The sequence below is a fragment of the Sporolactobacillus sp. PKPK-6 genome, assembly GCF_056678885.1.
This window is the reverse complement of the sequence record NZ_JBWXPA010000001.1, coordinates 1,728,323-1,959,008: the sequence shown is the minus strand read 5'-3', so window position 1 is coordinate 1,959,008 and position 230,686 is coordinate 1,728,323. Positions and strand designations below refer to the sequence as shown.

Annotated in this window: 224 protein-coding genes, 12 tRNA genes, 9 rRNA genes, 1 other RNA gene and 3 other annotated features (1 of these 249 only partly in view); of the genes, 207 read left to right on the top strand and 39 right to left on the bottom strand. The window is 44.5% G+C overall.

The features are described from left to right. The 4 genes from AC1MBV_RS09650 to AC1MBV_RS09635 form a co-directional block, all read left to right on the top strand. Positions 1 to 157 carry the end of a chemotaxis protein CheW gene (locus AC1MBV_RS09650; RefSeq protein WP_255748703.1) on the top strand. It extends 320 nt beyond the left edge of the window, so only the last 157 of its 477 coding nucleotides appear in the window; its start codon lies off the left edge, out of view; its stop codon occupies positions 155 to 157. A 53-nt stretch (positions 158 to 210) separates the two neighbouring features. Continuing rightward, entirely contained in the window at positions 211 to 870 is a 660-nt protein-coding gene (locus tag AC1MBV_RS09645; RefSeq protein ID WP_255748702.1) for an HD domain-containing protein, read from the top strand. 110 nt (positions 871 to 980) lie between these two features. Next, positions 981 to 1,538: a DUF420 domain-containing protein gene (locus AC1MBV_RS09640; protein WP_255748740.1), complete on the top strand. Its 558-nt coding sequence runs from the start codon at positions 981 to 983 to the stop codon at positions 1,536 to 1,538. Positions 1,539 to 1,723: 185 nt separating this feature from the next. Beyond that, entirely contained in the window at positions 1,724 to 2,413 is a 690-nt protein-coding gene (locus AC1MBV_RS09635; protein ID WP_255748701.1) for a glutamine amidotransferase-related protein, read from the top strand. A gap of 128 nt (positions 2,414 to 2,541) precedes the next feature. Here the strand turns inward: AC1MBV_RS09635 and rpsR are convergent, their stop codons facing one another. From rpsR to AC1MBV_RS09605, 6 genes are all read right to left on the bottom strand, one after another. Then, entirely contained in the window at positions 2,542 to 2,772 is a 231-nt protein-coding gene (gene rpsR, locus AC1MBV_RS09630) for a 30S ribosomal protein S18 (protein ID WP_255748700.1), read from the bottom strand. Between the two features lie 37 nt (positions 2,773 to 2,809). After that, complete coding sequence (gene ssb / locus AC1MBV_RS09625) at positions 2,810 to 3,334, bottom strand: single-stranded DNA-binding protein (protein ID WP_255748699.1); 525 nt, start codon at positions 3,332 to 3,334, stop codon at positions 2,810 to 2,812. A 31-nt stretch (positions 3,335 to 3,365) separates the two neighbouring features. Beyond that, a complete protein-coding gene (rpsF, locus tag AC1MBV_RS09620; protein WP_255748698.1) occupies positions 3,366 to 3,671 on the bottom strand; it encodes a 30S ribosomal protein S6 in 306 nt (101 codons plus the stop codon). A 122-nt stretch (positions 3,672 to 3,793) separates the two neighbouring features. Next, positions 3,794 to 4,894 carry a redox-regulated ATPase YchF gene (gene ychF, locus AC1MBV_RS09615; RefSeq protein ID WP_255748697.1) on the bottom strand — a complete coding sequence of 367 codons (1,101 nt, stop codon included), beginning with the start codon at positions 4,892 to 4,894 and terminating at the stop codon, positions 3,794 to 3,796. Between the two features lie 81 nt (positions 4,895 to 4,975). Next, positions 4,976 to 5,182: a DUF951 domain-containing protein gene (locus AC1MBV_RS09610; protein WP_255748696.1), complete on the bottom strand. Its 207-nt coding sequence runs from the start codon at positions 5,180 to 5,182 to the stop codon at positions 4,976 to 4,978. Between the two features lie 87 nt (positions 5,183 to 5,269). Beyond that, on the bottom strand, positions 5,270 to 6,652 hold the full coding sequence (locus AC1MBV_RS09605) for a glycine--tRNA ligase (RefSeq protein ID WP_255748739.1): 1,383 nt from the start codon (positions 6,650 to 6,652) through the stop codon (positions 5,270 to 5,272). Between the two features lie 506 nt (positions 6,653 to 7,158). Here AC1MBV_RS09605 and yyaC point away from each other — a divergent pair. After that, the gene (gene yyaC, locus AC1MBV_RS09600; protein ID WP_255748695.1) at positions 7,159 to 7,764 is read left to right on the top strand and encodes a spore protease YyaC; all 606 of its coding nucleotides are present in this window, start codon (positions 7,159 to 7,161) and stop codon (positions 7,762 to 7,764) included. A gap of 276 nt (positions 7,765 to 8,040) precedes the next feature. Here the strand turns inward: yyaC and AC1MBV_RS09595 are convergent, their stop codons facing one another. From AC1MBV_RS09595 to rpmH, 11 genes are all read right to left on the bottom strand, one after another. Then, positions 8,041 to 8,901: a ParB/RepB/Spo0J family partition protein gene (locus AC1MBV_RS09595; RefSeq protein ID WP_255748694.1), complete on the bottom strand. Its 861-nt coding sequence runs from the start codon at positions 8,899 to 8,901 to the stop codon at positions 8,041 to 8,043. Next, the gene (locus AC1MBV_RS09590; protein ID WP_255748692.1) at positions 8,894 to 9,655 is read right to left on the bottom strand and encodes a ParA family protein; all 762 of its coding nucleotides are present in this window, start codon (positions 9,653 to 9,655) and stop codon (positions 8,894 to 8,896) included. Before AC1MBV_RS09590 ends, AC1MBV_RS09595 begins: the two co-directional genes overlap by 8 nt. Positions 9,656 to 10,581: 926 nt before the next feature. Beyond that, complete coding sequence (noc, locus tag AC1MBV_RS09585) at positions 10,582 to 11,454, bottom strand: nucleoid occlusion protein (protein ID WP_255748691.1); 873 nt, start codon at positions 11,452 to 11,454, stop codon at positions 10,582 to 10,584. A gap of 84 nt (positions 11,455 to 11,538) precedes the next feature. Next, a complete protein-coding gene (rsmG, locus tag AC1MBV_RS09580) occupies positions 11,539 to 12,246 on the bottom strand; it encodes a 16S rRNA (guanine(527)-N(7))-methyltransferase RsmG (protein ID WP_255748690.1) in 708 nt (235 codons plus the stop codon). 19 nt (positions 12,247 to 12,265) lie between these two features. Further along, the gene (mnmG, locus tag AC1MBV_RS09575; protein ID WP_255748689.1) at positions 12,266 to 14,155 is read right to left on the bottom strand and encodes a tRNA uridine-5-carboxymethylaminomethyl(34) synthesis enzyme MnmG; all 1,890 of its coding nucleotides are present in this window, start codon (positions 14,153 to 14,155) and stop codon (positions 12,266 to 12,268) included. Between the two features lie 62 nt (positions 14,156 to 14,217). Then, positions 14,218 to 15,597, bottom strand: a complete 1,380-nt coding sequence (gene mnmE, locus AC1MBV_RS09570) for a tRNA uridine-5-carboxymethylaminomethyl(34) synthesis GTPase MnmE (protein WP_255748688.1) — start codon at positions 15,595 to 15,597, stop codon at positions 14,218 to 14,220. A gap of 550 nt (positions 15,598 to 16,147) precedes the next feature. Next, entirely contained in the window at positions 16,148 to 16,768 is a 621-nt protein-coding gene (jag, locus tag AC1MBV_RS09565; RefSeq protein ID WP_255748687.1) for an RNA-binding cell elongation regulator Jag/EloR, read from the bottom strand. Beyond that, positions 16,765 to 17,547, bottom strand: a complete 783-nt coding sequence (yidC, locus tag AC1MBV_RS09560; RefSeq protein ID WP_255748686.1) for a membrane protein insertase YidC — start codon at positions 17,545 to 17,547, stop codon at positions 16,765 to 16,767. Before yidC ends, jag begins: the two co-directional genes overlap by 4 nt. 4 nt (positions 17,548 to 17,551) lie before the next feature. Further along, complete coding sequence (gene yidD / locus AC1MBV_RS09555; protein WP_255748685.1) at positions 17,552 to 17,821, bottom strand: membrane protein insertion efficiency factor YidD; 270 nt, start codon at positions 17,819 to 17,821, stop codon at positions 17,552 to 17,554. After that, positions 17,818 to 18,180 carry a ribonuclease P protein component gene (gene rnpA / locus AC1MBV_RS09550; protein WP_255748684.1) on the bottom strand — a complete coding sequence of 121 codons (363 nt, stop codon included), beginning with the start codon at positions 18,178 to 18,180 and terminating at the stop codon, positions 17,818 to 17,820. The genes yidD and rnpA overlap by 4 nt, the downstream gene beginning before the upstream one ends. Before the next feature lie 376 nt (positions 18,181 to 18,556). After that, complete coding sequence (rpmH, locus tag AC1MBV_RS09545; RefSeq protein ID WP_010025605.1) at positions 18,557 to 18,691, bottom strand: 50S ribosomal protein L34; 135 nt, start codon at positions 18,689 to 18,691, stop codon at positions 18,557 to 18,559. Between the two features lie 881 nt (positions 18,692 to 19,572). Between rpmH and dnaA the strand changes: the two genes are divergently transcribed. The 13 genes from dnaA to AC1MBV_RS09480 all read left to right on the top strand — a co-directional run bounded on the left by dnaA (position 19,573) and on the right by AC1MBV_RS09480 (position 36,546). Continuing rightward, positions 19,573 to 20,991 (top strand): chromosomal replication initiator protein DnaA, encoded by a 1,419-nt coding sequence (gene dnaA, locus AC1MBV_RS09540; RefSeq protein ID WP_255748683.1) that lies wholly within the window; start codon positions 19,573 to 19,575, stop codon positions 20,989 to 20,991. Between the two features lie 209 nt (positions 20,992 to 21,200). Continuing rightward, a complete protein-coding gene (dnaN, locus tag AC1MBV_RS09535) occupies positions 21,201 to 22,382 on the top strand; it encodes a DNA polymerase III subunit beta (protein ID WP_370646084.1) in 1,182 nt (393 codons plus the stop codon). Between the two features lie 172 nt (positions 22,383 to 22,554). Then, on the top strand, positions 22,555 to 22,776 hold the full coding sequence (gene yaaA / locus AC1MBV_RS09530) for a S4 domain-containing protein YaaA (RefSeq protein WP_255748682.1): 222 nt from the start codon (positions 22,555 to 22,557) through the stop codon (positions 22,774 to 22,776). 17 nt (positions 22,777 to 22,793) lie between these two features. Beyond that, positions 22,794 to 23,918 (top strand): DNA replication/repair protein RecF, encoded by a 1,125-nt coding sequence (gene recF / locus AC1MBV_RS09525; protein ID WP_255748681.1) that lies wholly within the window; start codon positions 22,794 to 22,796, stop codon positions 23,916 to 23,918. Positions 23,919 to 24,056: 138 nt separating this feature from the next. Next, the gene (gyrB, locus tag AC1MBV_RS09520; RefSeq protein WP_255748680.1) at positions 24,057 to 25,976 is read left to right on the top strand and encodes a DNA topoisomerase (ATP-hydrolyzing) subunit B; all 1,920 of its coding nucleotides are present in this window, start codon (positions 24,057 to 24,059) and stop codon (positions 25,974 to 25,976) included. A 54-nt stretch (positions 25,977 to 26,030) separates the two neighbouring features. Then, positions 26,031 to 28,496, top strand: coding sequence for a DNA gyrase subunit A (gene gyrA, locus AC1MBV_RS09515; RefSeq protein WP_255748679.1), 2,466 nt, complete (start codon positions 26,031 to 26,033; stop codon positions 28,494 to 28,496). Positions 28,497 to 28,530: 34 nt separating this feature from the next. Continuing rightward, positions 28,531 to 29,613, top strand: coding sequence for an HD-GYP domain-containing protein (locus AC1MBV_RS09510; protein ID WP_255748678.1), 1,083 nt, complete (start codon positions 28,531 to 28,533; stop codon positions 29,611 to 29,613). Between the two features lie 320 nt (positions 29,614 to 29,933). After that, positions 29,934 to 31,400: an IMP dehydrogenase gene (guaB, locus tag AC1MBV_RS09505; RefSeq protein WP_255748676.1), complete on the top strand. Its 1,467-nt coding sequence runs from the start codon at positions 29,934 to 29,936 to the stop codon at positions 31,398 to 31,400. Positions 31,401 to 31,592: 192 nt separating this feature from the next. Next, a complete protein-coding gene (locus AC1MBV_RS09500; protein ID WP_255748675.1) occupies positions 31,593 to 32,939 on the top strand; it encodes a serine hydrolase in 1,347 nt (448 codons plus the stop codon). Positions 32,940 to 33,233: 294 nt separating this feature from the next. Further along, complete coding sequence (pdxS, locus tag AC1MBV_RS09495; RefSeq protein WP_255748674.1) at positions 33,234 to 34,118, top strand: pyridoxal 5'-phosphate synthase lyase subunit PdxS; 885 nt, start codon at positions 33,234 to 33,236, stop codon at positions 34,116 to 34,118. Between the two features lie 13 nt (positions 34,119 to 34,131). Beyond that, the gene (pdxT, locus tag AC1MBV_RS09490) at positions 34,132 to 34,707 is read left to right on the top strand and encodes a pyridoxal 5'-phosphate synthase glutaminase subunit PdxT (protein ID WP_480948147.1); all 576 of its coding nucleotides are present in this window, start codon (positions 34,132 to 34,134) and stop codon (positions 34,705 to 34,707) included. Between the two features lie 50 nt (positions 34,708 to 34,757). After that, positions 34,758 to 34,982: a binding site (T-box leader), on the top strand. Positions 34,983 to 35,073: 91 nt separating this feature from the next. Then, positions 35,074 to 36,360 carry a serine--tRNA ligase gene (gene serS / locus AC1MBV_RS09485; protein WP_255748671.1) on the top strand — a complete coding sequence of 429 codons (1,287 nt, stop codon included), beginning with the start codon at positions 35,074 to 35,076 and terminating at the stop codon, positions 36,358 to 36,360. Positions 36,361 to 36,393: 33 nt separating this feature from the next. Continuing rightward, positions 36,394 to 36,546: a hypothetical protein gene (locus AC1MBV_RS09480; RefSeq protein ID WP_255748670.1), complete on the top strand. Its 153-nt coding sequence runs from the start codon at positions 36,394 to 36,396 to the stop codon at positions 36,544 to 36,546. Between the two features lie 124 nt (positions 36,547 to 36,670). Here the strand turns inward: AC1MBV_RS09480 and AC1MBV_RS09475 are convergent, their stop codons facing one another. Then, a complete protein-coding gene (locus AC1MBV_RS09475) occupies positions 36,671 to 37,330 on the bottom strand; it encodes a deoxynucleoside kinase (RefSeq protein ID WP_480948146.1) in 660 nt (219 codons plus the stop codon). 421 nt (positions 37,331 to 37,751) lie between these two features. On the opposite strand from AC1MBV_RS09475, the gene cspD reads away from it, so the two are divergent. The 3 genes from cspD (at position 37,752) to AC1MBV_RS09460 (ending at position 38,852) form a co-directional block, all read left to right on the top strand. After that, a complete protein-coding gene (gene cspD / locus AC1MBV_RS09470) occupies positions 37,752 to 37,952 on the top strand; it encodes a cold-shock protein CspD (RefSeq protein WP_253061756.1) in 201 nt (66 codons plus the stop codon). A gap of 255 nt (positions 37,953 to 38,207) precedes the next feature. Beyond that, positions 38,208 to 38,280: transfer RNA gene (locus AC1MBV_RS09465), tRNA-Arg, on the top strand. A 212-nt stretch (positions 38,281 to 38,492) separates the two neighbouring features. After that, positions 38,493 to 38,852, top strand: a complete 360-nt coding sequence (locus tag AC1MBV_RS09460) for a hypothetical protein (RefSeq protein ID WP_480948145.1) — start codon at positions 38,493 to 38,495, stop codon at positions 38,850 to 38,852. Between the two features lie 135 nt (positions 38,853 to 38,987). On the opposite strand, the gene istB is transcribed toward AC1MBV_RS09460, so the two are convergent. Continuing rightward, entirely contained in the window at positions 38,988 to 39,746 is a 759-nt protein-coding gene (gene istB / locus AC1MBV_RS09455) for an IS21-like element helper ATPase IstB (protein ID WP_480948144.1), read from the bottom strand. Further along, on the bottom strand, positions 39,743 to 41,260 hold the full coding sequence (gene istA / locus AC1MBV_RS09450) for an IS21 family transposase (protein ID WP_480948143.1): 1,518 nt from the start codon (positions 41,258 to 41,260) through the stop codon (positions 39,743 to 39,745). Before istA ends, istB begins: the two co-directional genes overlap by 4 nt. A 79-nt stretch (positions 41,261 to 41,339) precedes the next feature. Here istA and AC1MBV_RS09445 point away from each other — a divergent pair, with 79 nt between their 5' ends. Beyond that, positions 41,340 to 41,828: a hypothetical protein gene (locus AC1MBV_RS09445; RefSeq protein WP_480948142.1), complete on the top strand. Its 489-nt coding sequence runs from the start codon at positions 41,340 to 41,342 to the stop codon at positions 41,826 to 41,828. A gap of 22 nt (positions 41,829 to 41,850) precedes the next feature. Here the strand turns inward: AC1MBV_RS09445 and AC1MBV_RS09440 are convergent, their stop codons facing one another. Both AC1MBV_RS09440 and AC1MBV_RS09435 read right to left on the bottom strand, forming a co-directional pair. Further along, positions 41,851 to 43,047 carry a tyrosine-type recombinase/integrase gene (locus AC1MBV_RS09440; protein WP_480948141.1) on the bottom strand — a complete coding sequence of 399 codons (1,197 nt, stop codon included), beginning with the start codon at positions 43,045 to 43,047 and terminating at the stop codon, positions 41,851 to 41,853. Then, entirely contained in the window at positions 43,047 to 44,147 is a 1,101-nt protein-coding gene (locus AC1MBV_RS09435) for a hypothetical protein (RefSeq protein WP_480948140.1), read from the bottom strand. Before AC1MBV_RS09435 ends, AC1MBV_RS09440 begins: the two co-directional genes overlap by 1 nt. Before the next feature lie 176 nt (positions 44,148 to 44,323). On the opposite strand from AC1MBV_RS09435, the gene AC1MBV_RS09430 reads away from it, so the two are divergent. From AC1MBV_RS09430 to AC1MBV_RS09405, 6 genes are all read left to right on the top strand, one after another. Next, positions 44,324 to 44,521, top strand: coding sequence for a hypothetical protein (locus tag AC1MBV_RS09430; RefSeq protein ID WP_480948139.1), 198 nt, complete (start codon positions 44,324 to 44,326; stop codon positions 44,519 to 44,521). Further along, positions 44,518 to 44,700 carry a helix-turn-helix transcriptional regulator gene (locus AC1MBV_RS09425; RefSeq protein WP_480948138.1) on the top strand — a complete coding sequence of 61 codons (183 nt, stop codon included), beginning with the start codon at positions 44,518 to 44,520 and terminating at the stop codon, positions 44,698 to 44,700. The genes AC1MBV_RS09430 and AC1MBV_RS09425 overlap by 4 nt, the downstream gene beginning before the upstream one ends. A gap of 114 nt (positions 44,701 to 44,814) precedes the next feature. Beyond that, positions 44,815 to 45,705, top strand: coding sequence for a hypothetical protein (locus tag AC1MBV_RS09420; protein ID WP_480948137.1), 891 nt, complete (start codon positions 44,815 to 44,817; stop codon positions 45,703 to 45,705). Further along, positions 45,689 to 46,465: an ATP-binding protein gene (locus AC1MBV_RS09415; RefSeq protein WP_480948136.1), complete on the top strand. Its 777-nt coding sequence runs from the start codon at positions 45,689 to 45,691 to the stop codon at positions 46,463 to 46,465. The genes AC1MBV_RS09420 and AC1MBV_RS09415 overlap by 17 nt, the downstream gene beginning before the upstream one ends. 231 nt (positions 46,466 to 46,696) lie before the next feature. Beyond that, a complete protein-coding gene (gene mobQ, locus AC1MBV_RS09410; protein WP_480948135.1) occupies positions 46,697 to 49,147 on the top strand; it encodes a MobQ family relaxase in 2,451 nt (816 codons plus the stop codon). A gap of 68 nt (positions 49,148 to 49,215) precedes the next feature. Then, positions 49,216 to 49,560: a hypothetical protein gene (locus tag AC1MBV_RS09405; protein WP_480948134.1), complete on the top strand. Its 345-nt coding sequence runs from the start codon at positions 49,216 to 49,218 to the stop codon at positions 49,558 to 49,560. 250 nt (positions 49,561 to 49,810) lie between these two features. On the opposite strand, the gene AC1MBV_RS09400 is transcribed toward AC1MBV_RS09405, so the two are convergent. Next, positions 49,811 to 51,169, bottom strand: coding sequence for an IS4 family transposase (locus AC1MBV_RS09400; protein ID WP_255749780.1), 1,359 nt, complete (start codon positions 51,167 to 51,169; stop codon positions 49,811 to 49,813). A gap of 287 nt (positions 51,170 to 51,456) precedes the next feature. On the opposite strand from AC1MBV_RS09400, the gene AC1MBV_RS09395 reads away from it, so the two are divergent. Further along, complete coding sequence (locus AC1MBV_RS09395; RefSeq protein ID WP_480948133.1) at positions 51,457 to 51,642, top strand: hypothetical protein; 186 nt, start codon at positions 51,457 to 51,459, stop codon at positions 51,640 to 51,642. A 29-nt stretch (positions 51,643 to 51,671) separates the two neighbouring features. Beyond that, a complete protein-coding gene (locus AC1MBV_RS09390) occupies positions 51,672 to 51,806 on the top strand; it encodes an antitoxin VbhA family protein (RefSeq protein WP_480948132.1) in 135 nt (44 codons plus the stop codon). Positions 51,807 to 51,904: 98 nt separating this feature from the next. Here AC1MBV_RS09390 and AC1MBV_RS09385 read toward each other — a convergent pair whose 3' ends face one another. Next, positions 51,905 to 52,600 carry a hypothetical protein gene (locus tag AC1MBV_RS09385; protein WP_480948131.1) on the bottom strand — a complete coding sequence of 232 codons (696 nt, stop codon included), beginning with the start codon at positions 52,598 to 52,600 and terminating at the stop codon, positions 51,905 to 51,907. A gap of 730 nt (positions 52,601 to 53,330) precedes the next feature. Here AC1MBV_RS09385 and AC1MBV_RS09380 point away from each other — a divergent pair. Genes AC1MBV_RS09380 through AC1MBV_RS09370 form a run of 3 tightly spaced genes read left to right on the top strand, consistent with a single transcriptional unit; the run spans position 53,331 to position 59,061 of the window. Then, on the top strand, positions 53,331 to 55,997 hold the full coding sequence (locus tag AC1MBV_RS09380) for a class I SAM-dependent DNA methyltransferase (protein ID WP_480948130.1): 2,667 nt from the start codon (positions 53,331 to 53,333) through the stop codon (positions 55,995 to 55,997). Between the two features lie 9 nt (positions 55,998 to 56,006). Then, positions 56,007 to 57,932: a DEAD/DEAH box helicase gene (locus AC1MBV_RS09375; RefSeq protein WP_480948129.1), complete on the top strand. Its 1,926-nt coding sequence runs from the start codon at positions 56,007 to 56,009 to the stop codon at positions 57,930 to 57,932. Positions 57,933 to 57,954: 22 nt separating this feature from the next. Continuing rightward, positions 57,955 to 59,061, top strand: a complete 1,107-nt coding sequence (locus AC1MBV_RS09370) for a GIY-YIG nuclease family protein (RefSeq protein WP_480948278.1) — start codon at positions 57,955 to 57,957, stop codon at positions 59,059 to 59,061. A 519-nt stretch (positions 59,062 to 59,580) separates the two neighbouring features. On the opposite strand, the gene AC1MBV_RS09365 is transcribed toward AC1MBV_RS09370, so the two are convergent. Beyond that, positions 59,581 to 61,104 (bottom strand): P-loop ATPase, Sll1717 family, encoded by a 1,524-nt coding sequence (locus AC1MBV_RS09365; RefSeq protein ID WP_480948128.1) that lies wholly within the window; start codon positions 61,102 to 61,104, stop codon positions 59,581 to 59,583. Between the two features lie 116 nt (positions 61,105 to 61,220). On the opposite strand from AC1MBV_RS09365, the gene AC1MBV_RS09360 reads away from it, so the two are divergent. From AC1MBV_RS09360 to AC1MBV_RS09350, 3 genes are all read left to right on the top strand, one after another. After that, positions 61,221 to 61,346: a hypothetical protein gene (locus tag AC1MBV_RS09360; protein WP_480948127.1), complete on the top strand. Its 126-nt coding sequence runs from the start codon at positions 61,221 to 61,223 to the stop codon at positions 61,344 to 61,346. 569 nt (positions 61,347 to 61,915) lie between these two features. After that, positions 61,916 to 63,202, top strand: a complete 1,287-nt coding sequence (locus AC1MBV_RS09355; protein WP_255748668.1) for a GntP family permease — start codon at positions 61,916 to 61,918, stop codon at positions 63,200 to 63,202. Between the two features lie 13 nt (positions 63,203 to 63,215). After that, on the top strand, positions 63,216 to 64,364 hold the full coding sequence (locus tag AC1MBV_RS09350; RefSeq protein WP_255748667.1) for a glycerate kinase: 1,149 nt from the start codon (positions 63,216 to 63,218) through the stop codon (positions 64,362 to 64,364). Between the two features lie 105 nt (positions 64,365 to 64,469). Here the strand turns inward: AC1MBV_RS09350 and AC1MBV_RS09345 are convergent, their stop codons facing one another. Continuing rightward, a complete protein-coding gene (locus AC1MBV_RS09345) occupies positions 64,470 to 64,907 on the bottom strand; it encodes a hypothetical protein (RefSeq protein ID WP_255748666.1) in 438 nt (145 codons plus the stop codon). A 146-nt stretch (positions 64,908 to 65,053) separates the two neighbouring features. After that, positions 65,054 to 65,491 carry an NUDIX hydrolase gene (locus AC1MBV_RS09340; protein WP_255748665.1) on the bottom strand — a complete coding sequence of 146 codons (438 nt, stop codon included), beginning with the start codon at positions 65,489 to 65,491 and terminating at the stop codon, positions 65,054 to 65,056. Positions 65,492 to 65,643: 152 nt separating this feature from the next. Between AC1MBV_RS09340 and AC1MBV_RS09335 the strand changes: the two genes are divergently transcribed. The 9 genes from AC1MBV_RS09335 to tadA all read left to right on the top strand — a co-directional run bounded on the left by AC1MBV_RS09335 (position 65,644) and on the right by tadA (position 71,245). Then, positions 65,644 to 65,955 carry a DUF6054 family protein gene (locus tag AC1MBV_RS09335; RefSeq protein WP_255748664.1) on the top strand — a complete coding sequence of 104 codons (312 nt, stop codon included), beginning with the start codon at positions 65,644 to 65,646 and terminating at the stop codon, positions 65,953 to 65,955. A gap of 90 nt (positions 65,956 to 66,045) precedes the next feature. After that, a complete protein-coding gene (locus AC1MBV_RS09330; RefSeq protein WP_255748663.1) occupies positions 66,046 to 66,714 on the top strand; it encodes an RNA polymerase sigma factor in 669 nt (222 codons plus the stop codon). Positions 66,715 to 66,753: 39 nt separating this feature from the next. Further along, positions 66,754 to 67,341 carry an ATP-dependent Clp endopeptidase proteolytic subunit ClpP gene (gene clpP / locus AC1MBV_RS09325; RefSeq protein ID WP_370646081.1) on the top strand — a complete coding sequence of 196 codons (588 nt, stop codon included), beginning with the start codon at positions 66,754 to 66,756 and terminating at the stop codon, positions 67,339 to 67,341. A 117-nt stretch (positions 67,342 to 67,458) separates the two neighbouring features. Next, entirely contained in the window at positions 67,459 to 67,971 is a 513-nt protein-coding gene (locus AC1MBV_RS09320) for a DUF6241 domain-containing protein (protein WP_255748662.1), read from the top strand. A gap of 74 nt (positions 67,972 to 68,045) precedes the next feature. Further along, complete coding sequence (gene sspK, locus AC1MBV_RS09315) at positions 68,046 to 68,216, top strand: small, acid-soluble spore protein K (protein WP_255748661.1); 171 nt, start codon at positions 68,046 to 68,048, stop codon at positions 68,214 to 68,216. Positions 68,217 to 68,219: 3 nt separating this feature from the next. After that, positions 68,220 to 68,366, top strand: coding sequence for a YpzG family protein (locus tag AC1MBV_RS09310; protein WP_255748660.1), 147 nt, complete (start codon positions 68,220 to 68,222; stop codon positions 68,364 to 68,366). A 204-nt stretch (positions 68,367 to 68,570) separates the two neighbouring features. Beyond that, complete coding sequence (locus AC1MBV_RS09305) at positions 68,571 to 69,212, top strand: Bax inhibitor-1/YccA family protein (RefSeq protein ID WP_255748659.1); 642 nt, start codon at positions 68,571 to 68,573, stop codon at positions 69,210 to 69,212. Positions 69,213 to 69,359: 147 nt separating this feature from the next. Continuing rightward, on the top strand, positions 69,360 to 70,631 hold the full coding sequence (uraA, locus tag AC1MBV_RS09300; RefSeq protein ID WP_255748658.1) for a uracil permease: 1,272 nt from the start codon (positions 69,360 to 69,362) through the stop codon (positions 70,629 to 70,631). Positions 70,632 to 70,744: 113 nt separating this feature from the next. After that, complete coding sequence (tadA, locus tag AC1MBV_RS09295; protein WP_255748657.1) at positions 70,745 to 71,245, top strand: tRNA adenosine(34) deaminase TadA; 501 nt, start codon at positions 70,745 to 70,747, stop codon at positions 71,243 to 71,245. A 112-nt stretch (positions 71,246 to 71,357) separates the two neighbouring features. Here the strand turns inward: tadA and AC1MBV_RS09290 are convergent, their stop codons facing one another. Further along, the gene (locus AC1MBV_RS09290; protein WP_480948126.1) at positions 71,358 to 71,951 is read right to left on the bottom strand and encodes a flavin reductase family protein; all 594 of its coding nucleotides are present in this window, start codon (positions 71,949 to 71,951) and stop codon (positions 71,358 to 71,360) included. Between the two features lie 84 nt (positions 71,952 to 72,035). Here AC1MBV_RS09290 and AC1MBV_RS09285 point away from each other — a divergent pair, with 84 nt between their 5' ends. The 14 genes from AC1MBV_RS09285 to AC1MBV_RS09220 all read left to right on the top strand — a co-directional run bounded on the left by AC1MBV_RS09285 (position 72,036) and on the right by AC1MBV_RS09220 (position 87,456). After that, entirely contained in the window at positions 72,036 to 72,713 is a 678-nt protein-coding gene (locus tag AC1MBV_RS09285) for an ArsR/SmtB family transcription factor (protein WP_255748655.1), read from the top strand. Positions 72,714 to 72,924: 211 nt separating this feature from the next. Continuing rightward, positions 72,925 to 73,017, top strand: a tRNA-Ser gene (locus AC1MBV_RS09280). 20 nt (positions 73,018 to 73,037) lie between these two features. Next, positions 73,038 to 73,304, top strand: an RNA gene (gene ffs, locus AC1MBV_RS09275) — signal recognition particle sRNA large type. Positions 73,305 to 73,463: 159 nt separating this feature from the next. Continuing rightward, a complete protein-coding gene (dnaX, locus tag AC1MBV_RS09270; protein WP_255748654.1) occupies positions 73,464 to 75,164 on the top strand; it encodes a DNA polymerase III subunit gamma/tau in 1,701 nt (566 codons plus the stop codon). A 21-nt stretch (positions 75,165 to 75,185) separates the two neighbouring features. Further along, entirely contained in the window at positions 75,186 to 75,500 is a 315-nt protein-coding gene (locus tag AC1MBV_RS09265) for a YbaB/EbfC family nucleoid-associated protein (RefSeq protein WP_370646080.1), read from the top strand. A 102-nt stretch (positions 75,501 to 75,602) separates the two neighbouring features. Then, the gene (gene recR / locus AC1MBV_RS09260; protein ID WP_255748653.1) at positions 75,603 to 76,199 is read left to right on the top strand and encodes a recombination mediator RecR; all 597 of its coding nucleotides are present in this window, start codon (positions 75,603 to 75,605) and stop codon (positions 76,197 to 76,199) included. 68 nt (positions 76,200 to 76,267) lie between these two features. After that, complete coding sequence (locus tag AC1MBV_RS09255) at positions 76,268 to 76,486, top strand: YaaL family protein (RefSeq protein ID WP_255748652.1); 219 nt, start codon at positions 76,268 to 76,270, stop codon at positions 76,484 to 76,486. Between the two features lie 97 nt (positions 76,487 to 76,583). Beyond that, positions 76,584 to 76,853 carry a pro-sigmaK processing inhibitor BofA family protein gene (locus tag AC1MBV_RS09250; protein WP_255748651.1) on the top strand — a complete coding sequence of 90 codons (270 nt, stop codon included), beginning with the start codon at positions 76,584 to 76,586 and terminating at the stop codon, positions 76,851 to 76,853. Between the two features lie 507 nt (positions 76,854 to 77,360). After that, positions 77,361 to 78,909: ribosomal RNA gene (locus AC1MBV_RS09245) — 16S ribosomal RNA — on the top strand. 221 nt (positions 78,910 to 79,130) lie between these two features. Then, positions 79,131 to 82,058 (top strand): 23S ribosomal RNA (locus AC1MBV_RS09240). Positions 82,059 to 82,131: 73 nt separating this feature from the next. Then, a 5S ribosomal RNA gene (gene rrf / locus AC1MBV_RS09235) occupies positions 82,132 to 82,248 on the top strand. Together the 16S, 23S and 5S rRNA genes form the textbook arrangement of a ribosomal RNA operon. 412 nt (positions 82,249 to 82,660) lie before the next feature. Beyond that, positions 82,661 to 84,394, top strand: a complete 1,734-nt coding sequence (locus tag AC1MBV_RS09230; protein ID WP_480948125.1) for an ABC transporter ATP-binding protein — start codon at positions 82,661 to 82,663, stop codon at positions 84,392 to 84,394. Next, positions 84,391 to 86,256, top strand: coding sequence for an ABC transporter ATP-binding protein (locus tag AC1MBV_RS09225; protein WP_480948124.1), 1,866 nt, complete (start codon positions 84,391 to 84,393; stop codon positions 86,254 to 86,256). Before AC1MBV_RS09230 ends, AC1MBV_RS09225 begins: the two co-directional genes overlap by 4 nt. 141 nt (positions 86,257 to 86,397) lie before the next feature. Then, entirely contained in the window at positions 86,398 to 87,456 is a 1,059-nt protein-coding gene (locus AC1MBV_RS09220; RefSeq protein ID WP_255749762.1) for an undecaprenyldiphospho-muramoylpentapeptide beta-N-acetylglucosaminyltransferase, read from the top strand. 33 nt (positions 87,457 to 87,489) lie between these two features. On the opposite strand, the gene AC1MBV_RS09215 is transcribed toward AC1MBV_RS09220, so the two are convergent. From AC1MBV_RS09215 to AC1MBV_RS09205, 3 genes are all read right to left on the bottom strand, one after another. Further along, a complete protein-coding gene (locus AC1MBV_RS09215; protein WP_480948123.1) occupies positions 87,490 to 88,362 on the bottom strand; it encodes a transglutaminase family protein in 873 nt (290 codons plus the stop codon). Between the two features lie 33 nt (positions 88,363 to 88,395). Next, on the bottom strand, positions 88,396 to 89,343 hold the full coding sequence (locus tag AC1MBV_RS09210) for an alpha-E domain-containing protein (RefSeq protein WP_255749765.1): 948 nt from the start codon (positions 89,341 to 89,343) through the stop codon (positions 88,396 to 88,398). Positions 89,344 to 89,848: 505 nt separating this feature from the next. Continuing rightward, on the bottom strand, positions 89,849 to 91,276 hold the full coding sequence (locus tag AC1MBV_RS09205; protein ID WP_480948122.1) for a circularly permuted type 2 ATP-grasp protein: 1,428 nt from the start codon (positions 91,274 to 91,276) through the stop codon (positions 89,849 to 89,851). Positions 91,277 to 91,851: 575 nt separating this feature from the next. Between AC1MBV_RS09205 and AC1MBV_RS09200 the strand changes: the two genes are divergently transcribed. The 54 genes from AC1MBV_RS09200 to lysS all read left to right on the top strand — a co-directional run bounded on the left by AC1MBV_RS09200 (position 91,852) and on the right by lysS (position 145,997). Then, a complete protein-coding gene (locus tag AC1MBV_RS09200; protein ID WP_480948121.1) occupies positions 91,852 to 92,103 on the top strand; it encodes a sigma factor G inhibitor Gin in 252 nt (83 codons plus the stop codon). 332 nt (positions 92,104 to 92,435) lie between these two features. Further along, positions 92,436 to 94,502 carry a sensor histidine kinase gene (locus AC1MBV_RS09195; RefSeq protein WP_480948120.1) on the top strand — a complete coding sequence of 689 codons (2,067 nt, stop codon included), beginning with the start codon at positions 92,436 to 92,438 and terminating at the stop codon, positions 94,500 to 94,502. A gap of 20 nt (positions 94,503 to 94,522) precedes the next feature. Continuing rightward, positions 94,523 to 96,832: an ATP-binding protein gene (locus AC1MBV_RS09190; RefSeq protein ID WP_255749237.1), complete on the top strand. Its 2,310-nt coding sequence runs from the start codon at positions 94,523 to 94,525 to the stop codon at positions 96,830 to 96,832. Positions 96,833 to 96,961: 129 nt separating this feature from the next. After that, positions 96,962 to 97,636, top strand: coding sequence for a response regulator transcription factor (locus AC1MBV_RS09185; RefSeq protein WP_255749238.1), 675 nt, complete (start codon positions 96,962 to 96,964; stop codon positions 97,634 to 97,636). Positions 97,637 to 97,778: 142 nt separating this feature from the next. Continuing rightward, on the top strand, positions 97,779 to 98,354 hold the full coding sequence (locus AC1MBV_RS09180) for a VanZ family protein (RefSeq protein WP_255749239.1): 576 nt from the start codon (positions 97,779 to 97,781) through the stop codon (positions 98,352 to 98,354). A 115-nt stretch (positions 98,355 to 98,469) separates the two neighbouring features. Then, on the top strand, positions 98,470 to 98,634 hold the full coding sequence (locus AC1MBV_RS09175; RefSeq protein WP_255749240.1) for a hypothetical protein: 165 nt from the start codon (positions 98,470 to 98,472) through the stop codon (positions 98,632 to 98,634). Positions 98,635 to 98,762: 128 nt separating this feature from the next. Continuing rightward, the gene (locus AC1MBV_RS09170) at positions 98,763 to 100,220 is read left to right on the top strand and encodes an aminotransferase class I/II-fold pyridoxal phosphate-dependent enzyme (protein WP_255749241.1); all 1,458 of its coding nucleotides are present in this window, start codon (positions 98,763 to 98,765) and stop codon (positions 100,218 to 100,220) included. Further along, a complete protein-coding gene (tmk, locus tag AC1MBV_RS09165) occupies positions 100,210 to 100,878 on the top strand; it encodes a dTMP kinase (protein WP_255749242.1) in 669 nt (222 codons plus the stop codon). Before AC1MBV_RS09170 ends, tmk begins: the two co-directional genes overlap by 11 nt. An 82-nt stretch (positions 100,879 to 100,960) precedes the next feature. Beyond that, positions 100,961 to 101,290, top strand: a complete 330-nt coding sequence (locus tag AC1MBV_RS09160) for a cyclic-di-AMP receptor (RefSeq protein WP_255749244.1) — start codon at positions 100,961 to 100,963, stop codon at positions 101,288 to 101,290. Between the two features lie 36 nt (positions 101,291 to 101,326). Continuing rightward, positions 101,327 to 101,764: a YaaR family protein gene (locus tag AC1MBV_RS09155; protein ID WP_480948119.1), complete on the top strand. Its 438-nt coding sequence runs from the start codon at positions 101,327 to 101,329 to the stop codon at positions 101,762 to 101,764. 31 nt (positions 101,765 to 101,795) lie between these two features. Continuing rightward, a complete protein-coding gene (holB, locus tag AC1MBV_RS09150; RefSeq protein ID WP_255749247.1) occupies positions 101,796 to 102,800 on the top strand; it encodes a DNA polymerase III subunit delta' in 1,005 nt (334 codons plus the stop codon). After that, on the top strand, positions 102,790 to 103,620 hold the full coding sequence (locus tag AC1MBV_RS09145) for a PSP1 domain-containing protein (protein WP_255749248.1): 831 nt from the start codon (positions 102,790 to 102,792) through the stop codon (positions 103,618 to 103,620). Before holB ends, AC1MBV_RS09145 begins: the two co-directional genes overlap by 11 nt. Positions 103,621 to 103,633: 13 nt before the next feature. Beyond that, positions 103,634 to 103,993 (top strand): DNA replication initiation control protein YabA, encoded by a 360-nt coding sequence (yabA, locus tag AC1MBV_RS09140; RefSeq protein ID WP_255749249.1) that lies wholly within the window; start codon positions 103,634 to 103,636, stop codon positions 103,991 to 103,993. A gap of 48 nt (positions 103,994 to 104,041) precedes the next feature. Further along, on the top strand, positions 104,042 to 104,779 hold the full coding sequence (locus AC1MBV_RS09135) for a tRNA1(Val) (adenine(37)-N6)-methyltransferase (RefSeq protein ID WP_255749250.1): 738 nt from the start codon (positions 104,042 to 104,044) through the stop codon (positions 104,777 to 104,779). Beyond that, positions 104,776 to 105,063, top strand: a complete 288-nt coding sequence (locus AC1MBV_RS09130; RefSeq protein ID WP_255749251.1) for a GIY-YIG nuclease family protein — start codon at positions 104,776 to 104,778, stop codon at positions 105,061 to 105,063. The genes AC1MBV_RS09135 and AC1MBV_RS09130 overlap by 4 nt, the downstream gene beginning before the upstream one ends. Continuing rightward, positions 105,029 to 105,916 carry a 16S rRNA (cytidine(1402)-2'-O)-methyltransferase gene (gene rsmI / locus AC1MBV_RS09125; protein ID WP_255749252.1) on the top strand — a complete coding sequence of 296 codons (888 nt, stop codon included), beginning with the start codon at positions 105,029 to 105,031 and terminating at the stop codon, positions 105,914 to 105,916. The genes AC1MBV_RS09130 and rsmI overlap by 35 nt, the downstream gene beginning before the upstream one ends. A gap of 210 nt (positions 105,917 to 106,126) precedes the next feature. Continuing rightward, the gene (gene metG / locus AC1MBV_RS09120) at positions 106,127 to 108,130 is read left to right on the top strand and encodes a methionine--tRNA ligase (protein WP_255749253.1); all 2,004 of its coding nucleotides are present in this window, start codon (positions 106,127 to 106,129) and stop codon (positions 108,128 to 108,130) included. A gap of 100 nt (positions 108,131 to 108,230) precedes the next feature. After that, positions 108,231 to 109,007: a TatD family hydrolase gene (locus AC1MBV_RS09115; RefSeq protein ID WP_255749284.1), complete on the top strand. Its 777-nt coding sequence runs from the start codon at positions 108,231 to 108,233 to the stop codon at positions 109,005 to 109,007. 15 nt (positions 109,008 to 109,022) lie between these two features. Continuing rightward, on the top strand, positions 109,023 to 109,574 hold the full coding sequence (rnmV, locus tag AC1MBV_RS09110; protein ID WP_480948118.1) for a ribonuclease M5: 552 nt from the start codon (positions 109,023 to 109,025) through the stop codon (positions 109,572 to 109,574). A 5-nt stretch (positions 109,575 to 109,579) separates the two neighbouring features. Continuing rightward, a complete protein-coding gene (gene rsmA, locus AC1MBV_RS09105; RefSeq protein ID WP_255749255.1) occupies positions 109,580 to 110,449 on the top strand; it encodes a 16S rRNA (adenine(1518)-N(6)/adenine(1519)-N(6))-dimethyltransferase RsmA in 870 nt (289 codons plus the stop codon). 252 nt (positions 110,450 to 110,701) lie between these two features. Beyond that, on the top strand, positions 110,702 to 111,259 hold the full coding sequence (locus tag AC1MBV_RS09100) for a GNAT family N-acetyltransferase (RefSeq protein ID WP_480948117.1): 558 nt from the start codon (positions 110,702 to 110,704) through the stop codon (positions 111,257 to 111,259). Between the two features lie 315 nt (positions 111,260 to 111,574). Beyond that, positions 111,575 to 112,438, top strand: a complete 864-nt coding sequence (yabG, locus tag AC1MBV_RS09095; protein WP_255749256.1) for a sporulation peptidase YabG — start codon at positions 111,575 to 111,577, stop codon at positions 112,436 to 112,438. Between the two features lie 164 nt (positions 112,439 to 112,602). Beyond that, positions 112,603 to 112,857 (top strand): Veg family protein, encoded by a 255-nt coding sequence (locus tag AC1MBV_RS09090; protein ID WP_253064440.1) that lies wholly within the window; start codon positions 112,603 to 112,605, stop codon positions 112,855 to 112,857. A 217-nt stretch (positions 112,858 to 113,074) separates the two neighbouring features. Then, positions 113,075 to 113,266, top strand: a complete 192-nt coding sequence (locus AC1MBV_RS09085) for a small, acid-soluble spore protein, alpha/beta type (protein ID WP_255749257.1) — start codon at positions 113,075 to 113,077, stop codon at positions 113,264 to 113,266. 298 nt (positions 113,267 to 113,564) lie between these two features. After that, complete coding sequence (ispE, locus tag AC1MBV_RS09080; RefSeq protein ID WP_480948116.1) at positions 113,565 to 114,443, top strand: 4-(cytidine 5'-diphospho)-2-C-methyl-D-erythritol kinase; 879 nt, start codon at positions 113,565 to 113,567, stop codon at positions 114,441 to 114,443. A 43-nt stretch (positions 114,444 to 114,486) separates the two neighbouring features. After that, positions 114,487 to 115,335 (top strand): pur operon repressor, encoded by an 849-nt coding sequence (gene purR / locus AC1MBV_RS09075; protein ID WP_255749259.1) that lies wholly within the window; start codon positions 114,487 to 114,489, stop codon positions 115,333 to 115,335. 162 nt (positions 115,336 to 115,497) lie between these two features. Further along, positions 115,498 to 115,788 (top strand): septation regulator SpoVG, encoded by a 291-nt coding sequence (spoVG, locus tag AC1MBV_RS09070; RefSeq protein WP_023511710.1) that lies wholly within the window; start codon positions 115,498 to 115,500, stop codon positions 115,786 to 115,788. Between the two features lie 340 nt (positions 115,789 to 116,128). After that, positions 116,129 to 117,220: a bifunctional UDP-N-acetylglucosamine diphosphorylase/glucosamine-1-phosphate N-acetyltransferase GlmU gene (glmU, locus tag AC1MBV_RS09065; RefSeq protein ID WP_255749260.1), complete on the top strand. Its 1,092-nt coding sequence runs from the start codon at positions 116,129 to 116,131 to the stop codon at positions 117,218 to 117,220. An 82-nt stretch (positions 117,221 to 117,302) separates the two neighbouring features. Further along, complete coding sequence (locus tag AC1MBV_RS09060) at positions 117,303 to 118,253, top strand: ribose-phosphate diphosphokinase (RefSeq protein ID WP_255749261.1); 951 nt, start codon at positions 117,303 to 117,305, stop codon at positions 118,251 to 118,253. 94 nt (positions 118,254 to 118,347) lie between these two features. Then, entirely contained in the window at positions 118,348 to 118,980 is a 633-nt protein-coding gene (locus tag AC1MBV_RS09055) for a 50S ribosomal protein L25/general stress protein Ctc (RefSeq protein ID WP_255749262.1), read from the top strand. Positions 118,981 to 119,152: 172 nt separating this feature from the next. Further along, positions 119,153 to 119,722 carry an aminoacyl-tRNA hydrolase gene (gene pth / locus AC1MBV_RS09050; protein WP_480948115.1) on the top strand — a complete coding sequence of 190 codons (570 nt, stop codon included), beginning with the start codon at positions 119,153 to 119,155 and terminating at the stop codon, positions 119,720 to 119,722. Positions 119,723 to 119,841: 119 nt separating this feature from the next. Beyond that, positions 119,842 to 123,396: a transcription-repair coupling factor gene (gene mfd / locus AC1MBV_RS09045; protein ID WP_480948114.1), complete on the top strand. Its 3,555-nt coding sequence runs from the start codon at positions 119,842 to 119,844 to the stop codon at positions 123,394 to 123,396. Positions 123,397 to 123,490: 94 nt separating this feature from the next. After that, on the top strand, positions 123,491 to 124,027 hold the full coding sequence (gene spoVT / locus AC1MBV_RS09040) for a stage V sporulation protein T (RefSeq protein WP_255749265.1): 537 nt from the start codon (positions 123,491 to 123,493) through the stop codon (positions 124,025 to 124,027). 799 nt (positions 124,028 to 124,826) lie between these two features. Continuing rightward, positions 124,827 to 126,446 (top strand): putative polysaccharide biosynthesis protein, encoded by a 1,620-nt coding sequence (locus AC1MBV_RS09035; protein ID WP_480948113.1) that lies wholly within the window; start codon positions 124,827 to 124,829, stop codon positions 126,444 to 126,446. A gap of 147 nt (positions 126,447 to 126,593) precedes the next feature. Continuing rightward, a complete protein-coding gene (locus AC1MBV_RS09030; protein ID WP_255749266.1) occupies positions 126,594 to 126,869 on the top strand; it encodes an HU family DNA-binding protein in 276 nt (91 codons plus the stop codon). Beyond that, positions 126,866 to 127,126, top strand: coding sequence for an RNA-binding S4 domain-containing protein (locus tag AC1MBV_RS09025; protein WP_255749267.1), 261 nt, complete (start codon positions 126,866 to 126,868; stop codon positions 127,124 to 127,126). The genes AC1MBV_RS09030 and AC1MBV_RS09025 overlap by 4 nt, the downstream gene beginning before the upstream one ends. Positions 127,127 to 127,221: 95 nt before the next feature. After that, positions 127,222 to 127,530 (top strand): sporulation protein YabP, encoded by a 309-nt coding sequence (gene yabP, locus AC1MBV_RS09020; RefSeq protein WP_255749268.1) that lies wholly within the window; start codon positions 127,222 to 127,224, stop codon positions 127,528 to 127,530. Continuing rightward, on the top strand, positions 127,527 to 128,105 hold the full coding sequence (gene yabQ / locus AC1MBV_RS09015) for a spore cortex biosynthesis protein YabQ (RefSeq protein WP_255749269.1): 579 nt from the start codon (positions 127,527 to 127,529) through the stop codon (positions 128,103 to 128,105). The genes yabP and yabQ overlap by 4 nt, the downstream gene beginning before the upstream one ends. Further along, on the top strand, positions 128,075 to 128,500 hold the full coding sequence (locus AC1MBV_RS09010; protein ID WP_480948112.1) for an FtsB family cell division protein: 426 nt from the start codon (positions 128,075 to 128,077) through the stop codon (positions 128,498 to 128,500). Before yabQ ends, AC1MBV_RS09010 begins: the two co-directional genes overlap by 31 nt. Positions 128,501 to 128,567: 67 nt before the next feature. Then, entirely contained in the window at positions 128,568 to 128,993 is a 426-nt protein-coding gene (locus AC1MBV_RS09005; protein WP_255749271.1) for a S1 domain-containing RNA-binding protein, read from the top strand. 201 nt (positions 128,994 to 129,194) lie between these two features. Beyond that, positions 129,195 to 131,903 (top strand): stage II sporulation protein E, encoded by a 2,709-nt coding sequence (gene spoIIE, locus AC1MBV_RS09000; RefSeq protein WP_480948111.1) that lies wholly within the window; start codon positions 129,195 to 129,197, stop codon positions 131,901 to 131,903. 166 nt (positions 131,904 to 132,069) lie between these two features. Then, positions 132,070 to 132,807 carry a VWA domain-containing protein gene (locus AC1MBV_RS08995; protein ID WP_255749273.1) on the top strand — a complete coding sequence of 246 codons (738 nt, stop codon included), beginning with the start codon at positions 132,070 to 132,072 and terminating at the stop codon, positions 132,805 to 132,807. After that, positions 132,794 to 133,732: a protein kinase domain-containing protein gene (locus tag AC1MBV_RS08990; protein ID WP_480948110.1), complete on the top strand. Its 939-nt coding sequence runs from the start codon at positions 132,794 to 132,796 to the stop codon at positions 133,730 to 133,732. The genes AC1MBV_RS08995 and AC1MBV_RS08990 overlap by 14 nt, the downstream gene beginning before the upstream one ends. A gap of 59 nt (positions 133,733 to 133,791) precedes the next feature. Beyond that, on the top strand, positions 133,792 to 135,228 hold the full coding sequence (gene tilS / locus AC1MBV_RS08985; RefSeq protein WP_480948109.1) for a tRNA lysidine(34) synthetase TilS: 1,437 nt from the start codon (positions 133,792 to 133,794) through the stop codon (positions 135,226 to 135,228). Further along, complete coding sequence (gene hpt, locus AC1MBV_RS08980; RefSeq protein ID WP_255749276.1) at positions 135,225 to 135,764, top strand: hypoxanthine phosphoribosyltransferase; 540 nt, start codon at positions 135,225 to 135,227, stop codon at positions 135,762 to 135,764. Before tilS ends, hpt begins: the two co-directional genes overlap by 4 nt. A gap of 129 nt (positions 135,765 to 135,893) precedes the next feature. Next, a complete protein-coding gene (gene ftsH, locus AC1MBV_RS08975) occupies positions 135,894 to 137,918 on the top strand; it encodes an ATP-dependent zinc metalloprotease FtsH (protein WP_255749277.1) in 2,025 nt (674 codons plus the stop codon). 120 nt (positions 137,919 to 138,038) lie between these two features. Further along, a complete protein-coding gene (locus AC1MBV_RS08970; RefSeq protein ID WP_255749278.1) occupies positions 138,039 to 138,803 on the top strand; it encodes a type III pantothenate kinase in 765 nt (254 codons plus the stop codon). A gap of 19 nt (positions 138,804 to 138,822) precedes the next feature. After that, positions 138,823 to 139,698 (top strand): Hsp33 family molecular chaperone HslO, encoded by an 876-nt coding sequence (gene hslO, locus AC1MBV_RS08965; protein ID WP_304654921.1) that lies wholly within the window; start codon positions 138,823 to 138,825, stop codon positions 139,696 to 139,698. Positions 139,699 to 139,981: 283 nt separating this feature from the next. Beyond that, complete coding sequence (cysK, locus tag AC1MBV_RS08960) at positions 139,982 to 140,905, top strand: cysteine synthase A (protein ID WP_255749280.1); 924 nt, start codon at positions 139,982 to 139,984, stop codon at positions 140,903 to 140,905. A gap of 454 nt (positions 140,906 to 141,359) precedes the next feature. Next, positions 141,360 to 142,178 carry a dihydropteroate synthase gene (folP, locus tag AC1MBV_RS08955; RefSeq protein WP_255749286.1) on the top strand — a complete coding sequence of 273 codons (819 nt, stop codon included), beginning with the start codon at positions 141,360 to 141,362 and terminating at the stop codon, positions 142,176 to 142,178. After that, on the top strand, positions 142,171 to 143,052 hold the full coding sequence (gene folK, locus AC1MBV_RS08950) for a 2-amino-4-hydroxy-6-hydroxymethyldihydropteridine diphosphokinase (RefSeq protein WP_370646150.1): 882 nt from the start codon (positions 142,171 to 142,173) through the stop codon (positions 143,050 to 143,052). The genes folP and folK overlap by 8 nt, the downstream gene beginning before the upstream one ends. Next, positions 143,004 to 143,207: a helix-turn-helix domain-containing protein gene (locus AC1MBV_RS08945; RefSeq protein ID WP_255749281.1), complete on the top strand. Its 204-nt coding sequence runs from the start codon at positions 143,004 to 143,006 to the stop codon at positions 143,205 to 143,207. Before folK ends, AC1MBV_RS08945 begins: the two co-directional genes overlap by 49 nt. Before the next feature lie 19 nt (positions 143,208 to 143,226). Then, positions 143,227 to 144,219, top strand: a complete 993-nt coding sequence (gene dusB, locus AC1MBV_RS08940) for a tRNA dihydrouridine synthase DusB (protein WP_480948108.1) — start codon at positions 143,227 to 143,229, stop codon at positions 144,217 to 144,219. 284 nt (positions 144,220 to 144,503) lie between these two features. Then, positions 144,504 to 145,997 (top strand): lysine--tRNA ligase, encoded by a 1,494-nt coding sequence (gene lysS, locus AC1MBV_RS08935; protein ID WP_255749283.1) that lies wholly within the window; start codon positions 144,504 to 144,506, stop codon positions 145,995 to 145,997. 265 nt (positions 145,998 to 146,262) lie between these two features. Here the strand turns inward: lysS and AC1MBV_RS08930 are convergent, their stop codons facing one another. Further along, entirely contained in the window at positions 146,263 to 146,430 is a 168-nt protein-coding gene (locus AC1MBV_RS08930) for a hypothetical protein (protein ID WP_480948107.1), read from the bottom strand. Between the two features lie 309 nt (positions 146,431 to 146,739). Between AC1MBV_RS08930 and AC1MBV_RS08925 the strand changes: the two genes are divergently transcribed. The 78 genes from AC1MBV_RS08925 to AC1MBV_RS08540 all read left to right on the top strand — a co-directional run bounded on the left by AC1MBV_RS08925 (position 146,740) and on the right by AC1MBV_RS08540 (position 205,962). Then, positions 146,740 to 148,288: ribosomal RNA gene (locus tag AC1MBV_RS08925) — 16S ribosomal RNA — on the top strand. Between the two features lie 221 nt (positions 148,289 to 148,509). After that, a 23S ribosomal RNA gene (locus AC1MBV_RS08920) occupies positions 148,510 to 151,437 on the top strand. 73 nt (positions 151,438 to 151,510) lie between these two features. Next, a 5S ribosomal RNA gene (rrf, locus tag AC1MBV_RS08915) occupies positions 151,511 to 151,627 on the top strand. A gap of 5 nt (positions 151,628 to 151,632) precedes the next feature. Then, a tRNA-Val gene (locus AC1MBV_RS08910) sits at positions 151,633 to 151,705 on the top strand. Between the two features lie 7 nt (positions 151,706 to 151,712). Then, positions 151,713 to 151,785 (top strand) — tRNA-Thr (locus tag AC1MBV_RS08905). A 9-nt stretch (positions 151,786 to 151,794) separates the two neighbouring features. Then, positions 151,795 to 151,869: transfer RNA gene (locus AC1MBV_RS08900), tRNA-Lys, on the top strand. 15 nt (positions 151,870 to 151,884) lie between these two features. After that, positions 151,885 to 151,959: transfer RNA gene (locus AC1MBV_RS08895), tRNA-Gly, on the top strand. 10 nt (positions 151,960 to 151,969) lie between these two features. Then, a tRNA-Leu gene (locus AC1MBV_RS08890) sits at positions 151,970 to 152,058 on the top strand. Positions 152,059 to 152,071: 13 nt separating this feature from the next. Further along, positions 152,072 to 152,148, top strand: a tRNA-Arg gene (locus AC1MBV_RS08885). A gap of 4 nt (positions 152,149 to 152,152) precedes the next feature. Then, positions 152,153 to 152,226, top strand: a tRNA-Pro gene (locus AC1MBV_RS08880). Between the two features lie 85 nt (positions 152,227 to 152,311). Continuing rightward, positions 152,312 to 152,384, top strand: a tRNA-Ala gene (locus AC1MBV_RS08875). A gap of 498 nt (positions 152,385 to 152,882) precedes the next feature. Then, a complete protein-coding gene (locus AC1MBV_RS08870) occupies positions 152,883 to 153,341 on the top strand; it encodes a CtsR family transcriptional regulator (RefSeq protein ID WP_255748645.1) in 459 nt (152 codons plus the stop codon). A 362-nt stretch (positions 153,342 to 153,703) separates the two neighbouring features. Continuing rightward, complete coding sequence (gene clpC / locus AC1MBV_RS08865) at positions 153,704 to 156,154, top strand: ATP-dependent protease ATP-binding subunit ClpC (protein WP_255748644.1); 2,451 nt, start codon at positions 153,704 to 153,706, stop codon at positions 156,152 to 156,154. 117 nt (positions 156,155 to 156,271) lie between these two features. Continuing rightward, on the top strand, positions 156,272 to 157,681 hold the full coding sequence (radA, locus tag AC1MBV_RS08860; RefSeq protein ID WP_255748643.1) for a DNA repair protein RadA: 1,410 nt from the start codon (positions 156,272 to 156,274) through the stop codon (positions 157,679 to 157,681). A 115-nt stretch (positions 157,682 to 157,796) separates the two neighbouring features. Beyond that, positions 157,797 to 158,897, top strand: coding sequence for a PIN/TRAM domain-containing protein (locus AC1MBV_RS08855; protein ID WP_255748642.1), 1,101 nt, complete (start codon positions 157,797 to 157,799; stop codon positions 158,895 to 158,897). 42 nt (positions 158,898 to 158,939) lie between these two features. Then, positions 158,940 to 159,629: a 2-C-methyl-D-erythritol 4-phosphate cytidylyltransferase gene (ispD, locus tag AC1MBV_RS08850; RefSeq protein WP_255748641.1), complete on the top strand. Its 690-nt coding sequence runs from the start codon at positions 158,940 to 158,942 to the stop codon at positions 159,627 to 159,629. 3 nt (positions 159,630 to 159,632) lie between these two features. After that, a complete protein-coding gene (gene ispF, locus AC1MBV_RS08845; RefSeq protein ID WP_255748640.1) occupies positions 159,633 to 160,124 on the top strand; it encodes a 2-C-methyl-D-erythritol 2,4-cyclodiphosphate synthase in 492 nt (163 codons plus the stop codon). 103 nt (positions 160,125 to 160,227) lie between these two features. Beyond that, positions 160,228 to 161,709 (top strand): glutamate--tRNA ligase, encoded by a 1,482-nt coding sequence (gene gltX, locus AC1MBV_RS08840; RefSeq protein ID WP_255748638.1) that lies wholly within the window; start codon positions 160,228 to 160,230, stop codon positions 161,707 to 161,709. A gap of 66 nt (positions 161,710 to 161,775) precedes the next feature. After that, positions 161,776 to 161,992 (top strand) — a binding site (T-box leader). A gap of 120 nt (positions 161,993 to 162,112) precedes the next feature. Beyond that, positions 162,113 to 162,769: a serine O-acetyltransferase EpsC gene (gene epsC, locus AC1MBV_RS08835; RefSeq protein ID WP_255748637.1), complete on the top strand. Its 657-nt coding sequence runs from the start codon at positions 162,113 to 162,115 to the stop codon at positions 162,767 to 162,769. 7 nt (positions 162,770 to 162,776) lie between these two features. Further along, positions 162,777 to 164,177, top strand: a complete 1,401-nt coding sequence (gene cysS, locus AC1MBV_RS08830; protein WP_255748636.1) for a cysteine--tRNA ligase — start codon at positions 162,777 to 162,779, stop codon at positions 164,175 to 164,177. Further along, on the top strand, positions 164,174 to 164,596 hold the full coding sequence (locus AC1MBV_RS08825; protein WP_255748635.1) for a Mini-ribonuclease 3: 423 nt from the start codon (positions 164,174 to 164,176) through the stop codon (positions 164,594 to 164,596). Before cysS ends, AC1MBV_RS08825 begins: the two co-directional genes overlap by 4 nt. Then, complete coding sequence (gene rlmB / locus AC1MBV_RS08820) at positions 164,596 to 165,333, top strand: 23S rRNA (guanosine(2251)-2'-O)-methyltransferase RlmB (protein WP_255748633.1); 738 nt, start codon at positions 164,596 to 164,598, stop codon at positions 165,331 to 165,333. The genes AC1MBV_RS08825 and rlmB overlap by 1 nt, the downstream gene beginning before the upstream one ends. Positions 165,334 to 165,339: 6 nt before the next feature. Next, positions 165,340 to 165,849, top strand: a complete 510-nt coding sequence (locus tag AC1MBV_RS08815; RefSeq protein ID WP_255748632.1) for an NYN domain-containing protein — start codon at positions 165,340 to 165,342, stop codon at positions 165,847 to 165,849. 76 nt (positions 165,850 to 165,925) lie between these two features. Continuing rightward, positions 165,926 to 166,573 carry an RNA polymerase sporulation sigma factor SigH gene (sigH, locus tag AC1MBV_RS08810; protein ID WP_255748631.1) on the top strand — a complete coding sequence of 216 codons (648 nt, stop codon included), beginning with the start codon at positions 165,926 to 165,928 and terminating at the stop codon, positions 166,571 to 166,573. 325 nt (positions 166,574 to 166,898) lie between these two features. Beyond that, the gene (gene secE / locus AC1MBV_RS08805; RefSeq protein ID WP_480948277.1) at positions 166,899 to 167,084 is read left to right on the top strand and encodes a preprotein translocase subunit SecE; all 186 of its coding nucleotides are present in this window, start codon (positions 166,899 to 166,901) and stop codon (positions 167,082 to 167,084) included. Between the two features lie 62 nt (positions 167,085 to 167,146). Then, positions 167,147 to 167,683: a transcription termination/antitermination protein NusG gene (gene nusG / locus AC1MBV_RS08800; RefSeq protein ID WP_255748630.1), complete on the top strand. Its 537-nt coding sequence runs from the start codon at positions 167,147 to 167,149 to the stop codon at positions 167,681 to 167,683. A gap of 199 nt (positions 167,684 to 167,882) precedes the next feature. Then, positions 167,883 to 168,308: a 50S ribosomal protein L11 gene (rplK, locus tag AC1MBV_RS08795; RefSeq protein ID WP_253063948.1), complete on the top strand. Its 426-nt coding sequence runs from the start codon at positions 167,883 to 167,885 to the stop codon at positions 168,306 to 168,308. Positions 168,309 to 168,408: 100 nt separating this feature from the next. Next, on the top strand, positions 168,409 to 169,101 hold the full coding sequence (gene rplA / locus AC1MBV_RS08790; protein ID WP_255748629.1) for a 50S ribosomal protein L1: 693 nt from the start codon (positions 168,409 to 168,411) through the stop codon (positions 169,099 to 169,101). 63 nt (positions 169,102 to 169,164) lie between these two features. Then, positions 169,165 to 169,310 (top strand) — a sequence feature (ribosomal protein L10 leader region). 55 nt (positions 169,311 to 169,365) lie between these two features. Further along, a complete protein-coding gene (rplJ, locus tag AC1MBV_RS08785) occupies positions 169,366 to 169,869 on the top strand; it encodes a 50S ribosomal protein L10 (protein ID WP_255748628.1) in 504 nt (167 codons plus the stop codon). Positions 169,870 to 169,917: 48 nt separating this feature from the next. Further along, positions 169,918 to 170,280, top strand: coding sequence for a 50S ribosomal protein L7/L12 (rplL, locus tag AC1MBV_RS08780; RefSeq protein ID WP_255748627.1), 363 nt, complete (start codon positions 169,918 to 169,920; stop codon positions 170,278 to 170,280). Positions 170,281 to 170,401: 121 nt separating this feature from the next. After that, positions 170,402 to 170,998: a class I SAM-dependent methyltransferase gene (locus AC1MBV_RS08775; protein ID WP_255748626.1), complete on the top strand. Its 597-nt coding sequence runs from the start codon at positions 170,402 to 170,404 to the stop codon at positions 170,996 to 170,998. 169 nt (positions 170,999 to 171,167) lie between these two features. After that, positions 171,168 to 174,689 (top strand): DNA-directed RNA polymerase subunit beta, encoded by a 3,522-nt coding sequence (rpoB, locus tag AC1MBV_RS08770; RefSeq protein ID WP_255748625.1) that lies wholly within the window; start codon positions 171,168 to 171,170, stop codon positions 174,687 to 174,689. A gap of 163 nt (positions 174,690 to 174,852) precedes the next feature. Then, positions 174,853 to 178,479, top strand: a complete 3,627-nt coding sequence (rpoC, locus tag AC1MBV_RS08765; protein WP_255748624.1) for a DNA-directed RNA polymerase subunit beta' — start codon at positions 174,853 to 174,855, stop codon at positions 178,477 to 178,479. Between the two features lie 84 nt (positions 178,480 to 178,563). Further along, entirely contained in the window at positions 178,564 to 178,815 is a 252-nt protein-coding gene (locus tag AC1MBV_RS08760; RefSeq protein WP_255748650.1) for a 50S ribosomal protein L7ae-like protein, read from the top strand. 97 nt (positions 178,816 to 178,912) lie between these two features. Then, a complete protein-coding gene (gene rpsL / locus AC1MBV_RS08755; protein WP_253063936.1) occupies positions 178,913 to 179,326 on the top strand; it encodes a 30S ribosomal protein S12 in 414 nt (137 codons plus the stop codon). 28 nt (positions 179,327 to 179,354) lie between these two features. After that, positions 179,355 to 179,825, top strand: coding sequence for a 30S ribosomal protein S7 (rpsG, locus tag AC1MBV_RS08750; RefSeq protein WP_023511460.1), 471 nt, complete (start codon positions 179,355 to 179,357; stop codon positions 179,823 to 179,825). A gap of 105 nt (positions 179,826 to 179,930) precedes the next feature. Continuing rightward, positions 179,931 to 182,009, top strand: coding sequence for an elongation factor G (gene fusA, locus AC1MBV_RS08745; protein WP_255748623.1), 2,079 nt, complete (start codon positions 179,931 to 179,933; stop codon positions 182,007 to 182,009). Between the two features lie 146 nt (positions 182,010 to 182,155). Beyond that, on the top strand, positions 182,156 to 183,343 hold the full coding sequence (gene tuf / locus AC1MBV_RS08740; RefSeq protein WP_255748622.1) for an elongation factor Tu: 1,188 nt from the start codon (positions 182,156 to 182,158) through the stop codon (positions 183,341 to 183,343). Between the two features lie 324 nt (positions 183,344 to 183,667). Next, positions 183,668 to 183,976 (top strand): 30S ribosomal protein S10, encoded by a 309-nt coding sequence (gene rpsJ, locus AC1MBV_RS08735; protein WP_010024543.1) that lies wholly within the window; start codon positions 183,668 to 183,670, stop codon positions 183,974 to 183,976. Positions 183,977 to 184,006: 30 nt separating this feature from the next. Then, positions 184,007 to 184,645, top strand: coding sequence for a 50S ribosomal protein L3 (gene rplC / locus AC1MBV_RS08730; RefSeq protein WP_255748621.1), 639 nt, complete (start codon positions 184,007 to 184,009; stop codon positions 184,643 to 184,645). Positions 184,646 to 184,662: 17 nt separating this feature from the next. Continuing rightward, on the top strand, positions 184,663 to 185,286 hold the full coding sequence (gene rplD, locus AC1MBV_RS08725) for a 50S ribosomal protein L4 (protein ID WP_255748620.1): 624 nt from the start codon (positions 184,663 to 184,665) through the stop codon (positions 185,284 to 185,286). Beyond that, positions 185,286 to 185,576 (top strand): 50S ribosomal protein L23, encoded by a 291-nt coding sequence (gene rplW, locus AC1MBV_RS08720; RefSeq protein WP_255748619.1) that lies wholly within the window; start codon positions 185,286 to 185,288, stop codon positions 185,574 to 185,576. Before rplD ends, rplW begins: the two co-directional genes overlap by 1 nt. 28 nt (positions 185,577 to 185,604) lie before the next feature. After that, on the top strand, positions 185,605 to 186,438 hold the full coding sequence (gene rplB / locus AC1MBV_RS08715; protein ID WP_255748618.1) for a 50S ribosomal protein L2: 834 nt from the start codon (positions 185,605 to 185,607) through the stop codon (positions 186,436 to 186,438). A gap of 37 nt (positions 186,439 to 186,475) precedes the next feature. Then, a complete protein-coding gene (gene rpsS / locus AC1MBV_RS08710) occupies positions 186,476 to 186,757 on the top strand; it encodes a 30S ribosomal protein S19 (RefSeq protein WP_255748617.1) in 282 nt (93 codons plus the stop codon). A gap of 18 nt (positions 186,758 to 186,775) precedes the next feature. Then, entirely contained in the window at positions 186,776 to 187,117 is a 342-nt protein-coding gene (gene rplV, locus AC1MBV_RS08705; RefSeq protein ID WP_255748616.1) for a 50S ribosomal protein L22, read from the top strand. 3 nt (positions 187,118 to 187,120) lie between these two features. Then, entirely contained in the window at positions 187,121 to 187,780 is a 660-nt protein-coding gene (gene rpsC, locus AC1MBV_RS08700; protein WP_255748615.1) for a 30S ribosomal protein S3, read from the top strand. Positions 187,781 to 187,782: 2 nt separating this feature from the next. Then, complete coding sequence (gene rplP, locus AC1MBV_RS08695; protein WP_255748614.1) at positions 187,783 to 188,217, top strand: 50S ribosomal protein L16; 435 nt, start codon at positions 187,783 to 187,785, stop codon at positions 188,215 to 188,217. Next, positions 188,207 to 188,410 (top strand): 50S ribosomal protein L29, encoded by a 204-nt coding sequence (gene rpmC / locus AC1MBV_RS08690; RefSeq protein ID WP_253063912.1) that lies wholly within the window; start codon positions 188,207 to 188,209, stop codon positions 188,408 to 188,410. Before rplP ends, rpmC begins: the two co-directional genes overlap by 11 nt. 16 nt (positions 188,411 to 188,426) lie before the next feature. Continuing rightward, on the top strand, positions 188,427 to 188,699 hold the full coding sequence (gene rpsQ / locus AC1MBV_RS08685) for a 30S ribosomal protein S17 (protein WP_255748613.1): 273 nt from the start codon (positions 188,427 to 188,429) through the stop codon (positions 188,697 to 188,699). Positions 188,700 to 188,740: 41 nt separating this feature from the next. Next, positions 188,741 to 189,109 carry a 50S ribosomal protein L14 gene (gene rplN / locus AC1MBV_RS08680; RefSeq protein WP_253063908.1) on the top strand — a complete coding sequence of 123 codons (369 nt, stop codon included), beginning with the start codon at positions 188,741 to 188,743 and terminating at the stop codon, positions 189,107 to 189,109. 44 nt (positions 189,110 to 189,153) lie between these two features. Beyond that, the gene (rplX, locus tag AC1MBV_RS08675; protein WP_255748649.1) at positions 189,154 to 189,462 is read left to right on the top strand and encodes a 50S ribosomal protein L24; all 309 of its coding nucleotides are present in this window, start codon (positions 189,154 to 189,156) and stop codon (positions 189,460 to 189,462) included. Positions 189,463 to 189,491: 29 nt separating this feature from the next. Further along, positions 189,492 to 190,034, top strand: a complete 543-nt coding sequence (gene rplE, locus AC1MBV_RS08670) for a 50S ribosomal protein L5 (RefSeq protein WP_255748612.1) — start codon at positions 189,492 to 189,494, stop codon at positions 190,032 to 190,034. Positions 190,035 to 190,054: 20 nt separating this feature from the next. Beyond that, positions 190,055 to 190,240, top strand: coding sequence for a type Z 30S ribosomal protein S14 (locus AC1MBV_RS08665; RefSeq protein ID WP_093674131.1), 186 nt, complete (start codon positions 190,055 to 190,057; stop codon positions 190,238 to 190,240). A gap of 33 nt (positions 190,241 to 190,273) precedes the next feature. Further along, complete coding sequence (rpsH, locus tag AC1MBV_RS08660; protein ID WP_253063904.1) at positions 190,274 to 190,672, top strand: 30S ribosomal protein S8; 399 nt, start codon at positions 190,274 to 190,276, stop codon at positions 190,670 to 190,672. Positions 190,673 to 190,699: 27 nt separating this feature from the next. Next, positions 190,700 to 191,236 carry a 50S ribosomal protein L6 gene (gene rplF / locus AC1MBV_RS08655; protein WP_255748611.1) on the top strand — a complete coding sequence of 179 codons (537 nt, stop codon included), beginning with the start codon at positions 190,700 to 190,702 and terminating at the stop codon, positions 191,234 to 191,236. A gap of 38 nt (positions 191,237 to 191,274) precedes the next feature. Beyond that, a complete protein-coding gene (gene rplR / locus AC1MBV_RS08650) occupies positions 191,275 to 191,637 on the top strand; it encodes a 50S ribosomal protein L18 (protein ID WP_255748610.1) in 363 nt (120 codons plus the stop codon). An 18-nt stretch (positions 191,638 to 191,655) separates the two neighbouring features. Continuing rightward, complete coding sequence (gene rpsE / locus AC1MBV_RS08645; RefSeq protein ID WP_253063898.1) at positions 191,656 to 192,156, top strand: 30S ribosomal protein S5; 501 nt, start codon at positions 191,656 to 191,658, stop codon at positions 192,154 to 192,156. Positions 192,157 to 192,169: 13 nt separating this feature from the next. Further along, complete coding sequence (gene rpmD / locus AC1MBV_RS08640; RefSeq protein WP_255748609.1) at positions 192,170 to 192,358, top strand: 50S ribosomal protein L30; 189 nt, start codon at positions 192,170 to 192,172, stop codon at positions 192,356 to 192,358. Between the two features lie 35 nt (positions 192,359 to 192,393). Next, a complete protein-coding gene (gene rplO / locus AC1MBV_RS08635) occupies positions 192,394 to 192,834 on the top strand; it encodes a 50S ribosomal protein L15 (protein ID WP_253063894.1) in 441 nt (146 codons plus the stop codon). Continuing rightward, positions 192,834 to 194,123 (top strand): preprotein translocase subunit SecY, encoded by a 1,290-nt coding sequence (secY, locus tag AC1MBV_RS08630; RefSeq protein WP_255748608.1) that lies wholly within the window; start codon positions 192,834 to 192,836, stop codon positions 194,121 to 194,123. The genes rplO and secY overlap by 1 nt, the downstream gene beginning before the upstream one ends. A gap of 33 nt (positions 194,124 to 194,156) precedes the next feature. Next, a complete protein-coding gene (locus AC1MBV_RS08625; RefSeq protein WP_255748607.1) occupies positions 194,157 to 194,810 on the top strand; it encodes an adenylate kinase in 654 nt (217 codons plus the stop codon). Further along, a complete protein-coding gene (gene map, locus AC1MBV_RS08620) occupies positions 194,807 to 195,556 on the top strand; it encodes a type I methionyl aminopeptidase (RefSeq protein WP_255748606.1) in 750 nt (249 codons plus the stop codon). The genes AC1MBV_RS08625 and map overlap by 4 nt, the downstream gene beginning before the upstream one ends. 16 nt (positions 195,557 to 195,572) lie before the next feature. Next, the gene (locus tag AC1MBV_RS08615) at positions 195,573 to 195,881 is read left to right on the top strand and encodes a KOW domain-containing RNA-binding protein (RefSeq protein WP_255748605.1); all 309 of its coding nucleotides are present in this window, start codon (positions 195,573 to 195,575) and stop codon (positions 195,879 to 195,881) included. Between the two features lie 8 nt (positions 195,882 to 195,889). Beyond that, the gene (gene infA, locus AC1MBV_RS08610) at positions 195,890 to 196,108 is read left to right on the top strand and encodes a translation initiation factor IF-1 (protein WP_010024579.1); all 219 of its coding nucleotides are present in this window, start codon (positions 195,890 to 195,892) and stop codon (positions 196,106 to 196,108) included. A gap of 31 nt (positions 196,109 to 196,139) precedes the next feature. Continuing rightward, complete coding sequence (gene rpmJ / locus AC1MBV_RS08605) at positions 196,140 to 196,253, top strand: 50S ribosomal protein L36 (protein ID WP_010024581.1); 114 nt, start codon at positions 196,140 to 196,142, stop codon at positions 196,251 to 196,253. Between the two features lie 18 nt (positions 196,254 to 196,271). Next, positions 196,272 to 196,637: a 30S ribosomal protein S13 gene (gene rpsM, locus AC1MBV_RS08600; RefSeq protein ID WP_255748604.1), complete on the top strand. Its 366-nt coding sequence runs from the start codon at positions 196,272 to 196,274 to the stop codon at positions 196,635 to 196,637. 21 nt (positions 196,638 to 196,658) lie between these two features. After that, positions 196,659 to 197,051 (top strand): 30S ribosomal protein S11, encoded by a 393-nt coding sequence (gene rpsK, locus AC1MBV_RS08595; protein ID WP_255748603.1) that lies wholly within the window; start codon positions 196,659 to 196,661, stop codon positions 197,049 to 197,051. Positions 197,052 to 197,208: 157 nt separating this feature from the next. Beyond that, positions 197,209 to 198,153: a DNA-directed RNA polymerase subunit alpha gene (locus AC1MBV_RS08590; protein WP_255748602.1), complete on the top strand. Its 945-nt coding sequence runs from the start codon at positions 197,209 to 197,211 to the stop codon at positions 198,151 to 198,153. Positions 198,154 to 198,235: 82 nt separating this feature from the next. Continuing rightward, positions 198,236 to 198,601: a 50S ribosomal protein L17 gene (gene rplQ, locus AC1MBV_RS08585; protein WP_255748601.1), complete on the top strand. Its 366-nt coding sequence runs from the start codon at positions 198,236 to 198,238 to the stop codon at positions 198,599 to 198,601. A 241-nt stretch (positions 198,602 to 198,842) separates the two neighbouring features. After that, entirely contained in the window at positions 198,843 to 199,682 is an 840-nt protein-coding gene (locus AC1MBV_RS08580; RefSeq protein ID WP_255748600.1) for an energy-coupling factor ABC transporter ATP-binding protein, read from the top strand. Further along, positions 199,658 to 200,530 (top strand): energy-coupling factor ABC transporter ATP-binding protein, encoded by an 873-nt coding sequence (locus AC1MBV_RS08575; RefSeq protein ID WP_480948106.1) that lies wholly within the window; start codon positions 199,658 to 199,660, stop codon positions 200,528 to 200,530. Before AC1MBV_RS08580 ends, AC1MBV_RS08575 begins: the two co-directional genes overlap by 25 nt. Continuing rightward, the gene (locus AC1MBV_RS08570; RefSeq protein ID WP_255748648.1) at positions 200,520 to 201,317 is read left to right on the top strand and encodes an energy-coupling factor transporter transmembrane component T family protein; all 798 of its coding nucleotides are present in this window, start codon (positions 200,520 to 200,522) and stop codon (positions 201,315 to 201,317) included. Before AC1MBV_RS08575 ends, AC1MBV_RS08570 begins: the two co-directional genes overlap by 11 nt. An 18-nt stretch (positions 201,318 to 201,335) precedes the next feature. Beyond that, positions 201,336 to 202,076, top strand: a complete 741-nt coding sequence (gene truA / locus AC1MBV_RS08565) for a tRNA pseudouridine(38-40) synthase TruA (RefSeq protein WP_255748598.1) — start codon at positions 201,336 to 201,338, stop codon at positions 202,074 to 202,076. A gap of 248 nt (positions 202,077 to 202,324) precedes the next feature. Continuing rightward, positions 202,325 to 202,762 carry a 50S ribosomal protein L13 gene (gene rplM / locus AC1MBV_RS08560; RefSeq protein WP_255748597.1) on the top strand — a complete coding sequence of 146 codons (438 nt, stop codon included), beginning with the start codon at positions 202,325 to 202,327 and terminating at the stop codon, positions 202,760 to 202,762. A 20-nt stretch (positions 202,763 to 202,782) separates the two neighbouring features. Continuing rightward, positions 202,783 to 203,175, top strand: coding sequence for a 30S ribosomal protein S9 (rpsI, locus tag AC1MBV_RS08555; protein WP_255748596.1), 393 nt, complete (start codon positions 202,783 to 202,785; stop codon positions 203,173 to 203,175). 316 nt (positions 203,176 to 203,491) lie between these two features. Further along, entirely contained in the window at positions 203,492 to 204,046 is a 555-nt protein-coding gene (locus tag AC1MBV_RS08550; protein WP_480948105.1) for a biotin transporter BioY, read from the top strand. A 17-nt stretch (positions 204,047 to 204,063) separates the two neighbouring features. Beyond that, entirely contained in the window at positions 204,064 to 205,056 is a 993-nt protein-coding gene (gene bioB / locus AC1MBV_RS08545; protein ID WP_480948104.1) for a biotin synthase BioB, read from the top strand. Positions 205,057 to 205,530: 474 nt separating this feature from the next. Then, positions 205,531 to 205,962 (top strand): DUF2383 domain-containing protein, encoded by a 432-nt coding sequence (locus tag AC1MBV_RS08540; protein ID WP_255748525.1) that lies wholly within the window; start codon positions 205,531 to 205,533, stop codon positions 205,960 to 205,962. A 68-nt stretch (positions 205,963 to 206,030) separates the two neighbouring features. Here the strand turns inward: AC1MBV_RS08540 and AC1MBV_RS08535 are convergent, their stop codons facing one another. The 3 genes from AC1MBV_RS08535 to AC1MBV_RS08525 all read right to left on the bottom strand — a co-directional run bounded on the left by AC1MBV_RS08535 (position 206,031) and on the right by AC1MBV_RS08525 (position 212,503). Further along, positions 206,031 to 209,744 carry a hypothetical protein gene (locus tag AC1MBV_RS08535; protein WP_480948103.1) on the bottom strand — a complete coding sequence of 1,238 codons (3,714 nt, stop codon included), beginning with the start codon at positions 209,742 to 209,744 and terminating at the stop codon, positions 206,031 to 206,033. A 215-nt stretch (positions 209,745 to 209,959) separates the two neighbouring features. After that, on the bottom strand, positions 209,960 to 211,084 hold the full coding sequence (locus AC1MBV_RS08530) for an IS4 family transposase (protein ID WP_480947824.1): 1,125 nt from the start codon (positions 211,082 to 211,084) through the stop codon (positions 209,960 to 209,962). A gap of 291 nt (positions 211,085 to 211,375) precedes the next feature. Continuing rightward, positions 211,376 to 212,503, bottom strand: a complete 1,128-nt coding sequence (locus AC1MBV_RS08525) for an IS4 family transposase (RefSeq protein WP_480947342.1) — start codon at positions 212,501 to 212,503, stop codon at positions 211,376 to 211,378. Between the two features lie 289 nt (positions 212,504 to 212,792). Here AC1MBV_RS08525 and AC1MBV_RS08520 point away from each other — a divergent pair, with 289 nt between their 5' ends. The 4 genes from AC1MBV_RS08520 to gerD all read left to right on the top strand — a co-directional run bounded on the left by AC1MBV_RS08520 (position 212,793) and on the right by gerD (position 216,372). Next, positions 212,793 to 213,254 (top strand): DUF2521 family protein, encoded by a 462-nt coding sequence (locus AC1MBV_RS08520; RefSeq protein WP_480948102.1) that lies wholly within the window; start codon positions 212,793 to 212,795, stop codon positions 213,252 to 213,254. 71 nt (positions 213,255 to 213,325) lie between these two features. Then, on the top strand, positions 213,326 to 214,036 hold the full coding sequence (gene cwlD / locus AC1MBV_RS08515; protein ID WP_255748521.1) for an N-acetylmuramoyl-L-alanine amidase CwlD: 711 nt from the start codon (positions 213,326 to 213,328) through the stop codon (positions 214,034 to 214,036). An 84-nt stretch (positions 214,037 to 214,120) separates the two neighbouring features. After that, on the top strand, positions 214,121 to 215,164 hold the full coding sequence (locus tag AC1MBV_RS08510) for an Mrp/NBP35 family ATP-binding protein (protein WP_480948101.1): 1,044 nt from the start codon (positions 214,121 to 214,123) through the stop codon (positions 215,162 to 215,164). A 623-nt stretch (positions 215,165 to 215,787) separates the two neighbouring features. Then, the gene (gene gerD / locus AC1MBV_RS08505; RefSeq protein ID WP_255748519.1) at positions 215,788 to 216,372 is read left to right on the top strand and encodes a spore germination lipoprotein GerD; all 585 of its coding nucleotides are present in this window, start codon (positions 215,788 to 215,790) and stop codon (positions 216,370 to 216,372) included. Here the strand turns inward: gerD and AC1MBV_RS08500 are convergent. Next, positions 216,369 to 217,121 carry a polysaccharide deacetylase family protein gene (locus tag AC1MBV_RS08500; RefSeq protein ID WP_255748518.1) on the bottom strand — a complete coding sequence of 251 codons (753 nt, stop codon included), beginning with the start codon at positions 217,119 to 217,121 and terminating at the stop codon, positions 216,369 to 216,371. The genes gerD and AC1MBV_RS08500 overlap by 4 nt on opposite strands. A 384-nt stretch (positions 217,122 to 217,505) precedes the next feature. Between AC1MBV_RS08500 and AC1MBV_RS08495 the strand changes: the two genes are divergently transcribed. The 8 genes from AC1MBV_RS08495 to AC1MBV_RS08460 all read left to right on the top strand — a co-directional run bounded on the left by AC1MBV_RS08495 (position 217,506) and on the right by AC1MBV_RS08460 (position 225,889). Then, positions 217,506 to 219,054: ribosomal RNA gene (locus AC1MBV_RS08495) — 16S ribosomal RNA — on the top strand. A gap of 221 nt (positions 219,055 to 219,275) precedes the next feature. Next, positions 219,276 to 222,203 (top strand): 23S ribosomal RNA (locus tag AC1MBV_RS08490). Between the two features lie 73 nt (positions 222,204 to 222,276). Further along, positions 222,277 to 222,393 (top strand): 5S ribosomal RNA (gene rrf / locus AC1MBV_RS08485). Positions 222,394 to 222,515: 122 nt separating this feature from the next. After that, positions 222,516 to 222,590: transfer RNA gene (locus tag AC1MBV_RS08480), tRNA-Asn, on the top strand. 2 nt (positions 222,591 to 222,592) lie between these two features. Then, positions 222,593 to 222,666: transfer RNA gene (locus AC1MBV_RS08475), tRNA-Thr, on the top strand. Positions 222,667 to 223,204: 538 nt separating this feature from the next. Next, positions 223,205 to 224,326, top strand: coding sequence for a M24 family metallopeptidase (locus AC1MBV_RS08470; protein WP_255749288.1), 1,122 nt, complete (start codon positions 223,205 to 223,207; stop codon positions 224,324 to 224,326). Between the two features lie 116 nt (positions 224,327 to 224,442). After that, positions 224,443 to 225,291, top strand: coding sequence for a YitT family protein (locus AC1MBV_RS08465; protein ID WP_480948100.1), 849 nt, complete (start codon positions 224,443 to 224,445; stop codon positions 225,289 to 225,291). Between the two features lie 22 nt (positions 225,292 to 225,313). Further along, the gene (locus AC1MBV_RS08460; RefSeq protein WP_480948099.1) at positions 225,314 to 225,889 is read left to right on the top strand and encodes a TetR/AcrR family transcriptional regulator; all 576 of its coding nucleotides are present in this window, start codon (positions 225,314 to 225,316) and stop codon (positions 225,887 to 225,889) included. A 65-nt stretch (positions 225,890 to 225,954) separates the two neighbouring features. Here AC1MBV_RS08460 and AC1MBV_RS08455 read toward each other — a convergent pair whose 3' ends face one another. The 3 genes from AC1MBV_RS08455 to AC1MBV_RS08445 all read right to left on the bottom strand — a co-directional run bounded on the left by AC1MBV_RS08455 (position 225,955) and on the right by AC1MBV_RS08445 (position 227,539). Continuing rightward, positions 225,955 to 226,275, bottom strand: coding sequence for a hypothetical protein (locus AC1MBV_RS08455; protein WP_480948098.1), 321 nt, complete (start codon positions 226,273 to 226,275; stop codon positions 225,955 to 225,957). Between the two features lie 20 nt (positions 226,276 to 226,295). Beyond that, positions 226,296 to 226,628, bottom strand: coding sequence for a hypothetical protein (locus AC1MBV_RS08450; RefSeq protein ID WP_480948097.1), 333 nt, complete (start codon positions 226,626 to 226,628; stop codon positions 226,296 to 226,298). Positions 226,629 to 226,942: 314 nt separating this feature from the next. Further along, on the bottom strand, positions 226,943 to 227,539 hold the full coding sequence (locus AC1MBV_RS08445) for a TetR/AcrR family transcriptional regulator (protein WP_480948096.1): 597 nt from the start codon (positions 227,537 to 227,539) through the stop codon (positions 226,943 to 226,945). 100 nt (positions 227,540 to 227,639) lie between these two features. Here AC1MBV_RS08445 and AC1MBV_RS08440 point away from each other — a divergent pair, with 100 nt between their 5' ends. The 4 genes from AC1MBV_RS08440 (at position 227,640) to AC1MBV_RS08425 (ending at position 230,611) form a co-directional block, all read left to right on the top strand. Continuing rightward, a complete protein-coding gene (locus AC1MBV_RS08440) occupies positions 227,640 to 229,097 on the top strand; it encodes an MDR family MFS transporter (RefSeq protein ID WP_255749293.1) in 1,458 nt (485 codons plus the stop codon). A gap of 298 nt (positions 229,098 to 229,395) precedes the next feature. After that, the gene (locus AC1MBV_RS08435; RefSeq protein WP_255749294.1) at positions 229,396 to 229,530 is read left to right on the top strand and encodes an FbpB family small basic protein; all 135 of its coding nucleotides are present in this window, start codon (positions 229,396 to 229,398) and stop codon (positions 229,528 to 229,530) included. A gap of 70 nt (positions 229,531 to 229,600) precedes the next feature. Continuing rightward, positions 229,601 to 230,233, top strand: coding sequence for a LysE family translocator (locus AC1MBV_RS08430; RefSeq protein ID WP_255749295.1), 633 nt, complete (start codon positions 229,601 to 229,603; stop codon positions 230,231 to 230,233). 237 nt (positions 230,234 to 230,470) lie between these two features. Then, the gene (locus tag AC1MBV_RS08425) at positions 230,471 to 230,611 is read left to right on the top strand and encodes a hypothetical protein (protein ID WP_480948095.1); all 141 of its coding nucleotides are present in this window, start codon (positions 230,471 to 230,473) and stop codon (positions 230,609 to 230,611) included. Positions 230,612 to 230,686: the final 75 nt, after the last annotated feature.

Genomic DNA, 230,686 nt, shown 5'->3' with positions numbered 1-230,686 from the left:
ATTGGCCGATGCGACAAAAGATGCGACAAATCCCTACGGTCTGATCACGAAGACTGTTGCATTTCAGGATAAAGAAATGCCGCTGCTCAGCATCAAGGAATTGATACGGTTTACCACCGGTTTGAATGCAAAAGAACGGGAAGTTGTCGGATACTAAGCAGTTAACCAGAGCTTACAAATCAAATAGTTACTAAGCGGGAGGAGACATTTATGGGCATTCATAAATACTTTCAAAGCTTATCTGACCTGGAAGGCATTTACCGCTGTCCAGGCGTTTTTAAATACCAAGAACACTCCGTTGCCAGTCACTCATTTAAAGTAGCCACCATTGTGCAGTTCCTAGCAACAGTTGAAGCCGAGGACGGACAAGATGTGGATTGGAAAACGGTCTATGAAAAGGCAATCAACCATGATTATTCTGAATTGTTTACTGGCGATATTAAAACACCGGTAAAGTATGCATTGCCCAAACTTCGAGAGCTCTTCTCTCAAGTTGAAGGGTCCATGACACAGGAATATCTGGATAAAGAATTTCCCAAGCAATTCCGCCAAGTTTACGAGGCACGATTTAAGGAAGGCAAGGACCGGTCTTTGGAAGGACGAATCCTTGCAGTAGCAGATAAAATAGATTTGCTGTATGAAGCTTATGGAGAAATTCAAAAAGGAAATCCTGAGCCCTTATTTTTCCAAATTTACAAAGAAGCACTCACTTCAATCATTCAGTTCAGCGATATGGCATCGGTTCGTTATTTCATCCATGTAATTCTTAAAGAAATGATTGAAGAAGAAATCACCTCGCACACGCGAATTAAATCAATCACAGAACATTTGCTACGTGCTGACAAAAATGCATCACCATCGGAAGATTAAGGTTTTGCTTCATCTGAACTTTTTCCTTGATTCCTCTTTGCTTCTCTCCTATGATTAAGTAAATGTGTCTGTTTTATGACAAAAGGAGTTGCCTAGCTATGCAGAAATCAATGGAATCGCAGAATAGCAAAGACAAGGCGAAGAGCAACAGACGCTATGTCGTATCAATTCTTGCTTTTTCCGTGGTCGCTGACGTATTAATCCTCTTGCTTTTCTTTGCACCGTTTATCGGATACAAGGGGCACATCGGATTTGATGTCTATCTGCTTCCACGATTTAACGCGATTTTTAACAGTTTTACTTTTATTTTTCTCATCGCTGCACTTGTAGCAATTAAGAATAAGAAGATCAACGTGCATCGTGGGTTCATTCTCGCGGCCTTTACTTCAACATTGCTCTTCTTAGTATCCTATTTATCTTTTCACTATCTTGCGCCGCCTCCTCACTACGGCGCTTCGGGTATCATTCGTCCCATCTATTTTTTCATACTGATTACACATAGCGCGCTGGCTGCATTTGTTGTACCGCTCGCCTTGCTCTCACTCGTGTGGGGTTGGACCATGCAGATCGGGAAGCATAAGCGAATTGTCCGTTGGACGATGCCAATCTGGCTTTATGTAAGCTTAACAGGAGTCATTGTCTATGTGATGATGGCACCATACTATTAATCATCAAGATGAGGATGTCTCAAAGTCAAAACCGGACTTTTGAGACATCCTCTTTTTTTATTAAAAAAAGGGGGCAAAGGTCAACGAATATCACGCATCTTAGCTATAAGGTAGTGAAAAATTGCTATACAACAGGGATACGTTTGTTTATAATAACTTTTTATATTAACGAGGGGGGATTTTATATGTCTGAAAGAATTGGAATCATTGGAGATTTCAATGAAAACTTAAAAAATCACACTGCAATTAATGAAGCTCTGACGGCCAGTAGACAAGAACTATATCCAAATTTGGAGTTTGAATGGTTATCCACTAAAAATCTACATAACAGTGAACTAAGTCTATATAATGGGCTTTGGTTAGCACCCGGCGGACCTTATCAATCAGATGGAAATGTGTTAGCTGCTCTGAAATGGATTAGGGAATCAAAAAACGTGCCCTTCCTCGGAAATTGCAGTGGTTTTCAATATGGGATTATTGAATTCATGAAAAATGTAATAGGATTAATCGATGTAAACACTGAAGAAGTTGATGCCCACGCAGAAAATAAAGTTGTGTCTCAATTATCCTGTTCACTCCATGGAAATATTAGACAATCTGTATTTATAAATGAAGGCACCGAGGCTTATAAACTCTTTCAAAAGAATAAAATTACTGAGACCTACAATTGTAATTATGGATTGAACCTTAACTATCAAAAAATTCTAAACGATAGTGGATTCATTGTCGCGGGTGTCAATGAGGATGGAGAAGCCAGAATTCTTGAGCTGCCTGATCATGATTTTTATTTCTTAACATTATTTCAACCTGCAATGAATACAAGCAAAGAGCAACCGCATCCACTAATTACTCATTTTCTACAAACATGCCTATAAATAATGAACAGATAGGCGACTTTCCAGCTTTCCCTCTTCATATTCATAGGTACAAATTGCGGAACGCAAAAAAGAGGCCGTCTCAGAACTTCATCAAGCTCTTGAGACAGCCTCTTTAGTTTATATCATCATTCCGTAGTGTACGGAAGTAAAGCCATTTGACGTGCGCGTTTGATCGCTCTTGTCAGTTGACGTTGGTATTTCGCGCTTGTTCCGGTTACACGACGAGGCAAAATTTTTCCTCGTTCAGAAATGAATCGTCTGAGCAAATCAACATCCTTATAATCAATGTAAGTAATGTGATTAACGGTAAAGAAACATACCTTACGGCGCTTACCACGTGAGCGGCGTTCTGCCATATTCGGCACCTCCTTAGTTTTCAATTGAATTCAGCAATTAGAACGGCAGATCGTCATCCGATATATCAATCGGCTTACTGTCGCCTGCGAAAGGATCTTCAAAAGAAGGAGCGCCCTGGTTCTGACCTGAGCTGTTATTTTGGTTACTGGACGGTGAAGGCGCATAGCCGCCTCGCTGCTGACTTGAAGATGCTGCCGATGCACCGCTCGGGGCATAATTGCCGCCGTCTGCATGTCTAGTGCTTTTCGGTTCAAGGAACTGCACACTATCAGCTACCACTTCCGTCACATAAACCCGTCGACCTTCGTTATTCTCATAACTGCGTGTCTGAATGCGACCGTCTACGCCTGCCAAACTTCCTTTTTGCAGGAAATTGGCTGCGTTCTCAGCTTGTCTTCTCCAGACAACGACCGGTATAAAATCAGCCTCTCGTTCTCCTTGCTGATTCGAGAACGGGCGATTCACAGCGATCGTGAAGCTAGTCACAGCAACACCATTCGGCGTATACCGCAGTTCCGGATTTTTCGTCAGCCGGCCAACCAGAACAACACGATTGATCATCAGGATCTAACCCCTTTCTTTTTTAAATCAATTATTTCGCTTCTTCAGGTTTGCGTTCGTCTTTAATCGTCATGAAGCGGAGTACATCTTCATTGATTTTGACCAGACGATCAAATTCATTGATGGCTTCGCTGCCGGCGGTTACATACAGAACAACATAGGCACCGGTATTCACGTCATTAATTTCATAGGCTAAACGTCGTTTGCCCATTTCCTTAACTTCGTTGATTTCGGCGCCGTTATCCGTCAGAATGGAAGCCAGTTTTTCCTTAACGGCTTTTTCCTGTTCTTCTTCCAGATCCGGACGGAGAATGTACATAATTTCGTATTTGCGCACAATCATTCACCTCCCCTTGGACTAAGCGGCTCCATTAAAGGAGCAGAGAGCAAGTTTACTCACTCATAGATCAATATGATAGCATAGTTCGCCCGTCGATTCAAGTTATTTTCAAAATTTCGTTATACGTTGAAACGGAAGTTAACGATGTCCCCATCCTGCATCACATAATCTTTTCCTTCAAGACGCAGACGTCCCATTTCTTTTGCTGCAGATTCCGAACCGGCCGCAATAAGATCTTCATAAGAAACAATTTCAGCACGGATAAAACCGCGTTCGAAATCTGAATGAATAATACCCGCTGCCTGCGGTGCCTTCGTTCCTTTTCGGAACGTCCAAGCCCGTACTTCCTTTTCTCCTGCTGTAAAGTACGTTGCGAGGCCAAGCAGATCATAGGCTTTGGCAATTAAGCGATCAAGACCGGAGGAATCCAAACCTAATTCCTCAAGAAATACTTTCTTTTCTTCTCCATCAAGTTCGGCAATTTCAGATTCAATGCGGGCTGAAATGACGACAACCTCTGCCCCATCTTTTTCAGCAAATGCTTTAACCGCCTGTACATATGGGTTTTCATCAGGGGCAGATACATCGTCTTCTGAAGTATTGGCCACATAAAGGACAGGCTTCTTCGTCAGAAAGTTAAAAGCCTTGATTGCTGCTTCCTCATCCTCGGTTAGTGCGACATGCCTTGCCGGTATGCCCGCTTCAAACGCATCTTTTAACTTTTTCAAGGCAGCATACTCAACGATTGATGCCTTATCTTTCTGCTTTGCCAATTTTTCTACACGGTCAATCCGTTTATTCACCTGTTCCATATCTGATAGAACCAGTTCGAGATTAATCGTTTCAATATCATCGATTGGATCAATTTTTCCGGATACATGAGTGATGTTCTTGTCTTCGAAGCAGCGTACAACATGAGAAATCGCATCAACTTGGCGAATATTTGCCAAAAATTGATTACCAAGTCCTTCTCCTTTACTTGCACCTTTAACCAATCCGGCGATATCAGTGAATTCAAATGTCGTCGAGATGGTTTTCTTCGGATGGTACATCTCAGTTAATTGATCAAGTCGTTCATCGGGTACACTAACGATCCCGACATTGGGCTCAATCGTGCAGAATGGATAGTTAGCCATTTCTGCTCCAGCCTGTGTAATTGCGTTAAACAACGTTGATTTGCCGACATTCGGCAAACCGACAATACCTGTAGTCAAGCTCATTTACCTTCAACCCCCTGGGTTTTTCTTACCACTTCAACAAAGATGCCGCTTACCGCAGCCTTATCCCTTTATAGGCGCCCTTTAGGCTTCGGAACCATGCTCAAGAATCTTCTTAACCTTACGTTGAAATTCACTTCTCGGCATCATGACGCTGTGTCCGCAGCCGAGACACTTGATACGAATATCCGCACCCATGCGTATAACTTTCCATTGATTTTCACCGCATGGATGAGACTTTTTCATCTCTACAACATCATTCAGATCGAAACTGATACGAGGATTCGGCATAGTCCTTCCTCCAATATTGGGAAATTTCTTCAATGCTATAAAAAAGGTTACTGGTTTACCATAAATCAAAGAGCACGATCTGTGTCGTTAAAATGCAATCTTTTCTTTAAGAAAGGCTGATAATTCGTCGATTGGCAACCGAACTTGCTCCATCGTATCGCGGTCACGTACGGTTACCTTGCCGTCTTCTTTTGAATCAAAGTCATAAGTGATACAGAACGGCGTACCGATTTCGTCCTGGCGACGGTAACGTTTGCCGATCGAGCCGGTTTCATCATAATCAACCATATAATCTTTTGCCAGTTCCTGATAAACAGCCATCGCTTCTTCGCCTAGTTTCTTAGAAAGCGGCAAAATTGCTGCTTTATATGGTGCCAAAGCCGGATGGAAGTGAAGCACAGTTCGCGTATCCTTTTCACTAATCTTCTCTTCTTCATAAGCTTCGGCCAGAAATGCTAGTGTCACGCGGTCGGCGCCGAGTGACGGCTCAATGACATAAGGAATGTACCGTTCATTATTGTTTTGATCAATATACTGGAGATCCTGACCCGAAACCTCCATATGACGGCGAAGATCATAATCAGTACGTGAGGAAAGACTGGATAATTCGCCCCATCCGAATGGGAACAAGTATTCAATATCCGTTGTCGCGTTGCTGTAGTGCGGTAATTCTTCTTTTTCGTGATCACGCAGACGCAGATTTTCTGCCTTTACATTTAATGATTTCAACCATTCATAGCCAAAAGTTCGCCAGTATTGAAACCATTTTCCATCTTCTCCCGGTTTGCAGAAGAATTCTAGTTCAAGCTGTTCGAATTCTCTTGTTCTGAATGTAAAGTTTCCTGGCGTTATTTCATTTCTAAATGATTTTCCTACCTGGCCGATACCGAATGGTATTTTTTTACGCATCGTCCGCTGCACATTTTTGAAATTGACGAAAATCCCCTGTGCTGTTTCGGGACGAAGAAAAATTTCATCTTTCGCTGTTTCTGTCACGCCCTGATACGTTTTGAACATGAGATTGAACTGGCGAATTGACGTGAAATCATGCTCGCCACATTCCGGGCAAGGAATATGATGCTCCTCGATAAGCTGTTGCATCGTTTCGAAAGTCAGACCATCTACCGGTCCAGGAAGCTCTGCCTGTGGAATATTGCTTTCAATAAGCTTATCTGCACGGAAACGTGATTTGCACTTTTTGCAGTCGATCATTGGATCGTTGAAATTCGTGATATGTCCGGATGCTTCCCATGTTTTCGGATTCATCAGGATGGCAGCATCGAGTCCTACATTATAAGGCGATTCCTGCACAAATTTTTTCCACCATGCTTTTTTGACATTGTTTTTCAATTCAACACCGATTGGACCATAATCCCACGTATTAGCCAATCCGCCGTATATTTCCGATCCTGGGAAGATAATGCCCCTTTGCTTAGCCAAGTTCACAACCTGTTCCATTGTTTTACTCATGTCTTTTGCTCCTTTGACAAAATAAAATAAGCTTCCATCCACTAGGCTCCTGCCTAGGGACGAAAGCTTTTGTTTGCTCACGCGGTTCCACCCTAATTGGTGCGAATACTTCGCACCCGCTCGATCATGCAATGGCTCAAGAACGCCTTCCTCATCTGCCGCAATCAGGCTTGCACTTTTCCTGAATCGCTTAATACGGCTGCAATGAGTACTTCTTTCCTTCATCGCCTTCTTATTACATTGTAAAGCTTGCTTTTCTGATACATAGTATATCCTATTTCTTATGAAAAAGACAGATTTTTAGCATACTCAACAGTAAAATTTATCTTATTATGTGGTCCAGCATATCACTTTTTTTCTGAGTATTTTGCATTTCCGAACAACTGATCAGGCGAATGGAATTGAAATGCAACTTAACGTAAAAACTATCTGCCTTTTCATCCTGTTTTCAGATGTATAAATGTCTTCCCTTTTTCATATACTGTTGATACTTGGGAGGCGAATCTATGAATCTGAAATTCGATCAAGGATCAGGGCAAAAGCTCACAGCGCAAGTTCATTATCAGGATCTAGGCAATCACCATGCGCTTATCCAAGCCATACGTCATTTGTTGCCGGCAATCGGAACGTCGTCAATCGTTATTGTTTGCATCGGCACGGACCGTTCAACAGGCGATGCGCTCGGTCCTCTTGTCGGCTCTTATCTTGAACGACGTCATCTGCCAGATGCCTCTATTTACGGAACCTTGGAAAAACCGGTACACGCTATGAATCTGCAGGAAACACTTGCCCTGATCACAGCCACCCATAAAAATCCATTTATTATTGGTATTGACGCTTGTCTTGGAAAGCAAAAGAACATTGGTAAAATTAACATAGCAGAGGGCCCGGTTCTTCCTGGCGCGGGGGTTAAAAAAGAGCTTGTGCCTGTCGGTGACATGAACATCACCGGTGTTGTCAACATCAGCGGCTTCATGGAATACTCAGTTCTTCAAAATACACGTCTTCATATCGTTATGAGTTTATCTCAAGTAATCGGACAATGCCTTAGTGTCGCTCTCCTTTCAAATAGGAAGGGACGACTATTATCAAAGCTACTTTTAATGGATTAAAACGATGAGAACGTTGAAGAATACGTATACTTGCAAATCGGTTGTGGGAACATAATGTCATCAGATTATAGTAGATAACTGGGGACCATCTCAATTTTACAGATTACCATATTTAAAATAGTGTTTTGTTACAGTTATAGGCAGCTCATGTCATTCCTTATAATGGGCTTATTTGTAAAAATCCCGTACCTCCGTACTTTTAGCTTACTAAAGATGCACCGCTTACTGAAATGAGAATGGAAGTCCACGATAAATAAAAAAAGAAGAAGCGACTGCTCAGAGTCGTCCTTCCATAATATCAATTAAACGATATAAATCCTCTGCAGAATAGTAATCCAGTTCAATTTTACCCTTTCCCTTTTTCAAACTAGGTTTTACTTTTACTGCAGTACCGTATTTTTCTCTTAATCCATAGACCCGATCCTTTAACTCAGCGGGCATTGCCCATTGTTTCTTTTTCGATGTTTCACGTGGAACATGATGGTTGAGCTGCTGGATAAGTGCTTCGAGCTGACGGACATTCATCTGCTCCTTGATGACTTTGTCAACAACCGGCGCCATTTGTTTTTTATCCTTCAAACCAGCAAGCGCACGGCCATGACCCATTGAAAGTTTTCCCTGTTCAATCAATGCTGCAACTGCCGAATCCAGTTGCAACAGTCGTAAATGGTTCGTAATATGAGGTCTGCTTTTCCCAAGTTTTTTTGCCAATTCGTCTTGAGTCAAGTGCAGACCATCCATCAATTTTCTGTAGGCCTCTGCTTCCTCAATCGGATTAAGATTCTCACGCTGCAGATTTTCAATCAACGCGATCTGCATCATTGCTTCATCGGACAGTTCCTTGACCACAACGGGTACAGTCGTCATTTGGGCTTGTTTTGCAGCTCGAAAGCGCCGTTCGCCGACGACAATATCATAGCCTTTTATACTTTTTCGAACAACGAGAGGCTGAATAATCCCATGTTCTTTGATCGAGCTTGCAAGTTCATCCAATGCCTGTTGATCAAACTTTTTCCGTGGCTGATATGGATTCGGACGCAGTTCGTTTAGCTTAACATGCTCCACCGCATTATCTAATTCTTCATTAAACGCCGTGGGAAAGAAAGCATCTAAGCCTTTTCCTAATGCTTTAGGCATTCGTGATCACTTCCTTAGCGAAGTCTAAATACACTTCGGCCCCTTTTGACCTGGAGTCATACATAATAATTGGCTGTCCGTGGCTTGGCGCTTCACTCAATCGTACATTACGTGGAATAATTGTTTTAAACACTCGATCTTGGAAGTATTTTTTTACTTCTTGAATGACTTGCAGTCCAAGATTTGTTCGCGCATCAAGCATTGTCAGCAAAACGCCTTCAATCGCAAGATGATGATTCAAATGCTTCTGGACAAGGCGGACCGTGTTCAATAGCTGACTCAGTCCCTCCAGTGCATAATACTCGCATTGTACCGGAATAATTACGGCATCAGCAGCTGTCAATGCATTAATGGTTAGCAGTCCAAGCGACGGCGGACAATCAATGACTATGTAGTCATATGAGTCCTTCACCTTTTCTATGGCATGCTTTAGGCGAATCTCTCTTGATATTGTTGATACCAATTCAATCTCCGCACCTGCCAGTTGAATAGCCGAAGGAACAACGTCAAGATTTTCAATTGCGGAACTATGGATCACTTTTGAAATTTCAACCTCATCTACGAGAACATCGTATATACATTCATCGACATCGCCTTTGTCTACACCTGAGCCGCTTGTTGCATTTCCTTGAGGATCAATATCAATCATTAATACCTTGCAGCCTAATGTAGCCATGCAGGCACTGAGATTAACCGCTGTCGTTGTTTTGCCGACACCGCCTTTTTGGTTGGCAATTGCCAATGTTTTACTCACACTTCCACCTACTCTCAATCTTCAATCGCTACACTTCATTTTATCATGAATTGATTCAATCAGGGCAGTGTTACACGAATTTAACCATAAGAAACCTCGGTTTGAGCAAGATTTTGACGAAAGAAAGGGGGAAATTTATGCAGCAGCGGCGTTTTTTCTAAAAACAGTGCTAAATTGTGCTAAAGCTCAGTGCATATTTAGTCATCTATACTTGAATTTTCAGCACCTAACAATGAATAATTTTAAATCATTTACACTTACTAAGAAAAACCGGGCAAAAAACGCCCGGTCTTTAATCTCCAGCCATGTGTGATTGGTTTGTGTCTTTACAGTGTTGAATCATCGCTTCGGTTGCTCGCATCAACTGAGCACGACCGCGGGCGCACCGCGAGCCTCCTCAGACAAGCAGAAATCTGCGGGGTCTCGCTGGCACGCTGATCCCGCAGGCGTCTCGCACCTCCGCTTTGATTCTCGGTCAAGACACTGGTTTATTCGTTTAAATATGGGGTAAAATCTTATACTTTCTTTACTTGTAAGAAAAACCGGGCAAAAAACGCTCGGTCCTTACTTTCACAGGACGTGATGGCTTTCGCGTTGCATACAGGACGTATGCGTAGTTAGCGAAAGCTCCTTTACACTTGCGAAAGTTCCCTTTTTTTAGCATTGATTTGTGTCTTTATGGTGCTGAATCATCACTTCGGTTGCTCGCATCAACTGAGCGCGACCGCGGGCGCACCACGAGCCTCCTCAGACAAGCAGAAATTAGCGAGGTTTCGCTGGCACCTGATCCCGCAGGCGTCTCGCACCTCCGCTTTGATTCTCGGTCAAGACACTGGTTTATTCGTTTAAATATGGGGCAAAATCTTATACTTTCTTAATTTGTAAAAAAAGAACCATCATCATTGATGGCCCTCCTTAAATCATCTTTATTTTTTCTTTGGAATACGTATGGTAAATTGATAATAATCGCCCATATCTTGTTCTTGTGTGTCAATATCCAGTCCGGAGTCAGTGACCATATGAACGGATTGTCTAATTGTATTGACTGCAATTCTCGAGTCTCTGCTCAGTGAAAATCGTCTATTCTTTTTTTCATCGTCCGCTTTATTAACAGCACTTTTCTCCAGGTAGTGCTTCACTTTCGCTTCGGTCTGCTTCACGTTTAGCTGCTTTGATATGATCTCATTAAGCATTTTTTCCTGCATACCTGGATCCTTAAGAATAATTAACGCACGTGCATGACGTTCAGAAATCTTCTTTTCGAGTATGGCACTTTGAACAGATGATGGTAATTTCAACAATCGCAGTTTGTTTGCAATTGTTGACTGTCCCCTGCCCAGTTTAGTCGCTAGGCTTTCTTGAGTCAGTCCGTGTATATCAATGAGCCGTGCATAAGCCATTGCCTCTTCAATCGCCGTTAATTCTTCTCTCTGCAAGTTTTCAATTAACGCAATTGAAGCCGATTGATCATCATTTAAAGGTTTAATAATTGCGGGTATTGTTTCCCAACCGAGAGATGAAACAGCCCTCCAACGACGCTCGCCGGCAATAATTTCATATTTATCTCCGGTTGGTCGAAGCACAATCGGTTGAATCACTCCATGTTCTTCAATTGTAGCCGCTAGTTCATGAATTTTTTCTGGATCAAAGACAGAGCGCGGCTGATACTGATTCGGTGTTATTAATGCAACCTTGATCTCCTGGACCCTTGCTTGCTCAAGTTCCTGCTCCGCATCTAAAGCAGCTGCTGTTTCTTCCTGTTCGTTATGATTGAAAATCTTTGAAAAATGATTTTTCATGCTCGCACCACCACCTTAGCTCTCTGACTTTACTATTCTTCTCGCAAACAACAATTCCTGCTGTGAATGTTCCACGTGGAACAATTAAAGTGGACTTTTCATTGGAATACCCGGTTTTCTAGGGTATTTTTTTGCAGTTGGTGAAATTTTATCAATGCGCACCAGTGATCTTTTTCCATTATTTTCTGGAAGATCAAGTGTTACGACACGAATTAATTTTCCACCTAGTTGCTTCATTGCATTCTCCGCCTGTTGAACCTCATCCTCCGCACTGCTTCCTTTAAGCGCAATAAAACTCCCGCCAAGGCAAACCAGCGGCAAGCAGTACTCTGAAAGTACGGACAATTTAGCAACCGCCCGCGCAGTCACGAGGTCAAAACTTTCACGTATGCCCGGCTTCCGCGCAAAATCCTCAGCGCGATCATGGCAAAGTGTTACATAGTCCAATCCAAGTTTGTCAACTACTGCCTGCAGAAAGGTTAATCTTTTTTGCAGCGAATCAACAATGGTCAGCTTAAGCCTAGGAAACAGGATTTTCATAGGAATTCCGGGAAAACCGGCACCGGATCCAACATCGCAGAGCGTTTGCACCTCTTGAATCGAAAAGTAAAAACAAGGGGTCAGTGAGTCGAAAAAATGTTTAATCATAACTTCATTCGGATCCGTTATTGCTGTTAAATTCATTTTCTTATTCCATTCAATCAGCATTTCATAATAGAGTTGAAATTGATCAATTTGCAACTCAGATAATTGAATGTTTTTTTCACTCAACAGTTTTTCTAAACCGTCCATAGCATCCTCCTGCAAACGATCAGCCTGTTCTTCTCGCTAATTTGCCCTCTTCCAGATAAACAAGCAAAATGGCAACATCACTCGGATTGACACCGGACACACGTGATGCCTGTCCCACAGATATCGGCCGCACTTTCGCTAATTTCTGCCGAGCTTCTGTAGCAATACCGTCAATCTTCTCGTAATCCAGATTCTGAGGAATTTTCTTCTTTTCCATTCGTTTCATCTTTTCAACCTGCTGCAATTGCTTACTGATGTACCCTTCATACTTCACTTGAATTTCAACCTGTTCGCCAACATCTGCAGGAATTTCACCATGTTCGGGAAGGAGTGAAGCCACATCTTGATAAGATAACTCAGGCCGTTTCAGCAATCGATCGGCTTTCATCGGTTCTCTTAGTGAAGCAGCTCCCTTATCCTTAAGCAGTTCGTCCACTTGCTCTGATGGCTTAATGGTTGTTGCAGAAAAATAATGCCGCTCCTGCTCGATCAACTTCCTCTTGACAGTAAAACGTTCATAGCGTTCTTCAGGGATTAAGCCAATATCATGTCCAATTTCCGTCAAACGCAGATCTGCATTATCATGTCGGAGCAGTAAACGATATTCAGCACGTGAAGTGAGCAAACGATAAGGTTCTTTTGTTCCCTTTGTTACCAAGTCATCAATCAGTACACCAATATAAGCCTCAGAGCGATCAAGAATCAAAGGCTCTTTGCCGAGTGCTTTTCTTGCTGCATTAATTCCGCCCATCAGGCCTTGTCCGGCCGCTTCCTCATATCCGGAAGTACCGTTAATCTGTCCGGCAGTAAACAGACCGCTGATTTTCTTCGTTTCCAGCGATGGCCAAAGCTGGGTCGGCACAATTGCATCATATTCAATTGCATAGCCTGGCCGCATCATTTCGGCTTTTTCAAGTCCTGGAATGGTTGCAAGCATTTTTCGCTGAATTTCTTCCGGCATGCTTGTCGATAAGCCGTCCACATAAACCTCTTTTGTTGCTTTTCCTTCTGGTTCAAGAAACAGCTGATGCCGGTTTTTATCATTAAATCGAACAATTTTGGTTTCGATTGACGGGCAGTACCGGGGACCCGTTCCAACAATTGCTCCGGAGAAAATCGGTGAACGATCTAGGTTCTCTTGTATAATTCTATGTGTCTCCAAATTCGTGTACGTCAGCCAGCAAGGAATTTGTTCTTTAATAAATTCCTTCGTGTCAAAGGAAAAAGCGAGCGGTGCTTCGTCACCCGGCTGAATTTCCGTCTTGGAATAATCTACTGTACGCCCATTCACCCGAGGCGGCGTCCCAGTTTTAAAGCGTACAAGATCAAAACCAAGCTCCTTTAGGTGATCGGACAATTTAACGGAAGCCTGCATATTATTCGGTCCGCTCTCATACTGCAGCTCGCCGATTATAATTTTTCCTTTTAGATAGACGCCTGTTGTTAGGACAACAGCCTTCGCGCGATAGGCTGCTCCCGTTGCAACAACCACACCTTTGCAGACGCCGTCTTCAACAAGCAGATGATCGACCATACCTTGCCTCAAGGTAAGATTCTCTGTTTCTTCGATCGTTTCTTTCATGGCGCGTTGATAAAGTTGTTTATCTGCCTGTGCTCTGAGTGCACGAACTGCAGGGCCCTTTCTTGTATTCAGCATTCTCATCTGAATATAGGTCTTATCAATATTGTGCCCCATCTCACCGCCGAGCGCATCAATCTCGCGAACAACAACACCCTTTGCCGGGCCTCCGACTGACGGATTGCATGGCATAAAAGCCACACCTTCCAAACTGATCGTCAACATCAGCGTTTTCGCACCGATTCGTGCCGACGCAAGTCCAGCTTCAACTCCGGCATGTCCGGCACCGACAACAATCACATCATAAGTACCGGCCTCATATGATTTCATTTCTGATCCTCCATTCTCTTTCATACACAATAGTATCGTTCTATTTAAAACTGCAGAGCAGTTTATTTCCCTAAGCAAAATTTCGAGAACAACTCATTGATCAGACTGTCCGACACCGTGTCGCCAACAATTTCGCCAAGCAGATCCCATGTCCGCTTAATATCAATTTGAGTCATATCAACTGGTATACCTTGTTGGGCCGCATCAATCGCGTCCGTAATCGCTGAACGTGCTTGTTTCAATAATGCAATATGACGTGTATTCGAAACATATGCCTCACCGTTTGACGTTACACTATTACTGAAGAACAAGGAAGCGATCGCTTGTTCCAACTCTTCCAGTCCTTTATCATCGATCATTGACGTTCGGAGTACCGGGTTGCTCCCGGCGAGTTCCCTGACCTCATCAATGGAAACATTCATTGTCAAGTCAGCCTTATTTAACAAAATAATTGCAGGCGTTGTCCCGATCAGTTGAAACAGCATGCGGTCCTCATCTGTAAGTGCTTCATGACTATTAATCAATAACAGAACAAGTTCTGCGGTTTTCAATAGTTCCTTTGAACGTGACACACCGATTTTCTCAACCAAATCTTCGGTATCGCGGATTCCCGCAGTATCCACCAGCTTTAACGGAACACCGCGGACATTGACATACTCCTCAATCACATCACGTGTTGTCCCCGGCACATTAGTGACAATGGCTTTAGACTCATGGACCAACTGATTCAGCAAAGAAGACTTGCCGACATTCGGTCTTCCGATGATTACCGTAGATAATCCTTCGCGTAAAATCTTGCCCTGTCTTGCTGTTGAAAGCACACGATCAAGCTGATGACGAACTGCAGATGCTTTTTCAAAAAGAATATTATTCGTCATCACTTCTGCATCATCATATTCCGGATAGTCAATATTCACTTCTACAGCAGCTAATATATCAAGCAATTGCTGCCTAAGCTTTCGAATCAAGATCGACAGCTTTCCTTCCATCTGATTCAACGCAACATTCATGGCTTGATCGGTCTTTGCACGAATCAGATCCATAACTGCCTCAGCCTGTGACAGATCAATACGCCCATTTAAAAATGCGCGTTTTGTAAACTCTCCCGGCTCCGCAAGACGGACGTTCTGGTCCAACACGAGTTCAAGAACACGGTTGACACTTGTCAGACCTCCATGGCAATTAATTTCGACCACGTCTTCACGAGTAAAGGTTTTCGGTTTTCTCATCACTGAAACCATAACTTCCTCAACCGTCTTCTTCGTCTCCGGATCCACAATCTTGCCATAATGAATTGTGTGACTGCCTACATCGCGTAACGCTTTCCCACCTTGAAAAAGCCGATCGGCTGCGGCAACGGCTTCAGAACCGCTCAGTCTCACAATGCTAATCGCTCCCTCGCCAGTCGGAGTCGAAATAGCGGCAATCGTATCATAATCCAATTTTATCACTCCTTTCTCATTCCGTCTTTCATTAATCGCTTCCTATAATTCATCCGTGAATCATGAAACAAACCATTTTTATATTATTAACGTTCCCCTGATCCGAGTCGAGGAACGATTTATTACAAGGGAAACTTTTTCAAAGACTATCATACATTATTTACCCAATAAATGAAAAATCTTAGAGAATTCTTGTTTATTTTCAACTAAAACTCCTTAATACGAAGCACCACTAATCTCTTATCTATTAGTTACTTCCTCTTGTATAAGAAAAACCGGGCAAAAAGCGCCCGGTCCTTAAATCATGCCGGATTTTGATTACGCTCCGGTTGCTCGCATCAACTGAGCGCGACCGCGGGCAGTCCGGGAGCCTCCTCAAGCAAACTAATACCTGCGGGGTCTCCCCTGGCCTGCGATCAACAGAGCCGCTCCGCAGGAGTCTCGCACCTGCGCGTTTGGCTCACAACCTTTGGCTTTGGCGAAAATCATATACTTTCTTTGCTTGCAAAAAAAGCGCACAATTTGCGCGCTTTTTCAATTGATTTGTCATTTATGAACGCGGAGCAACTGTTAAGTAACGTCTTGGTTCCTCACCGTTTGAAAAGGTCCGTACCTTGTTGCACTTAGCCAAAGCATTGTGCACGATCTTTCGTTCAAACGCAGGCATCGGTTCCAAACGATGTGGAAGACCTGTTTTCACTGTCTTTTCCGCAATACGCTTGGCAAGCGTAATGAGTGCTTTTTTGCGCGTGTCTCGATAATTTTCAGCATCAAGTATAATGTTCATTCGGTGCTCAGCATCGCTGTTCACAACACGATCAACTAAAAATTGGAGTGCGTTCAATGTCTTACCGTGCTTACCAATGAATTGAGCCGCATCTTTCCCAGAAAGTGTACAACGGCAAACACGTCTGCTGCGTTCCTCAACCTGAACATGAACTGTCAAACCGCTTTTCTTAATGATCTCGTTTAAATAGTCAATACCGTAATCAAAAGGTGTCTTAGTCATAGTAACCTTGACAAGCGCTTTCCGCGCACCAATTCCGAAAAAACCAGGTCTCGGTTTCTCAAGAATTTGAACATCTGTTTGATCTGAAGTCGCGTTTAATTCATTAAGGGCGCTGGAAACCGCTTCTGCAACCGTCTTTCCATACTTGGTTACTTCCCTCACTTCTGCTTGGCGCCTCCTGCAGGCTTTTGATCCTTTTGGTCATCGTCTTTCTTTTCATAGATAATGTAAGTCTGGAAAATCATGAAAATATTACCGACAACCCAGTAAAGTGCCAGTGCCGATGGAAAATAGAACGCCGGAACGGCAATCATAATTGGGAACACATACATCATCATCGCCATCTGAGGATTCGTATTCCCCATTCTGCCCATCATAATCTTCTGCTGCAGGAATGTCGTCGCCGCAGCAATGACCGGCAAAATGTAGAACGGATCTGCAGAACCGAGCTGGAACCACAGGAACGATTGTGTCTTGATTTCCGACGTTCTCATGATTGCCTGGTAAAAAGCAAACAAAATCGGCATCTGAATCAAGATTGGCAAACAGCCTGCAAGTGGATTCACATGATTTTGTTGGAAAAGCTTCATCTGCTCTTCTTGAAGCTTCTTCTGTGTATTCTGGTCTTTCGAACTATACTTTTTCTGCAATTCTTTAATTTTAGGTTGCAATTCTTGCATCGCACGCGAACTTTTAACCTGCTTGGCCATCAACGGCATCAAAACCAGACGGACGATAAGCGTTGTTACAATAATGGCAAGTCCGTAACTGTTCCATAAAAGGTGTGCAACTTCAATGATAAATTTTGAAAGCGGCAAAACAAACCACTGACTCCAAAAACCTGTACTTTCATCATTAATTGGTTTGTTAAGATCGGTACATCCTGCAAGCAGTAATGCCATAAAAATCAATGAACTGACAGCAAAAACCTTTTTTTTCAAAACACTACCTCCTCGATCGATCCGAACGATGTCTCAACATGCCCGTCTGTTTATGGGAGCACTTTTCGGGGACAGGATCAATCCCTCCCGGATGAAAAGGCTGACATTTTAATAAACGTTTGATCGACAGCCATCCCCCTTTAAATACTCCAAACCTCGTTAATGCCTCAACTGCATAGTTTGAGCAGGTGGGGTAAAAACGACAGGTTGGCGGTGTATAAGGAGAAATAAACCGTTGATACAAACGAATAATAAAAATAAATACGTGTTTCATACTTGCGACACCTTGCCAGAATTTGAAAGGACACGTGCTTTCTTCAGCACATGTTCCAAGCTTTTCTGCATTTCATCGTGAGACATGGTACTGACAGGTTTTCGTGAGATAATAATATAATCATTTTCTACCTCAAGCCTGTCCGCAAATTCGCGAAAAATTGCTTTTATATAGCGTTTAATATGGTTTCTCATAACGGCATTGCCCATCTTTTTACTCACCGACAGACCCAGTCTTGAATAAGGCTTGCCGTTATGTTTAAGCACATAGACGACAAACTGCCGGTTTGCAAAAGATTTGCCCTCTTTAAATACCACTTGAAAATCTTGATTCTTTTTTAATCGTTTTAATGTTTTCATGTTGTCCCTCCATGTGGGACGCCTCAACTTATGAGTTAATCGCAAATGTTATGAGAGCGGCCATGAACATTGCATTTGGTCTATTCAAAAACCGTTCTTATCCTTTTATACTACCTTCAGTATAAAGAAAAAGATCGGAATGACAAGGCTGTTTAAAGGAAAATGCAGACGCAAATTGATTGATCGAATCACAGCGCGAACACAATCCTCTTTAATCCCCCACCCGACCCATGATACTCAATTCTGCCGACGTTTAATCATCTATTAAATAGCAAGCTTTTTTTAACAAGCATAATGCCCTCTGTCCTATACACGAGATCAGTCCATCTTTTCCCTTTCTTCGTGTAAAAAAACCACTGCTCTTCACACAGTGGCTTTATGCAGACAGAACTTTTCTTCCCTTGCGGCGGCGAGCTGCTAAAACCTTGCGGCCGTTAGCTGTTGCCATACGCGCACGGAAGCCGTGAACTTTTTTCCTCTTACGGTTATTCGGTTGAAAAGTACGTTTCAATGGATACACCTCCTGTATTAATTTTAGATTGCCGACAAATCAAATGTTTGATCGCGAATTAATCACTCGCTCATTTTATCCATTCAGCCGACCTGTCAAAAGTCACCATGACGAGAATGAGATCCAGTAGGTTGTGGTTTTTCCGCCGCCCATGCATCTTCGACTGGATTCGCCATGTCTCTTTTCTCTCATTCTTCAGCCTCAATCGTTCATCGGCTTATTTGTAAAACCAGTCTGACTCATTATAAATAGTTCATGCCAAAAAGTCAATAAATAGCCGTTTCTGATTTATCCATCGCAATCTGTGGATTATTTTTTGACAAATTATTTTTTCCACACCATTTATCGACATTTTTTTCACATATCAGCCCCCTGTGCATAACCTTATTGTGCGTAAAGATATCCACTGTGGATAACATTTGTCGATCATTGCTTTAAAAGCAAATTTTTGATATGATCATAGTGCATTTATTTAGGCAAAACAAGGAATTCAAATAAAGTTTTCCACCAGCTGTGGATAATTTTGTGGACAGATGCTAACACCTGTGATTCACAGTTATCCACAGCATATGCACCATGTTGATAACTTTCAAACTTTCAAGTTGCTTCGAACTTTCTTCCCACTTGGGCGCTTGTGGATAAATTGGGAACTAAATGAATGAGAAAATTTTTATGATACGATTGCCTGCATGGAAATCCCTGTATGTTTTCTGCCCGAATAGTGAACTAGCCGCAAGACGCCAACTGGGCTGCTCGGCAAATTTTTTATTCCTTTTTTTCGGTTGCAGAGCCGTAACTTGCCGCAAGACTTCGGCTGGGCTGCTCTCAAGCAGGTTGGATTTTCAATGTGTTGATGCAATTTTAGGGAGGGCAGCTATACCTTGAACAACCTTCAAGAACTATGGGTTCAAACACTGGATATCATTAAAAAGAAGCTGAGCAAGCCCAGTTTTGAAACTTGGCTTAAGGAAACGCGCGCACAATCAATTAAGGGGCAGATCATGATTGTCAGCGTTCCAAATGAATTTTCACGCGATTGGCTTGAAGAGCATTATGCCAAACTCATTTCCGACATTCTTTATGAGATCACAGGCTCACGCTACAATGTCCAATTTGTCATCCCAAGTCGGCACAACAACAGTGACGCCTCGCCTGCCACACAGAATAAAGGAAAGAGTGATGAAATGAATTTCAGCCCAAATGGCCATGGCAATCCTTTCGGGGGTATGAGTCAAAGGAATCAGCATCGTATGGAAGATTTGGGCAATAGTATGCTCAATTCAAAGAATACGTTCGAAACCTTTGTCATCGGCTCAGGTAACCGATTCGCCCATGCCGCTTCTTTAGCCGTGGCCGAGGCTCCAGCCAAAGCTTATAACCCTCTGTTTATTTATGGAGGCGTTGGTCTTGGAAAAACGCATTTGATGCATGCGATCGGTCACTACGTGATCGAGCACAACCCATCGGCACGCGTTGTCTATCTTTCTTCCGAGAAATTCACGAATGAATTTATTAACTCGATTCGTGACAATAAAACCGTCGAATTTCGCAATAAATATCGAAGTGTTGACGTGCTCCTGATTGATGATATTCAATTTCTTGCGGGAAAAGAACAAACTCAGGAAGAATTTTTTCATACGTTTAATGCGCTTCACGAAGAATACAAGCAAATTGTCATTTCCAGCGATCGGCCGCCAAAAGAGATTCCAACGCTTGAAGATCGGCTTCGTTCCCGATTTGAGTGGGGTCTGATTACAGATATTACGCCGCCTGATTTAGAGACTCGAATTGCGATTCTGCGCAAAAAGGCGAAAGCGGAAGGCCTTGATATTCCGAATGAAGTCATGATCTACATTGCTAACCAAATTGATACGAACATTCGTGAACTTGAAGGCGCGCTGATCCGTGTGATCGCATTCTCTTCTTTGAACAACCAGGATATAAATGTCGATTTAGCAGCGGAAGCTCTAAAAGATATCATTCCGTCTGCTCGTCCCAAAACAATAACCATTCAAGATATCCAGGTTGCTGTAGGCGAGGAGTATCATTTGAAATTAGAGGATTTTGCTGCGAAAAAACGGACGAAATCGATTGCTTTTCCACGGCAGATCGCTATGTATTTGTCACGGGAGCTGACCGACTGTTCACTGCCCAAAATCGGCGAAGAATTTGGCGGCCGCGATCATACGACCGTTATCCATGCTCATGAAAAAATTACAAAACAGCTCTCGGTTGATCGTGACCTTCAGAAAAAAGTGAACGCGCTCATCGATCAGTTAAAAGCTCCGATTAAGGCATAACTGATTTAAAATTTAAACAATGAAATGCATTTTTTTACTGACAGGGGTGTGTATAATTATCCGGCACACCCCCAATTTTATCCACAGCTTATCAACATGTGGATAAAAAGAATCATCACAGTTTATCGGACTTACTAACATATTCACAAGCCCTACTATTATGATTACTATTTTTTAATTTCTTAATATAAGATTTGGAGGCAACAAGGATGCAAGAAATGCAAGACACAAATCCAAATGCAGCGCTCGCTATGGAATGTACCGTACAGAAGGAAAAACTTGTCGATGCAGTAAATCGCGTCATGAAAGCTATATCGTCGAAAACAACAATGCCAATACTTACCGGTGTAAAAATTACATCCGGATCAGACGGCATTACCTTGACTGGCAGCAACTCGGATATATCAATTAAATCATTCATTCCTCTTGAAGAAGATGGTAATGAAAATGCGACGATCAATACTCCGGGACAAATTGTCTTGCCATCTCGACTTTTTTCCGAACTTGTACGTAAGCTTCCTGATGACGAAGTTCATATTGAAGTAGACAGCAGACTGATCACGAAAATTATTTCAGGAGCAACGGAATTCAGCCTGAACGGACTTGATCCGGAAGAATATCCGAATCTGCCGATTATTAACGAAAACGATGTGTTCAGAATTCGAAAAGATCTGCTGAAAGATTTGGTCAAGCAAACCGTTTATGCCGTAGCAGTTACAGAAACACGTCCTGTCCTAACCGGAGTGAAATGGATCATTCAGGACGGTCGATTGAGCTGTGTCGCAACCGACAGTCATCGGCTCGCTCAGCGCTCGGTAACGATCGAAGATGCTGAAGAATCCGGTACTCATACCCTTGTCATTCCGGGTCCAAGCTTGAATGAGCTTTCTAAAATCCTTGATGATGACGATGAACAAATGGTGGACATTGTCATGACGAACAATCAAATTCTATTTAAAAGCCATAACGTACAATTCTATTCGCGTCTGCTTGATGGAAATTATCCGGATACAAGCAGATTGATTCCGAATGACAGCAAGACGACCATTGATTTGGGAACCAAGGCACTGTATCACGCAATCGAACGTGCATCTCTTCTCGCAAAAGAAGAGCGGAACAATGTGGTTAAACTGCGTGCAGAAGGTAATCAGGTAGAAATTTCATCCCAATCTCTTGAACTGGGGCGTGTCTATGAAACACTCGTTACAGAAAAATTTGAAGGTGATCCGCTGCGTATTTCTTTCAGTGCCAAATTCATGATGGACGCGCTGAGCAAGGTCGACGCTCAAACCGTTCGCATTCATTTTGCCGGACCAATGAGACCGATTATTATCCGTCCAATCGGTGATGAAAATATATTGATGCTGATTTTGCCGATCCGAACCTTCTAAAGTGAATGAGAACATCGGATGGCGGTCAGTTTCATGCCATGTCTGCATTCTATGTTCAATAAAAAAAAACGATGCTTATGCGTGGACAGAATTAAAGACTAGGTTGGCAAAGCAAAATCTTTGTTGTTTAGCCTTAGATATTTCTGATTTGAATAAGAAAAGAGGCAAAACGTTGAAGAACGTTAAATTAAATGCTGGAGAAACGTTCATTACACTCGGACAATTGCTGAAATTTGAAGGATTAATCCAAACAGGCGGAGAAGCCAAACATTTTTTAGCTGAAACAGAAATTTTTGTCAATGATGAACACGAAAACAGGCGGGGAAAGAAATTACATGAGGGAGACCGGATTAAAATTGCGGATTCGGCCGAATTCATCATCAGCCGCGATTAGAGGGGAGACGCCCCACTGTGAATCTTGAATCGATTGAACTGGCACATTATCGAAATTATGACAGCTTACAGCTGTCTTTTTCTAGCTCTGTGAATGTTTTTCTAGGTGAGAATGCACAGGGGAAAACGAATTTGCTTGAAGCGATCTATGTCCTGGCGATCGCAAAATCGCCGAGGACCTCTCATGATAAAGATTTAATCCAATGGGACCAGGATTATGGTAAAATAAAGGGTAGAATAGGCAAACATGGTCAATCAGTACCGCTCGAACTAATTATTTCCGGTAAAGGGAAAAAGGCAAAAGCTAATCATCTTGAGAAGCGCAGATTAAGCGATTATGTCGGTCTGTGCAATGTGGTGATGTTTGCTCCGGAGGATTTAAACCTGGTCAAGGGGAGCCCTGCTGTGCGCAGACGGTTTATGGACATGGAAATCGGACAGATTGCTCCTGTTTACATGCATCATTTAGCTGAGTACCAAAAAGTGCTTCAGCAGAGGAATGCACTGCTCCGCAAGGCGTTCGGCAATTCCCAAGGCGACAGCAGTTTTCTCGATATTTTGACTGACCGGTTGATCTCGCTTGCAGCGGAAATCATTAATCGCAGACTGGTTTTTGTCCGACAGCTTAATGAGTGGGCGGCACCGATCCAGCAGGAGATCAGTAACGGCAGGGAACACTTATCTATTGTCTATCAATCTTCAGTCCCTGAGGTATTAGATAGCGGTGATTCGTCAAAAATAGAAGAAGCCTATCAGAGCAGCTATCAGCGCTTGAAGAAAAGGGAAATGGACAGGGGAACAACCTTAATCGGACCGCATCGTGATGATCTGTGCTTTTTAGTGAATGAGAAGGATGTGCAGGCATTTGGATCTCAGGGGCAGCAGAGAACGGCAGCCTTGTCTGTAAAGCTAGCGGAAATTGAATTGATCAAACATGAAGTAGGTGAATATCCGATCCTCCTGCTTGATGATGTATTGAGTGAACTGGACGATATTAGAAAGACGCATTTGCTCGGCGTATTTCAGGAAAAGGTTCAAACCTTTGTCACGACTACATCGGTCGACGGATTGGATCATAGTTTGCTTGATCGGGCAACGCTTTTTGAAATACATCAAGGAAACGTAGAATGTACAAAACAGTAATTGGATTTCCGCCCTCTTCGGCGGAATGTATCTGAATGACGCAGGCAGCAGAAGCGGCTGTTTGAAAGAACTCAAAATCAAGGCTCTGTGCCATGAGACTATGAGTTTCTCAGATAACACCAAGTTAGGTGGGTTAAGATGAGCGAGAATCAGGAACAAAAACAATCTTATAATGCCAGTGAGATTCAAGTACTCGAGGGACTTGAAGCTGTTCGAAAACGTCCGGGCATGTACATAGGAACGACCAGTGAAAAGGGCCTCCATCATTTGGTTTGGGAAATTGTGGACAACTCGATTGATGAAGCACTTGCAGGTTATTGCAGCCATATTCAAGTAATCATTGAAAAAGAAGGCGGCATCACCGTTATGGATGACGGCCGCGGTATTCCGGTTGACATTCAAAAGAAAGTGGGCCGTCCCGCAGTTGAAGTTATTATGACCGTTCTTCATGCCGGAGGAAAATTCGGCGGTGGCGGATATAAGGTTTCTGGGGGACTGCACGGCGTGGGGGCATCAGTAGTTAATGCCCTTTCAACGACAATGTGGGTCAAGGTTTATCGGAACGGACATGTCTATTATCAAGAATATCATCGCGGGAAGCCGGCAGCTGATCTGAAAATCATCGGTGATTCTGACAAAACCGGAACGACGACTCATTTTGAACCGGATCCGGAAATTTTTACGGACACAACGACTTTTGATTATGACACACTTCGTGTACGTGTACGCGAACTCGCCTTCCTGAACAAGAACATACGGATCTCGATTGAAGACAGGCGTGCGGAGGACAAAAAAGAAACATTCCACTATGAAGGCGGTATCCGTTCTTACGTGGAATTTTTGAATCGTTCGAAGGAAGTCATTCACCAGCCGATTGATCTGGAAGGTGAGAAAGACGGCATTAAGGTTGAAATCGCGATGCAATACAACAGCGGTTTTTCAAGCCAGCTCTATTCCTTTGCCAACAACATCCATACACATGAAGGCGGCACACATGAATACGGCTTTAAGGTCGCCCTGACCCGTGTCATTAATGATTATGGACGCAAAAATCAATTTATAAAGGGCAGCGATTCCAATTTGACCGGGGACGACGTGCGCGAAGGCCTGACCGCGATTGTGTCGGTCAAGCACCCGGATCCGCAATTCGAGGGACAGACCAAAACCAAGCTTGGCAACTCTGAAGTACGAACGATCACGGATACACTTTTCTCAGAAGCATTTTCGCGGTTTTTACTTGAAAATCCCGATGTTGCACGAATCATCGTTGAAAAAGGTATTGTAGCTTCACGAGCAAGATCGGCGGCAAAAAAAGCGCGTGAGTTGACACGGCGAAAGAGCAGCCTGGAAGTATCTTCGCTTCCGGGCAAGCTTGCGGACTGCTCATCGAAAGACGCAAGCATCTCGGAATTATATATTGTCGAAGGAGATTCAGCCGGAGGTTCGGCAAAGCAAGGCAGAGACCGCCTGTTTCAAGCGATTCTCCCGCTGCGCGGTAAAATTCTTAATGTTGAGAAGGCCCGTCTTGACAAAATCTTGTCCAATGCGGAAATCCGAGCCATGATCACAGCGCTCGGTACCGGCATTGGCGATGAATTCAATTTGGAAAAGGCAAGATATCATAAAATTATTATTATGACCGATGCGGACGTCGATGGTGCGCATATCCGTACACTGTTGTTAACGTTCTTCTATCGCTTTATGCGGCCGCTGCTTGAGAATGGCTATGTTTATATTGCTCAGCCACCTCTCTTCCGCGTCCAATACGGGAAAACACTTCTGTATGCATATGATGATCTGGAATTAAAAAGGATTCAGAGCGAGCTGCCGCCAACTGTAAAGCCGGCATTGCAGCGCTACAAAGGTCTCGGTGAAATGAACCCGGAACAGCTGTGGGAAACGACCATGGATCCGGAAAATCGTCTTGTCCTGCAGGTAAATCTTGAGGATGCGATTGAAGCGGATCAGACGTTTGAAATGCTGATGGGCGATCGGGTTGAACCGCGTCGTGATTTTATCCAGCAAAATGCCCGTTATGCAGAAAATCTGGATGTTTGATCAGCAGCAGTATCTGCAGAGTTAATTTTTTGAGTAAAGCAAGGAGGAAACAAAATGGCAGAGCAAGATGAACGGCGAGTCAAGCCGGTCAATATAGGCAAACAGATGCGTGATTCGTTCTTGAGTTACGCGATGAGCGTTATCGTCAGCCGCGCATTGCCTGATGTGCGCGATGGCCTGAAGCCGGTGCACAGGCGAATTCTTTTCGCCATGAATGAACTCGGCATTACGTCGGATAAGGGCTATAAGAAATCAGCGAGAATTGTCGGCGAAGTCATCGGTAAGTATCATCCGCACGGTGATTCGGCTGTTTATGATACGATGGTGCGTATGGCTCAGGATTTCAGCTATCGCTATGAATTAGTAGACGGTCATGGTAACTTCGGTTCAGTCGATGGTGATCCGGCAGCTGCGATGCGTTATACGGAAGCACGCATGTCGAAAATATCCATGGAAATGGTACGCGATATTCGCAAAGATACCATTGATTTTGTTCCGAACTATGACGAGAACGAAGAAGAACCGGTTGTGCTTCCTTCACGTTTCCCTAACTTGCTGGTCAATGGCGCTTCAGGAATTGCCGTCGGTATGGCGACCAATATTCCTCCTCACCAGTTGGGTGAGGTCATTGATGCCGTTCTGGCACTCAGCAAGAATTCGGAAATTCCGGTTGAAGAATTAATGCAATGTATACCGGGACCTGATTTTCCGACCGGAGGATTGATCTTAGGACGCGAAGGTATTCGCCGCGCGTACCGTACTGGTCGGGGATCAATTATCGTTCGTGCGAAGGTTGAAATTGAAGAAAACGCGAATGGAAAACAGAGCATTATTGTGACTGAACTTCCATATCAGGTAAATAAAGCGAAACTGATCGAACGAATTGCCGAAATGGTTCGCGATAAGAAAATTGAAGGTATTACCGATCTGCGCGACGAATCGGATCGCCAAGGCATGCGTATGGTGATTGAAGTTCGCCGCGATACGAACGCGAATGTACTTCTTAACAATTTGTACAAGCATACTGGGTTGCAAACAAGCTTCGGAATTAACATGCTGGCGCTTGTAGACGGCAGACCGCGTGTTCTGACATTGAAGGAATGCTTGCACTACTACCTTGAGCATCAGGAAACGGTTATCCGCCGCCGCACAGCATTCGAACTGAAAAAGGCTGAGGCACGTGCGCATATACTTGAAGGATTGCGTATTGCTTTGGATCATTTGGATGAAGTCATTGCCTTGATCCGCGGTTCGAAAACGGCAGACATTGCGCGTCAGGGATTAATGGAGAACTTCTCACTCAGCGAGATTCAGGCTCAAGCAATTTTGGATATGCGCCTGCAGCGTTTGACCGGACTGGAACGCGAGAAAATCGAGCAGGAATATGCAGAGCTTGTCAAGAAAATTGCCGAGCTTAAGGAAATTCTTGCTGACGAGCAAAAAGTACTGCATATCATCCGCAAAGAATTACGTGAAATCAAAGAAAAATACAATGACGAGCGCCGAACAGAAATCACAGTCGGCGATGATTTAATTGAGGATGAAGATCTGATCGAGCGTGAAGACATTGTCATTACCGTCTCGCATAATGGATACGTAAAACGTATGCCGGTAAATACGTACAAGAGTCAGAATAGAGGCGGACGCGGGATTCAGGCGATGGGAACGAATGAGAACGACTTTGTGGAGCATCTGTTCCAGACCAACACGCATCATCATATCCTGTTCTTTACGAATAAAGGGCGCGTCTACCAACTGAAGGGGTATCAAATCCCTGAACTAGGCAGAACGGCAAAGGGTATTCCAATTATTAATTTAATTCAAATCGAAAAAGGCGAAAAAATTACAGCCTTCTTCCCAGTCGAAGGATTTGATGAGGAACATTACCTTGTTTTCCTGACAAAGAATGGTATCACAAAGCGCTCACCTCTTTCCGATTTCTCAAATATCCGAAAGACCGGCTTGTTCGCGATTACAGTTCGTGATGAGGATGAACTCATCGCCGTTCGCCTTACAGACGGAAGTCATGACCTAATTGTCGGAACGAAGAAAGGAATGGCCATCCGCTATCATGAAACCGATGTGCGCGCAATGGGACGCACAGCGGCAGGTGTCAAAGCAATTACCTTAGACGCAGGCGATGAAGTTGTCGGCATGGGTATTGCCGATGTCGGTATGGACGTATTAATTGTTACGGAAAATGGATTCGGCAAACGCACGGCAAGTGACGAATACCGGCTGCAGACGCGCGGCGGCAAAGGGCTTAAGACATGCAATATTACGGAGAAAAACGGTGAATTGGTTGCCCTGCGTACTGTTGAGGAAACGGAAGATCTCATGATTATTACGGCGAACGGTGTCATCATTCGTATGCCTGTATCCGGGATTTCCAAGCTCGGAAGAAATACGATGGGTGTAACCTTGATCCGAGTTGATGAAGGAGACAGCATTGCAACAATCGCCCGCATTCAAAATAATGATGATGAAGAATCGGAAGCACCCGAGGATAGTGAAGAGTAACGACACACAGACCTGAATGGCGAGGTGAGCCGGCATGATAGTAAATACCGATGAACTTAAAGCTGGGTGCATCCTGAGGAAGGATGTCTATTCCAAATCGGTTAAACCGCTGATGAAAGCAGGAACGGTGCTTAACGAAACACATATTGCGTTTCTAAGAGCCTTTTTAATTACACATGTTGATGTTGATCATTTTGTGCGGTCTTCCGTAAAGCGTTCGATCGAGAAAGAGTCAAATCATGACCCTGAGACCAGTCCTTTGACTGTTCCAGAGCCTGAAGCTGCGCTCAGCCCATTGGACAAGAAATATCAGCAGTCGGTTAGCGACTATCAGCATTTCTTTCATCAGTGGCAGTCAGGTGCAGGAGTGTCCATCGGTGATTTTAGAGCTGCCATGATGCCATTGATCACTGGCGTGTTTGATGATCCGATGTGGCTCGCTTCCCATTTTATTAAGCATAGGCGAATTCGCAATATTGCTGAACGCAGTGTTCTTTTTGGATTATTGGCTGCTTTTTTTGCCAAAAAATCAAATTTTGGTTCCGGCGAAAGTATTCAGCTTGGACTTGCAGGCATGCTTGCCGATTGCGGGCTTGCCAAACTTTCTCCATCGCTGCTTGTGAAAAAAGAACGCATCGGCAGTGAAAAAAGTGCTTTTGAAAGGCATGTAATCGACAGTTACAAGATGCTTAAAGGGATTCCGACACTTAAGGATGAGACATTGGTTGCCGTCATTCAGCACCATGAACGTGAAGATAAGAGCGGTTTTCCGCTCAATATCGACGGCTCTCAGCTGAGTATGAATGGAAAGATTCTGGCCATTTGCGACAGTTTATTAACTCAAATGACAACTGAACGCACCGGCAGCCTGCTTACTGTTCTTGACCATTTAAGAATCTCATCTTATGGAAAATTGTCTCGCTATCTTTTGGATAAATTTTGTTATGAATTAATGACCTTGTTTGTTGGCATGAATGTCCAGCTCTCGGACGGTCAGACCGGAGAGATAACTTTTATACCAGCGAAAGAACCAACACGGCCGATGATTCATCTCGCTGATAATCGTGTGTATGCTTTGACTGAATTCAACAACGTCACCATTGATCGCTTTCTGTGATTATGGTGACGATTCTTTTTAACCACTAGAGATGCCGTTCGTCGAAAAATGATTGGAAAAAGAAACTACCTGCGCATGGCTCTCATTCGGTTTATAATGAATGGGTACATTCCATTAATTAAAAATTTTTGCGGGATTTTGTGTGAACGTGAGTTGCTATGAGTGGCAATAAATAGAATTAAAACCATTATTTTATAAGATTGTTATTAGAAAAATTCAACTTTATCTCGTATTCTTGACAGGTGCAGGCGCACTTGATACGCTATCAATAAATTTTTCGGATAGTAAGACAACCATACTATGGGGGTAATCTAACATTGATGAGAGAAGATAAGTTTGTAAAAGAGTCATTGACCTTTGATGATGTATTGCTTGTTCCGGCAGCTTCTGAGGTTTTGCCAAGAGATGTTTCCGTTCAAACGGCACTGACTCGTACACTGAATCTGAACATACCGATTATCAGCGCAGGTATGGACACAGTCACTGAAGCAGCAATGGCTATTGCAATGGCTAGGCAAGGCGGCATGGGTGTTATTCATAAAAATATGTCGATTGAAGAACAAGCAGAACAAGTCGACAAGGTGAAACGCTCTGAAAGTGGCGTCATTACCAATCCGTTTTTCTTAACTCCGGAAAACCAGATTTTTGATGCGGAGCATTTGATGAATAAATACCGGATCTCCGGTGTTCCGATTGTTGACAATACAGCAGATCAGCATCTTGTAGGTATTTTGACGAACCGTGATATGCGCTTTGTCAAGGACTATTCAGCTAAAATCGGCGATATGATGACTAAGGACAACTTGGTTACGGCGCCGGTCGGCACGAGCTTAAAAGAAGCCGAAGAAATTTTGAACAAGAACAGGATTGAAAAATTGCCGCTTGTTGATAATAATGGCGTGCTTAAAGGATTAATTACAACGAAGGATATTGAAAAAGTTGTTGAATTCCCAAGTTCGGCAAAAGACGAACACGGAAGATTACTTGTGGCTGCCGCAGTCGGGGTAACAGCTGATGCGCTGTTGCGCGTTGAAAAGCTCGTTGATGCCGGTGCTGATGCCATCGTGATTGATACGGCGCACGGGCATTCTAAAGGCGTACTGCAAAAAGTTGCCGGCATTCGTACTAAATTTCCGAAGGTCAGCTTGATCGCAGGAAACGTGGCGACTGCAGAAGGCACAAAAGCATTGATTGATGCCGGTGTGGATGTTGTTAAAGTGGGGATTGGACCGGGATCCATTTGTACAACCCGTGTCGTAGCAGGCGTCGGTGTTCCGCAAATTACAGCGGTTTATGACTGTGCAAACGAAGCAGATAAACACGGTGTGGCGATTATCGCTGACGGTGGAATTAAATATTCAGGAGATATTGTTAAAGCCTTGGCAGCGGGCGGCAGTGCCGTTATGCTTGGCGGACTTCTTGCCGGTGTAGACGAAACTCCGGGAGAAAAAGAAATTTATCAAGGAAGACAGTTCAAGGTTTATCGCGGCATGGGTTCGGTAAGTGCGATGGAACACGGCAGCAAGGATCGCTATTTCCAGGAGAATGCAAAGAAATTAGTTCCGGAAGGTATTGAAGGACGTGTTCCTTACAAAGGCCGGCTGGCCGACTCGATTTATCAGTTGATCGGCGGTTTGCGTTCAGGAATGGGGTATTGTGGCGCAGCGAATTTACAAGCATTGAGAGAAAATGCGCGTTTTACAAGAATTACTAATGCAGGATTACTTGAAAGTCATCCGCATGACGTTCAGATAACCAAAGAAGCACCGAACTATTCTATTAAATAATTATAGATTGTGCTTCCGTACTGATATGTTAACGACCATTGCTTTGCAGACGGGCGGACTGCATAACCGTCTATTATCAATTATTTAGAAAAAGAGATACGTAGTAAAGAAAAGTCGAGACGGCATGTATCGCCTCGGTTTTCTATGCTTGCGCTGATTGATTTCGCATGAATACTTTCGGGGGTGTAGGGGTTGAATTTCAGAAAAAAGCTAGGTCGCTTTGCGGCGGCAAGCCTAGCATTTGTACTTGCTTTGACGCTGACCTTTCAAGGGCAGTTTGCTTCAAAGGCCGAGGCGGCATCAGATCCGCTTGGGTTAAAAGCCAAGTCAGCGATTCTCGTGGATTATAACAGCGGTCAGATTCTTTATGAGAAGGATGCAAGCAAAGTTTATCCACCAGCCAGTATGACAAAAATGATGACCGAATACTTGGTCATGCAGGCACTTCATTCGAAGAAACTGACCTGGAATACGAAAGTATCGATCAGCGATTATGTCTACCAGATTTCTCAGAACCGTGCTTACTCCAATGTGCCGCTTAAAAAAGACTATGAGTACACGGTTAGAGAATTATACGAAGCGATGGCAATCTATTCAGCAAACGGAGCGACAATTGCTCTTGCGGAAAAAGTCGGCGGAACAGAAAAGAATTTCGTAGATCTCATGAATAAAACGGCGAAGAAATTCGGCATGACCAGTGCCCACTATATTAATAGTTCTGGTCTTGAAAATGAGGATTTAGGCAAGTTTGCTCCGTATGGCGACAGCAAAGCAAGCAATCAACTCTCTGCTTTGGATCTTGCCAAGCTGGCCTATCATGTGATTAAAGATTATCCTGATGCACTTGAAATATCCAAGATTCCACTAAAGAATTTTACTGCCGGAGTGGATGCTCCAATTCAAATGGTGAACTGGAATTATATGCTTCCGGGATTCGGCGCGAATATGAGTAAATTTAAATATGACGGTGTTGACGGCCTGAAGACGGGGCATACCGATCTTGCCGGCTATTGTTTCACCGGAACAGTTAACCGCAACGGCCATCGCCTGATCAGTGTTGTGATGGGTACGAATTCAGATGCTCAGCGTTTTGAACAGACACGTGCACTCTTTGACTACGGCTACCAGCAATTTACTGATAAAACAATTGCTAAGAAGGGCCAACTCATTAAAGGCAGTAAGACAGTGCCTGTTCACAACGGTAAAAAAGGCGAAGTGAATGTTGCGTTTGGTGATTCCTATAAAACAGCTGTTGCAAGTGGCGAAAAGGTTGCCACTAACTTCAAAGTCGTATTGGATAAATCAAAGCTGAACAAGGACGGTTCCTTGGAGGCTCCGGTAAAGAAAGGCGAGAAAGTCGGTTATGTAACACTTTCTCATAAAGGAGATACACACTATGGTTATCTCTACAATACAAACAGCAAGGTTCCGGTTATTGCGGCGGAACAAGTTGATCGAAACAACTGGTTTGTTCGTATGTTAAAAGGAATTGGCAGCTTCTTTTCATCCATTTTTTCATGGATTGCAGGACTCTTTTGAGAGAGCTGATTAAATTAAAATAGAATTATAGGTAGTCGTAAAAAAGTCGGGAGAAAATCCCGGCTTTTTTTTGCTAATCATAAATGAAAATTTTCTAAGAAACGACTAGTGAGTCGCGATATAATTTGGTTGATACAGCGAAAAAAATTACTCTCCTTCCTCGCACATGTATATAATAAAAAAAGAAAAATGAACCAATTACCTTTTATACATATTTATTTACTGGGTTTTATTGTACACTATAAATAATTGAAGAAACATAACTTTTACAAAGAAACAACTGGAGGGATTATGGTGGTACAGAAAGGTACGGAGCGCGTAAAGCGCGGAATGGCTGAAATGCAAAAAGGCGGCGTGATCATGGACGTGGTCAATGCTGAGCAAGCGAAAATTGCGGAGGAAGCCGGTGCAACAGCGGTAATGGCATTGGAGCGGGTTCCTTCTGATATCCGCAAGGCGGGTGGCGTTGCCCGGATGGCTGATCCCACAATTGTAGAACAGGTTCAGAATGCAGTTTCCATTCCGGTTATGGCGAAAGCAAGAATCGGTCATATCGTGGAAGCACGTGTTCTTGAAGCAATGAAAGTCGATTATATCGATGAAAGTGAAGTGCTTACTCCGGCAGATGATGTTTTTCATATAGATAAAAAGGCATTTACCGTCCCGTTTGTTTGCGGATGCCGCGATTTGGGCGAAGCAGCACGCAGAATTGGTGAAGGTGCGGCTATGTTGCGGACAAAGGGCGAACCAGGAACCGGAAACATTGTTGAAGCCGTGCGCCATATGCGTCTCGTGAACAGTCAAGTACGTAAAGTTGTAGCGATGGCTCCGGACGAATTGATGGTGTTTGCAAAAGAACTTGGCGCTCCTTATGAAATACTTCTGCAAATTCGTGAGGCAGGACGGCTGCCGGTTGTTAATTTTGCTGCCGGCGGTGTTGCAACTCCTGCCGATGCTGCATTGATGATGGAGCTCGGCGCGGACGGAGTGTTTGTCGGCTCAGGTATATTCAAATCGGAAAATCCGGCTAAATTTGCACGTTCAATTGTAGAGGCAACCACATACTACCAGGATTATGAACGAATTGTTGAACTGTCCAAGGGACTCGGAACGCCGATGAAGGGCATTGACATGAGCAAGCTTGAACCTGCGGAACGCATGCAGGATCGCGGAATCTGAGAGGTGAGGAACAATGTCTGTTAAAATTGGCGTGCTTGCGCTTCAAGGTGCCGTCAGCGAGCATGTTCACTCGCTTGAGGTATCAGGTGCAGAAACAGCTCTAGTTAAAAATGCCCGCGACCTGGACGGCCTGGATGGACTTGTGCTTCCCGGCGGCGAAAGTACAATGATGCGCAGAATCATGGACCGCTATGATCTATTTGAAGCAGTCAAAAATTTTGCTGAACAGAAACCTGTATTCGGCACATGTGCAGGCTTGATCTTAATGGCGAAGCAAATTGAGGGCAGACGCGGTCCCCATTTGGCTTTACTGGATATTGATGTTAAGCGAAATGCTTTTGGCCGCCAAGTCGACAGCTTTGAAGCGGATTTAGAAATAAAGGGGATTAGTGAAACGTATATCGGCGTGTTTATTCGAGCACCTTATATCAAAAGTGCCGCTGAAAATGTGGACGTGCTCGCTACGTGTGAAGGCCATATTGTGGCATGCCGACAAGGCAGATTTCTTGCCTGTGCCTTTCATCCTGAATTGACTGATGATCCCGCAATGCATCGTTACTTCGTTCGAATGGTGGAGGAATACAATTAACCGCTTGCTTTTTTTTTAACAGTAGTGTAGATTTTATGTAAGTCGAATTTATTCGCTTGATGACGGGAAAAAGTAACATTTGTCTCCTTGAATAGAGAGCCGCAGTCGGTGGAAAGCGGTGAAGGAGCAGATGCGAATCCATCCCTGAGAGTTGGATCGGAGAAGGCACCGATCACACGGATCATTACCGTTATCAATGACTAAAGCGGCCGACAAACCGCAATGCGGCATGTCGGCAATTTGGGTGGCAACGCGGGTTAAGTCTCGTCCCTTTTATTACAAGGGACGAGATTTTCTATTTTTATCTAGGAAAAGAAAAACTAAGGGCTGGCAAGGTCCAAGGTTTTCTTTAGGAGGCAGAAAACGATGCTCGATATGAAACGATTGCGAGATCATTATGATGAAATCAAGGAAAAATTAAATAAGCGGGGTGAAGATCTCTCCGACTTTCAGCGTTTTCCTGAATTGGACGACAAGCGCCGTGAACTAATCAGTCAAACGGAAGTTTTGAAAGCAAAGCGCAATGAAGTATCTGCGCAGGTTGCTGCAAAAAAAAGGGCGAAGGAAGACGCACAGGAACTGATTGTATCGATGCGCGAAGTCAGTGCCAGCATCAAGGAACTAGACGGAAAGCTAAGCCAGGTTGAAGAAGATTTGAAACAAGTGATGCTGTCGATTCCGAATGTTCCACATGAAACAGTGCCAGTAGGTGAGGATGAGAATGACAACAAACCCATTCGTTTTTGGGGAGATCCTGTAAAATTTGCTTATGAACCAAAGGCGCACTGGGATCTGGCCACTAATTTAGGTATTCTCGATTTTGAGCGTGCCGCAAAAGTAACGGGCAGCCGTTTCGTCTTTTATAAGGGACTCGGCGTTCGATTGGAACGCGCACTGATCAGCTTCATGCTTGATCTGCACGAGGATCAGCATGGCTATGAAGTAATCATGCCGCCTTATATGGTCAATCGCACGAGCATGACCGGTACCGGTCAACTGCCGAAATTTGAAGAAGATGCGTTCAAGATCGCGGATGATCGAGACTACTTCTTGATCCCGACAGCCGAGGTACCTGTAACGAATTATTATCGTGATGAGATCTTAAACGGTGATCAGCTTCCGGCTGCCTTTGCTGCCTACAGCGCCTGCTTCCGTTCTGAGGCAGGATCGGCGGGACGCGATACACGCGGAATCATCCGCCAGCACCAATTTAACAAGGTTGAGCTCGTTCGGTTTGTAAAGCCTGAGGATTCTTACAATGAACTGGAGAAGCTGACAGGTCACGCGGAAGAAGTTCTGCGTCTGCTCAATCTCCCTTACCGCGTTGTCGCAATTTGTACCGGAGACCTTGGTTTCACGGCGGCGAAGAAATACGATCTTGAAGTATGGATTCCGAGTCAGAACACATATCGTGAAATTTCTTCTTGCAGCAACTTCGAAGATTTCCAGGCACGCCGTGCGAATATTCGCTTTAGACGTACGCCGAAAGCAAAGCCTGAATTCGTACACACACTGAACGGCTCTGGTCTGGCAGTTGGACGTACGGTTGCTGCAATTCTGGAGAATTACCAGCAAGAGGACGGCAGTGTTATTATACCGGAAGCGTTGCGCCCATACATGAGAAATGTGGAGAAAATCACGCCAAAAGACTAATTTTAATTTGCTCAAAATCGCAGGAGGTGCGCCATGGCTCTTCATCAGAAAGTGAACACGGACGCCAGATTAACGAAGATGATTGATGATCTTGGTATTACCCTTAATCCCAACGAACCAAAGGCTTCCAAAGATAAGAAAAGCCAGGATGAAAAAAAGAATACCACAGACGAAGATACAAAATAAAAAACGTGCAAATACGGTTTTAACCCGTACTTGCGCGTTTCATTTTTTTTTACAAACAGAAATTAGCGATATCTAGGAAAGAAAAACTAAGGGTTGGACGAGACGTCCGAACCTTGGTTTTTCTTTAAACATTGCACTCTGCTTTATCTTTCAACAAATCCTGGATATGTGCTGCAATTGCATCCGCAGATTTAGGATCATTGACGATGTCGTAGTCTTCGATATCAATTTTCAGTACCGGGCAGATTGAAAAATGGCTGATCCATTGCTCATAGCGATGAAACATTTCCTCCCAGTAACTGCGCGGCGTTTCTTTTTCCATTCCGCGTCCGCGTCGGCCAATTCGATTGATGGTCGCGTCCAATGAACCGTGGAGATAGATTAATAAGTCTGGATGGCGGAAATAAGGTGTCATCACCATGGCTTGAAAAAGGCTGGTATAAGTCTGATAATCTGCTTCAGACATTGTTCCTTTATCATGATGCATTTTCGCAAAAATACCGGTGTCTTCATAAATAGAGCGATCTTGAATATAATTGTCGGCGCTCGTCATGATCTTCTGCGTTTCCTTGAAGCGTTCCCCGAGAAAGAAGATTTGCAGATGAAATGCCCAACGTTTGAAATCCTTATAAAATAGGTCAAGATAGGGGTTTCCGTCAACTTTCTCAAAAGAGGTACGATATCCCAAACGACTTGCTATAGCAGTGGCGAAAGTTGTTTTACCGATCCCGACCATCCCGGCGACCGATATTAATTTATTCGATGATGTTTCGGAGTTGATCATTCATGACGTCCTCTCTTATACGATTTATTAAGTGTATCACCTAAAAAGTGCAAAAAAAAGTGAAAAAAGTTGAATAATGTCGATTGACGATGTATAAAAAATGCGAATTTGGTCGATTATGAGAATAGCGCAAGAACCAAATTAATGATCGAAGCACTTGACAGCAAAATGTTGATACATCAAGGTAGTATCCGCTTACAAAAATGTGATTTCATTGACACATAATGGTGATTGTGCTATATTGTAATAAACCATTTTACTACTTAATATAAGATCTGGATGTAAGAATGAAGACCCTTCCTCGAAGTGTAGTAGTTTTTACTTCTGGAAAGGTCTGTTTTTATATGCAAGCTTTTTGTTAACTGGTGGATGGTTTTAGTTCACGCGCGGGCAGCGCAACGTTTTAGGGAGGCAGTTACACATGCAAAACGGTAAGGTAAAATGGTTCAACGCAGAAAAAGGCTACGGTTTCATTGAAGTTGATGGCGGAAATGATGTATTCGTACACTATTCTGCAATCGAAGGCGACGGTTTCAAAACGCTTGAAGAAGGTCAAGAAGTTAGCTTCGACATTGTTGAAGGCAACCGCGGACCTCAGGCAGCAAACGTTACAAAACTGTGATCTTCGGCCATAACCGATGATGCGGAAGCAGTCCTCTCTAAAAAAGGGCTGCTTTTATTTGTGCCCCAAAGGCTGCGCTCGATTCAAGTCTCTTTAAATAAGTATGAGCAATCTAGAAAAACGTCATATCTGCAATTAATTTGAACACGAGACAGTCTTGATGTGTAGCAGCTAACCTCTCCTACCCTGCCTTAGGGCTTGCCATCGATCCGTTTTCTTCATATAATAGTCTATGTCGCAAAAATAGCGAGCTGCGGCTCTGTAGCTCAGTGGATAGAGCGTCGGTTTCCTAAACCGTGCGTCGGAGGTTCGATTCCTCTCAGGGCCATCATGAATAACCACGAAACCCCTTGAAACCAAGGGGTTTTTGCTTTGTATAACAAGTGATACAGATTTATCATTTTTCACTGATACAGGGATAAGGTGCAAAATGGGTGCAAATTTGATAAATACAGATGCTTGCTATCTGATGTGGCATGTAATTTCATGCAAAAATGAATTCAAACAAATCGAGTAAAATCAGTAAATGAGGTCGAGTTGATGAGTGGAGAAACAGTAAATCTTAATGTATGGGCAAGTCCATTTAAGAAACAAGATTATATTAGAATATTTGAGAATATGAAGGAAAAATACTCTGAAGCCATTAAGTCACTATTTCCCCCTTCTCCAGATGCACAGAAAATATATTATAAAAAAGTCATGGATGAAATCAATCGGACAGTTGTTTGGACAGAGGATACAGACCCAGCTGATATCTTTGAGGATGTTGGGGAAAAGGCATATGAACTATTTGCAGCAGACGAATTGATGAAACATAATCTACATCTTTCTTTACTTTCTACCATGTATCAAATCTTTGAGCAACAGCTGAGAGGCTTATTATTGTTTTTGTCAATATGAAATTGAGCCAGAGTGATCACATCAAAAGTGAGCCACTTTATGAAGCCAAAATACCATTAATGGGATAATATGGGTGTAAGGGGGCGCTGGCCCGGGGAGGGCCAGCGCCCCCTTACACCTCCGCCGATTCCAGGCTTACCCTTCGTCTTCCTTTTGCCGTTTCATACTCTGCCTGAATCGGTAGGATTCACCGTTAAGCAGATGGATGTGACAGCGATGCGTCAGCCGATCTAGGAGTGCGGCAGTCATCTTTTCATCGCCAAACAGGCTGGTCCATTCGTTAAATTCCAGATTGGTTGTCAGAATTAGACTGGCTCGCTCGTATCGGCTTGAGAAGAATTGAAACAGAAGTTCGGCCCCAGTTTTGGAGAAGGGGACATAGCCGAGTTCATCCACAATGACCACATCAAACTTCAGCCATTTTTTCTCTAGCGTATTTAATTTCTGCTCCTCATAGGCTGTAAGCAACTCTTCGACTAATTCAGAAGCCGTGATAAATTTGGTTTTAAAACCGTTTTGAATCATTTCAATACCCAGCCCAATAGCTAGATGGGTCTTTCCGGTACCGCTGTTGCCGAGAAAGATCACATTCTCTTTCTTTCGGGCGAACTCGCCTTTCGCCAGAGTAAGAAAGTGGTTTCGGTTTAAACTGGGCATCAAGCTGAAATCATAGGTGTCCAGCGTTTTATGGACGGGAAAGTGGGCCTGTTTCAATCGCCTTTGGCGCTGATTCTCTTCTCGGCTCTGAGCTTCAGCTTCAAGCAAGGCTAATAGATAATCCTCGTAACGCAGATTATGTTCTTCCGCTTCTCGTGCCAGAGACCGGTACTGCTTGGCCAGAGTCGGCATTCTAAGCTGACGCGTCAGATGATCTAATAAAAGTTCCGTAGTCATCCGTTCGCCCCCCTTACAAGTTGTCGGTATTGATTGATATCGGTCACTTTCACCTTGTAGCCCTGTAGGGCTTCCGGAGCTTGACGAGCCAGGCGAGTCACGTTGCCGGTCATCTGTTGGATGATTTCATAAACCGATTCGTAGGTGAAGCTCTGCCTTCGTTCCGCTTCGGTCAGCGCCTCAGTCAATGGGTCCATACCCAGGTCCCGGTGGAGGAGAAGAAGTCGAATAAATTTGCGGTCTCCATTCGCACCTTCAGCCTCACGCATTTTGCGATGAAATTGCCGGAAGACTTCAGGGATCTGCGGACTCTGAAAGGGAAGCGCATCCCGGATGGCACGCGGTTTTTTCAGAAGCGCCTCCAGATAGTGATCCAGACGGGTGAACAGCTGATTTCGCGCATAAGAACGAGGATACTCCGCGATCACTTGATCCTGAGCTACAATGACCAGATGATCCACGAACTTTTTGACCCAGACGGCCTGCCCCACATAAACGCAAGGAACGGAATACTGATTCGTTTCCACATGGATTAAGGAAAGCTGATTGACCTGGCAAGACACCAGCTGGCAGGCCTCAAACGGTGTTTCCGGAAGAGGATGGAGCGTCAGCTTTTCCCTGGCCCAAACCTGTGCCACCGTTTCATCGGTATGTGGAACACGGACGCGTTCAGCTTCTTTCTGGCACCACTCCAGAAGGTAGTCATTCAGTTCATCCAGGGACTGTACGTCTGGAAAAGGAACAAGTGCGTTACGCCGGACATAACCGACCGTTCCTTCAATCCGGCCTTTTTCATTTCCCCTCCGGGGATTGGCGAAAGTCGCTTTGAATCCGTAATGTGCCTGAAGCGCGATAAAAGCTTCCTGTTCCAGGCGATGTCGGCCTTCCAGAATTTTCTCTACGGCTGTCTTCAGATTGTCCAAGAGGCCTTCGACAGGCACACCCCCCAGAAATTCAAAGGCGTGTACAAAGCCATCCAAAAAGGCCTCCTGTTTTTGATGGGCATAGGCCCGGACAAAACGTAAACGGCTGGATGAAAGCTGGAGGCAAAATAAAAAGATTCTCTGCGTCTGTCCGCTTAGGATGACATCCGCCTCGCCCCAGTCGAACTGGAATTGAAGGCCCAATTGAAATTCAAGGGGGATGAACACTTCCTTGTGTTTCTGCCTTCTCCGGGCGACAAGTTTACGAATGTTAGAGGCCGATCCTTTGAAGTTGTATTCTTCTACCAATCGTTGATAAACTCTCGCCGCCGTATGTTTCTGCTTGACCCAGTGCTTTTGATCCTCAAGGAGCCACTGGTCGATGACGGGCAGAATGCGTTGGGTTTCCTCCGAGTATTCTTTCTTCCCGTACGAACGTTGCCGAACCGCAAGGGTCGGAGGCTCTTTCTGTTTGAGATACTTACTCACCGTATTTCTTGAAATTCCTAGATTTCTCGCAATCTCACGTTGAGAAAGGCCTTCAACCTCCTTCATAATTTTGATACGATCATAGAGAGCCATATCGATCATCCTTTTTTCCCTCTCCCCTATGTAGAATTGCTGGTTACTTTTCTATCATAGGAAAGATGGGCTAAAAATTGGAAATCATGTGGCTCATTTCTATGCGATCATTTTACCTGTAAATGGCTCAATTCCAAGTTATCAAAAACAATTATACAGTGAATTGAAAAAGAAATTTAATGGGGTAGATCCCGGTGAACTGAAAAACTTTGGCACAGACATGGGCAAGATTAAATTGCTGTACAAGCAGTGTGCCGGTTATGATCTAAAAAAAGATGAGCACTGGAATAGAATTGAAGAGCTAAGTTTAGTGAGCAATACGTTTAAGCATGGCGCTGGAAGAGCCTCAGAAAAACTCCGAGAAAACTATCCAGAAGTATTTGAATTGGGCTATGATCATACCCCAGTGATGGATTATACATATACCACTAATTCAGAGATCACTTTTAATCTTAAAGCGTTGAATTTTAATGATTTTGCTGATACGTTAATTAGTTTTTGGAGAAAAATTCCTGAACATTTAAATGGTTCTTATACTTTTTATGATGAAAAGCAGCCAAAAAAGAAACGAAGATGATGATGGTCAAAGATAATCCCTTTTATTTACTAATTTCATTGAAGGCCTTGTCAAGGGCCATAGCAGCTCGTCTATCAGAATCAATGAGCAGGTGGCCATATAGATCCATTGTGATGCCAATTCCTGATGTATGGCCAGCACGCTCGCTTATATCCTTCATGGGGACTTTCTCGTCAATGAGAAGTGAAATAGAAGTGTGGCGAAGCGAGTGAAATTTAATGTGCTTCAGACCTTTTCTCTTTAAAAATCTACGCCACCATTGCCCAATACTCTCAGGTCTAATTGGTTTGCCGAACCCTCCGTCAGGAGCAAATACAAAATTGCATGGCTTTCCGTTCCATTCTCTAGTCCATGTCTCCGCGCATAGCAGCTGTTCTTTTTTTCTCTCCACATTTAATTGTTTTAAATACGGGATGACGAAATTAGGAAGAACCTCAGAACGTTCATGCCCAGATTTTGTTGATTTGAGTTGGATGCCTTTTCCTTTTACACGGATAATTGCCTGTTTGATTTTTGCACTAGCTGAATCAGCTTCTAAATTTAAACTATTCCATTCCAGTCCAGCTATCTCCCCCTCTCTAGTGCTTGTGGCAATTGCAAAGAGAATGAGCGACTGCCAAAATAGAGGCTCCTCACGCAATGCATGAAAGAGTTTTGCTAGGTCAGCCTTCTCATATATCTCAACGTGCTTTTTCCCCACAGAAGGCGTTTTAACACCTTTCATAGGGCTTTCCCTGATATACTCTCTTTCAACTGCATAAGTAAAGATGCTATTTAGTACAATTTTATGATTATCTATTGTTTTTGCAGAAAGGTTATATGATCTACCTGCAAATTCGCAGTTCTTTTGTTGGAGTTTATCGAAAAAATCAAGCATGTGATATTTCTTGATTTTTCCAATGCGAAGTTTGCTGAATGTAGGTAAAATGCGTAGCCTTAAATTAGATTCATATCCTTCTTGTGTTCGTGGTGACAAATGAGAAGCGTGTTTTTGCCACCAATCTTTGACAAGTTCACTAAAAAGCATGTTCTCCCTATTATCAATTAAGCCATTTGTTAGTTCGTAAATAAATTTTGCCTTAGCCTCTTCTAATTGTCCTTTGTTTCTGATATCATCTACTCTTTTTGTTTTTCGAGGATAGTGGCCGGTTCCATCATTACCCATTGATACAATGAGTTTGTATTTATATTTACCGATCTTTTGGGCATCACATTTCATTAATTTTCACTCTCCCTTCTCTGTATGTATTCTCTAACTTCTTCAATCGGCAGATTGACTTGCATATCTATTTCCTCAAATGTTCGATGATCTTTTTTGTACAAGTTCCAAGCTTTTTTCATCCGATTATTGTATGCCATCTCGCAGCTTGAACGTCCTCTAAAAGGGAGCGGAGGACAAAACTTCATACCTTCATATGTCACTTCAAATGGATGACCACAGTATTTACAAGTTCTTAGTTCAGAATGATTAAGTATAGCTTTCATCATTTGAAAGTAAGCAAAATCGAACAAACAAGAAATATTAATTTTTGGAATTATTTCTTGTTTATTGTTCATTGACAATGCTATTTGAGGTTGATGTAGGTTGCTTATTTCAAAAGGTAAATCTTCAAAAGAGTTTGGTTTCATCATGTATTTTAAAAATACATTGAATACATTCTTATATTCAATCAAGTCGATATATAAAAAACTAAGAAAATTTGATGGATAAACAAAGCCCGTTTGATAAGAAAAATCATAAAGCGAGGTATTCTCACCAGGTAATCCAAAGTTATTAGTAAAGTTCATTAGGGATTTGCGATTAAACGGCTCTATCTTTGATAATTCGGTAAAAATATTTGGATAATCAGATAGTTTATAGAAGTTACCCCATCTTGAATGAATTATTGAAGGTGCTAAGATTTCATTTTTGTAACTGGCTGCCCCTATTATCTTTTTAGGTAGTACTTCTGTTATCCAGTTATCTATTTCGTTTATTTCACCATCGGATAGGTCTTCAGGTTTGTTAAACAACTTCTTCTCAACATTACTAGGAATCTCAATCGAATAATAGCTAAGGTATTTCTCAAAATACTCTTTACTTTTTAGTGAAGGAACTCTTTTACTTTCAATTCTTGCATGCCAATCAGATATAAGTGATTGGCATACTTTGTTTGCGAATGACTTTGATTCCTTTTCCTTATTTAAGTCACTAATATTTCTCTCGATAAGAAATTTTTCAACATATTTTTCGACAGTGTATATTTGATAATCTTTTTGAACATCACCGTTATCTTCAATAATTATTTGATTAAAAAAATTACCTGTTATTTTAGACACTGTTATGCTCCCATCTTAAAATGATTTTTAATAACTACATATTTATCGGCTTATTTACATAATATCACGTGTTGACAAAAGCGAATTTATATTATACTTTTACTATATCATACAACTACAACTACACAAAGTGATCGATTAATATGTTTATTCGTGTGTTTTAAGGAGCGATAAAAATGAAAACATCAAACATGGACATCAGAGAAGCAATTAAAAATGCTGGCGTTACACATTGGCAAGTAGCAGATGAATTGGGGAAATCGAAGGATACGTTCTCTGTTTGGCTCCGTAAACCTTTGGAGGGTAGAAGGAGGATGGAAATTTTAAAAGCAATTGAATTGGCAAAAAAAAAATATGGGGAGGATGCAGAATGATAAATGTAAATAGAACAGTCTTAACAGCAGATGAAGTAGCAGAGCTATTGGGGTTACGGCGTGATTACATATATGATCTATGCCGGAAAAACGAGATTCCCCACAAAAGAATTGGAAAACGTTATTTGCGCTTTAATATTGTAGATATAGAAAAATGGATGCATAGCGGTACTGAATAAATGACTTTTCATTAAAATTTACTTGTTTTAGAAGGTGGGAGGTGAGTTGAAATACAGGGTTATATTAAGGACTATCGTAAGGAGTTAGAAAGTGACATATGGATGATGCCCCCCTTGTATGGCCGCGTTTGGCAATATCTAAAGTATAAAACAAATTATCAGTTAAAAAGAATACCTATGCGCGATGGAAGCCATTTTGAAATACAGCCAGGTCAACATTTAACGTCAATCAGAAGCATAGCAAAAGGAGTTGGTTATATTGAACGTAATACGTTTCATGAACCAAATCCGAGAACAATTAGAAATATTTTAAACTGGTTAGAACAGCAACACATGATTTCAATAAATCATGGTTTAGGTAACAGACAATACACATTGATAACACTGTTGCAATGGGAAAAATATCAAGCTGAAGAAATGAAAGTAACAGAACATGCACAAGGTCGTGCACCAGTAGGTAAACAGTTAGTGCTTATAAACAAGAATAATAAAGAATGTATTAAGAAAATAGATAAAAAAGATATTACTACCGAACGCTCTAAAAATTTGTTCAGTGGAGAAAGTGACGGGATGTTATCTCCCGACTCATTGCGTAGTGATCGGCTATTAAAAAAGACTGCTGAAGAAATATCACAAACTCCTGAACGTGGAAGTGCCGAACTGGACAGACTATCCGATCGATATGTTGAACTAAGAAGCATGCGATCTAGTAGCAAGGTATACCCTAGAACCAACGATTATGCATTAATGACTAATTTGCTTAAACAAGTTCCGATTGTGCCTACTCTTGAACTGTTGGATCAATGTTTTGAAGATTATGACACTAGGTATGCCAAATCACCAGGTAAAAAAATCACATCGTTCAAATACTGTGAAACTTATATTTTAGGGCACTTTAATAAATTACAAACTAAGAATCTGACTAAAAAGGAAGGAGCGCTAAACAATGCAAACCATCAACGACTCTTTAAACAGGGTGGTGTCGAATATGAATTACCGTTCTGAATTAGTTCGCCAATATGTATGTCCGGGCTGTCACAACGAAGTTAATATTTTCCGATTGACTGATCTTAAAGGGAATGTTTTTGAGCGATCCTTTGGCTGTGATTGTGAGCTGTTAAACGCCATCAAAATAAAACAGCAACAGGTAAATCAGCAACGAATTGATCGCATCTTTAATCAATATAGTCTAGTTAATAAATCGTTGCTATCTGCTAGTTTTGAAAGCTTTAAAGCATATTCTCAGGATCTAGTTAAAGCGCTACAACAAGCAAAAAAATTTGCTGCCGAATTCAATCAAGAAAACGGGAAAAATTTGTTGCTTCAAAGTACAGGATTTGGAACTGGAAAGAGTCATCTATCTATGGCGATTATCAAAACTGTAAAGCAAAAAGGATATACGACAATATTTACATCAACTCCAAAATTATTAACAAAGATCAGATCGACTTACAACCGGAATACTGAAACATCAGAGGATGAAATGATTAATAATATTGCTGCAGCTGATCTAGTTGTTTTTGATGATATAGGAGCTGAAAATGCAAAGGGTTGGGGGCATGAAAAACTGTTTGAGATCATCGATCAACGCTCAGGAAAATCAAATATTTTCACCACGAATCTAAATAGCAATGATTTTCAAAATGATCGAGATCTTGGAAGATTATTTTCACGAATGATGGAGAATTGTTCCGTAATCTCTTTGAGTGATGTTCTGGATTATCGAATGAAGAATTTTACAAGAAAAATAGATCCAGGAAAGTAAGGTTCGTAATATGATTTGTTTTGAAAAATATATTCATCACTTAGTACTCTTCTATTAATTTTCAATGGCATTTTCTTGGGTAATATTTGAATTAATAGAGAGAGTCTAAGTACCAAGTGCCCATTTATACACCCTATCGAGTGAACAATGGGCTTATCCTCAAAAACAACCTTCGGATAAGTTGTTGCCTGCGGCAATCGCCCTCCGGGGGAGCAAAGGAGCTTCATCGGCATGAGCCTCTTCTACCTGAATGTAAGAATATTAAATAGATCTAAACAATCTGCCGTCGCTGCTGCTGCTTATCGAAGTGGGGAGAAGCTATATTCTGAAAGAGATATGGAAACAAAGAAGTATCGAATACGTGAGGTAGCACCAGAAAGTTTTATCATGGCTCCGGACAATGCCCAGGAGTGGGTAAATAATCGAGAAAAGCTATGGAATGAAGTTGAAAAAATAGAAAAGAATATTAATAGTCAGCTTGCACGAGAGATTAAAGTGGCACTCCCACTAGAACAAAGTAACAGTGTTCAAAAAGAGTTACTGGTCGATTTTGTACAACGGAATTTTGTTGAAAAAGGCATGGTTGCTGACTTGTCCATTCACCGAGATAAAAAAGAAAATCCTCATGCACACATTATGTTGACGATGCGACCATTTATGGATAATGGACAATGGGGAAATAAAAAGAAAAAGATTTATCTAAAAGACGATAACGGCAACAAAATATTAGATAGCAAAGGAAAACCAAAATATAGAACGTACTCTCTTACCGATTGGGACAAAAGAAATAACATTTTGATTTGGCGCAAAGATTGGGCGGATACAGTTAACAGGTACTACGAACAGGAAGGCTTAAATGAACGTATTACCGAGAAAAGTTATGTAGAACAGGGATTGGATAAGATGCCGAAACATCGGTTGACTGTCGAAGAATATCGTTTTGAAAAAGCCCAAAGGGAAAAGGCGGAGAAAGAAGGAAAAACCTACAAACCGAAGTCCTATTATGCGCAAATAAATAAAAAGATTGATACCCTAAATAAAGCAATAGAACTTAAGAAACAGAAAATCGTAGAGTTGGCAGAATATAGACAAGCCATGGACGAGCCGGATTACAAAGAACTGAACAAAATTCGGGACATTAATAACCTCTCTCCGGATGATCGGTCTGCCATACGTGCTATTGGCAAGCACATGAAAAGATTTGTTGACCTTGAAACGGCAGAGAAGAATATGGAACGTATGCAGCATTTCAAGATCACTTTGGAAAAGAAATACTATGCAGCTAATGGTTTAGATGATTTGTTAACGCGAGCCAAAAACACCTACGTAAAGAACCCCAAAAAGGTCAGAGGCTTTGGTATTAATCCAGCAACTTTTGAAAGTGAACTGTTGCCGATTCAGAGGGAAAGAGATGAAGCCATAGATAATTACTTGAAGACCAAGAATCACTTTGATCATGACTGGAAACAAGGCGAAAAAGTCTTAGAGATTCAGAAAATATTTGTAGAAAAAGAGTTTGCTTATTTGTACCCGGAGGAAAGTGATAAATTAAACAAGGTCTTCCTAGGTAATTTAAACCGGGATTATGCTGTCAAAGTAAAGGCAGACTATGTAAAGCAATTCCGCCAATCTAGGAAACTTGCTAATAAAATCGTCGAATTTGAACCACGTAACCGACAATTGCTTAAAGAGTATGCAGATCTACAAAGTATACAAACGAAACTGCAAAAAGTTCGGGTCGATCTGAAAGTCCTTAAACGAACAAAGGACAAAAGAAAAGATGAATATCTCGCAACAGTTAAAGATTCGTATGATAAAGAAAAAGTTAAGAAAGCGGCAATCAGTTACCTCACTGCTTACAATCAGTTTATCGATAAGAAAAAGGAACGTGTCAAACTTGACACTGAGATTGATCATTTAGTGACAAGTATTTATCCAGAAGATCAGGCAGGTGTGCATAGGCTGTCATCTAATGAAAATCTCTCCCTTTTACAAATGTACATTGACGGCAAGGGGAGCGGTAGCTTCAGGGTAGACAGAAAATTAGTTCGTGAACTAAATGAGAAGAAAAATGCTGAGCAAGAGGTCAAAATACAGCGCATCCGAATTCAGAAAGATACTGAATGGAAGGCCATACGGAGTAACCTAAACAATGCAGTGTATCGGTTGCTAAGCGATCAAGAGCGTCAGGCACTTGAAACTGTTGAAAAAATGATTGGAGAGAAGCCAACGATTGGAACAGTCGAACAGCAGCTAATGGCCGCTGACAAACGATTTATGAAAGCAAATTGTCAATTGACTGAATTTTATCGAAATCATCCCAATGACTATCTTAGCAATGATAATGCACCTAATTTAAGCAAATTAAATAGGCGGAGAAACAAGATAAAGGACGAGCAGATCATTTTGAACACTGCAAAGGAAGCACTTAGTAGGCTCAGAAAAGCCGATGACAAGCTAGATTTATTAGAAAGACAATTTAAGGCCGGAGAGCAACCCCAGATCACCCTGGAACAGGAACAAGCTTCAGGCAAGGGATTCATAGAGCAAGGGCTCAAAGTTCTTAATGAGGCATTTACAGCAGCATTGGATGAGCAGGAAAAGCATAAGAGGAATAAGAAAAGAAATAAGTCAGAAGTCAAGTATCGTGGTAAGGATGATCGGGATCAACTTGATATGTAATTTTCTACAACACACTTTGAGCATTGCTGTTAACTCTGATGGGTTATTTTAGTGCTGGGTGTGATTCAATGACAGAAGCGGGTGAAACACTCTATATGGAAAAGCATAAACATACACACTTTGAAATTGGTGGCATGGACAAGCAAGTGATACTGAATGAGCACGCCATTCCAACACGACAGGCCACAAGAAGGTCTGGTGATATGCAATGGGATAATGAAACTCTCCGCGTCTTTGTGGATGCGTCAGAGTTAAATGAACAGGGCATTTTCGGCCTTGCAGGCTGTTTTGTCGGTCAGGGCGAGGTTTTCACTCGAATGAAAAAGCATTATAATCTCAAGTTTAAGGGACAAAATCCCTACGCTGAGTGTATGGCAATTCTATTTGTCATACAGCTCCTTCCCCCGTTATAAAAAAGAAATATACTAAACCAAAGAAAATTTTTATTTTTAGTGACCTTGTTCAATTTGATTGGTTTGATAAAGTGGAGACCCCTTTTCACGATGTAGAAATGAACCAAATTATTATTCAGATAAGAGATAATCTGAAAGCCATTGGAAACCTGTTCCCAGATATACAATTTAATGTCAGATACTAAAACTTGAAAGTTAAAAAAGCGCACCCATCCCTTGCCTGCTCTATGATTACTATGAATAATTTAGGTCAGGCCGCCGCTTTTGTCAGCTGTTTCTGGTAGCTGGTAGGTAGCTTCTCTAGAAAATTTTCGATGATGTGATGGACTGCTTGCTCAGAAAGAACATACTCGTCTTTGAAAACTTCTTGAAATAAGTCGATCAACTGCTGAAGCGTTTCGACGAAGGTCACATCCGAAAGCTCATCGACCATCAAATAAAACAACTCACCCAAAGTGCGATCGTCCACCTGTTCACGGTGCTGAACCGCAAGAAGGGAATAACTGATAGCGACCAGGGCGGTGTGCGCAAAAATCCCGTCATAAGACAAACCCTGGTATTTAGCGAGTCGAAGATAGTGCTTGCACATCTTGAAGTACACTTCAATGGACCAGCGTTTTCCATAAAGCTGGATGATTTCATCTTCAGAAAGTTGGATATCGGTTGACGCTAAGACCAGATACTCTTTGCGTTTACGACGGTTGCGGACGTATACGAGTTTCAGGGGTAAGACCTCTCCCTCAACAACCGCTTCTACAACGGTAGAAAGTAGGTAGCGTGAGCGTCCACGACGTTTTTTCTGAGCGTTGAAGATCGCTTTCACGTCCATCATTTGACCATTGAACCGGTAATAAACCTTTTTCGACCGTTTCACCATAGCGACGGTATGAAGGCCAAGTTGACGCAGCTGCTGAAACATTTTAGGACTAGAGAACCAAGAATCAAACAAAACATAGGATGCTCGGACGCCATGCCTCAGGGCAGAAGAAAGCAGTTCTCGAACCACATCAGGCGCTTTACGCTGGGCCTGAAGCTTCCGCTTTCCAGAATGGGTGCGAGCATCAGCTTTTGTACCGCATACCTGATTCTGACCCGAAAGCAAGGAAAAGGTGACCGGCAAAAAAGTGTTGCCGTCACTCCAGCCTAGTTGAAGAAACCGAAAGCCGCGCACATGCCGATGGTTGGCGTGGTCGAATTGAAACGCCGCCAGCTCCACGCGTTTCGCATGGGCGCGTTCATACATGGAATCATCCACAATGAACACAGGCTTCCGTGCCGAATCCGTCAAGGGTTTAATGAACTGAATGATCCGGCAACAGAGCAGAATCAGAAACTTTTGCCAGTTAATCTTGCCGTTGTTGAGCAGGTTGCGAAAGGTCTTATCCGAGAAGTTCAGCTGATTTTGATGCTTCAAATAATCGCGATACGCTGACTTGTTTGAAAAGACCGTGCTAATGAGATAACAGAACAGTACCCGGAAGGGGACCCCCTTTGCCTTTGTGGCGTTTGAGGCTCTCGCAAGTTGACTCAAACGAAATCGTGTAAAAAATTCCTGGACTGAAGAAGAAATTCCAAGAGATGGATGGTCATTTCGTGATATACTTTTCATGGCATGAACACTCCTCGGTTAATTGGGATTCGACACTTCAATTATACCGAGTTATCGGTGTTCTTGCTTTTATTTTTGTGCTAATCCTTTACAGGATAAGCTGTGAAGCCCATTTTTGATGTTTCAAGTTTTAGTCAGATATATGAGCAATACGTTGAAACGGCATAATCCTTTCTACAGAGCAGCCCATAATGCTGCACGTAGAGCTATACAAATTAATAGGTAATCATTTGAACTGAGAGGGATTTTTAAGATCAATAAAGATTTTATATTGGGATGGTGATCATATGGATGACAAATTAAAGATCCTTTATGACCAGGCAGTGAAATTATTTGAACGGTCCGGCATTGAACCGCACAGAATGGAAGGGGAACGGGATGGTCAGGGGATTCGCCTCGACCTAAATAACCCACAAGACCGGGACTGGTACGAGAATGATGAGGCCTACGACAGACAGGTTGATCAGCCATGAAAATGACCGAGGAAGAGATTAGAGATGCCATGAAGTATGCAAAACATTCGTTATACCTATCAGGAATGCCATTGACAGCTGATGACGAGAAGGATTGCAATGCTGTTCTGTCAGGGAAAATGACGATCGAACAACTTATAGAAAAGTTAAAGCAGCAAGGCTGAAATAAAGGTGCTAGGCGTTACCAAATCAAGCAAAAAGACGACTTCTACCGTTAAAAGATAGATGTCGCTTTTCGCTTCAGTCTTAAATGGGCCAGGAATTAAATTTTTTTGAGGTATTCATCTAAATCCTTGTCCAAATTTGTCGTGTCAAAATAGTCTATAAGGTTGTTGTCAGTAAGCCAGCTCCATATAAAGTCTTTAGCAATAACCTTCATACAACCCTTGGAGCATGCTCGATCAGAAAAGTAATCTTCATGATTTGGAATAGGGTTGGTTGGAATTATTGTGAAATATTCATTATCTTCTCGGCTTGATACTTTTCTGGAGCAATTTCCACATGTAAATCCCCAATTTCTTTTTATATTGCTCCTAAACTTTTTTCTTCGAATGCGTAATGCATCAACTGGTATAAAAAATTTTCCTCTTTCCTTCGCGGATTCTGGGAATAGTTCTCTTAGGTACTCTATAAAATTCTCCTTTTTAATAAATTCATCGAGGTCAGGCAATTTAACTGTTTTTAACAATTCTTCAGCAATTAATTTTAATTCGTTTGTATGAAGTATTTCCCCATGATTATCAGTTAAAATTAAGTATTCTTTGTCGTTAGACGTTAAAGTGCCTATCATAAGTGCAGTCATCTTCATTCGATCTACAATATTCTCCAATTTTGTAGGAGTATATTCAGGTACGTTTTCTAGGCTGTACTTTTTAATGCAAGATGGGCAAACATGGCTATATCCAGATAAATGATGTGAATAAGGAGTTCGTATTTTAATGGTCTTGGTTTCTGTCATCATTCTACAATAAGCACACCAATGCATTGTCTCCAAACTTATTACCTTCCCTCAAAGCAGATATGTATTTTATAAATTTTCCCTCGCAATAGGATTCTATGACAATCATACTTTTTCCTTGCTTTTTTGGCGATTATAGACAATCAAATTTTTTTACAGGGAATAAAGTAACCTAACTAAAATGTATAGATGAATTATGGCTCTTAAATCGTAATCATTACGTAAACAGTTGTCATATGAAAACGATTATAGTTAATAGCTTGTAAACAACTGTATTGCTTGTAGAACGAATATTGTAAGCGCTATATAAAAATGTTGTAAACACGTTTACAGGTTTACTCGGCAAGAAATACATGAGAGGTCAATATCTTGATATATACAAAGTTTTGATTAACCCAAAAGGATCTCCAATGATTATACACACACCTCCTCTGACATTTTCAAATCATTGATAAAAATATTCGCACAAATGTTATAATCAAAATGACAATTTCACAAAAGATAAAGGCTTGGGTAATTGTTTTAATTTACTCAATACATAACAGCATTACGTAAGTAACGAAGCAAACGAGTATCTTTGAAACAACTTTGCTTTATATGTCAGAAAGTTAATTTAATAAGTGGAGTGAACTATACAACAAATAGAAATAATAATACAAATTGTGGCTAAGGATCCGTTACCAGTTCAAAGAGTTAAGAGAGATAACAAAGTATTGCTGGGGGAAATGAAATGGCGATTATTGACTTGGAAGATAAGATTGTCAAAATAGTGAATCGAGAAGATCATTCGGATTTTTTATACGAATTACTCAATGTTTATGATATTCCGCATGCTACTATTACACGACTAAGAAAAGGTAATCTGAACCTAACAAAACGAGCGGGTGAAGTTCACCTTAAAAATAAGGTGTGGTTTAAGAAAGCTTGTAAAGGAAGGCTTTTTGAGGGTTTTGATGATGTAGAAGAGCAAGTAGCTAATATTTCAGCCAAGCCACGCTACCTATTAGTTACTGATTTTGAAAGACTTTTGGCGAAAGATCTAGTGACACAGGAAGCACTCGATATTAAATTTAAGCAACTTCCTCAATATTTCAGTTTCTTCCTTGCTTGGAAAGGCATTGAAAAAGTCGAGTTTGAAAAAGAAAATCCAGCTGACATCAAAGCAGCTCAACGATTTGCACGTCTATATGATGTACTTCACAAAGAGAACAACATAAATGACGACGATAGAGAATTAGATCTGTTTCTTATTCGCTTGCTGTTCTGTTTATTTGCAGAAGATACCGATATTTTTAAAAGGAATAGTTTTACGAATTCAATAAAAACACTGACTGAAGAAGACGGATCAGATCTAAATGAATTCTTAACTGACTTGTTTGTTGTATTAGATAAGACTGAAAGAGATGATGTTCCGTCCTATCTAATTGAATTTGAATTTCCTTATGTAAACGGACATTTGTTCACCGAACCGCACGATGAATTGAGGTTTTCAGCAAAGTCAAGAAAATTAATCATTGAATGTGGTGAATTGTTAAATTGGTCAAAAATTAATCCTGATATTTTTGGTTCAATGATTCAAGCTGTGGCATCGGAAGAAAGCCGCAGTCATTTAGGTATGCATTATACGAGTGTCCCAAACATTATGAAAGTAATTAAACCATTGTTCTTAGATGACTTGTATGATGCTTTTGAAAAGGCGTATGACAGCATGGATAAACTTGACCTTCTTTATGAGCGAATTGGAAAAATGAAGTTTTTTGATCCAGCATGTGGCTCAGGAAATTTCTTGATTATTACCTATAAAGAATTAAGAAGATTAGAAATCAAAATCCTGTTAAGACAAAGGGAATTGTCAGAATATGTCATGTATCTCCCATCTGTGACACTTGATCAATTTTATGGAATTGAGATTGACGATTTTGCACACGACGTTGCAAGGTTGTCGCTGTGGATCGCTGAACATCAAATGAACATGGAGTTAGACGAAATCTTTAAAGATAAGGTTCGTCCTACTCTCCCACTTCAATCCGCTGGTGATATACGCTGTGCAAATGCATTACGAGTGAACTGGAATGAAGTTTGTCCTCATACAAAAGATGAAGAGGTTTATGTATTTGGCAACCCACCGTATTTAGGCTCTAAGAAACAAAACCCGAGTCATAAAAAAGATCTTATGAATGTCTTTGGATCAAGAAGTAATTATAAGCAAGTCGACTATATTGCTGGCTGGTTTCAATTAGCAGCGAATTATATGCAGGATAGTTTGGTTCGAGTGGCCTTCGTTTCGACTAATTCTATTTGTCAAGGTGAGCAAGTTGAATTGATATGGAAACGACTACTAATGAATACTCAAATATCTTTTGCGTATACTTCATTCAAATGGAACAATAATGCAAAAAAAAATGCTGGTGTAACTGTAATCATCGTTGGATTGGATTCAAGTGACAGAAATGTTAATACTAAGAGACTATTCATCGGAATGAATGAAAAATGTGTGAAGCATATTACCCCATATTTGACTGAGGGGGAGGATGCAATAGTATCTAAATTGGATAAAAGTATTTCTGGATTCCCAAAAATGGAATTTGGCAGTATGCCCCGTGATGGAGGGGGATTAATCTTTTCTCATGAGGAAAGAGAAAAAGCTATTGAGAGATACCCTGAGTTGAAACCATATATTTGGAAATATATCGGTGCTGATGAATTTATTAATAACACTTATAGATTTTGTTTATGGTTAAATCCTCAGACTTACGAAGAGATTAAAGACAATCCAGTTGTTTGTGAGAGAATGGAGCAAGTTAGACGAGCAAGGTTGTCATCCAAAGCAAAATCTACTCAAGGTGCAGCTAAGACTCCTTATTCATTTGTTCAAAAAGGTCCGGAATACTTTTATTCGAAGGACAACAAACAAATAAGTGTTATTGTTCCTGCGTTTAGTTCTGAAAATAGGTTTTATGTGCCAATAGGTATTGAGAAATCTTCAACCATTCTATCTAATAAAGTTTATGTAATTCCTAATGCTGATATAATTCTATTTGGAATTTTATCATCAAGAATACATATGACTTGGATGAGAGCTGTTGCTGGAAGATTAGAGACACGTTACGGATATTCATCTGGTATTGTGTACAATACTTTCCCCTTTCCAAGTATTTCGACACGAACGAAGCAAGAAATAGAAGCAGCTGCATTGGGTATTATAGATATTCGTGAAGAGCTTGGTAGTACTTTAGCAAAATTATATGATCAGAAAACAATGCCGACAGTTTTAAAACTAGCCCATGAAAAATTAGATAGAATAGTAGAAAGAGCATACCGTCAGAAAGATTTTGAATCCGATGCGGAACGTTTAGAAGTATTGCTTAAAATGTACCAAGAAATGAGAGAACGGTAAGGTGGCAGTATGGAAAATATAGTTGAAATTAATTACAACCAAACTGGAAAAAGTAAGAAAACAAATGAATATGGTATGCGTGAAATGCAGGCACGAGCGTTTGAAAAACGTAATTCGCAATATTTGTTAGTCAAAGCACCACCTGCATCAGGTAAATCTAGAGCGTTAATGTTTATTGGCTTGGATAAGCTCATGAAACAAGGTTTGAAGAAAGTGATTGTAGCTGTACCTGAACGATCCATCGGCTCTTCGTTTAAAAATACTGATCTGAAGAGTTATGGTTTCTTTGCAGATTGGGAAGTGAATCCTAGAAATAACTTAACAACTGCTGGTGTTGATAGTTCAAAAGTAAAAGCTTTTGTCCGTTTTATGGAATCGAATGATCAAGTGTTGATTTGTACCCATTCGACATTGCGATTTGCGTTTGAAAAAATTGATGATAAAGTATTTGATAATTGCTTGCTTGCGATTGACGAATTTCACCATGTTTCAGCTGATTCTAATTCTCGATTAGGTGAATTGCTTCGTAATATTATTCGCAATTCATCAGCGCACATTGTTGCGATGACTGGTTCATATTTTCGAGGAGATTCTGTACCAATTCTTTTACCTGAAGATGAGGAAATGTTTGATAAGGTAACGTATTCGTATTATGAACAGCTTGATGGTTACGAGTATCTAAAAAGTTTTGGGATTGGGTATCATTTTTATCAAGGAAAATATACATCAGCAATTAATGAAGTTTTGGATACAAATTTAAAAACAATTATTCATATTCCAAATGTGAATTCTGGTGAATCCACAAAGGATAAATACGATGAAGTGAATCAGATACTTGATTTGATCGGTGAAGTTGATTATCAAGATGAAGAAACTGGAATTATTTATGTTAAGCGCCATACTGACGGAAAAATATTAAAGATTGCCGATTTGGTGGATGACCAGGCTGAACGAGAAAAAGTCGTTTCGTATTTACGCAATATTAAAGATCTAAAAGATTTAGATCTAATTATTGCTCTTGGCATGGCAAAAGAGGGATTCGATTGGCCCTTTTGTGAACACGCTTTGACAGTTGGATATCGAGGCTCACTCACGGAAATTGTACAAATCATCGGTCGCTGTACTCGTGATAGTTATAACAAAACCCATGCTCAATTTACGAACCTTATTGCACAACCTGATGCAAAGGACGAAGTAGTGACTTATACAGTTAACACGATGCTTAAAGCTATTTCTGCTTCTCTGTTAATGGAACAGGTTCTTACACCTGACTTTAAATTTAAGCGCAGGAGAAATAATAGCGATAAATCTTCTACAACAGGGGAATTGTTCGTAAAAGGGCTGAGGGAACCGTCAACAGAAAATGTAAAAAAGATTATTGAAAATGATATTAATGACTTAAAAGCAAAAATTATACAAGATACGCAAGTCCAGAAAACATTCACTGGTGAAGTTGATCCAAAAGTTTTGAATAAAGTATTGATTCCGAAAGTAATTCAAAAAGTTTACCCGAATTTGTCAGATGATGAGATTGAGGAAGTTAGGCAGCATGTTGTATTGGATACAGTGATGAAAGGTGCTAAATCGGAAGTCGTTGGAAACAAAGAATTTATTCGTATGGCGGATAAATTTGTAAATATAGAGGACTTAGACATTAATCTCATTGATTCAATTAATCCATTCCAAAAGGCGTTTGAGGTCTTATCAAAAGATTTCAGCTCACCAGTATTGAAACTGATTCAGGAATCGATTGATGCGAAGCGGATTTCATTTGATGAAGATGAATTGGTCTTTATTTGGCCAAAAGTTGAGGAATTCTACCAATCAAAAGGAAGGCGACCAGATCCAAAATCTGAAGACCCGATGGAAATGCGTATGGGTGAAGCAGTAATTTATATGCAAGAGTTAAGGAGGAAACGTGAAAGTGGCAAATAGATACCATTCGATTAATGAAATCATGGATAGTTCACTATTTACCGAAATCACAACACCACCTAAGAATGCTTCGAAAGTTTATTATGATCCAGCCCTTGAAAAGTTCCTTGAGATTGTTGATTTTGTGAAAGAACATGGGCGTGAACCGTACAAAGTTCCTACAGATTTGGCTGAACGAAGTCTGGCGAGTCGATTAATTGGGATTCGTAAAGATCGTGATCGTATGGAACATTTGAAACAGTATGATGAACTTGGATTGCTGGATACAGAAACGCAGGAAATCAAAGCTCCTAAAATTTCTTCCATTGATGATATCCTAAACAGAGGCTCCTCTGAGTTGCTGAGGAATAATCTGATTAATGATAAAGCCTCTTCGATTTTTGATACAAGCTCACTTCAAAAGGTTACCACAATGCCTGATTATGTTGCAAAACGCAAAAAAATAAAGGATTTTGGAGAGTATGAGGAACTGTTCAAGATGTGCCATAGGGAAATAACAGAAGGAAAACGAAAAATAGTAAAGTTCGAAAATGAACAAGACATTCTTTCTAATAGTTTCTTTGTATTAAAGGGAGTGCTTCTCTATGTTAAGACTGTGGGGAAGAGGAAAAAGATAAAAAACAAAACCAATGCCCGCCTTCAGTGTGTTTTTGAAAATGGAACAGAATCGGATATGTTACTCCGTTCACTTTCTGCTGAGTTATATAAACATGGAAGACGAGTAACTGACAATGAAGATACATTATTGGATAATGTTAGGGTAGATGATATCTCGACAGGATATATCTATGTACTGAAATCATTGAGCACTGATCCACAAATTAGTTTTATTAAGGACTTATACAAGATCGGTTTTACAACAGGACTGGTAGAAAACAGAATTAGAAACGCAGAAAATGAATCAACTTATCTATATGCGCCAGTGGAAATAGTTTCAACATATCAGGTGTTGAATATGGATGCCGGTAAGTTTGAGACAGCAATTCATCATGCACTAGCAAATAAAAATTTGGACGTTTCTATTTTAGGGGCAAATGGGAAAATGCTTGTTCCTAAAGAATGGTTTGTTATTAGTCTTGAAGAGTTACAAAGAATAATTGATCGGATAGTTATGGATATTAAACTTTAAAATTCTGGCTATTCAATATTTATTTGTGTTAGATTGCAATTATAATGCCAACGGGACAACAACCGGAGGTACTAACGGGTTTGTTCTAGTTTGAAATCTTAGTAGGTTTCGGGTGGTTAAGAGCTGATCTCTCGAATGATCTGGCTATGCTTCCATATATTGCAAACTGTAAAACAGATAACAAAGAGGCGATATGTCAAAGTCAAGCCACAAGGGATTATTTTCTAAACGAATACTATTAATCTAGAGGCACCTACAAAAAATATACCTTTTAAATAAGATTAAATGGGTAGATAGTCTAAAGTATTCGTTAAATTTATTTCTTGACAAAATGGTGCATGGAGGTTTAATATAGTGAAGTCAAAAAACGAATAATTTTTATAGTTTAGAGTACACTAATAAGGGACATTTGAGCCCAGATTATAAAATATGGCCATTGAGCCATGGGGAGTTTGTATTTGTGCTCCCACTGAAAAGGATCCAGTGAGATATCTCGCTGGATCCTTTTCAGTATTTGATTTAAGAGAAGTATTTTGAAAGTCCATGATGTAATACAAACGATTCTGAAAAGTTTGGCTCGCTATACGCATCATCTCTATAGCCCCATGAGTAATGATAAATAGTAGGCTTATTTTTACGGCTTTTGTAGACCCATGAGTTTCCAATAACACCATATTTGTAAAGCTGTGCAATAGTTTGTTTGAGATTGACTATTTTAGGATAATCTTCTTTATGTTTAGCTAAAAATTCCTCTATCTGCATATAATATAAAATCGGATTTCTCATATCCGTAACTAGTCTAAGTCCGTCAAGTATTGACTCTTTATTCTTTAGAATACTTAACTCATTTTGAAGTTCTTGATAAAACCATTTTGAATATTCATTTGCAGACGTTTTAAAGAAGTTTGGTTCAAAGTATAGTGCCTTTGGGTTATTTTTTCTAATTAAATTAAGATATTGAACTATGTCTCGAGGTCTGCCAAAACTATTGTTCAGAAGAAAATCCAATATTGGCTTATTATTTAATTGTTTAGGAAATATAGTTCTGTAAAGCGTTTTTCTATCTAGACTTGAATATTCTGGAATAGAATTCTGGATTTTATATAAAATTAATTCCATTAATGGGTGATCTTCAGGATTTTTATGGTTTTTTTCAATCCAATATAAACGAACATCTCCTTCAGTTGTTAATTTATTCGAGTTACTCGAATATTTATGTATTCCTTCTATTATGTCACTTCTAAGAAGTAAGATGATTTTTGCTGATCCATTTTTTATACTGGAAAATTCAAGGTTTAATTTTTTAGCCGACTCAAGCATGCATTTTAAAAGTGCATAGTAATTTATCGTTTCAGTTACTCTTTCATCTATTTCATCTAAATCATCAAAAATAAGGACTATATTGTTTTTCTTTATTAAGCAACTGGAGACCAGCTTATGCAGCCTTGAAAGTAGTTCAAAATATTCTGCGTGCTTGTAGTTTTGGCCAGTATTGACTATGTTTGTTTGTTCTTCAGAGAATTGAGCTTGTTTCGGGCCCAAGAATGAACTGTTTTTTTGTCCAGTTGAAGTACTTTTGTTGAAATCGACTAATTTAAATATATTGTCTGGATATTGAAGTTTAAAAAAGTTTTTCAGCTTCTTCTCAGCTGAAAATGGGATAATTGATTTAATAGTTTTCCTTTTAACTAGCATCCTGCCCATTTGTAATAAAAAAAACCATTCCCAAAATATAATACGTTCATCAACATCAAAGTCTCTATGATTTAAATCTAGAAGTTTCTGAAGTTTAAAATCATTTTTCTTGTATATATGACAATAGTAATTCTTTTTTTCATTTGTTTTTTTTAATATGTAATTGGCTAGGATTGTTTTACCTGTTCCTTTCCTTCCAGAGATGATAAATTTTTCAGGTTGCATAATTTCATTATATTTACTGTTTTTAGTGTAAAATAAACGTTCAAAATTATCATTAGTCGATTCTTGTTCACCGTCAGTACTGCCGATATATAAATCTATAAGAGGTATTCTTTTCGTCGACAAAATACATCCCTCCTTAATAACATTCAGCATTATATCATAATTTTTAATCTTGGATGTTTTTAAATTTTGATGGTGAATAATGTAAGCTAACTTATTAATTAGCGAGCAGACTAGGTGTGTCAGAAGCACAAGTATCTAGAGATGAAAGAAATGAATATTACGGAGCTACAACAGAACGAATTCAGCAAGTAATAGAAGCAATGGAAGTGGTGACAAAAACAAAAATTGAAGTTGCAAGTTAACTAATTAGGTGCAAATCAGGTGCAAAAACAATGAAAAATAGTGGAAATTAGGAGGATACAATAAAAAAAACAAATAGTGGAATGCCAATTTAAAGGGGTTTGTGGCAACTGTAACAATATAATACAGCCTAAGATATCCCTTTTCCTAAACCGTGCGTCGCAGGTTCGATTCCTGCCAGGGCCATTATAGAAAATCGTGAGAACCCTTGATAATGAAGGGTTCTTTTTTTGTGCAATAAGAACGTATAGTGCATTCGGGCATGGGCATTTTAGATGTCAGGATTGGGGATTATTTTGGAACATTTCAGAAAAGGTAAGTTAGCTTTAGTGGAACTCAAAGAATTTATAGATAGAAATTAAAAAACTTAAAAATGTCAGTTGAAGGTTTATTCATCACAGCGAAAGGCATAGATAAGAGCTGGCAAGAATTCTCTGCCTAAACCGTGCACCGAAAAATAGTAAGGTTTTAAGAAAATAGTAATATTTAATTTTCTGTTATAATACAGAGCTTATCTGTGATATAGTATTGATGTTTGTTTTTATTTTATATTGGAGAGCTGGGTTTATTCATGACAGTTAGTTGGTTAGGAGCTATTATCGGATTAATTTTGGCTATTCTACTAATATTAAAGCATTTGAATCCGGTTTATGCTTTATTTACAGGGGCCATTATTGGTGCCCTGATTGGCGGTGCGAATTTTACAGAAACGGTTAATCTTGTTGTCAATGGTACGGCTAGTGTGACCGGTACGATTGTGCGTGTTCTCGCTGCCGGTGTTTTAGCCGGTGTGATGATGGATACAGGCGCTGCCGAACGGATCGCACGGACGATTGTTGATCGTTTTAGTGACCGTATGGCTTTATTTTCACTCGCTCTAGCGACAATGATTATTACGGCGGTCGGTGTGTTTATTCCTGTCGCAGTAATTATCGTTGCTCCGATTGCACTTGCGGTTGGCGAAAAATTAGGTTTTACCAGATTGAGTCTGCTTTTGGCGCTCAGCGGCGGGGGCAAGGCGGGCAATATTATTTCTCCTAATGCAAACACGATTATGGCCGCTAAAGGATTTCATGTTGATTTATCGCAAGTCATGCTTCATGGCTTGATTCCTGCCATTTTTGGCTTGATTGCAACCGTCATGATCGCCTCAATCATTAAGCATCGCGGTGTAAAAGCAGTTGCTCCTGCCCAGAAAAAATCAGATGATTCGAATGATCATCTGCCAAGTTTTGGACAAGCCATTGTAGCTCCGGCAGTGGCCATCATTGTTTTAATGCTGAATCCAATTGGTGATATTTTTCACATTGCTCTATTAAAGAGCTTTCAGATTGATGCAATGTATATTCTTCCGATTGCGGGTATTATCGGTTTAATTGCTATGAGAAAAACAGGCCGCATGATGACTTATATTTCTTCGGGTGTCGAGAAAATGACGGGTGTAGTCATGATCTTAATTGGTGCCGGAGCACTGGCCGGACTGATCGCCTCTTCGGATCTCAGCACGGTTATTGTGAATGGCGTGAACTATTTCGGAATTCCCGGCATTCTGCTTTCCCCCATTTCAGGGATTATGATGGGAGCCGCTGTTGCCTCGACATCTACAGGTGTCATTATTGCAACGCAATCGTTTGCACACTCAATTCTGAGTTTCGGTGTATCGCCAGTGGGAGCCGCTGTGATGATGCAGACCGGAGCTGTGACAATTGATCAGCTTCCTCAAGGTAATTATTTCCACGTAACACGTGCTTCGATGGGGATGAGCATTAAAGAAAGACTGACACTTGTTCCTTATGAAGCGCTCGTCGGGTTAACGATGGTTGTTGTATCAACGATTATATACGGTGTCATTCTGTAAAGAGGTGGAAACGATGAAATCAACATTTGTGCTAGCACCAGATTCATTCAAAGAAAGTATGACGGCAAAAGAAGTTTGCAAGGCTATGGAAAAAGGATTACGCAAGGTTTATCCGAATGCCCGCTATATACATGTTCCGATGGCTGATGGCGGAGAAGGAACAACACAATCGCTTGTTGATGCGACGGGTGGGCAAATCATTCATCAGGTAGTTACAGGTCCCTTGGGCAGGCCTGTAACGGCTTCGATCGGCATTTTAGGAGATCAGCCGGATACGGCAGTCATTGAAATGTCGAGCGCAAGCGGTATTCAACTTGTTCAGCAGGAAGAAAGGGATCCTGAAGTAACGACAACGTATGGAACAGGAGAACTGATTCTTGCATGCTTGGATAGAGGCATCCGTCATATTATTATCGGACTTGGCGGCAGCGCCACCAATGACGGCGGTGCGGGTATGGCTCAGGCACTTGGGGTGAAGTTGCTTGATGATAAAGGAAGAGAATTGCCTTATGGAGGAGGAGCACTGGCACGATTGGCTCGAATAGATCAATCAGGAGTTGACCCGCGCATAGAGCATTTGAAAATTGATATTGCATCCGATGTGAAGAATCCACTTTGCGGGCCGCAAGGTGCCTCCCATGTTTTCGGCAAACAAAAAGGCGGAACGCCGGATGTCTTAAAAAAGCTCGATGCCAACCTCGCTCATTATTCGACGATCATTAAGCGTGATGTGCATCGAGATATCGTTGATGTTCCAGGCAGCGGCGCAGCAGGTGGGCTAGGTGCGGGAATGCTGGCATTTACCAGTGCATCGATCGCTTCGGGTATTGAATTGGTTATAAAGTATACGCATCTGGAACACTATGTATCAGATGCTGATTATGTGTTTACTGGTGAGGGAAGTATTGATGATCAAACGCAATATGGCAAAACGCCGTTTGGTGTTGCACAGGTGGCAGTCAGACATGACAAACCGGTCATTGCACTTGCCGGTCATGTAGGTGAAAAAATTGACACACTGTACGAGAAAGGATTTACCGCGATTTTCGGCATTGTTTCCGGTAGCATGTGTTTAGAAGAAGCACTAAAATCTGGGTCTGAAGCGGTTACCAGAACCAGTGAAAACATTGGTCGTGTTATTAAGACCGTGCGCAAATTTTAATTGAGTAAATTACAGATTTTCTATTAAAAAAGTGATCCGGTATAGACTGGATCACTTTTTTAATACGATTGGACAAGTGGGCAAAAAAACATACTGCTATTCATGTTAGATGGATACAGAAACTAACTCAGAATGATTATTTTTTTGCTGGAAGGTGTTTATTGAACCATAATAATTCATCATGTCTTTATTAAAACGTTGATATTCACTTGGTGTCAATGTAAGTATATATCCTGAAGTTTTCCCAGAGGAGCTGTATCTAGAGATGCTGCCTGGAATACGACGGAATGCATTTTTCGTTCCGACAGTAACATTAAGCGGCGTAGATGTGAGATCTAATCGAATAACATAACTATTTTTCAAGTGCACCAAAACTGTTCGATTGCTTCGAAAGGAGTATGAATCAACCGCCTGCTCCGATTTAATACTCTGCGCTGCTTTATAGTCGATCACTTCTCCGTAAACAGCCAAAATCGCGATGACAAAAGCAGCTGCCACTAATAGTGCAATACCTATACGCTTGCTAAAAAATGTACTTTTCATGTTCGATGAATGCCTCACTCTGATGGATTTCAATGTCACAAACATTATCACAGAAATGACAAAAAATCTACACAAAATGTACACAATTTTATTGATGATACTTATAAGTTTTTTTCATGAGTTATTTGTGATGATAAAATTAACTATTATTTTAAAGCCTGAATGCTTCGAAGCACGCGCTCTGCTTGTACGATTTGATCTTTTAGATAGGACGGTGTTTGCGGATGAGCCAGTATTTCTTCAGTTGTCATCCAATAGAATTCGGCGACTTCATCGGCACTGACTGCGTGCGGGGTGCCGGATTTTGGGATGCACAAGAAGATTGTTTCAAGTGCGCATCGTCCATCGTGCAGAACAAAGGATGCACTTTTTACGTATGTGAGCTCGCTTACTTCAATCGCAATTTCTTCTTTAATTTCGCGGCGCAGCGCGTGCTCCAAAACATCATTCGGCTGATCGCTCAGGTCAACTTTTCCGCCGACGAGCGCAAGCAGTCCGGCAGCGTGTTCTTCCTTCTCGCTGCGCTTAATAATCAGCCAGCGCCCTCCTTGATAAATTGCAGCTTCGACAATGACGAGAAACATTATAATCCCTCCGTTCGCAGCAGATTAAGTCTTTCTTTATTATAAAGCTGTCTGCGCTTTTCTTGAATGTCGATTGTAACTTTGATAAAGTCAAAAGTAATTTACTGGTTTGTTTCAACGAGGGGGCGTGAAAATGGCTGATCGTACATTTTTTGTTTCTTTATCGGCTCAAGAGGCAGCGACTGGTTAAAAAAAAGCAGGAGAATGCCGATCAAGTGTTTGAATCGCATTCAAACGAAAATGGCGTTGAGCAATGCATCCTTGTTTACCAAAAGTATTTCTTTCGCAATAGCAATTATGCTGCATTAACTGCGGTCATTGATAACCTTTTAGGGACGACAAAGGTAACGGCTGTTGTCACAGGAGGATCAGGTTCGTTATTTACCTCCTGGGATTGGGGTGCAGCAGGCGATTGGCTGGAGGAATTCTCTGAAGGCTTCACGAAATACATTATTAAAGAATAATGGACGGTTGTCCATTAAATGAATCAACGTGTAACAATTCGAGATATTATTTCGTTTGTATAGATATAAGGGCAAAGGAGGAGGCAGACGATGAACAGCCAATTGGAAAATCAGGCTCGGGATGATGCATTTGCGCAGCGCATCCGCCCATATATGACGATGATGCACAGGCAATGCGTGAGACTGGCGGGAAATGTGTGGGACGGCGATGATCTTTTTCAGCGTTCGATGATGAAATGTTTCAAAGCATGGCAGGAACGAGCGACTCGTTCGATCACAAAGGCATATCTCTATCGCATCATTTCAAACACATGGATTGATGAGCATCGGAAAGTACGTGTGACGGAACATAGTCAAGAATCCTTTGATGATATCGCTGCGCGCAGTGAAGAAAAGAACACAAGTGAACATTTCGCTTCAGCGATGAAAATCGTGCTTGAGAAGTTAAATGCAAGGCAAAGACTGGTATACTTAATGCAGGCAGGTTTGGGACTGACTGCACCTGTGGTCGCCAAGCGATTGGGAGAAACCGAAGGCAATGTGCGTGTGATTTATCATCGAGCGAAAAGGCGCGTTGCATCTAATCAGCCTGGACCGGATGCGCATCCTGATGAACGGCGTTTGGTCCGCTATATCAATGCATTTCAAAGCGGCGATCCTGATCGGCTGCTTGCCCTCTATCATGAGGAAACACGCCTGCACCATGCGCGTAAATCCGGTTTCGGCGGCTCTGGCATTACCTGCCGACTGGCTGCTTAATAATAAAATAATTGAATCGAATTACAGGGAGGAATTACTGTGTCATCATTTTTTATTCCATATGTCATTGAACAATCAAGCCGTGGGGAGCGCTCCTATGACATTTACTCACGTTTGCTGAAGGATCGCGTTATTTTCCTTGGTTCGGAGATCAACGATGAGGTTGCAAACAGCATTGTTGCTCAGCTGCTTTTCTTAGCCTCGGAGGATTCGGAGAAGGATATCTCCATTTATGTCAACAGCCCAGGCGGCTCTGTGTCTGCCGGCTTTGCAATTCTGGATACGATGAATTTTATTAAGCCAGACATTCAGACGATTTGTGTCGGCATGGCTGCATCAATGGCTTCAATCATCCTGACATCGGGAACCAAAGGCAAACGTCTTTCGCTTCCAAACGGCGAAGTGATGATTCATCAGCCGCTTGGTGGTGCGCAAGGTCAGGCAAGTGATATCGAAATTAGCGCACGTCATATTTTGAAGACGAAAGAAAAGCTGAATAAGATTCTATCGGAGACATCGAACCGGAGCTATGAACAGATTTTGAAGGACACGGATCGTGACAACTTCTTAACTGCTGAACAAGCGAAGGAATATGGCTTTGTCGATAAAATCATCGAAAAATTATAAGTAAATGATTCAGCCTGGCACATTTTAGCGCCAGGCTTTTTATTTACCAGTATTTTCTGTTTTGTTCTTGTGCATTGTGCCGATCTCCAGTACCCTAAACATGGGGGAGGCGCGACAATGAAAAAGGTTCTTTTTACGATCTTAGGCTGTTTGATTATCTTTGCTGTAATTGGCGGAGCGGGTTACCTTTATTATCAGAAACAGCAGCATAACGAAGTACGTCAGCAGACAGCAGAGAAAATGATTGAAAAAATCAACCAAGCGGATCCTAGTGACAAGAAAAATCCCTTTGGCAAGGATAAAAAGATAAATGACTTAACCGATGATGACATGCAGCTGTTCATACATGAAATGGCACATCAGAAGGTCAAGGCAGATCAAAAATGGGGCTTTATTTTAATTTCGAAAAATCGTATTGATTGGCTGAACCGTGCACTGGATAAGAATAAATTTACCCATGAAAAGACGTACCGCACCATTTTGACCCGCTGGAAAAACGGCGATTTTTCCAAGGCAGTCCAAGATCATAATACAATTTGGAAGCTTCAAGGCGGGACGATTGGCAAGGCAACAGGATTATTATCTGCGTCAGAGGAAAAACAGTACATAGAGGAGCAGAGCAAAAAATAATCCTTTTTTAGTGAATAGAAAAAGTGATGCCGCACATAATAAAACCACCTTTTGAAAAGGAGGTTTTGACCTTGGTGGATAAGCCGGGAACACGATACAGCGTGCAGAATGAAGAGGAACTTTGGCCGGCGGCGGATCCTTCGCACGTATCGAAGCGTACGGACGGGAGCATAAATACCCGCCCCGGGCAGCGGATGTTTTCTGCACATGAAAAGCAGCGGAATAGCGATCATACGGAGGGATGACAGGTGAAAGAGCCGGGCAGTACCGATGAATTGATCAAACGTTTTGGCATGTCACATGCCAAGCATTCGCCCAATCAAGTGAACGGCGAAACGCAGCAGACACAATCAGGAAAAATTCTTGAAGTCAATGCAAGGCGACACCAAAAGTAAAACCGGGTCAAAAGGTGAGGAAGGCGGTTCTCCGAAAAGGAAACCGCCTTTTCCTTATTTTTGATTTTTCAAATTTTCTTTGTATAATGGATGTAAGCCTTTTAAAATGGTTAATAAAAGCATAAAGATATGTAGTGGACAACGGAAACTTTTGATGAAAATCAGACGTATGTATATTACAAGCTTTAAGGAGGATGACAGCTTATGGTTGAATTTGCATCGAACGCGGTTCGCAAACCGTACTCGAAATTGTTCGCAGCGTTTTTTTCCGGGTTGCTGGTGACAACAGTCGGACTCTATTTGGGACAATACGTCTCTGATGCACTGCGCTTGCCGCTGTTTATTGTAGAATTTGTGATGCTCTTTATGATGATGGGTGTAAGAAAGCGTAAAGCGGTCGGCTACTCATTGATGTATGGGTTCATGTTTATCTCCGGTGTGACCTTATATACGGCAATTAATCACTACGTAAGCTTGCTCGGCGCGTCGCTCGTGATGCAGGCATTCACGGTAACAACGGTTTCGTTTGCCGCTATTGCGATTTATGCCATGGTAAGTAAACGCGATTTTTCCTTTCTCGGCGGATTCTTATTCATTGGCCTAATTGCGCTGATTGTTTTATCACTTTTCAGTGTTTTTATCCCTGTGTCTACGATGACGGCGCAGATTTATTCAGGACTTGGCATTCTTATTTTCGTCGGGTATACATTGTTTGATTTCAGCCGATTGACCGTGCATGGATTTACGGATGAAGATATCCCGATGATTGTTGTGTCGATCTATCTCGACTTTATCAACTTGTTCCTTTATATTCTGCAATTCATCGGTATCGGATCCAAAAACTAAATGTGAGTATATAAAGAAGACGTTGCGGCGTCTTCTTTTTTTGGAAAAAATTTTCGGATATTTGCTCATTTTATTCTTTTGCATGTCATGGAACATCCGTTATACTTAACAAGTTGGACAAATTATACATAGTTGGAGGAGTTGCACGTGGCAGGACGCATCGTTCAAACAGACGAGAAGCTTCCATTAATTGAAAGTATTCCTTTAAGTTTTCAGCACTTATTTGCGATGTTCGGGTCTACGGTTCTTGTACCGCTTATTTTCAAGGTTGACCCGGCAACCATTTTACTGATGAACGGAATTGGCACGCTGCTTTATTTGGCAATCTGTCGTGGGAAAATTCCGGCTTATCTAGGCTCAAGCTTCGCGTTTATCTCGCCGGTGCTTGCGGTAATCGGAACGAGCGGCTATCAAGCTGCGCTCGGCGGATTTATCGCCGTCGGCTTGGTCTTCATTATTGTTTCATTTATTATTCATCTCGTTGGTACAAAGTGGATTGATATTGTTTTTCCTCCGGTCACGATGGGATCAATTGTTGCGATCATCGGACTGCAACTGATTCCGACAGCAGCAACGAGTGCCGGATTAATTGCCCCGGCAGGAGTCGCCAAGTGGGCAATGGATCCGAAAACGGTTCTTGTCTCGCTCCTGACGATTTTAATTACCATTCTCGGATGGGTACTGTTCCGCGGATTCATGAAAATTATTCCGATTCTGATCGGTATTGTTGCCGGATATTTTATTGCTTGGGGTGTCGGTATTCTGGATTTTAAACCGGTTGCGTCGGCAAGCTGGCTTTCTCTGCCTCACTTCTATACACCGACTTGGGATATGGCAAGCATTTCCATTATTCTTCCGGCAGCACTAGTCGTCATTGCCGAACACATCGGCCACTTGATTGTTACCGGTAATATTGTCGGCAAGGATCTGATTAAGGATCCGGGACTTGATCGTTCGATGTTCGGTAACGGTATTTCAACGGTCATTTCCGGATTTGTCGGGGCGACCCCGAATACGACTTACGGCGAAAACATTGGTGTACTCGCAATTACGCGCGTTTATTCCACATGGATCATTGGCGGAGCGGCGGTTATTGCCGTTGTTCTTTCCTTTGTCGGTAAGCTTTCGGCACTGATTTCATCCATTCCTTCGGCTGTTATCGGCGGCATTTCGCTGATCCTTTACGGTGTCATTGCATCCAACGGCTTCCGTATTTTTGTCGAATCGAAGGTTGATTTTGCCAAAGCGCAAAACATCATTCTCGCAACGGTAATCTTTGCGACCGGGCTTAGTGGTGTGACGATCAATGTTGGCAAGGTTCCTCTGAACGGCATGGGTCTTGCGACGATCGTTGGCGTGCTGCTCAGCTTGTTCTTTGCACTGATTAACAAGTTGCATCTTTCTAATGAAGAAGAATAATTGGTTTCCGATTTTTAATGAAGAGGCGTGCTCTTTAATGAGGCGTCTCTTTTTCCATATTTGAATTATGCCGCATCATTGGGTATACTGCTGTTCAGACAGGAGGGATATCTGTGTGCACGGATGACGAACGTTTTATGGAGCTCGCAATTAATGAAGCCGGTAAGGCGGAAGCGATCGGCGAAGTACCGATCGGCGCGGTAATTATTCAGAACGGTGAAGTGATTGCACGGTGCTATAACAAACGCGAGACGCTGCAGGAGCCGACAGCACATGCCGAACTGATGGCAATTGAAGAAGCAAGCCGAGAACTCGGAACATGGCGCCTATCAGGATGCACACTCTATGTCACTCTGGAACCGTGCCCGATGTGTGCCGGCGCCATTGTCTTATCACGCATCGACCGCTTGGTCTTTGGCGCGGCAGATCCCAAGGCGGGATGCGCAGGCACTCTGATGAATCTGGTCCAGGAGCCCCGCTTCAACCATCGTACCGAAGTCGTCGCCGGAGTGCTTAGTGATCGGTGTGGCCGGATGCTCACAGATTTCTTTCGAAAGCTGAGAGAGAAAAGGAAGAAAACAAGTAGTGAGTCCCAAAACGGTAGCTCCTCTTAATGATGGACGGAAAAATAATATATGTGTTGATTGAAACCCCTCTAGAAAAAAATAGAGAGGTTTTTTGGTAGAACCAAGCTTGATGTGCTACGTTTTTTGACGATCGGCGTCTTTAATGTTCATTGAACCTGAAATTGAATCCTAACGATTGATTATCCGTACAATACTCTCTAAATTTGTAAAAGATGGGATGCCATTTTGCATGAGCGATGTGCTGACCATCCAGCAAGCAGGAATCGACATAGCTGGTTAAAACTTGTGCTTCAATAATGGCAAAGTCTGTTCTTGAATTAATTTTATTGACTGCCAATTCAACTTGAATGCCGCATTCTTTAATTTTTTCTGGCTTGACGAACAAACTGTGGTCTGCCGTGAAACCGCCCAATTCAAATTTATTCGAGCAGTAGTGATAGCCGCGTTTTTTCTTATACTCGGGAAGACTTTTTTTACCAGTCGTTTTCGCAATAGCTTCGACCTGGGTCCACAATTGTCGGTCAGGTACATTTAAGACCAGTTCCGGTGTATTTTGCAGATTATCAAAACATTTACTGTTTTGGCTGATTCCCAAAACGACTTGATCACTTAATGACCAAACGGAAGAAACGGGTGTGATGTTGGTCGTGCCTGTTTTCTGGTCCCAACTCGTCAATAAAGCTACAGGAAATCCATAGTAAAGACTATTTAATTGTGTTTTGATATGCGCCATCGGTATGCTCCTCTTCATTTAACATGGTATGCTTTATTTTATAAAGGAAACATATCGAATGCGTTCGAGATGAGGAAATGATCAATGCAGACACCAGATAGTTCAGTAGTTACCAATCTATTAGGAAATACCCATCGTACAAAAATTTTGGTTTTTTTGATGGATAACCGTTTTCATACGGTCAATGAAATTACTAGAGCAACAACCTTAAAGGCAAATACTATTTCCTTCCATTTGGCTAAATTAACAGCTCAAAATTGGTTAGAAAGTTATGTTCAAGGACGCTGGCATTATTTTCGACTAGCCGATCGACAAATTGCAGATTTAATTGAGCAGATTTTAGTGGTTTCCCCACAAAAAAACGTACATTCTTTTAGGGAAAACCAACAGCAAGCCGCTTTGCAGAATGCTCGAACGTGTTACAGCCACCTTGCTGGAAAACTGGGTGTCGTGCTCATGCAGCAACTAGTGGAAAAGAACTGGATTACTCAAGAGCGAGCTGGACTAACCATAACCTCTAAGGGCTTTGCTTTGCTAGAAAAACACTTTGAGATTGTTTTTACTGATCATGAATGCCGGCAAAATGATTTAATTCTGCCATGCATCGATTGGAGCGAACGTAAATTTCATTTAAAAGGCTTAATGGGCAGGCGTTTGTTAGAAGCCATGTTTGATCAAGAATGGCTCTATCGCCCTAATCAAACTCGAGCTGTGGCCTTAACGAAACGGGGAAAACAGCAATTTAACGAATTATTTAAATGAATCTTCGCGAAATCAGGCATCATCAATTTCTTGGGTGGCAAATCTTTTAATAAAAGAGACGGATTGTGTTGTAAAAGTGATTTTATAATGGGGATATACAGTTGTTGTGCCTTCTTGCTCTCTCTTAATTTTTATGTTAAACTAACCATCGTCGTAACGATTTATGAAGCAAGCATGAATCTGAATTGAAGCAGTTACGGTATTTGGCTGTGGAGGCGTACCCAAGTGGCTGAAGGGGACTGACTCGAAATCAGTTAGGGCGTCGTTCGGCGCCGCGGGGGTTCAAATCCTCTCGCCTCCGCCATTAATTTGTTAGAAAATTAGCCGTGCTAGATGGGGAGGTAGCGGTGCCCTGTAACTCGCAATCCGCTGTAGCGAGGTTGAATTCCTTTCACGAGGTCTCGGCATTGTGGGGCAGCCTCAAGTACGTGGTGTTGACGCTTGGGTCCCGCGCAACGGAAACTCATGAACCCTGTCAGGTCCGGAAGGAAGCAGCAGTAAGTGAGACCTTTCGTGTGCCGCGGGGCTGCCTGGGCTGAGCCGGCGGCTTGAGAAGCGCTCATGATGTCTTGATCGACGAAAGGTGCACGGCGTTAAAAATAATTTTGCAAGAGCTGTCGAAGCTGATCTTCGGCGGCTCTTGCTTTTTCGTGCAGAAAGATTTGTGCCGCAGTTTCTTTCAATCACAGTAACCGTTATAATGAACGTATATCATTAACGCCGAGCGTATTCGGTAAAAGGGGGAAGAAGATGGCTTATCAGGCGCTTTACAGAGTCTACCGGCCTCAAACTTTTCATGATTTGGCCGGGCAGCAGCACATTGCCCAGACTCTCCAGAACGCGCTGACAAAACAGCAATTTTCTCACGCTTATCTATTCACCGGACCGCGCGGGACAGGGAAGACAAGCGCCGCTAAGATTTTTGCGAAGGCGATTAACTGCGAACATGCGCCGGCTGCCGAACCGTGCAATGAGTGCGCGGCCTGCCGGGGCATCACGAGCGGGAGCATTGCCGATGTCATTGAAATTGATGCCGCGTCGAACAATGGCGTGGATGAGATACGTGATATTCGCGACAAGGTAAAATATGCGCCGAGTGAAGTCCGTTACAAAGTTTATATCATTGACGAAGTGCATATGCTGTCAACAGGTGCCTTTAACGCGCTGCTTAAAACGCTGGAAGAACCGCCGGAACATGCTGTTTTTATCCTTGCGACAACTGAGCCTCAGAAAATACCGCTCACGATCATTTCTCGCTGCCAGCAATTTGATTTCCGCCGCATCCCTTCATCTGAAATTTTTGAGCGGCTGCGTTTTGTCGTCCAAGATCAGAAAATTGATGCGGAAGACGAAGCACTTCAACTGATTGCTAAGGCAAGTGAAGGCGGAATGCGTGACGCACTAAGTGTATTGGACCAAACTGCCGCTTACAGCGAAGCAACGGTTACCGTTCAAGATGTTCTTGATGTGACGGGCATGGTTGCCGACCAGATGGTTCGTGAATTAATTGAATTCCTTGAGGATAGCAATGCAGCAGGAGCGATTGGGAAAATCGGCGAACTTTTGGAACAGGGCAAGGATCCGCTGCGGTTGATGGAGCAAATGATCTTCTATTATCGAGATCTTCTGCTTTATAAAACGTCTCCACAGCTTGAAGACTTGTTGAGTCGTCCACGAGTTGACGATGATTTCCGCAAGCAAGCGGAAAATGTTCCGTCCGACAGGCTTTTTCAAGTCATCAATCAGTTGAACAGTGCACTTCTTGACATGAAAAGGACCAACCATCCGAGAATTTTGCTTGAGATGGCTGTTGTTCGATTGTGCGAGCATTCAGAGACAATGAGTGGGGCGGCAGCGGGTTCTTCCGACTCTTCTGCCCTGCAGAAACGGCTCAACGCGCTGGAACAACAGGTTCATCAATTGTCCGTTGCATCTCCTGCTGCGTCTCGTCAAGATCCTCAACCGGAATCAAATCATGCGCGCGCGCCGCGCAGAAACAGCAGTCTGCGCATTCCGACCGCGCATATTAATCGTGTCCTTGAGGATGCGACAAAAGAGGATTTAATTGAACTGCGATCGGTATGGGCAAAGGTGATGGCGAAGATTCGTTCGGAAAATGTGGCGGCACATGCTTGGATGCTGGAGAGTCAGCCCGTAGCAAGCTCCGCGGAAGGTTTTGTGCAAGCTTTTAAATATGATTTTCATTGTCAGATGGTCATGGAAAACAAAAGTAATATCATGGGGTTAGTCCAATCCATTGTTCAGGACGTGACAAAGAAACAGAAAACCATGTATCCTATTCCTGAGGATACATGGAAAACCCTGAAGAAAGATTTTATTGAACGTTCGAAATCAAATCCGGACAATGACGGCAAGAAAGAGGAGGAGGATCCTCTTATTGCAGAAGCAAAAAAGCTGGTCGGTCCCGATTTGCTCGATATTAAAGATTAATCAATAGTGGAGGCGATTGACATGATGCGAGGAAATATGAACAACATGATGCGTCAGGTACAGAAAATGCAAAAACAAATGGCTGAGGCTCAGGATAAATTAAAAGAAGAGATTGTAGAAGGAACAGCCGGAGGCGGCGTTGTTACGGTCAAGGCAAGCGGACAAAAGCAGATTGTTGACGTGGCAATCAATCCGGAGGCTGTAGATCCGGACGACGTGGAAATGTTGCAAGATCTCATTGTGGCTGCAGTAAACGATGCACTTGCGCATGCGGATGAACTGGCGCAAAAGCGGCTTGGCAAGTTTACTCAGGGGTTGAATCTTCCTGGAATGTAATTGAGTCAATCGATCGGGCGGCGAATTCCGTGACTAGATAAAACGGAGTTCGCTGTCCGTTCATTATGAGCTTTCTTGACAACAAGCGGAAGGAGATCGGTGATGCAGTATCCTGAACCGATTGCGAAATTGATCGACAGCTTTATGAAGCTTCCGGGAATCGGCCCGAAAACAGCGGTGCGCCTCGCGTTCTATACAGTTGATATGAACGAAGAGGATGTCATGGGCTTTGCGCGCGCGCTAGTCGATGTGAAACGAAAATTAGTCTATTGTTCGGTATGTCAGAACATTAGTGATCATGACCCGTGCCCGATCTGCGATGATTCTTCGCGAGACCATTCTACCATTTGTGTTGTACAGGATCCAAAGGACGTGGTAGCCCTTGAGAAGATGCGTGATTACCATGGCTTATATCATGTGCTGCATGGTGTTATCTCACCAATGGACGGCATTGGTCCGGAAGATATTAAGGTCGCCGAACTGATTCGCCGACTTGAAGATGAAAAAGTTAAAGAAATTATCCTTGCAACCAATCCAACGGTTGAAGGCGAAGCGACGGCGATGTATATCTCGCGTCTTGTAAAGCCGATCGGCGTCAAAACGTCACGTATTGCTCATGGACTGCCGGTAGGCGGTGATTTGGAATACGCGGATGAAGTGACACTTTCTAAAGCATTAGAAGGGCGAAGAGAACTCTGATTAAGGGTATCGTTCGCGGCTTTGATGTTTATCAGGAAGGTTAAACGGAATTATTGGAGATGTTAGCGATGTTTGGCCGAAAAAAAGGTGTATTGCGTAAGGAAATGAATGAATCACTCCTTGGACTGCTCGAACAATGCAAAACCGAGTGGATGACAAAGAAAAGAGTGATTGATGCCAGTATTGATCCATCCGATGAGGTCATGCATCAGCTGAAACTCGCGGAAGCTAAATATTTCTACTTACTAAAGGAAATTCGCGCGCAAAAACACTTCATAAATAAATAAGGTTCTAAAAGGGACATGCGTTCATACCTTTTATAAACGGGAATCATTGGGGACAACCTATGGCTTTTCTATTATATTAGGTGAGGAGGCGTGTCTTTTGACCAATTATATCTATATAATTGTCGGCATTATTATTTTGTTTCTTGTGGTCATGGCCGCAGGTGCTTCGTTCCATCCTGTAAAATGGATAGGCAAGTTGGCAGTTCGTCTTGTGGTCGGTGCATTGCTGCTCTTTCTGCTGAATGTTATCGGCGAATCATTCAGCATGCATATTCCAATTAATTTAGCGACGTCGGCAGTCAGCGGACTCCTTGGGCTACCTGGTATCGCTGCATTAGTTATTATTAAGTTCTCGCTGGGCGGATAAGTGGGGGCTTTTTATTTATAATCTATAGATTGCAGCATGCTGGCTATAAACGATTCTAAAAAAGTTTCTTCTAATGTATATGCACGCTCATGTAGCTGTTCATTGCCGTCACGACAGAGACTTTGCCAGAGGAGAAGTTATTTTTTTTATGTTTATTGTTTTTGATAAAGGGGTATTGACTTACTATACATCGAATGATATGATGTTTCTTGCCGTGTTTCGGAGGACAAAAAAAGTTGTTGACGAGATATTGAATCTATGTTAAGATATTTCTTGTCGCTGAAACGCGATGAAAATGAATTAAAAAAAGATGTTGACTTCCTGATAGAAACGTGTTATTATTTAAAAGTTGCTGTTAGGAACGATGCAACGAAGAATGTTCCTTGAAAACTGAACAAAAGCCAAGCGTGATATAAGGGTTTTAAACCCCATAATCAATTCAATTTTGCTATGGATCTTATGAACGAAAAAGTAAGGCCGGATCTAGTATCCGACATCAAGTAACACTTTTTGGAGAGTTTGATCCTGGCTCAGGACGAACGCTGGCGGCGTGCCTAATACATGCAAGTCGAGCGCATAGAAGGGAGCTTGCTCCCGGAAGTGAGCGGCGGATGGGTGAGTAACACGTGGGTAACCTGCCTGTCAGACTGGGATAACTGTGGGAAACCGCAGCTAATACCGGATAATCCCCTGCACCGCATGGTGCAGGGCTGAAAGATGGTTTCGGCCATCACTGACAGATGGGCCCGCGGTGCATTAGTTAGTTGGCGGGGTAACGGCCCACCAAGACAGCGATGCATAGCCGACCTGAGAGGGTGATCGGCCACATTGGGACTGAGACACGGCCCAAACTCCTACGGGAGGCAGCAGTAGGGAATCTTCCACAATGGACGAAAGTCTGATGGAGCAACGCCGCGTGAGCGAAGAAGGTTTTCGGATCGTAAAGCTCTGTTGCCGGAGAAGAACGTGCGGGAGAGGAAATGCTCTTGCAGTGACGGTATCCGGCCAGAAAGCCACGGCTAACTACGTGCCAGCAGCCGCGGTAATACGTAGGTGGCAAGCGTTGTCCGGAATTATTGGGCGTAAAGCGCGCGCAGGCGGCTTCTTAAGTCTGATGTGAAATCTTGCGGCTCAACCGCAAACGGTCATTGGAAACTGGGAAGCTTGAGTACAGAAGAGGAGAGTAGAATTCCACGTGTAGCGGTGAAATGCGTAGATATGTGGAGGAATACCAGTGGCGAAGGCGGCTCTCTGGTCTGTAACTGACGCTGAGGCGCGAAAGCGTGGGGAGCAAACAGGATTAGATACCCTGGTAGTCCACGCCGTAAACGATGAATGCTAGGTGTTAGGGGGTCCAACCCTTAGTGCTGAAGTTAACACATTAAGCATTCCGCCTGGGGAGTACGACCGCAAGGTTGAAACTCAAAGGAATTGACGGGGGCCCGCACAAGCAGTGGAGCATGTGGTTTAATTCGAAGCAACGCGAAGAACCTTACCAGGTCTTGACATCCTCTGACAAGTCTAGAGATAGGCCGTTCCCCTTCGGGGGACAGAGTGACAGGTGGTGCATGGTTGTCGTCAGCTCGTGTCGTGAGATGTTGGGTTAAGTCCCGCAACGAGCGCAACCCTTGATCTTAGTTGCCAGCATTCAGTTGGGCACTCTAAGGTGACTGCCGGTGACAAACCGGAGGAAGGTGGGGATGACGTCAAATCATCATGCCCCTTATGATCTGGGCTACACACGTGCTACAATGGGTGGTACAAAGGGCAGCGAAACCGCGAGGTCGAGCTAATCCCATAAAGCCACCCCCAGTTCGGATTGCAGGCTGCAACTCGCCTGCATGAAGCCGGAATTGCTAGTAATCGCGGATCAGCATGCCGCGGTGAATCCGTTCCCGGGCCTTGTACACACCGCCCGTCACACCACGAGAGTTTGTAACACCCGAAGTCGGTGCGAGAACCTTTATGGACTCAGCCGCCGAAGGTGGGACAAATGATTGGGGTGAAGTCGTAACAAGGTAGCCGTATCGGAAGGTGCGGCTGGATCACCTCCTTTCTAAGGAAACGATCAATAGCGAAGCGCTTGGACTTTTGTTTGGTTTTGAAGGAATCATTCCTTCACCGGCGTGCCGAAAGGCAGCCTTGAACCTTGAAAACTGGATAACGAAAGCAACGAAAGAAAGTCAAGAAACATCCAAGAAGATTATTGAATTGATCTTACGATCAAGAAACTAATCATGAATGTGGCGGATGAGGAGCAATATTTTCATCGTCAGTGGTTAAGTTTTAAAGAGCGCACGGTGGATGCCTTGGCACTGGGAGCCGATGAAGGACGGAACGAACGCCGATACGCTTCGGGGAGCTGTAAGTAAGCTTTGATCCGAAGATTTCCGAATGGGGGAACCCCCTATCTTGAACAGATAGGATGCTCTGCTGAATCCATAGGCAGAGTAAGGCAGACCCGGGGAACTGAAACATCTCAGTACCCGGAGGAAGAGAAAGCAAATGCGATTTCCTGAGTAGTGGCGAGCGAAAGGGAAACAGCCCAAACCAAAGAGCTTGCTCTTTGGGGTTGTAGGACACTCCACATGGAGTCAGAAATGCACGTTTCAGGCGAACGACCTGGAAGGGTCGGCCAAAGAAGGCAAACGCCCTGTAGCCGACGGAACGTGCACTCCGGAGTGGATCCTGAGTACGGCGGGACACGAGAAACCCCGTCGGAATCCGGGAGGACCGTCTCCCAAGGCTAAATACTCCCCAGTGACCGATAGTGAACCAGTACCGTGAGGGAAAGGTGAAAAGCACCCCGGAAGGGGAGTGAAAGAGATCCTGAAACCGTGTGCTTACAAGTAGTTGGAGCCCCCTTCGGGGGGTGACAGCGTACCTTTTGTAGAATGGACCGGCGAGTGACGATTCTAAGCAAGGTTAAGCTGAAGAGGCGGAGCCGCAGCGAAAGCGAGTCTGAATAGGGCGTTTTAGTTTAGGGTTGTCGACCCGAAACCGTGTGATCTACCCATGTCCAGGGTGAAGTTCAGGTAACACTGAATGGAGGCCCGAACCCACGCATGTTGAAAAATGCGGGGATGAGGTGTGGGTAGGGGTGAAATGCCAATCGAACACGGAGATAGCTGGTTCTCCCCGAAATAGCTTTAGGGCTAGCCTCGGATGAGTGAGACTTGGAGGTAGAGCACTGATTGAATAAGGGGTCCCCACAGGATTACCGAGTTCAGTCAAACTCCGAATGCCAAGCCCTTACGTCCGGGAGTCAGACGGCGAGTGATAAGATCCGTCGTCGAAAGGGAAACAGCCCAGACCGCCGACTAAGGTCCCTAAGTTTGTGCTAAGTGGGAAAGGATGTGACGTTGCCCAGACAACCAGGATGTTGGCTCAGAAGCAGCCACCATTTAAAGAGTGCGTAATAGCTCACTGGTCGAGTGGCGTCGCGCCGAAAATGTAACGGGGCTAAGCACAGCACCGAAGTCGCGGATGACCGTAAGGTCATGGTAGGGGAGCGTTCCAAGGGCATTGAAGATGTGCCGTGAGGCATGTTGGAGCGTTTGGAAGTGAGAATGCCGGTATGAGTAACGAAAAGAGAAGTGAGAATCTTCTCCGTCGAAAGCCTAAGGGTTCCTGAGGAAGGTTCGTCCGCTCAGGGTTAGTCGGGGCCTAAGCCGAGGCCGAAAGGCGTAGGCGATGGACAACAGGTTGATATTCCTGTACCAGCGTTTCACGTTTGAGTGATGGGGGGACGCAGGAAGGTAAGGCGAGCGCACGGATGGAAGTGTGCGTTCAAGCCGCGAGGCCGGCAGCGAGGCAAATCCCGCTGCTATCCGCCAAACGGTGATGAGGAGGGAACTTAAGTACCGAAGCGCCTGATCCTACACTGCCAAGAAAAGCCTCTAGCGAGTGAAACGGTGCCCGTACCCAAACCGACACAGGTGGGCAAGAAGAGAATTCTAAGACGCTCGGGAGAACTCTCGTTAAGGAACTCGGCAAAATCACCCCGTAACTTCGGGAGAAGGGGTGCTCGTCGGACCTACGGGTCCGATGAGCCGCAGTGAAAAGATCCAAGCGACTGTTTACCAAAAACACAGGTTTCTGCTAAACCGTAAGGTGATGTATAGGGGCTGACACCTGCCCGGTGCTGGAAGGTTAAAAGGAGAGGTTATCCTTCGGGAGAAGCTTTGAATTGAAGCCCCAGTAAACGGCGGCCGTAACTATAACGGTCCTAAGGTAGCGAAATTCCTTGTCGGGTAAGTTCCGACCCGCACGAAAGGTGTAACGATTTGGATACTGTCTCAACGAGAGACCCGGTGAAATTATAGTACCTGTGAAGATGCAGGTTACCCGCGACAGGACGGAAAGACCCCATGGAGCTTTACTGCAGCTTGATATTGGATGTGGGTATCGTTTGTACAGGATAGGCAGGAGCCTTGGAAACCGGACCGCTAGGTTCGGTGGAGGCATCGGTGGGATACTGCCCTGACGATATCGACATTCTAACCCTGAACCGTGATCCGGTTCGGAGACAGTGTCAGGCGGGCAGTTTGACTGGGGCGGTCGCCTCCTAAAAGGTAACGGAGGCGCCCAAAGGTTCCCTCAGAATGGTTGGAAATCATTCGCAGAGTGTAAAGGCACAAGGGAGCTTGACTGCGAGACCTACAAGTCGAGCAGGGACGAAAGTCGGGCTTAGTGATCCGGTGGCACCGCATGGAAGGGCCATCGCTCAACGGATAAAAGCTACCCTGGGGATAACAGGCTTATCTCCCCCAAGAGTTCACATCGACGGGGAGGTTTGGCACCTCGATGTCGGCTCATCGCATCCTGGGGCTGAAGTAGGTCCCAAGGGTTGGGCTGTTCGCCCATTAAAGCGGTACGCGAGCTGGGTTCAGAACGTCGTGAGACAGTTCGGTCCCTATCCGTCGCGGGCGTAGGAAATTTGAGAAGAGCTGTCCTTAGTACGAGAGGACCGGGATGGACACACCGCTGGTGTACCAGTTGTTCCGCCAGGAGCATACGCTGGGTAGCTATGTGTGGACGGGATAAGTGCTGAAAGCATCTAAGCATGAAGCCCCCTTCAAGATGAGATTTCCCATGATTTTAAATCAGTAAGACCCCTTAGAGATGATGAGGTTGATAGGTCTGAAGTGGAAGCACCGTGAGGTGTGCAGCGGACAGATACTAATCGGTCGAGGGCTTAACCCAGAAGAACTTGGATTCACTTGTTTTGTTTCGATTGCTTTCGTTACCGGTTTTGAAGGCTCATGCGAGCCGGAAGTCTGGCGGTCATAGCGAAGAGGTCACACCCGTTCCCATCCCGAACACGGTCGTTAAGCTCTTCTGTGCCGATGGTAATTGGGGGCTGTCCCCCTGTGAGAGTAGGTCACTGCCAGGCAATTGAAAAACACGCATTTCTCAATTTTGAGAGGTGCGTGTTTTTGCTTTCAAAAAAACCAATTTTTTATTTCTGAAAGGTTGAGTGCATCCCCAAGTTTGTAAACGACTTTTATGCTTGATATAAAGCCTTTACTATAGTTGTTATGTGGTGAGTCGGTAAAAATTAGGTTAAATTTATTTTTGGACTCTAAATAAAGCAGATTTTTCCCAGATCAAGATGTTTTAAAAAGCGGGTTTACCTTTGTGTACCCAGACCATTATAGTGTGAAGCGAAAAATTCAAAGGAACTAAAAAATTTTGTGCATGGATTCATAATTGGTTCACAGAGACCAGTTACACTTAGAAAGTCATCATAGTATGATTCATTTAAGTATTGAAATTATGTTTTATGAAGAATGGAGATGAAGTATATGATTCGTTTGGCTAGATATTTGCGGCCTTATCTGTGGCCGGCATTGTTTTCCGTCCTCTTTGTATTCCTGCAATCATTGGCTAACTTGTATCTGCCGACCCTAATGGCAGATATTGTTGATACGGGCATTGTCAGAGGCGATATGCCCTATATTTATAAGATGGGTGCATATATGCTGCTTGTGACGCTTGCTGCAGGGGTTCTGACCGTTCTCGCTAATTATTTGGCGTCCAAGGTAGCTTCCGGATTCGGACGCGATGTGCGAAATAAAATGTTTGCACATGTCGAGACATTTTCATTAAAAGAATTTGATCAAGTAGGTACGAGTTCACTGATCACGAGGACCACAAATGATATTGCACAGATTGAACAGGTTTATATGATGATTCTCAAGATGATGACGATGGCACCGCTGATGTGCATCGGGGGAATCATCATGGCAGTGTACAAGGATGCAAAGCTTTCGCTTGTGTTAGTGGTGACGCTGCCGCTCTTGATTGTATCAATTCTTTTGCTTGCGCAGAAGGGTCTGCCTTATTTTAAAAAAATCCAGAAAAAAATGGACCGGCTTAATTTAATCTTGCGTGAGGAATTGACAGGCATTCGTGTCATTCGTTCCTTTAACCGAACAAAACATGAGATTGATCGCTTTGATGATGCAAACAAGGATATAACGCAGACGTCTATTCGTATCAATCAAATTATGTCAGCTGCGATGCCGCTCATGATGCTAATTATGAATCTATCGATGGTTGCTATCGTCTGGTTTGGCGGGTTGCGAATCAACAGCGGGTCGATGCAGGTCGGTGATCTAATGGCATTTATCCAATATGCGATGCAAATTATGTTTTCGGTCCTCATGGGAGCGATGATGTTCATCATGATCCCCCGTGCGCAAATTTCTGCGACACGTGTCAATGAAGTACTCGATATTCGGCCGGATATTAAGGATGCAAAGAGTACTGCATTAGTGAACAATGATGATAACACACAAGGCGTGGAATTTCGAAATGTCACGTTCAGTTATCCGGGGGCGGAAAATCCGGCATTAAACGACATATCATTTATGGCACGAACCGGAGAAACAACTGCCATTATCGGTGGAACGGGTGCCGGAAAATCAACACTGCTTAATCTTATCCCAAGGTATTTTGACGCAGTGAGTGGCAGTGTGCGAGTCAACGGAGTCGATGTAAAGACCATTTCTATTGAAAAGCTTCGTCGAATGATTGGTTATGTCCCACAAAAATCAGTACTCTTCTCTGGAACCGTTGCGGAAAACATTCGCTATGGAAATGAGCGGGCTACTGATGAAGAAATTAAAGAGGCAGCGCGCATTGCCCAGGCGGACGAATTTATTCAGGAGATGAGTGACAGCTACGATTCGGTCATCGCACAAGGCGGTAAAAATGTCTCCGGAGGCCAGAAGCAGCGTCTGGCAATCGCTAGAGCATTAGCACGCCAAGCGGATATCTATCTTTTGGATGACAGCTTCTCCGCACTCGATTATCGTACCGACGCGCGGCTCAGGGCGGAGCTTGGACGGATGACGCAAACGGCAGCTTTAATTATCGTTGCGCAGCGAGTCAGCACCGTTCTGCATGCGGATAAGATTATTGTCCTCGATGACGGAAAGATTGTTGGTGAAGGCACGCATGCCGAGCTGATGGAAACATGTGCCGTATATCAGGAAATTGTCGCATCGCAATTGGAGAAGGAGGAACTGGCATGAGTGATACTAAGAATAATCGACGTGCCGGCGGATTTGGTCCCGGACATATGAGGATGCCTGTGCAAAAGCCAAAAAATTTTCGGAAGACATTTCGCCGTCTGATGGGTTATTTGAGACCGCATTATGCGGTGCTGATTGCGGTATTTATAACGGCTGTTCTCAGCACAATTTTTACCATTATTGCCCCAAAATTAATGGGGAATGCGACGACAAAGCTTTTTGAAGGCATGATGATGAAAATGAAAGGTGTACCGGGCGCCCATATTGATTTTAATTATATATGGGGGATCGTGATCACACTTGTTCTTCTCTATGTACTCAGTTCATTGTTCACGTTCATCATGCAGTACTTGATGAGTGGTGTTTCGCAAAAAATGGTCTATAAGCTGCGCAAGCAGGTCAATGAGAAGCTGGCTGGGCTGCCTGTCAGCTATTATGATGCGCATCCATACGGGGATGTGCTCAGCCGTGCAGTCAATGATTCGGAAAACATCAGCAACACATTGCAGCAAAGCCTTACGGCGTCGATTACATCGATTATCACGCTTGTCGGTGTTATCGTGATGATGCTGACGATCAGTCCGCTTTTGACCTTAGTGCTGCTTGTGACGATTCCGCTCAGCTTTATTGGGATCGCGCAGATTACGAAACGTTCACAAGGCTATTTCAAACAGCAACAGGAGCAGATTGGGAAGCTCAACGGTCATGTTGAAGAAATGTTCACCGGTCATCAAGTGATTAAGGCATTCGGAAAGGAACGCGAGTCGGTAGGGAAATTTGAATCGATTAATGGTAAGCTTTACAATTCCGCATGGAAGGCACAATTTTTGTCTGGAATTATGATGCCGATGATGATGTTTGTCGGCAACATCGGCTACGTTCTGATCTCAGTGGTCGGCGGTATTTTAGTGATCAATCGGTCTATTCAAATCGGCGATATTCAAGCGTTTATTCAGTACGCTCGTCAATTTGGCCAACCGCTCAACCAGATCGCTAATATATCCAATATTATTCAATCGACGATTGCGTCCGCAGAACGCATCTTTGAGATTCTTGATGAAGAAGAGGTATCGAAGGATGATGAGGCATCGGAGCCACTGCAGCTGCCGAAAGGGCATGTCGCTTTCGATCATGTAAACTTCAGCTACAAAGAAGATCAGCCGCTGATTGAGGATATGACGATTGACGTGAAAGCAGGTCAGTCAGTAGCCATTGTTGGACCAACTGGTGCGGGCAAGACAACGCTCGTCAATTTGCTCATGCGCTTCTATGAGGTGCGCAAAGGGAAAATTACTGTTGACGGCACAGATATCCGATCGATTAAACGGGAACGGCTGCATCAGCTCTTCGGCATGGTGCTGCAGGACACTTGGCTGTTTAAGGGGACCATTCGTGAGAATATTGCTTATGGACGCGCGGGAGCGACGGAAGAAGAGATTGTGCGCGCTTCTGAAGCAGCTCATGCCGATCATTTCATCCGTACCCTGCCGGAGGGCTACGACACTGTTTTGAATGAAGAAGGCAGCAATATTTCTCAAGGGCAGAAGCAGTTGCTGACGATTGCACGGGCAATCCTCGCTGATCCGGTCATTCTCATTCTTGATGAGGCGACCAGCAGTGTTGATACGCGTACTGAGGTTCATATCCAGAAAGCGATGAATACGCTCATGAAGAATCGCACAAGCTTCGTCATAGCACACCGTTTGTCGACCATTCGAGAGGCAGATCTGATTCTCGTGATGAATCACGGTCATGTTATTGAACAAGGCACGCATCATGAACTGCTTGAGAAACAAGGATTCTATGCTGATCTGTACAACAGTCAATTCACTGATGAAGAGAAGCATTTGGAAATCGGATAATTTCATGTAATCTAAGCAATCGGACTGCGTTCCGGTTGCTTTTTTTTCTGTCTGCAATCTTTTTTTCGTTTTTTGTTTTACTTTGCGGGCAAGTATATTAAACTCTTTACAGTGGAGTAAAGAATAAAGCGAGGCAAATCAATGGCAAAAAAAATTGTGTTTACCGGCGGCGGTTCAGCGGGACATGTGACCCCGAATCTGGCGCTTATTGATGAATTGAAGGACTGCGAGGTTACGTATATCGGTTCAAAGACCGGGATCGAAAAAAATTTAGTGCAGGCACATGGAATCGACTATCGTGCCATTTCCAGCGGCAAATTACGCAGATATTTTGATCTAAAAAATTTTAAGGATCCGTTCAAGGTGCTTGCGGGTGTAATGCAGGCATATCTGATTTTGAAAAAAATTAAACCGGATGTCATCTTCTCTAAAGGCGGTTTTGTATCGGTACCGGTAGTCATCGGCGGCTGGATGAACCGAATTCCGGTTTATATTCATGAATCGGATATAACGCCTGGACTGGCAAATCGAATTGCGATTAAATTTGCCACCAAACTTTTTGTGACGTTTGAGGAAGCCGGGGCGCATCTTCCGAAGGACAAAGTCGTGTATACCGGGGCGCCGATACGCGATGTACTGCGCAAAGGGGATCGAAGCAAGGGTTTGGAATTTCTCGGTTTTCAAGGAGAAAAACCGGTGCTGCTTATTATGGGCGGCAGTCTTGGCGCAAAGAAAATCAATGATGTAGTCCGTCAGCTGCTGCCTGAACTACTGAAAACGTATCAGATTGTACATCTGTGCGGCAAGGGGTATATAATTCCCGAACTTGGGTCCACAGAAGGATACAGGCAGTTTGAATTTATCGATAAGGAACTGCCGGATGTCATGGCAGCTGCCTCAATTATTTTATCAAGATCCGGTTCCAATGCAATTTTCGAGTTTCTGGCACTAAAAAAACCAATGATCTTAATACCGCTGCCGCTGCGCGTCAGCCGCGGTGATCAGGTCCTTAATGCTAAATCCTTTAAAGAAAAAGGATTCTGCGAAGTACTCGACAATGATTCGCTGACGCCCGATGAATTGAAACAGACCCTTTCCATGGTTTATAAAAATCGATATGACTACATTGATCGAATGGCAAAGGCGCAAAATGCGACACATGGAATTCAGAATATATTAAAAGAACTAAATCAAGATTAAAAAGCAGGCGCCGGAAAATCCGAGCGTCTGCTTTTATACAATATCAGCTAATTTTTTTACGTCCACATCAACCTTAAGATTTTGCCGCGGGGTGCCGTGGTAAACACCTTTGACGGGTACGATATCCTTGTAATCCCGTCCATAGGCAAGTATGATGTAGCGCCAGCCGACGGGCACATCGTTTGTCGGGTCAAATCCTGTCCAGCCTACATCAGGGATGTAGGCCTCGATCCAGGCATGCGAGGCTTGTTCGAAGTCCGCGTTGCCGCCGCTTAAATCCGATATGTATTGATAGCCGCTGACATACCGCGCGGGAATGCCGAGGCATCGGCAGAGCGCAAGCATCAGATGAGCGAAATCCTGGCAAACCCCTCTGCGGATTTTGATCATTTCATCGATTTTCGTTTGTACTTGTGTTGCGGCGGGATCGTAAATGTATTCCTTCTTAATTGCCGTTGTGACTTCAGCCAACAGCTGTGATAAGGATTCAACTGAACCGGACAAAAAACGATGAGCGATCTGCTGAACATCAGTTGTGTTTTGCGTGTAGTCAGTCGGTGCCAGATACTCGGCAAACTGATCCTGGAATGCATCGCTTTTCATGATTGCTTGCTCTTGTTCAAAAGGAAGAATGCTTGTTCGAGGCGTCATAGCATCGCTGGTGACGACCACTGAGCGTGCGGTAATGGTCAGTTCCGTATGCGGCTCTGAAATGGAAAAGGCATGCACACGGTTTCCAAAATAATCTTCATAGACAAAGAGCGGCGCATGGGGATAGGTCGTAATCGAGTGCTGATAGCAAGACTGACTTCCATTCGTTCGCGGAGAAAGACGAATTTCATTGACACTGTCTGCCACTTCGCCGTCGTATTGATAATGAGTTGTATGCTGAATTTGAAATTTCATTGTTTGGCGTGGCTGCTTATTGAGAAGAATGGATCAAAAAGACAGCACGCTGACCCCCTTTGCAGAAAACATTTGACCGATCGCCGCTCCGATCATGTTGCAGCGTCGAACTTCAAGGTCGAGAAAATCGGCTACTCCTGTTCGAGCGATTTCGGAAGGATCCATATAATCGAGTTGGGCGTGCATCTTACCAATTGATTTACGCACATTCTGAATAGTAGGCGAGATACCGCCGCGGAATTCGGAGAGCTTGGCAAGGTGTTCGTTCAAGTGATAGAGCGAAAAACGTGTCGATCTCGGAAATACGGGACTGAGCATTAAAAATTCGAGAATGCTGTTCGTCGAAATTTTATTGGAGAGGCACTTGCGGAAGGCTTCGTAGCCGCTGACAGATTTCAGTAGAGCGAGCGCATCGCCGTACGGCAGTTCCATTCCATTTTGGCAATAGACGACGCGCAGGATGCGCAGCGTGTTCTCGGCGCGCTCTAAATATTTTCCCACCTGAAGCATCTGCCATTCCTGACCACGCAGCATGGTTGATCCGGCTATACCTTGAAACAGTGCGGTCTGGTTCTTGATCTGCTCAAAAAATGTGTGCGGGTAGATGAGCAGATTCTCCAATTTTTGTTCATTCAACCACAGGTGAAAGCTGTTGATTGCATCCCACAGTTCGCTCGGGAGACGTTCACGAATTGCCTGCGCATTCCCGCGTGCGCTCGTCACGCAGGATCGTATTGAATTTGTATTTGCTTGATCAAAAATAATGGTGTTGAGCACGGAGGACTCGTTATAGGCAAGATTCTGCTCTTGAAAAGCGTGCACATCCGCCAGCGTTTCAATAAGTTCCTTCCACGGATATTGTTCCCGCTCAGTGTGTGTGGATTGGCGGTGGTAGTCGACATCAATGAGGCGGGCGTGATTTTCGATACGCTCCAGATAACGCCCCAGCCAGTATAATGATTCAGCGATTCTACCGATCATGCGGATCCCCTCTTATTTGCTTCTGAATTTTATTTCTTGCCCATCTATCTCCGCTTGAGTGGAAAATGGGATGGAGGTGAGCGTTCCGGTATTTCTGTTTTACACAAGATGAGAAACAATCCCTTATTTTTTACCGCTCTCCGGGACAACTAGAGTCGCGCAGAAGGGATTAAACGATCCAAGTGTCTTTGCTGCTCCTAGAACTAATGAGTCGCGCAGAAGGGATTAAACGATCCAAGTGTCTTTGCTGCTCCTAGAACTAATGAGTCGCGCAGAAGGGATTAAACGATCCAAGTGTCTTTGCTGCTCCTAGAACTAATAAGTCGCGCAGAAGCGATTAAACAATCCAAGTGTCTTTGCTGCTCCTAGAACTAATGAGTCGCGCAGAAGGGATTAAACAATCCAAGTGTCTTTGCTGCTCCTAGAACTAATGAGTCGCGCAGAAGGGACTAAACGATCTAAGTGTCTTTGCTGCTCCTAGAACTAATGAGTCGCGCAGAAGGGATTAAACAATCCAAGTGTCTTTGCTTCCTCCGCCTTGCGACGAGTTAACAACGAGCGAACCCTTCGTCATGGCGACGCGAGTCAGTCCACCGGAAATAACAGAAATTTTCTTGCCCTGGATGATAAACGGGCGAAGATCGATGTGCCGATCTTCGATGTGGCCGTCGGTAAGCGTCGGAACGGCAGAAAGATTGATGGTCGGCTGAGCAATATATCGATCCGGATGTTCCAAAATCTTTTTCCGGAACAGGGCAACCTTCTCAGGCGTGGATTGCGGACCGATCAGCATGCCGTAGCCGCCGGATAACGATGTTTCTTTGACCACCATTTTTTCCAATTGATCCAGAACGAATTCTCGGTCTTCTTTTTTCTCTAAATGATAGGTGGGAACATTTTTCAATATCGGTTCTTCATGCAAATAATAGCGGATCATGTCCGGAACCTTGGTATAAACGGCTTTGTCATCAGCAACGCCCGTTCCCGGTGCATTGGCGATGGCCACATTTCCTGCTCGATAGGCGTTCATCAAACCGGCTACGCCAAGCAGTGAATTCGGGTTGAAGGCAAGCGGATCAAGAAAATCGTCATCAAGCCGGCGATAGATCACGTCCACTTGTCTCAATCCCTCAATCGAATTAATGTACACTTTTTGGTCTACGACGCGCAGATCTGGTCCCTCGACGAGTTCGATGCCCATTTGCTGTGCCAGGAAAACATGCTCAAAGTAGGCAGAATTGTATCGACCCGGAGTCAAAAGGACAATGCAGGGATCCTGCTTATGATGCGGTGCCAGATCGTGCAACGCTGTAAGCAGATCCTGAGTACCTTGCTCGATGCTTTGAACGTTTGAGGAAAAATAGAGTTCAGGGAAATAATGCATCATAAGCGAACGATTTTTAAACACATAAGAAAGACCGGACGGTGTCCGCAGGTTATCTTCAAGTACATAGTAGGCGCCGTGTTCATCACGGATCAGATCAATGCCCGAAAGAGCGATATAGACATTCTCAGGCACTTCGACATTGGCCATTGCCGGCAAAAAATAGGGATTATTCACGATATGTTTTCTAGAGATCAAACCGTCCTTTATAATCTGCTGCTGATGATAGACATCATGAATAAAATGATTCAGTGCACGTACTCGCTGTCTGAGTCCGGCACTTAGTTTTTCCCAATCATCATGTGAAATAATTCTTGGTATGATGTCGAAAGGAATGATACGTTCACTTGCTTGATTTGCCGTGTACAGTTGAAAGGTAACGCCTTGACGCACCATCTGTTGTTTGATTTCTTTGGAGCGATCCAAAAGCTCGTTCTCTCCAAGTGTCTGCAGACAATCAAACAATTTCTGATAGTGCGTCCTGATCCGACCGTCCGGCAGAAACATTTCATTAAAGCAGGTTGTTTTCGAATGGTCGATCGTAAACATGGCAAACTCGTCTCCCTTAAGGAGGGCTGTTGCGGCAATATTAGTTGTGCCGCAATGCGAACAGACGCAAACCCAATGAATTTTATTGAATTTTTAAACACAGATATAAATAAAAGGACTTAAAGAAATTTAGGTAAGTGATCGGATAAATAAAGGATCTTCGACTAACAGTAAAGGATCTTTCGCTAAGTACGCGTACGTCCTGTACACAACGCGAAAGTCATCACCTCCTGTGAAAGTACATCCTATGAGCAACGTCGAAGCCACCGCAGCCTGCGGAAGTGCATCTTGTAGCATATCCGGCATTTGGCCATCCCCGCGGGGACAATTAAATTTTCTAATAATTTTAATAAATTATAATCATTGTTCTACCATGCTGTCAATGCTTGTTAACCAGTGTGAATGATTAATTGTGAGCTTTTGTGCCACATACACGGGGCAAGCCCAAAAAACATACATTAGATAAAGCAGAGACGCACATCATTTTATTAAAATAAGACGGGAAACTAGTTTGCTAGCTGATTGATGAATAGTTTTTGAATGAATGGAGAAACTGAGTGTGGAGGTGACGAAAGATGGCAATGCGCGAATTGAATCAGGCGAAGGAAGCATGCTTGATTTGCGGACGCGAAGATGTTAAAGGTATTCATATCTGCAATCAACTAATCTGTGACTCTTGTCAGAAAAAAATTGTGGAAACCGATGTGACGGATTGGAAATACAAATTTTATATGAATAAATTAGCAAAGCTTCAGATCGGCCAAAAGGGACAGTTGATGGAAACAGCAGTGGGTCATGCAGGATCGGGAGGAGAAGCAGGCAAATGATGATGCTTCTTTTTTTTGCAATGAAGACGCATAATTATAATTACATCTTATTAATGAAAAACCATGGACATTCCTTATATTCTAACCTCTGAAAGCCTAAGAGAACAGCCCCAGACAGTAAGCAGAGTAGCAAAAGAGGCTCGAGACCCTTTCTATTCTCTCATATCAATGATTCATCTCTTCCAGCAAAATAAATGTATATTCGTATCCGACTTTTCTTTTTTCCTGCGTGATTGCTATTTTATGAGCGGCTCATTTTTGCTACACTGAATGCAAAGGGGGCCTCCCGCATTATGGAGAAGAGGTTCTCTAGTAGTACGGAGGTGCGGGCAGTGGCTGTCAATTCAAAACTAAGAAAACAGATGATGCCTTTGGCAAGTCTGGTTTTTTCCCTGCTCGCGGCGATGGTTCTGTTAACGATTAGGCGTCAAAGCAGCGACCCGATTCTCGACAATGTCCTTCCTTTTTTCTTTTTCCTTTTTTGTTTTAGCCTTGGACTCTATTTATGGTTCATGAATAAGCGTGCGAAAGGCGAACGTACGCTGATCCTGTGTTTAGCGGATATCAGCCTGTTATGGTTTGCATGGGGTGCCGGCCGTACGCAACACGAACGTTTTTTTTGCCTTATTCTCTATCTAGTTATCTTTTATTCTGCACTTATCTTGTTCATGCAGGTGCTTCAAAACTATTTTTCCTATTGGGGCCTTAACTGGATGTCCGGAAAAGTCAAAATTGCCCTGATCGGCAGCGCTGCATCAACGTTTGTGCTCTTTGTGTTTGCAAGCATGACACATTATGCAGGTGTACGATCATTAGGTATGCTTTTTGTGGCGGCAGTGATGATTCTTGCGATTGTCTTGGCTATTCACGCTTCCAGACACTATAATGAACCCGCGCACAGGCCGATGCTGCAGACACTACTGCTGGGCTTGGTGGTTTCATTGATTCCCAATCTTGTGCTGTCGATTATTCCTTCAATTATTCAAGATGAGTTCATTTTTCGTCCGCTCGCGGGCATTTTTCTATTCATACTGCCCCTTGTCCTTTTTTATATGATCGTCTCTGATCGCTTCTTGGACCCTGCCTTTGTAACGACTAGCGTCATTTACTGTGCGATGATCGCGGCACCGTCATCTTTTTTACTTGGAACAGCCTTTTATGCACTGAACAGATGGAATTTAATTACCTATGACGGTGTTAATGATTACCGCTTCGTTATTGTTTCTTTTTTTGCCATCTTTATGATTCTTTATATAAAGCAATACCTGGATTATTCACTCAGGAAGAGACTTTATCCCAAACAGCAGGATGCGCAAACGAGTATAAACAGATTTTTGCAATGGATGAAAACGGATTATGATTTGGGAGATATCGACAGAATTATCAAACGGGAGATGGAGGCAACCCTGCCTGTGGAAGACGTCCGCATGTCACGGACCGAACATAATGAATCAATGATGGGGACGTTTGACACAGAAAACGACTCAGCAACCAATCAGACAAAGGAGGGTCTGGGCAAGCTCTTCGCGACTCAAGATGGATTCCGTATTTTGCTGTACGAGAATGTCCGTAGAAAAATTGTACTTATGGGTAAATGGAAAATGCCAAGGAGGCGGTTAAACCCCGATGAACGTGTCTGGTTGGAGACGTTAATTAATTATATACAGATCGTCATTGAAAATTTGGCAAATACAAAGGATATGCTGGAAAACCTGGAAGGTTCCTCCGTCTTAAGTACATCCGTGCCGCTCACCGTTAAAAAAATGATGCTGCGCATCTCAGAACGTGAGCGATGGAAGCTGTCGCGCAGTCTTCATGATCAGAATATGCAGGATCAGCTTGATATTGCCCGTCAGCTTGATGCATGGGGGGCAGGCGCCGATAATCCGGAGTCAAAGGCGCTGATGGTGAAGTTTCGCGAGCAGATTCTGGACAGCATCTATGTGCTACGTCAGGTGATCAATGATCTTCATCCGGAGTTTATCTATCGAACGGGTCTTAGAACAGCACTTATTGAACTCTTTAATAAAGTGAATTTGCGAGCCGATTTTACACTTCGCTGGGCGGTTGACGAACACTTGGACGGATTTCAGCGTGAATGGGAAATGGCCGTTTATCGTGTGGTTCAGGAGCTTTTAAATAATGCGCGAAAACATTCGCATGCCCGTCTTGTTACGTTAAGTCTGAAAAAAGAAGGCGGTCTGTTTACGCTGAATTATGCTGACGATGGCGTTGGCCTGGATGTCGCTAAAATCGGCAAATCCTTCGGAACAATGGGTTTTCCGGGGATGATCGGTCGAGTAGAAGGTCTTGGCGGGCGCATTAATATTCGCTCGGAAAAAGGAAAGGGCGTAGAGATTATCATGCAATGGACAAGCAAAGAGGTCTATGCCGGATGACTGTGAGAGAGGCGGGACACATGATTAATAACATTTGGAAACAATGGAGGCGCTCCATTCTGTTTCTAGCTGCGCTTATCTATGCGCTGACTCTTGCCGCTCACTTTATGTGGGTTATTCTTGATCGGCCGTATGTCGGTATCTATACCGTGCAAGAGGACAATCAGATCAAGGTCAGCGCCGTTGCTCCCTACAGTTGGGCCGAATCTGCGGGTGTGCGAACGGGTGATGTCATTTTAAACGTTGATGGCAGGCAGCCGGAAGATAACAGAAACATCACAACCTTTGGTATGGTTGGACAGGCAAAACAGGTCACTGTGGCGAGAGGTGCAGTTGTTCGCAACCTTAACATTGACAACGGTGCATCCGAATGGGCACTTCTTTTCTATTTAATTATCCCGCTCGCCTTTTTTGCAACGTGTTTTGTAGCGGTTTTGTTCCTTTATTTGCGCAAAGAAAGCAGTCCCGTGGTGCGTATCTTGATTGCACTACTGATCACGGTTAGTCCGGTGCTGTTTGAGATGTCGGCTAACGCCCGGCATGACAGCTGGAGCTTGCGGCTGACTAGTGTGGCAATCGTATTCACACTAATTTTTCTCGTACACTTTCTTCGTAATTATTTTTCGGTGTGCGGATTTCTTCTCGTGTCCAACTGGCTGCTTGGCTGTCTCTACCTGTGCGGGACGTTGATCGTCATCAACAGCTGTTTTTTTACCTCGAGAGAAGTCAGTGCCTATTATCAGCAAGAATTGGTCTTTTCCGTTTTCGTGTTCGGATTGTTGTGCATTCAGTTAACGCGGCTCTATTATCAGATTCGGGCATCTGAATACGGCCGTATCATTCATTTGCTGATGGCTGGCTTTTTTCTTGCGTTATTTCCATTTGTTGCGCTTTATGCGCTCCCAAATATGTTCATTGGGACATCATTAGTCCCTGTAGAGTGGACAACACCATGGATGATCATGCTTCCTGTTACTCTGTGCTATATCGTCTTGTCCTCAGCACTGATCGACATGTCCTTTTATATTGGGCAATTCGGCTATTACTGTGCATTGAGTTTCGCAATTACATTGCTGATTTTGATCAGCTTTCTCGGATTGGTACAGCGGCATATAACTGAGAGTCCGGCGGATGTAGCCAGGCTCGGGGCACTATGCTTTGTCGTTGGACTGATTATTTTTTATATCAAAGAGTACACCGATTACCATTTGATTCAGTTTCTTCATCCAAAGCGCAGAAGGCGACAGGAAACGCTGAATCGGTTTCTGCAGAAATCCAAGACCGAGTACACACTTCGTCATGTTGACTTAATGCTGCGGCGTGCTGTTTTGTCTCAGCTCCCGGTTGAAGAAACGGCACTTTTTCTTGTGAATTCGAAAGGCCGGATGCGTCAAGTGAATAAAAAGACAACGTTGTTGATGCGTCACATGCCGATCATTGCTGATCATGATTTTGATTTAAAGAAAAGCAATATTGGATTTACCGTTTTGCTTAAAGATGATAAAACCAATAAAGTTGTACTTGTCGGAAAGTGGATGAAGCCGGGGCGTAGTCTTAATCTTGATGAAAATATGTGGCTTGAGACATTGGTGAGCTACGCACGGGTCGTTATCGATAATCTCTATAAAACGGAAGGACTCTTGCAAGCCTTTCATCATCTCGAGAATGATCGCAAAAGAATTCCACATGCCATGAATCGATGGCTGTTCTCCATTTCAGAACAAGAAAGAGCGCATTTATCAAGGGATATGCATGATACAAATATTCAGGATCAATTGGCGATTGCCCGCGAAATCGATGCGGCGGTTAAAAAGATTCATCATCCGGAGACCGTCAGAAAGCTCAGCTATATTCGCGAACGCATTCTCGATAATACTGAAGAAATGCGCAAAATGATTCGAGAATGGTATCCGGCAGATATTTTCAACGGAAAATTGGAAAATGCGCTCGATGTGTTATTTCAACGAGTCAATCTGTCGGCAGACTTTCATTTGGAAACGCACCTTGCCGATATACCCCATGGACTCTCCAAAGAAATGGTACTCTGTCTTTATCGAGCGATTCAGGAATTGCTGCACAATGCCATGAACCATGCGCGAGCGTCCAGAGTTCGATTGGATCTTTCTTTTGAAGAGGACAGCTGTCTGCTCTGCTATCAAGATGATGGTGCCGGTTTGGCCAATACTGCTATTGATCCTTTTTTCAGTACTACAGGATTGACCGGAATAATGAGCAGGGTTGAAGGTCTGAATGGGAACGTCTTGTTCAGAGAAAGAAAAATTGAGGGAACAGATGGAGGATTATCTGTGCAAATTCATCTGCCTATTTAACAAGAAAAGAAAGTCGGATTAGGAAACCAGACACGAAAGCGCGAGACCCGGCTGATACGAGCATGTATGAGCTCGCGGTGCGTCCGCGACAGCGAGCGGCTGGAGTGTCACTTAAGGGAGTTGGAATCTATGACATCAATATTAGTAATTGACGATCATGCAGTAGTTGCAAGCGGAACAAAAGCGGTGCTGAAAAACGCAGGTTTTGAAGTCGATACGGAGCAGTCGGCAAAAATGATTCAAGCCATTTTAAAGAAAAAGAGCTACGATCTCTTCTTAGTGGATCTTAATATGCCAGATATGGACGGTATGGCAACAGCCGACTTAATTTTAGATCTGGATCCCGATGCCAAGATCATTATTTACACAGGTTATGAAACAGAAATCGAGCCACTTTTTGCATCCATGATTCAACGAGGCATTGCAGGTGTTGTCAGTAAATCAGCCTCCATCGATTCGCTCATTGCTGCACTGCATGCGGCACTCCGTGATGAGGTGCTGCTCCCGGTCTGGCTTTTCCAGCGCCTGCAGGTCGCTGATGCAGCGCGAACAGGAAGGGCAAAAGTGCATTTAAATCAAAATGAGCGAGCTATTCTTTCTGCAGTGATGCGTGGCGAGACCAATCGCGAAATCGCTCAAAATTTATTGATTGGTCAGAGAACCGTTGAAAAGCATCTGACCGGCATCTTTCAAAAACTAGGTGTCCATTCACGAATTGAAGCCGTTGAAAAAGTCAACGAGCTGGGAATCGGGAATGAACTCCATAGAACAAGAGCTGCCCAACAGACGAAAACAAACAGGTAACAGTCAAAATCCTCTCTTTTTTCAAATAATGCGTGATACCGCATCAAAAATGCGTGATCACGCATCAAAAATGCGCGTTTATGCGGCCTAATCTATATTATGATGGGTACAAAGAAAAATGTAGGCGAGAGGTGGCGACTTGGTGGACCATATACTCAATCCGACGATCTTTGACTTTTTTGTGACCTACAGTCTTTTGCTCTCTGCATGTTTGTTATTTGAGAAATATATACGACATACGCTGACTTATAATCGCGGTGTTTTCCTGTCTCTGTTCGTTGGTTACATTATGATCACCGCCCTGCTGACCGTTCAGCCGATGGGCGCTGCAGAGCAGTCGGTCGTGAAGCCGGACAGTATATTGCTCAATCTGCAGCCGTTTCAAACGATTGGTTTGCAGATTCAAAGTACTCAAGGACATTGGCTGCTTATGTGGCGGATTTGTCTGCCTGTTCCCTTTATGTTTTTTGTCGGCTTTATGACGCGAGGCCGGTTCGCTCTTCCGGGTCTCATAATGATTGGTATGTCTGCTTCTTTTGCAGTTGAACTTGCCCTTTTTCTCATGAATGGAATTCCTCAATTTCCAAAACACCTTTTTGATGTCGATGCCTTGATTCTTAATGGAATTGGTGTTTTCTTCGGCACATTGTTTTTCCGCTGGATGGAAACCAAACAATGGATGAAAGATTATATTTCAGAAACAATGTCCACTCGATAAAAACCTCAACTGTCTTATTAGCTTAGGCTGTTCCTATTTTGCAGCGGCGGCGTTAATCTACCTCATTGATCTTCCACAAGCTGCGATCACGCTGCGTCTCATGGAGTTGATTCTTATGAAACAATCAGCCGGATTCATAATCGGCGTTCTTCTCTTATTACTCAGCCTCGTAATCTTTAATGTTGGAGCGTCTGATAATACTACTGCACTTTCTCTTTTTGTTGCTGCATTGCTAATTATTGGCGTCACGGAGCTGACGATTAAGATAGGGAAAAAATAATCGATACACGCATTTATACTTCTCAGTGAGAATAAGCTCATCTCAATAAAAAACCCTCGAGTTAATAATGGTTGAAAAATCCTTGACTATGCTAAAATGAAGATATTAAACGTCAAGGAAGTTCAACAATGAATCAGCAAAGTACCCCCGTCTATGACGGATTAATCAAGTATCATCGAAAACAGGAATATTCCTTTCATGTTCCCGGACACAAAGATGGTCTGGTTTTTCCTGAAAAGGCGGAGTCTGTTTTTAAATCAATCCTGTCCATCGATGCGACGGAAGTGGCAAATCTGGATGATTTGTACCATCCGGAGGGGATATTGCGTGATGCGCAGCGGCTTCTTGCAGCCTATTACGAGACGCGTGCCAGCTATTTTCTTGTTAATGGATCAACAGTTGGGAACTTGACGATGGTTCTTGCCACGTGTGAACCGGGTGATGTTGTCTTGGTTCAGCGGGACAGTCACAAGTCTGTTTTCAATGCTTTGAAATTAGCGCAGGTTCATCCGGTGTTTCTCGCTCCGTCCGTTGATCCGTCGTCTGGACTTGCGGCGGGAATCGAACTCCAGGCGCTTGTTGAATGTATGAACCGTTATCCGCAGGCAAAAGCACTTATCTTGACGTATCCAAGTTATTATGGAATCGCGTCTCAATCAATAGGTCCATTAATTGCCTGTGCCCATCAACAGGGACTGTACGTCTTGGTGGACGAGGCTCATGGACCGCATTTCAAAATCGGTGCGCCCGTTCCACCGTCAAGTTTGGATCTGGGTGCCGATCTTGTGGTTCACTCGGCACATAAAATGCTACCGGCAATGACGATGGGTGCCTATCTGCATGTCAACTCAACACGCGTTTCACTAGAAAAAATTGAGAGCGTTCGTGCTATGCTGCAAAGCTCAAGTCCGTCTTACCCGATCATGGCCTCGCTCGATTTGGCGCGTTATTACATGGCGGCTCTTGATGACATACGAATCGACCGGATGCTTGCACGTCGCGATGCTTTCGTTCGGCGTCTGTGTTCAATTGACGGGTTAAGCGTTCTGCATGCAGATTCAAATCGCTTCATGCTTGATCCATTTAAGGTGGTGCTGCAGCTGGCTACTCGGGAGAATGGGTTTGAGGTACAGCGGCAGCTGATCGCTTCGGGAATATATCCTGAAATGGCTGATCCGCGTCACATCCTCCTGGTTCTCGGCTTAACTGAGGACATCGATTACGACGAGGCGTTTCGGTGCATCAACCAAGTCATTGGCCAATGTGCCTCGGGTACCTCTGCCGAACAAGGACAGGCGCCTTCGTTTCCAAAATTCGATTCCCTTGTCGATTCGTACCGGAATTTAGCGGTGCTGAGCAGTGAACATACAGAGCTGAATCGGTCGGTCGGACGAACTGCAGCGGAATCGGTAATTCCATATCCACCGGGGATTCCTATTGTTGTTGAAGGCGAACGTGTGACGGAGCATGGTCTGGAGCTGATCCGGTATTGGCAAGAGGCTGGGGCAGTCTTTCAGAATGAATGGATTAATCAAGGGAAAATCAAGGTTTACCAGTTGAGGGAGCATCATAAGAATGACACATAAAGGACTTTTTATTACATTTGAAGGCCCGGATGGTTCCGGAAAAACAACGCAAATTCATCGATTGGCGGGAGAGTTGGAACGCCGAGGCCTTCCCTATTTGCTTACAAGAGAGCCGGGCGGAACAGAGATCGGTGATAAAATTCGACAGCTCGTTCTGAATCCTGATCAAGAACTGGCCGAAAAGACAGAAATTCTTCTCTATGCTGCCTCAAGAAGTCAGCATGTGATAGAAAAAATTGTGCCGGCTGTTAACGCCGGACAAATCGTTCTTTGCGACCGATTTGTCGACGCATCCATTGCGTATCAGGGCTATGGCTTAGGGCAGCCCGTTAAAGTTGTAAAACAAATTAATGAATTTGCTACCGGTGGCATTTTGCCGGACAGGACGTATCTGATCGATGTTTCACCGGAGACTGGCAGAAGTAGAATGAAGAATCGAAGCGGGGCTCCGGAAGCAGGGGTCACAAAATCTGCGGATGATCTGGATCGAATTGAAATGCGTGCGCTGACCTATCATAAACGCGTTCGAGAAGGATTTCTCTCAATCTATGAAGAAAATAAATCACGTATCCGTTTAATTGACGGTGAGCAGGATCATGACCATGTTTTTCAAGATGTTATTGCTGATTTTTTCCAATTTATCAATCGTGTTCATTAATTTTTGGTCTTGTTAAAGGATTATGTTGTTGGGCACTTATTATTAGAATCATAATATGGATCGTGCGGAAGGGATGATTGCGATGAAATTGATTGTTGCTGTTGTTCAAGATAAGGATAGTAATTTTCTGCAGCAGGCACTTGTGGATGAAAATTACCACGCGACAAAGCTGGCGAGCACAGGTGGATTTCTGCGCTCAGGCAATACGACCTTTATTATCGGCACGGAGGATCACCAAGTAGACGCACTTCTTGAACTAATCAAGGAACATTGCCACAGCCGTAATCAAGTGATTTCACCTATATCTTCGCTTGACGCGAATGCAGACGGTTATATGATGCATCCGGTAGAGGTTGAAGTCGGAGGGGCGACGGTGTTCGTTCTTGATGTTGATCAATTTAAGCATTTTTAATGCACATGCTTGGGTGAGAGGGGGGCATTGTTTTTCATGGCGATTAAAATTAATCAGCATGCAAACCTGGGCGAATCTGTGTCCAAACGGGAAAGTACGGCCGTGCAGCCGCGTACCTCGTTTGAGCGCACTTTAAGCACTCAAAAGGGCGCAATGCAAGACGATGCGCTGAAGGCACTGCTCAATAAGGTCGGCGAACAGGCGAAGCGCGTATCGAGCTCGCGTACAATCCGTGATTTGCAAGTCTACAAAAAATATGTGCGCTCCTTTCTTCAGGAAGCGGTACAAACCGGACTTGGGACATCGCAATCTCGTTCGTGGCAGCAAGGCGGTGCTCAGCAGACACTGGTTAAGACCGTGGATCAGAAACTGATTACACTGACGAATGATTTATTGGATAAAAATAAAGATGAACTCAAACTGCTTGATCAGCTTGATGAAATTCGCGGCATGCTGATTAATCTTTATATATAGTTGTTAAAAATGATTGGAAAGTGAGCAAAGCATGGACTGGCAGGAATTAAGCAAGCAGCAGCAGACTGTGGCGAAGGTGCTTCGGCACGCCATCAAAAGAGATGAATTGGCGCACGCGTATTTGCTGGAAGGACCGCGGGGAACCGGAAAACACAAGGTTGCCCTGCTTGTTACGCAAACCTTATTTTGTGAATCACCTACCGATCAGGGCCCATGCATGACGTGCAGAAATTGCCGCAGAATTGCTTCGGGAAATCATCCGGATGTCATCTGGATTGCGCCTGAAGAAGGGGCGGCGTCGATAAAAAAAGAGCAAATCGCTTATTTAATGAAAGAGTTCGCCTATCGCGGCGTGGAATCTGGGCGCAAGGTATTCATCATTGAGCAGGCGGAAAAAATGACTGCTCAAGCAGAAAACAGTTTGCTGAAATTTATTGAAGAACCACATCCGGGAACGCTGGCTCTGCTTGTGACCGAACAGATTCATCAGCTTCTGGACACAATTATTTCCAGATGCCAAGTGCTTTCGTTCGTGCCGCTCTCGGATCATATGCTGTGTCAGCGTATGGTGCAGGAAGGACTGCCGGAGCCGTTGCTGAAACCGGCAGTCGCCTTAACGCATGACTATGAAGAAGCCTCTCGTTTATGCAAAGAGGAATGGTTTGCCGAGGCGCGTTCGCAAGTGTTACAATTAATGCAAAGGCTATTTAAGTCTGTAGAATCCGCACTGCCTTATATTTATGAAAAATTCTCTCCCAACTTTGATGATAATCAAAAAATGGCTATCGGCTTAGATTTGATCCTTTTTTGGTATAGAGATCTTCTGTCGCTTCATTTGAATCGTCAAGAGGAAATTGTCTTTGAGGATCAGATGGACAGGCTCAAGGAGCAGATGCTCTCGCTTTCATCTGATCAAACGATTCGGGCGATGTCACTTATTCTGGACGCCCGAGGACAGCTGGACGCTCATGTCAATGGCGTAAGTGTCATGGAGCGGCTGGTGATCAGGTTAGGAGGTAACGTAAATGAATTATGAAATTGTCGGCATTCGTTTTAAGAAAGCCGGTAAAGTCTATTATTTTGACCCGGATCAGTTGTCCATTCCGGTAAATGCACAAGTCGTTGTTGAAACAACGCGCGGGATTGAATGCGGGACAGTTGTCATCGGAAAAAAGACGGTAGACGAAGAGGACGTTGTTCTGCCTCTTAAAAAAGTCGTACGAATCGCAACAGATTCCGACGAATTGCAAGTGCGTAAGAACAAGGAAGATGCTCAGGCTGCAATGGATATTTGCCTTCAGAAAATATACAATCACCACTTGGAAATGAAGCTGGTGGATGTTGAATATACATTTGACCGCAATAAAATTATTTTTTACTTTACCGCTGATGGACGCGTCGATTTCCGCGAGTTGGTTAAGGATCTCGCCGCAGTATTCAAAACAAGAATCGAATTGCGGCAAATCGGTGTCCGCGATGAAGCTAAGATGCTTGGTGGTATCGGCCCTTGTGGACGAATGCTCTGCTGCTCGACTTTTCTCGGCGATTTTGAGCCGGTATCGATTAAAATGGCCAAAGATCAGAATTTGTCTTTGAATCCTGCAAAAATTTCAGGCGTTTGCGGACGGTTGATGTGTTGCCTGAAATATGAAAATGATCAGTATGAATCGGCGAAGAAGGCACTGCCGGATATCGGGGCACCAATTAATGTAAGCTATGGCGCGGGCCGTGTTGTCGGGCTGAATATCTTGGAACGCTTGGTTCAGATTGAGCTTAAAGAACAAAATAAAGTCGTTGAGTATACATTGGATGAGCTTATTGAAGAAGGGGTTATTTCTTCGCAAGCCACTAAATAAGAGGTGGATGAACTTGGAGAAGAAGGACATTTTCTCACAAGTCAGTCATTTAGAGGAGCAACTGGGACAAATTTATGTGGACTTCGGCAATTTGAAAGCGCAGCTTGCAGCATTGCTTGAAGAAAATCAGAATCTCACTCTAGAGAATGAGAACCTGAGAAAACGCATTGATGATGCCGGGAAGCGTGCTCAAGGTTTGAAAAGCCAGACTGCTCCGAAATCGGGGATTGTTTCCGAGCCGGATGTGGGTGAAGGCTATGACAACTTGGCGAGACTCTATAAAGAGGGCTTTCATATATGCAATCTGCACTACGGCAGTGTCCGCAATGATGGCGACTGCTTATTTTGTCTTTCGTTTCTTAATAAAAAATGATTGCTGATTCAGGCAATGCAATCGGAACGCATAATTTGGGTGAAAATAATGAACGAACAGCACATAAACAATAATGAGCGAGTCGATTATTTGTTCGATACCGATCTGAAAATTATTCAATCCAGTGACCTTTTTCCATTCTCACTGGATTCTGTTCTATTAGCCCGCTTTGTCTATGTGCCGATTCAGAGAGGCAGGCTGGTTGATTTATGTGCCGGGAACGGTGTGATTTCCTTTCTTTTATCAGCAAGGACAAAGGGGAAGCTTACCGGCGTTGAAATTCAGCCTGAAGTATGCGCTCTGGCGGAACGAGGCGCGTTGCTGAATCATTTGGAAGAACGCGTTGATTTTTTATGCGAAGATGCCAAGCATATCGATGAAAAAATAGGCCGAGGCACCTGTGACGTGGTGACCTGCAATCCGCCTTATTTCACAATTGATGCGGCGCGCGACATGAAAATCAATAGACATTTGGCGATTGCCCGTCACGAACTTCTGATTAAGCTCGCGGATGTGCTGGCAGTGAGTGCACGCCTGCTCAAACCGGGCGGAAAGCTTGCACTTGTGCATCGCCCGGAGCGGCTGGTTGATATTCTGGAAGGGATGCGTGCGGAGGGTATAGAACCGAAAAAAATGCAATTCGTGCATCCCCATCGGCACAAACCGGCAAATATGGTGTTGGTTGAAGGAACGAAAGGCGGAAGGCCGGGACTTGCCGCGCTTACACCGATCGTTGTGTATCATCCGGACGGACGCTATACAGAGGATGTGTGGCCGCACTCATGAGTCACTACAGTGTGTACATTTTAGAATGTGCGGACGGCAGTCTTTATACAGGATATGCGGCTGACGTTGCGAAACGGTTCGCGCTTCATTGCAGCGGAAAAGGCGCGAAATACACGCGCAGCCATAAGCCGGTTCGCGTTGTTTATCAGGAAGAACTTACAGACAAGTCCGCAGCGATGCGACGCGAATGGGCAATCAAGCATTTAACAAGACAGGAAAAAAAGGTATTAATTCAAGGGAGCGGCACAGATGTGGGAGCAGCGCAGTTTTCAAGGCGATCATGAAGGAAAGGGGAGTTTGTTTCTTGTTCCGACCCCGATTGGCAATCTGGATGATATCACATATCGGGCACTGGACGTGTTGAAAAGCGCTGATATTCTTGCAGCCGAGGATACCCGGCACACGATGAAACTTTGCTCGCATTTCGATATCCATGCACCGCTCTTCAGCTATCATGAGCATAACAAGAAAACAAGCGGTGCAAAGCTGATCATTGAACTTGAAAACGGCAAAAATGTGGCGTTGGTCACCGATGCCGGAACTCCGGGTATTTCCGATCCCGGCGCAGACCTCGCTGCGGCCTGCATCAAACATGAGATCCCGGTTGTGCCTCTTCCCGGAGCGAATGCGGCGCTTACCGGCTTAATTGCATCCGGCTTGTCAACCGATCATTTTTTGTTTTATGGCTTTCTGCCGCGAGTAAAAAAGGAGCGCAGCCAAGCACTTCAAGCACTTGGTACGTTTCCGTACACGATCATTTTTTATGAATCGCCGTTTCGCGTGAAGGATACCTTGAAAGATCTTTTTGAGCTCTTCGGCAATCGCCAAATGGCATTGTCACGCGAACTGACGAAACGCTACGAAACATTTATACGCGGGACAATCAGCGATATGCTTGATTTTCTGAATGATGGAGAAGCGCAAAAAGGAGAATTTTGCCTGATCGTTGATGGAAGCAGCGAATCGGAGGCGCGAGCAGATGAACTTTGGTGGTCGGTCCTTTCAGTACATGAACATGTTGAATATTACATCCGTGAAAAACAATTGAGCGTAAAGGATGCAATTAAACAGGCGGCGGTCGATCGCGCGCAGCCGAAGCGTGATATTTACCGCATTTATCATCAAATTGAATCGTAATTTAAAAGGATTCGCATAACAGGTGCGAGTCCTTTTTGAATAAGCTGATTTATTCGTGGAAATGATTGGTCTTAAAAGGAGCAATCATGTGCTTTAAATTCAACCTTTATGCGCGCTTTGCTTTCTTGACATTCAATCCGGTGAAACGTATAGTTTTTAAAGATAGGGATCTTTTGGAAACGGTATTAAATAAGGAGGCTGCACGGATTTATGACTGAGGAACGCAAATCTTTTTATCTGACAACGCCTATATACTATCCAAGCGGTAGACTACATATTGGCCACGCTTATACGACGGTGGCCGGGGACGCGATGTGCCGCTACAAACGGCTGCGCGGTTATGATGTCATGTTCTTAACAGGAACGGATGAACATGGCCAGAAAATTGAGGAAAAAGCCAAAGCCAAAGGGATTTCACCGATTGACTATGTTGACGGTATGGTCGCACAGATCAAACAGCTGTGGAAGAAACTGGACATTTCTTATGACGACTTCATCCGCACGACACAGGAACGCCATACGAAGGTCGTTCAGAAAATTTTTGCTCAGCTGGAACGCCAGGGTGATATTTATCTTGGTGAATATGAAGGCTGGTACAGTATTCCTGATGAAACGTACTATACGGAATCTCAGCTCGTTGACATTGAAAAAAACGACAAGGGCGAAGTGATCGGCGGGAAAAGTCCGGACAGCGGTCATCCTGTCGAAAAAGTTAAAGAAGAATGCTACTTCTTCAAGATGAGCAAGTATGCGGATCGCCTGCTGAAATATTATGAAGAGCATCCGGATTTTATTCAACCGGAATCGCGTAAAAACGAAATGATCAACAACTTTATTAAACCGGGACTGGAAGATCTTGCGGTATCAAGAACCTCTTTCTCTTGGGGTATCCAAGTGCCGAATAATCCGAAGCATGTGGTTTATGTATGGCTGGATGCATTGACCAACTATATTACTGCCCTCGGATATGGATCTGAAGACGATACGAATTACAAGAAATTCTGGCCGGCCGATGTGCATCTGGTAGGTAAGGAGATTGTTCGTTTCCATACCATTTATTGGCCGATCATGTTGATGGCGCTCGGTCTTCCGCTTCCAAAAAAAGTGTTCGGTCACGGTTGGCTGCTGATGAAAGACGGCAAAATGTCCAAATCAAAGGGCAACGTTGTGGATCCGGAACCACTGATTGACAGGTACGGACTGGATGCGCTGCGCTATTATCTGCTGCGCGAAGTGCCATTCGGGTCAGACGGCTTGTTCACCCCGGAGGCGTTCGTGGAACGCATCAATTTTGATTTGGCAAATGATTTGGGCAACCTGCTGAATCGTACGGTTGCGATGTGCAGCCAATATTTTGACGGTAAGGTTCCTGCTTATGACGGTCACGTGACTCATTTTGATGCAGGACTCGAAAATGCGCTCGCAGAGGCTGTATCTGTGGTCGAAGAACAGATGGAAAATCTGCAGTTCTCCGTTGCGTTATCCGCAATCTGGAAGCTGGTTGGTCAAGCCAATAAATATATTGATGACACGCAGCCTTGGGTGTTGGCAAAGAATGCAGAGAAGAAGGATGAACTGGCTTCGGTCATGGCACATTTAGTGAATACGATTCGCAGTGTGGCCATCATGATTCAGCCGTTCTTCACGTCGACTCCGACAAAAATATTCCGTCAGCTCGGTGTAGCTGAGCCAGCAGATCAGACTTGGGATTCGATCCGCGACTTGAACCTCAACAAGGGTCAATGGACGGTACGCAAGGAAGAACCGATTTTCCCGCGTCTTGATATTAAAGAAGAGGTAGCCTATATCAAGTCGCAAATGCGAGGCGCATCAGGCACGAAGCCGAACGGCAACAAGGAAAAAAAATCGAAAGCAGTTGCAGAAGCACCGGCGCAAATTCATTTGGAAGATTTTCAAAAAATTGATTTGCGTGTCGCCGAAGTACTGCAGGTAGACAAAGTCAAAGGTGCTGATAAGCTGCTTAAGCTCCAGCTGGATCTCGGCTATGAGAAGCGGCAAGTCGTATCCGGCATCGCTGAATTCTATAAACCTGAAGAATTGGTCGGTATGAAAATTATTGTTATTGCTAACCTGAAACCGGTGAAGCTGAGAGGCGAGCTCTCCCAAGGAATGTTGCTGGCGGGCGACGCAAACGGTACGTTAAAGGTGGCGACGGTCTCGGGACCGCTGCCAAACGGCACAAAGATTCGTTGATTTAGCGATATGTAAAACAAAGCAGGCGGGAGATGAGCGGGTGCGCGCAGATCTCGCCTTTTTGCTTCATGGTGACAGTGAACAGTTAGGGGGAGGCACGATGCTTTTTGATACACATACTCATATAAATGATGAGGCGTTTGACGCAGATTTTCCTGATATGCTCAATCGAGCTGAGGAAGCGGGCGTTACGCAGATGGTTGTGGTCGGCGTTGATCGTCCGACCATTGAACGCGTCTTTCCGATCATTGATCAGCATAAATATATTTATGGCGCAATCGGCTGGAATCCTGAAGATGCTATTGACATGACTGAGGATGATTTTCAACTGATCCAACGAAATTTGACCCATCCCGGGATTGTCGCACTTGGCGAGATCGGTTTGGACTATCATTGGGACAAATCGCCTAAGTCGGTGCAGCATGAGGTGTTCCGCAGACAGATTCGGTTGGCCAAAAAAGCGGGTCTGCCTCTGATTATACACAATCGCGAGGCAACCGAAGATACTTGGCGCATTCTTAAAGAAGAGCATGCCGAATCAATTGGCGGCGTCATGCATTGTTACAGTGATGATTGGGACTGGGCACAGAAATTTATTGATTTGAATTTTTACATTAGTTTTGGTGGTCCGGTTACTTTTAAAAATGCGCAGCTGCAGCGAGATACGGCCACCATGGTCCCGCTTGATCGTTTGTTAATTGAAACGGATTGCCCGTTCCTCAGTCCGCAACCGTTCCGAGGTAAACGCAACGAACCGGCGCGTGTGCGTCTGGTTGCTGAAAAAGTAGCAGAGCTTAAAGGTCTGTCTCTCGAAGAAATGGCAAAGATAACAACGGAAAACGCACGACGTTGTTTCCGAATTCACGAAAATGGCTGAGCAAGGAGAAATCTTATGATTGTTAAAGAAATAATCGTCGTTGAAGGCAGAAGCGATACGGAGGCAATTCATCGTGCGCTCGATGCCGATACGATTGAAACCAACGGATCGCGTGTCAGCAAGCGCACTATTCGCGCTATTCAAAATGCACAGGCTCGCCGCGGCGTGATTGTGTTTACAGATCCCGATTATCCTGGTGAACGAATTCGAAAGATTGTCAGCCGCGCCGTCCCCGGATGCAAACACGCATTTATTACACGTGCCGAGGGTCAGGGCGGTACAAATGAAAGCCTTGGAATTGAACATGCCTCGCCGCGTACCATTCTGCGGTCACTCGAAAAGGTCTATACGCAATTCGAGGAGCCTGAGGAGCAGATCAGCATGCAGACGTTGAGGAGCCTGGGACTGCTCGGCGATAAAACGTCGCGGTCGTTGCGTGAACAGCTTTGTGAGCTACTTAATATCGGCTATGCCAATGGTAAACAATTATATAAACGACTGCGTATGTTTCAAATTGCTGAAAGCGACCTGAGGCAGGCGCTTGATGTCATCCGATCGAAGGAGTGAACGTCATGAACAAAAGAATATCATCACCGAAGACCATGCAGGATGTCATTCGCAAACACAAATTCACTTTGAAAAAGAGTCTTGGACAGAACTTCCTCATTGACGAAAATATTTTAAATAACATCGCCTTGTCAGCCGGTATCGACGAAGAAAGTTACGTGCTGGAGATTGGACCGGGAGCGGGTGCGCTCACTCAAGTACTCGCAGGTCAGGCGAAGCAAGTGCTTGCTGTGGAAATTGATCGTAGATTGGAACCCGTATTAAATGATACACTGCACGATTTTGACAATGTGGCCATTCGTTTCGGCGACGTGCTGAAGCTTGATCTTCACCAAATAATCAGTGAGGAATTTCCTCCGGGTGCAACGGTGACTGTAGTGGCCAATCTGCCTTACTACGTGACAACTCCGATTTTGATGAAATTGCTGACCGGCGATTTGCCAATCAATACAATTGTTGTGATGATTCAAAAGGAAGTCGCGAGCCGGCTCCAAGCTGAACCGGGAGAGAAAAGTTATGGATCGCTGTCCATAGCCGTTCAGTACATTGCCGAAGCAAAGATTGTGATGACGGTCCCGAAGACGGTATTTGTACCGCAGCCGAATGTGGATTCTGCTGTGATCCGTCTAGATGTTCGCCCTGAGAAAAAAGTGCAGGTTGTCGACGAAGCGTTCTTTTTTAAACTGGTTCGCGCAAGCTTTGCGCAACGTCGAAAGACCTTAATGAACAACCTCATCAATAATTTATATGACAAAGACCAAAAAGAACATTTGCTGTCGATATTAGAAAAAGTCGGTATTGACCCCGGTCGCCGCGGCGAAACACTGTCAATCGAAGAGTTCGCTCGATTGAGTGACGCACTGAGCAATGAATAAATAGATTGTCCGAAAAGAGAGCCGATCTGCGGCTCTTTTTTCACAAGTAAAGACACCAACCATTGCCGCATAAAAAAGGTAAGTAATGTTCCATGAAACTCGGTATGCAAGTAGCCAGCGTAATTCACACCATTAATTTTACATGATAATATGTCAGTACCATAGTGAAACGGAGTGATGATATTGAACAATACAAATGTATTTGGCACAGCAGAGGTGAATTCAAACTAAGTAAGGGAGATTAGAGCAGGCATGTATGAGAATCTTTTTAAAGGTCAATTGGTAAAACTTTGCGCCCACAGAGCGGAAGATATTGAGATTATGGAAAGATGGTACGAAGATGATGTCTATCTTCGAAATGTGGATACGGAGATCGCAGTGCCAAAATCTAAAAGTCAACTAGAATCCGAAGTAAACAGTCATTCTAATACTGTTGAGTTTAAATTAAGGACGTTGGAAAATGATGAATTAATTGGCTTTGTCGCCATACACAGTATCGAATGGAATAACCAGAAAGGTCTTTTAGCAATTGGAATTGGGGAAGCCAAGAATCGTAATAAAGGTTACGGTTCAGATGCTTTAAAAGTCATTCTGCGTTACGCTTTTCATGAATTAAATTTGAATCGTGTCGGCTTAGATGTGATCGAATATAACTCCGGAGGCATTCGCGCTTACGAGAAAGCCGGATTTAAGCATGAAGGAAGACAGCGATCCGCAGTTTACCGGGACGGAAAATTCTACGATCTCGTTAACATGGGCATTTTACGTTCAGAGTGGACTTCTGCAAAACAAAATAATCTTAGCGAGTAATAATTGTGTGATTTTCTGGACACCGTTCGACGTAATAAGCGTCGGTCAGTGTCCTCTTTATTTTCTTATAAGAAGTGTGTAAACATACCAGCGAATTATTTTTGACGGAACTTATGTACAATGCGGCATTCATCGCGTCCTGCGGCAGTACGGACCGGTCAATGCCAGATTTTTCTAAGAGGAAGTTAAAGGCTGCGATCATGTTCAATTGTTGAAGTGTCCCTTCATGAATATTCGTTTCTGCACAATCATAGATTGAAAAGGATGACTCTGATTTTTTACGGATCCGGATGTGCTGAAAAGAGGGAGTGGAACATGACGGTTCAAGTAGGAGATCTCGTGGCGCGAACTTCATACCATTGCGACCTTCCGTTTCGTGTGGTGGCCATTCATGAAGAGACAAAAAGCGCCGAGTTGAATGGCCATGACTTGCGCTTGTACGCAGACGCGCCGCTCGATGACTTGGTTCTAGTAACTAAAGATGAACGGGAAGAGTATGAAAAAGTGACGAGTTCGAAGGAAGCGGAGTCCTACAAGCTTTTCAGACAGGACTATAAGCAAATGAAATTGAAAAGAGGATATACGGCAACAAATGGTTATCGGGAAGGGGCTTCGTATTTTGAAATGCCCGGACGTGTGCTTCACATTGACGGAGATCCGTATTATTTAAAAAAGTGCCTTGCTTTTTATGAAAAACTGCATGTACCTGTAATCGGCAAATATATGCAGGAATCGGAAATGCCTGATCTTGCTCCGAAGCTGGTCGCGCAGATCCGCCCGGATATTCTTGTACTGACCGGACATGATGCATTTATGAAGAATAAGGGAATGCCAGACGAGATTAAGGCCTACCGCAATTCGGGGTATTTTATCCGAACAGTCAAAGAGGTTCGCTATCACTGGCCCAGTCTTGATCAGATGATTATTTTTTCCGGCGCTTGCCAATCTAATTTTGAATATTTAATTCGGGCGGGATCGAATTTTGCCAGTTCGCCTGACCGCGTAAATATTCATGCGCTTGATCCGGTTTATCTTGCCGCCAGGATCAGTTTTACGTCTTTTATGGATAGTGTCAATGTGTGGGAAGTGCTCAGAAACACGCTGACCGGTGCAGGCGGCTTGGGCGGGGTGGAAAGTCGGGGGATGCTTCGCACGGGTCTGCCCTACCCCTCGGAATAAAAATAATTTAGTAGGAAATTCAGTCGAATTTTGAGAGAAAATAACGCCTGTTCTTCGCAATAAATGTATTGACAGCAACAATGGTTTCTTGATATAATTCATACTATTTGATTTTTTGACGTCCATTGTGGTATACTTATAATTAAGCGAGGTGGATTGTCGAGATGGGAAAAACCATTGATGATATCAGAGGCGCTCTAGACGAACGTGTCGGCGAACGTTTGACATTAAAGGCAAACGGTGGCAGACGCAAAACGATTCAACGCATTGGTGTTTTGGAAGGTACCTATCCGTCGGTTTTTATTGTGAGGCTGGATAAAGATTCGAACGCGTATGACCGCGTATCGTACAGCTACACTGATGTGTTGACGGACTCGGTGGAACTCACCTTTTTGGAGGAAATGGCGAGCGGCCAGTAATGAATTGCTTGTTCGATTTCCATGATGACAGACCATTTATTTATAGCGGATGCGCGCACCCTTTTTGTTCGAAATTCACGGACAAAACTGGAGATGCGCGTTTATGCTTTTCATAAGTCTTTCGTCAAAATTCATTTTAGCACGTTTGGCGAATAGAAGAAAGTAAATTAGTGCAACCTAATTTCTGCTCGACCATTGGAAAGGAGTTGTGCCGATCATGTCCAGACGCAGAGGCATTATGTCTGAAGCATTTAAAGAGGAACTTGCCAAAGAGCTGGGGTTTTATGATACGGTCAAGAATGAAGGATGGGGCGGCATCAAGGCCCGCGACGCAGGCAATATGGTGCGCCTCGCTATTCAAAAAGCTGAAGCGACACTTGGTGACGCTGATAAACAGCACCATGATTGAGCACGAAAGAAGGGGATTCTGTCCAGAAACGGATGGGACCCCCTTTTTCTTCATGCTCGTTTCCTTTAAACTATAAAGTGTAAAAAAACGGAGTAGGTATTATAGATCAGGATCCAGCTAAGAATGCTGTTCTGGGGTGAACGGGATACTAGGGCATCCATGAATGTCGGTCCGTCAAAGCGCCACGTTCTGTGGCAATCCGGACATTAGATCATCCGTGATCGTCGCATCAATTGCTTTTTATTAAAATTGGACATGTATACGAAAGCAGCTTGTTAATTGGAAGTGGGGGAACCGTTTGAAAGTACTTGAGAAAGCACCGGCAAAAATTAACCTTTCCCTTGATGTTGTTGGGAATCGAAGCGATGGTTATCATGAGGTCAAAATGATCATGACCTCAATTGATTTAGCAGATCGGGTGGAATGCGGCGATCTGCATGAGAATCGAATTATAGTCCGTACATCAGCCCCCTATGTGCCCGAGGATGAACGTAATTTCGCATATCAGGCTGCTAAGTACATCAAAGAATGTTATGATATTCGCCGCGGTGTAGAAATAACGATTAAAAAAAATATACCAGTTGCTGCAGGACTTGCCGGAGGAAGCACGGATGCCGCGGCAACGATCCGTGCCCTGGACAAGCTATGGCATATTGGTATGTCCTATAAAGAAATGCTGGAAATTTCAGCGAAAATCGGATCTGATGTCGCTTTCTGCATTAAAGGAGGAACGGCACTCGCCACCGGAAGAGGCGAACAAATTACGCCTTTGCCGTCCTTGGCTCCTTGCTGGGTCGTTCTTGTTAAGCCGGACGTGTCGGTATCAACGGCGCAGATCTATAAAGATTTGGACAGTCAGCCGATTGTTCATCCGGATGTTGATGCCATGATCCAAGCCATCAAGAAGGAAGATTTTCAGACAATCTGCGGACTGCTCGGTAATTCTCTTGAGTCTGTGACCATGAGAAAAGTTGCGGATATCGCAAAGATAAAAGGTCATATGAAAGCGATCGGTGCGGAAGGGATATTGATGAGCGGAAGCGGACCAACCGTGTTTGCACTTACTCAGCATGAATCACGAATGTTGCGCTTGATGAATGGGATGAGAGGTTATTGTTCGCAGGTATTCGCCGTGAGGCTTTGTAAACCGTTTACCCTCTTGTCTGAATACGAATAATGGTGTAAAATTGCTTTAAAATATTCGGATTTGGAGGATTATCATGAAACTTAAGCGAAGCAGCAGACTGGTCGATATGACAGAATATTTGCTGCGGCATCCTCACCAGGTGATTTCGCTTTCCTATTTTTCGGAACGGTATGAATCTGCCAAATCCTCGATAAGCGAAGATCTGACGATTATCAAGGAGAACTTTGAATCTCAAGAAATCGGACGGCTGCAGACGCAGGCGGGGGCTACGGGCGGAGTATGTTATATGCCATCCATGGGCTGCGAGGAAGCCGAACAATTGCTTGGACGATTGCAGGAACAGATGACGCGAAAGGAGCGGATTCTACCTGGAGGCTATCTCTATATGACTGATATTCTGGGGAAGCCGGACTATATTAATGCGATTGGACGGCTGATCGCATCGGTTTTTATTAATGAAAAGCTGGATGCAATCATGACGATGGAGACAAAGGGTATTCCGCTTGCGTACGCAGTTGCCACGCAGTGCAGCGTACCGGTTGTTGTCGTCCGACGAAGCAGCAAAGTAACCGAGGGATCTACAGTAAGCATTAATTATATATCCGGGTCTTCAAAAAGGATACAGACAATGGTTTTGCCGCGAAGAAGTCTGAAAGCACACGCACGTGTTTTAATCGTCGATGACTTCATGAAAGCTGGAGGAACGATGAAAGGTATGATTAATTTAGTGGAGGAGTTCGGCGCAAAGGTTGCCGGCATGGCCGTTCTCGTTGAAAAAAAAGATGAACGTCCGAAATTGGTTAATCATTATGTATCGCTGCTTAAACTGTCAATCCTTGAGCAACAAGATGCGCTGACAATTGAAAACGGTAACGTGTACGAATGGCTGCCGAAAAATAATTCTCTTGGAGTAAAAGACTAACCGTTTCCAATAAATTTTTGAACTGCCGTCAAACACTATATGCGCAAATAATAAAAATATTTTTGTTTCTTTTTGCCACTTGCAGGATTTCCCACTTTTTATGTTGAAACAAGTATTTAGAATGACGAGTTACGCATAAGGGAAAAGGGTGGTGTCTTATCAATGGAAATAACAGATGTCAGATTGCGGCTTGTGCATACTGACGGGCGCATGAGGGCAATCGCTTCAATAACTCTTGATAAAGAGTTCGTTGTTCACGATATTCGCGTGATTGATGGAAACAATGGCACATTCGTCGCGATGCCCAGCAAGCGGACACCTGACGGGGAGTTTAGGGATATTGCCCACCCCATCACATCAGGGACTAGAGAGAAAATACAGTCGGCAATACTTAGTGAATATGAACATGCATGTGAGGGCGATCCTTCATTCGAACAGGCAGGCGCTTCTTAAATAATGGCCGTGTTATAAGATTGCATGTCTTTGATAGGTCAAACATTTTTATCAGCAGGGCTGCGTCAACGTCATTTTAAAGATACTTTTCATTTGCAGAATTTTGTGAGACAAGCCCAGCATGTTCACGAATTACTTGTTCATGAATACGATTCGATTTGAGGATAAGAGCTATTAGTAAAAAAAGGAGCCAATTGGTTCTTTTTTTTTACTTGAACATTAAAAAACATGTTCTGACGAATTGACGCAAATTTCGCCTTTGTTATCTTGAAAAAGGGTTGTTTTTAAGCTATAGTCTAAAATGGACGCTAAGGATCAGCGAAAGCTATGGGGGTTCATCATGTCAAATCGATTTGCGATCATTCTTGCTGCCGGTAAAGGTACAAGAATGCAATCGAAACTATATAAAGTGCTGCATCAGGTTTGTGGCAAACCGATGATCCGACATGTCATTGATGAGGTTGGCAAAGCTGATTTCGAAAAGGTTTATGTCATTGTCGGACATGGGGCGAATGAGGTGAAAGCGGCGGTCGGTGATAGGGCTGAATGCCTGTTGCAGCAAAAGCAGCTTGGAACAGGACACGCTGTGCTTCAAGCCGCGGATCGATTAGCCGAGCAAGAAGGCACGACGGTTGTTCTCTGCGGAGATACTCCACTGATCACTCATCAAACCATTGAGAAGCTGATTCAGATTCAAGAAAAGAATCAGGCAGCGGCAGCAGTGTTGACCGCTAAATTGGAAGATCCGACGGGATACGGTCGCGTCATTCGGGATTCATCAGGAAATGTTGCGAAAATTGTCGAACATAAAGATGCAAATCCTGATGAAAAAAGGGTAAAAGAAATTAATACGGGCATCTATTGTTTTGACAACCGTAAATTGTTTACCCTTTTAAAGCAAGTGAAAAACAATAATGTTCAGGGTGAATACTATCTTCCTGATGTTATTGGTTTGCTTGTCCGCGACTCTGAGAAAGTGATTGCCTACGCAACAGAACAGTTCGAGGAAACAGTCGGTGTCAATGACCGCATTCAATTGGCTGCTGCAGGGAAATATATGCAGGTACGCATCAATAGGGCAATGATGCAGAATGGTGTGACACTGATCGATCCGGATACAACCTATTTGTCGGCGGAATGCGAGATCGGCATGGATACGGTTGTCTATCCGGGGACGGTCATTGCCGGAAAGACACGAATCGGAAGCAGCTGCACAATCGGTGCTTATTCGCAAATTCGCGACTGTGTGATTGGCGACGGGACGCAGATTGATCAATCTGTGCTGGAGAACAGTACGATTGGAAGCAATGTGCAGATCGGACCTTTCGCACATATTCGTCCGCTGTCCAAGATCCATGATCAGACAAAAGTGGGCAGTTTTGTCGACGTAAAGAACACGGACATTGGAGAACGGAGCGGGCCGAGCATTTAAAAATAGGTGAGGCATCGCAAGATCCGGGCAAAAAAACATAATTAAAGTACAGGTTAAACCATTAACTGGAGGGAACCATTAGATGGTCAGCTATTTAGATCCAAATTTGAAAGTATTCAGCCTCAATTCAAATCCTGATCTTGCAAAGCAAATTGCAGAGCATATCGGTATTAAACTCGGAAAATGCATTGTATCGTCATTCAGTGACGGCGAGATCCAAATCAGCATCGAAGAAAGCATTCGAGGCAGTGAAGTTTATGTCATTCAGTCAACAAGTGATCCGGTGAATCAACACTTGATGGAATTGCTGATCATGATTGATGCGTTGAAACGCGCATCCGCAAAAACGATCAATTTGGTTATCCCTTATTACGGCTATGCCAGGCAGGACCGCAAAGCCCGTGCTCGCGAGCCGATCACAGCGAAGCTTGTTGCCAATCTTTTGGAAACAGCAGGTGCAACACGCGTGTTGACACTCGATTTGCATGCGCCGCAAATCCAAGGATTTTTTGACATTCCTGTCGACCAGCTTCTTGGTGTCCCGACCCTGTCGGAATATTTCATGAGCAAGCAGCTTGAGGATATCGTTATTGTCTCTCCGGATCATGGCGGTGTGACGCGTGCACGCAAAATGGCTGACCGCCTAAAAGCACCAATTGCAATCATTGATAAACGCCGCCCGCGTCCGAATGTTGCAGAAGTCATGAACATTATCGGCGATATTCAGGGCAAAACGTGCATTATTGTCGATGATATTATCGATACGGCAGGTACGATTACGCTTGCCGCTAACGCCTTAGTTGAGCGCGGCGCTAAAAAGGTGTATGCTTGCTGTACACACCCTGTTTTGTCGGGTCCCGCAATCGAACGTATTCAGGCGTCTGCAATCAGCGAACTCGTTGTGACCAACACGATTCCGCTGCCTGAAGAGAAGAAAATTGACAAAATTGTGCAGTTGTCTGTCGCACCGTTGATCGGTGAAGCAATTATTCGTATTCACGAAAAATTGTCGGTCAGCCGGTTGTTTAATTAACTATCGATCGGAATTTAGTGCCTTACAGGGTTAGATTATACGTGATTCGTCAAAAATTTAATAAGGATCCATTTGAAAGGGAGTGCAATGACGCATGGCAACATTAAGTGCGGCTGTTCGCAGCGAATTCAAGAAATCGTATGCAAAGAAATTGAGAAAAGAAGGAAAGATTCCTTCCGTAGTTTATGGAAAGACAGTAGGTAACGAATCTGTTGCGGTTGATGCCGGAGCAGTAAGCAAGCTCTTCCGCAGCGAAGGCAGAAACGCAATTATCAATTTGGACATTGAAGGTAAGAAAAAATATACGGTGATGGCTCATGAATTGCAATTTGATCCGTTAAAGGGCACTGTTCGTCATATTGATTTTCTCGAAATCAATATGAATGAAGAAATCGATGCTGTTGTACCTGTAGTACTTAAGGGTACGGAAGTTGTTGAAACCGGCGATGTTGTCTTGAACAACCAGCTGTCAGAGCTGACCGTACGCGCGCTTCCTAATGATCTTCCAAATACGATTGAAATTGACGTGTCTAAACTGGCTGTCGGTGATGCCATTCGTGTGAGCGACCTTGCAGACTCGAAAAAATATACCGTTCTTGGCGACCCTGAAGACGTTGTTGTGACGCTGTCTTATGGTACACAAGAAGCTGAAGCACCAGCAGAAGAAGCAACCGAAACTGCGGATGCTGCTGCGCCTGCAGCTGATGGTGAAAACGCAGCTGAATAAGTGTTCATTGAAATGAATGGAAAGGCGTAACCAATGCGTTACGCCTTTTTTCGTACCAATTAGAAAGTAAAAACATGTTGGTTATTTCTGAACATGAGATAAGACACGGTGGAGTTGAGCCGAGAAATTAATGCGCGAAACACTTATCTCAGATAGAAAGTGAGGAATCACTGTGAAAGTCATTGTCGGACTGGGCAATCCCGGTTCTGAATATGCCCATACGCGGCATAACATAGGGTTTGAAGTGATCGACTTAATCTCGCAGCAGCACGGAATCCGTTTAAACAAAAACAAGTTTAACGCGCTGTTTGGAAAAGGGTCGATCGATGGGGAAGAACTTTTGTTAGTGAAGCCGCTTACTTATATGAATGCCTCAGGTGAAGCAATTGGGCCGCTGCTTCGTTTTTTTAAGCTGTCAGTCGTTGACTTGCTGGTTATTCAGGATGATATGGATCTGCCGGTAGGCAAGATTCGCGTGAGGCAAAAGGGAAGCGCCGGCGGGCACAATGGGATTAAGTCAATTATTCAGCATGTGAACTCGCAGGAATTTGCTCGAATTAAAGTAGGTGTTGGCCATCCTCAGCACTCGCGTGAGGCAGTCATACGTTATGTGCTTCAAGGTTTTTCCGGGGATGACCAAATACAGATTTCGTCGGCAATTGAACGTGCAGCATCAGCTGCAGAAGCTTGGCTCACGTTGCCTTTTTCACAGGTGATGAATAAGTATAATGCGAATAAGTAGAAAACCGCGCGGGTATAATCATAGAAGTTTATCACAGATGATTAGGGTTCTGAAGAATCACTGCAGAGCTTTGGCTTAAGCCAAAGCGTTTTTCGGTTTTCAGAAAGCGAGGGTAGTCCATGCTTGGACTGAGCCACTATTATCAACAGAACATAGATGAAATTCAAACAGTCCTTGAAGGCTATGAGCAAGGTATGAAGCAGCAGCTGGTGTCCGGACTTTCAGGCGGCGCAAAAGCATTATGGATTGCGGCGGTTTATCAGCAGAGACATCAGACATCTGTTGTTGTGACACATAACCTTTATCAAGGGCAGAAACTTTATAATGATCTCGAAGGCTTGATCGATTCGGAGGAGCTGTTTCTTTACCCTGCCAACGACTTGATTGCGTCTGAACTTGCTGTGGCAAGTCCGGAACTGCTCGCTCAACGTATTGATGTACTGAACCGGCTTGCGCAAAATCGCAAAGCACTCATTATTATACCGGTCGCCGGACTGAAAAAACTGCTCGCTCCGCTTTATTTGTGGAAAGCGAGCTTATTGCAGTTTGAGGTCGGAAAGACGGTTGATTTAGATGCGCTTCCGCGAAAATTGACAGCCATGGGCTATGAACGCGAATCTATGGTTGCCGGTCCAGGTCAATTCAGTATACGGGGCGGAATCATTGATCTTTTCCCGCTGACAGAAGCCCATCCGATCCGCATTGAGCTGTTTGACGATGAAATCGACTCTGTTCGCTATTTTGACAGTGACTCTCAGCGTTCGCTGGAAATGATTCAAAACAGCGTGCTGATCGGTCCGGCACGGGAACTTCTGCTTTACGAGGAAAACTATGCGGCGGCTGCGCAAGGACTTGAGCATGAACTGGCTGTCTCGTTAGCCAAGATGAAGGATCAGAAGGCTCAAGAGCTGCTCAGCGAACATAGCTCTGCTGACATTGAATCATTAAAACAAGGTGTGCCTTTTAACGGAATGATCAAGTATGCGTCTTTGTATTACAACAAATTGACGACTATTGATGATTATTTGCCTGAAGATGCTTTGATTATCTTTGATGAGATCAGCCGGATTCAAGAAATGTCTGAACAGCTGGATCGCGAAGAAGCCGAATGGCGAGTCGACATGCTGCAAAGAGGAGATATGGTCAGTGAATTGCCGCTGACTATGAGTTGGCCACAACTGACCGAGCGGCTGTCCCATCCGCTTCTCTTGCTGTCCCTTTTCCTCAGGTACCATGGTCAGTTTCAGCCGCAGAATGTCGTCAGTATAACATGTCGTGCGATGCAAAATTTTCATGGTCAGATTCAATTGTTGAAGACTGAGGTTGAACGTTGGAAGAAGGGCGATTTCTCCGTTACCTTTCTCGCCTCTGACAAAGAACGAGCAAAACGCTTAGATCAAGTATTATCGGATTATGGCATTCAGGCGGAATTTGTAGCACCCGAAACGCCACCTGTTCACGGTGTGAATCAGATTACAATCGGTCAATTTGAAATTGGCTTTGAATTGCCGCTTAAGAAAATCGCCGTGATTACTGAGCAGGAAGTCTTTACAAAAAAGACGGCGAAAGCGAACCATCATGGAAAGAAACTGTCGAATGCCGAACGCCTGAAAAATTATAGCGAGCTTAAAGTCGGCGATTATGTGGTTCATGTGGATCACGGGATCGGCCGATACGCCGGTATTGAGACGCTTGAAGTCAACGGTACGCATAAAGATTATTTGCAAATTATTTATAAGGGCAATGATAAGCTCTACGTCCCGGTGGAACATATTGATCAAGTACAGAAGTATGTGAGCTCCGAGGGTAAGGAACCGAAGATCTATGCACTAGGCGGCGGCGAATGGAAGAAGGTCAAGAGCAAAGCACGTTCGTCGATTCAAGATATCGCTGATGACTTGATCAAGCTCTACGCAAAGCGTGAAGCGAGCAAAGGCTACGCTTTTGCGAAGGACAGCGATGCGCAGCAGGAATTTGAAGCGGCGTTCCCATATGAGGAAACCACAGACCAGCTCCAAGCCATTGAAGAAATCAAGAAGGATATGGAGAACGAGAAGCCGATGGATCGTTTGCTGTGCGGTGATGTGGGCTACGGCAAGACCGAGGTTGCTTTGCGTGCTGCATTTAAAGCCATTGCCGACGGAAAACAAGTGGCTCTTCTGGTTCCGACTACAATCCTTGCACAACAGCATTTCGAGACGGCGAGTGAACGGTTTGAAGATTTTCCGGTCACGATCGGACTGCTTAGCCGTTTTCGTTCGAGGAAAGAACAAATGGAAACGCTTAAGGGCCTTAAAGCGGGCACGGTTGATTTAGTCATTGGGACGCATCGTCTACTGTCAAAGGATGTTCAATATAAAGATCTCGGTTTGCTGATTGTTGATGAAGAACAACGATTCGGAGTCACCCACAAGGAAAAAATTAAACGTCTGAAGGCGAATGTCGATGTGCTGACACTGACCGCGACACCGATTCCACGTACACTGCATATGTCGATGCTCGGGGTACGTGACCTTTCAATTATTGAAACACCACCGGAGAACCGCTTCCCTGTACAAACCTTTGTCATGGAATACAATGCGTCATTAATTCGGGAAGCAATCGAACGCGAAATGGCGCGCGGCGGGCAGGTGTACTTCCTTTATAATCGTGTGGAAACGATTCAGCGGATGGCTGAAATGATCTCCGGACTGGTCCCTGATGCAGCAGTCACATTTGCGCATGGGCAAATGAAAGAATCAGAACTTGAATCTGCAATGATTGATTTTCTCGACGGAAATGCAGATGTACTTGTTAGTACGACAATTATTGAAACCGGCGTTGATATTCCAAACGTCAATACCCTGATTGTTTACGATGCCGATCGAATGGGGCTAGCTCAACTGTACCAGCTTCGCGGACGAGTCGGGCGTTCCAGCCGTGTTGCCTATGCTTATTTTACGTATCAACGCGATAAGGTCATGAACGAGGTTGCTGAGAAAAGACTGCAAGCCATAAAGGAATTTACCGAGCTCGGTTCCGGATTTAAAATCGCAATGCGTGATTTGTCCATTCGCGGTGCCGGAAATCTGCTGGGCGCCCAGCAGCATGGATTTATCGACTCTGTCGGTTTTGATCTTTATTCGCAAATGCTTCAGGATGCCATTGCTGAGCGCAGCAAGAAGAGCAGTACGGACATGGCACCAAAACCGCCTAAAGTCACCATTGAGATGGAGACAGATGCATACATTCCGGATCTGTATATTGAGGATTCTCTGCAGAAAATTGATATGTATAAACGCTTCAAAGCTGCTGCCTCGGTTCAAGATGTTGAAGAACTGAAGGATGAGATGATCGACCGGTTCGGCGATTACCCAAGAGAAGTAGCCGACCTGTTCAAAGTGGCCGAGATACGCGTGACAGCAAATCAATTAATGATTGAGGAAATTAAGCAGCAAAGTTCTGAGGTCAGAATTATTTTCTCGGAAATGGGCTGGAAATCATTGGATCGAGAGTCGCTGTTTAAAGCAATCAGCAAAATGGGGTCCGGAGTTGGTCTCGGCGCGGAAGGATCGAAAATGAAAATAACCATTAAACAGAATAGGCGCAATGCAGATTCTAAGTTGCTGGAGGAGGTTGCTAAACTGCTTGGCGGAATCGAGCAGCTTCAGAAGCCGTCTGAGAAGGTAGGATAAATTTGGCGAAAAATGCATACTTTGACCAGTAGCGCAGATAATAATGCAAGGAATAGATGATTTTTGCGGAAGCGGAAAGAGAGGACATCCTTGTATGAAAGCAACTGGCATTGTCCGCCGAATCGATGATCTTGGGCGGGTAGTTATTCCTAAAGAAATACGGCGTACACTTCGTATTCGTGAAGGGGATCCACTAGAAATTTTCGTTGATCATGATGGCGAAGTGATTTTGAAAAAATACTCGCCGCTGAGCGAGCTCGGCGATTTTGCAAAAGAATACGCGGAGTCCTTGGCGGAAAATTCCGGCAAGCTGACCCTTGTCAGTGACCGTGATGCTGTGATTGCAGTCGCGGGAGGACCTAAAAAAGACTACTTGGAAAAGCGTCTGCTTGCGGTACCGGAAAAATCCATGGAGCAGCGGCAAACCATTCTTGAACAGGATCGCGGCGAGCCGCTAATGGAAGGACATGAAAATCTGTCCGGCCCCTATGTTGTTGCACCAATTATTGCCGGGGGCGATCCAATCGGTACCATTATTCTCATCGATAAGGACAAGAAGCCGATGGGTGAAGTCGAGGTAAAGCTTGCTGAGACGGCTGCAGGCTTTCTTGGCAGGCAGATGGAGCATTAAAAGTAAAATGTTTGCATGAGAGGAGGCGGCTGCAGCGCCTCTTTTTTGCAAGATAAGAAAGTATAGGACTTTGCCCCATATTTAAACGAATAAGCCAGTGTCTTGGACGAGAATAAAAGCGGAGGTTCGAGACGCCAGCGGGATCAGGTGCCAGCGAGACCCCGCGGATTTCTGCTTGTCTGAGGAGGCTCGCGGTGCGCCCGCGGTCGCGCTCAGTTGATGCGAGCAACCGAAGCGATGATTCACACCATAAAGACACAAATCAATGCTAAAAAAGGGAACTTTCGCAAGTGTAAAGGAGCTTTCGCTAAATACGCATACGTCCTGTATGCAACGCGAAAGCCATCACGTCCTGTGAAAGTAAGGACCGGGCGCTTTTTGCCCGGTTTTTCTTACAAGAAAAGAATGTATATCGTTCTGCCTTGCTGGTACAATGATCAGCGTCATAAGATTCGGGTGGGTGATCAGGCAAGCGCCCAATCTGAGAAATAGACGGAAAAATTCCGCTTAAATTGAAAATGAATGGTAAAATCGCTTAAATAGACGGAGAAATTACCCTTATTGAATCGAAAAACGTAAAAATAGAGGTTTTTTCTCTGAATAAGCGGAAAAATTACCCTTATTTACAGGCAAAACTAGCGCCATGGCGCATATAACCGGAAAATCTCCGCTTATTTTACTCGTTACTTAATGAAGGACCGGGCGTTTTTTGCCCGGTTTTTCTTATTGGGTTGATTCTTGATTCCAGGTACGCGATAGGGCAAGTTATGATATAATCCAACAGAGAATTCTTGGAGAAATGAGAGAGATCATGGGCAACGAGAAGAGGGAGAGCCACTTGGTGTGGCGCGGTGCGGCGATACTCACGGGTGCAGCTCTGCTGGTGAAGATTATGAGCGCGCTTTACCGGCTTCCCTACCAAAATTTTGCCGGCGACGTCGGTTTTTATGTTTATCAGCAAGTTTATCCTTTTTACGCACTGGCAGTGGCACTTGGAAGCACGGGATTTCCAATTGTCATTTCCAAATATATGGCTGAGGCAGGAGAACGGCATGACGCGAAAGTGGACGTGCAAAGGCATGCACTGATCGCGCTGCTGCTGATCTGCGGATTCTTTTTTGCTGCGCTTTTTATCTTTGCACAGCCTTTGGCAGCACTGATTGGTGATCAGCATCTTGCTGCCTTAATTCGTATCGCCGCATCAGCCTATCTTTTCGTCCCGATTGTGGCCCTTTTGCGCGGAACTTTTCAAGGCGACAAGGAAAATATGCTGCCTACAGCTCTCTCTCAAATCGGAGAACAGGTGACGCGTGTTTGTTTCATTTTAGGATTGTCCTGGTATTTATTTCTCAATCATGGAGATGCCTATGCATTCGGATTGGTTGCAACATCAGGATCGGCATTTGCGCCGCTCGTCACACTGATTATTCTTATTCTGTTTTTGCCCCGAAAAAAACAGTTCGCATACGAACTGTTTTCGAGGTCGGCCGTTGCAATCAATTGGCGGATGGTCAAAACACTTATAACTGCCGGCTGTCTTTTTTCCATTCTTGCCGTTCCCCTGCTCTCGTTTCAGCTTATTGATTCATTAACCGTACTTCGGCTTTTGGGTAAAATGCATCTTGCCGATCCGCGTGCTGAAAAGGGCATCTATGATCGTGCTTATATACTGACACAGTTTGGAATGATCGCATCTGCTTCGCTGACGGTGGCCATGGTGCCGCGCCTAGCGCAACTCGCAGCATTGCGAAAGCGTTATGAATTTCAAATGGAGGCAACGCTTTCGATTAAAGTAAGCGTTGCTTTTGGTGCAGCAGCAGCTGCAGGACTCATGATGATCAGCCGCGAGGTTAATATTATGCTGTTTCGAAATGCCGACGGAACGGCAGCTTTCGCAATTGCATCGTTCACGATGCTGACGCTTTCGATCATTTTGACCGCTTCAGGAATTTTAGAGGCAAACGGAAAACCCTGGGTACCTTTTTACTTTCTTGTCCTTGGCTCGTGTGTAAAAGGTGCGGCAAATTATTTCCTTATTCCGCACTTTGCTATTGTCGGTGCTGCTTTGGGTACATGTCTAGGAACCGCTGCAGCTGCTGTAATGAGTCTTGTCTATTTGCACCGCCATGCATTGACCGAGCGATTGCCCTGGCGCGCGGTTGTGAAATTAGGCATTGCCTTATCCGGGATGGCGGCAAGCGTGTCTCTTTGGAAAAGAATAATCAGCCGCTTCACCGATCCCCTTTCGGCAAGGCCCGCAGCATCAGTGCTCGCTTTATCCGGAGCCGTAGTCGGCGGTGTGGTCTTTATCGTGATCCTTTATATGGTCCGTTTTCTGAATAAGCATGACCTGAAGCGGCTTCCGATACGAAGAAAAAAGAAGCACAGTGCGGCATCGGCACGGTCTCGGAAACTGTGATCTGAAGGTAACTTATGATAGAATGAAAAAAATGATGGTTATAGAAGATGCTCGGGAGGCAGGACTATGATCATCTCTTTTGAGCAGATCTCTATACGTGGGAAAAAACGTATAAACGAATGAATACAATATGGAGGAATGGTTTGAATGAATAAAAATGAACTCATCCATAAAGTGGCAGAGAAAACGGGCATTGCGAAAAAAGATACGGAAACGGTGGTTAACGAAGCGCTGGAACAAATTATTCAAGCGCTGAATGCCGATGAAAAGGTTCAATTTGTCGGATTCGGTACCTTCGAAGTCCGTCAGCGCGCAAGCAGGACAGGACGCAATCCCCAGACAGGCGAAACAATCACAATCCCGGCGACCCGCGTGCCAGGGTTTAGAGCCGGCAATAAATTTAAGGATGCAGTGAAAAAATGAGATTAGACAAATATTTGAAAATATCCCGATTGATTAAACGGCGAACAGTAGCGAAGGAACTCGCCGATCAGGGGCGCGTTGATATTAATGGACAACCCGGAAAGGCAAGCTCGAATGTTGCGGTCGGTGATCAGCTGACTCTGCACTTCGGCCAAAAACCAATGACTGTTCGCATCTTGCTGTTAAAAGAAGTCGTCAAAAAAGAAGAAGCCGATTCGCTCTATGAAGTGGTCCGTGACCAGCAGGAAGGTCAATAAGCATTAAGTAGAAATTGATTTATTGTTGGTGATTCCGGTTGGTTCTAAATGGGACAGCTCCCTCATAATGTAGGAAACAGAGGAGGGGGAGTCCAATGAGTCAATTTTATTCGTCTCAGATCCCTAATAAAGACAAGCCGGCGCAAAATCAAAATATAGTTGTTAAGGATCGGAAATCAATCGAGATTACCGGTGTCAAACACGTGGAAAGCTTTGATCATGAAGAATTCTTGCTTGAGACGGTATTGGGGTATCTTGCCGTTCGAGGTTCCGGTCTGAAAATGCAAAATCTGAATGTTGAGCAGGGCCAGGTATTGATTGAGGGGCATATTATTGAAATCAGCTATCTGGATGATCAGGGCGGAGAAGCTCATAAAGGCTTCTTCGGCAAGCTGTTTCGATGACGCTTGAACAGCAATACGTCTCGCTTATCCTGATGCTCGCCATGGGTATTTGGTTCGGTGCTTCATTTTCGGTCTATCAGCACTTTGTGCACCCGAAAAAAGGACGCCGTTGGATTTTGCTGATTTCAGACCCTCTCTTTTGGATCGTACAGGCTGTACTGCTTTTTTCACTTTTGTTACCCGTAAATGAAGGACAATTGCGTCTTTATTATTTCCTGGGTATTGCACTCGGCTTTGCTTTTTATAAAGCACTTTTAGAAAAACCATTCATGCGTCTATTCGGCAAAATTGTTGCGGTGACTGTCCGAACAGGGCGTTTTACCGCAAAAACTGTCTATCAATTATTGATTTATCCGCTCTTTTTCCTATTGATGCTTGTCTTCAGATTGTGTAGAATGACAGTAAACACCTTACTGAAAATTTTGCTCTTTCTGCTTTTGATTCCTTTGAAAATTCTAAGAGGCATTGTTCGACTGGTTCTTCCGGATCGAGCAGTGGTCTATCTGGCAAAAAAAAGAATTTGGATACAGCAGAAATTCAATCAGTGGATGTCACTATTCACCAAACGGAAATGATCGGGGGGAACGATATGGAGAGTGCCGGTGCAGAGCGGGTCACTCGACTGCAGAATAATTATCTGCAGTCGCAGGAAATGAATGAAAAGAGAAAAAGAAAACGGCACAAGGGGTTAATTCGGCGTTTGACTGCTTTTTTTATTGTTTTTGCTTTAGCCTGCGCCTTCATGATCTCCTCTCTGATTTCGCAATCCCATAAACTAAATGCTGCATCACAAGAAAAAATAAGTTTACAAAAACAGCTGAATCAGTCGAAATCCCAAGCAGTGGAATTGAAGAAACGCATTTCTCTGCTGCATAATAAAAAATATATTGGCGAAATTGCAAGGCGCGATTATCTGTTATCGAATAAAGGAGAAATTATTTTTTCGAAACCCGATAATAACAAGGATTGACAGGCACTTTTTTTGCTATGTATAATAATATAATTAGTGATACCAATTTAGGAGGAAGCTTTTTTTTATGTCAATTGAAGCAGGCAGCAAGCTGAAGGGTAAAGTATCAGGAATTACGAACTTCGGAGCCTTCGTTGATTTACCAGACGGAAAAACGGGTCTGGTTCATATCAGTGAGGTTGCGGATCGGTATGTGAAAGACATTCATGACGTTCTGGCGGTTGGTGATGAAGTAACGGTAAAGGTGTTGCAAGTCGCTCCGGATGGAAAAATCGGTCTATCGATCCGTAAAGCTGTCGATAAACCTAAGGTTGCATCTTCATCCTCGCGCGGAGGTTCTCAGAGACATGGCGGCGGGAAACGGTTTACCTCGCGTGCTCCAAGCTTTGAGGACAAAATCTCCCAGTATTTGAAGGACAGTGAAGATCGGCTTTCGACAATTAAGCGCCAGACAGAATCCAAACGCGGGGGACGCGGTGCGAGAAGAGGCTGAGCGCGACCTCCGAAAGTTTCTCAATATATAAACGCAACACCCAAGTTCAAACAGAGCTTGGGTGTTTTTTATTGCCCCTTGACAGGGGGAGTTCCGACACTGCCTATTGGAATGCTTGACTGCACTGAACAGGCGCTGTTATGAATGACTTGTTTTAAAGGTGCTGAATTTTTGTAGTGGTGTCAAGGTGAAAGATGAACGATGGCGAAGGCAGAAAATTTAGGGAAAAAAGGCGGTATTTCAAAGTCTTCGCCTTCTATAGACGATAAATTCATGCTATTCATCGACAGACTGCACGATCATTTGTCGTTTATGGCTGAACATCAAGAATGCCGTCGAAGTTTTTTTGATCTGCGGCTTGTGATTGTGACAAATTATGAACGTCTACTATGCTTTAATGGATCATACAATCATAAGTTAAAGGCGGCGAGCGATATGATTCAAAAATTTGGCGGTGCAGCAGCGGGTACCATTGACCCTTACCTACAAAAAAATCAAACGATACAAGAACGATCAAAATCGCAGCGCTCTTTTCAAACCTTTTTGCTGGGTGTTATGTTTCGTACCGATCTGTTTTTTCTGGCAGCAGGATTTTTACTTGGACGGGCTGTAATCATTACAAGCTTGACACCGTTTATTCTTCCTTTTTTTGCAACTGTATTCTGGATGAAACGCAAACGGAGATGGGCAGATTCAATGGCAGTTTTGGCCGGAGGGCTCACGCTGTCTGTGGGACAAGCTTTTTACGCACTGCTTGGATTAATCGTTTTCTTGGCAGGGTGGAGGATTGTGGCTTCGTTTCAACGTGTGCATATGGAACGCTGGCTGCCTGGACTTGTATTTCTTACCGGATTTTTAGTGCGTCTGCTCTGTCAGGCAGCATTTTCATTGACACTTGTATGGACGGATGTGCTCACGGCCGGAGCCGAGGCATCATTATCCGCGCTTGTGACACTCATATTTATGCAGAGCGTTCCGCTCATGTCTACGCGTGTTAACCATAAACTGTTTCGAAATGAGGAAATCATTTGTTTCGTCATTTTAATTTCATCAGTAATCGCCGGAACAATCGGATTGCATATCTATGATCTATCCATTGATCATGTACTTGCCCGGTATGCCGTGCTTCTGTTCGCATACGCTGGCGGTGCGGCGATCGGTTCAACGGTTGGTGTGGTGATCGGTCTCATTCTGGGCATGGCGAGCGTGTCGAGTCTCTATCAAATGAGCCTGCTCGCCTTCTCAGGCGTGCTTGGCGGCTTACTTAAGGAGGCGGGAAAAGCGGGTGTTTGTGCCGGATTGTTAATCTCGACATTATTAATTGGTGTTTATGGCGGCGGATATGCAGGGCTTGGGAGCGAGGTGATTGATTCGATTGCGGCCATTATACTTTTTCTTGTTACACCGAAGAGTCTGATCCGGCAAATGGCTTCCTTTATTCCGGGGACACGCGAGTATCAGGCTGAACAACAGCAATATGTACGTAAGCTGCGTGATGTAACAGTTGGTCGGGTGGAGCAGTTTTCAGGCCTTTTTCAGACGCTTGCGAAGAGCTTTTATCCACCGGCAGAAGCGGAAACAGAGGAAGACAGCGACGTTTTGAGTAATGTCACGGCCAAGACATGCCAGAACTGCTTCAAAAAAGAGTTCTGCTGGGTCAATAATTTTGAACGGACGCAGAAGCTGATGCTCGAATTGCGTGATGAGTCGCGGCGTGGAAATCGTGAAGAGAATGCACGGCTGCATCATAAATGGCGTAGTCACTGTTCCAAGGCGGAGCGAACGCTGGAAGTCATCCGCAAAGAGCAGAGTCTGTCTGAACTGCATGAGAAGATGAAACAAAATGTTAAAGAGAGCAGACGGCTTGTCGCGGATCAGCTCAGAGGTGTCTCACAGGTAATGGGCGATTTTGCCAGTGAAATGAAGCGTGAACGCGGTCTTCATGAATGGCAGGAAGAAATGATTCTAGCTAAATTGAATGGTATCGGTATCCGCGTTGAGAGTGTGGAGATTTACAATTTAGAATCTGGGGCTATTGATATTGAAGCGCTGCTGCCGACCGATAATTACGGTGCATGCGAAAAAGTTATTGCACCTCTGCTGTCCGATATTCTCGGCGAGAGTATTGTTGTTGAGAAAAAGCAAGCCTCTGATTATCCCGGAGGACCGAGTCGTGTTGTTTTTATTTCTGCTCGTGCATACGATTTGGATACCGGTGTCGCAACGGCCGCACGAGGAGGGGGCAGCATTTCCGGGGATAACTACTCACTTTTTGAAATCGGTTCCAAAAAATACGTTATGGCAATAAGCGATGGAATGGGGCATGGCGAACGTGCGGACATGGAAAGCAAAGATACCTTACAGCTGCTGAATAAAGTATTAAAATCCGGTATTCATGAGACGCTGGCGATCAAATCCATTAATTCAATCCTATCGCTTCGCTCGACTGAGGAAATTTATGCGACACTGGATTTGGCACTGATTGACTTGCAAAATGCGACATCAAAATTTCTGAAAATAGGATCAAATCCAAGCTTTATTAAGCGCGGCGGCCGTGTTTTCATGTTGGATGCAGGTAATTTACCAATTGGAATTATACGTGATGTTGATGTGGATATGAAGACTGAACAGTTAAAATCCGGAGACCTACTGATCATGATGAGCGATGGGATTTTTGATGTGCCAAAGCATATTGAGAATAAAGAAGCATGGGTCAAGCGGAAAATTAAAGAGCTGCAGACTAATGACCCGCAAGAAATTGCCGATCTGCTGCTTGAGGAAGTAATTCGTGTCGGAGATGGCAGTATTGATGACGATATGACAGTCATCGCTGCACGAATCAGCCATCATATTCCTGAGTGGTCGGCTTTTTCGACGGATCGAAGCGATGAACATGCCAATCGTGCCTAATGGGATTAAATGAATCTTTCACACCGTTTTTATCGTTGCTTGCATCTTTGCGAGGCAGATAGATTTTGCTTTGGCGGTCATGAGGCAAGTTTTACGAGACTAACGGTATAGAAACTACTTTTCCTGTCTATCATAATGCTAGATTCAGGGAGGAGTGAAAGACTCAATGAAGAAGGGCACGTTAAAGCAAATTTTGTTAATCACTGACGGGTGTTCCAATGAAGGCGAAGATCCGGTAGCAATGGCGGCACTGGCTCGTGAACAAGGGATTACCGTTAATGTCATTGGTGTTCTTGATCAATATGACTCGGAGGACAGTCATGGCTTGCAGGAAGTAGAGGGAATTGCACAGGCGGGCGGCGGGATCAGCCAAATCGTCCAGACGAAGCAGCTCGCGCAAACGGTGCAAATGGTGACAAAGCAGGCGATGACTCAGACGATTAAAGGTGTGATCAATCGACAGCTTCAGGATATTTTGGGTGACGGGGAAACGGTAGAGGATTTGCCTCCCGAAAAACGTGGAAAAGTAATGGAAGTCGTTGATGAGGTTGGTGAAACAGCTGATCTCCATGTATGCATTCTTGTTGACACAAGTGCCAGTATGAAAAATAAATTGCCGACTGTACGCGAGGCACTGACCGATTTGTCACTGAGCTTATCCGCACGCATGGGTGAAAATCAATTTTGTCTCTTTCTATTTCCCGGGAAAAGAAAGTCCGTGCAGAAAGTCATTTCATGGACGCCGCAGTTGGACAGCATTAAACGCATCTTTGAAAAAATAAGCTCGCATGGCATTACACCCACAGGACCGGCAATTAAAGAAGCAGTAAAAAGCTTTTCGTCGGTGTCGAGAAAACAGTCGCTCTTTGAAGATGATGAGGCCTATGATGATGGCCCAAGATAATCTGCACTTTGCTCCGGGAACCTTGATCACCGGGAAATGGCATCGAAACCAATACCAGCTTGTCAAGTGGCTGGGGAGCGGCGCACAAGGTACGGTGTATTTGGGAAGAGAAGGACGCCGTATGGTCGCGATCAAGCTGGCTAAGGATCGCGCGTCACTGATCTCAGAGGTTAATGTACTGAAACAGTTTGAAAAGCTCCAAGGGGATCCTTTGGGGCCTTCTTTATATGATAGCGACGACTGGCTGACGCGGGGCAGAACGATTGGATTCTGCGTTATGGAATACTTGGACGGCATTTCATTGGCCGATGCGCTTAAGCGGAAACCCTTTGATTGGACACTTGTATATATGCTGCAGCTGTTGAAGCAACTGCAGCAGCTGCACAGGTCGGGGTATATATTTGGTGATCTGAAGCCGGAAAATTTGATTCTTATACATCCGGGCCATTCGATCCGCTGCCTTGATTTTGGGGGAGCAACACGCATAGGAAGATCTGTGAGAGAATATACTGAATTTTATGACCGAGGATATTGGGGCTTCGGCGGACGTCGTGCGGAACCGAGCTATGATTTGTTTGCTTGCGTGATGATTTTGATTTATGCTGCCGCAGGCAAACGCATTGTACGGACAAATGAACCTCAAGTTCAGCTTGTACAATTTGTGAAAAGTCATCCGAAGCTGGCACCGTATCGAAAAATAGCAATAAATGCAATGAGGGGGAGCTACCCAAGTGCAGAGGCTATGCGGCGTGAGCTGCTCCAAGAAATAATGACGAGCCGTCAAAGCGAGCCACGCTCGCCGCAGACAAGGCGTACTATTCGAAAAACAAATACAAGTTCAAGCAACAGCTGGAAATCAGCATGGCTTGCCGCTTCGGTTTTATTAACTGCCTATATTTTGTTTGTCATTATTTACGTCATGTAAAAATTGGAGTATTGTGGACATACATTATTTAGCGAGTATTTTCTGGGGAGAAAATAACGATGACATTTTCTGAACGTGTGACGCGTTTTATTGAAACTCATCACCTGATCCGCTCAAACGCAAGACTTGTTCTCGGTGTCAGCGGAGGGGCAGATTCGATGGCGCTTCTGCACTTTTTTTATATGAAAAAAAAGGACTGGAAGCTTGAACTGGCTGTCTGTTCCGTTGATCACACACTTAGAGGAGTCAAAAGTGCCGAGGATCAAAAATATGTCGCATCATTTTGCGAAAAAAGGGATATCCTTTTTATAGGGAAAACGGTTGATGCCCATTCTTGGAGTTCAGAAAGGAAAATCAGCATTGAAACAGCCGCGCGTGAGCTGAGATACAGGGCTTTTGCAGAAGCGATGGAAACATTCAAAGCAGATGCGCTTGTACTGGCACATCACGGTGACGATCAAGTAGAAACCATGCTGATGCGACAGGTGCGCGGCACCATCGGAATAGGGAGGGCAGGAATTCCTGTTCGGCGTGTTTTTAAGGGAAGGGAGATTATACGGCCGTTTCTTTCGCAGACAAAAGCTGATTTAGAAAATTATTGTGCTGAGAACGGAATTGTTCCGCGGCTTGATGAGTCGAATGAATCCGATGCGCACACAAGAAATCGCTTCCGGAAATATGTACTTCCATTTTTGAAGAAAGAGAATCCCCAGGTACATCTCAAATTCCAGTATGAAAGCGAGCGGATTGCAGAGGATGAATTACTGCTTGTACGGATGGCTGAAGATCAGCTTGAGCAGGCAATCCTGGATAAAAGGAAATATGAATATGCGCTTTCAATCCCTAAATTTCGTGACATTCACCCGGCTTTACAAAGGCGGACAATTCATCTACTATTATGTTATCTCTATACAAATCAACAGTTGCAGCCGATGCACCAACCGATACATATTGAACAACTATTGCTGCTGCTGCATTCCAGTCGTTCCTCAGGGATCGTCATTCTTCCCGGGGGGCTCACAGCTAGAAAATCCTACAACCGCTGTCGGGTCGGCTTCGTGCTGGAAAGCGGTGACATAGAAGAACAGGCAGCGATCAGTATCCCTGGACGGACAGATTTTCTTTCCGGCTCCATTGAGGCCGCTTATGTGAAAGGAGACAAATTATCTTCTTCTGCATTGGGCCGAGCCTGTTGCATCTTCGATGAGGAAAACATTGCCCTTCCGCTTTATGTGCGGACATGGCGAAGCGGAGATCGTATAAGTCCGAATGGGATGACAGGATCGCAGAAGATCCAGCGTATTTTCATCAACGAAAAGATTGACCGCAATGAAAGAATGAAGTGGCCTGTAATTACCGATGCGAACGGCCGTATACTTTGGCTGCCGCTGTTGAGGCGAGGCACGCCTTATCCGTCACCGCCTGATTTAGAGAAAAAGGACTATATAAAGCTTAAATTTATACCGTTGGCTGGTTTTGGGAGGACGCAGGAATGAAGGAAGACGTCAAGGAAATATTAATAACAGAAGAGGAAATTCAAAATAAGGTGCATGAATTCGGTGCAGCGCTCTCAAACGAATACGCCGACTCCTTTCCCCTAGTGATCGGTGTGCTGAAAGGGGCACTCCCCTTTATGGCTGACCTAATTAAGACCATTACTGTTCCGATTGAAATTGATTTCATGGATGTGTCCAGCTACGGCAACTCTACTGTGTCATCAGGGGAAGTGAAAATTCTCAAGGATTTGGATACTTCAGTGGAAAACAGAGATATTCTGATAATTGAGGATATTATTGACAGCGGACTGACCCTGAGTTATTTAGTCGAATTATTTAAGACGAGAAGGGCGAAATCCATAAAAATTGTGACGCTGCTTGATAAACCGTCAGGAAGAAAATCGGATGTTGCTCCGGACTTATCAGGATTTACTGTTCCCGATGCTTTTCTAGTCGGCTATGGTCTTGATTATGCGGAAAAATACCGAAACCTTCCATTTATTGGAATATTGAAGCCTGAGATATACGAGGCTTGAGCTGCTCATTTAACAGTTTTTTGTTGCTATTTAGAGGAACTGCTCGCAAAAATGCAATTGCTTGGGCAGTAACAAGTGTATGTGGTACTATAAAATATGATTTGTTTTTAGAGCGGGAGGAGGTAAGGCATGAATCGACTTTTTAAGAATATTATCATATATTTATTTATTGCTTTAGTGATCATCGGTATCGTCAGCTGGCTGACGGAAACGAATCGTACTGTTAAACCGATGACATACAGCGCCTTTCAAACGAACCTAAGTAAAGGCGCAGTAGATCAGTTAACCTTACAACCGGAAGGCAGCGTTTACGCAGCAACGGGACACTTGAAGAGTGCTGATAAAAATACGACATTCAAAGTGTATTTGCCGGCGAGTGACAAAGTTGTGAATCAGGTAACTGATTTGGCAAAACAGTACAAATTAGACTTTAAACCGACCGAACGGACAAGCGGATGGATTACATTTGTTACATCACTGATCCCGTTCGCCATTATCTTCTTCCTTATCTTTTTCCTTCTGAATCAAGCCCAGGGCGGCGGCGGCCGAGTAATGAATTTCGGCAAGAGCAAAGCCAAGCTGTATTCGGAAGACAAGAAGAAGGTCACATTCAAAGATGTGGCCGGAGCTGATGAAGAGAAACAGGAACTGGTGGAGATCGTTGATTTCCTGAAAGATCCGAGAAAGTTTGTTGCGCTTGGTGCGCGAATCCCGAAAGGTGTATTGCTTGAGGGCCCTCCTGGTACTGGTAAAACACTGCTCGCACGTGCGGTAGCAGGTGAAGCGGGTGTACCGTTTTTCTCAATAAGCGGTTCGGATTTTGTAGAAATGTTTGTTGGTGTCGGCGCGTCTCGTGTCCGCGATTTGTTTGATCAAGCGAAAAAAAATTCGCCATGTATCATTTTCATTGATGAAATTGATGCTGTAGGGCGTCAACGTGGTGCTGGTCTTGGCGGTGGTCATGATGAACGCGAACAGACATTGAACCAATTACTTGTTGAAATGGACGGTTTCGGAGCCAATGAAGGCATCATTATTGTTGCTGCAACCAACCGACCGGATATTCTTGACCCGGCACTTCTCCGTCCCGGACGCTTTGACCGTCAGATTCCGGTTAACCGTCCCGACCTTGTTGGACGAGAAGCTGTACTTCGTGTTCACGCACGCAACAAGCCGCTGGCTAAAGAAATTGATTTGAAAACTGTGGCTAAACTGACTCCGGGATTTTCAGGGGCCGATTTGGAAAACCTGCTTAATGAAGCAGCACTTGTCGCTGCTCGGGCAAATAAAAAAGTAATCAATATGGAAGACATCGATGAAGCAGTTGAACGTGTCATTGCCGGTGTCGCTAAGAAATCACGTGTGATCTCTAAGAAGGAACAAAACATTGTTGCCTATCATGAGTCGGGGCATACGATTATCGGCCTTGCTCTTGAAGGCGCGGATGAAGTGCATAAAGTTACGGTCATCCCTCGTGGCCAGGCCGGTGGGTATACGGTTTCCCTTCCAAAAGAAGATCGCTATTTCATGACCAAGCCGGAATTGCTTGAGAAGATATGCGGACTTCTTGGCGGTAGAGTTGCCGAAGAAATTATCTTTGGCGAAATCTCAACCGGTGCCAGCAATGATTTGCAACGCGTCACGGGATTGGCACGTCGTATGGTTACCGAATTCGGTATGAGCGATAAGCTGGGTCCGATGCAATTCGGCAATAATGACAGCGGGCAAGTATTCTTGGGACGCGATATTCAGAACGATCAGAACTACAGCGATGCAATTGCTTTTGAAATCGATCAAGAAGTGCAGCGCTTTGTAAAGGCGGAATATGATCGATGCAAAAAGCTGCTCCTTGAACATCGAGATAAGCTTGAATTGATTGCCCAGACGCTGCTCAAGGTGGAAACACTGGAAGAAGAGCAGATCAAATCACTGTATGAAACAGGTAAGTATATCGAACCAAGCAAGACTCGGTACGCTTCTGCTAAAGATGATAAAGAAGAAGCGCCTGCAATTGATCCAGCTGAACCGAAGGATGAATCAAAGAGTGATGTCAAAGTGACGATTCATTCAAAGGACGAGGATTCAATGCAGAAGCCGGTTGACTCGAAAGAACAATCGGACACCGAGAAAAAAGATGACGAGCATAAAATTTGATCGTTGTTTCGATTGCACATACAAAGAAAAGGGAGGCTTCTCCGAATGGGAGTGCCTTCCTTTTCGTTTTTGCCCTGATTTAATTCGAGAAACCGGCTGGATAAACTGGAGGATAACGAGATGATCTTTGTTTGTGATGTAGGCAATACCCACATTGTTCTTGGCACTTATGATGATGGAAAGTTAACAAATCATTGGCGCATTTCAACAGATCGTGAGAAGACAGAAGATGAATTCGGCATGCTAATTAATGATCTTTTTTCATACACCGGCCTATCCTTTGACAGGTTCAGCGGTGTGGTCATCTCATCAGTTGTACCGTCAATTATGTTTGCACTGGAACGGTTGTGCGAAAAGTATTTTCATCTGAAACCAATAGTCGTCGGCCCCGGTATTAAGACGGGATTAAACTTAAAGTACGATAATCCGAAAGAGCTTGGCGCAGACTTAATTGTGAATGCGGTAGCAGCGGTGAACGATTATCAGGCACCAATCATTGTAATCGATTTTGGAACGGCAACAACCTTTTCGTATATTGATGAGCAAAAGGCGTATATTGGCGGGGCAATTGCACCCGGCATTGATATAGCAACCGAAGCGCTTTATGAGCGAGCTTCGAAGCTTCCGAGAATTGAAATTGCAAAACCGCCGCATATCGTCGGACGCAATACAGTCCACGCCATGCAGTCCGGAGTTCTTTTCGGTTATGTCGGGCAAGTGGAAGGTATCGTTTCACGGATGAAAAAACAGGCGACTTCGAATCCGGTCGTTGTTGCGACCGGAGGACTGTGCTCACTGATTTCTCATGAGACCGATAGTATTGACCATGTGGACCCATTATTGACACTTAAAGGGCTCTTCCTCATTTATCAACGCAATGCGTAAAAAGAAAGGAATGATCGGATTGGGCGATTATTTTATCAAGGCTTTAGCATGCAGCGGCAGTCTCAGGGTGATTACGTCGGTAACGACTGAAACAATCAGAGAGGCCCAGTCGCGTCACAAAACATGGCCAACCGCAACAGCAGCACTTGGCCGAACGATGACTGCCTCGATGATGATGGCCGCACAAGAAAAAGGCGATGAAAAAATAACAGTTACTGTTCAAGGCGGTGGTCCGATCGGCGCAATCGTTGCCGATGCGAATACCCATGGACAAGTGCGCGGCTATGTGTCGAATCCTGAAGTACATTTTGAATTAAATGCACATGGTAAATTAGATGTGGCGCGCGCGGTCGGCAAGAGCGGTTTCCTCAGCGTTGTGAAGGATTTGGGACTAAGAGAAAATTTTACCGGGCGTGTGCCGATTGTTTCAGGCGAGCTGGGTGACGACTTCACCTATTATTTTGCCCGCTCTGAGCAGGTGCCTTCTGCCGTAGGTGTCGGTGTGCTTGTCAACCCTGATCAGACGGTGAAGGCTGCTGGGGGTTTTATTATTCAGGTACTTCCCGGTGCAGAGGACGCAACTATTGGAAAACTTGAGGAGCGGCTGAAGACTATTCCGCCAATTTCTAAACTCATTGATGCGGGACATTCTCCTGAAGAATTGCTTGCCGACCTTTTCCCGGACGGCGATTATAAGCTCTTGCAAAAGCACCCGGTGGCTTTTCACTGTGGTTGCTCAAAAGAAAAATTCGCAAGCTCCATTACTGGGTTAGGAGCAAAGGAAATTCAGGCCATGATTGATGAAGACGGCGGTGCGGAAGTGACTTGCCAATTTTGCGAAACGCATTACGCATTCACAGCAGATGAATTACAAGCACTGATTCCGCATAAATAATCTATGAACTTGTCTTTGGGCAGGTTCTTTTTTTACATGAAACTTTTAACGAATGGCGAGTATAAAAATTTCGCTGCATCATGAGGCACCAGACACCGGCCCAGCCTTAACTAAGCATTGGGAAAATCTAAGTTTTCAAATAGCTGCATATAAATAACACATGCTTTTTTGTATAAGCAAACAGATGTATTGCGGAGCAGTCATAATCATTGACGAACCACAAATTGACTGATAATATAGTGTATAAATCATACATGATTACTGAGGATTTAAAGGGGGATGAATGATGACTGTTGCAAATTCGGTTACGGAATTGATTGGAAATACGCCGATTGTTCGTTTGAATCATTTGACTGGTGAAAATGATGCGGAACTCTATGCGAAGCTTGAATATTTTAATCCGGGCAGCAGCGTGAAGGATCGAATCGCGCTGGCGATGATTGAAACCGCTGAAAAAGAAGGAAAACTGAAACCGAACGATACCATTATCGAACCGACAAGCGGCAACACTGGGATTGGTTTAGCCTTGGTTGCTGCTGTAAAAGGATACAAAGCTATTTTGGTTATGCCGGAAACGATGAGCATTGAACGGCGCAAATTGTTTAAGGCATACGGTGCTGAAGTCATTCTGACTCCTGGTGCCCAAGCGATCAAAGGATCGATTGCCAAAGCTCAAGAACTTGCGAAGGAAAAGGGCTACTTTTTACCCCAACAATTCCAGAACCCAGCAAATCCGAAGGTACATTATGAAACGACCGGTAAAGAAATTGCCGCAGCTTTCGATTCGCTGGATGCATTTGTGGCCGGTGTCGGAACAGGCGGTACGTTGAGCGGAAGCGGAAAAGCTTTGAAGGAAAAATTTAAGGACATCCGTGTTTATGCGGTTGAACCGAAGGACTCTCCAGTATTGAATGGAGGAAAAGGCGGTCCGCATAAGATCCAGGGAATCGGAACCGGTTTTATTCCGGATACATTGGATACAGAAATCTACGACGAAGTCATTGATGTTGCTAACGAGCAAGCATTCGAATACGCGCGCCTTGCCGGTAAAAAAGAAGGCGTGCTTGCCGGTATCTCCGGTGGTGCAGCAATTTATGGCGGTGTTCAGGTTGCTAAAAAGCTTGGCAAAGGTAAAAAAGTTGTTGTCATTGTGCCGGATAACGGCGAGCGTTATTTGAGCACACCACTGTATCAAGTCGAAGAATAATCAAATATGTAGAGCAAAAGCCCGGGAAACCGGGTTTTTTCTTTTTTTATGTAAAGAATGGGTCACTCGGCGGCGAGGATTAGTCATTGTTCTATTTTTTTCAGATGGAGAACATGCCTGACCTGCACTTGCCCGGCGGTTTATAAAAGTAAAGTCGACCATCTGTGTTATACTGTTTCTGTTATACAAAAAGAAGATTTAGAGGAATTTAGTGTCATCGGCACGACAAATAAAGGAACTTTGACTAACGGCGCCCATTTTTTGTGAGCAACGTCGAAGCCACCGCATCATGCGGAAGTACGTCCTGTGATAAGCCGGGCACTGGGTCATCCGTGACCGTCGCGACGGCGGCTTCGCCAAATGTTTGGCGAATTCAAGTTTTTCTAAAGCCGTGACTGATTTTCGGGAGGAACAAACACCTGTGAGCAATTTTCAACTTTCCCCTTTTCATCTGATGAACGTAAGGGGCAGAACGCTGGATTATCGAAAAAAAACGGTGATTATGGGTATTTTGAATGTAACTCCGGATTCGTTTTCCGATGGAGGACAATTCAATCAGCTTGACCATGCCGTGTCTCATGCATTGCAAATGGAACGTGACGGTGCAGATATCATTGATATTGGCGGCGAGTCGACACGTCCGGGACATACGCCGGTCGCAATGGATGAAGAAATCGCTCGTGTCGTACCAATGATTAAGGCGGTACGTGAGCATACGGACCTGCCAATTTCTATAGATACTTTTAAGGCGGAAACTGCTCGTCGTGCCTTGGAAGCAGGCGCGGACATCATTAACGATGTCTGGGGTGCCAAAGCGGATCCCGAGATGGCGAAAATAGCCGCGGACTATCACGTGCCGATCATTCTTATGCATAATCGCGACAACAATAATTATCAAGACATCATAAGCGACATGAAAAATGATCTTCGTGAGAGCATTGCAATCGCGTTGGATGCCGGTGTTGATCCGGAGCACATTATTCTTGATCCGGGTATTGGTTTTGCTAAGGACTACCAGCAGAATCTCTTTGTAATGAACCATCTCGAGGCGTTTCATGAGCTCGGTTATCCGATCTTGCTTGGCACATCGCGGAAAGGTTTCATTGGCAGGACACTAAACGTAACCGTGGACAATCGGATTGAAGGTACGGGAGCAACTGTTTGTCTTGGAATCTCCAAAGGCTGCCAAATTATGCGTGTTCATGATGTGCTCGAGATTGCGCGTATGGCGAAAATGATGGATACAATGCTGCAGGAGGTTCACCTTGACTGACACAATTAATTTGAACCGCATGCAGTTCTACGGATATCATGGCGCGCTTCCGGAAGAACAACGGATGGGTCAGCGCTTTGAAGTGGATCTAACGTTAGCATGTAATCTTTATCAAGCGGGAACTACGGACAGACTTGATCAAACGGTTAATTATGCGGAAGTATATGCGCAGGTAAAGGAAATCGTGGAAGGCCGTCCTTACGCGCTTATTGAAACAGTAGCTGAAAAAATTGCTGAAGTGATACTGCTCGGCTTTTCAAAAGTTGAAAGCTGCCGGGTTAAAGTAATTAAACCCAATCCGCCTATTGCCGGTCACTATGACTCGGTATCGGTGGAGGTTGAACGGTTTCGAACAACTGCCTACTTAGGGCTTGGATCGAATATGGGCGATCGGGCGGGGTTTTTGAAACACGCGCTCGAGGCGCTGCAAGCAGAACAAAAGATAAATGTTGTGCGCTGCTCGTCAATTTACGAAACAGACCCTTATGGTCCTGTTGAGCAGCCAGACTTTTTAAATATGATCGTGCAGATTGAAACACTTCTTCCCTCAATCATTCTATTGCATAGGCTTCAAAAAATAGAGGCAGATTTGGATCGAATGAGAGAGGTACACTGGGGACCAAGAACAATTGATCTTGATCTATTGGTTTTTGACCAAATGATTACCTATTCAGAAGAACTGTCCCTGCCCCATCCTGAAATCGCGCGTCGCGCTTTTGTCCTTAAACCGCTTGCTGAGATTGCGCCTCACCTGGTTGTTCCTGGAATCAACCGTTCAGTTATGGAAATGTGGCAAAATCTCAATGAAGGAGAGGGAGTGCGATTATGGAAAAAGAACAATGGGGAAGGAAAATTCGGGCTTTTCGAAAACTGAAAGGCTATACGCAAGCTGAGCTTGCTAAAGAATTAGGTATTTCATTAACCCTTTTAGGTGAAATTGAAAGAGAAAGCCGCGAACCTGAAACAGAACTTATTACGAAAATTTGTGACACACTGTCTATATCTCTTCAGGAAATGAAGGAATTATAAACCGAGGAAGGTTGATTTGATGCTGAAAATCGGTCCGATTGAGATGAAAAACCAAGTGGTCCTCGCGCCAATGGCGGGTGTATGCAACTCAGCGTTTCGCCTGATCGCCAAGCGCTTCGGTGCCGGGTTGGTATGTGCCGAAATGGTCGCTGACCGCGGTATTATTCACCACAATCAAAGGACATTAGATATGCTGTATATTGATGATCGTGAAAAGCCGCTCAGCCTGCAAATTTTCGGCGGTTCAAAAGAAACACTTGTTCAGGCGGCGAAATATGTAGACAAAAACACAAATGCGGATATTATCGATATAAATATGGGGTGCCCGGTGCCCAAAGTGACCAAAAGTGATGCTGGCTCAAGATGGTTGCTCGATCCTGATAAGATCTATGAGATGGTGTCTGCTGTTGTCGATGCAGTGGACAAACCGGTAACTGTTAAAATGCGTAAGGGATGGGACGACGATCACATCTATGCTGTGCGCAATGCCCAAGCAGTAGAACGTGCAGGCGGCAGTGCAGTGGCGGTTCATGGCCGTACGCGCGTGCAAATGTATGAAGGAAACGCCGATTGGGACATTATCCGCCAGGTAAAAGAGTCCGTCGGCATTCCGGTTATCGGAAACGGTGATGTTCGAACGCCGATGGATGCGAAACGGATGCTCGAGGAAACCGGAGTGGATGGTGTTATGATCGGACGCGCAGCACTTGGAAATCCTTGGATGCTGTATCGGACGGTTAAATACTTGGAAAGTGGTATGCTGCCTCCTGAACCGACTGCTAAAGAAAAAGCGGATGTCTGCTTAATCCATTTCGATCAATTGGTAAAATTGAAGGGTGAGCACATTGCTTCGCTGGAAATGCGTAAGCATGCTGCGTGGTACATGAAGGGTTTGTGCGGAGGCAACGACGTGCGCAAGCAAATTAACCAATGCGAGACCGGAGCTGAGCTTCGTCAGGTGCTCATTGACTTCCGAGAACAGCTGGAGCTTGATTTAGCACCGACAGGCTAAGGTTGACAGTATTTTTTTAATTCTCTATAATTCGATTAGATATCAAACTGCCGGAAGTATTGCTGGCAGTTTTCTTTATACAAATAACAAAGTATTAAAGATAAGAAATTAGCGGTGTCTAGTATAAGAGAAATTAAGGCTTAGTCATGTATGAATCGGACTCCGCCAAATTTTTCTTTATACGCCAGATGTATTTCATTGTGCATCTGAAAATGAGCAAAGCTCGATCCTGCTATAGAGCACTGTTTGGTGCCAGCGGGATACGACTGGAGGTTGAAAGAAGAATGAGTCAGGAAGTGGATCTGACCGATCAGCTGCAAGCCAGGCGCGAGAAGCTGAAGGTTTTGATTGAACAAGGAATTGATCCTTTTGGTGGTCATTATGATCGCACGCATGATACAGAAAAGATTCGCACGCTTTATGCAGATAAGACGGCGGAAGAACTCGAAGAGAATGAAATTGCCGTTGTCATGGCTGGCCGTTTGATGGCCAAAAGACGTAAAGGCAAGGCGGGATTCGCCGATATCCAGGATTTTTCCGGCAGAATTCAGCTGTACATTCGCAAGGACGCCGTAGGCGAAGACCAATACGAGATTTTCAAACATATTGATATCGGCGATTTTGTCGGTGTTGAAGGTACTGTATTTAAAACACATGTGGGTGAATTGTCCATTAAGGTTAATAAATTCAGTATTCTCTCGAAAGCGATGCGACCGCTGCCGGACAAGTTCCACGGATTGAAAGATGTGGAGCAACGCTACCGTCAACGTTATTTGGATTTAATCGTTAACCCTGAAGTCAGAGAAACGTTTATTCTAAGAAGTAAAATTGTTAAAGCCATTCGCGATGAATTGGATGGACAAGGCTATCTTGAAGTCGAGACGCCAACCATGCACTCCATTCCCGGCGGAGCAGCGGCGCGTCCTTTTATCACGCACCACAATGCCTTGGATATGGATCTGTATATGCGTATTGCTATTGAACTGCATCTCAAACGGCTCATTATCGGCGGATTTGAAAAGGTTTATGAAATCGGCCGCGTCTATCGTAACGAAGGCGTCTCAACAAAACATAATCCTGAATTTACGATGATGGAGCTCTATACAGCTTATCAGGATTTGCGTGACGTTATGGAATTGACCGAAAATCTTATCTCTTCTGTCGCTGAAAAAGTACTCGGCAGCACAGAAATCACATATGGTGATGCAAAGGTTGAATTGAAGCCCCGCTGGCGCCGTGTACACATGGTCGACGCGATCAAAGAAGAGACCGGCGTTGACCTTTGGCCGCAAATGACTGACGAAGAAGCACGTAAGTTGGCTGCAGAGAACGGTGTTTCAGTAAAGGATGATATGACATACGGACACGTTGTTAATGAATTCTTTGAGCAAAAAGTTGAAGAAACATTAATTCAACCGACTTTCGTATACGGTCATCCGGTTGTAATTTCTCCGCTTGCGAAGAAGGATCCGAACGACGCACGATTCAGTGATCGTTTTGAACTGTTCATTGTTGGTAGAGAACATGCCAATGCGTTCAGCGAATTGAACGATCCGATCGATCAACGCGAACGTTTTGAGGATCAGATGCGCGAACGTGAAGCCGGCAATGACGAAGCACAGATTATCGATGAAGACTTCTTGGAAGCAATGGAGTACGGCATGCCGCCAACCGGCGGTCTAGGCATCGGCATCGATCGCTTAATTATGCTGTTGACTGATTCCGCGTCGATTCGCGACGTGCTGCTGTTTCCTCAGATGAGAAAGATTAATAAATAAAGCATATGTAAAGCCCGTTCTGCCTCCTAGAAAGTTGGCAGACGGGCTTTTTTGTTGCGCCGTGAACAAGAAAGCAGTTTGCTAAGTGAAAGCCGGGTTTTCCAGCGCAAGAGATCGTTATTTGCATCAACATTCTTTTTTGCAGATGGAGATGGGCATGACGTAACGGTTACTTATGAGAAAAAGTGGTCGTGTCGAATGCGCAAAGGTTGGGTTAACTTCAGGTGAACGGTTAATCTTAAAGAAAGGGAAGACACCTTAAAAATCAGCCGGTAATTAAAAGATCACAAGCACCCAAGACATTGATTGCAATTTCAACTAAATGACAAGGTTTCGAAAGAAAATTCGGGCCGTGCTTAGGATTATGAACAAAATAAACGGAACACAGCAAATTTTTATTGACAAATGGATTCAATGCTGATAATATTTTCATGTTGCTGGACAAGAGGTCACTTGTTGTTGACATGTTGTCCAAGCTTATGTATACTGAAAAGATCGTTTTTACGATTGATTAAGTATTTTCATTGAGAAATTAGTTAATTGTTAAATTGTTGTTGACATGATGTTGATTTCTTGATAAGATATTCAAGTCGCTTCAAGAGCGACTGAGAATGTTCCTTGAAAACTGAACAAAAGCCAAGCGTGATATAAGGGTTTTAAACCCCATAATCAATTCAATTTTGCTATGGATCTTATGAACGAAAAAGCAAGGCCGGATCTCGTATCCGACATCAAGTAACACTTTTTGGAGAGTTTGATCCTGGCTCAGGACGAACGCTGGCGGCGTGCCTAATACATGCAAGTCGAGCGCATAGAAGGGAGCTTGCTCCCGGAAGTGAGCGGCGGATGGGTGAGTAACACGTGGGTAACCTGCCTGTCAGACTGGGATAACTGTGGGAAACCGCAGCTAATACCGGATAATCCCCTGCACCGCATGGTGCAGGGCTGAAAGATGGTTTCGGCCATCACTGACAGATGGGCCCGCGGTGCATTAGTTAGTTGGCGGGGTAACGGCCCACCAAGACAGCGATGCATAGCCGACCTGAGAGGGTGATCGGCCACATTGGGACTGAGACACGGCCCAAACTCCTACGGGAGGCAGCAGTAGGGAATCTTCCACAATGGACGAAAGTCTGATGGAGCAACGCCGCGTGAGCGAAGAAGGTTTTCGGATCGTAAAGCTCTGTTGCCGGAGAAGAACGTGCAGGAGAGGAAATGCTCTTGCAGTGACGGTATCCGGCCAGAAAGCCACGGCTAACTACGTGCCAGCAGCCGCGGTAATACGTAGGTGGCAAGCGTTGTCCGGAATTATTGGGCGTAAAGCGCGCGCAGGCGGCTTCTTAAGTCTGATGTGAAATCTTGCGGCTCAACCGCAAACGGTCATTGGAAACTGGGAAGCTTGAGTACAGAAGAGGAGAGTAGAATTCCACGTGTAGCGGTGAAATGCGTAGATATGTGGAGGAATACCAGTGGCGAAGGCGGCTCTCTGGTCTGTAACTGACGCTGAGGCGCGAAAGCGTGGGGAGCAAACAGGATTAGATACCCTGGTAGTCCACGCCGTAAACGATGAATGCTAGGTGTTAGGGGGTCCAACCCTTAGTGCTGAAGTTAACACATTAAGCATTCCGCCTGGGGAGTACGACCGCAAGGTTGAAACTCAAAGGAATTGACGGGGGCCCGCACAAGCAGTGGAGCATGTGGTTTAATTCGAAGCAACGCGAAGAACCTTACCAGGTCTTGACATCCTCTGACAAGTCTAGAGATAGGCCGTTCCCCTTCGGGGGACAGAGTGACAGGTGGTGCATGGTTGTCGTCAGCTCGTGTCGTGAGATGTTGGGTTAAGTCCCGCAACGAGCGCAACCCTTGATCTTAGTTGCCAGCATTCAGTTGGGCACTCTAAGGTGACTGCCGGTGACAAACCGGAGGAAGGTGGGGATGACGTCAAATCATCATGCCCCTTATGATCTGGGCTACACACGTGCTACAATGGGTGGTACAAAGGGCAGCGAAACCGCGAGGTCGAGCTAATCCCATAAAGCCACCCCCAGTTCGGATTGCAGGCTGCAACTCGCCTGCATGAAGCCGGAATTGCTAGTAATCGCGGATCAGCATGCCGCGGTGAATCCGTTCCCGGGCCTTGTACACACCGCCCGTCACACCACGAGAGTTTGTAACACCCGAAGTCGGTGCGAGAACCTTTATGGACTCAGCCGCCGAAGGTGGGACAAATGATTGGGGTGAAGTCGTAACAAGGTAGCCGTATCGGAAGGTGCGGCTGGATCACCTCCTTTCTAAGGAAACGATCAATAGCGAAGCGCTTGGACTTTTGTTTGGTTTTGAAGGAATCATTCCTTCACCGGCGTGCCGAAAGGCAGCCTTGAACCTTGAAAACTGGATAACGAAAGCAACGAAAGAAAGTCAAGAAACATCCAAGAAGATTATTGAATTGATCTTACGATCAAGAAACTAATCATGAATGTGGCGGATGAGGAGCAATATTTTCATCGTCAGTGGTTAAGTTTTAAAGAGCGCACGGTGGATGCCTTGGCACTGGGAGCCGATGAAGGACGGAACGAACGCCGATACGCTTCGGGGAGCTGTAAGTAAGCATTGATCCGAAGATTTCCGAATGGGGGAACCCCCTATCTTGAACAGATAGGATGCTCTGCTGAATCCATAGGCAGAGTAAGGCAGACCCGGGGAACTGAAACATCTCAGTACCCGGAGGAAGAGAAAGCAAATGCGATTTCCTGAGTAGTGGCGAGCGAAAGGGAAACAGCCCAAACCAAAGAGCTTGCTCTTTGGGGTTGTAGGACACTCCACATGGAGTCAGAAATGCACGTTTCAGGCGAACGACCTGGAAGGGTCGGCCAAAGAAGGCAAACGCCCTGTAGCCGACGGAACGTGCACTCCGGAGTGGATCCTGAGTACGGCGGGACACGAGAAACCCCGTCGGAATCCGGGAGGACCGTCTCCCAAGGCTAAATACTCCCCAGTGACCGATAGTGAACCAGTACCGTGAGGGAAAGGTGAAAAGCACCCCGGAAGGGGAGTGAAAGAGATCCTGAAACCGTGTGCTTACAAGTAGTTGGAGCCCCCTTCGGGGGGTGACAGCGTACCTTTTGTAGAATGGACCGGCGAGTGACGATTCTAAGCAAGGTTAAGCTGAAGAGGCGGAGCCGCAGCGAAAGCGAGTCTGAATAGGGCGTTTTAGTTTAGGGTTGTCGACCCGAAACCGTGTGATCTACCCATGTCCAGGGTGAAGTTCAGGTAACACTGAATGGAGGCCCGAACCCACGCATGTTGAAAAATGCGGGGATGAGGTGTGGGTAGGGGTGAAATGCCAATCGAACACGGAGATAGCTGGTTCTCCCCGAAATAGCTTTAGGGCTAGCCTCGGATGAGTGAGACTTGGAGGTAGAGCACTGATTGAATAAGGGGTCCCCACAGGATTACCGAGTTCAGTCAAACTCCGAATGCCAAGCCCTTACGTCCGGGAGTCAGACGGCGAGTGATAAGATCCGTCGTCGAAAGGGAAACAGCCCAGACCGCCGACTAAGGTCCCTAAGTTTGTGCTAAGTGGGAAAGGATGTGACGTTGCCCAGACAACCAGGATGTTGGCTCAGAAGCAGCCACCATTTAAAGAGTGCGTAATAGCTCACTGGTCGAGTGGCGTCGCGCCGAAAATGTAACGGGGCTAAGCACAGCACCGAAGTCGCGGATGACCGTAAGGTCATGGTAGGGGAGCGTTCCAAGGGCATTGAAGATGTGCCGTGAGGCATGTTGGAGCGTTTGGAAGTGAGAATGCCGGTATGAGTAACGAAAAGAGAAGTGAGAATCTTCTCCGTCGAAAGCCTAAGGGTTCCTGAGGAAGGTTCGTCCGCTCAGGGTTAGTCGGGGCCTAAGCCGAGGCCGAAAGGCGTAGGCGATGGACAACAGGTTGATATTCCTGTACCAGCGTTTCACGTTTGAGTGATGGGGGGACGCAGGAAGGTAAGGCGAGCGCACGGATGGAAGTGTGCGTTCAAGCCGCGAGGCCGGCAGCGAGGCAAATCCCGCTGCTATCCGCCAAACGGTGATGAGGAGGGAACTTAAGTACCGAAGCGCCTGATCCTACACTGCCAAGAAAAGCCTCTAGCGAGTGAAACGGTGCCCGTACCCAAACCGACACAGGTGGGCAAGAAGAGAATTCTAAGACGCTCGGGAGAACTCTCGTTAAGGAACTCGGCAAAATCACCCCGTAACTTCGGGAGAAGGGGTGCTCGTCGGACCTACGGGTCCGATGAGCCGCAGTGAAAAGATCCAAGCGACTGTTTACCAAAAACACAGGTTTCTGCTAAACCGTAAGGTGATGTATAGGGGCTGACACCTGCCCGGTGCTGGAAGGTTAAAAGGAGAGGTTATCCTTCGGGAGAAGCTTTGAATTGAAGCCCCAGTAAACGGCGGCCGTAACTATAACGGTCCTAAGGTAGCGAAATTCCTTGTCGGGTAAGTTCCGACCCGCACGAAAGGTGTAACGATTTGGATACTGTCTCAACGAGAGACCCGGTGAAATTATAGTACCTGTGAAGATGCAGGTTACCCGCGACAGGACGGAAAGACCCCATGGAGCTTTACTGCAGCTTGATATTGGATGTGGGTATCGTTTGTACAGGATAGGCAGGAGCCTTGGAAACCGGACCGCTAGGTTCGGTGGAGGCATCGGTGGGATACTGCCCTGACGATATCGACATTCTAACCCTGAACCGTGATCCGGTTCGGAGACAGTGTCAGGCGGGCAGTTTGACTGGGGCGGTCGCCTCCTAAAAGGTAACGGAGGCGCCCAAAGGTTCCCTCAGAATGGTTGGAAATCATTCGCAGAGTGTAAAGGCACAAGGGAGCTTGACTGCGAGACCTACAAGTCGAGCAGGGACGAAAGTCGGGCTTAGTGATCCGGTGGCACCGCATGGAAGGGCCATCGCTCAACGGATAAAAGCTACCCTGGGGATAACAGGCTTATCTCCCCCAAGAGTTCACATCGACGGGGAGGTTTGGCACCTCGATGTCGGCTCATCGCATCCTGGGGCTGAAGTAGGTCCCAAGGGTTGGGCTGTTCGCCCATTAAAGCGGTACGCGAGCTGGGTTCAGAACGTCGTGAGACAGTTCGGTCCCTATCCGTCGCGGGCGTAGGAAATTTGAGAAGAGCTGTCCTTAGTACGAGAGGACCGGGATGGACACACCGCTGGTGTACCAGTTGTTCCGCCAGGAGCATACGCTGGGTAGCTATGTGTGGACGGGATAAGTGCTGAAAGCATCTAAGCATGAAGCCCCCTTCAAGATGAGATTTCCCATGATTTTAAATCAGTAAGACCCCTTAGAGATGATGAGGTTGATAGGTCTGAAGTGGAAGCACCGTGAGGTGTGCAGCGGACAGATACTAATCGGTCGAGGGCTTAACCCAGAAGAACTTGGATTCACTTGTTTTGTTTCGATTGCTTTCGTTACCGGTTTTGAAGGCTCATGCGAGCCGGAAGTCTGGCGGTCATAGCGAAGAGGTCACACCCGTTCCCATCCCGAACACGGTCGTTAAGCTCTTCTGTGCCGATGGTAATTGGGGGCTGTCCCCCTGTGAGAGTAGGTCACTGCCAGGCATTATGGAGGATTAGCTCAGCTGGGAGAGCGTCTGCCTTACAAGCAGAGGGTCATAGGTTCGAGCCCTATATCCTCCATTTTTATGCCGGTCTAGCTCAATTGGTAGAGCAACTGAATCGTAATCAGTAGGTTGGGGGTTCAAGTCCTCTGACCGGCACTGTAACATGAGCCACTAGCTCAGGGGTAGAGCATCTGACTTTTAATCAGAGGGTCGAAGGTTCAAATCCTTCGTGGCTCACCATTTGTTTATTATTATGCGGAAGTAGTTCAGTGATAGAACATCACCTTGCCATGGTGGGGGTCGCGGGTTTGAATCCCGTCTTCCGCTCCATTTTATGTATGCCGGGATGGCGAAATTGGCAGACGCACAGGACTTAAAATCCTGCGGTAGGTGACTACCGTGCCGGTTCGAGTCCGGCTCTCGGCACCATTTTAGTTTATTTGCGCCCTTAGCTCAATTGGATAGAGCGTCTGACTACGGATCAGAAGGTTGGGGATTCGACTTCTCTAGGGCGCACCATTATCGGGAAGTGGCTCAGCTTGGTAGAGCACCACGTTCGGGACGTGGGGGTCGCAGGTTCAAATCCTGTCTTCCCGATTGTTTCTTACAAAAAGAACGAGATTGTCTCGTGGTTTTTGTATGACTTGGCAACGACTTTCGATAGCGTTGCGCGCATTTAAATGGGGCCTTAGCTCAGCTGGGAGAGCGCCTGCTTTGCACGCAGGAGGTCAGGGGTTCGATCCCCCTAGGCTCCACTTAATCGATATTTTTGAATCGACTGCTAGAGAGTCGGTTGTAATGTAAACAGGATTTTTGATCAGAGATCATTAATCCTGTTTTTTTTGCAAGTAAAGAAAGTATAAGATTTTGCCCCGTATTTAAACGAATAAACCAGTGTCTTGGCCGAAAATCAAAGCAGAGGTGCGACACGCCTGCGGGATCAGGTGCCAGCGAGACCCCGCTAATTTCTGCCTGTCTGAGGAGGCTCGCGGTGCGCCCACGGTAGCGCTCAGTTGATGCGAGCAACCGGAGCGATGATTCAGCACCGTAAAGACACAAACCAATGACACATGACTCACATGACTGGAGATTCAGGACCGGGCGGTTTTTGCCCGGTTTTTCTTACGCAAAGAAAGATTGATAAAGCAAAATGGAAAAGGTTAGCTAACTAATTAAGTTGATTATTTATGTAAAATCGTGCATAATAAATTCATAGTCAAAGTTAGTCAAAGTCAGGGAGAGAGGGTGCCCCGATGAGAAATATCTCTGATATCATTGAGAAATATATAAAAGAAATACTTGATTCGAACGATATCATTAAATTGAAGCGGAGCGAACTGGCGGAAAAATTTCAATGTGTTCCGTCGCAGATTAATTATGTTTTAAAAACGCGTTTTTCTATTGAGCGCGGTTATGTTGTAGAGAGCAAGCGTGGCGGTGGCGGATACATTCGTGTCGTCAAAGTCCGCCCGGTTACAGATGCCGAACTCATTGATGAAATGATCGGATTAATCGGTTATAGATTGACGCAGAGTATGGCAGAGTCGATTATCGTTCATTTGCTTGAGGAAGATGTGATCAGCGACCGAGAGGCACGATTGATGCTTATGGCTGTGAGTCATACGGTTCTTGATATTGATATCCCACTAAGAGATGAACTGCGTGCGAATCTTTTAAGAGCTATGTTGCAATCACTCACATATAGCAGATAGAATTTGTTATGTGGGCGCAGTAAGTTGATTGTTAAGCCTTCGTCTTGGTAAATATCTGATTGATTGGATATAATAAGATATTACATCAAGACACTGAAAGAGATCAGTATTTTGAGTGGGATGTTGCTTACAGAACATCTTAATACTGATTTTTAAAGAGGGTTTCAGTACTTCGGTGCCGAATATAGTTAATTAACGGCTCAGCCCGATTTCTCGTATTGAGAAATTTGGGCAATGAATATGGGTGGTGAACGATCAAAAAAACCGCTGTTTGAATAGTGTACAGGTAAAGGTTTTTTTGATGCCGCATAGATTGTTTTAAGGCCAGTGAAAAGAGATAGCAATTAAAGGAGGCCACCATTATGATGTTTGGACGATTTACAGAACGTGCTCAAAAGGTGCTCGCACTTTCACAAGAAGAAGCGATGCGTCTCGGGCATAATAATATTGGAACAGAACATATTTTGCTCGGCCTCGTGCGTGAAGGTGACGGTATTGCCGCTAAGGCACTGCTTGCTTTGAATCTGGATCCTGAAAAAATTCAGAAAGAGGTAGAGGCCTTGATTGGCCGCGGTACTGAGGAAGTACAGACGCCACATTACACACCGCGTGCGAAGCGTGTTATCGAGCTTTCAATGGATGAAGCAAGAAAAATTGGTCATTCTTACGTTGGAACAGAGCATATTCTTCTTGGATTGATTCGCGAGGGTGAAGGGGTTGCTGCTCGCGTACTTAATAATCTGGGAGTAAGTCTTAATAAAGCACGTCAGCAGGTCCTTCAGCTGCTTGGAAGCCACGAGGCAACCTCCGGGAACGCTCAGAGTCGGAATGCCGCACACGCGAGCACACCGACGCTTGACAGCCTGGCGCGTGATCTGACTGCGATGGCAAGCGAAGGTTCGCTTGACCCTGTCATCGGGCGCAGCAAAGAAATTGAACGTGTGATTGAGGTACTCAGCCGCCGCACAAAGAACAACCCTGTGCTGATCGGTGAACCGGGTGTTGGTAAAACAGCGGTAGCGGAAGGCTTGGCGCAGGAGATTGTAAATAATGAAGTTCCGGAAATTCTCAGAGAGAAACGCGTCATGACCTTGGATATGGGTACGGTCGTAGCCGGGACAAAATATCGTGGCGAGTTTGAAGACCGGTTGAAAAAAGTTATGGATGAAATTCGCCAAGCGGGCAATGTTATTCTTTTTATAGATGAATTACACACGTTGATTGGAGCAGGAGGAGCTGAAGGCGCTATTGATGCGTCGAATATCCTGAAGCCTTCTCTGTCACGCGGAGAATTGCAATGTATTGGTGCGACGACGCTCGATGAGTACCGCAAGTACATTGAAAAGGATGCGGCCTTAGAAAGACGATTCCAGCCGATCAAAGTAAAAGAACCAACTTCAGAACAATCTGTGCAAATATTAAAGGGATTACGTGACCGTTATGAGGCCCATCATCGGGTGAAAATCACGGATGAAGCAATTACTGAAGCAGTGCGGCTGTCGGATCGTTACATTTCGGATCGTTTTCTTCCCGATAAAGCGATTGACTTAATTGATGAAGCAGCTTCTAAAGTTCGGCTCCGTTCGTACACAGCTCCGCCAAATCTCAAAGAGCTTGAGCAGCGTCTGGAAACCATCAAGAAGGAAAAAGATGCGGCTGTACAAAGCCAGGAATTTGAAAAAGCTGCATCACTTCGTGATCATGAGCAAAAATTGAAAGAACAAGTCGATATTTGCAAGAAGGAATGGAAAGAAAAACAAGGCAAGGAAAATACAGAAGTCCTTCCGGACGATGTCGCGCTCGTAGTCGCAAATTGGACCGGCGTTCCGGTTGTCAAGCTCGAGCAAAAAGAGAGCGAACGGCTGCTGAACATGGAGTCTATCCTTCATGAACGCGTCATTGGACAGAATGAAGCAATTGATGCCATTTCACATGCCATTCGACGGGCACGTGCAGGATTAAAGGATCCGAAACGTCCAATTGGTTCATTCATTTTCCTTGGACCGACTGGTGTCGGAAAAACGGAACTCGCTCGTGCCGTTGCAGAGACCTTGTTTGGCGATGAGGAAGCCATTATTCGCATCGACATGTCGGAATACATGGAAAAACATACGACTTCCCGCCTGGTCGGTTCGCCTCCAGGTTATGTGGGCCATGAAGAAGGCGGCCAGCTGACTGAAAAGGTTCGTCAAAAACCGTATTCTGTCATCCTTTTCGATGAAATTGAAAAAGCACATCCTGATGTATTTAATATCTTGCTTCAAGTACTTGATGACGGAAGATTAACTGATTCCAAGGGAAGAACGGTTGATTTCCGCAATGCGGCAATAATTATGACTTCTAATGTCGGCGCCAGCCAATTGAAGAAGAACAAATATGTGGGCTTTTCAGTCGGTGAGGAAGGCCATGAATATAAGGCAATGAAAGAAAAGGTGATGGGTGAGCTGAAACGGGCATTCCGTCCGGAATTCCTGAACCGAATTGATGAAATCATTGTCTTCCATGAATTAAAGAAGGAACAATTGCTGGAAATTGTGACCCTGCTTGCGAACCAGCTGAAGAATCGCTTGTCAAATCAAGGAATTGTTATTGAATTGACCGATGCAGCGAAGGCACAGATCGTTGAGGAAGGCTATGATCCTGAGTACGGTGCCAGACCGCTTCGTCGCGCACTGCAGCGACGGGTAGAAGATAAGTTGTCAGAGGAACTGCTCAAGGGCAACATCAAGAAAGGTACGAATGTTGTCATCGATTACAGTGACGGCGAGTACTTAGTAAACCAGAAAAAAGAAGAAGCCGTTGTGAAGTCTTGATCTTCACACAGTAGAGCAATTGTATTGATGTTTGAAGAAGCCAAAGTTTTAAAGCCTTGGCTTTTTTTCTTATTCAGAAAGGGCTGTACCCGAATTTACAATGGGTAAGGTGATCAAATGGCAAAAGTGAAAACAGTATTTATCTGCCAAGAATGCGGCTATGAAAGTCCGAAATGGATGGGACGCTGTCCAGGGTGTCAAAATTGGAACACATTGGTAGAAGAAACCATCCGCCCTGCGTCGCCCGTTCTCGGTCAAACGGCCGGACCGGCGAGCAAACCTTCTCGGCTTACGGATGTCATTCTGGAAGAGGAACCGCGAATAAAGACGGGAATGGTCGAGCTGAATCGAGTGCTTGGGGGAGGGGTTGTACCCGCTTCGCTTACCCTTGTCGGAGGGGATCCGGGAATTGGTAAATCAACTCTGCTGCTCCAGACCTCTGATCAATTAGCACGTACGGGGCACCGAGTACTTTATATTTCCGGAGAAGAATCCGTTCGACAGACGAAAATGAGGGCGACACGACTAGGCGTGTCATCTGCGGAGCTGTATGTGCTTGCTGAGACAGACATTCGTCAGATTGAAAGCCACATTGAACAAGTGAACCCCGAAATAATGGTCATTGACTCAATTCAAACCATTTACAATTCAGATCTTTCTTCAGCTCCGGGAAGCATCTCTCAAGTTAAGGAATGTACGGCCTACTTGTTGCGTCTAGCGAAACAGCAAGGCATTGCAATTTTTATCGTTGGGCATGTTACAAAAAATGGTGCCTTGGCAGGACCAAGGACACTTGAGCACATGGTAGATACTGTATTATATTTTGAGGGAGAGCGCCATCATACATTTCGTATCCTTAGGGCGGTTAAAAACCGCTTCGGTTCAACGAATGAAATGGGTGTGTTTGAAATGAAGGAAGGAGGACTTGTCGAGGTCGCCAATCCATCGGAAATCTTTCTTCAGGAACGTGCCAAAGGGGCTGCGGGGTCAGCAGTGACCGCATCCATTGAGGGCACTCGGCCGCTTTTGGTCGAGGTGCAGGCACTTGTAACACCGACAAGCTTCGGAAATCCGCGCCGGATGGCAGCAGGGTTGGATAATCACCGTGTATCGCTTCTCATGGCGGTTTTGGAAAAAAGGGTAGGACTGCTGTTGCAGAATCAGGATGCCTATGTCAATGTTGCCGGAGGCGTGAAACTGGATGAACCTGCAGTTGATCTCGCTGCTGCAATCAGCATTGCCTCAAGCTTCAACAATCAACCCACCAAAGTGGGTGACGCGTTTATTGGCGAAATCGGTTTGACCGGAGAAGTGCGGCGTGTGTCCCGAATTGAGCAACGGGTGAACGAGGCTTCTAAGCTTGGCTTTACACGGATCTTCATCCCGGCGAAGAATGTAGAAGGATGGTCGTCTCCGGAAGGCGTATCGTTAGTTGGTGTCGAGTCTCTGACTCAAGCAATTAAAATGGCACTGGGGTCAGGAAAAGAAAAAATGAATGAGCCGGATTTTTTCCCTTCTGATTTTTGAAAACCCCAATATTACTAAGAAAAAACAAGTTCTATAGAAAAAAAGGAACATAATGGCAGAAAGGAAGTTTCGATTTTGTCATTTTGTCTATAATGTTTTGAGGAGGTGATTGGAAATGATAAAACGTGTCATTCAGCTATTCTTTATTTTAATCGGCGGTACGCTCGGTTTTGTCTATATACCAAAAATAATGTTTCTCTTAAATTTAGGAAATGGAGTTCCGGGATGGATTAGTTCGCCGTTTGTCGGTATGGTGATCGGTGCTGTAATCATGGCATTTTTATCCTTTTGGTTTGTGGACTCATTGGTAAACGTAATGAAAAGTTTTGAAGATCGAATTATAAAGGCACCGGTGACCGATGTGTTGTTTGGTACGCTTGGCCTAGGACTGGGATTGATGATCGCATTTCTGATTCAGCTGCCGCTTCAAAGACTGCCCTTCACTGGGGTCAGCACTGTATTGGGGATCTTTATTTACATCTTATTAGGCTATTTCTTTTTTCAAATTGGATTTAGAAAGCGGGATGAACTGATTAGTCTGTTTCGTCTTTCATCCAGATCGAAGGATCGGAAAAAAGAAGTGCAAATTTCCCAGGCAACAGATTATATCCCATACAAAATTTTCGATACGAGCGTAATTATAGACGGACGGATTGCTGATATTTGCCAGACTCGATTTCTTGAAGGAACCATGGTCATTCCGCATTTCGTGCTTGAAGAATTGCAGCATATCGCTGATTCATCGGATGTTCTTAAACGTAACCGAGGACGTCGCGGTTTGGATATTTTGAATAAAATTCAGAAAGACCACTCCATTCACGTGGATCTTTATGAAGGCGATTATGACGATATTACCGAGGTGGACAGCAAATTGGTGCGCCTTGCTAAGGAAATCGGTGGTATTGTTGTGACTAATGACTTTAATTTGAATAAAGTTTGCGAGTTTCAAAAGGTGCCTGTTTTAAACATTAATGATTTGGCGAATGCCGTAAAACCCGTGGTTCTTCCGGGTGAAGAACTGCGTGTTCAGGTCATTAAAGATGGTAAAGAGCAAAATCAAGGCGTTGGCTATCTTGACGATGGGACGATGATTGTGGTAGAAGAAGGACATAGGTATATAGGCAAAACGATTGACGTCGTCATAACCAGTGTGTTGCAGACCTCTGCCGGCCGAATGATTTTTGCCAAGCCTAAATTGCTTGAAAAGGCGCTCTGAATTAAAAACCAGGCTGCCTTCTGAGTTCGGAGGCTCTATCAGATGGATTATCAAGTGGTTGTCCTTGCCGCGGGTCAAGGCCGGCGGATGGGCGCCGGAGAAAATAAAGTACTGCTCAAACTGGACGGCTGTCCGGTTATCATCCATACACTGCGTGTTTTTGAAACGGATCCGTCGTGCATTGGCATTGTCCTGGTCACTCGAGAGGATGAGCAGAAAAAATTTAGAATGTTGGTTGAAGATTACCATATTACTAAAGTGCGTGCCTTCGCGGGCGGCGGTAAAGAACGTCAGGAAAGCGTTTATTTGGGGCTGAATATGCTCACTATGGAACCGGATGCGATTGTACTGATTCATGATGGTGCCAGACCGTTTGTTACGCGCAAGTACATTGCAGAAGTAGCGGAAGCCGCTGCGGAGCATGGCGCTTCACTGCTTGCTGTTCCGGTTAAAGATACAATCAAACAAGCAGCAGATTTTCAAGTAGAAAAAACATTAGAGAGAAAAAGCTTGTGGGCAGCCCAAACCCCGCAAGCTTTTCGATTGTCCGTGATCCGTAAAGCACACCAGGAAAGCATGAAGGCACACTTCATGGGTACGGATGATGTATCACTCGTTGAACGGATGGGCTTACCGGTCCGGATTGTTGAAGGCAGCTATCACAACATTAAACTGACAACGCCTGAAGATCTGGATATCGCCCAGCTGTTCATGGAGAGAGAGGAGGAATGACTAATGAGAATCGGTCACGGATTTGACGTCCATCAATTCGCTGAGAATCGCGACTTGATTATCGGTGGTGTGACGATTCCCTATGAGCTCGGGCTCGTCGGACATTCGGATGCAGACGTACTGCTTCATGCGATCAGCGACTCGCTGCTCGGCGCTGTTGCCGAAGGGGATATAGGAAAGCATTTTCCTGATACGGATGAAGCTTATAAAGGAGCGGATTCCAAGAAACTGCTCGAAGAAGTAGCCGCCATCGTCCGCTCAAAAGGTTTTGAAATCAGCAATGTTGACAGTGTTGTTATTGCCCAAAAACCTAAGCTTGCACCGTATATTGGGGAAATGTGCCGTGTGATTGCTGATGTGCTGAACGTAGAGACGGGACAAGTAAACGTGAAAGCAACGACAACGGAAAAGCTTGGGTTTACAGGACGAGGGGAAGGTATTGCTGCAGAAGCTATTTGTCTTGTTGAAAAAGTAGAAGCCGACCAGAGCAATTGATGCAAAAGAAACGATCAATTCTTCATTTTTTCGCGCAATTTGTGACCCTCCCAGGAGGAGAACGTGCTAAAATAAATAAGAATAACAGAAAGTGGTGAATGCGTTGACAGAAGAAGTCAGGGTACGCTATGCGCCGAGTCCGACAGGTTTTCTGCACATCGGGAACGCGCGTACCGCAATTTTTAATTACCTGTTTGCACGCCATGCCGGCGGCAAATTTATTATTCGTATTGAGGACACCGACCAGAAACGTAATGTAGAAGGCGGAGAAGAGAGCCAGTTGAAATACTTGAAATGGCTCGGCCTTGAATGGGACGAGAGTGTCGATGTCGGCGGTGAATACGGTCCATATCGCCAGATGGAGCGTTTGGATATCTACAAGAAGTATTGGCAGGAGTTGCTTGACAAAGGTCTTGCTTATAAATGCTACTGCACGCCTGAAGAATTGAAGGCAGAGCGTGAGGAACAGATGGCAAACGGTCAGACACCTGGATACTCAGGCAAGTGCCGTCATCTGACGTCGGAACAAATTGCGCAATTTGAAGCAGAAGGACGAAAACCAACGATTCGGTTCCGTATCCCTGATGATCAGAAAATTGAATTTGACGACATTGTTAAAGGTCACGTAACCTTTGAATCCAATGACGTCAGTGATTTTGTGATCGTCAAGCAGAATGGGGTTCCGACGTATAACTTTGCCGTTGTCGTCGACGATCATCTGATGAAAATGACTCATGTTCTTCGCGGTGAAGAGCATATTTCAAATACGCCGAAGCAAATTCTTCTGTTCCGTGCATTTGGCTGGCAGCCGCCAACATTCGGTCACATGACCTTGATTGTTAACGAAAACCATAAAAAGCTGAGCAAGCGCGATAACAGTATTGTTCAATTTATTGAGCAATATAAGAATATGGGCTTTTTGCCGGAAGCATTGTTTAACTTTATTACATTGCTTGGCTGGTCGCCAAAAGGAGAAGAGGAGATCTTCTCTCGCGATGAATTTATTAAGCTGTTTGATGCCAGCCGATTAAGCAAATCGCCTGCGATGTTTGATAAATCGAAGCTTGAATGGATGAATGGTCAGTATATTAAGAAGATGCCAAAAGAAGAGTATGTGCAAATGGTATTGCCTTATATGGTTGACGCTGGTCTTATTCCGTCTGAAATGACTGAGGAGCAGCGTGACTGGGCAACACGTGTTGTACTTTTATATCAAGAACAGCTTCATTTTGGTGCAGATATTGTCAATTTGTGCGACATGTTCTTTAATAAAGACATTGCGAAAACGGAATTGACGAAAGATGAAGAGAAAATTCTTGACGGTGAACAAGTAACCGATGTACTTACGGTGTTCGATCGCGAACTGAGGGGACTTACCGAATGGACAGCGGAAGCAATTGCCCCTAAAATAAAGGTAACGCAGAAAGAAACGAAGCAGCGCGGTTGGAAATTGTATATGCCGATCCGCGTGATTGCGACGGGTTCGGCCCACGGCCCTGAACTTCCGGAAGCTTTGGAATTGTTGGGAAGAGATCTTGTGTTGAAAAGATTAGAGCATTACTTGTCGACCGAGCAGAAAGTCTGAACGATTCCTTTAACAATTCTGAATTAGTCAAAGTAGACATTTTAAAAAAACACGCATAATGTGTGATAGAAGACGATGAAGAGGTTGAGTAGGTATTCGCAACTCCCCCCGCAGAGAAAACGGCCTTAGGCTGCAAGCCGTTTGGGAAGCGAATTGCTGAATTGCCCCTCTGAGTTGATCGCTGAACGGAGATTAGTAGGCGAAAACGGAAGCCGCCGTTATCGGCATATGAGTGGAGAATGATCTCAAACAAAGTGGAACCGCGTCTAAAGGCGTCTTTGTGTCAACCGGCACAAAGATGCTTTTTTTCGTACATGGGAATCTAATCTATTTGTTGACCGGATATAGCGAAGAGCGTTTAACTTATGCGATGTAATGATGAAGATGGAGGAGGAAAGTGCACGTGAGCGGCATTATTGCAGAAGATCTGAACAATGTGTTTGACCAGGATCCTGCGGCGAGAAGCAAATGGGAAGTGATTATGACATACTCCGGCTTGCACGCGATCTGGTCGCATCGAATGGCGCACTGGCTGTGGAAGAAGAAACGCTACTTTCTCGCGCGTGCTTTGTCACAGTTTTCACGTTTTTTTACAGGCATTGAAATCCATCCGGGAGCAAGGATCGGCAGGCGTTTCTTTATGGATCACGGTATGGGCATTGTTATTGGAGAAACCTGTGAGATCGGCGATGATGTGACCCTTTTTCAAGGGGTTACCCTTGGCGGTACCGGTAAAGAAAAGGGAAAGAGGCACCCAACGGTAGGAAATGATGTGCTTATATCAGCAGGCGCAAAGGTGCTTGGATCAATTACGATCGGCGATCATTCCAAAATCGGTGCGGGATCAGTTGTTCTGCATGATGTTCCATCCAATTCGACAGTGGTCGGTATTCCGGGACGCGTCGTCAGACAGAATGGATTAAAGGTGCATCATCATGACTTGAACCATGCGGACCTTCCTGATCCGGTGGCCGAAAAAATGCATCAGTTAGAAATGGAAGTCGACAAGCTGAAAGTAGAGCTGCAAGCGTTGAAGCGTGTACAAAAAGAAAAGGAGTGAGATCAAAATGGCTTTAAAAGTTTATAATACGCTGACGAGAAAAAAGGAACTGTTCCATCCAATAGAAAAAAATAAAGTTCGAATGTATGTGTGCGGCCCGACCGTTTATAACTACATTCATATTGGCAATGCGCGTCCGGCGGTCGTTTTCGACACGGTTCGCAGGTATTTTGAGTATCGCGGGTATATAGTGAGGTATGTGTCAAACTTTACCGATGTTGATGATCGGTTGATCAATGCGTCAAAGGAACGTCATCAATCAGTACCTGAAATCGCAGAACAGTTCATTAAGGCATACAAGGAAGATACCGGTGCGTTGAACGTGAAGACAGCAACCGTGCATCCTCGGGCGACAGAAACGATGCCGGAGATCATTGCATTCATCAGCAAGCTGGTGGACGCCGGATATGCGTACGAATCGGAAGGCGATGTGTACTTCAGAACACGAAAATTTAAAGATTACGGCAAGCTCTCCCATCAGTCCATTGATGATCTGAAGTCGGGTGCCCGAATTGAAATTGGCGAGAACAAAGAGGACCCTTTGGATTTTGCATTGTGGAAAGCGGCAAAGCCTGGCGAAATCAAATGGGCGAGTCCGTGGGGCGAAGGTCGACCGGGCTGGCACATCGAGTGCTCGGCTATGGTTGAAAAATATTTGGGTGATACCATCGATATTCATGCGGGCGGCACGGACCTTGCATTCCCGCACCATGAAAATGAAATTGCTCAGTCCGAATCGCTGCATCATGAAACCATGGCTCATTATTGGCTGCACAACGGACATATTCAAATTAATCATGAAAAAATGTCGAAATCGATTGGCAATGTGATTCTTGTTCACGATCTGATAAAAAAATTTGATCCGCAAGTGATCCGCTTTTTCATCTTATCCGTTCAGTATCGCCACCCGATTAATTTTAGTGATGCATTGTTGAATGATGCGGTTCAGGCGTTCGGTCGTTTAAAGACAACGCACTATAATTTGAACCACCGGTTGGGCGGTACGGGTCACTCAGAAAAAATTAATGAAGTACTTGTCGAAAATTATCGAAAACCATTTATTGAAGCCATGGATGACGACTTCAATACAGCCAATGCAATTGCTGTTCTTTTTGATATTGCGCGGGATGCCAATATTGCCCTTCAAAATGAGAGTGCTTCGAAAAATGATCTGGGTGCGTATCTACAAGCGTTGACCGAATTATCTGCGGTGCTGGGTTTGAAACTTGAAGACGAGTCGGGAAGTATATTAGACAATGAAGTTGAAGCCTTGATTCAAAAACGTGAAGATGCCAGAAAACAACGCGATTTTGCCGTTGCCGACAGTATCCGCGACCAACTAAAGGAAGCGGGAATCATCCTGGAAGACACTCCTCAAGGCGTACGCTGGAAAAGAGGACTTGAATGAGACTGAACGGAACAAAAACCGACCCGAATCTGCTCAACAGCCTGGCATTGGCTTATATGGGCGATGCTGTGATTGAAGTCTATGTACGTCAAGAAATTATTGCTAAATCCGGTGTATCTAAACCTCATGCACTTCATGTTTTAGCCGTAGACTATGTCTCCGCAAAATCACAATCCAGATTTCTTCATGAACTGATGGATGAAGGTTTTCTCACGGAGGAAGAATGGGCTGTGGTCAGGCGGGGACGCAATGCAAAATCCCATTCGGTTCCAAGGAACACAGACGTTCAGACGTATAATTTCAGCACTGGTTTTGAGGCATTAATCGGAACGTTGTTTTTCCTTGGAAAAGAAGCACGAATTGATGAAATCATGGAGAAAATGTTTGTGAATCAACCGGTCGAAGGGAGCGGTCAATAATGAATGATGAATGGATCATCGGACGGCATCCTGTTTCAGAAGCCATTCGATCGGGAAGAGAAATAAATAAAGTATGGCTGAACAAAGAGGGAAAGGGTCTGAGCGAGCTGCTTGATTTAATTAAGTCTAACGGCATCGCCTTTCAGTTTGTGCCTAAACAGAAATTAGATCAACTGTCTAAATCAGCCCAGCACCAAGGCGTAGTCGCTTCTATAGCGGCATACCGCTATGCAGAATTGGACGACCTTTTCGCCCTTGCCGAAAGTCGCGGCGAGCAGCCGTTTTTTATGATGCTGGATAATGTCGAAGATCCACATAATTTAGGATCTGTTTTAAGAACGGCAGATGCTGCAGGCTGTCACGGCGTGATTATTCCGAAACGGCATTCGGTCGGATTGACGTCAATTGTCGCAAAAGCATCGACCGGTGCGATTGAATATGTGCCGGTCGTGCGGGTCGCTAATCTTGCCAGTACCATGGAAGTGTTGAAAAAGAGAGGAGTCTGGTTCGCAGGAACGGCAGCCGACGGCAGTGAAGATTATCGATCTGCTGATTTTTCAATTCCGATCTGTCTAGTCATTGGCAATGAAGGAGCTGGCATGTCCCAGCTTGTGCGAAAGAAATGTGATTTTCTGATCAGTTTGCCAATGCGCGGCAAAGTAACCTCTTTAAATGCTTCAGTTGCCGCAAGCTTATTGATGTATGAGGTGCTTCGGCGCCGCGAAGAGCAAGGGTGATGCGTGATGAACGATATTCTGATTGTCGACGGCTACAATGTGATAGGGGCTTGGACCGAATTGAAGGCACTTCAGAAAAATGATTTTGAAAGTGCCCGCGATTTGCTGGTTGATAAATTATCGGAGTATCAGGCAGTCACCGGCTGGCGTGTGATTTTAATTTTCGATGCTTATTTAATCCCTGGAAAAGAGACGAAAACGAAAAAATCGAAGATCGAAATCATTTACACCAAGAAAAGTGAAAAAGCGGATCAAAAGATCGAAGGACTAATCAAAAAATTACAGAATGTAAAGACCCGGATCCATGTCGCAACGTCGGACATGGCTGAGCAATGGGCGGTTTTTTCTCAAGGAGCACTCAGAAAACCGTCGCGGGAGCTGATTGAAGAAATTGGGAAAATAGAAAAAGAGATTAAGAAAAGCACCATGAATGAACGAACTTCTTCGTCAATAACGAAAATTTATCTTGATGAGGCAACTCGAAAGAAACTGGAACAAATGCGCAGAGGGTTTTGAATTTTATTGACAATTTAAAAAATTGTAATGTATAATGTTCTAACAAAAGGCATCCAAGTGCTCGGGGGGATTAAAGATGATTGATAATCCGGTTAAGGCAAATGCAGCTTTTGGTTCACTAGACGATGCAGAACTATTGAAAGCGGTTCACGAAGGAAATAACCAAGCCCTGGAATATCTCATTTTTAAATATAAGAATTTTGTGCGCGGCAAAGCAAAAGCTTATTTTCTGGTCGGTGCTGATCGCGAGGATATCATTCAAGAAGGAATGATTGGACTGTTTAAAGCGATCCGCGACTATCGGGGAGACAAGCTGGCGTCATTTAAAGCATTTGCAGAATTGTGTATCACGCGTCAGATGATTACAGCCGTTAAGACAGCGACGAGGCAAAAACATATTCCGCTGAATTCTTATGTTTCACTTGATAAACCGATCTACGATGAAGAATCCGAACGGACACTGATGGATGTTGTTTGCGAAGCGCAGTCAAGCAACCCTGAACAGATGCTGATCAGCCGTGAAGAATATGATGATATTGAGGAGAAGCTGTCGCGTGTTTTAAGTGATTTAGAGCGCAAAGTACTTAGGCAGTATCTTGACGGAAGAACTTATCAAGAAATTTCGGTTGATTTAAAAAGGCATGTTAAATCGATTGATAATGCATTGCAGCGTGTGAAACGCAAGCTCGAACACTGCATGCAATATCAGGAATTCAGTATTTGAAACAGCACAGCCTGACGGATCATTGACAGGCTGTGTTTTTTTATGGTAAAGTACAAAGAGTATATGACAAACAACAAGAAAGGCGAATCAGCGCCTTTCTTTCTTTTACTTGCAGAAAATGCAGGCTTCTTTCCCCTGACGGCATGGGCATCGTCACGGAGTGAGACGGCCTGTCCCAGACCCGCAGCCTATATTCAGAACATGATTCGGGTACGCGAAATGCAGGTTAAATCATCTATAAATCATGCAGAAATTGCAAGACATATACGAAAGAACAGACACCGAAATAATCTGACTAGCGGAGGTAGTACCTATGGCGGGCATTATCAAGGGGACCGGTAAATTTTTTCAAAACATTGTCACTGAATCGAAAAAAATCACTTGGCCGACAAGAAAAGAACTGTTGAGATACACGGTTATCGTTATTGTAACTGTGGTCTTTCTTGCACTCTTTTTCGTTGTCATTGATCTGGGAATTTCCCAGCTTCTGCACGTGATCACAAATCAATGATTCTTTATCAAGGCTGATTGTAATCGGCGAAAAGCGAATGGATCATTTGGAGGAAGAACGATATGGAGAAGAACTGGTATGTTGTTCACACATACTCGGGTTATGAGAACAAAGTAAAGACCAACCTGGAGAAAAGGGTTGAGACCATGGGTATGGCGGATAAAATTTTCCGTGTTCTTGTACCCATGGAAGAAGAAACAGAAATTAAGAACGGTCAAAAGAAAACAGCAATGAAAAAAGTATTTCCCGGCTACGTTCTTACGGAAATGGTGATGACCGACGATTCTTGGTATGTTGTGCGTAATACACCGGGAGTTACAGGCTTCGTCGGATCGACAGGCGCCGGTTCAAAACCGATCCCGCTTTTGCCGGACGAAGTAGATGCCATTCTGAAACAGATGGGATTGAAAGAAAAGGTAAGCGACGCCAATTTTGAAATAAAAGAGCAAGTTAAAGTAAAAGAAGGCCCATTTGCCGACTTTATTGGAAGTGTTGAAAGCATTGATGAAGAGAAGAGCAAATTGAAAGTGCATGTGAATATGTTCGGACGTGAAACACCGTTGGAACTCGACTTTAATCAAGTGAAAAAACTCGATTAAATCTTTTTTTGCGGGCAGAAAAGCAATAGCCGCACGATCAAACCTTGCAATTTGTGCTTGCCGATTGTATAATCTTGATGTTTGTATGATTTTATCCGATCTCACCATCGCAAGTCACATGAAGTGCAAGAAGCCATAGAGGTAATTTAGGAGTGGAAGGGGCAACCCGTACCACAAATTGTTGTAGGGAGGTGCTCTCATGGCAAAGAAAGTAATCAAGCTAGTTAAGCTGCAAATTCCAGCAGGTAAAGCAAATCCGGCTCCGCCAGTTGGTCCGGCATTGGGTCAGGCGGGCGTTAACATTATGGGCTTTTGTAAAGAATTCAACGCTCGGACATCCGATCAGGCAGGTCTGATCATTCCGGTCGTAATTACTGTTTATGAAGACCGTTCGTTTACGTTCATCACAAAGACGCCGCCGGCTGCCGTTCTGCTTAAGAAAGAAACAGGCATTCAATCCGGCTCAGGTACACCGAATACGAAAAAAGTTGCAACGATCAAACGCGACAAGGTACGCGCGATCGCCGAACTGAAAATGCCTGATCTGAACGCGGCAAATGTTGAATCCGCTATGCGTATGGTCGAAGGAACTGCGCGCAGCATGGGCATCGTTGTCGAAGACTGATCGGGAAGCGCGCAAATAAACAAAGCTTTGTTTCGCGCATTTGTTTATGGTTGGTGGGAGGTCATATGCAAACCGTTAATACCACGAAGGAGGATTTCAAATGGCTAAAAGAGGTAAAAAGTATCAAGAACAAGCTAAAGCGGTCGATCGTTCAAAAACGTATGACGTTGAAGAAGCCGTCAGCTTGGTAAAGAAAATCGCTTCTGCCGGATTCGATGAATCCGTTGATGTTGCTGTCCGTTTGGGCGTCGACACACGGAAGAACGACCAGCAGGTTCGCGGTGCCGTTGTATTGCCAAACGGTACAGGTAAAACGCAGCGTGTACTCGTTTTTGCAAAAGGTGACAAAGCTAAGGAAGCGGAAGCTGCCGGAGCAGATTACGTTGGCGAAGCAGAGTATGTTGAAAAGATCAGCGGCGGCTGGTTTGACTTTGACGTGGTTGTTGCTACGCCGGATATGATGGCACAAGTTGGCCGTCTTGGACGTGTTCTCGGACCGAAAGGCTTAATGCCGAACCCGAAAACGGGCACTGTAACTTTTGACGTTGAAAAAGCCGTTAAAGAAATTAAAGCCGGTAAAGTTGAATACCGTGCTCAGAAAGACGGAAATGTTCATGTGCCGATCGGTAAAGTTTCCTTTGACGAGGAAAAGCTGGTTGAAAACTTCAAGGTGCTTGTTGAAACGCTGATCAAGGTTAAACCTGCAGCAGCTAAGGGCACATACATGAAGAACATCGCAGTTTCGTCAACAATGGGACCTGGCGTAAAAGTTGCCGTTGCATCTGTAAAATAATTGACTGACACGGAATAATTAGGTTGACATGCTTTGGCAAACTCAATATAATAGTTCATGTTGTGTTAATTGAATGATTAGCCGTAGACAGCAGGGGCATGATTCATGCTTAATAAATCCCAGCCGAGGTTTAGCGAGTTCTTGATAACTTTTTGTTTGATAGATTACGCCCTCGAGCCGTTTGGATCGAGGGCTTTTTGATAGGCCTAAAAGTGGGGGAAATACTGATACGGATAGATTCTGAAAGAGGAGGTGCCATTTATCATGAGTAACGAGAAAGTCTTAGAAGGCAAAAAGAAAGTTGTTGACGAAATTGCCGGCAAATTAAAAGACAGCGTCGCAACAATCGTTGTTAACTATCGCGGCCTTACTGTAGCGGAAGTTACAGAACTTCGCCAACAATTGCGAGAAGCAAACGTTGATTACAAAGTATATAAGAACTCGTTTGCACGCCGTGCGACTGGAATTGTTGGTCTTTCCGACCTTGACGATTCCTTGAAGGGACCTACAGCAGTTTCTTTCAGCAAAGAAGATGTCATTGCTCCGGCAAAAGTACTCTATAACTTTGCAAAGGAACACGAAGCTCTTGAAATCAAAGCGGGCGTTATCGAAGGCAAACTGGCTTCGGTTGATGAAATTAGAGCTCTTGCAGAACTGCCATCCAGAGAAGGATTGCTTTCTATGTTGGCAAATGTTCTGCAAGCCCCAATTCAAAAGCTCGCTTTGGGCGTCAAAGCTGTTGCCGAAAAGAAAGAACAAGAAGCTTAATTGTAAAAAAATCATTTAAAATAGAACGAAAAATGAGGAGGATTATCAATGACTAAGGAAGAAATCATCAGCGCGGTTAAAGAAATGTCCGTGCTTGAATTGAACGATCTCGTTAAAGCAATTGAAGAAGAATTCGGTGTAACTGCAGCAGCTCAGGTTGCTGTTCAAGCTGGTGCAGGTGCTGGTGCAGCTGAAGAACAAACAGAATTCGATGTAATTCTTGCAGAAGCTGGCGCACAAAAGATCAAGGTTATCAAGGTTGTCCGCGAAATCACTGGTCTTGGCCTGAAAGATGCAAAAGCATTGGTTGACGGTGCTCCAAGTCCTGTAAAAGAAGGCGCTGCTAAAGAAGAAGCCGAAGAAATCAAAGGCAAACTTGAAGAAGTTGGCGCAAAAGTAGAACTGAAATAAGTTCTAGAAAAAGCCCGCGCTTGCGCGGGCTTTTTCTTTTTCCTCCGAGAAGTACATTGGTCAAGACGCCGCTGGACAATCAACAGAACATGATTCTGATTTTTAAAGGGGGCTGATGCATATGGCAGAACACTATTATTCGGAGCATCCCCATGCGGAAAGCAAGCCGCATGCCTTGAACGCCACATTGCGGCAGCATGACCTGATTTTTACGACGGATGCAGGTGTTTTTTCAAAAAATGCAATTGATTTTGGATCCTCGCTTTTAATTGAAAGTTTTCGCGAACCTGCAGTATTAGGAGATTTTTTAGATATGGGATGCGGGTATGGTCCGATTGGAATTGCGCTTGCAAAGGCTTTTTCTAAGCGAAAGGTGACAATGGTTGATATCAATGAGCGAGCCGTGGCACTGGCGAAGAAAAATGCTGCGGAAAATCAAGTTGCGCCTGTGGTGCTGCAAGGCTCTTTATTTGAACATGTATCCGGAGAATTTGCCGCGATTCTCACTAATCCGCCGATCAGGGCAGGTAAACAAGTTGTCCACCAGATTTTTAAAGATGCTCATCGTTTTTTAAAAGAAAATGGTGAACTTTGGACGGTTATCCAAAAGAAACAAGGTGCGCCGTCCGCTTTGAAAATGCTCCAAACGTTATACAAACGAGTCGATGTAGTCGCAAAGAAAAAAGGATACTTTATTTTTTGTGCGAGAAAAGGTTGACATTAAATTTTGTCTATGATATTATGTCTTAATGCTAACATGGATATTTTTGTAGGTATAGGGATCCCTAATTTTGGGAAAACTAATCAAATAATTTTTGGACTGCGGTAAGCTTAAGAAGTATGGTTTGCCGATTTTTTCAATATGCTTGATTTGAGGGGTGAAATAGTTGACAGGTCAACTCGTACAATACGGACGCCACCGCCAACGCAGGAGCTACGCTCGGATTAAAGAAGTGCTGGAACTCCCTAATCTTATTGAAATTCAGACCGCCTCCTATCAGTGGTTCCTTGACGAAGGAATCCGAGAAATGTTTCAGGATATTTCTCCGGTGGAAGATTTTACGGGAAATCTAATTTTGGAGTTTGTCGACTATAGTTTGGGAGAACCAAAGTATTCAGTTGATGAATCAAAATCGCGGGATGTGACGTATGCCGCGCCGCTTCGCGTAAAAGTTCGGCTGATTAATAAAGAAACAGGCGAAGTGAAGGAACAAGAAGTATTCATGGGTGATTTCCCATTGATGACGGAAGCAGGTACCTTCATTATCAACGGAGCGGAACGAGTAATCGTTTCCCAGTTGGTGCGTTCGCCAAGCGTTTACTTTAATGATAAAGTCGACAAGAATGGCAAAAAAGGCTTTGGTGCAACGGTTATTCCTAACCGTGGTGCATGGCTTGAATATGAGACGGATGCAAAAGATGTCGTCTATGTAAGAATCGACCGTACAAGGAAAGTGCCCGTAACGGTTCTTTTGCGTTCCCTTGGATTCAGTACGGATCAAGAGATTATCGATCTTCTTGGAGAAGACGAATATCTGAGAAATACACTGGAAAAAGACAATACCGACAGCACGGATAAAGCGCTTGTAGAAATTTATGAACGTCTTCGTCCTGGCGAACCGCCGACTGTTGAAAACGCGAAAAGCTTGCTCGAAGCAAGATTCTTTGATCCAAAGCGTTATGATTTGGCGAATGTCGGCCGCTATAAAATGAACAAAAAGCTTCATATTAAGAACAGATTATTTAATCAGAGATTGGCTGAGAAACTGGTAGATCCGGAAACAGGGGAAATTGTTGCTGATGAAGGTACTCTGCTTGACCGCCGTACTCTCGATCGACTTTTGCCGACTATTGAGAAAAAACTCGGCTTTGTAGAATATACGCCAACCGATGGTGTGATCGCAGGACAAACGATCCGAGTTCAAAAAATCAATGTGTACTCGCCTCTCGATGAAGACAAGGGTAAAGTGGTCAGCGTAATGGGCAATTGTGTGATTGACCGATCAATCAAGCATATTACACCGGCCGATATTCTTTCTTCAATTAACTATTTCTTTGATCTGCTTCATGGAATTGGCGATACCGATGATATCGATCATTTGGGCAACCGTCGTCTCCGTTCTGTCGGCGAACTGCTGCAGAACCAGTTCCGTATCGGCTTGTCACGAATGGAACGTGTCATTCGCGAACGTATGTCCATCCAAGATACAAACAGCATTACACCGCAGGCACTGATCAACATTCGTCCTGTCATTGCGTCGATAAAAGAATTCTTCGGAAGTTCACAGCTTTCGCAGTTCATGGACCAGACAAATCCTCTGGCCGAATTGACCCATAAGCGAAGACTGTCTGCTCTCGGACCTGGCGGTTTGACTCGTGAACGTGCCGGCATGGAAGTGCGTGACGTACACTACTCTCACTATGGCCGTATGTGCCCGATTGAAACACCTGAAGGTCCGAACATCGGCTTGATCAACTCACTGTCCAGTTATGCGCGCGTTAATAAATATGGCTTCATTGAGACGCCATATCGTCGCGTAGATCCGGATACCGGCAGAGTAACCGAACACATAGATTACTTGACTGCCGATGAGGAAGATAACTACGTTGTAGCTCAGGCAAACGCCGAGTTGAGCGACGACGGCGAATTCATGGATGATCATATTCTTGCCCGTTTCCGTAGTGAGAACTTGGTTGTTCATAAAGAACGTGTCGATTATATGGACGTATCGCCTAAGCAGGTTGTGTCTGTTGCATCAGCTTGTATCCCGTTCCTTGCGAACGACGATTCCAACCGTGCACTGATGGGTGCCAACATGCAGCGTCAGGCCGTGCCGTTACTTCGTCCAGAAGCGCCGCTTGTCGGAACAGGAATGGAATATGTATCTGCCCGCGATTCAGGGGCAGCAATCCGTTCAAAATTCCGCGGCCGTGTTGAATATGTTTCGGCACGTGTGATTAAAATACGTACTTTGGAAACCATTGACGGCCGAGAAACTGAAGGCGATGTTGTTTCATACAAACTTTCAAAATTCGTACGCTCCAACCAAGGTATGTGCTACAATCAAAAACCGATTGTTGAGACAGGTATGGTTGTTGACAAGGGCGAAATCATCGCTGACGGACCTTCCATGGATAAGGGCGAATTGGCACTTGGCCGAAACGTGCTTGTCGGATTCATGACATGGAACGGTTACAACTATGAAGATGCTGTCATCATGAGCGAAAAACTCGTGAAAGACGACGTATATACTTCTATTCATATAGAGGAATATGAATCTGATGCACGTGATACGAAGCTTGGACCTGAAGATATTACCCGCGATATTCCGAATGTCGGCGAAGATGCATTGAAGAATCTCGATGATCGCGGCATTATTCGTGTCGGTGCGGAAGTACGCGACGGTGATATTCTTGTAGGTAAAGTAACGCCTAAAGGGGTTACAGAGCTTACGGCGGAAGAACGGCTGCTCCATGCTATTTTTGGTGAAAAAGCGCGCGAAGTGCGTGACACATCACTGAAAGTACCACATGGCGGCGGCGGAATTGTACACGATGTCAAGATCTTTACACGTGAAGCGGGAGACGAACTGCCACCGGGTGTTAATGAACTTGTCCGTGTTTACATCGTTCAGAAGAGAAAGATTCATGAAGGAGATAAAATGGCAGGACGCCACGGAAACAAAGGTGTCATTTCCAGAATTCTTCCTGAAGAAGATATGCCATTTTTGCCAAGCGGACGTCCGCTGGACATCATGCTTAATCCACTTGGTGTGCCTTCCCGTATGAATATTGGTCAGGTGCTTGAACTTCACCTTGGGATGGCTGCTCGAGAAATGGGTATCCACATTGCAACACCTGTTTTTGACGGTGCACGCGAAGAGGATGTTTGGAGCACACTTGAAGAAGCCGGACTTTCCCGAGACGGAAAGACAGTCCTTTATGATGGACGTACTGGTGAACCTTTCGATAACCGTGTTTCAGTCGGAGTTATGTATATGATTAAACTGGCACACATGGTTGACGATAAACTCCATGCACGTTCGACCGGCCCATATTCGTTGGTTACACAACAGCCGCTCGGTGGTAAAGCCCAGTTCGGTGGTCAGCGATTCGGTGAAATGGAAGTGTGGGCACTTGAAGCTTACGGTGCCGCACATACACTTCAAGAAATCCTGACTGTGAAGTCTGATGACGTTGTTGGACGTGTGAAAACGTATGAGTCCATTGTCAAAGGTGAGAATGTCCCTGAACCAGGCGTTCCTGAATCATTCAAGGTACTCATTAAAGAACTTCAGAGTCTTGGCATGGATGTCAAGGTTTTGGACGGCGACCACTCGGAAATCGTCATTAAAGAACTTGAGGACGAAGAAGAGACACTCGATGACAGTTTGAACGTCCAAGTCTGAGTTCTATGAATCAACCTCTTATAGAATATGTTTTGCGCCTGGAAAACGATTCAACTGCTCTTTTTCCTAAGCAGCAAAATAGTTTTCTAACATACAACAACTCGGTGAACTAAAGCGATGGCACTTTATGCCAGACACTGAAAATATAAGGGAGGTTGCCCCCTTGCTGGATGTCAATAAATTTGAATTTATGAAGATTGGTTTAGCTTCACCTGACAAAATCAGGTCATGGTCTCACGGTGAAGTAAAAAAACCTGAGACAATCAATTACCGAACACTGAAACCGGAAAAGGACGGCTTGTTCTGCGAACGCATCTTCGGGCCTACCAAGGACTGGGAGTGTCATTGCGGTAAATATAAACGCGTCCGGTACAAGGGCGTTGTTTGTGATCGTTGCGGTGTTGAAGTTACTCGGGCAAAGGTCCGCAGAGAGCGCATGGGTCATATTGAGCTGGCTGCTCCTGTATCCCATATTTGGTATTTCAAAGGCATTCCGAGCCGGATGGGACTTTTGCTGGATATGTCTCCAAGAGCACTGGAAGAAGTTATCTACTTTGCCTCTTATGTAGTGACTGAACCAGGCGATACTCCGCTTGAGAAAAAACAGCTGCTGTCCGAAAAAGAATATCGTGCTTACCGTGAAAAATACGGTAACACATTCAAAGCCGGAATGGGTGCCGAATCGATTAAAAAGCTCTTGCAAGATGTTGATTTGGACAAAGAATCAGATACATTGCAGGAAGAACTAAAGAGTGTTCAAGGACAAAGAAGAACGCGTGCAGTGAAAAGACTCGAAGTTATTGAAGCGTTCCGTGAGTCCGGTAACGAACCTTCTTGGATGATCCTGGATGTACTTCCGGTCATTCCGCCGGAACTTCGCCCAATGGTTCAACTAGACGGCGGACGTTTCGCAACGTCCGATTTGAACGATCTTTACCGGAGAGTTATTAACCGTAACAACCGTTTGAAACGTCTGCTCGAATTAGGGGCACCAAGCATTATTGTTCAAAATGAAAAACGTATGCTGCAGGAAGCGGTCGATTCACTTATCGATAACGGCCGTCGCGGCCGTCCGGTTACCGGACCCGGTAACAGACCGCTGAAATCACTTTCCCATATGTTAAAGGGAAAGCAAGGCCGCTTCCGCCAGAACCTGCTCGGGAAACGTGTCGATTATTCCGGCCGTTCCGTTATTGCTGTAGGTCCGACGTTGCAAATGTATCAATGCGGGCTGCCAAAAGAAATGGCTTTGGAACTGTTCAAGCCGTTTGTTATGAAAGAGCTTGTAAGTCGCGGCATTGCCAACAATATTAAAAGCGCAAAACGCAAAGTTGAGAAAATCCATGCGGATGTGTGGGGTGTTCTTGAAGATGTTATTAAGGAACATCCGGTTCTCTTGAACCGTGCCCCTACGCTGCACCGTCTCGGTATCCAGGCTTTTGAACCAAGAATAGTAGAAGGACGTGCGATCCGTCTTCACCCACTCGTATGTACCGCATACAACGCGGACTTTGACGGTGACCAGATGGCCGTTCACGTGCCACTGTCTGCCGAAGCGCAGGCGGAAGCTCGTCTGTTGATGCTTGGTGCACAAAATATCCTGAACCCGAAAGACGGCAAGCCAATTGTTACGCCTTCTCAGGACATGGTGCTGGGTAACTATTACCTGACACTCGAACGCAAAGGCGCTATTGGCGAAGGTAAGATTTTCAAGGATGCGGATGAAGTTATGCTCGCTTACTACAACGGCTACCTGCATCTGCATTCGCGGATTGCAATTCCCGCATCGTCGACGCATAATCCGACGTTTACGGAAGAACAAAATAAACAATACTTGCTGACAACGGCAGGGAAATTAATTTTCAACCATGTCCTGCCGCCGACGTTCCCATACATTAATGAGCCAACGGATAAAAATCTTCAGGTTGCGACTCCGAATAAATATTTTGTACCAATGGGTTCGGATATTCCAAAGGAAATCGCCGCTCGTGAAGAGATCCCGCCATTTAAGAAAGGGTATCTCGGACACATTATTGCAGAAGTATTTAAAAAGTATAAAGTTACCGAGACTTCTAAATTCCTTGACCGCTTAAAGGCGCTTGGATTCCAATATTCGACGAAAGCCGGAATAACCGTTGGTGTATCCGATGTTATCGTGCTTCCGGAAAAGAAAGAAATCCTTGATAATGCGGAAGAAAATGTGCAGAAAGTAACGAAGCAGTTCCGCCGAGGCTTAATCACTGAGGATGAACGTTATGAACGCATTGTCGGCATTTGGAGCGATGCAAAAGATACGATTCAATCCAAGCTGATGGATTCGTTGGCAAAGACCAACCCGATTTTCATGATGAGTGATTCCGGTGCCCGTGGTAATGCATCGAACTTTACTCAGCTTGCCGGTATGCGTGGTTTGATGGCCGATCCTTCTGGTCGAATTATCGAACTTCCTATTATTTCAAGTTTCCGTGAAGGTCTGACCGTGTTGGAATACTTTATTTCAACTCACGGTGCACGTAAGGGACTTGCCGATACCGCACTAAAGACGGCAAACTCTGGTTACTTGACTCGACGTCTTGTCGATGTTGCTCAAGATGTCATTGTCAGAGAAGACGATTGCGGTACGGATCGCGGTATTCTTGTGCATGCGATTCGCGAAGGCAACGAAGAAATTGAAAGTTTGTATGACCGTCTAGTCGGTCGTACGGCAAATCAAACGGTTTATCATCCAGACACTGACGAAGTACTCGTTAAGAAGAACCAGCTGATTAACGAAGACAGAGCAACCAAGATTGTGGAAGCCGGTATTACCGAAGTTGAAATTCGTACGGTATTTACCTGTGAAACAAGACATGGTGTCTGCAAAAAATGCTATGGCCGTAACTTGGCTACCGGTTCAGAGGTTGAAGTGGGCGAATCCGTTGGCATTATCGCCGCGCAATCAATTGGCGAACCTGGTACTCAGCTGACCATGCGTACGTTCCATACCGGCGGTGTTGCCGGAGACGACATTACACAAGGTCTTCCGCGTATTCAAGAATTGTTTGAAGCCCGGAATCCTAAAGGCCAGGCAACCATCACTGAAATTGACGGAACCGTTACATCGGTAACCGAGTTGAAGGATAAACGCGAAATTGTTGTCAAAGGCGCATTGGAAACCCGAACCTATACAGTACCGGTGAGTGCACGAATGAAAGTTGCTGAGGGCAATGAAGTCAAAGCCGGACAGCCGCTGATCAGTGGCTCGATCGATCCTAAAGAACTGCTTCATGTTGTCGGACTGCAAGGTGTGCAAAATTATTTGCTGCGTGAAGTTCAAAAGGTTTACCGTATGCAGGGTGTAGAAATCGGCGATAAACACGTCGAAGTCATGGTACGCCAAATGATGCGTAAAGTTCGTGTTATTGACAGCGGAGATACGACCGTATTACCGGGAGCACTTGTTGATATTCATCGCTTTAAGGATGACAACCGCGATGTGCTGCTTAATCGCAAATTACCGGCGACTGCGCATCCTGTATTGCTTGGTATCACCAAGGCAGCACTTGAAACAGATTCCTTCCTGTCCGCTGCTTCGTTCCAGGAAACGACACGTGTCCTGACTGATGCCGCAATTAAGGGCAAAGTTGATGAACTGCTCGGCTTGAAGGAAAATGTTATTATCGGCAAACTCATTCCTGCCGGAACCGGAATGCCGAAATATCGTAATGTTGTTGTTGAAACTGAGGGCGACGCACAAGGTTCGGATACGAAAGCGGAACCGGTTGAAGCACTGTTGAATCAAGAAAGTTGATTCAGCCATTGACAATGGTCAAGGGCGGGTGCTATTATATCTGAGTGTTCTTTTACACTTGTTACTTTGGAGGATTCTTTCGTGATTTCTTATGAAAAAGTGACACAATCGAAGAACGATGTGATTATTGGCACGAAGCAAGCAATCAAGGCGTTGAAAGAAAACCGTGTTAAAGAGGTTGTCATTGCCGAAGATGCAGATGTGCGTGTAACCAATAAAGTACTGATACTTGCGGAAGAATTGAAAGTGCCTGTAAGTAAAGTGGCCTCAATGAAGAAGCTAGGCCAGGCTTGCGGCATTGAAGTCGGAGCATCGGCTGTTGCGATAAAAAAATGATGTTTTTGCAAGGCGATCCTTGCAAAAACACTTTTTTGCGCGAGAAATGAACCGCCTGGATCAGTGGGTTTAGAAATTTGAAAGGAGGAACAGGTAAATGCCTACAATTAATCAATTAATTCGTCAAGGACGTAAGTCAAAAATCAAAAAGTCTACGGCGCCTGCATTAAACAGAGGCTACAACAGTTTCAAAAAATCGTTGACTGATGATTTTGCTCCACAAAAGAGGGGCGTGTGCACTCGTGTCGGAACGATGACACCTAAGAAGCCAAACTCTGCGCTTCGTAAATACGCTCGTGTTCGTTTGTCAAACAATATCGAAGTCAACGCCTATATCCCGGGAATCGGCCACAACCTTCAGGAACACAGTGTTGTTCTGATTCGCGGCGGACGTGTGAAGGACCTCCCTGGTGTGCGTTATCATGTTATCCGCGGCGCTCTGGATACGGCTAGTGTTGTTGACCGTAAGCAAGGCCGCTCGAAATACGGCGCAAAGAAGCCTAAGGCTTAATCACTATTAACTGGGAGGAGGAATTAACATGCCTAGAAAAGGCCCTGTCGAAAGACGCGATGTATTACCTGATCCGCTTTATAATTCCAAACTGGTCACTCGTTTGATCAACCGGATTATGGAAGACGGCAAAAAGGGAAAGGCGCAAACCATTCTCTATCAGGCATTTGATCTGATTAAGGAACGTACAAATCAGGAACCTATGGAAGTATTTGAACAGGCACTGAAGAATGTTATGCCTGTACTTGAAGTTAAAGCACGCCGTGTCGGCGGATCTAACTATCAGGTGCCAGTTGAAGTTCGCCCTGAACGCCGGACGACTTTAGGACTTCGCTACTTGGTTAACTATTCAAGACTTCGTGGAGAAAAAACGATGGTTGAACGGTTAGCAAACGAAATTATCGATGCTTCAAACAATACCGGCGCATCGGTTAAGAAACGCGAAGACATGCACAAAATGGCTGAAGCCAACAAAGCTTTTGCTCATTATCGCTGGTAATAAAAAAATCGATGTTCAAAATGGAAGTTGGAAAGAGTCAAGAAAATGCTTATACTCTTTTTTCCTAACACTTTGAGCATCCACTATTAGGAAGGAGAGAAAACCATGGCAAGGGAATTCTCCTTGGAAAAGACGCGCAATATCGGTATCATGGCTCACATTGATGCCGGCAAGACGACAACAACCGAGCGTATTCTCTTCTATTCAGGCCGTATCCATAAAATCGGTGAAACCCATGAAGGGGCTTCACAAATGGACTGGATGGATCAGGAAAAGGAACGCGGAATTACGATCACATCTGCGGCGACAACCGCTCAATGGAAGAACCATCGAATCAACATTATCGACACCCCGGGACACGTGGACTTTACTGTTGAAGTAGAACGTTCACTTCGTGTTCTTGACGGAGCCGTAACGGTTCTTGATGCACAATCCGGTGTTGAACCACAAACAGAAACTGTTTGGCGTCAGGCAACGACATACGGTGTGCCTAGAATTGTATTTGTTAACAAGATGGATAAGATCGGCGCTGATTTCCTTTATTCTTGCAAAACATTGCATGAACGTCTTCAAGCGAACGCTCACCCGATTCAATTACCAATGGGCGCTGAAGATAATTATCAAGGCGAAATCGACTTGGTAAACATGCAGGCATATGTTTATGAAGACGATCAGGGTTCCATTGTAGATGCCGAAGAGATTCCGGCTGAATACAAGGAACAAGCTGAAGAATACCATGAAAAACTCGTTGAAGCCGTTGCTGACGTTGATGATGACATCATGGAAAAATATTTGAACGGCGAAGAAATCTCTGTAGAAGAATTAAAAGCGGCAATTCGTAAGGCAACGTGTGCCGTTAAATTCTATCCTGTATTGTGCGGTACGGCCTTTAAGAATAAAGGTGTTCAACACGTACTGGATGCATGCATTGATTATCTCCCTTCACCGCTTGATGTTCCTGCAATCAAGGGTACATTGCCAGATACGGGCGAAGAAGCATTACGTCCGGCTGACGACAATGCACCATTTGCGGCATTGGCCTTTAAAGTAATGACCGACCCGTTCGTTGGTAAGCTGACTTTCTTCCGTGTCTATTCAGGAACAATCGAAGCAGGTTCTTATGTACAGAACTCAACGAAAGACAATCGTGAACGTATGGGACGTATTCTTCAAATGCACGCCAACCACCGCAGCGAAATCAAAAAAGTTTATTCTGGAGATATCGCAGCAGCAGTCGGCTTGAAAAATACGACAACCGGAGATACACTGTGCGATGAGGATCATCTCATTGTTCTTGAATCGATGGAATTCCCTGATCCTGTTATCCATGTTGCCATCGAACCGAAATCGAAGGCAGATCAGGATAAGATGGGCATTGCCCTTGCAAAACTTGCTGAAGAAGATCCAACCTTCAAAACGCATACAGATGAAGAAACCGGCCAGACCATTATCGGTGGTATGGGTGAGCTTCACCTCGATATCATCGTTGACCGTATGCGTCGCGAATTCAAGGTTGATGCGAATGTCGGTAACCCGCAAGTTGCTTATCGTGAAACGCTGACCAAGGCAGGCAGAGCAGAAGGTAAATTTATTCGCCAATCTGGCGGTCGTGGTCAATACGGTCACGTTTGGATTGAATTCGAACCTCAAAAAGAAGGCGAAGGATTCATATTCGAAAACAAAATCGTCGGTGGTGTTGTTCCTCGTGAATACATCCCTGCGGTTGAGGCAGGCTTAAAAGATTCGTTGCAAAACGGATTGCTTGCCGGTTATCCATTGATCGACGTGAAAGCAAGTCTTGTTGACGGATCCTATCACGATGTCGATTCCAGTGAAATGGCGTTCAAGATTGCAGCTTCAATGGCATTGAAAGCCGCTAAATCTGTGTGTGCACCGGTTATTCTTGAACCGATCATGAAAGTGGAAGTCAGCATGCCTGAAGAGTATTTAGGAGATATTATGGGTGATATCACAAGCCGCCGCGGACGCGTTGATGGCATGGAAGCACGCCAAGGTGTTCAGGTTGTCAGTGCTCACGTTCCTCTCGCGGAAATGTTTGGCTATGCGACAAACCTTCGTTCTGCAACTCAGGGACGCGGAACCTTCACGATGCAATTCGATCACTACGAACAAGTGCCGAAGAGCGTCAGTGAAGAAATTATTAAGAAGGCAACCGGTGAATAATTACTTTAACCGCGCATGCTTATTAAATTAATTGTCACACCATTTATTTTATTGTAAGCTAGGAAAGATGGCACTAAGCTTGCCAACTTTCTTACTGCATATAAATTTTAAACTTTCTATTGAATTAAAGGAGGATAATACAATCCATGGCTAAAGAACATTATGAACGTACAAAACCGCATGTTAACATCGGTACAATTGGTCACGTTGACCACGGTAAAACTACTCTGACTGCTGCTATTACAACTGTATTGGCTAAATCAGGTAAAGCACAGGCTCGCGCTTACGATTCTATCGATGGTGCTCCTGAAGAACGTGAACGCGGAATTACAATTTCGACTGCACACGTTGAATATGAAACAGACACACGTCACTATGCACACGTTGACTGCCCAGGGCACGCCGACTATGTAAAGAACATGATCACTGGTGCTGCTCAAATGGACGGAGCAATCCTCGTTGTTTCCGCAGTTGACGGCCCGATGCCACAGACTCGTGAACACATCCTTCTTGCTAACCAAGTAGGTGTTCCTGCGATCGTTGTCTTCTTGAACAAGACGGACCAGGTTGATGATCCTGAACTTCTTGAACTCGTTGAAATGGAAGTTCGTGATCTTCTTAGCGAATATGACTATCCTGGTGACGATGTTCCTGTAATCAGCGGTTCTGCTTTGAAAGCATTGCAAGGCGATCCTGTTGAAGAACAACATATTCTCGACTTGATGCAGGCTGTTGATGAATACATCCCTACTCCTGTTCGTGAAAATGACAAGCCATTCATGATGCCTGTCGAAGACGTATTCTCGATCACAGGTCGTGGTACCGTTGCAACCGGACGTGTTGAACGTGGTACGGTTAAAATCGGCGATGAAGTTGAAATTCTTGGTTTGACAGATGCTCCTAAGAAGTCAACTGTAACGGGCGTTGAAATGTTCCGTAAAACTCTTGACTTCGCTGAAGCCGGCGACAACATCGGCGCTTTGCTCCGTGGTGTTGACCGCGAAGGCGTTGAACGTGGCCAGGTTTTGATTAAACCAGGTACCGTAACTGCCCACAAGAAATTCAAGGCTCAAGTTTACGTTCTGAAAAAAGAAGAAGGTGGACGTCATACTCCATTCTTCACAAACTATCGTCCACAATTCTATTTCAGAACAACTGACGTTACAGGAACCATTACTCTTCCTGAAGGAACTGAAATGGTAATGCCTGGCGACAACGTTGAAATGGATGTTGATCTGCTTGCTCCGATCGCTATCGAACAGGGAACAAAATTCTCTATTCGTGAAGGCGGCCGTACGGTAGGCGCCGGCTCTGTATCCGAAATCGTTGAATAATGGTCGACTGAAAAAGGACTCTCTTCGGAGGGCTCTTTTTTTTTGCCTTTTTAACTTATTGAATGTAAACCAAAGTCGTTCTATAAATTATATTTTTTATTTGATCTTTTATGAGAAAGTCATTATAATGTATAAGTCACTGAAAAAGTGATGGTTCGCCTTGCTTTGTGCCTACTATTTAGGTATAATAGTGAAGTTGGTTTTTTGGCAATGATGCGGAAGGTTGCAGATACACCCGGCTCCTTTGCCAAGGCGGGCTATCTGGAAATTTTCGTGGAGCAAGTCTATTTTTGAAAAATGGACGAAAAAAGGAGGGAATACAACATGGCAAAGCAAAAGATTCGCATTCGTTTAAAGGCATATGATCACCGTATTTTGGATCAATCCGCTGAAAAAATTGTGGAAACGGCAAAACGTTCAGGTGCTAAAGTATCTGGTCCGATTCCGCTTCCTACTGAAAAATCGATTTATACGATTTTGCGTGCGGTACACAAATACAAAGATTCACGTGAACAATTCGAAATGCGCACTCACAAACGCTTAGTTGATATTGTTGAGCCTACACCCCAAACGGTAGATTCACTGATGAGACTGGATCTGCCTTCAGGTGTCGACATTGAAATCAAATTATAATTTATTTAGAACAAACAGGAGGTGTTACGGATGAGCAAGGGAATCTTAGGCAAGAAAATCGGTATGACTCAGATTTTTGCTGAAAATGGCGATGCGATCCCTGTTACGGTTGTCGATGTATCCGACAATATCGTTCTTCAAAAGAAGACGGTTGAAACGGATGGCTACGAAGCTGTACAGATCGGTTTTGATAATGCAAAAGCATCAAAAATTACCAAACCGGCAAAGGGACACGCTGAAAAGGCAAAGGCTGAACCTAAGCGCTTCATTAAAGAAATCCGTAATGTAAATTTAGATGATTACGAATTGGGCAAAGAAGTAACTGCCGACACTTTTAAAGCCGGAGAAGTCGTAGACGTAACCGGAACTTCGAAAGGTAAAGGTTATCAAGGCCCAATTAAGAGAAACAACCAGTCCCGCGGACCAATGACACACGGTTCTCGTTATCACCGTCGTCCCGGTTCCATGGGTGTTATCGATCCGGCTCACGTCTTCAAGGGCAAGAAATTGGCCGGACGTATGGGCGGCGAAACGGTTACTGTTGAAAACTTGGTCATTGCCAAAGTTGATTTGGAACGCAAATTGATTCTCATCAGCGGTAATGTGCCGGGTGCCAAGAAGAGCTATGTTGTTATAAAATCCGCACTCAAAGCAAAAGAAGCTAAATAAGAAGGGAGGACGCTTCCATGCCAGAAGTAACTGTATTTGATCAAAAAGGCGCTGAAGTAGGAACTGTTGAATTGGCAGACGCTGTATTCGGCATCACACCTAATGAACATGTTGTTTACCAAGCAGTTGTCATGCAACAGGCTTCTCAACGCCAAGGAACACATGCTGTAAAAAATCGTTCTGCTGTACGCGGCGGTGGCCGCAAGCCTTGGAAACAAAAAGGAACCGGTCGCGCGCGTCAGGGCTCTATTCGCTCGCCACAATGGGTTGGCGGTGGTACGGTATTCGGACCTACACCGCGCAGCTATTCCTACAAATTGCCTAAGAAGGTACGCAGACTTGCTATTAAGTCGGTACTATCCGGCAAGGCAGGGGAAAATGATCTGATCGTACTGGATACGCTGAAGATCGAAGCTCCGAAAACAAAGGAAATTGTTACTCTATTGAACAATTTGTCTGTTTCAGACAAGGCACTGATTGTCACAAACGACGTTGACGAAACAGCAGTTTTGTCATCTCGCAACATTCCTGGAGTGAAGGTACTTGCTGCAAACGAAGTCAATGTTCTTGATGTCGTTGCACACAACAAACTGATCGTCACCAAGGAAGCTGCGGCAAAGCTTGGGGAGGTGCTTGGATAATGAAGGATCCTCGCGATATTATAAAGCGCCCCGTACTGACTGAACGTACAACTGATCAGATGGCTGACAAGAAATACACATTTGACGTTGATACAAAGGCAAATAAGTCTGAAATCAAACGCGCTGTGGAAGCCATTTTCGATGTTAAAGTTGTCAAAGTCAATACGTTGAACGTAAAAGGTAAACCGAAACGTTACGGCCGCTATTCAGGCTATACAAATAACCGTAAGAAAGCTGTTGTCACTTTGACGCCGGAAAGCAAAGAACTCAACTTTTACGAAGGCGAATAAGGAATATTAAAGAAGGAGGTTACTGATCATGCCACTTAAAAAGTACAAACCGACAACCAATGGTCGTAGAAATATGACTTCACTTGATTTCGCAGAAATTACAACGGATACGCCGGAAAAAACATTGCTGAAGTCGTTGCCAAAGAAGGCCGGCCGAAACAATCAAGGCAGACTGACGGTTCGTCACCAAGGCGGCGGCCACAAACGTCAATACCGTGTTATTGACTTCAAACGCAATAAGGACGGCGTACCAGGTAAGATCGCAACGATCGAATATGATCCGAATCGTACGGCTAACATTGCTCTTGTTCACTATGTAGACGGCGAAAAACGCTACATTCTTGCTCCAAAGGGCATTAAAGTCGGAACTCAGATCGTATCTGGTGTCGATGCCGACATTAAAGTTGGAAATGCACTTCCATTGAAGAACATTCCAGTAGGTACTACGATTCATAATATTGAATTAAAACCAGGAAAAGGCGGACAACTCGTGCGTTCTGCAGGAACTTCCGCTCAGATTCTTGGTAAAGAAGGAAAATATGTGCTTATTCGTCTTGTTTCCGGCGAAGTACGTATGGTTCTTGAAACATGCCGCGCGACGATCGGTCAAGTCGGCAACCTGGAACATGAACTTGTTTCTGTTGGTAAAGCAGGACGTTCACGCTGGAAGGGTATTCGCCCAACGGTCCGTGGTTCTGTAATGAACCCTAACGATCACCCGCATGGTGGTGGTGAAGGTAAAGCACCAGTCGGACGCAAGTCGCCAATGTCACCATGGGGCAAGCCAACGATGGGTTACAAGACACGCAGCAAGAAAAATGCTTCTGAACAATTTATCATCAGACACCGTAAAAAGAAGTAAGTGCTTATAAATAGTTTATTTGGAAGGAGGCCTACTCATGAGCCGAAGCCTGAAAAAAGGACCTTTTGTCGATGGTCATTTGATGACAAAAGTTGTTGCGCTGAATGAAAAAGACGAGAAAAGAGTCATTAAAACATGGTCACGCAGATCGACCATTTTCCCGGAATTCATCGGACATACTATTGCTGTTTATGACGGACGCAAGCATGTACCGGTGTATGTTACGGAAGACATGGTAGGACATAAACTTGGAGAATTTGCTCCGACTAGAACTTATCGCGGACATATCTCCTCTGATAAGAAAACAAGTGCACGCTAACGAAAGGAGGAACTTTTGATGCAAGCAAAAGCTGTCGCTAAACAAATTCGTATTGCTCCTCGTAAGGCACGTCTTGTTATCGATCTTATCAGGGGCAAGGATGTCGGCTATGCCATTGCTGTGCTGAAAAACACACAGCGATCAGCATCTCCGATTATTGAAAAAGTATTAAAATCCGCCATTGCTAACGCGGAACACAACTATGATATGGATACAGATACCTTGTATGTAGAACAGGCATTTGTTGATGAAGGGGCTACGCTGAAACGCTTCCGCCCACGCGCCCAGGGACGTGCGAGCAAGATCAACAAACGTACCAGCCACATTACAATTATTGTATCGGAAAAGAAGGAGGGATAACGCGTGGGTCAAAAAATTAATCCTACTGGATTCAGAATCGGAGTCATTCGTGACTGGGAATCCAAATGGTATGCTGATAAAGAATATGCGACATATCTTCATGAAGATATTAAAATTCGTCAATATATCGAAAAGAAGCTCAAAGACGCCGCTGTTTCCGGTATTGAACTGGAACGCGCAGCGAACCGGATTAATGTAACCATTAAGACGGCGAAACCGGGCATGGTCATCGGCAAAGGCGGATCTGAAGTTGAAAACCTTCGGAAGGCTTTGAATGATCTTACAGGCAAACGCGTCCATGTAAATATTTTTGAAATTAAGCAAGCTGATCTTGATGCTAAGCTTGTTGCTGAAAATATTGCTCGGCAGCTTGAAGGCCGTGTTTCATGGAGACGTGCGCAAAAACAAACACTGCAAAGAGCAATGCGAGCAGGCGCAAAGGGTATTAAAACGCAATGTGCCGGCCGTCTTGGCGGTGCAGATATGGCTCGTACTGAGGATTACAGTGAAGGAACCGTTCCGCTTCATACGTTGCGTGCCGACATTGATTACGGTACAGCTGAAGCAGCGACTACTTATGGTAGAATCGGTGTAAAAGTTTGGATTTATCGCGGAGAAGTCCTTCCGACGAAAGGAACGACAAATAAGAAAGGAGGCAAATAATTATGTTAATGCCTAAACGTACAAAGTATCGCAGACAGCACCGCGGAAGAATGCGCGGCCAGACTAAAGGCGGCGCTTCGGTAACGTTCGGTGAATACGGTCTGCAGGCGCTGGAATCCGCATGGATCAGCAGTCGTCAGATTGAAGCGGCTCGTATCGCTATGACACGTTTTATGAAACGTGGCGGAAAAGTATGGATCAAAATTTTCCCGCAAAAATCATATACAAAGAAACCTCTTGATGTCCGAATGGGTTCTGGTAAAGGTGCTCCTGAAGGATGGGTAGCTGTTGTGAAGCCCGGCCGTGTTTTATTTGAAGTCGGCGGCATTAGTGAAGAAGTGGCAAGCGAAGCCTTAAGACTTGCGAGCCACAAATTGCCTATTAAAACGAAAATCGTGAAACGTGAAGAAGTGGGTGGTGACGCAAATGAAGGCTGAGGAAATTCGTAATTTGACCACTGCTGAAGTTGAGGAAAACGTCAAGTCTTTGAAAGAAGAATTATTTAATCTGCGTTTCCAGCTCGCTACCGGACAATTGGAAAATCCGGCTCGCATTCGCGCAGTCCGCAAATCCATTGCTCGCGCAAAGACAATTTTGCATGAACGTGAATTAAATGTTCAAAACGGCTGAGAAGGAGGTTATTTGAATGGCAGAAGAAACACGCACGAACGCCCGTAAAGTCCTGGTTGGTCGCGTTGTCTCAGACAAAATGGATAAGACCATTACTGTACTCGTTGAGACTTACAAGAACCACCGTCTCTATGGAAAGCATGTGAAGTTTTCCAAGAGATTCAAAGCACATGATGAAAATAATCAAGCAAAAGTCGGCGATATTGTTGAAATTATTGAAACTCGTCCGCTTTCTAAAGATAAACGTTTTCGTCTTGTAAAAATCGTTGAGGAATCCGTTATTATCTGATCTGTCGAACGTGTTCGAAGATCGAAAGGAGGTTGCACTTTATGATTCAGCAGGAAAGCCGTTTGAAAGTTGCCGATAACTCAGGCGCTCGTGAAGTCCTTACCATCAAAGTTTTGGGAGGATCCGGTCGCAAGACTGCTAATATCGGTGATCTCATCGTTGCTACGGTTAAACAAGCAACACCAGGTGGCGTTGTTAAGAAAGGCGAAGTTGTAAAAGCAGTTGTTGTTCGCACAAAGCACGGTGTACGACGCACGGACGGCTCTTACATTCGCTTTGACGAAAATGCCGTTGTACTGATTAAAGAAGATAAGAGTCCTCGCGGCACGCGTATCTTTGGGCCAGTTGCCCGTGAACTGCGTGACGGACAATTTATGAAAATCGTCTCTCTCGCACCGGAAGTATTGTAATTCTGAATGGTTAGGAAAAGGAGGTGGCATTTAACATGGCAAAACTGCATGTGAAAAAAGGCGATAAGGTTCAAGTCATTTCCGGCAAGGATAAAGGCAAACAAGGTGTGATCCTTGCAGCTTATCCGGCAAAGGAACGCGTGCTTGTTGAAGGTGTCAACATCGTCAAGAAGCATTCAAAGCCGAGCCAGGCAGCTCCGCAAGGCGGCATTCTCGAAAAAGAGGCGCCAATTCACGTATCAAATGTTATGCTGCTTGATCCAAAGACAAGTGAACCTACACGCGTAGGTCATAAAATAGTAGACGGAAAAAAAGTTCGAGTTTCTAAAAAATCAGGCGAAGTCATCGATTGAGCTGATTGTCTGTGAAAGGAGGTAAACACATGAGCCGTTTCAAAGAAAAGTATGAAAAGGAAGTTGTTCCGGCTTTAGTTGAAAAGTTTAACTATACTTCGGTAATGCAGGTGCCGGCAATTCAAAAAGTAGTCATTAATATGGGTGTCGGTGAGGCTGTTCACAACTCGAAGGCATTGGACAGTGCTGTAGAAGATCTGACGGCGTTGTCCGGCCAGAAGCCAGTTATTACACGGGCGAAAAAATCAATTGCTGCATTCAAGCTTCGCGAAGGTGTAGCAATCGGCACAAAAGTAACCCTTAGAAAAGATCGTATGTATGATTTTCTCGACAAGCTGGTTACTGTTGCACTTCCTCGTGTACGTGACTTCCGTGGTGTTTCAAAGAAAGCATTTGACGGCCGCGGAAACTACACGCTGGGTATCCGTGAACAATTGATCTTCCCTGAAATTGACTATGATAAAGTTGATAAAGTACGCGGTATGGACATCGTTATCGTAACATCTGCTAACACAGATGAAGAAGCAGCAGAATTACTTACAATGCTGGGCATGCCGTTCGTAAAAAAATAATCGCAAGGAGGATATGAATTTTGGCAAAAAAATCAATGCTTGTTTCATCACATCGCCCAAAAAAATTCAAAGTGCAGGAATACACACGCTGTGAACGCTGCGGACGTCCTCATTCGGTTCTTAGAAAATTCAAATTATGCAGAATTTGTTTTCGCGAACTTGCCCATAAAGGACAAATCCCAGGTGTTAGAAAAGCTAGTTGGTAAAATTTTAAGTGATAGGGAAGGAGGTCGATTTGCATGGTCATGACAGATCCGATTGCAGATATGCTGACCCGCATTCGCAACGCCAATATTGTTCGCCATGAACAGATTGAGCTGCCAGGTTCCAGAATCAAGAAAGAAATTGCTGAAATCCTGAAACGTGAGGGATTCATCAAGGACGTTGAATACATTGAAGATAATAAACAAGGTGTGCTTCGACTGATTCTGAAATACGGCGGCAGCAAAGAACGAGTTATTTCTGGTTTGAAGAGAATCAGCAAGCCGGGTCTTCGCGTTTATGCGAAGGCAGACGAGGTGCCGAAGGTTCTTGGCGGTCTCGGTATTGCGCTTGTATCAACATCAAAAGGTGTTATTACGGATAAAGAAGCACGTCAGCAAAAAGTTGGCGGAGAAGTGCTTGCATATATTTGGTAATGAGCAAACAAGAATGGAGGTGTCCTAATGTCTCGTATAGGATTAAGACCGACTGCCGTTCCTGATGGCGTAACGGTTACGATTGACGGCCAGACTGTAACAGTCAAAGGGCCAAAAGGTGAATTATCCCGGAAGTTTCATCCGGATATGATCATCAAACAGGAAGAAAACGAAGTAAAAGTTGAAAGACCTGATGATTCGAATCAACACCGCGCTTTGCACGGTACGACGAGCAGCTTGATCAGCAACATGGTTGAAGGTGTGACAAAGGGTTTCGTTAAGAATTTGGAACTTGTCGGCGTTGGTTATCGTGCCAACAAGCAAGGCAAGAATTTGGTTCTGAACGTTGGCTACTCTCACCCTGTAGAAATCGTTCCTGAAGAAGGAATCGAACTCGCTGTTGAAGGAAACAACAAGATTTCTGTTACAGGAATCGACAAGCAGCGTGTCGGTGAAGTTGCCGCTAACATTCGTTCCGTTCGTGCTCCTGAGCCTTACAAGGGCAAAGGTATTCGCTATGAAGGCGAAAAGGTACGCCGTAAGGAAGGTAAAACAGGTAAATAATTTAGTTCAATTTCTACGAGAAAGGAGCGACAGACTGTATGATTACCAAAAAAGACAAAAACGCGCTGCGTCAGAAAAGACATCTTCATGTACGCCACCGTATCGTGGGTACTGCAGAACGTCCGCGTTTAAACGTTTTTCGTTCTTCAAAGAATATATATGCGCAATTGATTGATGATGCAAAGGGTGTAACACTTGTTTCTTCTTCATCAATCGACAAAGCATTTGATCTTGAAAAAGGCAGCGACGTTGCTGCAGCAAAAAAAGTCGGCCAACTGATCGGCGAACGTGCTTTGGAAAAAGGAATCGACGCGGTTGTTTTCGATCGCAGCGGTTACATCTATCACGGACGTGTTAAGGCCGTAGCCGAAGGCGCCCGGGAAGCAGGACTTAAATTTTAACATTAAGGAGGGGAATCCATGGCTAATAATGATCGCAATAAATCAGAATTTGAAGAACGCGTCGTAACAATCAACCGAGTAGCGAAAGTAGTTAAAGGCGGACGCAGGTTCCGTTTTTCAGCGCTGGTTGTCGTTGGCGACAAAAAAGGCAATGTAGGTTATGGCCAGGGAAAGGCTCACGAAGTTCCTGAAGCCATTCGCAAAGCAATTGAAGATGCGAAGAAGAACGTATTTAATGTTCCGATCGTAAATACAACCATTCCTCATCAAGTAACAGGCCATTCAGGAGCCGGTAGCGTGCTGTTGAAACCAGCTTCCGAAGGTACCGGAATTATCGCCGGCGGCCCTGTCCGTGCCGTACTCGAATTGTCCGGACTGGGGGACATTCTTTCGAAGTCTCTCGGATCAAACAATCCGATTAACATGGTTCGCGCGACAGTTGAAGGCTTGCAGAGCTTGAAACGCGTAGAACAAGTGGCAAAGCTGCGCGGCAAATCAGTAGAAGAACTGCTCGGATAAGGAGGGAACAAAATTGGCTAACAAATTGGAAATTACCCTCAAACATAGTGTGATCGGACGTCCAGAATCACAACGCGTGACGGTAAGAACACTTGGTCTTAAGAAGACCTACCAAACCGTTGTTCAGGATGATAATCCGGCAATTCGCGGCATGATCAACAAGGTCTCCCATCTTTTGGCGGTTCGCGAACTGAATGATTGATTTGAAAGTGAAATTGAGAATAAGGAGGTGCCAAGATGAAACTCCATGAATTGAAACCAGCTGAAGGCTCCCGTTTCGCTCGCAAAAGAGTAGGGCGCGGCTACGGTTCAGGACTTGGCAAAACATCTGGTCGAGGACAAAAAGGACAGAAAGCTCGTTCGGGCGGCAGAGTACGCCTCGGATTTGAAGGCGGACAGAATCCATTGCTTCAAAGACTGCCAAAGAAGGGCTTTAAGAACCCGACACGCAAAATCTACGCTATTGTTAATGTTGAAACACTGAACCGTTTTGAGAACGGAACAGCAATCACACCGGAATTACTTCTTGAAAAACGAGTAATTCGCAAATTAAACGACGGCGTTAAGATTTTGGGCGAAGGCAAGCTTGAAGCTAAATTGACAGTTAAGGCGCATAAATTCTCTGCTTCTGCTAAAGAAGCGATTGAAGCTGCCGGCGGAAACATTGAGGTGATTTGATGTTTCAAGTACTTTCCAGTATGTGGCGAGAAGCCGAAATTCGCCGTAAAATAGTATTCACACTGCTTATGCTCATTATATTTCGGATCGGGACATTCATTCCTGTTCCGGATATTAATACAGAGATGATCAATTTCAGCGATTCAAGTGCCTTTGGCTTGTTCAACACTTTTGGTGGTGGCGCGCTGGAGAACTTCTCCATCTTCTCTATGGGCATTATGCCTTACATTACAGCATCCATTATTGTGCAGCTGCTGCAGATGGATGTTGTACCGAAATTGACTGAATGGTCGAAGCAGGGAGAAATGGGAAGACGCAAACTGAATCAGCTGACAAGGTATGGAACGATCGTTCTCGGCTTTGTTGAAGCACTTGGACTTTCCTACACGTTCAGTAACAGTTATCAAGGATTGGTAAGCAATCCAACTATTTGGACCTTTCTAATCATTGCTTTGGTACTGACAACCGGTACGGCTTTTCTCGTATGGCTGGGTGATCAGATTACTGCTTATGGAGTAGGAAACGGCATATCCATTATTATCTTTGCCGGAATTGTTGCCCGCATTCCTACGGCCATCAGCCAGATTTATGCTCAGCGGTTTGCAGCATCAACCAACACATTTATGGAAGTACTTGGATTGCTCGCCATTGTTGTTATTGTTCTTCTGATTGTTGTCGGAACCATTTTCGTGCAGCAAGGGATGCGGAAAATTCCGATCCAATATGCAAAAAGAACAATTGGCACGAAGACATACAGTGTGGAGCCAACGCATTTGCCGATCAAGGTCAATGCGGCCGGCGTTATCCCAGTTATCTTCGCAATCTCACTGATGATCACACCGCCGACGATTGCCCGTTTCTTTCCACAGAATAATGTGACTGCGTGGATTATCCGCGTTTTCGATTATTCAACGGTTTATGGGATGATCATTTACGCGGTACTGATTATTGCTTTTACCTATTTCTATACGTTTGTTCAGGTCAACCCTGAAAAAATGGCAAAAAACCTTGGCGAACAAGGCGGCTATATTCCGGGTATTCGTCCGGGGAAAAGCACAGAGAAGTTTATTACAACGATTCTCTACCGTCTGACCTTTCTAGGTGCCATTTTTCTCGCAGTGATCTCACTTCTTCCGATTGTATTCGGCGAAATGGGCAGCCTGCCGGCAAGCGCAAGGATCGGCGGAACAAGCTTGCTGATCGTTGTGGGTGTTGCACTTGATACAATGAAACGTATTGAGAGCCAGTTGATCAAAAAGAACTATCAAGGCTTTATCAGAAAAAGGTAAGGCAATGACGGTGAATGAGTCAGGAGGAGTACAATGAATCTTATTTTAATGGGACTTCCTGGTGCCGGTAAAGGCACTCAGGCTGAGCGAATTGTTGATAAGTTCAGTTATCCTCATATCTCAACCGGCGACATGTTTCGCGCGGCGATTAAGGGTGGCACGCCACTAGGGAAACAAGCAAAGTCGTTTATTGATCAAGGGGCGCTTGTTCCTGATGAAGTGACAATCGGCATTGTCAATGAACGCTTGTCTGAGAGCGATACGAATAAAGGTTTTCTTCTTGATGGTTTTCCTCGGACGGTTGAGCAGGCTGAAGCGCTTGATCATATGATGTCGGAAAAAGGAAAGAAGATTGATGCAGTTCTCTATATTCGTGTTGATCCTGAGAAGCTGCTCGCTCGTCTTACAGGCCGTAGAATCTGTTCCGAGTGTGGAGCAACGTATCACTTGACGTTCAATCCCCCCGCAAAAGATGGGGTTTGCGACAAGTGCGGCGGCGCTTTGAAACAACGCGCAGATGATAATGAAGCGACTGTTCATGAAAGGCTGCAGGTGAATATCCGTCAGCAGCAGCCGCTGCTCGACTTTTATGAAGCAAAGGGATCTTTGAAAACAATCAATGGAGATCAGAATATCGATGATGTTTTCCATGAAGTTTCAAAGATCTTGGGCGACCTCGCCAAGTGATTACGCGGAAAACGATTGAAGAAATCAATAAAATTCACATTGCGGGAAAAATAGTCGCACGAACGTTGGAAACCTTGCGCCAGGCTATTCGTCCCGGCATATCGACCATTGAACTCGATACGCTGGCAGAGCGCTTGATAAGAGATGCGGGAGCAGAGCCATCATTTAAAGGATATGACGGTTTCACGCGCAGCATCTGTACATCCGTCAATGATCAGTTAGCCCATGGCATTCCTGGTTCCTATGTTCTGCGGGACGGAGACATTATCAGTATCGATATTGGTGCCAAGTATGAAGACTTTCATGCAGACTCCGCCTGGACTTTCCCCGTGGGCACGATTTCTGAGACGACCCGAAGACTTCTGGAAACGACGGAAGAATCGCTGTATAAGGGAATTGCCGAAGCAAAGCCGGAAGCACGGCTGTCGAACATTTCCCATGCGATTCAAAGATGTGCCGAGTCAAGTGGATTTTCCGTCGTACGTGAATTAACGGGTCACGGCGTTGGGCGCGAGCTTCACGAAGAGCCGGATGTACCGAATTACGGAAGATCCGGCCGAGGCCCTGTTTTGAAAACCGGAATGGTGCTGGCGATTGAGCCTTTAGTTAATGAAGGCAGCCGTGATATCTGGATGGTTGAAGATGATGACTGGACTTTGATGACCCAGGACGGACAACCGTGTGCTCATTTTGAACACACCATTGTTATAACGGAAAATGGAAATGAAATCTTGACAAAGCAATAAGTGAAGGTGATGATTGATGGGTAGTGATCAAGCCCCTTTACCTGTTCCCGGTCAGCTCGCACGTGTGCTGAAGGGAAAAGAATCGGGTTCTTATTTTGTCATTGTGCGGCTTATCGATCATCGTTTTGTTGAAATAGCAGATGGCGACAAGAGAAAGTTTGACAATGCAAAAAAGAAGAACATCAGCCATCTTGAACTTCAAAAATATATATCTGTCGAAGTACAGAAAAGTCTGCGCGAGATCGGACGCGTGACAAACGGAAAACTGCGTTTTGCCATCGCTCATTTTTTGGATGGAAAAATCAGCAACAAGAGGGAAGGGTGAGTCAGCCGATGGCTAAGGAAGATGTCATTGAAGTTGAAGGCACCGTAATCGAACCACTGCCTAATGCAATGTTTCGTGTGGAATTGGAGAATGGCCATAAGATTTTAGCTCATGTATCCGGCAAGATCCGTATGCATTTCATTCGCATTTTGCCGGGAGATAAAGTAACGGTCGAGTTGTCGCCATATGATGTGTCGCGCGGCCGCATTACGTTCAGGCATAAATAATTGCTCTGCGGTGTATAAGGAGGTTTCAATAATGAAGGTAAGACCATCAGTTAAAAAGATGTGTGAAAAATGTAAGATTGTCCGCCGTAAAGGTGTTGTCATGGTGATTTGTGAAAATCCAAAACATAAACAAAGACAAGGTTAAAAGGAGGTGCTCTGACGTATGGCTCGTATTGCAGGTATCGATATTCCAAGAGAAAAACGTGTAGTTATCTCACTAACCTACATCTTCGGCATCGGCCCGACTACGGCTAAGAAAATTTTGGCCGAAGCCAACGTTTCTGAAGATACACGTGTGCGCGATCTGACTGAAGAAGAACAGACACGTATCCGTGAAGTGGTTGACCACTACCGCGTTGAAGGTGATCTTCGCCGCGAAGTTTCTCTGAACATCAAGAGACTTATTGAAATTGGTTCATATAGAGGCATCCGCCACCGCAGAGGTCTGCCGGTTCGCGGACAAAACACGAAAAACAACTCACGTACGCGTAAAGGTCCTAAGCGCACGATGGCTGGTAAAAAGAAATAAGTAAAGGAGGGTTAAACATTTATGGCAAAAGCACAACAACGTACGCGTAAGCGCCGGGTTAAGAGAAATGTGGAGAACGGGGTGGCACACATCCGTTCAACATTTAACAATACGATCGTTACCATTACGGATCCGCACGGTAATGCTATTGCATGGGCTAGTGCAGGCGGCTTGGGTTTCAAAGGTTCCAGGAAATCCACTCCTTTCGCAGCACAGACTGCAGCGGAAGCAGCAGGCAAAAGCGCAATGGACAGCGGTATGAAATCGGTTGAAGTATCTGTTAAAGGACCGGGTGCCGGCCGTGAAGCAGCAATTCGTGCACTTCAGGCTGTAGGACTTGAAGTGACAACAATCCGCGACGTCACTCCGGTTCCGCACAACGGCTGCCGTCCTCCGAAACGTCGCCGCGTTTGATTGTATAGCTCGCTATTAATCTGTTAATAATGCAACTATGAATAAACGTGTACACCAAAAAAACTGAGAAGCACGCCGTAAGCCCATATGAAATGGTAACATTTTGGCCAACGCGCGCTGACGAAGTATCGACGTTTTGAAGGAGGGTTCATATTTGATGATTGAGATCGAAAAGCCAAAGATCGATACGGTTGAAATAGCAGACGACGGAAGCTATGGAAAGTTTGTTGTTGAACCGCTCGAACGTGGATACGGCACGACTCTGGGTAATTCTTTACGTCGAATTTTACTTTCATCCCTTCCAGGCGCGGCTGTAACAACGGTACAGTTTGATACTGTGCTTCATGAATTTTCTACCATTGAAGGCGTTGTGGAAGATGTAACAGCGATCATCCTGAATGTTAAAAAGCTTTGCTTGAAGCTTTATTCGGATGAAGAAAAGACATTGGAAATTGACGTTCAGAGACCGGGAAAAGTGACAGCTGCCGATATTATCCACGACAGTGACGTGGAAATATTGAATCCTGATTTGGAAATTGCGACACTCGACGAAGGAGCTCACTTCCACGTGAGAATGATCGCTAAGAAGGGCCGCGGCTATGTTCCTGCAGAAGGAAACAAAAGCGACGACCTCCCGATTGCTGTGATTCCAATCGATTCAATTTACACACCGATCACACGCGTGAACTATCAAGTGGAAAAAACTAGAGTTGGTCAGGTAGCAAATTATGATAAACTGACGCTTGACGTCTGGACCGATGGAAGCATCCGTCCTGAAGAAGCAATTGCTTTGGGCGCCAAAATTCTGACGGAACACTTGAATATCTTCGTTGGTTTGACTGATCAGGCGCAAAAAGCTGAGATCATGATCGAAAAAGAAGAAGATAAGAAAGAAAAAGTGCTTGAAATGACGATTGAAGAACTTGATCTGTCCGTAAGGTCTTATAATTGTCTGAAACGCGCCGGAATTAATACTGTCCAAGAACTGACCCAGAAGAGTGAAGAAGACATGATGAAGGTTCGGAATCTTGGACGGAAGTCTCTTGAAGAAGTTGAAGAAAAGCTGCACGACCTCGGCCTTGGGCTGAGAGTGGAAGAGTAACCAGTTGACCAGACAAGGGATTATTTTTCTTTTTTGCGCAAAAAAGAAAGATTTAAGGCAGGAATAAAGGAGGTACAAGTAAATGGCATATGCAAAATTAGGCCGGGATTCAGCTGCGAGGAAGGCGCTGTTCCGCGATCTAGCGACCGACTTGATTATTAACGAACGGATTCAGACAACGCATTCCAAAGCAAAAGCACTTCGCCCGATCGTTGAAAAAATGATTACGCTGGGTAAACGCGGCGATCTGCACGCACGTCGTCAGGCTGCGGCTTTTATCCGCAATGAAGTTGCTGATCAGGAAGCAAATCAGAATGCGGTTCAGAAACTGTTTGATGATATTGCTAAGCGCTACGCAGAGCGCCAGGGTGGTTATACACGCATCTTGAAAGTAGGTCCTCGTCAAGGCGATGGTGCCGAAATGGCAATTATTGAACTGGTTAAATAATCAGTGATTTACGAGAGGCAGAATTCGGGTTCGCATGAGCTTGGATTTCTGCCTTTTTTCGCACAATCAGAAGACATTCTGAAAATTTGATGAGTGTTCATTTGTACTTAATTTCAAGACCAGTCTATAATTCATTACATGAGAGCAGCATGAGTTGAGATGAGTGCGAATGGCTTGTCTATTCGCGATACATAGAAAAGCAGACGCATTTATGCGCCCCTGAGAGGAGTGGAGGCACTAGATGGAGAAGATCATTGAAGTGAGCGATCTGTCCTATCGCTATTCTGAAGAACAGCCCTATGTGTTAAAAAATATCAATTTTACGGTAAATAAAGGTGAGTGGCTTTCCATTGTTGGTCACAATGGTTCAGGAAAATCAACCTTGGCGAAATGTCTTAATGGGCTGATCCTTCCTCAAAAAGGAACGGTGAATGTCGGTGGTTACGTGACCTCGGATGAGGAGAAGATTTGGGAGATTCGCCGTTTAGTCGGCATGGTCTTTCAAAATCCGGACAACCAGTTTGTCGGTGCGACGGTTCAGGATGATGTCGCATTCGGTATGGAAAACCACGGCTTGTCACGCGAGGTCATGATCGAACGTCTGACAGAAGCACTGCGCCTTGTAAGGATGGATCAATTTGCAAAGAGTGAACCGCATCGCCTTTCCGGCGGACAGAAACAGCGTGTTGCCATCGCAGGCATTGTCGCACTTCGCCCGCTCATTATAATTATGGATGAGTCAACCTCAATGCTTGATCCGGAAGGAAGGAAAGAAATTATCCAAACCGTACGCGCATTGAACAGAGACCGTCATCTAACCGTCATTTCGATTACCCACGACCTTGAAGAAGCCATTCATTCTGATCGCTTGCTTGTTATGAACGACGGACAATTGATTCGAGAAGGAAAGCCGCGTGATATTTTCAAGTCGACCGAACTACTTCGGAAGGTTGGCCTAGATTTGCCTTTTGCAATAAAAATGCGCAATGCATTGCGAGCTAAAGGTGTGCCTCTGTCGGACACAGCATTATTTCAGGAAGAGTTGGTGGATGAGCTATGGACATTACATTCGAGCATGTGACTCATGTGTACGGCCGAAAGACCCCATTTGAGAAGCGAGCCCTTGATGATGTTTCGATTCGTATTCCATCCGGCTCCTTTACATCCATTATTGGTCATACGGGGTCGGGAAAATCGACCTTGGTGCAGCATATAAATGGACTTCTGAAACCGTCTGAAGGGAAAATAACCGTCGGCGATTTTGTGATTCATGCGCATGAAAAGAAGAAAGATTTTAAGGAACTGCGGAAAAGGGTCGGCTTTGTCTTTCAATATCCGGAACATCAGCTTTTTGAAGAGACAATTATCAAAGATGTATGCTTCGGCCCGATGAATTTCGGCGTTTCCGATGCGGAAGCGACCAAGCGTGCAGAGGAAAGCTTGCAGCTGGTCGGACTCCCGTCATCATTTTGGCATCGTTCGCCCTTCGATCTCAGCGGAGGACAGATGCGTCGGGTCGCGATTGCCGGCGTTCTCGCGGTTCGTCCGCAGGTGATCATATTAGACGAACCAACGGCAGGACTTGATCCAAAGGGCCGTGAGGAAATACTCAGCTTATTCGATGATCTGCATTCTCGACTGAATCTGACGGTTATCATGGTCACGCATAACATGAGCGATGCGGCTAATTACTCAGATCAAGTTATTGTTATGGGCGGGGGCAAGCCATTACTGGCAGGTTCGCCGAAGCACGTATTTTTGCAGGAAGATCTGCTTCGAAAAGTCGGTCTTGATATCCCGGAGACAATGTTATTTCTGAATAAAGTGCTTGATAAAGCAGGGAGTAAGGATAAGATACCCGCATTCACAATCGATGAAGCGGCTGATTCAGTGATCAGTATATTAAATGGGGTGAAGGATCATGTTTAATCTTGTTATCGGTCAATATGTGCCGCTTGATTCGTATGTACATCGCCTTGACCCTCGTTCGAAGCTGATCAGCGTCTTTCTCTTTGTGATCATTGTTTTCCTCGCTAATAATTGGCTGACAAATATACTGATGGTGTTATTTTGCTTTGCTGGCATTTTGCTCTCGAAAATGCAGTTCTCTTACATTTACAGAGGGTTGCGCTCTGTTCTGATCATTGTATTGCTCACCTTTGTCCTTAATCTTTTTATCGCGTCAGGCGGAACAACTTTGTTCAGCCTGGGCTGGCTTCACGTGACAACGGGCGGTCTCACTCAGTCTTTTTTTATTGCAATTCGAATCATGGTCATTATTGTGGTGACAACGCTGCTCACGTTAACCACGTCGCCAATTGAGATTACCGATGGCATGGAGAGTCTGCTCAATCCGTTTAAAAAGCTTAAAATGCCAGTTCATGAGTTTGCACTGATGATGTCGATTTCGCTTCGTTTTATCCCGACATTACTCGAGGAAACGGAAAAAATTATCAAGGCTCAGGCTGCGCGTGGTTCAGATTTTACGACCGGCTCGCTGAAAAGTCGAATCAAGGCAATTGTTCCGCTGCTCGTCCCGCTGTTTGTCGGTGCATTTAAGCGAGCGGAAGACTTGGCGATGGCGATGGAAGCAAGAGGATATCATGGTGACGCGGGCCGGACCAAGCTTCATCAACTGAAATGGAGCTGGCGCGATTCATTGCTAATTTTTGCAATGGTTCTTCTCGCGCTGCTGCTGATCTTTACGAGAAATTAAGCGATTTTAGGTGAAGTCATGACAAAAATTAAATGCACGGTTGCCTATGACGGCACGCTGTTTCATGGTTATCAAGTACAGCCCGGAAAACGGACAGTGCAACGTGACATAGAGGCTGCGCTCTCGCGTATGCATCACGGTCAGCTAATCAAAATTACTGCGTCGGGTCGGACGGATGCCGGGGTTCATGCATTCGGCCAAGTGTTCCATTTTGAAACGCCGCTGCGCATTCCTGAAGATCGCTGGCCGCTTGCACTGAACAGTCTGCTTCCGAATGACATTTATGTGCGGCAGGCGGAGGAAGTTCCTGAGCAGTTTCATGCGCGTTACGATGTGAAAAAGAAGGAGTATCGTTACAGGCTGCTGACACGGCCCGAGCCGGACTTGTTCCGCAGAGCGTACACGTCACACATCAAGCAGCCGCTTGACGTAGACGCTATGAACCTGGCTGCAGCGGAGATTCTTGGAACACACGACTTTTCATGCTTTTGTGCGGCAAATACGGATGTCAAGGACAAGGTGCGGACCATCTATCATTTGTCCGTTCAGCAGGAGAAAGATGATGAGATGGTAATTCGGGTTGTCGGCAGCGGATTTCTGTACCAAATGGTTCGTATTATAACCGGAACCCTTCTGGATGTTGGAACCCATAAAATCGCATCGGACAAGGTGGCGGAAATCATAGCCGGACGCGACAGACAAGCCGCTTCGGCAACGGCACCGCCGCAAGGGTTGACTCTGTGGCAAGTTACTTATTAAAGCGGCGTTTTGACAGCAAGGAAGCAAAGAACGAATTGTTCGAATGCCTTGACATTAGTGCCAAGATATTATAAGATATACTTCGGCATTTCTAATTTGACCACTATTAGCCCCAAAGATATTGGCTCAATTAGATGACTGAAACGGTGAGAGAGCAATGACCTTATTGGCTCTCAACTCAGACGCGGTTGTGGGTCGCGCATGAGACAAGAATATGAATGTTTGATTTGCTTAGAGGAGGAAATAACGTGCGTACAACTTTTATGGCCAACGCGGCTAATGTTGAGCGCAAATGGCTCGTTGTCGATGCCGAAGGCCAAACGCTTGGTCGCTTGGCAAGTGAAGTGGCAGCCATTCTGCGCGGTAAAACAAAACCGACTTTTACACCACATGTTGATTGTGGCGACAATGTCATCATCATCAATGCAAACAAAATCGAATTAACCGGCAAGAAATTGCTGACGAAAAAATACATTCACCACTCAGGTTTTCCAGGTGGTATCAAAGCGCGTTCTGCACAAGATATGCGTGCAACACGCGCGCGCGACATGCTTGAAAGAACAATCAAAGGCATGCTGCCGCACAACAGTCTCGGAAAAAAATGTTTCTTGAAACTTCATGTCTATGAAGGCGCGGAACATCCGCATGCCGCACAACAACCAGAAGCTTATACGCTTCGCGGTTGATCAGGGAGGGAAAATAGATAATGGCACAAGTTCAATACTACGGCACCGGACGCCGTAAAAGCTCTGTCGCTCGCGTAAGGCTCGTACCTGGCGAAGGCAAAGTTGTCATCAACGGCCGCAGCGCCGATGAATTCTTTAATCTTGAAACACTGCGCACGATTCTGAAGCAACCACTCGTTGCAACAGAAACCGAAGGCAGATATGATGTTCTTGTTAACGTAGAAGGCGGCGGCTTCACAGGCCAAGCCGGTGCAATCCGTCACGGCGTTGCCCGCGCACTGCTCGAAGCTGATCCTGAATACCGCGCTGTTTTGAAGAAAGCCGGATTCCTGACGCGTGACCCAAGAATGAAAGAACGTAAGAAATACGGACTCAAAGGCGCACGTCGCGCACCACAGTTCTCAAAACGCTGATTTGTCAACGTTTCAAGCCCCTTTTCGAGAGATCGAAAGGGGCTTTTTTCATGGCCAAAAACAGCCCCGTGACGATATTTTGACGATATTTAATTTTCTTTTGCATTTTTCATGTAGTCTTCGTACTTTCTGACTTCCTCGATTTTGATTCATTTTTATGCCTTCTCACGTCTGATCGTTTGTCCACTAATAAACACATTAAAATCACTAATGAAATATGCGTATGCAAAATATGTTAACCTTAATTTATTTTGGGTTGACGTATTTAAAAGGTAAACTTAAAATTATATTTTGTTAACGAAAGGAGAACGTGTCTTTGAAAACAAAATCGCTTACTTTAATTTCATTGTTTGTTGCGATGATGATTGCCTTTGGTGCACTACCTGCCGTCGCTATTCCGTTTATCCCCGTTCCGTTTACTTTTCAGATGATTGGTGTCATGTTGGTCGGCAGTATTCTTGATGCCAAGAAAGGACTTGCGGCTATGCTTGTTTTTACTGCACTTGCGGCTGCCGGTGTTCCGGTATTGTCCGGATACCGTGGCGGTTTGGGTGTTCTGCTCGGACCGACTGGAGGCTACGTACTTGCATGGCCACTTGCTGTATTTGTTATTGGCCTACTTACTGATTACATAAAAATAGAAAAATGGATGGTTTTCGGGCATTACCTCGCGATACTTGTCGGTATTCTGATTATCTATGCAATTGGTGTATCGTGGTTTGCTTTTTATAATCATCTTTCGCTTCTTGCAGTTGCAGAGAGCAACTTAATACTTTTTCTTCTTGACCTTGTTAAGGCAGTTCTATGTGCTGTGGTCGCTGTTCAACTAAAACAGAGGCTTTCAGTTATAAGAAAATCTAAAGCTGTTTAAAAAAGGATGGTGCACTTTTGAAATGGTATGATTTAGCTCAGAGTATTATTGCCGGTGATGCATGTACAGCAGAAGAAGCACAGCAGATTTTGAATGTTCCCGATGATGAAACATTGGATCTTGTCTGCGGTGCTTACCAATTACGAAAATATTATTTTGGAATGAACATGAAATTGAATTTGATTATTAACGCTAAAAGTGGTCGTTGTGCAGAGAACTGCGGCTATTGCTCACAGTCTATTTATGCGGATACATCGATTAAAGAATATCCGCTTGTTAGTGAGGAGATCATCGTGAACGGTGCCAAACAAGCTTATGAAAATCAAATTGGTACCTACTGCATTGTAATGAGTGGGCGAAAAGCAGCGCCTAGAGAAATACGCGCAGTTTGCTCAGCAGTTGAAAAAATAAAAGAAACAATGCCGACAATGAAAATATGTGCATGTCTCGGCTTGATTAATGAAGAACAGGCAAAAGCACTAAAGAAGGCCGGTGTTGACCGATTTAATCACAACTTGAATACAAGTGCCTCTCATTATAATCAAATTGCAACCACACATCATTACCAGGATCGTGTAGACACCATTGAAGCGGTCAAAAAGGCAAATATTTCTCCATGTTCCGGCATCATTTGCGGAATGGGAGAAACGAATGAAGATATCATTGACATGGCTTTTGCTCTGAGAAAATTGGACGCAGACTCAATTCCGGTGAATTTTCTTAATCCCATTCCGGGAACAAAACTAGAGAATATGCACGAATTGACGCCAAACCGTTGTTTGAAGATTTTAGCGCTTTTTCGTTTTATGAATCCGACAAAAGAAATACGTATCGCCGGCGGTCGTGAAGTGAACCTGCGTTCCTCACAGAATCTTGGACTTTATATTGCAAATTCAATTTTTATTGGAGATTATTTGACAACAGAAGGTCAAAGCAAGTCGAAGGATTATCAAATGATTGAGGATCTCGGCTTTGCAATTGAAGCCAAAACAGTCGAAACCAAAATATAAACATGCAAATGAATGAATCAAACAATTACTTAATAGAAAAATTTTCTGTTTATTGCGGAAAATGATGGAAATAAAAAAGATTGAACCGATAAATTAAGTGATCAAAGAACTTAATCCCCTTGACGGACCTACAATGTAGGCCCTTTTTTTACGTTCAGCCATGGTTAAGCAAAAATTAAGATTTGAAGTGCACAATAATAGATGAAGCTACAACAGCTTCCTCCTTAGGTCCCCCTCGGGGGTCCATTAATTTAAATTTTTAAGTAATTGCTTCCCCCTGTATTACTTTTCTTGGGACTCTGCGGAGTCCTATTTTTTTGCACAACTAGAAACGATAAAATTCAAAGAGTAAGTCTCTAATCAACATGTATGGACGTTATGATCGTTTTTCTCAAATCTCACATATCAGTTAAACGGGTAGACTGATGATTTTGCTTTTCTTGGAAATCCTAAAAGTGAAAGGTGCGATTAATGATGAAAAATGAAGAAATAGCCGCTCTAAATGAACTACTGAAAGGTTTATATATGGGCATCCACGCCTATGATCATTTTATGGAAAAAGCAAAGGATTCTGACCTCAAGCAAAAGTTTCAAACGATCCAGTATGAAATTAGGGAACAGGCACTGCGCATTGTCGAACGCGTGCAGGATCTCGGCGGCACGCCTGTTGAAACTGCCGGTTTAATTGGTGCCTTTCAAGATTATCTCGTCAAATTGAGGGTCCCTAATGAGGACGGTCAAATCATTCAAAAGGCGATTGAAGGCGAGCAGCTTGGTATTGAGATGACCGAAAAGATGGTGCGCGGAGATCTCTCAGCGGAAAGTGAACGGGTCGTCAGGGAAGTGCTGGATCAGGATCGATCGCATGTGGATAAGCTGAGGGCAATGATTGGACAAACCGTGTAAAAAAATTCAGAAGCAGCAAAAAGACGGCTCAGAAATTCAACATGAGCCGTCCATTTTTTTCAAACTAATTAATGCCATGCATTGAGGTAATGCTTGATTTTTTGCATCATTGACTCGCGCGGCGGCAAATTAAGCTTGGCGCGGCGGAGCTTATCCTGTCTGGTCCACTCAGCGATACTGGCGATGGCGATCAGCACGAATCCGCCGATGACTAGATAAAACCACCAAGGCAGCTCGATCCACATATGGCGCCGGTTATACAGCAAGCTTATAATGAGCGCAACGATGCTCGTGAAGAAGTAGGACTTATATTTTAAAAGAAATCCGATGCTCGTGCCGACTAATGCCACAATAGCGAAGGTGAGCAGGGCTCCTGTCTCGCCGATTGTAAGCGCAAGCAGCATCAGGCGTAGATAAATAACGGCAACCGCAATCCATTCAATGCGCAGAGCATAGAGACTTGTGCTCCATAGTTTGCGGCAGGACAGTGAGACAATGATCAAAAAGAGCGCGGCAAGCAGTACATGATTCATAAAAGGAAAGAGTGGACTCTTTTGCAGAATAATCGCTGCCGGCCAAAGTAAAGCGATCAGCGCTCCGTTCATCCATATTTTCCGTTCTAAAAGGTGCACACTGCGGTACGCGTTCAATGCGCCATATATGACCACAAGACAAGCAGCGGTCAGCTTTCCAAAATAAAGGTTGTGCGCGGCCATGTACCCGTAAAAAGCGAACAGATAGGCAAAAGCCGTGATGAGTTCATAATTAAGTGAAAAATTATTTTTCTTAATAAAGGGTTTCTGCTGCCAGAGTGAAATGGTGAGCAGAACCAGTGAAGCACTGAGAAAGCTTGCAGTTTTAATTGCAAAAGGTGCATGCACAAGATTCAGCCAAATCAGAAGGGAGAGCAGCATCATGGGTACAATGCTCAGGCTCTGCAGACGATAAACGTAAAGGAATACAAGCAGTCCGAGTGAGGCACAAATGCCAATTAAGGTAATGATGACGCCTGAGAGATCCCAAGTTGTGCGAACGGCGACCAGTGCTGTGAATGCTAAAAGACAGAAAACGGTCGGATGCAGGACGCAGCGCCATGATTCCTTGCTAAAAACCCAACACAACGTTGCAACGAGTGTGGTCAGTGCCAGCGAATAGACCGCGTCTTGTGTGATCGGCAGAAGATCCTGAAGCCGCGAGCCCCAAAGGAAAATGAGCAGGAGAACAATGTTGCTGAATACATAACGTTCAACAATTTTAACCGCATGCCAGGCAAACCATACAAATCCGCCAAGCGGAATGATCATCCAGTAGAATGGATCAAGAAAGGCAGTTGGCACGGCGAGACCAAGAAAAACAAGTGTCGGATAAAAGGCAGTCCGTTTCCATGAGCTGTTTGCTTTAATATAAAACAAGTATAAAATCACGGCTGTAACGGAAACACATTGCCAGAAGCTTATTCCGGTCATGGACCAGAAAACTTGAATATTTTCAAACAGCCCGAGGACAAGGATGGCAGAGCAGCAAAAGCTGATCAGCCGAGCTGTCGCGTTTTTCGTTTTGAAGCAATAGAACATATAACCTCCTGCTGCCAGGAGCGACACCACAGGAAAAGCTGGCGCTTCAAAAAAGCTGTTCCAAGTGAGTAAGACGCCGAAAAGCATAAGTATATGTGTCAGCCAATAATAAATGGGTCCGGCAATCGTCAGCTTTTTTTGATTAAGTAGGTAGCATGCTGCTACAGCCGTGAGCGCCGCTGCTTCCAGGTAGAGTACAAGCCCTGTAACCTGAACGCCATGGCTTGCAAGCAGCCAAACCGGATAAAACAGGGCGGCTCCGGCAAGTAGTCCATGCAATGCCGCCCATAAATCGTTAGGGTTGCGCATCAGGAGTACGGCAGAAATCAGCACGCCGTAAATGAGGATAACGAGACCTGAAACAGTTGGTCCTGACGCAATTTCATTAAACATAAACAGAAGCGAAAGCAGGTAATAAACACCGCTTGTATAAAGGATGGTCATCCGGTAGGCGCGGTTGTACGTGCGTGCGAGCAGGTGAGCCGCGAGCAGTACGGTACTCGCAGATACTAGTTGGATATCGTAGTGCCAATGCTCAGGGAAAAGGATAAGCAGTACAAGCCCGAATACAGCGGATTGAGTATGCCCAGCGATCTTTGCGCTCAGATCCGTACGTAGTAAGCTGGTCAGCAGCATGAGTGCCCAGACGATCAACGCCCAGGTCAGCCACTCCCATTTGTCAAAAATCGCATAGCTCGCGATCAAGCTGAGCAGCATGAAACTTGCGGTTACAATCGGAATCGCCGACTGATAACTTGACATGAAGCGTGCTGTCCTTTTATAGAGGAAAAGCCCTGTATAAAGCACAATACTGAGAATCATCACGCAGCGAAGTTCAGTCGCAAAAGAACTTTTAAAGATAATGCAGGCGTCAAAGACGAGCGTATAAGCAGCAAACAATGCAGCGTAAGGAAACCATGTCTTCGGATGCCGCCAGGTCAAATAGACGAGAATGCCGAAAATAACGGCAAGGCAGAGCGGAGACAAAAAGTAACTCATGCTGTTCGGCTCAATAGCAATTTTGAAATACGTGATGAACGGAATCATGATGCAGAACAAGCAGCAGGCGGCAGCGCTTAAATGCTGGTAAACGCGAGCCCAGAGCGGATCTGCGAATCGCTGAATGCCAAATTCCGAAAGACCGGTATAGAAAATAAGCAGAACGGTCCATAAAATGATCGACAGTGAATAATTGTGAGTAAACAGTATCGTTTGTTGAAAAGTCAAAGCGCAAAAAAACAAATAACCGGCATGGTAGCCCTTGGACAATCCTTTATAAACGCACCAGAGAAATGCGCAAGACACAAGTAGGGTTACGATCGCATACACGGTTGCTGGACGCCAGAAGGCTAAAGCGAGCAGAGCATTCGCCGCAACAAGAACTTGCGTAAACAGTTGGTCGTACTTCAGTGTGTAGTGAAAAAAGCGGGACTGTCTCACGCGCTGCAAGAAGTAAGGTGCGGCGAGCCATATAAGACTAAACAGGTTAATGAGCACTTGCCATGCAGTTACTTGATGGGTCATGAAGTAGGTGCCGAAGCACAGTGCGGCGTAGCTGAATAAAAGTGACAGGCCTTCAAAGAGGCGGGACGCAAAACGCCGGGCAATCCAATGATAGAGCAGAACAAAGAGCAGGGATGAGACAAAGCCGAGAAGCGATGCACCGTTACCATGAAGAGCGAAATAGGTGCCGAAAAGCTGATAATAGGAAGCACAGACAAGCACAATAGGAAGAAAGAGCGCAGATAATGTAGTGAACGCGAAGGCTGTTTGACGGATGTGAAGCTTTCGCGCAATGAAGCTCATTACAGAAAAGACAATGGAAACAGAAAGAATGGCCAGCATCTTCACCCAAGCATTCATCGTACCCCAGTTCGTTGTTGCTAAAATGAATCCGCCGAGAAGAAGAAATGAAACACCTAAAATCAGCACCAGCGTCAAATTTTTTTCGCGAAGCTGCTCGCGGGTCAGCTTTTTCTTCGGCTGCTTGGGGACGTGTGCCGCTTTGCTTTTGCGGGCGTCTAACGGCTTCGGCTTTTCACTCAGCAGTTTTTTCGGCTGCGCGGGCGGCACTTTGGGTGCCTCGTTTATGTGCGCGATATAGCGTGTATAGACGGTGCGGAGACGTGACGCCTCGGCTTTGGTCAGATAACCGCCTTGCAGCATTCCTTCGATCTCGTCGAAAAATAGTCGGGTTCGATCAGTCAAGCACAATCACCTCCGGATTACTTCTCCATATTTAATTTTTCTTCACTAGCGTTTACTAGCGTTGCATAAACATATTGATTTCTTTTTGCCAAAATATTCAGATGATTGATTTCTCTGGCGTGATTAAAAAAGCCAACGAGTCCCTAAAAGGTGCTCCATTCCATTTTTACAATATTATCCATTTGTTCCAGAGTGACAGGTTTTTGTGGTCTCTTTTAAGTCTTCACTTTCTCTTTCCTTGTCCGGAACTGAAGACGATGGAGCCATTTTTTCGCAGGGCTCCAAAGCATCCCTTTGAGCCACCGACTGATCTGCAGCAGGGAAGCACTCGTCTCGAGTTCCTGTTGGACCAGAAGAAATAAGCAGTAGTGAATCAGCGACAAAATGATTTGATTATGAACGGCGGTTTCACTCTGACCATAGAAGGTTTTCAGACGGACATGTTGCTTGAGCCATTTGAAAAAGAGTTCAATCGCCCAACGTTCCCGGTAGATCGTCCCGAGTTCCTCTGCTGGAAGATCAAAACGATTAGTGATGATCCGGATGGTTCGTCCCTGATCATCCTGAGACACGATCAGGCGAAAGAAGTTGTCCGCCTGATGAAGCGGATCACCCAGCAGGATCATCTGGTCTGACTGAATCGCCCCATCTTCTGGAACCGCATAGCTGCGAATAGTTTGCGTGACCGCGTTCTTCTTCAGACGAGAGGCAAAGAATATGCCATTATCCGAGAAACGGTCGAAGGCCTTATAGTCGATGTAGCCGCGATCAAAGACATACATGGCCTCCTCATCGACCAAGGCATCCAGTTCCTCACGGTCATGAACCTGAGCTGACGTCAGGATCGCTTTTTCCGGAAAGACCTGTCCCTTGCCCAGGAACACGAGGCGAAGGTGCAGCTTCACTCCTGCTTTTGTTTTTCGGAACTGTGCCCATGGGAATTGGTTCGGGTTCATGGTGATCGTCGTGGAATCAACGATTTTCAATAACCTTTTCGAATCCGGTACAGGTTTTCCTTTCATCTTGGCAACGAGTTCTAAGAAGAGCATCATCAAGAGTTGGGGATCCACCGTGTTATTCTTTCTTGAGAGCTGAGCGGCGCTGATTGAAGAAAGTCCTGTGACCCGTTGAAGATGTTGATTCAGGACACAGTCCGACAGAGCGCGCAGGCTGTCTTCTTTATGAAGCTGAGCATAGAGAAAGAGCAGGATATAAGCCTTGGTGGTCAGCTTTTTCACGTATTTATCTGCCTGAGTCTGATTCAGTTTCTGTTCCAGGTGTCTAAAATTAATTGGATTTAACCATTGTTCAAAGGATGAAAGTCGTGTATTCTTATCCATAGTCGAGTCCTTTATTTGGATTTGGATAGGAAACACCTATCCTTCCATAATAAAGGATTTTTTTATGCCCTGACCTTCTTAATTTTGAACATTTATAGTATTATGAATCATCACATTTAATTCCTGCAACGTTAGTAACTAGCGTTGCATAAATATTGACGAACTATTCAGAATTTGTATTTTTTCTACCAAAGCCAAAAAAGTTAATGTCCACCTAAAAGGTGACTCGATCCATTTTACAATTTTATCCAGTTAATCAGTGTCCAAGTGTCAACAGCCTTTAAGGTGCCTTTAGGTTACTCGTTTCCTTTTATTCATTTGAAAACGAATACGGCGGAACCATTGCTCACAGGATTTCCAAAGCACAGCTTTGAACCATCGGTTCAGTTGAAGTACTGAACTCGTCGTTTTAAGTTTCTGCTGAATCAAAACGAATAGACTGTAATGAATCAACGCCAAAAGTAGTTGATTCTGGACAGCCTTCTCACTTTGTCCGTAAAATGTTTGGATCCGAACATGTTGCTTCAGCCATTTGAAAAAAAGTTCGATGGCCCATCGATGACGATAGACATCACTGATTTCTGTCGCCGACAAGTCAAAACGATTGGTGATGATCCGAATGTTCTTCCCCTGATCGTCTTGCGCCACGATGAGACGGAAGGCATTTTCCGTTTGGTTTTGAATGCTGCCCAGCAGGATCATTTGATCCGATAAAAGAGAACTTTTCTCGGGGACTTTATAGTTGTGCAGGACATGGATAACGGCATTCTTTTTTAAACGGGAAGCAAAGAACATCCCCTCTTCGGAAAAACGATCAAAGGCCTGGTAATCCACATAGCCTCGATCAAAGACATACATGGCTTCTTTCTCGTCAACGAGCACATCGAGTTGCGAGCGGTCATTGACTTGAGCGGATGTAAGGACTGCTTTTTCCGGAAACACTTGCCCTTTTCCCATAAAGACAAGGCGAAGGTGCAGCTTGACGCCGGCTTTGGTTTTGCGAAAGTGAGCCCATGGATAGCGCTGAGCATTCAGGGATATCGTCGTCGAATCCACAACCCTAAGCTGTTCATCCATTTGGGGTGCTCGTTTGCCTTTAATCTTGGCGACCAGATCAAGAAAGAGCATCATCAACAGTTGCGGGTCAACCGAGTTATTTTTTCTTGAGAGTTGTGAGGCGCTGATCGACGAGAGACCCGTTGCTTTCTGAAGCTCTTCACTTAAGACGCAGTCCGAAATCGAACGCAGACTGTCTTCTTTCTGGAGATGAGCATACAGAAAAAGGGTCATATAAGCCTTTGTCGTCAGCTTTTTCACGTACTTGTCACCGCCGGTTTGTCCGAGGGTTTCGTCAAGCTGTTTAAAGTTTATCTGATTTAACCATTGCGAAAATGAAGAGAGATGTGTATTCTTATCCATGCGTGAATCCTTTTCTTTGGATTTGGATAGAATCACCTATCCTTCCATTGTAAAGGATTTTTTTGTTGGCTAGCCTCTTTAAATTCGACTATTCCTAGTATTTTGAATCATCAGTTTTGATTACTGCAACGCTAGTGATTTTTCTTAACATAAGTATCAGTTTTTCATAAGACCGCGTCAATGCTTCAGAAGCAAACATTTTTCGTACTGTTTATGCTTCCACCACTTTCCTTATGGGCGGAAGCAGCATGGAAAAAGCTGTTACGGTTGATCGAAGCTCTCTTGCCTGATGATAAAGAGGGAAGGAGGAGCGATCATGGGTGTTGTCATGGATTTTAAAGAGAAACTGCGTCATAAACAGCTCGATTCAGAACGCCGGGCGCTTCAAGATTTATCGTTTTCTAAAATTGAACAGGCGGTGCAGGATTATTTTGACCGTTATTTAGTACTTGTTCCTGCGGCCGCAAAAACCGGCAAAGAAATGTGCGCAGAATACGCACTTGAGAGCTTCTTGCTGGGTTCTTCGATGGGACGCTTCGGCTTTTATGGGGAAGAAAAAATCGAAGCATTCAAACGAAGCAAAATTGAATTTTATGCCCTTTATGACGACTTTTATGATTTCTGGCTTTTCTGGGGAGCAGATCAGCAATCACTTGATGACCTGCAGGATACTTGTCGCAAATACTTATTCAACTGGTGGTCAGAGGGATTTGATGCCTCGCTGAAACGTTGGCGTCTCAAGCTTCACTAATCCGCGCATAATCGCAGGCTTTGTCCATATATATGAGATAGAGACAGGCTTGCATGTGTGGGGGGATTGGCGTGAGACGCAGATGGTTATTTTGGGGATGCATGGTTGTAGTGCTCGGCTTTGTGACACTGGCCGGTGTCAAATGGCTGGTAAGCTGGCATACGAGTCAGAATTGGCATACACCGCTCGCGGGGCGGGTTATTGTCATTGATGCAGGGCACGGCGGACCGGACGGAGGCGCGGTGGGCGGAAGTACTGAAGAAAAGGATATTACGCTTAAAATTGCACAGGATGTGCGCAATTACTTACAGGAAATGGGTGCTGTTGTAATGATGACCCGGGATAAAGACATGGATTTAGCGGATGACAATTATGAAGGGCGGCATAAAAGGCAGGATCTCGTGCGTCGGGCAGAACTTATTAATAAAACGCATCCGGATGCGTTTGTCAGTGTTCATCTTAATGCGATTCCAATGCCAAGCCTGCATGGTGCGCAAACCTTTTACCACCCGAAATTCAGCGAGAACCGCAAGCTCGCTCTGTTCATTCAGGATTCCTTGAAACGCAATCTCGGCAATACAAATCGGTACGCGAAACCAATCAGCCATGTCTATCTGCTGAAAAAGGCGGAGGCACCGTCCGCGCTCGTTGAGGTAGGATTTCTCTCGAATGCCCAGGAGCGTGCGCTGCTCGTACAACGTGATTATCAAAAACAAGCGGCAGCTTCCATTAGCCAAGGCGTCATGCGTTATTTCACAAATGAAAAGGTCCCTTCTGATTAAAGCAAAGGTGTTCAATTACTGGGTTTTTGGTACCCGGATTGGTATACTGAAAATGCATGCATTAGCGGAAGGGTTGGTGAGAATATGATCAAAAAACAGCAGGTTTTGGACGTGCTGAAAACCGTCCAGGACCCCTTTTTGCATAAAAATCTTTTGGAAACACAGGCATTGAAGGAATTGACGATCGAGGATGATCACGTTCGCATGGACATTGCTCTTGCTAAGCAGGACCAAGTGAAACAGATGCAAATTCAGGTCGAACTCTCGTCAAAAATTAAAGAGCAAGGCGCAAAAGCGGTGAGCATTCGTTTTGCAGTGCTCAGCGATGAAGAAATCAAACAGTTGGGCGGTTTTCCCGTTGATCTGCCGACACTGCTTTCACCTGGAGTGAAAACAGAGTTTATCGCTGTAGCGAGCGGGAAGGGCGGCGTCGGAAAATCCACGGTTTCCGTCAATCTTGCGCTCGCACTTGCACGGCAGGGAAAGAAGGTCGGCTTGCTGGATGCCGATATTTACGGCTTCAGTGTGCCGGATATGATGGGCATTGAGAAGCGCCCGGCGATAAAAAATGACCGGATTATCCCGGTTGAGCGGTTCGGTATCAAAATCATTTCCATGGGCTTCTTTGTTGAAAATAATTCTCCGGTCATTTGGCGAGGCCCAATGCTCGGCAAAATGCTGAATAACTTCTTTAATGATGTATACTGGGGCGATCTTGATTATTTGGTACTCGATCTGCCGCCGGGAACCGGTGATGTGGCCATGGACATTCACAGCAAATTGCCGCATTCAAAAGAGATTATTGTCACCACACCGCATCCGACCGCTGCATTTGTCGCGGCACGTGCAGGGGCAATGGCAACTCACACCAAGCATGAAATTCTCGGTGTTGTTGAGAACATGGCGTATTATCAAAGCAAAAAGACCGGAGAGATTGATTATGTCTTCGGCAAAGGCGGCGGCGACAAACTCAGCGATCTGCTGCACACCGATCTTCTCGGCCGAGTGCCGCTTACGCAGCCGCAACCGAAAGAAGGAACGTTCGCTCCGGGCGTCTATTTTGAAGACGACCCGATCGCTCCGGTGTATAACGACATTGCAAAAAAGGTTATTAGCAAATTATCTTGATTTAAAACAAATCACCCCGGTCATTGGATGCTGGCATCCTAGATCCGGGGCTTTTTATTTGCCGCAGCCGTGTTTAAAGATGAAAACATGTTCACACCCTATCTTTCTCGATCATAGACGGATGATACGCAATAAGCCCGTAAGATTTGCTGACATCTGGACTTGTAACGAATCGTGGAAAGGTGGTAACGAAATCACAAAAAGTTGAAACGAACAAAGTTCAGTAATTATGCGGTTGGCTTTCGCTTTTATCGAATTGGTTTTAACTTTCTGGTTTCGCTTTAACTTTTGATGGATTAGCTTTAAGTTTACCGCCGTTTACTTTCACTTTTATAGGTTTGGCTTTAACCTTCTGGTTTCGCTTTAACTTTTGATGGATTAGCTTTAAATTTTCTGCTGTTCGCCTTCACTTTTCTCGCTTTCACCTTAACTTGCACTGTTTGTTGTCCTTCATGCGCTTTTATACACTTCGCAATCACTCCCTAACTATGCAAAATCCTACCTAATCCAAACAGTTCGATATTACCTTTTAATCATGTGATTGAATCCGAATTACCTGAATAAAAAAGTGCGGTTCACACATATTAAAGCAGGGACATTGTTGGTTAGGGAGGATCGCATTTATGGCTAGAGTACTATCATTGATCATGTGTACCGCTATGCTCGTCAGCTTGGCAGGCTGCGGAAACGGGCAAAAACCGCCAACCTATCAGGAAAATAAAAAAATGGTTTTGGATCTGCTCAAAACGGATGACGGTAAAGACACGATTAGGGATCTATTGAAGGACAGTGAAATGAGACAAGCCATTGTACTGGATGATCCGATTGTTCGCAAAACAGTGGTACAGACACTCACGACTGAGCAAGGGCAAAAATTATGGCGGCAACTATTTAACGATCCGGACTTCTCTGAACAGCTGGCAAAGACCATGGAGAGCGAAAATGAGAAATTATTAAAACAGATGATGAAGGATCCAGGGTATCAAGGCATGATGATGGATATTCTGAAAACACCTGAAATGCAGCAGCAGTACTTGAGTCTTCTTAAAACTAAGCCGTTTCGCGGACAAATCGAGCAGACCATTGGCGAACTTATGGCGACTCCTCTCTATAAAAAGCGGCTTGCTGATGCGATCATCGCGGCTTTAAAGAAGGAACAGGAAAAGTCGGAAAGCCAACAAAGTTCAGAAAGTCAGGAAAATCCTTAATCCATCAACTTGCTTTTTGACTGCGTATCAGAAATAAGACTCTTCACTGTGACAAATTGATACCCTCTGTTTTCAAGTTCTCTTATAATAAGTGGCAATGCACGATCCGTTCCCTTTGCCGAGTCCGAAGCATGGAGCTTAATAATGTCTCCTTTACCGGTTTTGCGTAAGACGCGGCTGACGATGACTTTATAACCTGGATTTTTTTCATCACGAGGATTCACACTCCAAAGCACCACCTGCTGATTTAGACTGCCGGCCGTACTCAATGTCTCTTTATTTGTCTTTCCGAAAGGCGGCCGAATCATGTTTGGGCGTTCGCCAAGTGTTTTATAAATAGCCTCACGCCCAAACAGGATGTCTGAGCGGACACGAGACGTGTCCAATTGCGTGTAATCTTCATGCCGCATTCCGTGGGATTCAACCTCATGACCGTTTCGTGCCATACTGCGAACAAGGCTCGGATGCCGTTCGGCCCATTCTCCGGAAATGAAGAAGGTCGCTTTTACATGTTCTTTATTAAGGGTCTTCAGAATCAGTGGGAGCTGCTGATCTCCCCAATTAATGTCGAATGTCAGAGCCAGATGCTTCTGATCAGTCTCAACTTTTGAGAGCGCTCCGGTTGATTGAATCGGTGTAAACACATCCGTCTCTTGTTTTTGAACGAATAAAATCAGCGCCGCAAAGAAGGCGGCAATAATAATCAGCATGATGTTCTTTATACGTTTGCCGTTGATGATCCAAAGCATGAGTGGTCCACCTCGTTCGAATGTTTGTACCATTGTATGGGCAAGCTCTGGTGAATATGCGGACGGCCTTTATATACAGAAAGAATAAAAAAACTGTTGACATTTTCTTTATAGCTGGTAAAATAAATTTTGTTGTCTTTCCGAAATAATGATTTGATGCGATCGAGTGATCAAAATTAAATTTAAAAAAGGGTTGACAATGAATAGTTAAGAAGATATAATTGTTTAGGTCGTCTGATAGAGACGATGAAGAATGTTCCTTGAAAACTGAACAAAAGCCAAGCGTGATATAAGGGTTTTAAACCCCATAATCAATTCAATTTTGCTATGGATCTTATGAACGAAAAAGCAAGGTCGGATCTCGTATCCGACATCAAGTAACACTTTTTGGAGAGTTTGATCCTGGCTCAGGACGAACGCTGGCGGCGTGCCTAATACATGCAAGTCGAGCGCATAGAAGGGAGCTTGCTCCCGGAAGTGAGCGGCGGATGGGTGAGTAACACGTGGGTAACCTGCCTGTCAGACTGGGATAACTGTGGGAAACCGCAGCTAATACCGGATAATCCCCTGCACCGCATGGTGCAGGGCTGAAAGATGGTTTCGGCCATCACTGACAGATGGGCCCGCGGTGCATTAGTTAGTTGGCGGGGTAACGGCCCACCAAGACAGCGATGCATAGCCGACCTGAGAGGGTGATCGGCCACATTGGGACTGAGACACGGCCCAAACTCCTACGGGAGGCAGCAGTAGGGAATCTTCCACAATGGACGAAAGTCTGATGGAGCAACGCCGCGTGAGCGAAGAAGGTTTTCGGATCGTAAAGCTCTGTTGCCGGAGAAGAACGTGCAGGAGAGGAAATGCTCTTGCAGTGACGGTATCCGGCCAGAAAGCCACGGCTAACTACGTGCCAGCAGCCGCGGTAATACGTAGGTGGCAAGCGTTGTCCGGAATTATTGGGCGTAAAGCGCGCGCAGGCGGCTTCTTAAGTCTGATGTGAAATCTTGCGGCTCAACCGCAAACGGTCATTGGAAACTGGGAAGCTTGAGTACAGAAGAGGAGAGTAGAATTCCACGTGTAGCGGTGAAATGCGTAGATATGTGGAGGAATACCAGTGGCGAAGGCGGCTCTCTGGTCTGTAACTGACGCTGAGGCGCGAAAGCGTGGGGAGCAAACAGGATTAGATACCCTGGTAGTCCACGCCGTAAACGATGAATGCTAGGTGTTAGGGGGTCCAACCCTTAGTGCTGAAGTTAACACATTAAGCATTCCGCCTGGGGAGTACGACCGCAAGGTTGAAACTCAAAGGAATTGACGGGGGCCCGCACAAGCAGTGGAGCATGTGGTTTAATTCGAAGCAACGCGAAGAACCTTACCAGGTCTTGACATCCTCTGACAAGTCTAGAGATAGGCCGTTCCCCTTCGGGGGACAGAGTGACAGGTGGTGCATGGTTGTCGTCAGCTCGTGTCGTGAGATGTTGGGTTAAGTCCCGCAACGAGCGCAACCCTTGATCTTAGTTGCCAGCATTCAGTTGGGCACTCTAAGGTGACTGCCGGTGACAAACCGGAGGAAGGTGGGGATGACGTCAAATCATCATGCCCCTTATGATCTGGGCTACACACGTGCTACAATGGGTGGTACAAAGGGCAGCGAAACCGCGAGGTCGAGCTAATCCCATAAAGCCACCCCCAGTTCGGATTGCAGGCTGCAACTCGCCTGCATGAAGCCGGAATTGCTAGTAATCGCGGATCAGCATGCCGCGGTGAATCCGTTCCCGGGCCTTGTACACACCGCCCGTCACACCACGAGAGTTTGTAACACCCGAAGTCGGTGCGAGAACCTTTATGGACTCAGCCGCCGAAGGTGGGACAAATGATTGGGGTGAAGTCGTAACAAGGTAGCCGTATCGGAAGGTGCGGCTGGATCACCTCCTTTCTAAGGAAACGATCAATAGCGAAGCGCTTGGACTTTTGTTTGGTTTTGAAGGAATCATTCCTTCACCGGCGTGCCGAAAGGCAGCCTTGAACCTTGAAAACTGGATAACGAAAGCAACGAAAGAAAGTCAAGAAACATCCAAGAAGATTATTGAATTGATCTTACGATCAAGAAACTAATCATGAATGTGGCGGATGAGGAGCAATATTTTCATCGTCAGTGGTTAAGTTTTAAAGAGCGCACGGTGGATGCCTTGGCACTGGGAGCCGATGAAGGACGGAACGAACGCCGATACGCTTCGGGGAGCTGTAAGTAAGCATTGATCCGAAGATTTCCGAATGGGGGAACCCCCTATCTTGAACAGATAGGATGCTCTGCTGAATCCATAGGCAGAGTAAGGCAGACCCGGGGAACTGAAACATCTCAGTACCCGGAGGAAGAGAAAGCAAATGCGATTTCCTGAGTAGTGGCGAGCGAAAGGGAAACAGCCCAAACCAAAGAGCTTGCTCTTTGGGGTTGTAGGACACTCCACATGGAGTCAGAAATGCACGTTTCAGGCGAACGACCTGGAAGGGTCGGCCAAAGAAGGCAAACGCCCTGTAGCCGACGGAACGTGCACTCCGGAGTGGATCCTGAGTACGGCGGGACACGAGAAACCCCGTCGGAATCCGGGAGGACCGTCTCCCAAGGCTAAATACTCCCCAGTGACCGATAGTGAACCAGTACCGTGAGGGAAAGGTGAAAAGCACCCCGGAAGGGGAGTGAAAGAGATCCTGAAACCGTGTGCTTACAAGTAGTTGGAGCCCCCTTCGGGGGGTGACAGCGTACCTTTTGTAGAATGGACCGGCGAGTGACGATTCTAAGCAAGGTTAAGCTGAAGAGGCGGAGCCGCAGCGAAAGCGAGTCTGAATAGGGCGTTTTAGTTTAGGGTTGTCGACCCGAAACCGTGTGATCTACCCATGTCCAGGGTGAAGTTCAGGTAACACTGAATGGAGGCCCGAACCCACGCATGTTGAAAAATGCGGGGATGAGGTGTGGGTAGGGGTGAAATGCCAATCGAACACGGAGATAGCTGGTTCTCCCCGAAATAGCTTTAGGGCTAGCCTCGGATGAGTGAGACTTGGAGGTAGAGCACTGATTGAATAAGGGGTCCCCACAGGATTACCGAGTTCAGTCAAACTCCGAATGCCAAGCCCTTACGTCCGGGAGTCAGACGGCGAGTGATAAGATCCGTCGTCGAAAGGGAAACAGCCCAGACCGCCGACTAAGGTCCCTAAGTTTGTGCTAAGTGGGAAAGGATGTGACGTTGCCCAGACAACCAGGATGTTGGCTCAGAAGCAGCCACCATTTAAAGAGTGCGTAATAGCTCACTGGTCGAGTGGCGTCGCGCCGAAAATGTAACGGGGCTAAGCACAGCACCGAAGTCGCGGATGACCGTAAGGTCATGGTAGGGGAGCGTTCCAAGGGCATTGAAGATGTGCCGTGAGGCATGTTGGAGCGTTTGGAAGTGAGAATGCCGGTATGAGTAACGAAAAGAGAAGTGAGAATCTTCTCCGTCGAAAGCCTAAGGGTTCCTGAGGAAGGTTCGTCCGCTCAGGGTTAGTCGGGGCCTAAGCCGAGGCCGAAAGGCGTAGGCGATGGACAACAGGTTGATATTCCTGTACCAGCGTTTCACGTTTGAGTGATGGGGGGACGCAGGAAGGTAAGGCGAGCGCACGGATGGAAGTGTGCGTTCAAGCCGCGAGGCCGGCAGCGAGGCAAATCCCGCTGCTATCCGCCAAACGGTGATGAGGAGGGAACTTAAGTACCGAAGCGCCTGATCCTACACTGCCAAGAAAAGCCTCTAGCGAGTGAAACGGTGCCCGTACCCAAACCGACACAGGTGGGCAAGAAGAGAATTCTAAGACGCTCGGGAGAACTCTCGTTAAGGAACTCGGCAAAATCACCCCGTAACTTCGGGAGAAGGGGTGCTCGTCGGACCTACGGGTCCGATGAGCCGCAGTGAAAAGATCCAAGCGACTGTTTACCAAAAACACAGGTTTCTGCTAAACCGTAAGGTGATGTATAGGGGCTGACACCTGCCCGGTGCTGGAAGGTTAAAAGGAGAGGTTATCCTTCGGGAGAAGCTTTGAATTGAAGCCCCAGTAAACGGCGGCCGTAACTATAACGGTCCTAAGGTAGCGAAATTCCTTGTCGGGTAAGTTCCGACCCGCACGAAAGGTGTAACGATTTGGATACTGTCTCAACGAGAGACCCGGTGAAATTATAGTACCTGTGAAGATGCAGGTTACCCGCGACAGGACGGAAAGACCCCATGGAGCTTTACTGCAGCTTGATATTGGATGTGGGTATCGTTTGTACAGGATAGGCAGGAGCCTTGGAAACCGGACCGCTAGGTTCGGTGGAGGCATCGGTGGGATACTGCCCTGACGATATCGACATTCTAACCCTGAACCGTGATCCGGTTCGGAGACAGTGTCAGGCGGGCAGTTTGACTGGGGCGGTCGCCTCCTAAAAGGTAACGGAGGCGCCCAAAGGTTCCCTCAGAATGGTTGGAAATCATTCGCAGAGTGTAAAGGCACAAGGGAGCTTGACTGCGAGACCTACAAGTCGAGCAGGGACGAAAGTCGGGCTTAGTGATCCGGTGGCACCGCATGGAAGGGCCATCGCTCAACGGATAAAAGCTACCCTGGGGATAACAGGCTTATCTCCCCCAAGAGTTCACATCGACGGGGAGGTTTGGCACCTCGATGTCGGCTCATCGCATCCTGGGGCTGAAGTAGGTCCCAAGGGTTGGGCTGTTCGCCCATTAAAGCGGTACGCGAGCTGGGTTCAGAACGTCGTGAGACAGTTCGGTCCCTATCCGTCGCGGGCGTAGGAAATTTGAGAAGAGCTGTCCTTAGTACGAGAGGACCGGGATGGACACACCGCTGGTGTACCAGTTGTTCCGCCAGGAGCATACGCTGGGTAGCTATGTGTGGACGGGATAAGTGCTGAAAGCATCTAAGCATGAAGCCCCCTTCAAGATGAGATTTCCCATGATTTTAAATCAGTAAGACCCCTTAGAGATGATGAGGTTGATAGGTCTGAAGTGGAAGCACCGTGAGGTGTGCAGCGGACAGATACTAATCGGTCGAGGGCTTAACCCAGAATACCTTGGATTCACTTGTTTTGTTTCGATTGCTTTCGTTACCGGTTTTGAAGGCTCATGCGAGCCGGAAGTCTGGCGGTCATAGCGAAGAGGTCACACCCGTTCCCATCCCGAACACGGTCGTTAAGCTCTTCTGTGCCGATGGTAATTGGGGGCTGTCCCCCTGTGAGAGTAGGTCACTGCCAGGCAATGGAGAGAGGCAGGAAGTCATCGATGATGGCAGCCTGTTTCTTATTATATTTTATTATGTGAACCCTTCCATGATAATGGAGAGTACATTATAATATACATATCATTTTAACTTAAGTATTCCACAGTAGCTCAGTGGTAGAGCAATCGGCTGTTAACCGATCGGTCGTAGGTTCGAATCCTACCTGTGGAGCCAATGCTTCCATAGCTCAGTTCGGTAGAGCACTTCCATGGTAAGGAAGGGGTCGCTGGTTCAAGTCCAGTTGGAAGCTTAAAGCACAACGTATAGAGGTAAGTTATAGTTTTTAAGGCCGCCTTTCACAATAAATGAAATTGTGAAAGGCGGCCTTTTTTCACACGTAAAGAAAGTATAAGATTTTGTCCCGTATTTAAACGAATAAACCAGTGTCTTGGCCGAGAATCAAAGCAGAGATGCGCCCGCGGTCGCGCTCAGTTGATGCGAGCAACCGAAGTGATGATTCAGCACTGTAAAGACACAAACCAATACTAAAAAAAAGGAACTTTCGCAAGTGTAAAGGAGCTTTCGCTAAATACGCATACGTCCTGTATGCAACGCGAAAGCCATCACATCCTGTGAAATTAAGGACCGGGCGTTTTTTGCCCGGTTTTTCTTATTTTAGAAAAGATTTAATTTAAACACTCTAAAAAACGGAGAAAACATTCCGCTTTTTAATTTTGTCCATTTATTTTGCCTAGTTCCTTTACAAAATAAACGAAAAGCGTATAATCAAAATAAAAGTAAGTACGTACTTACTCATAATAAAATATGTGAAGTGAAAGGAAGATTGGATGAACACATTAGAACAAGAAATTCAGAATCGATTAACGAAGTGTCGGGAAAAATTAGTTGAACGCAATCTGGAGGCCTACGTCATTACAGATTCTGAAGACATATGGTACCTGACAAACATTAATTACAGTCCCGAACAACGGCCATTTTTCTTAATTGTGTTTGCTAATCAGGATCCGCTATTCATTGTTCCTAAATTGGAAGAATCTCATGTTCAGGTCCCTTACTTTAAGTACACGATTGATACTTATTTTGATGTCACGGCGAAAAAGGGTCAGAACTGGTTCGAAGTAGTGACACGACATCTTGTTAACGTGAATCATGTCGGTGTAGAAGATAATGTACCGTGGTATCTGACTTATCAAACGGGTGACATAAATTGGACTCCTGGAGAGATCATTAAACAATTGCGAACCATTAAAAGCGACTATGAACTGGACAAAATTCAAGTCACGGCGAAAGTATGTAGTGATGTGGTTTGTCAAACGTTGGCTACGGTGCATACAGGCTCCAATGTGCTCGACTTGTACATGCTGCCGCATAAAACGCAAAGTGAAGTGATCAGCAAAAATTTTAGTTTAACGAATCGAATTACCAATGGTGTCTGGCCGGCTAGTTATAGCTATATGCCGCATAGCATTCCTGCAATGGACGCGCAGGTTTCAAAAGGTCCCAATGTGAATGTCGCTACTTTTAAATTAGCGGGATATGCCGCAGAATGTGAGCGAACGTTCTTTACAGAGGATCCTACTTCCGAAGAACAGCGGCACTTTAATCAAATGATGCAGGCACGTAAAATTATGCTGGACATGATTCGTCCTGGTGTCAAAGCCAGCGAGGTTGAACAAGCAGTTTATAACTATGTGGAGGAACAAGGTTTAACTCAACACTTATTACACCGACCCGGGCACGGGATTGGCTTAAATAATCATGAGGAACCGACACTATCATTTGGTAATGATACGCGATTACAAAAGAATATGGTTGTTTCCGTGGAACCTGGTTTGTATTTTGACGGACAGGGTGGATACCGTCATTCAGACACTGTCTGTATCACTGACAATGGTTATCGATTCATGACCCAGGCGCCGGATCAGCTGAATGAGCTTATCTTGAAATAAAAAACAAGATAATGTTAATTGATGGCTTGAAAACCCACATCATGTGGGCTTTTATTTTGGTTACTATGCTAATGGACAGTTAGCTGCAACTTTTTTAGTAGAGAGGAAAAATGTAAATGAAAGCAACAATGATCCATACGCGTAAATTCAGTTTTGCTATCTTGTATGGTTTGCTATCTGCTATTGGCATTAACCTTTTTTTGAACCCGGCCAACGTCTATTCTATTGGCATACCTGGAATTGCTCAACTCTTGAACGGTATATTATCATTGGTAAACATTAATTTGAGTATTAGCATGCTAGTCATTATCATGAATATTCCTTTGGTCTTGGCAGCCTGGTACTTATTTGGGTTAAACTATACGATGTATTCATTAATTGCAGTGTTTTCAAATGTTATTTTCTTGCAAGTTATTCCACAAACACCCATTTTGTCTGAACGAATTACCAATGCTATTGTTGGCGGAACGATCATTGGAATTGGCGTTGGGCTATGTTTTCGCAATGGATTTTCTACAGGCGGAACAGATGTGTTCGTGAGCTACGTACAGCAGCGCTTTAAGAAAAAAATAGGCTTTATCAATACAGTGATTAACGGCAGTATTTTGCTGACGACCAGTTTGTTTTTTGGAATTGCTGGAGCAACGTACAGTTTAATTAGTATGGTAATTACTAGTTTTATTATGGATAATATTTATATTCAGCAAAAAAATATGACAGTCTTCGTTTTTACAAAGAATCCGCATCAAATCATAGAACGATTGAAGAACTTTGCACATGGTGCTACCTTATTTAAGGGAACCGGTATTTATTCTCAGCAAGAAACAGACATGATCATTGTTATTGCTCAAAGAAGTCAGTTATTCTTTTTAAAAAGGCTGGTTACTTCCTGTGATCCAAAGGCCTTTGTCAGTGTTCAAAGGGCAGACTATTTAATCGGTAACTATATACAAACATATGACTAAGTACTATTTAAAAGGAGAATTTATGACTAAAGAAGACACCAGACAAAAAATTTTACAAGCTTTCACCGGACTGATCATTAAGCACGGGTATGAGTCCACAACGACACAAAAAATTGCTCAAGACTCATCAGTAAGTGAAAACACCGTATTTCGGCATTTTAAAGATAAACGCGGCTTATTAAATGCCTTGCTAACCGAGTACCTAATGGATTTAAAAGACTTACAAAGTTATTGTAAGCTTACAGAAAACCTAGAAGAAGATCTTCTACAAATAGCCACGAACTACCAGACTTTTATGAGCAAGCATGAGGCAATTGTTATGACTGGTTTGAGAGATTCACTTCATTTGCCGGAAGTTCGTGAAGCTAGTGAACAGATTTCACTTTATTTCAAAGAATTGACTGGAAACTATTTAACTCAAATGAAGGATAAAGGAAGAATAGCGAAAGTAGTAGACGTCAAAACGCAAGCCATTAATTTTGTTTGGATTAATTTCGGCTATTTTATGACTCGCAAAAATAGACCGGCGCAATTGAATATTTCAGAATTACAACAGCACATTGGAGCATTTATTTTGGGGTTATCAACTCCTCAATAACTCAATCAAAAGGCTGCCTATATTCATAATCCGTAGAAATCAAAAAGGGCTATAAAATAGCCCTTTTATTTATAAACGGATTCAGGAATCTTTATGAAGAGATATCCATCAGGATAGGATTTGATTTCACCGTCTTGAAAAACGAGATAGATGCCATGATCATACAATGAGATTTGCGTATCTTTGTTCACTGTAAAATCACTTAATTTTGAAACCGATTTGGCATAGGGTTCATGCGTACTCAAATAATTAAAAGCATAGTTCTTCACTTTTTTATACTGAGCAGAGGTTTTAAGAATATCTTTAATCGCATATTGTTGTCCTGTAGATAAATCAAAATTGTATAAGGTTACATAGAGGCTGCCGTTTGAGCCGCCGGTATACATATAATCGCGATATAAAATACTCAGCTTGCCGTTTTATTATTTATTACGTTATAAGCGGAGTTGTAGGAATAGTGAGCATTGCCTTCTTTAGTAAAGCTTCCGGCTCTTTTTAGATTTGTAGCACTCTTGTAGGAATTTTGAGCCGCTTTTTCCAGCATTTCATTAATTCTTGCGGCAGCTTTTTTGTTGATTCCGTGGACTTGAGGGTACAGCAGCAATCGTTCGCCATTATATTTATGTTTTGTGAAACGGGGTACAGAGGTTTCCTGATGCTGGACAGCTGTAAATAAGTAAATCAAGAAGGCAATGAAAACTAGAGCTAAAGCTGTCAAAAAGAATACACGGCGTTTCATCGTAACCACCCTTTACACGATTTTTTCAAACGAGTGACAAACATAGAGCAGCAGCACCAAGAAAATGGAATGAAGCAAACGATGTGCGCAAATCTCCAATTGAAAAGTCATTATCTCATAGAATCGGTAGACAAAGAGAATTAAGGTGAAGATTCGTATATTTGCGTATTTGATCTATTGAGTTTAATCGGCAGGATCATCCTCGCATTACATTAAGGAAAGGGGATGATTCGGGTCCAGACAGAAATGAAGCCGCCTCTGAATGTTCGAGAGCGGCCTTTGCTTATGAAGTTCGTTCCTAAGCGTTTCGTTGCTTAACTATTCCCGTTCATTTGAAACAAGGGCATGAGGAGGGTATCTACCATCTCAGTAACCGCAGTTTTTGTCAACGTTCCATGGGTAAGGAGTTCATTAATAAAAAGCAGTGTCGGCAGATTTTTCATACGATCAGTGATTGTGTCCGGATTAATTTCTCCTCGGGCTGCGGCGTTTGCTAAAATCGTGTCAAGAGATTGACGAATTATGTTTTTCGAATTTGCTGCCATGAAGAGCTTATCAATTGCTTCACCAATCTGGTCTGAAATCAGCCCTCGAATTGTCTCCTGTCCCAATGAAGAAAAGGCGGCAACCGGAGCGGATAACAAAGTAAGAAGATCTGTACGTAAATCGCCGGTGTCCGGTGTTGAAAAGTCTACTTTTGGACCGAATTTTTTAAAGGCGGCAACGACGATCAGTGCCTTTTTCGGCCATCTCCGATATAAAACGGTTTTGGTCGTTCCCGCCGCAGCAGCAATGCCCTCAATCGTTAATTTTTGATAGCCTTCCTCTTGGAGCTGCTGCCAGGCAGCGGTTAATAAGGCATCCTCAAGTTCCGTGCCACGTCGTCTTGACTTACGCTTTTGCTGATCCATTTTTTTCTCCCAAATTAAACTTGCTTTTTCTTATTTTTTATTATAGCATAAATTATATTAGATACGGCCGTATCTTAAATTGGTGAAGGGATAACAAACAATGAATAATGGAATAAGCAAAACAAGCAATTTAAATCAAGTGATCGCAATCAGTTTCATTTTGGTACTTGGTGCCTTGGCACCGATGCTCGATACCACCATGGTCAATATCGCTGTCAATTCAATTATTGCAGATTTTCATACCACGGTTTCATCAGTCCAGTGGGTGGTTACTGCTTATGTACTAGCAATTGGGATTGCGGTACCCATCGCAGGCTGGGCCATTGACTGGATAAGCGGCAAAACCTTGTATTTAGGCGCTTTAGTTTTATTTTTGTTAGGTTCAGTAGTCGCAGGTTTTTCGGGGAGCTTATGGCTTCTTGTCGTCAGTCGAATTATTCAGGGAGCGGGAGCAGGAATGATTATGTCTGCTCTTTCAACATTAATTGTACGTGCAGCGGGCGGTGAAAATCTTGGGAAATTAATGTCGATCGTAGGTCTTCCGGCCGTTTTTGCTCCGATACTTGGGCCGACAATCGGTGGTTTAATTATCGATCACCTAGACTGGCACTGGATTTTCTATATTAATATCCCAATTGCTCTATTCTCCATTATTCTTCTGCTTTGGAAATCGCCGAAATTTACACCGGAAGAACGGGGAAAACGTCTCGATTGGATTAGTGTGATCTTGTTTGCCGGAACGTTTACGGAATTGATTCTTGGGATTACTAAGGTCAGCACGACAGGTAAATTTTTTGAAAGCCAGGTGATGGTGCCAATTTCCATCGGTACGGGTCTGCTGATTCTCTATGTCCTTTATGCATGGATCTGGCCAAAGCGCGCACTTGTCAGTCTCAGTCTTTTTAAACTGCCCAGTTTTTCGGCGTCGTCGCTTTTATTATTAATGTCAGGTATTACGATCAATGGAGCAATGCTTCTTTTACCGCTGTACTATCAGAATATTAGAGGAGCAAGTGTCGTCTGGACGGGGATTTATTTAATTCCGCAAGGCATCGGTATGCTGCTAACTAGAACCCAAGTTGGCAAAATAACGGATCTGATAGGTGCAAAATGGGTCGTCATGTCAGGTATTTTCATATCGGTGCTCGCCACAATACCGTTCGCATTTGCTGACCAGCACACATCGCAATGGCTGCTGCTTCTCGCTCTTTTCTTTCGCGGGGCGGGTCAAGGAGCGATGATGATTCCAATTATGGCAGATGCGTACACGGGATTGTCAAAAAGACAGATTCCTGAGGCGACGATCAGTACGCGGATGCTTCAAAATATCGGCGGGGCATTCGGTACGGCAATCCTTGCCACCGTTGTGCAGCATCATTTGTCCGGCTCTGTTCCTAGCTTGACCCATATTTCAGGAGCGTACAATGCCGCATTTGTTTGGTCAATTGTGAGTACTCTGGTCGCCGCCATTCCCGCTTGGTTCTTAAGTTCAAGAAACAACAAGGCAAGGATTGAAAAGAGAGAGAACAGATTTTCCGTGACAGCAAAGCCTCGTTAAATGGATTTTTTAAACATTAGACGTTCAAACGGCTGGACGTTTAAGGGCAGTAGGACCACTTTTCGCAGTTACGATACACGAAACCGCGAGGAGTGGTTTTTATTGTGTTTTTTTGATCAAATCACATAAGAAAATGAAAAAAACACTTGATATATAATTAAACACAGTGGTATAGTATGAATAATAATCCTTCTGTTAAAATAAAGCTCACCATCTTCTCTGCATTTCTGCAGAGAACTTTTTTATTCATTAATGATGATAAGGAAGCTAATGACCACTGTGAAAAGGGGATGACGATTTGAGAAAAAAACTAAGGTATCGTCAATTGATTCAAACCAATAAAAAAGAAATTTTGAGTAGCAAGCATGATCTGGATCGGATTGACATGATTATTGACCAGAGACGCGTAAAAAAGAGAGGAAGTTCGCATTAACCGTAAAATATATTTTTTATTATTCATGTGGTAGACTTGACGAAAAATAGTTGATGGGGTGAATGAGACTGTGGTTGACTCGATTACTTTAATCAGTTTTTCACTGGTAGCTTTGGGAATTGTATGTGCACCCGGACCAAATATGATGTATCTCGTATCCTGTTCTCTGACTCAGGGCAAGAAAGCTGGTTTCATTTCTTTATTGGGTGTTGTTACAGGGTTTATTGTCTATGTGATCGCGACAATTTTGGGACTTGATTTTATCTTTAAAACGGTTCCTTTGCTTTATTCAGCCATCAAAATAGCAGGAATCATCTACTTGCTGTGGATGGCATGGAACGCCGTAAAGCCGGGTAGTCAGTCGGTCTTTGAACCTCATAATGTTCCTCATCATTCTCTGAAAAAACTCTATTTGAACGGATTAATGACGAATTTATTAAATCCCAAAATAGCGGTTCTTTACATCTCTCTGTTACCGCAGTTTGAGCATCCGCAAAATGGTCCATTAGCTTTGCAAATCGGAGTACTCGGGACCGCACAGATTATTATCAGCTTTTCTGTGAACTTATTAATTGTGTTCTTTGCGGGTCAAGTTTCCCAAATGTTAAGAGAGAGACCGGTATGGAAAAAGATTCAAAAATATTTCATGGCAACTGTTTTAGGACTATTGGCGTTAAACTTGGCATTTGTTAAAAACAAATAAATTCCGTTGCTCTTTAACTCAAGGCTAGTGTTTTCATGCCACATCGTGTGAAATGCAAAAATCAAACCTTCGCTTAAATAAGCGGAGGTTTTTAACTATTAGTTAATGCTTTCCCCTGTTCCAGCAGGAATGAACAACATACAGACTATAAATTGCGGACAATTCTGATATAATTCAAGTGTCACTTAAAAAGCTCGCTTCCTTTGCGTGAAATTAACGTAAAGGAGGTGATTACGTATGAAACGCTCTCGAAAGATGAAGAAGTCAGCAAAAAATCGAGAAGCGGCTTGGCAGCTCTTTCTCAGGGAACTGGTCTTCCCTGTGCTACGTGAGACATTGCCAAAGCTTCTCGATAGACTTCTTCACTGGTTATTTTAAGTGACAGAAGGTACTTTTATACCTTCAGCAACACAAAAGCCCTCCGCACTGGTCTGCGGAGGGCTCTTCGATTAC

What these genes read in the sequence shown, in the direction of transcription:
- yabQ (WP_255749269.1), top strand. Translation starts at nt 127,527, where the DNA reads ATGACGCTTGAACAGCAATACGTCTCGCTTATCCTGATGCTCGCCATG.
- istA (WP_480948143.1), bottom strand. Translation starts at nt 41,260, where the DNA reads ATGATCGATATGGCTCTCTATGATCGTATCAAAATTATGAAGGAGGTT.
- AC1MBV_RS09370 (WP_480948278.1), top strand. Translation starts at nt 57,955, where the DNA reads ATGGATAGTTCACTATTTACCGAAATCACAACACCACCTAAGAATGCT.
- rpsR (WP_255748700.1), bottom strand. Translation starts at nt 2,772, where the DNA reads ATGGCAGAACGCCGCTCACGTGGTAAGCGCCGTAAGGTATGTTTCTTT.
- yidD (WP_255748685.1), bottom strand. Translation starts at nt 17,821, where the DNA reads ATGAAACACGTATTTATTTTTATTATTCGTTTGTATCAACGGTTTATT.
- AC1MBV_RS09215 (WP_480948123.1), bottom strand. Translation starts at nt 88,362, where the DNA reads ATGAAATTTCAAATTCAGCATACAACTCATTATCAATACGACGGCGAA.
- AC1MBV_RS09100 (WP_480948117.1), top strand. Translation starts at nt 110,702, where the DNA reads ATGTATGAGAATCTTTTTAAAGGTCAATTGGTAAAACTTTGCGCCCAC.
- yabP (WP_255749268.1), top strand. Translation starts at nt 127,222, where the DNA reads ATGAGTCAATTTTATTCGTCTCAGATCCCTAATAAAGACAAGCCGGCG.
- rpsQ (WP_255748613.1), top strand. Translation starts at nt 188,427, where the DNA reads ATGGCAGAAGAAACACGCACGAACGCCCGTAAAGTCCTGGTTGGTCGC.
- rplC (WP_255748621.1), top strand. Translation starts at nt 184,007, where the DNA reads ATGAGCAAGGGAATCTTAGGCAAGAAAATCGGTATGACTCAGATTTTT.
- mnmG (WP_255748689.1), bottom strand. Translation starts at nt 14,155, where the DNA reads ATGAAATCATATGAGGCCGGTACTTATGATGTGATTGTTGTCGGTGCC.
- cysK (WP_255749280.1), top strand. Translation starts at nt 139,982, where the DNA reads ATGATGACTGTTGCAAATTCGGTTACGGAATTGATTGGAAATACGCCG.
- mfd (WP_480948114.1), top strand. Translation starts at nt 119,842, where the DNA reads ATGCTTGGACTGAGCCACTATTATCAACAGAACATAGATGAAATTCAA.
- AC1MBV_RS08590 (WP_255748602.1), top strand. Translation starts at nt 197,209, where the DNA reads ATGATTGAGATCGAAAAGCCAAAGATCGATACGGTTGAAATAGCAGAC.
- AC1MBV_RS09385 (WP_480948131.1), bottom strand. Translation starts at nt 52,600, where the DNA reads ATGACAGAAACCAAGACCATTAAAATACGAACTCCTTATTCACATCAT.
- sigH (WP_255748631.1), top strand. Translation starts at nt 165,926, where the DNA reads ATGATTGATAATCCGGTTAAGGCAAATGCAGCTTTTGGTTCACTAGAC.
- AC1MBV_RS09210 (WP_255749765.1), bottom strand. Translation starts at nt 89,343, where the DNA reads ATGATCGGTAGAATCGCTGAATCATTATACTGGCTGGGGCGTTATCTG.
- ychF (WP_255748697.1), bottom strand. Translation starts at nt 4,894, where the DNA reads ATGAGCTTGACTACAGGTATTGTCGGTTTGCCGAATGTCGGCAAATCA.
- AC1MBV_RS09645 (WP_255748702.1), top strand. Translation starts at nt 211, where the DNA reads ATGGGCATTCATAAATACTTTCAAAGCTTATCTGACCTGGAAGGCATT.
- AC1MBV_RS08510 (WP_480948101.1), top strand. Translation starts at nt 214,121, where the DNA reads ATGATCAAAAAACAGCAGGTTTTGGACGTGCTGAAAACCGTCCAGGAC.
- AC1MBV_RS09025 (WP_255749267.1), top strand. Translation starts at nt 126,866, where the DNA reads ATGAGATTAGACAAATATTTGAAAATATCCCGATTGATTAAACGGCGA.
- hpt (WP_255749276.1), top strand. Translation starts at nt 135,225, where the DNA reads ATGAAGGAAGACGTCAAGGAAATATTAATAACAGAAGAGGAAATTCAA.
- AC1MBV_RS09635 (WP_255748701.1), top strand. Translation starts at nt 1,724, where the DNA reads ATGTCTGAAAGAATTGGAATCATTGGAGATTTCAATGAAAACTTAAAA.
- AC1MBV_RS09285 (WP_255748655.1), top strand. Translation starts at nt 72,036, where the DNA reads ATGCAGACACCAGATAGTTCAGTAGTTACCAATCTATTAGGAAATACC.
- lysS (WP_255749283.1), top strand. Translation starts at nt 144,504, where the DNA reads ATGAGTCAGGAAGTGGATCTGACCGATCAGCTGCAAGCCAGGCGCGAG.
- AC1MBV_RS08855 (WP_255748642.1), top strand. Translation starts at nt 157,797, where the DNA reads ATGATAAAACGTGTCATTCAGCTATTCTTTATTTTAATCGGCGGTACG.
- AC1MBV_RS08995 (WP_255749273.1), top strand. Translation starts at nt 132,070, where the DNA reads ATGAAGAAGGGCACGTTAAAGCAAATTTTGTTAATCACTGACGGGTGT.
- rplQ (WP_255748601.1), top strand. Translation starts at nt 198,236, where the DNA reads ATGGCATATGCAAAATTAGGCCGGGATTCAGCTGCGAGGAAGGCGCTG.
- AC1MBV_RS09155 (WP_480948119.1), top strand. Translation starts at nt 101,327, where the DNA reads ATGGCGATTAAAATTAATCAGCATGCAAACCTGGGCGAATCTGTGTCC.
- AC1MBV_RS08525 (WP_480947342.1), bottom strand. Translation starts at nt 212,503, where the DNA reads ATGGATAAGAATACACATCTCTCTTCATTTTCGCAATGGTTAAATCAG.
- AC1MBV_RS09265 (WP_370646080.1), top strand. Translation starts at nt 75,186, where the DNA reads ATGATGCGAGGAAATATGAACAACATGATGCGTCAGGTACAGAAAATG.
- rplK (WP_253063948.1), top strand. Translation starts at nt 167,883, where the DNA reads ATGGCAAAGAAAGTAATCAAGCTAGTTAAGCTGCAAATTCCAGCAGGT.
- AC1MBV_RS09175 (WP_255749240.1), top strand. Translation starts at nt 98,470, where the DNA reads ATGAAACAATCAGCCGGATTCATAATCGGCGTTCTTCTCTTATTACTC.
- AC1MBV_RS08970 (WP_255749278.1), top strand. Translation starts at nt 138,039, where the DNA reads ATGATCTTTGTTTGTGATGTAGGCAATACCCACATTGTTCTTGGCACT.
- AC1MBV_RS09440 (WP_480948141.1), bottom strand. Translation starts at nt 43,047, where the DNA reads ATGAAATGTGATGCCCAAAAGATCGGTAAATATAAATACAAACTCATT.
- AC1MBV_RS08625 (WP_255748607.1), top strand. Translation starts at nt 194,157, where the DNA reads ATGAATCTTATTTTAATGGGACTTCCTGGTGCCGGTAAAGGCACTCAG.
- rpsI (WP_255748596.1), top strand. Translation starts at nt 202,783, where the DNA reads ATGGCACAAGTTCAATACTACGGCACCGGACGCCGTAAAAGCTCTGTC.
- AC1MBV_RS09115 (WP_255749284.1), top strand. Translation starts at nt 108,231, where the DNA reads ATGCTTTTTGATACACATACTCATATAAATGATGAGGCGTTTGACGCA.
- metG (WP_255749253.1), top strand. Translation starts at nt 106,127, where the DNA reads ATGACTGAGGAACGCAAATCTTTTTATCTGACAACGCCTATATACTAT.
- folP (WP_255749286.1), top strand. Translation starts at nt 141,360, where the DNA reads ATGAACGTAAGGGGCAGAACGCTGGATTATCGAAAAAAAACGGTGATT.
- rplO (WP_253063894.1), top strand. Translation starts at nt 192,394, where the DNA reads ATGAAACTCCATGAATTGAAACCAGCTGAAGGCTCCCGTTTCGCTCGC.
- AC1MBV_RS09350 (WP_255748667.1), top strand. Translation starts at nt 63,216, where the DNA reads ATGAAATCAACATTTGTGCTAGCACCAGATTCATTCAAAGAAAGTATG.
- yabG (WP_255749256.1), top strand. Translation starts at nt 111,575, where the DNA reads ATGACGGTTCAAGTAGGAGATCTCGTGGCGCGAACTTCATACCATTGC.
- AC1MBV_RS08945 (WP_255749281.1), top strand. Translation starts at nt 143,004, where the DNA reads ATGGAAAAAGAACAATGGGGAAGGAAAATTCGGGCTTTTCGAAAACTG.
- AC1MBV_RS09380 (WP_480948130.1), top strand. Translation starts at nt 53,331, where the DNA reads ATGGCGATTATTGACTTGGAAGATAAGATTGTCAAAATAGTGAATCGA.
- rlmB (WP_255748633.1), top strand. Translation starts at nt 164,596, where the DNA reads ATGAATGATGAATGGATCATCGGACGGCATCCTGTTTCAGAAGCCATT.
- tmk (WP_255749242.1), top strand. Translation starts at nt 100,210, where the DNA reads ATGACACATAAAGGACTTTTTATTACATTTGAAGGCCCGGATGGTTCC.
- AC1MBV_RS09200 (WP_480948121.1), top strand. Translation starts at nt 91,852, where the DNA reads ATGGCAATGCGCGAATTGAATCAGGCGAAGGAAGCATGCTTGATTTGC.
- AC1MBV_RS09460 (WP_480948145.1), top strand. Translation starts at nt 38,493, where the DNA reads ATGAGTGGAGAAACAGTAAATCTTAATGTATGGGCAAGTCCATTTAAG.
- AC1MBV_RS09135 (WP_255749250.1), top strand. Translation starts at nt 104,042, where the DNA reads ATGAACGAACAGCACATAAACAATAATGAGCGAGTCGATTATTTGTTC.
- AC1MBV_RS09480 (WP_255748670.1), top strand. Translation starts at nt 36,394, where the DNA reads ATGGCTCTTCATCAGAAAGTGAACACGGACGCCAGATTAACGAAGATG.
- infA (WP_010024579.1), top strand. Translation starts at nt 195,890, where the DNA reads ATGGCTAAGGAAGATGTCATTGAAGTTGAAGGCACCGTAATCGAACCA.
- AC1MBV_RS08870 (WP_255748645.1), top strand. Translation starts at nt 152,883, where the DNA reads ATGAGAAATATCTCTGATATCATTGAGAAATATATAAAAGAAATACTT.
- recR (WP_255748653.1), top strand. Translation starts at nt 75,603, where the DNA reads ATGCAGTATCCTGAACCGATTGCGAAATTGATCGACAGCTTTATGAAG.
- AC1MBV_RS09255 (WP_255748652.1), top strand. Translation starts at nt 76,268, where the DNA reads ATGTTTGGCCGAAAAAAAGGTGTATTGCGTAAGGAAATGAATGAATCA.
- AC1MBV_RS08470 (WP_255749288.1), top strand. Translation starts at nt 223,205, where the DNA reads ATGAACACATTAGAACAAGAAATTCAGAATCGATTAACGAAGTGTCGG.
- purR (WP_255749259.1), top strand. Translation starts at nt 114,487, where the DNA reads ATGAAACTTAAGCGAAGCAGCAGACTGGTCGATATGACAGAATATTTG.
- rplB (WP_255748618.1), top strand. Translation starts at nt 185,605, where the DNA reads ATGCCACTTAAAAAGTACAAACCGACAACCAATGGTCGTAGAAATATG.
- clpC (WP_255748644.1), top strand. Translation starts at nt 153,704, where the DNA reads ATGATGTTTGGACGATTTACAGAACGTGCTCAAAAGGTGCTCGCACTT.
- rsmG (WP_255748690.1), bottom strand. Translation starts at nt 12,246, where the DNA reads ATGGACGGTTTAGAAAAACTGTTGAGTGAAAAAAACATTCAATTATCT.
- rplF (WP_255748611.1), top strand. Translation starts at nt 190,700, where the DNA reads ATGTCTCGTATAGGATTAAGACCGACTGCCGTTCCTGATGGCGTAACG.
- rpsG (WP_023511460.1), top strand. Translation starts at nt 179,355, where the DNA reads ATGCCTAGAAAAGGCCCTGTCGAAAGACGCGATGTATTACCTGATCCG.
- rplP (WP_255748614.1), top strand. Translation starts at nt 187,783, where the DNA reads ATGTTAATGCCTAAACGTACAAAGTATCGCAGACAGCACCGCGGAAGA.
- ispF (WP_255748640.1), top strand. Translation starts at nt 159,633, where the DNA reads ATGAGAATCGGTCACGGATTTGACGTCCATCAATTCGCTGAGAATCGC.
- gyrB (WP_255748680.1), top strand. Translation starts at nt 24,057, where the DNA reads ATGAGCGAGAATCAGGAACAAAAACAATCTTATAATGCCAGTGAGATT.
- dusB (WP_480948108.1), top strand. Translation starts at nt 143,227, where the DNA reads ATGCTGAAAATCGGTCCGATTGAGATGAAAAACCAAGTGGTCCTCGCG.
- gerD (WP_255748519.1), top strand. Translation starts at nt 215,788, where the DNA reads ATGGCTAGAGTACTATCATTGATCATGTGTACCGCTATGCTCGTCAGC.
- cysS (WP_255748636.1), top strand. Translation starts at nt 162,777, where the DNA reads ATGGCTTTAAAAGTTTATAATACGCTGACGAGAAAAAAGGAACTGTTC.
- spoVG (WP_023511710.1), top strand. Translation starts at nt 115,498, where the DNA reads ATGGAAATAACAGATGTCAGATTGCGGCTTGTGCATACTGACGGGCGC.
- AC1MBV_RS09170 (WP_255749241.1), top strand. Translation starts at nt 98,763, where the DNA reads ATGAATCAGCAAAGTACCCCCGTCTATGACGGATTAATCAAGTATCAT.
- rplN (WP_253063908.1), top strand. Translation starts at nt 188,741, where the DNA reads ATGATTCAGCAGGAAAGCCGTTTGAAAGTTGCCGATAACTCAGGCGCT.
- AC1MBV_RS09340 (WP_255748665.1), bottom strand. Translation starts at nt 65,491, where the DNA reads ATGTTTCTCGTCATTGTCGAAGCTGCAATTTATCAAGGAGGGCGCTGG.
- pdxT (WP_480948147.1), top strand. Translation starts at nt 34,132, where the DNA reads ATGTCTGTTAAAATTGGCGTGCTTGCGCTTCAAGGTGCCGTCAGCGAG.
- dnaN (WP_370646084.1), top strand. Translation starts at nt 21,201, where the DNA reads ATGCAAGAAATGCAAGACACAAATCCAAATGCAGCGCTCGCTATGGAA.
- rplW (WP_255748619.1), top strand. Translation starts at nt 185,286, where the DNA reads ATGAAGGATCCTCGCGATATTATAAAGCGCCCCGTACTGACTGAACGT.
- holB (WP_255749247.1), top strand. Translation starts at nt 101,796, where the DNA reads ATGGACTGGCAGGAATTAAGCAAGCAGCAGCAGACTGTGGCGAAGGTG.
- AC1MBV_RS09225 (WP_480948124.1), top strand. Translation starts at nt 84,391, where the DNA reads ATGAGTGATACTAAGAATAATCGACGTGCCGGCGGATTTGGTCCCGGA.
- AC1MBV_RS08540 (WP_255748525.1), top strand. Translation starts at nt 205,531, where the DNA reads ATGAAAAATGAAGAAATAGCCGCTCTAAATGAACTACTGAAAGGTTTA.
- AC1MBV_RS08990 (WP_480948110.1), top strand. Translation starts at nt 132,794, where the DNA reads ATGGCCCAAGATAATCTGCACTTTGCTCCGGGAACCTTGATCACCGGG.
- rpsH (WP_253063904.1), top strand. Translation starts at nt 190,274, where the DNA reads ATGGTCATGACAGATCCGATTGCAGATATGCTGACCCGCATTCGCAAC.
- guaB (WP_255748676.1), top strand. Translation starts at nt 29,934, where the DNA reads ATGAGAGAAGATAAGTTTGTAAAAGAGTCATTGACCTTTGATGATGTA.
- AC1MBV_RS08575 (WP_480948106.1), top strand. Translation starts at nt 199,658, where the DNA reads ATGGACATTACATTCGAGCATGTGACTCATGTGTACGGCCGAAAGACC.
- spoVT (WP_255749265.1), top strand. Translation starts at nt 123,491, where the DNA reads ATGAAAGCAACTGGCATTGTCCGCCGAATCGATGATCTTGGGCGGGTA.
- cspD (WP_253061756.1), top strand. Translation starts at nt 37,752, where the DNA reads ATGCAAAACGGTAAGGTAAAATGGTTCAACGCAGAAAAAGGCTACGGT.
- ssb (WP_255748699.1), bottom strand. Translation starts at nt 3,334, where the DNA reads ATGATCAATCGTGTTGTTCTGGTTGGCCGGCTGACGAAAAATCCGGAA.
- AC1MBV_RS09305 (WP_255748659.1), top strand. Translation starts at nt 68,571, where the DNA reads ATGGTTGAATTTGCATCGAACGCGGTTCGCAAACCGTACTCGAAATTG.
- AC1MBV_RS08460 (WP_480948099.1), top strand. Translation starts at nt 225,314, where the DNA reads ATGACTAAAGAAGACACCAGACAAAAAATTTTACAAGCTTTCACCGGA.
- glmU (WP_255749260.1), top strand. Translation starts at nt 116,129, where the DNA reads ATGTCAAATCGATTTGCGATCATTCTTGCTGCCGGTAAAGGTACAAGA.
- AC1MBV_RS08775 (WP_255748626.1), top strand. Translation starts at nt 170,402, where the DNA reads ATGGCAGAACACTATTATTCGGAGCATCCCCATGCGGAAAGCAAGCCG.
- rnmV (WP_480948118.1), top strand. Translation starts at nt 109,023, where the DNA reads ATGATTGTTAAAGAAATAATCGTCGTTGAAGGCAGAAGCGATACGGAG.
- rpsL (WP_253063936.1), top strand. Translation starts at nt 178,913, where the DNA reads ATGCCTACAATTAATCAATTAATTCGTCAAGGACGTAAGTCAAAAATC.
- AC1MBV_RS08465 (WP_480948100.1), top strand. Translation starts at nt 224,443, where the DNA reads ATGAAAGCAACAATGATCCATACGCGTAAATTCAGTTTTGCTATCTTG.
- AC1MBV_RS08530 (WP_480947824.1), bottom strand. Translation starts at nt 211,084, where the DNA reads ATGGATAAGAATACACGACTTTCATCCTTTGAACAATGGTTAAATCCA.
- AC1MBV_RS09205 (WP_480948122.1), bottom strand. Translation starts at nt 91,276, where the DNA reads ATGTTTACGATCGACCATTCGAAAACAACCTGCTTTAATGAAATGTTT.
- AC1MBV_RS08815 (WP_255748632.1), top strand. Translation starts at nt 165,340, where the DNA reads ATGAACGATATTCTGATTGTCGACGGCTACAATGTGATAGGGGCTTGG.
- AC1MBV_RS09130 (WP_255749251.1), top strand. Translation starts at nt 104,776, where the DNA reads ATGAGTCACTACAGTGTGTACATTTTAGAATGTGCGGACGGCAGTCTT.
- tilS (WP_480948109.1), top strand. Translation starts at nt 133,792, where the DNA reads ATGACATTTTCTGAACGTGTGACGCGTTTTATTGAAACTCATCACCTG.
- AC1MBV_RS09355 (WP_255748668.1), top strand. Translation starts at nt 61,916, where the DNA reads ATGACAGTTAGTTGGTTAGGAGCTATTATCGGATTAATTTTGGCTATT.
- nusG (WP_255748630.1), top strand. Translation starts at nt 167,147, where the DNA reads ATGGAGAAGAACTGGTATGTTGTTCACACATACTCGGGTTATGAGAAC.
- AC1MBV_RS08500 (WP_255748518.1), bottom strand. Translation starts at nt 217,121, where the DNA reads ATGCTTTGGATCATCAACGGCAAACGTATAAAGAACATCATGCTGATT.
- AC1MBV_RS09405 (WP_480948134.1), top strand. Translation starts at nt 49,216, where the DNA reads ATGACAGAAGCGGGTGAAACACTCTATATGGAAAAGCATAAACATACA.
- spoIIE (WP_480948111.1), top strand. Translation starts at nt 129,195, where the DNA reads ATGGCGAAGGCAGAAAATTTAGGGAAAAAAGGCGGTATTTCAAAGTCT.
- rplV (WP_255748616.1), top strand. Translation starts at nt 186,776, where the DNA reads ATGCAAGCAAAAGCTGTCGCTAAACAAATTCGTATTGCTCCTCGTAAG.
- AC1MBV_RS09035 (WP_480948113.1), top strand. Translation starts at nt 124,827, where the DNA reads ATGAGAGAGATCATGGGCAACGAGAAGAGGGAGAGCCACTTGGTGTGG.
- noc (WP_255748691.1), bottom strand. Translation starts at nt 11,454, where the DNA reads ATGAAAAATCATTTTTCAAAGATTTTCAATCATAACGAACAGGAAGAA.
- rpsJ (WP_010024543.1), top strand. Translation starts at nt 183,668, where the DNA reads ATGGCAAAGCAAAAGATTCGCATTCGTTTAAAGGCATATGATCACCGT.
- truA (WP_255748598.1), top strand. Translation starts at nt 201,336, where the DNA reads ATGACAAAAATTAAATGCACGGTTGCCTATGACGGCACGCTGTTTCAT.
- rplR (WP_255748610.1), top strand. Translation starts at nt 191,275, where the DNA reads ATGATTACCAAAAAAGACAAAAACGCGCTGCGTCAGAAAAGACATCTT.
- AC1MBV_RS08450 (WP_480948097.1), bottom strand. Translation starts at nt 226,628, where the DNA reads ATGAAACGCCGTGTATTCTTTTTGACAGCTTTAGCTCTAGTTTTCATT.
- AC1MBV_RS09345 (WP_255748666.1), bottom strand. Translation starts at nt 64,907, where the DNA reads ATGAAAAGTACATTTTTTAGCAAGCGTATAGGTATTGCACTATTAGTG.
- AC1MBV_RS09415 (WP_480948136.1), top strand. Translation starts at nt 45,689, where the DNA reads ATGAATTACCGTTCTGAATTAGTTCGCCAATATGTATGTCCGGGCTGT.
- ispD (WP_255748641.1), top strand. Translation starts at nt 158,940, where the DNA reads ATGGATTATCAAGTGGTTGTCCTTGCCGCGGGTCAAGGCCGGCGGATG.
- istB (WP_480948144.1), bottom strand. Translation starts at nt 39,746, where the DNA reads ATGACTACGGAACTTTTATTAGATCATCTGACGCGTCAGCTTAGAATG.
- AC1MBV_RS09510 (WP_255748678.1), top strand. Translation starts at nt 28,531, where the DNA reads ATGATAGTAAATACCGATGAACTTAAAGCTGGGTGCATCCTGAGGAAG.
- AC1MBV_RS09640 (WP_255748740.1), top strand. Translation starts at nt 981, where the DNA reads ATGGAATCGCAGAATAGCAAAGACAAGGCGAAGAGCAACAGACGCTAT.
- gyrA (WP_255748679.1), top strand. Translation starts at nt 26,031, where the DNA reads ATGGCAGAGCAAGATGAACGGCGAGTCAAGCCGGTCAATATAGGCAAA.
- rplL (WP_255748627.1), top strand. Translation starts at nt 169,918, where the DNA reads ATGACTAAGGAAGAAATCATCAGCGCGGTTAAAGAAATGTCCGTGCTT.
- AC1MBV_RS09610 (WP_255748696.1), bottom strand. Translation starts at nt 5,182, where the DNA reads ATGCCGAATCCTCGTATCAGTTTCGATCTGAATGATGTTGTAGAGATG.
- rpsK (WP_255748603.1), top strand. Translation starts at nt 196,659, where the DNA reads ATGGCAAAAGCACAACAACGTACGCGTAAGCGCCGGGTTAAGAGAAAT.
- secY (WP_255748608.1), top strand. Translation starts at nt 192,834, where the DNA reads ATGTTTCAAGTACTTTCCAGTATGTGGCGAGAAGCCGAAATTCGCCGT.
- AC1MBV_RS09145 (WP_255749248.1), top strand. Translation starts at nt 102,790, where the DNA reads ATGAATTATGAAATTGTCGGCATTCGTTTTAAGAAAGCCGGTAAAGTC.
- AC1MBV_RS09390 (WP_480948132.1), top strand. Translation starts at nt 51,672, where the DNA reads ATGAAGTATGCAAAACATTCGTTATACCTATCAGGAATGCCATTGACA.
- AC1MBV_RS08520 (WP_480948102.1), top strand. Translation starts at nt 212,793, where the DNA reads ATGATAAAGAGGGAAGGAGGAGCGATCATGGGTGTTGTCATGGATTTT.
- AC1MBV_RS09060 (WP_255749261.1), top strand. Translation starts at nt 117,303, where the DNA reads ATGGTCAGCTATTTAGATCCAAATTTGAAAGTATTCAGCCTCAATTCA.
- rsmA (WP_255749255.1), top strand. Translation starts at nt 109,580, where the DNA reads ATGAACAAAAGAATATCATCACCGAAGACCATGCAGGATGTCATTCGC.
- dnaX (WP_255748654.1), top strand. Translation starts at nt 73,464, where the DNA reads ATGGCTTATCAGGCGCTTTACAGAGTCTACCGGCCTCAAACTTTTCAT.
- AC1MBV_RS09005 (WP_255749271.1), top strand. Translation starts at nt 128,568, where the DNA reads ATGTCAATTGAAGCAGGCAGCAAGCTGAAGGGTAAAGTATCAGGAATT.
- mobQ (WP_480948135.1), top strand. Translation starts at nt 46,697, where the DNA reads ATGAGCCTCTTCTACCTGAATGTAAGAATATTAAATAGATCTAAACAA.
- rpmC (WP_253063912.1), top strand. Translation starts at nt 188,207, where the DNA reads ATGAAGGCTGAGGAAATTCGTAATTTGACCACTGCTGAAGTTGAGGAA.
- rsmI (WP_255749252.1), top strand. Translation starts at nt 105,029, where the DNA reads ATGTGGGAGCAGCGCAGTTTTCAAGGCGATCATGAAGGAAAGGGGAGT.
- yyaC (WP_255748695.1), top strand. Translation starts at nt 7,159, where the DNA reads ATGAATCTGAAATTCGATCAAGGATCAGGGCAAAAGCTCACAGCGCAA.
- AC1MBV_RS09090 (WP_253064440.1), top strand. Translation starts at nt 112,603, where the DNA reads ATGGGAAAAACCATTGATGATATCAGAGGCGCTCTAGACGAACGTGTC.
- AC1MBV_RS08445 (WP_480948096.1), bottom strand. Translation starts at nt 227,539, where the DNA reads ATGGATCAGCAAAAGCGTAAGTCAAGACGACGTGGCACGGAACTTGAG.
- rplE (WP_255748612.1), top strand. Translation starts at nt 189,492, where the DNA reads ATGAGCCGTTTCAAAGAAAAGTATGAAAAGGAAGTTGTTCCGGCTTTA.
- AC1MBV_RS09475 (WP_480948146.1), bottom strand. Translation starts at nt 37,330, where the DNA reads ATGATCAACTCCGAAACATCATCGAATAAATTAATATCGGTCGCCGGG.
- tuf (WP_255748622.1), top strand. Translation starts at nt 182,156, where the DNA reads ATGGCTAAAGAACATTATGAACGTACAAAACCGCATGTTAACATCGGT.
- AC1MBV_RS08455 (WP_480948098.1), bottom strand. Translation starts at nt 226,275, where the DNA reads ATGTATACCGGCGGCTCAAACGGCAGCCTCTATGTAACCTTATACAAT.
- AC1MBV_RS09595 (WP_255748694.1), bottom strand. Translation starts at nt 8,901, where the DNA reads ATGCCTAAAGCATTAGGAAAAGGCTTAGATGCTTTCTTTCCCACGGCG.
- AC1MBV_RS09375 (WP_480948129.1), top strand. Translation starts at nt 56,007, where the DNA reads ATGGAAAATATAGTTGAAATTAATTACAACCAAACTGGAAAAAGTAAG.
- AC1MBV_RS09085 (WP_255749257.1), top strand. Translation starts at nt 113,075, where the DNA reads ATGTCCAGACGCAGAGGCATTATGTCTGAAGCATTTAAAGAGGAACTT.
- AC1MBV_RS09160 (WP_255749244.1), top strand. Translation starts at nt 100,961, where the DNA reads ATGAAATTGATTGTTGCTGTTGTTCAAGATAAGGATAGTAATTTTCTG.
- fusA (WP_255748623.1), top strand. Translation starts at nt 179,931, where the DNA reads ATGGCAAGGGAATTCTCCTTGGAAAAGACGCGCAATATCGGTATCATG.
- AC1MBV_RS08930 (WP_480948107.1), bottom strand. Translation starts at nt 146,430, where the DNA reads ATGAAAATATTATCAGCATTGAATCCATTTGTCAATAAAAATTTGCTG.
- rpsE (WP_253063898.1), top strand. Translation starts at nt 191,656, where the DNA reads ATGGCTAATAATGATCGCAATAAATCAGAATTTGAAGAACGCGTCGTA.
- rplA (WP_255748629.1), top strand. Translation starts at nt 168,409, where the DNA reads ATGGCTAAAAGAGGTAAAAAGTATCAAGAACAAGCTAAAGCGGTCGAT.
- serS (WP_255748671.1), top strand. Translation starts at nt 35,074, where the DNA reads ATGCTCGATATGAAACGATTGCGAGATCATTATGATGAAATCAAGGAA.
- rplD (WP_255748620.1), top strand. Translation starts at nt 184,663, where the DNA reads ATGCCAGAAGTAACTGTATTTGATCAAAAAGGCGCTGAAGTAGGAACT.
- AC1MBV_RS08825 (WP_255748635.1), top strand. Translation starts at nt 164,174, where the DNA reads ATGAGACTGAACGGAACAAAAACCGACCCGAATCTGCTCAACAGCCTG.
- AC1MBV_RS09330 (WP_255748663.1), top strand. Translation starts at nt 66,046, where the DNA reads ATGAACAGCCAATTGGAAAATCAGGCTCGGGATGATGCATTTGCGCAG.
- rpsM (WP_255748604.1), top strand. Translation starts at nt 196,272, where the DNA reads ATGGCTCGTATTGCAGGTATCGATATTCCAAGAGAAAAACGTGTAGTT.
- AC1MBV_RS09425 (WP_480948138.1), top strand. Translation starts at nt 44,518, where the DNA reads ATGATAAATGTAAATAGAACAGTCTTAACAGCAGATGAAGTAGCAGAG.
- AC1MBV_RS09185 (WP_255749238.1), top strand. Translation starts at nt 96,962, where the DNA reads ATGACATCAATATTAGTAATTGACGATCATGCAGTAGTTGCAAGCGGA.
- rpsS (WP_255748617.1), top strand. Translation starts at nt 186,476, where the DNA reads ATGAGCCGAAGCCTGAAAAAAGGACCTTTTGTCGATGGTCATTTGATG.
- AC1MBV_RS09220 (WP_255749762.1), top strand. Translation starts at nt 86,398, where the DNA reads ATGGCAAAAAAAATTGTGTTTACCGGCGGCGGTTCAGCGGGACATGTG.
- AC1MBV_RS09190 (WP_255749237.1), top strand. Translation starts at nt 94,523, where the DNA reads ATGATTAATAACATTTGGAAACAATGGAGGCGCTCCATTCTGTTTCTA.
- rnpA (WP_255748684.1), bottom strand. Translation starts at nt 18,180, where the DNA reads ATGAAAACATTAAAACGATTAAAAAAGAATCAAGATTTTCAAGTGGTA.
- AC1MBV_RS09055 (WP_255749262.1), top strand. Translation starts at nt 118,348, where the DNA reads ATGGCAACATTAAGTGCGGCTGTTCGCAGCGAATTCAAGAAATCGTAT.
- AC1MBV_RS08440 (WP_255749293.1), top strand. Translation starts at nt 227,640, where the DNA reads ATGAATAATGGAATAAGCAAAACAAGCAATTTAAATCAAGTGATCGCA.
- AC1MBV_RS09395 (WP_480948133.1), top strand. Translation starts at nt 51,457, where the DNA reads ATGGATGACAAATTAAAGATCCTTTATGACCAGGCAGTGAAATTATTT.
- AC1MBV_RS09030 (WP_255749266.1), top strand. Translation starts at nt 126,594, where the DNA reads ATGAATAAAAATGAACTCATCCATAAAGTGGCAGAGAAAACGGGCATT.
- ftsH (WP_255749277.1), top strand. Translation starts at nt 135,894, where the DNA reads ATGAATCGACTTTTTAAGAATATTATCATATATTTATTTATTGCTTTA.
- radA (WP_255748643.1), top strand. Translation starts at nt 156,272, where the DNA reads ATGGCAAAAGTGAAAACAGTATTTATCTGCCAAGAATGCGGCTATGAA.
- rplJ (WP_255748628.1), top strand. Translation starts at nt 169,366, where the DNA reads ATGAGTAACGAGAAAGTCTTAGAAGGCAAAAAGAAAGTTGTTGACGAA.
- AC1MBV_RS08615 (WP_255748605.1), top strand. Translation starts at nt 195,573, where the DNA reads ATGGGTAGTGATCAAGCCCCTTTACCTGTTCCCGGTCAGCTCGCACGT.
- AC1MBV_RS09230 (WP_480948125.1), top strand. Translation starts at nt 82,661, where the DNA reads ATGATTCGTTTGGCTAGATATTTGCGGCCTTATCTGTGGCCGGCATTG.
- AC1MBV_RS08425 (WP_480948095.1), top strand. Translation starts at nt 230,471, where the DNA reads ATGAAACGCTCTCGAAAGATGAAGAAGTCAGCAAAAAATCGAGAAGCG.
- AC1MBV_RS09605 (WP_255748739.1), bottom strand. Translation starts at nt 6,652, where the DNA reads ATGAGTAAAACAATGGAACAGGTTGTGAACTTGGCTAAGCAAAGGGGC.
- AC1MBV_RS09400 (WP_255749780.1), bottom strand. Translation starts at nt 51,169, where the DNA reads ATGAAAAGTATATCACGAAATGACCATCCATCTCTTGGAATTTCTTCT.
- AC1MBV_RS08580 (WP_255748600.1), top strand. Translation starts at nt 198,843, where the DNA reads ATGGAGAAGATCATTGAAGTGAGCGATCTGTCCTATCGCTATTCTGAA.
- AC1MBV_RS09320 (WP_255748662.1), top strand. Translation starts at nt 67,459, where the DNA reads ATGAAAAAGGTTCTTTTTACGATCTTAGGCTGTTTGATTATCTTTGCT.
- AC1MBV_RS09430 (WP_480948139.1), top strand. Translation starts at nt 44,324, where the DNA reads ATGAAAACATCAAACATGGACATCAGAGAAGCAATTAAAAATGCTGGC.
- AC1MBV_RS09290 (WP_480948126.1), bottom strand. Translation starts at nt 71,951, where the DNA reads ATGGCGCATATCAAAACACAATTAAATAGTCTTTACTATGGATTTCCT.
- rpmJ (WP_010024581.1), top strand. Translation starts at nt 196,140, where the DNA reads ATGAAGGTAAGACCATCAGTTAAAAAGATGTGTGAAAAATGTAAGATT.